This window comes from Pseudomonas sp. URIL14HWK12:I12 (genome assembly GCF_003097135.1).
Taxonomy (GTDB): domain Bacteria; phylum Pseudomonadota; class Gammaproteobacteria; order Pseudomonadales; family Pseudomonadaceae; genus Aquipseudomonas.
In genome coordinates, this window is the sequence record NZ_QEQL01000005.1 from 112,340 (window position 1) to 342,344 (window position 230,005).

Annotated in this window: 211 protein-coding genes and 1 tRNA gene (1 of these 212 only partly in view); 110 read left to right on the forward strand and 102 right to left on the reverse strand. The window is 61.9% G+C overall.

The window, feature by feature from the left end:
- Nucleotides 1-302, forward strand: the end of a protein-coding gene (locus F474_RS15740) for an ABC transporter ATP-binding protein (protein WP_097086037.1). Its footprint begins 667 nt before the window's first position; 302 of the gene's 969 nt are visible here — the last part of the coding sequence; the start codon falls outside the window, past its left edge; the stop codon is at nt 300-302.
- Complete coding sequence (locus tag F474_RS15745) at nt 302-1,270, forward strand: peptide ABC transporter ATP-binding protein (protein ID WP_097086034.1); 969 nt, start codon at nt 302-304, stop codon at nt 1,268-1,270. Before F474_RS15740 ends, F474_RS15745 begins: the two co-directional genes overlap by 1 nt.
- 94 nt (nt 1,271-1,364) lie before the next feature.
- Here the strand turns inward: F474_RS15745 and F474_RS15750 are convergent, their stop codons facing one another.
- Nucleotides 1,365-2,948, reverse strand: coding sequence for a peptide chain release factor 3 (locus F474_RS15750; RefSeq protein ID WP_097086031.1), 1,584 nt, complete (start codon nt 2,946-2,948; stop codon nt 1,365-1,367).
- Nucleotides 2,949-3,382: 434 nt separating this feature from the next.
- On the opposite strand from F474_RS15750, the gene F474_RS15755 reads away from it, so the two are divergent.
- The 5 genes from F474_RS15755 to F474_RS15775 all read left to right on the forward strand — a co-directional run bounded on the left by F474_RS15755 (nt 3,383) and on the right by F474_RS15775 (nt 8,380).
- Entirely contained in the window at nt 3,383-4,102 is a 720-nt protein-coding gene (locus F474_RS15755) for an ABC transporter permease (protein WP_097086028.1), read from the forward strand.
- 25 nt (nt 4,103-4,127) lie between these two features.
- On the forward strand, nt 4,128-5,039 hold the full coding sequence (locus F474_RS15760) for a glycine betaine ABC transporter substrate-binding protein (RefSeq protein WP_097086026.1): 912 nt from the start codon (nt 4,128-4,130) through the stop codon (nt 5,037-5,039).
- A complete protein-coding gene (locus F474_RS15765; protein ID WP_097086024.1) occupies nt 5,036-5,689 on the forward strand; it encodes an ABC transporter permease in 654 nt (217 codons plus the stop codon). The genes F474_RS15760 and F474_RS15765 overlap by 4 nt, the downstream gene beginning before the upstream one ends.
- Nucleotides 5,686-6,843 carry a betaine/proline/choline family ABC transporter ATP-binding protein gene (locus F474_RS15770; protein ID WP_097086022.1) on the forward strand — a complete coding sequence of 386 codons (1,158 nt, stop codon included), beginning with the start codon at nt 5,686-5,688 and terminating at the stop codon, nt 6,841-6,843. The genes F474_RS15765 and F474_RS15770 overlap by 4 nt, the downstream gene beginning before the upstream one ends.
- A gap of 373 nt (nt 6,844-7,216) precedes the next feature.
- The gene (locus F474_RS15775; RefSeq protein ID WP_097086021.1) at nt 7,217-8,380 is read left to right on the forward strand and encodes a type III PLP-dependent enzyme; all 1,164 of its coding nucleotides are present in this window, start codon (nt 7,217-7,219) and stop codon (nt 8,378-8,380) included.
- A 104-nt stretch (nt 8,381-8,484) separates the two neighbouring features.
- Here the strand turns inward: F474_RS15775 and F474_RS15780 are convergent, their stop codons facing one another.
- The 4 genes from F474_RS15780 to F474_RS15795 form a co-directional block, all read right to left on the reverse strand.
- A complete protein-coding gene (locus F474_RS15780) occupies nt 8,485-10,101 on the reverse strand; it encodes a gamma-glutamyltransferase family protein (protein WP_097086188.1) in 1,617 nt (538 codons plus the stop codon).
- 81 nt (nt 10,102-10,182) lie between these two features.
- Nucleotides 10,183-10,962 carry an amino acid ABC transporter ATP-binding protein gene (locus F474_RS15785; RefSeq protein WP_097086019.1) on the reverse strand — a complete coding sequence of 260 codons (780 nt, stop codon included), beginning with the start codon at nt 10,960-10,962 and terminating at the stop codon, nt 10,183-10,185.
- A 2-nt stretch (nt 10,963-10,964) separates the two neighbouring features.
- Nucleotides 10,965-11,747: an amino acid ABC transporter permease gene (locus tag F474_RS15790; RefSeq protein WP_097086017.1), complete on the reverse strand. Its 783-nt coding sequence runs from the start codon at nt 11,745-11,747 to the stop codon at nt 10,965-10,967.
- Complete coding sequence (locus F474_RS15795) at nt 11,744-12,592, reverse strand: ABC transporter substrate-binding protein (RefSeq protein ID WP_097086015.1); 849 nt, start codon at nt 12,590-12,592, stop codon at nt 11,744-11,746. The genes F474_RS15790 and F474_RS15795 overlap by 4 nt, the downstream gene beginning before the upstream one ends.
- A gap of 460 nt (nt 12,593-13,052) precedes the next feature.
- Between F474_RS15795 and F474_RS15800 the strand changes: the two genes are divergently transcribed.
- Together F474_RS15800 and F474_RS15805 are read left to right on the forward strand one after the other, a co-directional pair.
- Nucleotides 13,053-13,724 (forward strand): GntR family transcriptional regulator, encoded by a 672-nt coding sequence (locus tag F474_RS15800; RefSeq protein ID WP_097086013.1) that lies wholly within the window; start codon nt 13,053-13,055, stop codon nt 13,722-13,724.
- Between the two features lie 192 nt (nt 13,725-13,916).
- Nucleotides 13,917-16,274, forward strand: coding sequence for a sulfite reductase flavoprotein subunit alpha (locus F474_RS15805; protein WP_097086186.1), 2,358 nt, complete (start codon nt 13,917-13,919; stop codon nt 16,272-16,274).
- 1 nt (nt 16,275) lies between these two features.
- Here the strand turns inward: F474_RS15805 and F474_RS15810 are convergent, their stop codons facing one another.
- Entirely contained in the window at nt 16,276-17,829 is a 1,554-nt protein-coding gene (locus tag F474_RS15810; RefSeq protein WP_097086011.1) for an alkaline phosphatase, read from the reverse strand.
- A 187-nt stretch (nt 17,830-18,016) separates the two neighbouring features.
- Between F474_RS15810 and F474_RS15815 the strand changes: the two genes are divergently transcribed.
- Nucleotides 18,017-18,322 carry a DUF2845 domain-containing protein gene (locus tag F474_RS15815; protein WP_097086009.1) on the forward strand — a complete coding sequence of 102 codons (306 nt, stop codon included), beginning with the start codon at nt 18,017-18,019 and terminating at the stop codon, nt 18,320-18,322.
- Nucleotides 18,323-18,325: 3 nt separating this feature from the next.
- On the opposite strand, the gene F474_RS15820 is transcribed toward F474_RS15815, so the two are convergent.
- The 3 genes from F474_RS15820 to ptsP are packed head-to-tail and all read right to left on the reverse strand — an operon-like array spanning nt 18,326 to nt 23,883.
- Nucleotides 18,326-20,065: a PTS fructose-like transporter subunit IIB gene (locus F474_RS15820; protein WP_097086007.1), complete on the reverse strand. Its 1,740-nt coding sequence runs from the start codon at nt 20,063-20,065 to the stop codon at nt 18,326-18,328.
- Nucleotides 20,066-20,067: 2 nt separating this feature from the next.
- A complete protein-coding gene (pfkB, locus tag F474_RS15825; RefSeq protein ID WP_097086005.1) occupies nt 20,068-21,018 on the reverse strand; it encodes a 1-phosphofructokinase in 951 nt (316 codons plus the stop codon).
- Nucleotides 21,019-23,883 carry a phosphoenolpyruvate--protein phosphotransferase gene (gene ptsP, locus F474_RS15830; protein ID WP_097086002.1) on the reverse strand — a complete coding sequence of 955 codons (2,865 nt, stop codon included), beginning with the start codon at nt 23,881-23,883 and terminating at the stop codon, nt 21,019-21,021. It lies immediately after the preceding gene.
- A 266-nt stretch (nt 23,884-24,149) separates the two neighbouring features.
- Here ptsP and cra point away from each other — a divergent pair, with 266 nt between their 5' ends.
- Entirely contained in the window at nt 24,150-25,145 is a 996-nt protein-coding gene (cra, locus tag F474_RS15835; protein WP_097086000.1) for a catabolite repressor/activator, read from the forward strand.
- A gap of 4 nt (nt 25,146-25,149) precedes the next feature.
- Nucleotides 25,150-25,926, forward strand: coding sequence for a TatD family hydrolase (locus F474_RS15840; protein ID WP_097085998.1), 777 nt, complete (start codon nt 25,150-25,152; stop codon nt 25,924-25,926).
- 113 nt (nt 25,927-26,039) lie between these two features.
- Here F474_RS15840 and moaE read toward each other — a convergent pair whose 3' ends face one another.
- The 5 genes from moaE to F474_RS15865 form a co-directional block, all read right to left on the reverse strand.
- A complete protein-coding gene (gene moaE, locus F474_RS15845; protein WP_097085996.1) occupies nt 26,040-26,495 on the reverse strand; it encodes a molybdopterin synthase catalytic subunit MoaE in 456 nt (151 codons plus the stop codon).
- A 1-nt stretch (nt 26,496) separates the two neighbouring features.
- Nucleotides 26,497-26,739 (reverse strand): MoaD/ThiS family protein, encoded by a 243-nt coding sequence (locus tag F474_RS15850; RefSeq protein ID WP_097085994.1) that lies wholly within the window; start codon nt 26,737-26,739, stop codon nt 26,497-26,499.
- On the reverse strand, nt 26,736-27,209 hold the full coding sequence (gene moaC, locus F474_RS15855; protein ID WP_097085992.1) for a cyclic pyranopterin monophosphate synthase MoaC: 474 nt from the start codon (nt 27,207-27,209) through the stop codon (nt 26,736-26,738). The genes F474_RS15850 and moaC overlap by 4 nt, the downstream gene beginning before the upstream one ends.
- A gap of 97 nt (nt 27,210-27,306) precedes the next feature.
- Complete coding sequence (locus tag F474_RS15860) at nt 27,307-28,701, reverse strand: PhoH family protein (protein WP_097085990.1); 1,395 nt, start codon at nt 28,699-28,701, stop codon at nt 27,307-27,309.
- A 273-nt stretch (nt 28,702-28,974) separates the two neighbouring features.
- On the reverse strand, nt 28,975-30,096 hold the full coding sequence (locus F474_RS15865; RefSeq protein WP_097085988.1) for a polysaccharide deacetylase family protein: 1,122 nt from the start codon (nt 30,094-30,096) through the stop codon (nt 28,975-28,977).
- A gap of 120 nt (nt 30,097-30,216) precedes the next feature.
- Between F474_RS15865 and yaaA the strand changes: the two genes are divergently transcribed.
- The 13 genes from yaaA (at nt 30,217) to F474_RS15930 (ending at nt 48,267) form a co-directional block, all read left to right on the forward strand.
- A complete protein-coding gene (gene yaaA / locus F474_RS15870; protein WP_097085985.1) occupies nt 30,217-30,993 on the forward strand; it encodes a peroxide stress protein YaaA in 777 nt (258 codons plus the stop codon).
- Between the two features lie 825 nt (nt 30,994-31,818).
- Nucleotides 31,819-33,135, forward strand: coding sequence for a nucleotide sugar dehydrogenase (locus F474_RS15875; RefSeq protein WP_097085984.1), 1,317 nt, complete (start codon nt 31,819-31,821; stop codon nt 33,133-33,135).
- A 109-nt stretch (nt 33,136-33,244) separates the two neighbouring features.
- The gene (locus tag F474_RS15880; protein WP_097085981.1) at nt 33,245-34,726 is read left to right on the forward strand and encodes a glycosyltransferase family 2 protein; all 1,482 of its coding nucleotides are present in this window, start codon (nt 33,245-33,247) and stop codon (nt 34,724-34,726) included.
- 34 nt (nt 34,727-34,760) lie between these two features.
- Complete coding sequence (locus F474_RS15885; protein WP_097085979.1) at nt 34,761-35,924, forward strand: alginate biosynthesis protein Alg44; 1,164 nt, start codon at nt 34,761-34,763, stop codon at nt 35,922-35,924.
- A 22-nt stretch (nt 35,925-35,946) separates the two neighbouring features.
- Nucleotides 35,947-37,383 (forward strand): alginate biosynthesis protein AlgK, encoded by a 1,437-nt coding sequence (locus F474_RS15890; protein WP_256577775.1) that lies wholly within the window; start codon nt 35,947-35,949, stop codon nt 37,381-37,383.
- On the forward strand, nt 37,380-38,858 hold the full coding sequence (locus F474_RS15895; RefSeq protein WP_097085975.1) for an alginate export family protein: 1,479 nt from the start codon (nt 37,380-37,382) through the stop codon (nt 38,856-38,858). Before F474_RS15890 ends, F474_RS15895 begins: the two co-directional genes overlap by 4 nt.
- Nucleotides 38,859-38,885: 27 nt before the next feature.
- Nucleotides 38,886-40,481 (forward strand): mannuronan 5-epimerase AlgG, encoded by a 1,596-nt coding sequence (algG, locus tag F474_RS15900; protein ID WP_097085973.1) that lies wholly within the window; start codon nt 38,886-38,888, stop codon nt 40,479-40,481.
- An 11-nt stretch (nt 40,482-40,492) separates the two neighbouring features.
- Nucleotides 40,493-41,977 (forward strand): alginate O-acetyltransferase, encoded by a 1,485-nt coding sequence (locus F474_RS15905; RefSeq protein ID WP_097085971.1) that lies wholly within the window; start codon nt 40,493-40,495, stop codon nt 41,975-41,977.
- Nucleotides 41,978-41,984: 7 nt separating this feature from the next.
- Nucleotides 41,985-43,148, forward strand: coding sequence for a mannuronate-specific alginate lyase (locus F474_RS15910; protein WP_097085969.1), 1,164 nt, complete (start codon nt 41,985-41,987; stop codon nt 43,146-43,148).
- 124 nt (nt 43,149-43,272) lie between these two features.
- Entirely contained in the window at nt 43,273-44,841 is a 1,569-nt protein-coding gene (locus F474_RS15915) for an MBOAT family protein (protein ID WP_097085967.1), read from the forward strand.
- Nucleotides 44,842-44,851: 10 nt separating this feature from the next.
- A complete protein-coding gene (locus F474_RS15920) occupies nt 44,852-45,997 on the forward strand; it encodes an alginate O-acetyltransferase (protein WP_097085965.1) in 1,146 nt (381 codons plus the stop codon).
- A 29-nt stretch (nt 45,998-46,026) separates the two neighbouring features.
- Nucleotides 46,027-46,689 carry an alginate O-acetyltransferase AlgF gene (locus F474_RS15925; RefSeq protein ID WP_097085963.1) on the forward strand — a complete coding sequence of 221 codons (663 nt, stop codon included), beginning with the start codon at nt 46,027-46,029 and terminating at the stop codon, nt 46,687-46,689.
- Between the two features lie 111 nt (nt 46,690-46,800).
- Complete coding sequence (locus F474_RS15930) at nt 46,801-48,267, forward strand: mannose-1-phosphate guanylyltransferase/mannose-6-phosphate isomerase (protein ID WP_097085961.1); 1,467 nt, start codon at nt 46,801-46,803, stop codon at nt 48,265-48,267.
- A gap of 195 nt (nt 48,268-48,462) precedes the next feature.
- On the opposite strand, the gene F474_RS15935 is transcribed toward F474_RS15930, so the two are convergent.
- Nucleotides 48,463-48,774, reverse strand: a complete 312-nt coding sequence (locus tag F474_RS15935) for a YqfO family protein (RefSeq protein ID WP_097085959.1) — start codon at nt 48,772-48,774, stop codon at nt 48,463-48,465.
- Between the two features lies 1 nt (nt 48,775).
- Nucleotides 48,776-52,675: a phosphoribosylformylglycinamidine synthase gene (gene purL / locus F474_RS15940; protein WP_097085956.1), complete on the reverse strand. Its 3,900-nt coding sequence runs from the start codon at nt 52,673-52,675 to the stop codon at nt 48,776-48,778.
- 179 nt (nt 52,676-52,854) lie between these two features.
- Between purL and mltF the strand changes: the two genes are divergently transcribed.
- Nucleotides 52,855-54,315 (forward strand): membrane-bound lytic murein transglycosylase MltF, encoded by a 1,461-nt coding sequence (gene mltF, locus F474_RS15945; protein ID WP_097086184.1) that lies wholly within the window; start codon nt 52,855-52,857, stop codon nt 54,313-54,315.
- A gap of 75 nt (nt 54,316-54,390) precedes the next feature.
- Entirely contained in the window at nt 54,391-57,312 is a 2,922-nt protein-coding gene (locus F474_RS15950) for a membrane-targeted effector domain-containing toxin (protein WP_097085955.1), read from the forward strand.
- A gap of 19 nt (nt 57,313-57,331) precedes the next feature.
- Here F474_RS15950 and tadA read toward each other — a convergent pair whose 3' ends face one another.
- Together tadA and F474_RS15960 are read right to left on the reverse strand one after the other, a co-directional pair.
- The gene (gene tadA / locus F474_RS15955; protein ID WP_097085953.1) at nt 57,332-57,814 is read right to left on the reverse strand and encodes a tRNA adenosine(34) deaminase TadA; all 483 of its coding nucleotides are present in this window, start codon (nt 57,812-57,814) and stop codon (nt 57,332-57,334) included.
- Between the two features lie 48 nt (nt 57,815-57,862).
- Nucleotides 57,863-58,927 carry an SDR family oxidoreductase gene (locus F474_RS15960; RefSeq protein WP_097085951.1) on the reverse strand — a complete coding sequence of 355 codons (1,065 nt, stop codon included), beginning with the start codon at nt 58,925-58,927 and terminating at the stop codon, nt 57,863-57,865.
- 107 nt (nt 58,928-59,034) lie between these two features.
- On the opposite strand from F474_RS15960, the gene F474_RS15965 reads away from it, so the two are divergent.
- Nucleotides 59,035-59,955, forward strand: a complete 921-nt coding sequence (locus tag F474_RS15965) for a LysR family transcriptional regulator (RefSeq protein WP_097085948.1) — start codon at nt 59,035-59,037, stop codon at nt 59,953-59,955.
- Here the strand turns inward: F474_RS15965 and F474_RS15970 are convergent, their stop codons facing one another.
- The 4 genes from F474_RS15970 to F474_RS15985 form a co-directional block, all read right to left on the reverse strand.
- Complete coding sequence (locus tag F474_RS15970; RefSeq protein ID WP_097085946.1) at nt 59,956-61,326, reverse strand: multicopper oxidase family protein; 1,371 nt, start codon at nt 61,324-61,326, stop codon at nt 59,956-59,958.
- A 238-nt stretch (nt 61,327-61,564) separates the two neighbouring features.
- Nucleotides 61,565-62,329: a DUF6708 domain-containing protein gene (locus tag F474_RS23310; protein WP_371919430.1), complete on the reverse strand. Its 765-nt coding sequence runs from the start codon at nt 62,327-62,329 to the stop codon at nt 61,565-61,567.
- A 10-nt stretch (nt 62,330-62,339) separates the two neighbouring features.
- A complete protein-coding gene (locus tag F474_RS15980; protein ID WP_097085945.1) occupies nt 62,340-65,474 on the reverse strand; it encodes a T6SS effector BTH_I2691 family protein in 3,135 nt (1,044 codons plus the stop codon).
- Between the two features lie 159 nt (nt 65,475-65,633).
- Nucleotides 65,634-66,254 carry an FMN-dependent NADH-azoreductase gene (locus F474_RS15985; protein ID WP_097085943.1) on the reverse strand — a complete coding sequence of 207 codons (621 nt, stop codon included), beginning with the start codon at nt 66,252-66,254 and terminating at the stop codon, nt 65,634-65,636.
- A 109-nt stretch (nt 66,255-66,363) separates the two neighbouring features.
- On the opposite strand from F474_RS15985, the gene F474_RS15990 reads away from it, so the two are divergent.
- From F474_RS15990 to F474_RS16010, 5 genes are all read left to right on the forward strand, one after another.
- Entirely contained in the window at nt 66,364-66,777 is a 414-nt protein-coding gene (locus F474_RS15990) for a helix-turn-helix domain-containing protein (protein WP_097085941.1), read from the forward strand.
- 689 nt (nt 66,778-67,466) lie between these two features.
- Nucleotides 67,467-67,661 (forward strand): type II toxin-antitoxin system RelB/DinJ family antitoxin, encoded by a 195-nt coding sequence (locus F474_RS15995; protein ID WP_097085939.1) that lies wholly within the window; start codon nt 67,467-67,469, stop codon nt 67,659-67,661.
- 47 nt (nt 67,662-67,708) lie between these two features.
- Entirely contained in the window at nt 67,709-68,629 is a 921-nt protein-coding gene (locus F474_RS16000; RefSeq protein WP_097085937.1) for an ABC-three component system protein, read from the forward strand.
- Nucleotides 68,626-68,874, forward strand: coding sequence for an ABC-three component system middle component 6 (locus F474_RS23315; RefSeq protein WP_097085935.1), 249 nt, complete (start codon nt 68,626-68,628; stop codon nt 68,872-68,874). Before F474_RS16000 ends, F474_RS23315 begins: the two co-directional genes overlap by 4 nt.
- Entirely contained in the window at nt 68,871-70,592 is a 1,722-nt protein-coding gene (locus F474_RS16010) for an ABC-three component system protein (RefSeq protein ID WP_097085933.1), read from the forward strand. The genes F474_RS23315 and F474_RS16010 overlap by 4 nt, the downstream gene beginning before the upstream one ends.
- 348 nt (nt 70,593-70,940) lie before the next feature.
- Here the strand turns inward: F474_RS16010 and F474_RS16015 are convergent, their stop codons facing one another.
- Nucleotides 70,941-72,008, reverse strand: coding sequence for an aldo/keto reductase (locus F474_RS16015; protein WP_097085931.1), 1,068 nt, complete (start codon nt 72,006-72,008; stop codon nt 70,941-70,943).
- Nucleotides 72,009-72,104: 96 nt separating this feature from the next.
- Here F474_RS16015 and F474_RS16020 point away from each other — a divergent pair, with 96 nt between their 5' ends.
- Nucleotides 72,105-73,028 carry an AraC family transcriptional regulator gene (locus F474_RS16020; RefSeq protein ID WP_097085928.1) on the forward strand — a complete coding sequence of 308 codons (924 nt, stop codon included), beginning with the start codon at nt 72,105-72,107 and terminating at the stop codon, nt 73,026-73,028.
- A gap of 107 nt (nt 73,029-73,135) precedes the next feature.
- Here the strand turns inward: F474_RS16020 and F474_RS16025 are convergent, their stop codons facing one another.
- The 7 genes from F474_RS16025 to F474_RS16055 form a co-directional block, all read right to left on the reverse strand.
- Nucleotides 73,136-74,662: an IS66 family transposase gene (locus F474_RS16025; RefSeq protein WP_097085926.1), complete on the reverse strand. Its 1,527-nt coding sequence runs from the start codon at nt 74,660-74,662 to the stop codon at nt 73,136-73,138.
- Between the two features lie 50 nt (nt 74,663-74,712).
- Complete coding sequence (tnpB, locus tag F474_RS23000) at nt 74,713-75,048, reverse strand: IS66 family insertion sequence element accessory protein TnpB (RefSeq protein WP_164740670.1); 336 nt, start codon at nt 75,046-75,048, stop codon at nt 74,713-74,715.
- Nucleotides 75,045-75,362: a transposase gene (locus F474_RS16035; protein WP_047579082.1), complete on the reverse strand. Its 318-nt coding sequence runs from the start codon at nt 75,360-75,362 to the stop codon at nt 75,045-75,047. The genes tnpB and F474_RS16035 overlap by 4 nt, the downstream gene beginning before the upstream one ends.
- 183 nt (nt 75,363-75,545) lie before the next feature.
- Nucleotides 75,546-75,737 carry a hypothetical protein gene (locus F474_RS16040; RefSeq protein WP_097085924.1) on the reverse strand — a complete coding sequence of 64 codons (192 nt, stop codon included), beginning with the start codon at nt 75,735-75,737 and terminating at the stop codon, nt 75,546-75,548.
- 64 nt (nt 75,738-75,801) lie between these two features.
- A complete protein-coding gene (locus tag F474_RS22825; RefSeq protein ID WP_218191661.1) occupies nt 75,802-76,626 on the reverse strand; it encodes a hypothetical protein in 825 nt (274 codons plus the stop codon).
- Nucleotides 76,627-76,706: 80 nt separating this feature from the next.
- Nucleotides 76,707-77,714 (reverse strand): PIN domain-containing protein, encoded by a 1,008-nt coding sequence (locus F474_RS16050; protein ID WP_097085920.1) that lies wholly within the window; start codon nt 77,712-77,714, stop codon nt 76,707-76,709.
- A gap of 97 nt (nt 77,715-77,811) precedes the next feature.
- Complete coding sequence (locus F474_RS16055) at nt 77,812-78,168, reverse strand: CopG family transcriptional regulator (RefSeq protein WP_097085918.1); 357 nt, start codon at nt 78,166-78,168, stop codon at nt 77,812-77,814.
- A gap of 366 nt (nt 78,169-78,534) precedes the next feature.
- On the opposite strand from F474_RS16055, the gene F474_RS23320 reads away from it, so the two are divergent.
- The 5 genes from F474_RS23320 to F474_RS16080 all read left to right on the forward strand — a co-directional run bounded on the left by F474_RS23320 (nt 78,535) and on the right by F474_RS16080 (nt 82,284).
- Nucleotides 78,535-78,768 (forward strand): TraK family protein, encoded by a 234-nt coding sequence (locus tag F474_RS23320; RefSeq protein WP_165830325.1) that lies wholly within the window; start codon nt 78,535-78,537, stop codon nt 78,766-78,768.
- On the forward strand, nt 78,765-79,496 hold the full coding sequence (trbJ, locus tag F474_RS16060; RefSeq protein WP_097085916.1) for a P-type conjugative transfer protein TrbJ: 732 nt from the start codon (nt 78,765-78,767) through the stop codon (nt 79,494-79,496). Before F474_RS23320 ends, trbJ begins: the two co-directional genes overlap by 4 nt.
- Nucleotides 79,497-79,686: 190 nt before the next feature.
- Nucleotides 79,687-81,297, forward strand: a complete 1,611-nt coding sequence (trbL, locus tag F474_RS16070) for a P-type conjugative transfer protein TrbL (RefSeq protein ID WP_097085912.1) — start codon at nt 79,687-79,689, stop codon at nt 81,295-81,297.
- 2 nt (nt 81,298-81,299) lie between these two features.
- The gene (locus tag F474_RS16075; RefSeq protein WP_097085910.1) at nt 81,300-81,620 is read left to right on the forward strand and encodes a hypothetical protein; all 321 of its coding nucleotides are present in this window, start codon (nt 81,300-81,302) and stop codon (nt 81,618-81,620) included.
- A 418-nt stretch (nt 81,621-82,038) separates the two neighbouring features.
- Entirely contained in the window at nt 82,039-82,284 is a 246-nt protein-coding gene (locus F474_RS16080; RefSeq protein ID WP_097085908.1) for a hypothetical protein, read from the forward strand.
- A gap of 761 nt (nt 82,285-83,045) precedes the next feature.
- Here F474_RS16080 and F474_RS16085 read toward each other — a convergent pair.
- The 3 genes from F474_RS16085 to F474_RS16095 form a co-directional block, all read right to left on the reverse strand.
- Entirely contained in the window at nt 83,046-83,384 is a 339-nt protein-coding gene (locus F474_RS16085) for a hypothetical protein (RefSeq protein ID WP_097085906.1), read from the reverse strand.
- A gap of 179 nt (nt 83,385-83,563) precedes the next feature.
- Nucleotides 83,564-84,127, reverse strand: coding sequence for a 4-carboxymuconolactone decarboxylase (locus tag F474_RS16090; RefSeq protein WP_097085904.1), 564 nt, complete (start codon nt 84,125-84,127; stop codon nt 83,564-83,566).
- Between the two features lie 12 nt (nt 84,128-84,139).
- Nucleotides 84,140-85,468: an aspartate aminotransferase family protein gene (locus F474_RS16095; RefSeq protein ID WP_097085902.1), complete on the reverse strand. Its 1,329-nt coding sequence runs from the start codon at nt 85,466-85,468 to the stop codon at nt 84,140-84,142.
- Nucleotides 85,469-85,826: 358 nt separating this feature from the next.
- Here F474_RS16095 and glnH point away from each other — a divergent pair, with 358 nt between their 5' ends.
- From glnH to F474_RS16120, 5 genes are all read left to right on the forward strand, one after another.
- Entirely contained in the window at nt 85,827-86,570 is a 744-nt protein-coding gene (glnH, locus tag F474_RS16100) for a glutamine ABC transporter substrate-binding protein GlnH (protein WP_097085901.1), read from the forward strand.
- A 32-nt stretch (nt 86,571-86,602) separates the two neighbouring features.
- Nucleotides 86,603-87,259 (forward strand): glutamine ABC transporter permease GlnP, encoded by a 657-nt coding sequence (glnP, locus tag F474_RS16105; protein WP_097085898.1) that lies wholly within the window; start codon nt 86,603-86,605, stop codon nt 87,257-87,259.
- Nucleotides 87,256-87,978, forward strand: a complete 723-nt coding sequence (glnQ, locus tag F474_RS16110) for a glutamine ABC transporter ATP-binding protein GlnQ (RefSeq protein WP_097085896.1) — start codon at nt 87,256-87,258, stop codon at nt 87,976-87,978. Before glnP ends, glnQ begins: the two co-directional genes overlap by 4 nt.
- Nucleotides 87,979-87,987: 9 nt before the next feature.
- Entirely contained in the window at nt 87,988-89,037 is a 1,050-nt protein-coding gene (locus tag F474_RS16115) for a C45 family peptidase (RefSeq protein WP_097085894.1), read from the forward strand.
- A gap of 239 nt (nt 89,038-89,276) precedes the next feature.
- The gene (locus F474_RS16120; protein WP_256577773.1) at nt 89,277-90,131 is read left to right on the forward strand and encodes a MurR/RpiR family transcriptional regulator; all 855 of its coding nucleotides are present in this window, start codon (nt 89,277-89,279) and stop codon (nt 90,129-90,131) included.
- A gap of 252 nt (nt 90,132-90,383) precedes the next feature.
- On the opposite strand, the gene F474_RS16125 is transcribed toward F474_RS16120, so the two are convergent.
- The 7 genes from F474_RS16125 to F474_RS16155 all read right to left on the reverse strand — a co-directional run bounded on the left by F474_RS16125 (nt 90,384) and on the right by F474_RS16155 (nt 99,466).
- Complete coding sequence (locus tag F474_RS16125; RefSeq protein ID WP_097085890.1) at nt 90,384-92,012, reverse strand: methyl-accepting chemotaxis protein; 1,629 nt, start codon at nt 92,010-92,012, stop codon at nt 90,384-90,386.
- 729 nt (nt 92,013-92,741) lie between these two features.
- Nucleotides 92,742-93,599 (reverse strand): replication protein RepA, encoded by an 858-nt coding sequence (locus F474_RS16130; RefSeq protein WP_097085889.1) that lies wholly within the window; start codon nt 93,597-93,599, stop codon nt 92,742-92,744.
- 3 nt (nt 93,600-93,602) lie between these two features.
- Nucleotides 93,603-93,833, reverse strand: coding sequence for an AlpA family transcriptional regulator (locus tag F474_RS16135; protein ID WP_024777066.1), 231 nt, complete (start codon nt 93,831-93,833; stop codon nt 93,603-93,605).
- A 269-nt stretch (nt 93,834-94,102) separates the two neighbouring features.
- A complete protein-coding gene (locus F474_RS16140) occupies nt 94,103-95,344 on the reverse strand; it encodes a site-specific integrase (RefSeq protein WP_097086178.1) in 1,242 nt (413 codons plus the stop codon).
- A 309-nt stretch (nt 95,345-95,653) separates the two neighbouring features.
- A complete protein-coding gene (gene guaA / locus F474_RS16145; protein WP_097085887.1) occupies nt 95,654-97,231 on the reverse strand; it encodes a glutamine-hydrolyzing GMP synthase in 1,578 nt (525 codons plus the stop codon).
- Between the two features lie 135 nt (nt 97,232-97,366).
- The gene (gene guaB, locus F474_RS16150) at nt 97,367-98,836 is read right to left on the reverse strand and encodes an IMP dehydrogenase (protein ID WP_097085885.1); all 1,470 of its coding nucleotides are present in this window, start codon (nt 98,834-98,836) and stop codon (nt 97,367-97,369) included.
- Nucleotides 98,837-98,917: 81 nt separating this feature from the next.
- Complete coding sequence (locus tag F474_RS16155; RefSeq protein ID WP_097085883.1) at nt 98,918-99,466, reverse strand: sugar ABC transporter ATPase; 549 nt, start codon at nt 99,464-99,466, stop codon at nt 98,918-98,920.
- Between the two features lie 84 nt (nt 99,467-99,550).
- Here F474_RS16155 and xseA point away from each other — a divergent pair, with 84 nt between their 5' ends.
- The 3 genes from xseA to leuA all read left to right on the forward strand — a co-directional run bounded on the left by xseA (nt 99,551) and on the right by leuA (nt 103,745).
- Nucleotides 99,551-100,930: an exodeoxyribonuclease VII large subunit gene (xseA, locus tag F474_RS16160; RefSeq protein WP_097085882.1), complete on the forward strand. Its 1,380-nt coding sequence runs from the start codon at nt 99,551-99,553 to the stop codon at nt 100,928-100,930.
- Nucleotides 100,931-100,936: 6 nt separating this feature from the next.
- Complete coding sequence (locus F474_RS16165; RefSeq protein ID WP_097085880.1) at nt 100,937-101,767, forward strand: peptidoglycan DD-metalloendopeptidase family protein; 831 nt, start codon at nt 100,937-100,939, stop codon at nt 101,765-101,767.
- Between the two features lie 307 nt (nt 101,768-102,074).
- Nucleotides 102,075-103,745 (forward strand): 2-isopropylmalate synthase, encoded by a 1,671-nt coding sequence (gene leuA, locus F474_RS16170; RefSeq protein WP_097085878.1) that lies wholly within the window; start codon nt 102,075-102,077, stop codon nt 103,743-103,745.
- A 50-nt stretch (nt 103,746-103,795) separates the two neighbouring features.
- On the opposite strand, the gene F474_RS16175 is transcribed toward leuA, so the two are convergent.
- From F474_RS16175 to trmJ, 21 genes are all read right to left on the reverse strand, one after another.
- Complete coding sequence (locus tag F474_RS16175; RefSeq protein WP_097085876.1) at nt 103,796-104,596, reverse strand: amidohydrolase; 801 nt, start codon at nt 104,594-104,596, stop codon at nt 103,796-103,798.
- Complete coding sequence (locus F474_RS16180; protein ID WP_097085874.1) at nt 104,584-105,732, reverse strand: pyridoxal phosphate-dependent aminotransferase; 1,149 nt, start codon at nt 105,730-105,732, stop codon at nt 104,584-104,586. The genes F474_RS16175 and F474_RS16180 overlap by 13 nt, the downstream gene beginning before the upstream one ends.
- A 45-nt stretch (nt 105,733-105,777) precedes the next feature.
- Nucleotides 105,778-107,235: a ribosome biogenesis GTPase Der gene (gene der, locus F474_RS16185; protein ID WP_097086176.1), complete on the reverse strand. Its 1,458-nt coding sequence runs from the start codon at nt 107,233-107,235 to the stop codon at nt 105,778-105,780.
- Between the two features lie 103 nt (nt 107,236-107,338).
- Nucleotides 107,339-108,490 carry an outer membrane protein assembly factor BamB gene (bamB, locus tag F474_RS16190; protein WP_097085872.1) on the reverse strand — a complete coding sequence of 384 codons (1,152 nt, stop codon included), beginning with the start codon at nt 108,488-108,490 and terminating at the stop codon, nt 107,339-107,341.
- Nucleotides 108,483-109,124 carry a YfgM family protein gene (locus tag F474_RS16195; protein WP_097085870.1) on the reverse strand — a complete coding sequence of 214 codons (642 nt, stop codon included), beginning with the start codon at nt 109,122-109,124 and terminating at the stop codon, nt 108,483-108,485. Before F474_RS16195 ends, bamB begins: the two co-directional genes overlap by 8 nt.
- A gap of 36 nt (nt 109,125-109,160) precedes the next feature.
- Nucleotides 109,161-110,450: a histidine--tRNA ligase gene (gene hisS, locus F474_RS16200; protein WP_097085868.1), complete on the reverse strand. Its 1,290-nt coding sequence runs from the start codon at nt 110,448-110,450 to the stop codon at nt 109,161-109,163.
- A gap of 21 nt (nt 110,451-110,471) precedes the next feature.
- Nucleotides 110,472-111,581 carry a flavodoxin-dependent (E)-4-hydroxy-3-methylbut-2-enyl-diphosphate synthase gene (gene ispG / locus F474_RS16205; protein ID WP_097085866.1) on the reverse strand — a complete coding sequence of 370 codons (1,110 nt, stop codon included), beginning with the start codon at nt 111,579-111,581 and terminating at the stop codon, nt 110,472-110,474.
- Between the two features lies 1 nt (nt 111,582).
- A complete protein-coding gene (locus tag F474_RS16210) occupies nt 111,583-112,587 on the reverse strand; it encodes a RodZ domain-containing protein (protein WP_097085864.1) in 1,005 nt (334 codons plus the stop codon).
- A complete protein-coding gene (gene pilW, locus F474_RS16215; RefSeq protein ID WP_097085862.1) occupies nt 112,587-113,342 on the reverse strand; it encodes a type IV pilus biogenesis/stability protein PilW in 756 nt (251 codons plus the stop codon). The genes F474_RS16210 and pilW overlap by 1 nt, the downstream gene beginning before the upstream one ends.
- Before the next feature lie 27 nt (nt 113,343-113,369).
- Entirely contained in the window at nt 113,370-114,518 is a 1,149-nt protein-coding gene (gene rlmN / locus F474_RS16220) for a 23S rRNA (adenine(2503)-C(2))-methyltransferase RlmN (RefSeq protein WP_097085860.1), read from the reverse strand.
- 28 nt (nt 114,519-114,546) lie between these two features.
- Nucleotides 114,547-114,978 (reverse strand): nucleoside-diphosphate kinase, encoded by a 432-nt coding sequence (gene ndk / locus F474_RS16225; RefSeq protein WP_097085858.1) that lies wholly within the window; start codon nt 114,976-114,978, stop codon nt 114,547-114,549.
- Nucleotides 114,979-115,067: 89 nt separating this feature from the next.
- A complete protein-coding gene (gene iscX / locus F474_RS16230) occupies nt 115,068-115,268 on the reverse strand; it encodes a Fe-S cluster assembly protein IscX (protein WP_097085856.1) in 201 nt (66 codons plus the stop codon).
- A 12-nt stretch (nt 115,269-115,280) separates the two neighbouring features.
- Nucleotides 115,281-115,619 (reverse strand): ISC system 2Fe-2S type ferredoxin, encoded by a 339-nt coding sequence (gene fdx / locus F474_RS16235; RefSeq protein ID WP_097085855.1) that lies wholly within the window; start codon nt 115,617-115,619, stop codon nt 115,281-115,283.
- Nucleotides 115,620-115,622: 3 nt separating this feature from the next.
- On the reverse strand, nt 115,623-117,485 hold the full coding sequence (gene hscA, locus F474_RS16240) for a Fe-S protein assembly chaperone HscA (RefSeq protein WP_097085853.1): 1,863 nt from the start codon (nt 117,483-117,485) through the stop codon (nt 115,623-115,625).
- 41 nt (nt 117,486-117,526) lie between these two features.
- Nucleotides 117,527-118,048, reverse strand: coding sequence for a co-chaperone HscB (gene hscB, locus F474_RS16245; RefSeq protein WP_097085851.1), 522 nt, complete (start codon nt 118,046-118,048; stop codon nt 117,527-117,529).
- Nucleotides 118,049-118,056: 8 nt separating this feature from the next.
- Entirely contained in the window at nt 118,057-118,380 is a 324-nt protein-coding gene (gene iscA, locus F474_RS16250; RefSeq protein ID WP_097085849.1) for an iron-sulfur cluster assembly protein IscA, read from the reverse strand.
- Nucleotides 118,381-118,397: 17 nt separating this feature from the next.
- On the reverse strand, nt 118,398-118,784 hold the full coding sequence (gene iscU / locus F474_RS16255; RefSeq protein WP_097085847.1) for a Fe-S cluster assembly scaffold IscU: 387 nt from the start codon (nt 118,782-118,784) through the stop codon (nt 118,398-118,400).
- An 87-nt stretch (nt 118,785-118,871) separates the two neighbouring features.
- The gene (locus tag F474_RS16260; protein ID WP_097085845.1) at nt 118,872-120,086 is read right to left on the reverse strand and encodes an IscS subfamily cysteine desulfurase; all 1,215 of its coding nucleotides are present in this window, start codon (nt 120,084-120,086) and stop codon (nt 118,872-118,874) included.
- A gap of 45 nt (nt 120,087-120,131) precedes the next feature.
- On the reverse strand, nt 120,132-120,626 hold the full coding sequence (gene iscR / locus F474_RS16265; protein WP_097085843.1) for a Fe-S cluster assembly transcriptional regulator IscR: 495 nt from the start codon (nt 120,624-120,626) through the stop codon (nt 120,132-120,134).
- Between the two features lie 153 nt (nt 120,627-120,779).
- Nucleotides 120,780-121,571: a serine O-acetyltransferase gene (gene cysE / locus F474_RS16270; RefSeq protein WP_097085840.1), complete on the reverse strand. Its 792-nt coding sequence runs from the start codon at nt 121,569-121,571 to the stop codon at nt 120,780-120,782.
- Nucleotide 121,572: 1 nt separating this feature from the next.
- The gene (trmJ, locus tag F474_RS16275; RefSeq protein WP_097086173.1) at nt 121,573-122,331 is read right to left on the reverse strand and encodes a tRNA (cytosine(32)/uridine(32)-2'-O)-methyltransferase TrmJ; all 759 of its coding nucleotides are present in this window, start codon (nt 122,329-122,331) and stop codon (nt 121,573-121,575) included.
- Between the two features lie 147 nt (nt 122,332-122,478).
- Here trmJ and suhB point away from each other — a divergent pair, with 147 nt between their 5' ends.
- On the forward strand, nt 122,479-123,294 hold the full coding sequence (gene suhB, locus F474_RS16280) for an inositol-phosphate phosphatase (RefSeq protein ID WP_097085838.1): 816 nt from the start codon (nt 122,479-122,481) through the stop codon (nt 123,292-123,294).
- Nucleotides 123,295-123,360: 66 nt separating this feature from the next.
- On the opposite strand, the gene F474_RS16285 is transcribed toward suhB, so the two are convergent.
- The 6 genes from F474_RS16285 to queA all read right to left on the reverse strand — a co-directional run bounded on the left by F474_RS16285 (nt 123,361) and on the right by queA (nt 129,473).
- Complete coding sequence (locus F474_RS16285) at nt 123,361-123,918, reverse strand: glycine zipper 2TM domain-containing protein (protein WP_097085836.1); 558 nt, start codon at nt 123,916-123,918, stop codon at nt 123,361-123,363.
- Between the two features lie 120 nt (nt 123,919-124,038).
- Nucleotides 124,039-124,953 (reverse strand): protein translocase subunit SecF, encoded by a 915-nt coding sequence (secF, locus tag F474_RS16290; RefSeq protein ID WP_097085835.1) that lies wholly within the window; start codon nt 124,951-124,953, stop codon nt 124,039-124,041.
- 10 nt (nt 124,954-124,963) lie between these two features.
- On the reverse strand, nt 124,964-126,832 hold the full coding sequence (gene secD, locus F474_RS16295; RefSeq protein ID WP_097085833.1) for a protein translocase subunit SecD: 1,869 nt from the start codon (nt 126,830-126,832) through the stop codon (nt 124,964-124,966).
- A 65-nt stretch (nt 126,833-126,897) separates the two neighbouring features.
- Nucleotides 126,898-127,233, reverse strand: a complete 336-nt coding sequence (gene yajC / locus F474_RS16300; RefSeq protein ID WP_097086171.1) for a preprotein translocase subunit YajC — start codon at nt 127,231-127,233, stop codon at nt 126,898-126,900.
- 45 nt (nt 127,234-127,278) lie between these two features.
- Complete coding sequence (gene tgt, locus F474_RS16305) at nt 127,279-128,394, reverse strand: tRNA guanosine(34) transglycosylase Tgt (protein WP_176510733.1); 1,116 nt, start codon at nt 128,392-128,394, stop codon at nt 127,279-127,281.
- A 14-nt stretch (nt 128,395-128,408) separates the two neighbouring features.
- Nucleotides 128,409-129,473, reverse strand: a complete 1,065-nt coding sequence (gene queA / locus F474_RS16310; protein ID WP_097085829.1) for a tRNA preQ1(34) S-adenosylmethionine ribosyltransferase-isomerase QueA — start codon at nt 129,471-129,473, stop codon at nt 128,409-128,411.
- Between the two features lie 109 nt (nt 129,474-129,582).
- On the opposite strand from queA, the gene F474_RS16315 reads away from it, so the two are divergent.
- The 6 genes from F474_RS16315 to F474_RS16335 all read left to right on the forward strand — a co-directional run bounded on the left by F474_RS16315 (nt 129,583) and on the right by F474_RS16335 (nt 131,646).
- Nucleotides 129,583-129,667: transfer RNA gene (locus tag F474_RS16315), tRNA-Leu, on the forward strand.
- A gap of 168 nt (nt 129,668-129,835) precedes the next feature.
- Entirely contained in the window at nt 129,836-130,012 is a 177-nt protein-coding gene (locus tag F474_RS22700; protein WP_165830327.1) for a hypothetical protein, read from the forward strand.
- A 66-nt stretch (nt 130,013-130,078) separates the two neighbouring features.
- Nucleotides 130,079-130,354, forward strand: a complete 276-nt coding sequence (locus tag F474_RS16320; RefSeq protein ID WP_097085828.1) for a metal/formaldehyde-sensitive transcriptional repressor — start codon at nt 130,079-130,081, stop codon at nt 130,352-130,354.
- A gap of 29 nt (nt 130,355-130,383) precedes the next feature.
- Nucleotides 130,384-130,710 (forward strand): hypothetical protein, encoded by a 327-nt coding sequence (locus tag F474_RS16325; RefSeq protein WP_256577772.1) that lies wholly within the window; start codon nt 130,384-130,386, stop codon nt 130,708-130,710.
- Complete coding sequence (locus F474_RS16330; protein WP_097085824.1) at nt 130,703-130,900, forward strand: DUF1289 domain-containing protein; 198 nt, start codon at nt 130,703-130,705, stop codon at nt 130,898-130,900. Before F474_RS16325 ends, F474_RS16330 begins: the two co-directional genes overlap by 8 nt.
- Before the next feature lie 35 nt (nt 130,901-130,935).
- Complete coding sequence (locus F474_RS16335) at nt 130,936-131,646, forward strand: rRNA pseudouridine synthase (RefSeq protein WP_097085822.1); 711 nt, start codon at nt 130,936-130,938, stop codon at nt 131,644-131,646.
- A gap of 184 nt (nt 131,647-131,830) precedes the next feature.
- On the opposite strand, the gene F474_RS16340 is transcribed toward F474_RS16335, so the two are convergent.
- The 6 genes from F474_RS16340 to F474_RS16365 form a co-directional block, all read right to left on the reverse strand.
- A complete protein-coding gene (locus F474_RS16340; protein WP_097085820.1) occupies nt 131,831-132,760 on the reverse strand; it encodes a hypothetical protein in 930 nt (309 codons plus the stop codon).
- Nucleotides 132,761-132,926: 166 nt separating this feature from the next.
- A complete protein-coding gene (locus F474_RS16345; RefSeq protein WP_097085818.1) occupies nt 132,927-133,676 on the reverse strand; it encodes a D-glutamate cyclase family protein in 750 nt (249 codons plus the stop codon).
- A complete protein-coding gene (locus tag F474_RS16350; RefSeq protein ID WP_097085816.1) occupies nt 133,673-134,998 on the reverse strand; it encodes an MFS transporter in 1,326 nt (441 codons plus the stop codon). The genes F474_RS16345 and F474_RS16350 overlap by 4 nt, the downstream gene beginning before the upstream one ends.
- 136 nt (nt 134,999-135,134) lie before the next feature.
- Complete coding sequence (locus F474_RS16355) at nt 135,135-136,085, reverse strand: biotin-dependent carboxyltransferase family protein (protein ID WP_097085815.1); 951 nt, start codon at nt 136,083-136,085, stop codon at nt 135,135-135,137.
- Entirely contained in the window at nt 136,082-136,849 is a 768-nt protein-coding gene (gene pxpB / locus F474_RS16360) for a 5-oxoprolinase subunit PxpB (RefSeq protein WP_097085813.1), read from the reverse strand. Before pxpB ends, F474_RS16355 begins: the two co-directional genes overlap by 4 nt.
- A gap of 163 nt (nt 136,850-137,012) precedes the next feature.
- A complete protein-coding gene (locus tag F474_RS16365) occupies nt 137,013-137,438 on the reverse strand; it encodes a VOC family protein (protein WP_097085811.1) in 426 nt (141 codons plus the stop codon).
- A 111-nt stretch (nt 137,439-137,549) separates the two neighbouring features.
- Here F474_RS16365 and F474_RS16370 point away from each other — a divergent pair, with 111 nt between their 5' ends.
- From F474_RS16370 to F474_RS16375, 3 genes are all read left to right on the forward strand, one after another.
- Nucleotides 137,550-138,431 carry a LysR family transcriptional regulator gene (locus F474_RS16370; RefSeq protein WP_097085809.1) on the forward strand — a complete coding sequence of 294 codons (882 nt, stop codon included), beginning with the start codon at nt 137,550-137,552 and terminating at the stop codon, nt 138,429-138,431.
- Nucleotides 138,432-138,565: 134 nt separating this feature from the next.
- Complete coding sequence (locus F474_RS22705) at nt 138,566-138,739, forward strand: hypothetical protein (protein ID WP_165830328.1); 174 nt, start codon at nt 138,566-138,568, stop codon at nt 138,737-138,739.
- A gap of 131 nt (nt 138,740-138,870) precedes the next feature.
- The gene (locus tag F474_RS16375) at nt 138,871-139,329 is read left to right on the forward strand and encodes a metallophosphoesterase family protein (RefSeq protein WP_097085807.1); all 459 of its coding nucleotides are present in this window, start codon (nt 138,871-138,873) and stop codon (nt 139,327-139,329) included.
- A gap of 372 nt (nt 139,330-139,701) precedes the next feature.
- Here the strand turns inward: F474_RS16375 and F474_RS16380 are convergent, their stop codons facing one another.
- The 10 genes from F474_RS16380 to F474_RS16425 all read right to left on the reverse strand — a co-directional run bounded on the left by F474_RS16380 (nt 139,702) and on the right by F474_RS16425 (nt 150,667).
- Entirely contained in the window at nt 139,702-140,769 is a 1,068-nt protein-coding gene (locus tag F474_RS16380; RefSeq protein WP_097085805.1) for a chemotaxis response regulator protein-glutamate methylesterase, read from the reverse strand.
- A gap of 11 nt (nt 140,770-140,780) precedes the next feature.
- Nucleotides 140,781-141,587, reverse strand: a complete 807-nt coding sequence (locus tag F474_RS16385; RefSeq protein WP_097085804.1) for a protein-glutamate O-methyltransferase CheR — start codon at nt 141,585-141,587, stop codon at nt 140,781-140,783.
- Complete coding sequence (locus tag F474_RS16390; RefSeq protein ID WP_097085802.1) at nt 141,584-142,090, reverse strand: chemotaxis protein CheW; 507 nt, start codon at nt 142,088-142,090, stop codon at nt 141,584-141,586. Before F474_RS16390 ends, F474_RS16385 begins: the two co-directional genes overlap by 4 nt.
- Nucleotides 142,091-142,101: 11 nt before the next feature.
- Nucleotides 142,102-143,736 (reverse strand): methyl-accepting chemotaxis protein, encoded by a 1,635-nt coding sequence (locus F474_RS16395; protein ID WP_097085800.1) that lies wholly within the window; start codon nt 143,734-143,736, stop codon nt 142,102-142,104.
- Between the two features lie 26 nt (nt 143,737-143,762).
- A complete protein-coding gene (locus F474_RS16400) occupies nt 143,763-145,910 on the reverse strand; it encodes a chemotaxis protein CheA (protein WP_097085798.1) in 2,148 nt (715 codons plus the stop codon).
- A gap of 21 nt (nt 145,911-145,931) precedes the next feature.
- A complete protein-coding gene (locus F474_RS16405; protein WP_097085797.1) occupies nt 145,932-146,231 on the reverse strand; it encodes a lipid asymmetry maintenance protein MlaB in 300 nt (99 codons plus the stop codon).
- Nucleotides 146,228-146,596 carry a response regulator gene (locus F474_RS16410; protein ID WP_097085796.1) on the reverse strand — a complete coding sequence of 123 codons (369 nt, stop codon included), beginning with the start codon at nt 146,594-146,596 and terminating at the stop codon, nt 146,228-146,230. Before F474_RS16410 ends, F474_RS16405 begins: the two co-directional genes overlap by 4 nt.
- A gap of 8 nt (nt 146,597-146,604) precedes the next feature.
- Entirely contained in the window at nt 146,605-147,780 is a 1,176-nt protein-coding gene (locus F474_RS16415; protein WP_097085795.1) for a methyl-accepting chemotaxis protein, read from the reverse strand.
- A gap of 285 nt (nt 147,781-148,065) precedes the next feature.
- Nucleotides 148,066-148,839, reverse strand: coding sequence for a copper resistance protein B (locus tag F474_RS16420; RefSeq protein WP_371916156.1), 774 nt, complete (start codon nt 148,837-148,839; stop codon nt 148,066-148,068).
- The gene (locus F474_RS16425; protein ID WP_097085793.1) at nt 148,832-150,667 is read right to left on the reverse strand and encodes a copper resistance system multicopper oxidase; all 1,836 of its coding nucleotides are present in this window, start codon (nt 150,665-150,667) and stop codon (nt 148,832-148,834) included. The genes F474_RS16420 and F474_RS16425 overlap by 8 nt, the downstream gene beginning before the upstream one ends.
- A 243-nt stretch (nt 150,668-150,910) precedes the next feature.
- On the opposite strand from F474_RS16425, the gene F474_RS16430 reads away from it, so the two are divergent.
- From F474_RS16430 to F474_RS16460, 7 genes are all read left to right on the forward strand, one after another.
- A complete protein-coding gene (locus F474_RS16430; RefSeq protein WP_097085792.1) occupies nt 150,911-151,822 on the forward strand; it encodes a TauD/TfdA family dioxygenase in 912 nt (303 codons plus the stop codon).
- 27 nt (nt 151,823-151,849) lie between these two features.
- Nucleotides 151,850-152,968 carry an ABC transporter substrate-binding protein gene (locus F474_RS16435; protein WP_097085791.1) on the forward strand — a complete coding sequence of 373 codons (1,119 nt, stop codon included), beginning with the start codon at nt 151,850-151,852 and terminating at the stop codon, nt 152,966-152,968.
- Nucleotides 152,850-153,770 (forward strand): ABC transporter permease, encoded by a 921-nt coding sequence (locus F474_RS16440; protein WP_371916155.1) that lies wholly within the window; start codon nt 152,850-152,852, stop codon nt 153,768-153,770. Before F474_RS16435 ends, F474_RS16440 begins: the two co-directional genes overlap by 119 nt.
- A complete protein-coding gene (locus tag F474_RS16445; protein WP_097085789.1) occupies nt 153,767-154,516 on the forward strand; it encodes an ABC transporter permease in 750 nt (249 codons plus the stop codon). The genes F474_RS16440 and F474_RS16445 overlap by 4 nt, the downstream gene beginning before the upstream one ends.
- A 16-nt stretch (nt 154,517-154,532) precedes the next feature.
- On the forward strand, nt 154,533-155,288 hold the full coding sequence (locus F474_RS16450; RefSeq protein WP_097085788.1) for an ABC transporter ATP-binding protein: 756 nt from the start codon (nt 154,533-154,535) through the stop codon (nt 155,286-155,288).
- 70 nt (nt 155,289-155,358) lie between these two features.
- On the forward strand, nt 155,359-156,477 hold the full coding sequence (locus F474_RS16455; protein WP_097085787.1) for a PotD/PotF family extracellular solute-binding protein: 1,119 nt from the start codon (nt 155,359-155,361) through the stop codon (nt 156,475-156,477).
- An 80-nt stretch (nt 156,478-156,557) separates the two neighbouring features.
- Complete coding sequence (locus F474_RS16460; protein WP_097085786.1) at nt 156,558-157,382, forward strand: HDOD domain-containing protein; 825 nt, start codon at nt 156,558-156,560, stop codon at nt 157,380-157,382.
- Nucleotides 157,383-157,398: 16 nt separating this feature from the next.
- Here F474_RS16460 and F474_RS16465 read toward each other — a convergent pair whose 3' ends face one another.
- Together F474_RS16465 and F474_RS16470 are read right to left on the reverse strand one after the other, a co-directional pair.
- On the reverse strand, nt 157,399-158,325 hold the full coding sequence (locus F474_RS16465) for an iron-sulfur-binding ferredoxin reductase (protein ID WP_097085785.1): 927 nt from the start codon (nt 158,323-158,325) through the stop codon (nt 157,399-157,401).
- Nucleotides 158,318-159,424 carry a diguanylate cyclase gene (locus tag F474_RS16470; protein ID WP_097085784.1) on the reverse strand — a complete coding sequence of 369 codons (1,107 nt, stop codon included), beginning with the start codon at nt 159,422-159,424 and terminating at the stop codon, nt 158,318-158,320. Before F474_RS16470 ends, F474_RS16465 begins: the two co-directional genes overlap by 8 nt.
- A gap of 300 nt (nt 159,425-159,724) precedes the next feature.
- On the opposite strand from F474_RS16470, the gene F474_RS16475 reads away from it, so the two are divergent.
- A complete protein-coding gene (locus F474_RS16475; protein WP_097085782.1) occupies nt 159,725-161,248 on the forward strand; it encodes a fumarate hydratase in 1,524 nt (507 codons plus the stop codon).
- 65 nt (nt 161,249-161,313) lie between these two features.
- On the opposite strand, the gene F474_RS16480 is transcribed toward F474_RS16475, so the two are convergent.
- The 3 genes from F474_RS16480 to F474_RS16490 form a co-directional block, all read right to left on the reverse strand.
- On the reverse strand, nt 161,314-161,895 hold the full coding sequence (locus F474_RS16480; RefSeq protein ID WP_176510732.1) for a DJ-1/PfpI family protein: 582 nt from the start codon (nt 161,893-161,895) through the stop codon (nt 161,314-161,316).
- A gap of 47 nt (nt 161,896-161,942) precedes the next feature.
- Nucleotides 161,943-163,916, reverse strand: a complete 1,974-nt coding sequence (locus F474_RS16485) for a methyl-accepting chemotaxis protein (protein WP_256577780.1) — start codon at nt 163,914-163,916, stop codon at nt 161,943-161,945.
- 97 nt (nt 163,917-164,013) lie between these two features.
- Nucleotides 164,014-165,177, reverse strand: a complete 1,164-nt coding sequence (locus F474_RS16490) for a phosphatidylserine/phosphatidylglycerophosphate/cardiolipin synthase family protein (RefSeq protein ID WP_097085779.1) — start codon at nt 165,175-165,177, stop codon at nt 164,014-164,016.
- Nucleotides 165,178-165,289: 112 nt separating this feature from the next.
- On the opposite strand from F474_RS16490, the gene F474_RS16495 reads away from it, so the two are divergent.
- Nucleotides 165,290-165,907 (forward strand): flavin reductase family protein, encoded by a 618-nt coding sequence (locus F474_RS16495; RefSeq protein WP_097085778.1) that lies wholly within the window; start codon nt 165,290-165,292, stop codon nt 165,905-165,907.
- Here F474_RS16495 and F474_RS16500 read toward each other — a convergent pair whose 3' ends face one another.
- On the reverse strand, nt 165,908-166,240 hold the full coding sequence (locus F474_RS16500; RefSeq protein ID WP_165830329.1) for an antibiotic biosynthesis monooxygenase: 333 nt from the start codon (nt 166,238-166,240) through the stop codon (nt 165,908-165,910).
- 295 nt (nt 166,241-166,535) lie between these two features.
- On the opposite strand from F474_RS16500, the gene F474_RS16505 reads away from it, so the two are divergent.
- Nucleotides 166,536-167,459, forward strand: a complete 924-nt coding sequence (locus F474_RS16505; RefSeq protein WP_097085776.1) for an AraC family transcriptional regulator — start codon at nt 166,536-166,538, stop codon at nt 167,457-167,459.
- Between the two features lie 114 nt (nt 167,460-167,573).
- Here F474_RS16505 and F474_RS16510 read toward each other — a convergent pair whose 3' ends face one another.
- Complete coding sequence (locus F474_RS16510; RefSeq protein WP_097085775.1) at nt 167,574-171,347, reverse strand: hypothetical protein; 3,774 nt, start codon at nt 171,345-171,347, stop codon at nt 167,574-167,576.
- 484 nt (nt 171,348-171,831) lie between these two features.
- On the opposite strand from F474_RS16510, the gene F474_RS22710 reads away from it, so the two are divergent.
- The 7 genes from F474_RS22710 to F474_RS16540 all read left to right on the forward strand — a co-directional run bounded on the left by F474_RS22710 (nt 171,832) and on the right by F474_RS16540 (nt 177,574).
- Nucleotides 171,832-171,993 carry a hypothetical protein gene (locus tag F474_RS22710; protein ID WP_165830330.1) on the forward strand — a complete coding sequence of 54 codons (162 nt, stop codon included), beginning with the start codon at nt 171,832-171,834 and terminating at the stop codon, nt 171,991-171,993.
- A 94-nt stretch (nt 171,994-172,087) separates the two neighbouring features.
- On the forward strand, nt 172,088-173,002 hold the full coding sequence (locus F474_RS16515; protein ID WP_256577770.1) for an FHA domain-containing protein: 915 nt from the start codon (nt 172,088-172,090) through the stop codon (nt 173,000-173,002).
- Nucleotides 172,999-173,367 (forward strand): hypothetical protein, encoded by a 369-nt coding sequence (locus F474_RS16520; RefSeq protein WP_097085774.1) that lies wholly within the window; start codon nt 172,999-173,001, stop codon nt 173,365-173,367. The genes F474_RS16515 and F474_RS16520 overlap by 4 nt, the downstream gene beginning before the upstream one ends.
- Entirely contained in the window at nt 173,364-173,699 is a 336-nt protein-coding gene (locus F474_RS16525) for a tetratricopeptide repeat protein (protein WP_097085773.1), read from the forward strand. The genes F474_RS16520 and F474_RS16525 overlap by 4 nt, the downstream gene beginning before the upstream one ends.
- Nucleotides 173,696-175,843, forward strand: coding sequence for a type III secretion system export apparatus subunit SctV (gene sctV, locus F474_RS16530; RefSeq protein ID WP_097085772.1), 2,148 nt, complete (start codon nt 173,696-173,698; stop codon nt 175,841-175,843). Before F474_RS16525 ends, sctV begins: the two co-directional genes overlap by 4 nt.
- Nucleotides 175,840-177,162, forward strand: coding sequence for a type II and III secretion system protein family protein (locus tag F474_RS16535; RefSeq protein ID WP_097085771.1), 1,323 nt, complete (start codon nt 175,840-175,842; stop codon nt 177,160-177,162). The genes sctV and F474_RS16535 overlap by 4 nt, the downstream gene beginning before the upstream one ends.
- Before the next feature lie 10 nt (nt 177,163-177,172).
- The gene (locus F474_RS16540) at nt 177,173-177,574 is read left to right on the forward strand and encodes a hypothetical protein (RefSeq protein WP_097085770.1); all 402 of its coding nucleotides are present in this window, start codon (nt 177,173-177,175) and stop codon (nt 177,572-177,574) included.
- A 17-nt stretch (nt 177,575-177,591) separates the two neighbouring features.
- Here F474_RS16540 and F474_RS16545 read toward each other — a convergent pair whose 3' ends face one another.
- Complete coding sequence (locus tag F474_RS16545; RefSeq protein WP_097085769.1) at nt 177,592-178,362, reverse strand: tetratricopeptide repeat protein; 771 nt, start codon at nt 178,360-178,362, stop codon at nt 177,592-177,594.
- Nucleotides 178,363-178,458: 96 nt separating this feature from the next.
- Here F474_RS16545 and F474_RS16550 point away from each other — a divergent pair, with 96 nt between their 5' ends.
- Genes F474_RS16550 through F474_RS16610 form a run of 13 tightly spaced genes read left to right on the forward strand, consistent with a single transcriptional unit; the run spans nt 178,459 to nt 187,172 of the window.
- Entirely contained in the window at nt 178,459-179,016 is a 558-nt protein-coding gene (locus F474_RS16550; RefSeq protein WP_097086167.1) for a type III secretion protein, read from the forward strand.
- Nucleotides 179,017-179,053: 37 nt separating this feature from the next.
- Nucleotides 179,054-179,269 carry a hypothetical protein gene (locus F474_RS16555; protein ID WP_097085768.1) on the forward strand — a complete coding sequence of 72 codons (216 nt, stop codon included), beginning with the start codon at nt 179,054-179,056 and terminating at the stop codon, nt 179,267-179,269.
- Nucleotides 179,270-179,280: 11 nt separating this feature from the next.
- Entirely contained in the window at nt 179,281-179,712 is a 432-nt protein-coding gene (locus F474_RS16560; protein WP_097085767.1) for a hypothetical protein, read from the forward strand.
- A 4-nt stretch (nt 179,713-179,716) separates the two neighbouring features.
- Nucleotides 179,717-180,457 (forward strand): type III secretion system inner membrane ring lipoprotein SctJ, encoded by a 741-nt coding sequence (sctJ, locus tag F474_RS16565; RefSeq protein WP_097085766.1) that lies wholly within the window; start codon nt 179,717-179,719, stop codon nt 180,455-180,457.
- Entirely contained in the window at nt 180,454-181,059 is a 606-nt protein-coding gene (locus F474_RS16570; protein WP_097085765.1) for a type III secretion protein, read from the forward strand. The genes sctJ and F474_RS16570 overlap by 4 nt, the downstream gene beginning before the upstream one ends.
- Nucleotides 181,056-181,637: a FliH/SctL family protein gene (locus F474_RS16575; protein ID WP_097085764.1), complete on the forward strand. Its 582-nt coding sequence runs from the start codon at nt 181,056-181,058 to the stop codon at nt 181,635-181,637. The genes F474_RS16570 and F474_RS16575 overlap by 4 nt, the downstream gene beginning before the upstream one ends.
- A complete protein-coding gene (locus tag F474_RS16580) occupies nt 181,634-182,956 on the forward strand; it encodes a FliI/YscN family ATPase (protein ID WP_097085763.1) in 1,323 nt (440 codons plus the stop codon). The genes F474_RS16575 and F474_RS16580 overlap by 4 nt, the downstream gene beginning before the upstream one ends.
- Nucleotides 182,953-183,420 carry a hypothetical protein gene (locus F474_RS16585; RefSeq protein WP_097085762.1) on the forward strand — a complete coding sequence of 156 codons (468 nt, stop codon included), beginning with the start codon at nt 182,953-182,955 and terminating at the stop codon, nt 183,418-183,420. The genes F474_RS16580 and F474_RS16585 overlap by 4 nt, the downstream gene beginning before the upstream one ends.
- On the forward strand, nt 183,417-184,379 hold the full coding sequence (gene sctQ / locus F474_RS16590; RefSeq protein WP_097085761.1) for a type III secretion system cytoplasmic ring protein SctQ: 963 nt from the start codon (nt 183,417-183,419) through the stop codon (nt 184,377-184,379). Before F474_RS16585 ends, sctQ begins: the two co-directional genes overlap by 4 nt.
- The gene (gene sctR / locus F474_RS16595; RefSeq protein WP_097085760.1) at nt 184,376-185,032 is read left to right on the forward strand and encodes a type III secretion system export apparatus subunit SctR; all 657 of its coding nucleotides are present in this window, start codon (nt 184,376-184,378) and stop codon (nt 185,030-185,032) included. The genes sctQ and sctR overlap by 4 nt, the downstream gene beginning before the upstream one ends.
- Nucleotides 185,033-185,036: 4 nt before the next feature.
- A complete protein-coding gene (sctS, locus tag F474_RS16600) occupies nt 185,037-185,306 on the forward strand; it encodes a type III secretion system export apparatus subunit SctS (RefSeq protein ID WP_097085759.1) in 270 nt (89 codons plus the stop codon).
- Between the two features lie 4 nt (nt 185,307-185,310).
- Nucleotides 185,311-186,123 (forward strand): type III secretion system export apparatus subunit SctT, encoded by an 813-nt coding sequence (sctT, locus tag F474_RS16605; RefSeq protein ID WP_097085758.1) that lies wholly within the window; start codon nt 185,311-185,313, stop codon nt 186,121-186,123.
- A 2-nt stretch (nt 186,124-186,125) separates the two neighbouring features.
- Complete coding sequence (locus F474_RS16610) at nt 186,126-187,172, forward strand: EscU/YscU/HrcU family type III secretion system export apparatus switch protein (RefSeq protein ID WP_097085757.1); 1,047 nt, start codon at nt 186,126-186,128, stop codon at nt 187,170-187,172.
- Between the two features lie 2 nt (nt 187,173-187,174).
- Here F474_RS16610 and F474_RS16615 read toward each other — a convergent pair whose 3' ends face one another.
- The gene (locus F474_RS16615; RefSeq protein WP_097085756.1) at nt 187,175-189,955 is read right to left on the reverse strand and encodes a winged helix-turn-helix domain-containing protein; all 2,781 of its coding nucleotides are present in this window, start codon (nt 189,953-189,955) and stop codon (nt 187,175-187,177) included.
- A 753-nt stretch (nt 189,956-190,708) separates the two neighbouring features.
- Here F474_RS16615 and F474_RS16620 point away from each other — a divergent pair.
- Nucleotides 190,709-190,882: a hypothetical protein gene (locus F474_RS16620; RefSeq protein WP_256577768.1), complete on the forward strand. Its 174-nt coding sequence runs from the start codon at nt 190,709-190,711 to the stop codon at nt 190,880-190,882.
- Nucleotides 190,883-191,005: 123 nt separating this feature from the next.
- Nucleotides 191,006-192,436, forward strand: a complete 1,431-nt coding sequence (locus F474_RS16625; RefSeq protein ID WP_097086163.1) for an MDR family MFS transporter — start codon at nt 191,006-191,008, stop codon at nt 192,434-192,436.
- Nucleotides 192,437-192,496: 60 nt separating this feature from the next.
- Here the strand turns inward: F474_RS16625 and F474_RS16630 are convergent, their stop codons facing one another.
- Nucleotides 192,497-193,141: a TetR family transcriptional regulator gene (locus tag F474_RS16630; protein ID WP_097085755.1), complete on the reverse strand. Its 645-nt coding sequence runs from the start codon at nt 193,139-193,141 to the stop codon at nt 192,497-192,499.
- A 254-nt stretch (nt 193,142-193,395) separates the two neighbouring features.
- On the opposite strand from F474_RS16630, the gene F474_RS16635 reads away from it, so the two are divergent.
- Genes F474_RS16635 through adeC form a run of 3 tightly spaced genes read left to right on the forward strand, consistent with a single transcriptional unit; the run spans nt 193,396 to nt 199,130 of the window.
- Nucleotides 193,396-194,523: an efflux RND transporter periplasmic adaptor subunit gene (locus F474_RS16635; protein ID WP_097085754.1), complete on the forward strand. Its 1,128-nt coding sequence runs from the start codon at nt 193,396-193,398 to the stop codon at nt 194,521-194,523.
- 3 nt (nt 194,524-194,526) lie between these two features.
- Nucleotides 194,527-197,682: an efflux RND transporter permease subunit gene (locus F474_RS16640; protein ID WP_097085753.1), complete on the forward strand. Its 3,156-nt coding sequence runs from the start codon at nt 194,527-194,529 to the stop codon at nt 197,680-197,682.
- Nucleotides 197,679-199,130, forward strand: a complete 1,452-nt coding sequence (gene adeC, locus F474_RS16645; RefSeq protein ID WP_097085752.1) for an AdeC/AdeK/OprM family multidrug efflux complex outer membrane factor — start codon at nt 197,679-197,681, stop codon at nt 199,128-199,130. The genes F474_RS16640 and adeC overlap by 4 nt, the downstream gene beginning before the upstream one ends.
- Nucleotides 199,131-199,280: 150 nt before the next feature.
- Here the strand turns inward: adeC and ilvC are convergent, their stop codons facing one another.
- The 3 genes from ilvC to F474_RS16660 are packed head-to-tail and all read right to left on the reverse strand — an operon-like array spanning nt 199,281 to nt 202,571.
- The gene (gene ilvC / locus F474_RS16650; protein ID WP_097085751.1) at nt 199,281-200,297 is read right to left on the reverse strand and encodes a ketol-acid reductoisomerase; all 1,017 of its coding nucleotides are present in this window, start codon (nt 200,295-200,297) and stop codon (nt 199,281-199,283) included.
- 56 nt (nt 200,298-200,353) lie between these two features.
- The gene (gene ilvN, locus F474_RS16655; protein WP_097085750.1) at nt 200,354-200,845 is read right to left on the reverse strand and encodes an acetolactate synthase small subunit; all 492 of its coding nucleotides are present in this window, start codon (nt 200,843-200,845) and stop codon (nt 200,354-200,356) included.
- Between the two features lies 1 nt (nt 200,846).
- Nucleotides 200,847-202,571, reverse strand: coding sequence for an acetolactate synthase 3 large subunit (locus F474_RS16660; RefSeq protein WP_097086161.1), 1,725 nt, complete (start codon nt 202,569-202,571; stop codon nt 200,847-200,849).
- Nucleotides 202,572-202,929: 358 nt separating this feature from the next.
- Between F474_RS16660 and F474_RS16665 the strand changes: the two genes are divergently transcribed.
- Entirely contained in the window at nt 202,930-203,385 is a 456-nt protein-coding gene (locus F474_RS16665; protein WP_097085749.1) for a DUF4124 domain-containing protein, read from the forward strand.
- On the opposite strand, the gene F474_RS16670 is transcribed toward F474_RS16665, so the two are convergent.
- The 3 genes from F474_RS16670 to mrcB are packed head-to-tail and all read right to left on the reverse strand — an operon-like array spanning nt 203,386 to nt 206,802.
- A complete protein-coding gene (locus F474_RS16670) occupies nt 203,386-203,709 on the reverse strand; it encodes a YqcC family protein (protein ID WP_097085748.1) in 324 nt (107 codons plus the stop codon).
- Nucleotides 203,709-204,458, reverse strand: coding sequence for a hypothetical protein (locus tag F474_RS16675; RefSeq protein ID WP_097085747.1), 750 nt, complete (start codon nt 204,456-204,458; stop codon nt 203,709-203,711). Before F474_RS16675 ends, F474_RS16670 begins: the two co-directional genes overlap by 1 nt.
- A 16-nt stretch (nt 204,459-204,474) precedes the next feature.
- Complete coding sequence (mrcB, locus tag F474_RS16680; protein WP_097085746.1) at nt 204,475-206,802, reverse strand: penicillin-binding protein 1B; 2,328 nt, start codon at nt 206,800-206,802, stop codon at nt 204,475-204,477.
- A gap of 107 nt (nt 206,803-206,909) precedes the next feature.
- On the opposite strand from mrcB, the gene F474_RS16685 reads away from it, so the two are divergent.
- From F474_RS16685 to F474_RS16700, 4 genes are all read left to right on the forward strand, one after another.
- Nucleotides 206,910-208,439: a bifunctional aminoglycoside phosphotransferase/ATP-binding protein gene (locus F474_RS16685; RefSeq protein ID WP_097085745.1), complete on the forward strand. Its 1,530-nt coding sequence runs from the start codon at nt 206,910-206,912 to the stop codon at nt 208,437-208,439.
- A 95-nt stretch (nt 208,440-208,534) separates the two neighbouring features.
- Nucleotides 208,535-208,879, forward strand: coding sequence for a pentapeptide repeat-containing protein (locus F474_RS16690; protein WP_097086159.1), 345 nt, complete (start codon nt 208,535-208,537; stop codon nt 208,877-208,879).
- Nucleotides 208,880-208,955: 76 nt separating this feature from the next.
- On the forward strand, nt 208,956-209,228 hold the full coding sequence (locus F474_RS16695; RefSeq protein ID WP_097085744.1) for a TfoX/Sxy family protein: 273 nt from the start codon (nt 208,956-208,958) through the stop codon (nt 209,226-209,228).
- Between the two features lie 41 nt (nt 209,229-209,269).
- Nucleotides 209,270-210,061: a Crp/Fnr family transcriptional regulator gene (locus tag F474_RS16700; RefSeq protein WP_097085743.1), complete on the forward strand. Its 792-nt coding sequence runs from the start codon at nt 209,270-209,272 to the stop codon at nt 210,059-210,061.
- A gap of 168 nt (nt 210,062-210,229) precedes the next feature.
- Here F474_RS16700 and sfsA read toward each other — a convergent pair whose 3' ends face one another.
- On the reverse strand, nt 210,230-210,940 hold the full coding sequence (gene sfsA / locus F474_RS16705) for a DNA/RNA nuclease SfsA (protein WP_097085742.1): 711 nt from the start codon (nt 210,938-210,940) through the stop codon (nt 210,230-210,232).
- On the reverse strand, nt 210,930-212,111 hold the full coding sequence (locus F474_RS16710; protein WP_097086156.1) for a pyridoxal phosphate-dependent aminotransferase: 1,182 nt from the start codon (nt 212,109-212,111) through the stop codon (nt 210,930-210,932). The genes sfsA and F474_RS16710 overlap by 11 nt, the downstream gene beginning before the upstream one ends.
- A gap of 214 nt (nt 212,112-212,325) precedes the next feature.
- On the opposite strand from F474_RS16710, the gene dksA reads away from it, so the two are divergent.
- The 13 genes from dksA (at nt 212,326) to F474_RS16775 (ending at nt 229,342) form a co-directional block, all read left to right on the forward strand.
- Nucleotides 212,326-212,772: an RNA polymerase-binding protein DksA gene (dksA, locus tag F474_RS16715; protein WP_097085741.1), complete on the forward strand. Its 447-nt coding sequence runs from the start codon at nt 212,326-212,328 to the stop codon at nt 212,770-212,772.
- Between the two features lie 41 nt (nt 212,773-212,813).
- Nucleotides 212,814-213,698 (forward strand): tRNA glutamyl-Q(34) synthetase GluQRS, encoded by an 885-nt coding sequence (gene gluQRS, locus F474_RS16720; RefSeq protein WP_097086154.1) that lies wholly within the window; start codon nt 212,814-212,816, stop codon nt 213,696-213,698.
- Between the two features lie 120 nt (nt 213,699-213,818).
- A complete protein-coding gene (locus F474_RS16725; protein ID WP_097085740.1) occupies nt 213,819-213,995 on the forward strand; it encodes a hypothetical protein in 177 nt (58 codons plus the stop codon).
- Nucleotides 213,979-216,954: a sensor histidine kinase gene (locus F474_RS16730; RefSeq protein WP_165830331.1), complete on the forward strand. Its 2,976-nt coding sequence runs from the start codon at nt 213,979-213,981 to the stop codon at nt 216,952-216,954. Before F474_RS16725 ends, F474_RS16730 begins: the two co-directional genes overlap by 17 nt.
- A gap of 4 nt (nt 216,955-216,958) precedes the next feature.
- The gene (locus tag F474_RS16735; protein ID WP_097085738.1) at nt 216,959-218,398 is read left to right on the forward strand and encodes a sigma-54 dependent transcriptional regulator; all 1,440 of its coding nucleotides are present in this window, start codon (nt 216,959-216,961) and stop codon (nt 218,396-218,398) included.
- A gap of 717 nt (nt 218,399-219,115) precedes the next feature.
- A complete protein-coding gene (locus F474_RS16740; protein WP_097085737.1) occupies nt 219,116-220,489 on the forward strand; it encodes a polynucleotide adenylyltransferase PcnB in 1,374 nt (457 codons plus the stop codon).
- A complete protein-coding gene (gene folK, locus F474_RS16745) occupies nt 220,486-220,974 on the forward strand; it encodes a 2-amino-4-hydroxy-6-hydroxymethyldihydropteridine diphosphokinase (RefSeq protein ID WP_097085736.1) in 489 nt (162 codons plus the stop codon). The genes F474_RS16740 and folK overlap by 4 nt, the downstream gene beginning before the upstream one ends.
- A 183-nt stretch (nt 220,975-221,157) precedes the next feature.
- On the forward strand, nt 221,158-221,958 hold the full coding sequence (panB, locus tag F474_RS16750) for a 3-methyl-2-oxobutanoate hydroxymethyltransferase (RefSeq protein WP_097085735.1): 801 nt from the start codon (nt 221,158-221,160) through the stop codon (nt 221,956-221,958).
- Complete coding sequence (panC, locus tag F474_RS16755) at nt 221,955-222,812, forward strand: pantoate--beta-alanine ligase (protein WP_097085734.1); 858 nt, start codon at nt 221,955-221,957, stop codon at nt 222,810-222,812. Before panB ends, panC begins: the two co-directional genes overlap by 4 nt.
- Nucleotides 222,813-223,016: 204 nt before the next feature.
- Nucleotides 223,017-224,681, forward strand: coding sequence for a glucose-6-phosphate isomerase (gene pgi, locus F474_RS16760; protein WP_097085733.1), 1,665 nt, complete (start codon nt 223,017-223,019; stop codon nt 224,679-224,681).
- A gap of 42 nt (nt 224,682-224,723) precedes the next feature.
- A complete protein-coding gene (locus tag F474_RS16765) occupies nt 224,724-225,587 on the forward strand; it encodes an oxygenase MpaB family protein (RefSeq protein WP_097085732.1) in 864 nt (287 codons plus the stop codon).
- 90 nt (nt 225,588-225,677) lie between these two features.
- Complete coding sequence (locus F474_RS16770) at nt 225,678-228,614, forward strand: DUF748 domain-containing protein (RefSeq protein ID WP_097085731.1); 2,937 nt, start codon at nt 225,678-225,680, stop codon at nt 228,612-228,614.
- A 110-nt stretch (nt 228,615-228,724) separates the two neighbouring features.
- Nucleotides 228,725-229,342 (forward strand): hypothetical protein, encoded by a 618-nt coding sequence (locus F474_RS16775; protein WP_097085730.1) that lies wholly within the window; start codon nt 228,725-228,727, stop codon nt 229,340-229,342.
- 102 nt (nt 229,343-229,444) lie between these two features.
- Here the strand turns inward: F474_RS16775 and F474_RS16780 are convergent, their stop codons facing one another.
- Nucleotides 229,445-229,789, reverse strand: coding sequence for a BON domain-containing protein (locus F474_RS16780; RefSeq protein ID WP_097085729.1), 345 nt, complete (start codon nt 229,787-229,789; stop codon nt 229,445-229,447).
- Nucleotides 229,790-230,005 lie beyond the last annotated feature (216 nt).

The following is a 230,005-nucleotide window of genomic DNA, read 5'->3' on the forward strand; positions in this document are numbered from 1 at the left end:
TATGCGTGATGTATGCAGGGCAGGCGGTGGAGCTGGGCCAGGTGCCACAACTGTTCGATGAGCCTGCGCACCCTTACAGCGAAGCATTGCTGGCAGCGATCCCTGAACACAGCAACGATGCCGAGCGCCTGGCGACCCTGCCGGGCATGGTGCCGGGCCGCTACGATCGCCCGCAGGGCTGCCTGCTCTCCCCGCGGTGCCCCTATGCCCAGCCGGACTGCCACACCCAACGGCCGGCGCTGGATGCGAAACGCCAGAGCCTGGCCCGTTGCTTTTATCCGCTTAACCAGGAGGTGGCGTGATGAGCGTCGTTCTCAGCGCGCGTGAACTGACGCGCCACTACGAAGTTTCCACAGGGCTGTTCAAGCCCCATGCCCTGGTACGGGCGCTCAATGGGGTGTCGTTCGAACTGCATGCCGGCAAGACACTGGCCGTGGTGGGCGAATCGGGCTGTGGCAAGTCCACCTTGGCCCGCGCGCTAACCCTGATCGAAGAGCCGACTGCCGGCTCGCTGCAGATCGCCGGCACCGAGGTCACCGGCGCCAGCAAGGCCCAGCGCAAGCAGCTGCGCCGTGAAGTGCAGATGGTGTTCCAAAGCCCTTACGCCTCGCTCAACCCGCGGCAGAAGGTCGGCGACCAGTTGGCCGAGCCGTTGCTGATCAACACCAGCCTGTCGCGCACCGAGCGCCGCGCAAAGGTCCAGGCGATGATGCAGCAGGTGGGCCTGCGGCCGGAGCACTACCACCGCTACCCGCACATGTTCTCCGGCGGCCAGCGCCAACGCATAGCACTCGCCCGGGCGATGATGTTGCAACCTAAGGTGCTGGTGGCCGATGAACCCACCTCCGCGCTGGACGTATCGATCCAGGCGCAGGTGCTGAACCTGTTCATGGACCTGCAGGCGCAGTACCAGACCGGGTACGTGTTCATTTCGCACAACCTGGCCGTGGTGCGGCACGTGGCAGACGACGTGTTGGTGATGTACCTGGGCCGCCCGGCGGAAATGGGGCCCAAGGAAGACATCTATGCCAACCCGTTGCACCCCTACACCCGCGCCCTGCTCTCGGCCACGCCGACGCTCAAGCCCAACCCCGACAAGCCAAAGATCAAAATTGCCGGTGAATTGCCCAACCCACTCAACCCGCCCTCAGGCTGCGCCTTTCACAAGCGCTGCCCCTATGCGACCGAGCGCTGCTCGGCCGAGGAGCCGGCGTTCCGGCAGGTAGGAACGCGGCAAGTGGCTTGCCACTACGCGGAACAGTTCGTCTAGGCATCGCTAACTGCCAGCACAAAGCAAAAGCGGGTCTTCGGCATACCGAAGACCCGCTTTTTATTTGGTGCTTGCCGCTACAGGCCCGCAGCGCTTAATGGTGCTCGCGGGTGGCGCGGAAGGTGACATCCGGCCAACGCTCTTCCATCACGGACAGGTTCACGCGGGTCGGCGCCAGGTAGGTGAGGTGGCCACCCCCATCGACGGCCAGGTTTTCCATGGCCTTGGTTTCGAAATCCTCGAGTTTCTTCTTGTCGGCGCATTCGATCCAGCGGGCAGACCACACGGTGATCGGCTCGTAGACGCACTCGACCTTGTACTCTTCCTTGAGCCGGCTGGCGACCACGTCGAACTGCAGCACACCCACGGCGCCGAGGATGATGTCGTTGCTGCGCTGCGGGAAGAACACCTGGGTGGCGCCCTCTTCGGCCAGTTGTTGCAGGCCCTGGCGCAGCTGCTTGGACTTGAGCGGGTCTTTCAGGCGCACACGGCGGAACAGCTCCGGGGCGAAGTGCGGGATGCCAGTGAAGCCCAATGCTTCACCTTCGCTGAAGGTGTCGCCGATCTGGATGGTGCCGTGGTTGTGCAGGCCGATGATGTCGCCGGCCCACGCCTCTTCGAGCTGTTCGCGCTCGGAAGAGAAGAAGGTCAGTGCGTCGCCGATGCGCAGGTCTTTGCCCAGGCGCACGTGGCGCATCTTCATGCCTTTTTCGTACTTGCCCGAGCAGATGCGCATGAACGCGATGCGGTCACGGTGCTTGGGGTCCATGTTTGCCTGGATCTTGAAGATGAAGCCTGAAAACTTCTCTTCCACCGGCTGCACGGTACGCTCGCGGGCCTCACGGGCAAGCGGGCGCGGCGCCCAGTCGACAACGGCATCGAGTACGTGGTCGACGCCGAAGTTGCCCAGCGCAGTGCCGAAAAACACCGGGGTGATCTCGCCACGCATGAACTCGTCGGCATCGAAAGGATGGCAGGCCACCTGCACCAGCTCCAGCTGATCGACGAAGCTTGCGTAGTCGTCGCCCAGGTATTCACGGGCTTCGGGCGAATCCAGGCCCTGGATGATCTTGGCCTCGGTGCGCTCATGGCCGTGGCCGGGGGTATACACCACGATGTAGTCACCTGCCAGGTGATACACACCCTTGAAATCGCGGTAGCAACCGATCGGCCAGGTGATCGGTGCGGCCTTGATCTTGAGCACCGCCTCGATTTCGTCGAGCAGCTCGACGGGGTCGCGGATGTCGCGGTCGAGCTTGTTGATGAAGCTCACGATGGGCGTGTCGCGCAGGCGGCACACGTCCATCAGCGCAATAGTGCGGGGCTCGACGCCTTTACCGCCGTCGAGCACCATCAGCGCCGAATCCACTGCGGTGAGGGTACGGTAGGTGTCTTCGGAGAAGTCTTCGTGGCCGGGCGTATCGAGCAGGTTGACCATGTGCTCGCGGTAGGGGAACTGCATCACCGAGGTGGTGATGGAAATGCCCCGCTGTTTCTCCATTTCCATCCAGTCGCTGGTGGCATGGCGGTCGGATTTGCGCGACTTCACCGTCCCGGCCACGGCAATGGCCTTACCCATCAGCAACAGCTTTTCGGTGATGGTGGTTTTACCCGCGTCGGGGTGGGAAATGATGGCGAAGGTACGGCGCTTCGCGACTTCAGCGGCCTGTTGGGTCATGAAGGGTGCCCGGGGTGACGGTGAAAAAAGGGCGGCGATTGTAGCGCAGATAGGGGCGCGCCGTCAGCGTTAACGCACCGAATAGGCGGTTCTTGAAAACGCTCCGGATGGTGCCCACGGCCAAGGGAGCCGGGCTGACACGCCTCGTTTTCAGGTACTTGCGCCGGTACAGCACGGCCCGCAAAGGTGGCCAAATGCCGTCGTTTATGGGAACCTTTCCGGCTCTGGAGACGTCCACTCCCCCGATATGACCTTTCGTCGGGGGCCGCTCGATCGGCAATTTTCAACCTGACGGGGTTGTGCTCATGGCCCGCGCCGCGCCCTGTTCGCCAGGCTCCGCAGCACGGGCTGCTTCTCGCGCAGAAGGCAGTGGCGGCTCATCACGGGCAACGCCAGCGACCTCCCTGCGCCGACTGAAATACAGGAGCTCCTCTGTGGCTAAAGGCTATGGAAAAGGGCTGTTGGGCGCCGCGACTCTCGTGGTGGTCCTTGCCCTGCTGATCCAATGGATCGGCCTCGACACACTGCGGCACTATCAAGACGACTTGTGGTTCTATCTGCAAGCTCACCTGGAACTGGTGCTCGCCTCAATGCTCGCCGCCATCGTGGTCGGCGTACCCGCCGGGATCTGGCTCAGCCGCCCGCAACGCGCTCACACTGCAGAGCGCTTCATGCAAGTGTTCAACATCGGTAACACCGTTCCGCCGCTGGCTGTGCTGGCCATCGCCCTGGGCATTCTGGGCATCGGCGCGGGCCCGGCGATCTTTGCCTTGTTCCTGGCCTCACTGCTGCCGATCGTGCGCAACACCTACGAAGGCCTGAAGAACGTCGAAGGCTCGCTCAAAGAGGCCGCTACCGGGATCGGCATGACCCCGCGCCAAGTGCTGTGGCAGGTGGAATTGCCCAACGCCGTCCCGATCATCATCGGGGGCGTGCGCGTGGCGTTGGCGCTGAACGTGGGCACCGCCCCGCTTTCATTCCTGATTGGTGCCAACAGCCTGGGCAGCCTGATCTTCCCCGGCATCGCCCTGAACAACCAGCCACAGCTGATATTGGGTGCCGCCTGCACGGCATTGCTGGCATTGCTGCTGGACGCGCTGGTGACCTTCGCCAGCCGTACCTGGCTCGAACGCGGGCTGGCCCCGGCCCACTGAGCCTGGCCACGACAAAGGACCGAACATGAAAACACGCACATTATTGGCGGGCCTGGCGCTGCTCTGCGCCAGCTTCGCCCAGGCGGCGCCGCAACCGGTGCTGCGCATCGGCGCACGGGTATTCACCGAACAGACCGTGCTCGCCACCCTCACCGCCGAATACCTCAAGACCAAAGGGTACGACGTTCGCATCACCTCCGGGCTGGGCAGCAACATCGCCCGCAGCGCCCAGGAAACCGGGCAACTCGACATGCTCTGGGAATACACCGGGGTGTCGCTGGTGTCCTATAACCATGTGACCGAGAAGCTCGACAGCGACGCAACCTACCAGCGAGTCAAGGAACTCGATGCCAAAAAAGGCCTGGTGTGGCTTGAGCCCTCCAAGTTCAACAACACCTACGCGCTGGCCTTCCCGGAGAAAGTCGCCCAGCAGTACCCGCAGGTGACCACCATCAGCCAGCTCAACCAGGTGCTCAAGGACGAACCGAAAAAGAGCCATGTGCTGGCCCTGGACACCGAGTTCGCCAATCGCCCCGATGGCCTGGTGGGCCTGACCCAGACCTACGACCTCAAATTCACCCGCCGCGACATCCGCCAAATGGACGCGGGCCTTGTGTACACCGCGTTGAAGAACGGCCAGGTGTTCGCCGGGCTGGTCTACACCACCGATGGCCGCCTGGACTCCTTCCACTTGAAAGTGCTGGAAGACGACCTGCATTACTTCCCCGACTACACCGCTGCGCCGGTTGTGCGCAAGGACTACCTGGACGCTCATCCGGAGCTGGCCGCCCTGCTCAAGCCGCTCTCCGCCTTGCTGGACAACGCCACCATGCGCCAGCTCAATGCAAGTGTGGATGTCGACCATGACAGCCCGACCGAAGTGGCCAAGGCCTTCCTCGCCAAGCACCCTGAATTGACCCAGCAGGAGGCCAAATGAGCATCATCGACACCTTCAGCCACATCGACTGGGCTCAAGTGCTGCAACTGACCGGCCAACACGTGATGCTGGTAGGCATTGCGGTGACCCTGGCGATCCTGGTGGGCGTACCGATCGGCATCGTGATGACCCGCTTCCCGGTGCTCGCAGGCCCCCTGCAGGCCAGCGCCACCGTGCTGCTGACCATTCCGTCGATTGCACTGTTCGGCCTGCTGCTGCCGTTCTATTCCAAGTTCGGCCAGGGCCTGGGCCCTCTGCCTGCGATCACGGCGGTGTTTCTCTACTCGTTGCTGCCGATCCTGCGCAACACCTACCTGGCACTGACCAGCGTGGAGCCGGGCATCCGCGAGGCCGCGCGAGGTATCGGCATGACCTTCGGCCAGCGCCTGCGCATGGTCGAGCTGCCCATCGCGGTGCCGGTGATCCTGGCCGGGGTGCGCACCGCCGTGGTCATGAACATTGGCGTGATGACCATCGCCGCCACCATCGGGGCCGGCGGCCTCGGTGTCCTCATCCTGACTTCCATCAGCCGCAGCGACATGTCCATGCTGCTCGTCGGCGCCGTACTGGTGAGCGTGCTCGCCATCATCGCCGACCTGCTTCTGCAATGGCTGCAACGCTCGCTGACCCCGAAAGGACTGCTCAAATGATCGAACTTCAGAACCTCACCAAAACCTTCCACAGCAACGGCAAGGAAGTGCGCGCCGTCGATTCGGTGAACCTCACCGTCAACGAGGGCGAGATCTGCGTGTTCCTGGGCCCTTCGGGCTGCGGCAAGAGCACCACGCTCAAGATGATCAACCGCCTGATCGAGCCCTCATCGGGCAAGGTGCTGATCAACGGTGAAGACACCACCTCGCTCGACGAGGTGACCCTGCGCCGCAAGATCGGCTATGTGATCCAGCAGATCGGCCTGTTCCCGAACATGACCATCGAGGAAAACATCACCGTAGTGCCACGCCTGCTGGGCTGGGACAAAGACAAATGCCGTGAGCGGGCGCGCGAGCTGATGAGCATGATCAAGCTCGAGCCCAAGCAATACTTGCAGCGCTACCCGCGCGAGCTTTCCGGTGGCCAGCAACAGCGTATCGGGGTGATCCGCGCCCTGGCCGCCGATGCGCCGCTGCTGCTGATGGACGAGCCCTTCGGCGCGGTCGACCCGATCAACCGCGAGATGATCCAGAACGAGTTCTTCGAGATGCAGCGGGCCCTGAACAAGACCGTGATCATGGTCAGCCACGACATCGATGAAGCCCTCAAACTGGGTGACAAGATTGCCATCTTCCGTGCCGGCAAGCTGCTGCAGCTCGACCACCCCGACACCTTGCTGGCGCATCCGGTGGACGACTTCGTCAGCAACTTCGTTGGCCAGGACAGCACGCTCAAGCGCCTGCTGCTGGTCAAGGCCGAAGACGCCGCCGATAACGCTCCCTCGGCAAGCCCCGAGACGACAGTGGCCGATGCACTGGAGCTGATGGACGAGCACGACCGCCGCTATGTGGTGGTGACCGATGCGGCCAACAAGGCCATGGGCTACGTGCGCCGGCGCGACCTGCACCGCCAGAGCGGCACCTGCGCCGACTTCCTTCGCGAATTCAACGCCACGGCGGCCTACGACGAAAACCTGCGCATCCTGCTGTCGCGCATGTACGAGTTCAACCGCGCCTGGCTGCCGGTACTGGACGCCGAGCAGGTGTTCCTGGGTGAGGTCACCCAAGAGTCGATCGCCGCTTACTTGAGCTCTGGCCGATCGCGCGGCATGAAAACCAGCATTGTATCGCCCGCCGAACAAGCCTCTGCCTGACCCCTGCCCCTGAATTCCCCGCCTGTAAATGTTACGGGCGGGGAACACCTCTCTGTCATATGTGTCGGTTAAATAAGTTGGTACAACTTCAACTTTGTTGAATTTATTTTTCAATACGTTGAATTTATTTAAACCCGATATTTTTAGTTGATCTTGGCCCCCTCTCGCCCTACAGTGCGCGCCGAGCGTCCATGCTGGAAACGATCCATCCGGCTCAAGTACTGACGACGAGACAGCAAGGTCACCCCTACGCGGCGTGGCCTTTTTGCTTTCGGCGACATGCCTTGGGAAGTAGGCGAACCAAAGTGGGGATACGGAGGGCGCTTGCAGATCAGCCACTTACATTCATCGTTTGCCCCCTGAGGAGTACCCCATGTCGATCAAGGTCGAAGACTACTACGCCCCCGACACCTTCAAGCGCATGAAGGCATTCGCCGACACCCAGGAAACTCCGTTCGTGGTGATCGACACCCAGATGATCGCCCAGGCCTACGACGACCTGCGCGCCGGGTTCGAATTCGCCAAGGTCTACTACGCGGTGAAGGCCAACCCGGCCGTCGAGATCATCGACCTGCTGCGCGACAAAGGCTCTAACTTCGACATCGCCTCGATCTACGAACTGGACAAAGTGATGGGCCAGGGCGTTACCCCGGACCGCATCAGCTATGGCAACACCATCAAGAAGGCGCGCGATGTGCGCTACTTCTACGAAAAAGGCGTGCGCCTCTACGCCACCGACTCCGAAGCCGACCTGCGCAACATCGCCAAGGCTGCCCCGGGCTCGAAGGTCTACGTGCGCATCCTCACCGATGGCTCCACCAGCGCCGACTGGCCGCTGTCGCGCAAGTTCGGCTGCAACCCCGACATGGCCCTGGACCTGCTGATCCTGGCCAAGCAGCTGGGCCTGGTGCCCTATGGTGTTTCGTTCCACGTCGGCAGCCAGCAACGTGACATCGACGTGTGGGATTCGGCCATCGCCAAGGTGAAAGTGATCTTCGATCGCCTCAAGAGCGAAGACGGCATCACCCTGCAGATGATCAACATGGGCGGCGGCTTCCCGGCCAACTACATCCAGCGCACCAACAGCCTGGAAACCTATGCCCAGGAAATCATCCGCTTTCTCAAAGAAGACTTCGGCGACGACCTGCCGGAGATCATCCTGGAGCCTGGCCGTTCGCTGATCGCCAACGCCGGCGTGTTGGTCAGTGAAGTGGTGCTGGTGGCGCGCAAGTCGCGCACCTCGGTGGAGCGCTGGGTCTACACCGACGTGGGCAAGTTCTCCGGCCTGATCGAAACCACCGACGAGTCGATCAAGTTCCCGGTATGGACCGAGAAGAAAGGCGAGGACGAAGAGGTAGTGATCGCCGGCCCGACCTGCGACAGCGCCGATATCATGTACGAAAACTACAAATACGGCCTGCCCTTGAACCTGGCCAGCGGCGACCGCCTGTACTGGTTCTCTACCGGCGCTTACACCACCAGCTACAGTGCAGTGGAGTTCAACGGCTTCCCGCCGCTGAAATCGTTCTACCTCTGACCCGCAGCCGGCCAGGTGGGTGGGTTAACCACCGTTCCCCACGGCCAGCCAGCGCATCCTTGCAGGGCGGTTCGGTAACGAACCGCCCTGTTTCGTAAGCCCCCTCAGAACACGGCGATGTGAGAATCGGCACGCGGCTCGGTGCCTCCACAGAGCACGCCGGTATCGGGGTTTCGCACGATGATCTGGCCGCGGCCATAGCTGGTCAGGTCGTGCGCTAGCGCAACCTGATGCCCTCGGCGTGCCAGCGCCATGGTGAGATCGGCCGGGGCAGTCTGCTCGATACCCACCTTCATTCCCCCCAGCCACTGCCAACGGGGTGCATCCAGCGCCGCCTGCGGGTTGAGGTTGAAGTCGATCAGGTTCATTACCATCTGCACGTGGCCTTGGGGCTGCATGTAGCCCCCCATCACTCCAAAGGGCCCGACCGGTTGGCCGCCTTTGCTGATGAACCCCGGAATGATGGTGTGGAAGGTTTGTTTTCCCGGCAACAGTGCGTTGGAGTGGGATGGGTCCAGGCTGAACTCATACCCCCTGTTCTGAAGGCCGATGCCGGTACCGGGTACCACGACGCCCGAGCCGAAGCCGTGGTAGGCGCTCTGGATGAACGAGACCATGTTGCCCTCGGCGTCGGCTGTGGCCAGGTACACCGTGCCGCTGGCATGCGGGTCGCCATGCGCCGGCGCCAGGGCGTGTTCCTGGATCAACGCCCGGCGCTGGCGGATGTAGCCGTCGCTGAGCAACTGCTCGGCTGTAACGCGCATATGCGCCGGGTCGGTGATGTAATGCTGGCCGTCGGCATAGGCCAATTTCATCGCCTCCAGCTGGCGGTGCCAGGTCTGATGGCTGTCGCGATGATCGAACTGGAACCCTTCCAGCAGCTTGAGGGTGATCAGTGCGATCAGGCCCTGGCCGCTGGGCGGGATTTCCCACACGTCGTAGCCCCGGTAGTTGGCCTTGATCGGGTCGACCCAGCGCGGCGCATAGCCTGCCAGGTCGGCTTCACTGAGCAGGCCACCGGTGGCCTGGGCGAAGCCGGCGATCGTTTTGGCCAGCGGGCCGCGGTAAAAGCTTTCGCACTGGGTCTGGGCGAGTTCGCACAGGGTATCGGCCTGGGCGGGGTTGCAGAAGATCTCGCCAGCCTGAGGGGGGCGGCCAGCAACCTGGAAGGTCTCGAACCAGGTCTGAACTTCCGGCTGCCTGTCGAGCCAGGCTGCATATTTGTGCCTGGCGATCTTCCATTGATGGGCGACGATGGGCGAGACCGGAAAGCCGTTTCGGGCAAGGTCGATGGCCGGCTGCAGCAGTGTGGCGAACGGGAGCTTGCCGAAGCGGCGGGACAGCTCAGCCCAGGCCGATGGGCATCCCGGCACGGTGACAGGCAACCAGCCATAGAGCGGCATTGCATCGTGGCCACGTCGTTTCACCGCCTCGATGCTGAGCGCCGCAGGCGCGTGGCCGCTGGCATCCAGCCCATGGAGCGTGCCCTTGATCCACACCAGCGCAAACGCATCGCCACCGATGGCGCAGCCTGTCGGCTCGACGACGGTAAGGGCGGCCGCCGTGGCGATGGCCGCGTCGACAGCATTACCGCCTTGGCGCAGCATGGCAATGCCGCACTCGGCAGCCAGAGGTTGAGAGGCCGCGACCATGCCGTTTCTTGCAAAGACCGCCTGGCGCCTGGAGGGGTAAGGGTATTCATGGGCAGAAAAATTCAACATGGTGATACCTATGGCAAAGGTAGGGTTCAAAGGGCTTCGGTCAACCGAGGCGGCGCCTGAAGGGCCAGCACCACACGGCCTTCAAAGCACCCGGCTGAGAAACTCACGTGTTCGTGGATGATGCGGGTTGCCGAACACTTGCTCGGGCGGCCCTTGCTCGATGAGCTCGCCTTCATGGAGCACTACCACCCGATCGGCGACCTCCTTGGCAAAGCCCATTTCGTGAGTGACCACCACCATGGTCATGCCGTCTTCGGCGAGCGCCTTCATCACCTGAAGAACCTCCCCCACGGTTTCCGGGTCGAGCGCGCTGGTAGGCTCATCGAAGAGAATGGCCTTCGGCTTCATGGCCAGGGCCCGTGCGATCGCGACCCGTTGCTGCTGGCCACCGGAGAGCTGCGACGGGTAATGATCAGCCTTGTCCGACAGCCGTACCCGCGCCAGCAACTGCCGGGCCAGGTCGATGGAGGCTTGCCGGGTATTGCCCAGCACCTGGATGGGCGCTTCGATGATGTTTTCCAGCACCGTCATGTGCGGGAAGAGATTGAAGCGCTGGAACACCATACCGATCTCGCGGCGCCGGCGAGCGATGTTCTTCTCCGAGTCCTTGACGAGCTTGCCGTCGGCGCGCTCCCGATAGCCCAGCAGCTTGCCGTTGATGCGGATGCTGCCGCCCTGAATGTCCTCCAACAGGTTCATGCAGCGGATGAACGTGGTCTTGCCTGAGCCGGAGGCGCCAATGAGCACCACCACTTCCCCACGATGCACATCCAGTGAAACCCCCTTGAGCACCTGTAACTCACCGAAGGACTTCTCAACCTGCTGCGCGTGGATCACCACTTCGCGATCTGCCTGGCTCATGCTCAGCGCCCCCGCAGCATTTTAAGGGTTTGCTGGCCGAACATCCGGCCCGATGCCGAACCCGACGCCGAACCAGGGCCACCCTCGGAGCGGTTGAAGCGTTTTTCCAGCCAATGTTGGAAAAAGCCCCAAAGGGTGGTCAGCAACAGGAAGTAGAGGGCCACCACCAGATAGAGCTCGAACACCCGGAAGGTCACCGAGGTCACCATCTGGGTGCTGAGCAGCAACTCCTGCACGCCTATGACGCTGACCAACGTGGTGTTCTTGAGCATCACGTTGAACTCATTGCCCAAGGGCGGAACGATGACCCGGAACGCCTGAGGAAGCACGATCCGGCGCATCAGTTTTGGAAACGTCATGCCCAAAGTCCGGGCAGCCTCGTATTGCCCCTTGTCGACCGAGCCGATGCCTGCCCGCATGATTTCGGCCATGTAAGCGCCCTCGTTCAGGCCAAGCGCCAGGATGGCCGCCTGGATATTGCCTGGCAGCACGAACAGGCCCAGGTCAAGGTCGTTGAAGTGAAAAACCCCGCCGGCCGCCAGGGCGGTGTAGAGAAACACGATCTGCACCAGAAGCGGCGTTCCCCGCATCAGCCATACGTAGAACCGCACTGGATATTGCAGCAGAGGGTTGGGCGAGAGCCTGATCATTGCGGCGATCAGGCCAAACACGCAGCCCAGCAGCATCGATGACACAGCGATGATGCAGGTCAGCCACAGCCCATAGAGATAGACGTCGCTGGGCTGCAGCAGGTAATGCCAGAAGAACTCCCAGCTGAAGTTCATGCGCCACCCTCCGTGACCAGAGGGTTGCCCTCACCCGGCTGGAGCATGTCGTCCTGGATCTTCCATTTTTCGAACAGCTTCTGGTAACTGCCATCGCTGCGCATGTTCTTGAGAAGCGTTTCAACCGCCCTGCCCAGCTCCCGGTCATCCTTGCGCACGCCGATCCCGGCCAGGATATGGGCGAACGAAGGCACGGCATCTTCGAACAGGCCTGGGGCGATGCTCTGGTAGTAGGCGGAAAATTCCGACGTAGTGCCGTAGGCGACTACTTGCTTGATCCGCAAGGCCTGGAAGGCATCGCTGTCGGAATTGAAGACCACCAGGTTGATCGGCTGCCGCCCTTGGGCAACCAGCTCGTCGCTCTTGGCGTCCAGAATCGACTTGATGGTCGAGCCGTTGAGCACCGCAACCTTCCTGGCCGACAGGTCGGAAAGGTCATGAATGCCTTCGGCATTACCCTTGTTCACCACAATGGTTTGGCTGGATTTGGTGTAGTCCACCATGTCGATGATCTTGCGCCGCTCGGGCTTGTCGAACAGCTGCGTTACCACCAAGTCGCACTGGCGAGCCAAAAGGGCCGGAATGATCCCGGCGAACGGCATCGCCCGCCATTCGGCCTTTTTGCCCAACTTCTTGGCGATCTCATTGCCAAGGTCCACCGCCAGGCCATCCGGCTGGCTGTTCTGGCTGTTCACGAAACTGATAGGGGGGCTGTCGAGGCTGCTGCAGTAGACCAGCTTGTCAGTGCTCGCGAGCCTGGCGGGCACCGTCAACGCATCGGCCTGAACCACAGTGGCGCCGAAACCGACTAGGCAGCAAAGCAGCTTTAACCTGTTCTTTAACATCGCATGCTCCTGATGATGACGTAGCGGGTGTACCGCCTGGCATTAGAAAGGGTTCGGATCGTCTGGCCTGCACACGCCGCAAGCCCGCCGGGTGAACATGCCCAATCAGCGTAGGCTATTTATGGATTAATGTATCCAATCCTGCAATATCGGTAAGCATAGCGCGTGCCAGCGGCGGCCCAGGCCAGCGGGGCCGCCCTACCTCGCCTTGCAGCACGGGTGCGATGCTGGAACGCTCAAACAGTGAGCGGGCCTGAATGACCTTATAGGGTGCGCCGCGCCCATTGGCGGTGCGGCACGGCTGCGCTTATCCTCAGTCGCCGATATCGTCGGCCGCCTGGAGGGATTCGCGGGAGCGCGTTCCTACAATGAAAAGGACTGCTCTTGCGCAGGCGCGGTATTGGCAGAACAATTGCTTTGCCGAACGGCAGATTGGATACACAAATTCACAGGTAACCCCATGCCTCCTGCAACCCATTACACCCAGGCCCCGCCTGCCACTGCCGAGGGGGAGGCCTATGCCTACCTGCTCGATGCCATCTGCAAAGGTCGATACGCCAAAGGTGATCGGCTGGTCGCAGAGGAGATCGCCAGCGAGGTCGGCATGAGCCGCATGCCGGTTCGCGAGGCGTTCCGCCGGCTGGCAGCAGAAGGTTTGGTGACGCTGAGGCCTAACCGCGGCGCCGTGGTCAGCGGGCTGGACATGGACGATGTGCGGGAAGTCTTCGAGATGCGCAGCGCACTGGAGGGCCTGGCCGTGCGGCTGGCGGTGCCAAACCTCACCGATCGCGATATCGCCAGCCTCGAACGCCTGCTCGAGGAGATGGAGGAGTACCGTGATGACGGTTCCGAGTGGGTCACCCGACATCGCAAATTCCATGAAGCCCTGTGCAGTTATGCCAGGCGCCCCCGCCTGATGCGGCAGATCCACTCGCTTTATTCGACGATCGAACCACCAATGCGCCTGTGGTTGCAGTTCGTAGACACACAGCACAGTGCCCGAGAAACCCACCAGATGATCATCGACGTGCTGCGCGCGCGTGATCCCGAGCAGGCCGAACGGCTCATTCGCAACCACATCGAAGGCACCGTGCCAGCGTTGATCGATTTCCTGGAAAGCACATCGAGCTGACACTGGTGGAGTGAATCGGGTGCACCCGAGTTCGCCCGCCTGGCACGCAAACCGCGGCCGGCAAATTGTAAAAAATCTCAATTGATATATATTCTCACCCCCTTGATGACCCTCCCCTGCCCCAGCCCCTGGTGTGTACAACGCCAGGGCATGCTGCGTGGGCCGTAGCCATTCCTTTTCGTGAGCGACCGCGTGTTCAAGAAGGTTCTTTTCCAACTGCATTGGTTCTTCGGCATCACGGCAGGCCTGGTGCTCGCCTTGATGGGTATCACTGGAGCCCTCTATTCGTTTCAGGATGAAATCCTGCGCACACTGAACCCTGACACGCTGAAGGTGCAGCCACGGCCCGAAGGCCCATTGCCGCTGGGGCGCTTGGTCGACCAGTTGCAACAGGTGGTGGGCAAAGAAGTGGTTGCGCTCAACCTTGAAGTGACTACCGGCGAGGCCTCCCGTGCCTATTTCATGCCCGAGGCCGGGCAACGGCGCGGCGAGCTGCGCTATTTCAACAGTTACACCGGCGCGCTCACGGGTGAAGTTCGCGGTGAGGCGTTCTTTCGCCTGATGCTCGACCTGCACCGTTTTCTGGCCATCGGCGACACCGGCCGGCAGATCACCGGTGCCTGCACCTTGGCGCTGCTGTTCTTCTGCTTCTCCGGCCTCTACCTGCGCTGGCCGCGCCGGCCGTTGAACTGGCGTGCCTGGTTGGCGCTGGACTGGGCGAAAAAAGGCCGCGCCTTCCAGTGGGACCTGCACGCGGTGTTCGGCACCTGGTGCCTGGTGGTCTATCTGCTCAGCGCGACCACCGGCCTGACCTGGTCCTACGCCTGGTTTCGCGACGGCGCCGTCGCGCTCCTGTCCAGCGACCAACCCCAGCAGCGCCCGGCCGAGCGGCGCGACCGCCCAGGCAACCGGCCGGCCGAGGCACTGCAAGTCGACTTCACCGCCATCGACCAGGCGGTCCGCCAGGCCGCCGGCCCTGATCTCGCCAGCTACACCTTGCGCCTGCCGGCGCGGGCGAGCGGCGTGGCCACGGTGTTCTATTTGCTGAGCAGCTCGCCTAATGATCGCGCTTTCAATCAATTGCAACTCACGCCCACCAACGGTGCGTTGCGCAGCCACGCCACCTATGCGCAAAAGGCCCTGGGCGACCAGCTGCTGACCAGCCTCTATGCCCTTCATGTGGGCAGTTACTTCGGCCTGCCCGGCCGGCTGATCATCACCCTCGCTTCGCTGTGCATGCCGCTGTTCTTCGTCACCGGCTGGCTGCTGTACCTGGATCGCCGGCGCAAGCAGCGGCTGATTCGCCACAGCCGCCAAGGGCTCGATGCGGCCAGCGAAGGCTGGCTGATCGGGTTCGCCAGCCAAAGCGGGCAGGCCGAGCAATTGGCCTGGCAAGCGGCGGCGCAACTGCAGGCCGGCGGCATCGGTGCCAAGGTGCGGGCCTTGGGTACCATCAGCGAAAGCGACCTGAAGGCTACCGACCGCGCATTGTTCGTGGTCAGCACCTTTGGCGACGGGGAAGCGCCCGATAGCGCCCGGCTGTTCGAACGGCAGATGGCCGCCCTGCACTGGCCCCTGCCCCATCTGCGCTATGGCTTGTTGGCGCTCGGCGACCGCAACTACACGCAGTTCTGCGGCTTTGCCCGCTCGCTCGACGCCTGGTTGAGTGCGCAAGGTGCTACACCGCTGTTCGAGCGCATCGAAGTGGACAACCACGCGCCAGCTGCGCTGGCCCAGTGGGCCGGGCAGGTGGCCGCGCAGGCCGGAGGCGCAGCAGTGCTGGCGCACCCGGAGCGCTTCAGCCCCTGGACCCTGGCCGAACGCCGCCTGCTCAACCCCGGTAGCGCTGGCGCGCCGGTCTATCACCTGCGCCTGGTGCCTGAAGGCCTGGCGAGCTGGAGCGCCGGCGACATCGCTGAAATTCTCCCAGGGCCAGGCGCCGACGCCGCCCAGGCGCGGGAATACTCCATTGCCTCACTGCCCGCCGACGGCGGCGTCGAACTGCTGGTGCGCCAGCATCGCCACGCCGACGGCAGCCTGGGCCTGGGCAGCGGCTGGCTCACCGAGCACGCTGCACTGGGCGGTACGGTTCAGCTGCACCTGCGCCGCAACAGCGCTTTCCACGCACCTGACGATGACCGCCCCCTGATCCTGATCGGCAATGGCACCGGGCTTGCCGGCCTGCGCAGCCTGCTGCGCCAACGGGAAGTGCAAGGCCACGCCCGCAACTGGCTGTTGTTCGGCGAACGCAACCGCGCCCACGACCTACTGCTGGGCCATGAGCTGGAAGGCTGGCTCGCCCGCGGGCATCTGCAGCGGCTTGATCTGGCCTTCTCGCGCGACCAGGCCGAAAAGGTGTACGTACAAAGCCGCCTGCGTGAGGCTGCAGAACCGCTGCTCAGATGGCTGGCTGAAGGCGCCGCGTTGTATGTATGCGGCAGCCTTCAAGGCATGGCCGATGGCGTCGACCGTACCTTGCGCGAGCTGCTGGGGGAGGCAGCGGTGCAGCACCTGATCGAGCAGGGCCGCTATCGCCGCGACGTCTACTGACTCACGCCGGCTGCAAGGTGTGCTCGAACACCGCCTCGCCTTTCAGGTCACGCAGGGTCACCTTCAATTCACCGCTGTGCGCATCGATGTTCACCTCACCGAAAAACTGGTAGCCGGCCAGGGGCGAGGTATTCTGCTGCGGCGGCGCCTTCTGGAACACCACCTGCGGCCCAAAGGTGCCGTCCAGCGGGTTGGGGCCGAAGCTGCCGGCATTGAGCGGCCCCGCAACGAACTCCCAGAACGGCTCGAAATCCTGAAACGCCGCGCGGTCGGGGTGATAGTGGTGAGCGGCGGCGTAGTGCACATCAGCGGTCAACCAGACGATATTGCGCACCTGCGCTGCACGCAGGTAACTCAACAGTTCGGCGATCTCCAGTTCACGGCCCTTGGCCGGCCCATCATCGCCGTTGGCGATCGCCTCCCAGCGCCTGACCCCCGGGCTTACCTCCCCATCCGGGACGCCGAGGCCGATCGGCATGTCGGCGGCGATCACCTTCCATTGTGCGGTCGACGCCTTGAGCTGAGCCTTCAGCCAGTCGAGCTGGGCACGGCCAAGAAAGGCACTGCTGTCGGTCATGGTGGGGGACAGGTTCGCATCATTAGGGCCGCGGTAGCTGCGCATGTCGAGCACGAACACCTCCAGCATCGGGCCGTAGGCGAGCTTGCGGTACACCCGCCGGCCCTGATCGGCCGCTTGTAGGCGCATGGGCGAGTATTCCAGCCAGGCCTGGCGCGCATTGACTACCAGCTTCTGAATGTCCTTGACCTGATAGCGCTCATCAAGCTGCTTGCTTGGCGACCAGTTGTTGGTCACCTCGTGGTCATCCCACTGCCAGATCTGCGGCACCTCGGCGTTGAAACGCCGTACGTTCTCATCCATGAGGTTGTAGCGGTAGTTGCCCCGGTAGTCATCGAGCGTCTCGGCCACTTTGCTTTTGGCCTCGGTGGTCAGGTTGCGCCACGGGCGGCCGTCCTCGGTGGTAAGCATGGCCGGCACCGGGCTGTCGGCATAGATGGTGTCGCCGCTGTGAATGAAGAAATCCGGCAGGCGCAGGCGCATTGCCTCATAGATGCGCATGCCGCCGATGTCCGGGTTGATGCCGTAACCCTGCCCCACGGTGTCACCACTCCAGACGAAGCGAATATCGCGCTTGTGTACCGGCACGCTACGTAGATGCCCCAGCCACGGCTCGCTGGCCAGGCCACTGCTGGCATCCTCGAACCAGACCCGATAGAAAATCGCCTGCCCGGCCGGCAGCTGCGTCAGTTCGACCCGCGCCGTGAAATCGCTGCGGGCGTCCACCGCCGCTGCCACCACCCGGCGCGGTTGGCTGAAGCGACTGTGGGTGTCCCACTCCACCACCATCTTCGCCGGCCGGTCGCAGCGGCTCCACACCACCGCGCGGTCGCCCAGCGGGTCGCCCGACTGCACCCCGTCCAGCATACGCGGGCGGGCGTCGGGGGCCGCGATGATCGCGGGCGCAGCGCCGGGCAACAGCAAGCCGGCACCGACGGTCTGCAGCAGGCGGCGGCGGGCCAGGGGGAAGTCGTACATGGGGCTCTCCGAAGGTGGAATGGAGAGGATATGTAACGGTGCAGGTGTGACAGGGGTATGGCATTGAGCGGAAAACCCGCAACGGGGATCGCCCTGTCTCGCCCGATAGGAAACCAGACGGCTAGCCTGTGCTTTTGTAACAAGGTTATGCATAGTGCTCGGACAACCCCGTGCCAAGGAGGCCGCCATGCAATCACTTACACTGCCCCTCGCCCTGATCGCCTTGCTGGCTGCCGGCCCGGCACTCGCCGATGACACCTGGCGCTGCAACAGCGCGCTGGTGTCGGTTGGCGACACCACGGCGCGCGTGGTGCGCACCTGCGGCGAACCGCCCAGCAAGTCGACCACGCAGTACGTGAACATTCCCGATAACCGCGGCGGCTACAGCGAAGTGCCGGTGCAGCAGTGGACCTACGGCCCGGACTCAGGCATGTACCACACCCTGCGGTTCGAAGGTGATCGCCTGGTGGGGATCACCTCCGAGCGCGGTTGAGGCTCAGGCTGCCGCGGGCTGCGCGGCGACCGCGTCCTGCCCGCGCTTGATCGTCGCGTACACCACCGCGGTGACCAGGCTGCCTGCCAGTATCGCCACCAGATACAGCAGCGCATGGTTGATCGCGTTGGGGATCAGCAGCACGAACAGCCCACCATGAGGCGCTGCCAGCTTGCAGCCGAACAGCATCGACAGCGCACCGGTGAGCGCGCCACCGGCGATGCTGGCAGGGATCACCCGCAGGGGGTCCTTGGCAGCGAACGGAATAGCGCCTTCGGAAATGAAGCACATGCCCAGCACCAGCGCAGCCTTGCCGGCCTCGCGCTCGCTCTGGGCGAACTTGCGGCGGGCCAGGAAAGTCGCCAGGCCCAGGCCGATGGGGGGCACCATGCCCGCAGCCATGGTCGCGGCCATCGGCCCACCCGCCTGGTTGGCCAGCAGCCCTACCGAAAACGCGTAGGCGGCCTTGTTGATCGGGCCACCGAGGTCCACGCACATCATGCCGCCCAGCAGCAGCCCCAGCAGCACGGCGTTGGCGGTACCCATGCTGTCAAGGAACTGGGTGAGGCTGGCCAGCATGCTGGCAACCGGCGAGCCCACTACGTAGATCATCACCATGCCTGTGAACAGGCTCGCCAGCAGCGGGATGATCAGGATCGGCTTGAGCGCCTCGAGGCTTGCGGGTAACCGCAGTGCGCGATTGATACCCCAGGCCAGGTAGCCCGCGATGAAACCTGCCAGGATGCCGCCGATGAAGCCGGCACCCAAGGTGCTGGCCAGCAGGCCGCCGATCATGCCGGGGGCGATACCGGGGCGGTCGGCGATCGAGTAGGCAATGTAGCCCGCCAGCAGCGGCACCATCAGGGTGAACGCGGCATCACCTACTTTCTTCAGCGCAGCGGCCAGGGTGCCGGGCTCTTCGAAGGCATGAATGCCGAATACGAACGACAGTGCGATCAGCAAGCCGCCCGCTACCACCATCGGCAGCATGAACGACACGCCGGTGAGCAAATGTTTGTACACCCCTTTGCGCTCGGCCTTGGCCGGCGCCTGGCTGGCGCCACCACCGGCCTGCTCCACCGCACCTTCGGCCAGGGCCTTGCGCAACGTGGCCTGCGCCTGTTTGAGCGCAATGCCGGTGCCGCAACGGAAAATACGCTTGCCGGCGAAACGATCGGTGGCCACCTCGATGTCAGCGGCCAGCAGCACCACATCGGCCTCGGCAATCGCTTCAGCGCTGAGCGGTGTACGGGCGCCTACCGAGCCCTGGGTTTCCACCGCAAGGCTATAGCCCAGCTGCTGGGCAGCCTGCTGCAGTGCTTCAGCGGCCATAAAGGTATGGGCAACGCCGGTGGGGCACGCGGTAACCGCGACGATTTTCGGCTGCCCGTTCGGTGCTTGAGCACCCTGCGCGGCAGCGGTAGCCGGCGGCTGGTAAGGCTGCGCCTGGCGCTCGGCTTCGCGCAGGAAGGCATCGGCGTCGGTCAGCGCCTTGGCCGGGGTGCTCTCGAACAGGCGTTTGCCGGCGAAACGGGTGAGGTCGAGCGGGCCGGTGCGCACCACCAGCACCCAGTCGGCACTCTGGATGTCGCTGGGGGCCAGGCCTTGTTCAGGGTGCTGGGGGTCGTGCACCTCCACGCAGGGGGTAAAACCCTGGCGCCTGGCTGCCGCTTCCAGCAGGCGGGCACTGAGCACACTGGAAACGCGGCCGTTGGGGCAAGCCGTGACGATGGCTAATTTCATGTTCATGCCTCTTGTTGTTGTGGCAGTGGGCGTACGCATACGCCGCTCTGCAAGCGCGCCAGCGCCTCGGGGTCAGGAATGCCGAAACCGATCTGCGTCACCGCCATCGCTGCGATGGCCGTGGCGGTACGCAGGGTTACCTCGGGGTCGGCTGCGCTGAGCAGGCCATGAACCATACCCGCGAGCAGCGAATCGCCGGCGCCCACGGTACTGGCCACATCCACGGTCGGGGGCAAGCCTTGCAGGGCAATGCCATCGGCGAACCAGTTGACCCCTTGCGCGCCTTGCGAGATCACCACGTTGGCGATGCCCTGGGCACGCAGACGCGCCGCCACCTGGGCCTGTTGGTCAAGGGTTTCGACTGCACCGCCAGTGACTTCGGCGAGCTCTTCGGTGTTGGGCTTGACCAGCCAGGGCTGTGTCGCCAGGCCTGCGCGCAACGCCGTACCGCTGGTGTCCAACGCAACCTTCAGGCCCAAGGCGTGCAGCCGTTCGAGCAGTTGCTGGAACCAGGTAACGCTCACACCCCGTGGCAGGCTGCCGGCCACGACCACGGCGTCATGCCCGGGCGCAATACGTTCCAGCCGCGCCAGTAGCCGCGCCTGATCCTCCTCGCTGACCAGGGGGCCCTGGCCGTTGATGTCGGTCACCCGGCCGGCGCTTTCGGCCAGCTTGAAATTGCGCCGGGTTTCGCCCGGCACGCGAATAAAAGCATCATCGAACCCCCGTGCGGCGAACAACGCATCGAAGCGGTCGGCGTTGGCTTCACCTAGAAAGCCGCTGACGCTCAGCTGATGGCCGAGGTCAGCCAGCACTTGCGCCACATTCAGGCCTTTGCCGGCGGCGTGCACCTGCAAGCCATCGCTGCGGTTGACCTCGCCCAGGCGCAGGGCCGTGAGCGAAACGGTCAGGTCCAACGCAGGGTTGAGGGTCAGGGTCAGGATACGGGCCATTTACTGGGCCTCCGTCAAAGCGCGAACCTGCGCGGCGGTTGCCGCGCGCAATGCCTGTTGGGCCAGGGCCTGGGCGTCGCTGAAGGCAAGCGCACGAACTTCGGCCTTGACCTCGGCGATGCCGCTGGCTGATACGCTCAGCTCGTCCACACCCAAGCCAACCAATACCGGCACCGCCTGAGGGTCAGCTGCCAGCTCTCCACACACGCCCACCCATTTGCCATGGGCGTGAGCGGCACGCACGGTGATGTCGATCAGTTGCAAGACCGCCGGGTGCAGGCCATCGGCCTGGGCCGAAAGGGTCGGATGGCCACGGTCGATGGCCAGGGTGTATTGGGTCAGGTCATTGGTGCCGATGCTGAAGAAGTCCACCTCTTCGGCCAACACCGGCGCCAGCAACGCCGCCGACGGCACTTCGATCATGATGCCTACTTGCAGGTCGGCTACCGGAATCTCCTCACGCAGCCGGTCGATCATCGCCCGTGCGGCACGCCATTCTTCGGCCTGCCCTACCATCGGGAACATGATCCGCAGCGCGCGGCCGTCGGCCGAGCGCAGCAAGGCGCGCAGTTGGGTTTCCATCAACTCGGGCCGCTGCAGCGTCAGGCGAATGCCGCGCACGCCGAGAAAGGGGTTCTCTTCGGCGGGAATCGGCCAGTACGGCAGTGGCTTGTCACCGCCGACGTCCAGCGTACGCACCACCAGTGGGCGCCCGGCCAGGTCGTCGAGCACGCGGCGGTATTCGGCTACCTGGGTGGCTTCGTCCGGTGCCTGGCTGTGCGCCATGAACAGCAACTCGGTGCGCAGCAAGCCGATGCCTTCGGCGCCTTGGGCAACCGCTTTGGCAACACCAGCGCTTTCGCCGACATTGGCGAACACTTCCACGGCATGCCCGTCACGGGTGACGGCGGGCTCGTGGCGGCGTTCAGCAGCAGCGGCCAGGCGAACACCACGGGCGTCGCGCTCTGCCAAGGCCTTGGCCAGCTCCTGTTCGGCCGGGGCAACGTGCACACGGCCCTTCTGGCCGTCGAGCAGCAATTGAGTGCCAGAGCTGAGCAACAGCACAGCCTCGCCGGCACCGACCACCGCCGGAATGCCCAGTGCACGGGCCACGATCGCACTGTGGGCGGTAGCGCCGCCCCGAGCGGTCAGAATCCCGGCCACTCGCTGGGCATCGAGGCGCGCGACATCGGACGGGCCGACCTCATCCATCACCAGAATGTAAGGCTCTGACGGTTCGTCGAACAGCGTCACACCGCACAGCTGCGCCAGCACCCGGCGGCCAATGTCACGCAGGTCGGCGGCCCGCTCGGCAAGCAATGCATCGTGCAACGCCTCTTGCTGGGAGGCAGCGCTGTCGATCACCGCCACCCAGGCGGCAGCGGCACTTTCGTCCCGTTGCAGGCGTTGCTGTACATCTTCGGTCAACGATGGGTCGTCGAGCATTTCCAAGTGGGTGTTGAAGATTTCCCGCACCGAAGCCTGGGTGCTGCGGGCCACCAGCGCGGTGATGTCTTCGCGCACAGCAGCAAGGGCAGCTTCCAGGGTGGCACGTTCAGCGTCGGCGCCCTGCCCCTGCGCCGGGTAATCGAACTCACGAACCGCATGCACATGCGCCGGGCCGACCGCAATGCCGGGCGCTGCGGCCACAGCCTGCAATCGGGTGCCGGCCGGCGGCGGGCTGAGCGGTGCCACCTGTTCGGCTGCATCACTTGCCACTTGGGCAGCCATCGGTGGCAGCGCTTCGACCTCCTCGCCCAGGCCCGCTTCGATTGCCGCTACCAGGGCGGGCAAGGCATCGGCAGCGATGGCTGGCTCGGCCGCCAATTCCAGCACCTGGCCACGGCGTGCGCCGAGGCTCAACAGTTTGCTCAGGCTCTTGGCAGAAACAGCCGGTTCACTGCTGCCCATCACGCGCAAGCGGATCTCACCTTCGAACGCCTTGGCCACCTGCACCAGCTCCTTGGCGGGGCGGGCGTGCAGGCCATGGGCATTGGCCAGCGGCACCTGGGCACTCGGCCAGTCTGCAGGGACTTCTTCGCCCAATGCCTGCAGCACCGCCCGGGTATTGGGCGCACGGAACAGCTCTTCGCCGCGGCCCTCGATCAACAGCGTGCAGAGGCGCTCAAGCAGCGCCTGGTGCGCTTCGCCCAGGCTTGCCAGGCAAAACAGGCCATTGAGCGGCTGGCCGAGAAATTTGAGGGGCCGGGCCGGGGTCACGAATGCCAGGCCGGGGCGGCGGACGGTCTGTTCGCTGTGCAGCCACCATAAACCATCGCCCAGCGGCAGTGGCGAGACCTGCTGCAGAATCGCAGCGAAGCCAGGCTCGACGCAGTCCGCTTGGCGCAGCAGGCGTGCACCGCGCCAAACAAGCTCTTCGAAATCTTCAGCCGGCACGCTCAGGGCAATCATCTGAGCATCCAGTGCCAGCGCCTGCGGGGCGCCTTGCAGCAGGCGCAGCAGCGCCTCTGGGCTGGAGGCGGTGCGCAGGGCTTGGCCCAAGTCGGTCTCGCCCAAGGCCCGGGTGAGCAGTTGCAACAAGCGCAGGTGCTCGTCCGAACGTGCGGCGATGCCGATGGCAAGGTAGACGATCTGGCCATCGCCCCAGTCAACTCCCTCGGGAAATTGCAGCAGGCGCACGCCGGTGGTGTGCACCAGGTCGCGGGTCTGGGGCGTACCGTGGGGAATGGCGATACCCTGGCCCAGGTAAGTGGAGCCTTGCGCCTCGCGGGCTTGCAAGCCGGCAAGGTAGCCCTCGGCGACCAGGCCATCGGCGGCCAATTGCTCGGCCAGTAATACCAACGCGTCCGCCTTGCTGGCAGCACGTTGGCCCATAGAAATCTGCTCCGCGGTCAACTCGAGCATCGCATGGTTCCTCTTTGGCGCCCCCAATAAGGGCGCGCAGGTATTGTTGTAAGCGTATCCGCTGCCCGCTGGGCCGGCTGCTACTCTTAAGACAGCCCTTCCCAGCAAAATGCTTGAAGCTGAAACGTTTAACCCAAGAAAACGCGCACGTTACCCGATTCTGTGCGGCGGATGAAGCCCGCCCGGCGGCCAGTGGTATTCGCCTAGCGGGGCAGCTTGCCGTTAACATGGTGCGCACGCTTCGTCGCGACCTAAGGAACCAGCGCGTGAAACTCAGCGATATAGCCCGCCTGGCCGGGGTGTCTGTCACTACCGCCAGCTATGTGATCAACGGCAAGGCCCAGCAACAGCGCATCAGCCCCGGCACCGTGGAACGGGTGCAGGCGGTGGTGCAGGAACACGGCTTTACCCCCAACCCCCAGGCAGCGGGGTTGCGCAGCCGGCGTACACGCACCTTGGGCTTCATTCTTCCTGACCTTGAAAACCCCAGCTACGCGCGCATTGCCAAGTTCCTCGAGCAAGGCGCACGCGCTCGCGGCTACCAGCTGTTGATCGCCAGCTCCGACGATGAACCGGAGAGCGAGCACCAATTGCAAAAGCTGTTTCGCGCGCGCCACTGCGATGCGTTGTTCGTCGCCAGTTGCCTGCCCCCCACCGACGGCTGCTACCGCGAGATCCAGAGCCGCGGCACGCCGGTAATCGCCATCGACCGGCAACTGGACCCCGCACTGTTCTGTTCGGTGGTCAGCGACGACCGCCATGCCGCTGCTCAGCTTACTGCGAGCTTGCTTACCCCCGCACCGCGCAATATCGCCCTGATCGGCGCGCGGCCAGAGCTTTCGATCAGCCAGGCCCGTGCAGCAGGGTTCGAAGAGGCACTCAAGGGCTTCGAAGGGCCGGTTCGCCTGTTCCATGCCGAGCATTTCAGCCGTGAGGGCGGCCAGCAACTGACCGAGCAGTTGCTCGAGGAAATGGGCAGCCTGCCGGACGCATTGGTGACCACCTCTTATGTGCTGCTGCAGGGTGTGTTCGACGTGTTGCAAGCCCGCGCTCTGGATTTCAGCCAACTGCGCCTGGCCACCTTCGGCGACACGCAGTTACTGGACTTCCTGCCGCTGCCGATCAATGCCATGGGCCAGCAGCACAAACTGATCGCCGATACCGCTCTGGACCTTGCGCTCGGCGCGTTGGAGCAAAAGCGCTACGAGCCCGGCGTATCGGCCATCGCCCGCTGCTTCAAGCAGCGTATACGCCAGGCGTAACGGCGTGCGCCTGGTCGATACGCACACCCACCTCGACTTCCCCAGCTTCGATAGCGACCGTGCCAGCCTGTTGGCCCACGCTCAGGCGCGCGGTGTGGAGCGGGCGGTGGTGCTGGGGGTGTATCAGGCGAACTGGCAGCGCGTGTGGGGCCTGGCCCTGGAGGATGCACGCCTGTACGCCGCGCTGGGGCTGCATCCGGTGTACTTGGCCGACCATCGGCCCGAGCATCTGCGGGCGCTGCATCACTGGCTTGAGCGCCTGGCCGGGCACCCCAAGCTGTGTGCGCTGGGAGAGTTCGGGCTCGATTATTATGTAAAAGACCTGGACCGCGATGCCCAGCAGGCGCTGTTCGAAGCACAACTGGCGCTGGCCGCCGAGTTCGATCTGCCAGTGTTGCTGCACGTGCGCCATGCGCATGCAGCGACCATCGCCACCCTCAAACGCTACAAGCTAGCCCGCCGGGGCATCATCCATGCCTTTGCCGGCAGTTACGAAGAAGCACGCGAATACATCAAGCTCGGCTTTTACCTGGGCCTGGGTGGCGCGCCCACCTGGCCACAGGCATTGCGCCTGCACAAGGTGTTGCCACGCCTGCCGCTCGAGCATGTAGTGCTCGAAACCGACTCGCCAGACATGGCGCCGGCCATGTACCCAGGCATGCGCAACAGCCCGGTGCACCTGCCGGAAATCTGCCAGGCGCTGGCGGGGTTGATGGCAGTTGACCCGGCAGAACTGGCGCGGGTCAGTACGCAGAATGCAGAGGCGTTGTTCGGGTGGTGAATGGGGTGCACGGCACACCTCGCCCGGCAAGCCGGCCTTTCACCAAGAACCCGGCGACGCACTTGAGCCACTGATAGGGCAGCTCGCCGCTCGGCGAGCGACAACGGCCAGCCTCAGCCAGCGGCCCAGCGGGCTTTGGCTTGGGCATCACTCTCCTTTCCCTCTACCCACTGCTCCCCTTGCGGCGTGCGCTCTTTCTTCCAGAACGGCGCCTGGGTCTTGAGATAGTCCATCACGAACTCGCACGCTTGGAAGGCAGCCTGGCGGTGGGCGCTGCTGGCCCCAACGAACACGATCGGCTCGCCAGGGTCGAGATCACCCACCCGGTGCAGGATCTCCAGCGCCAGCAGCGGCCAGCGCTCCCGGGCCTGGGCTTCGATCTTGCCCAAGGCCTTTTCCGTCATGCCGGGGTAGTGCTCCAGGTGCAGGCCGTGCACCGCGTGGCCGTCGTTGAAGTCGCGCACATAGCCGGTGAAGCACACCACCGCGCCCACGCCCAGGTTGGTGGCGTGCAGCGCTTCGGTTTCGTCCCCTGGGCTGAAGGGCGCCTGTTGTACCCTGACAGCCATGTCAGCCTCCCGTTACGGTCGGGAAAAAAGCGATCTGATCACCCTCACTGACGGGTTCGGCAAGGCTGCACAGGTCTTCGTTGCGCGCACACATCAGGTTTCGCTCAGCCAGCACGTCACGATGGCCCAATTCGAGCAATGCCTTGCGCACGTCGTTTACGGTGGCGAATTCGCCTTGCAGGGCCTCACGATCGAAGCCCATGGCCTCGCGGAACCGAGCGAAGTAAAGAACCGTGATATTCATGGGGCATCCGCCACATAGTCGCCGCTCTTCCCGCCGTGTTTCTCCAGCAGGCGAACCGTTTCAATCACCATGCCGCGGTCTACCGCCTTGCACATGTCATAGATCGTAAGCGCCGCGACACTGGCGGCCGTCAGCGCTTCCATCTCTACGCCCGTCTGGCCGGCCAGTTTGCAGCGTGCCTCGATCAGTACTGCGTCATCGCCGTCGGGGCGCAGCTCGACCTTGACGCTGGTAAGCATCAACGGGTGGCATAAAGGAATCAGGTCAGAGGTTTTCTTCGCTGCTTGAATCCCGGCAATACGTGCCACGGCAAACACATCGCCCTTGGGATGCCCGCCTTCGACAATCATCTGCAAGGTACTGGGCAACATTCGCACCCGCGCCTGCGCCAGCGCTTCGCGTGCCGTCACCGCCTTTTCGGTGACATCGACCATATTCGCCCGGCCGTGGGCATCCAGATGCGTCAACATGAAAAAACCCGCCGTTTGCTAAAGCTGCATCTTAGCAAACGGCGGAACGTTCAAGGTGCAGCGCCTGGTTCGTAGCTAGAGGCTCGCTGCTAGTGGCTCAAAGGTGCGACTCGGCATACTCGGCCAACACCGACCGCGGCACGCCCTGCAGGGTGATGTGCACGCCATTGGGGAAATCCTTGAAGCGCTCGGTCATGTAGGTCAGGCCCGAGCTGGTGGCTGAAAGGTAGGGTGTGTCGATCTGGGCCAGGTTACCCAGGCACACGACCTTGGAACCGCTGCCAGCACGGGTGATGATGGTCTTGATCTGGTGGGGGGTCAGGTTCTGGCACTCGTCGATCAGAATCAGGCTTTGCTGGAAGCTACGGCCGCGGATGTAGTTCAGAGATTTGAACTGCAGCGGCACCTTGCTCAGGATGTAGTCCACGCTGCCGTGGGTGCTTTCATCGTCCATGTGCAGCGCTTCGAGGTTGTCGGTGATCGCGCCCAGCCAAGGCTCCATCTTTTCTGCCTCGGTGCCCGGCAAGAAGCCGATTTCCTGGTCGAGCCCCTGCACGCTGCGGGTGGCGATGATGCGCCGGTAGCGCTTGGTGACCATCGTTTGCTCGATGGCGGCGGCCAGCGCCAGGATCGTCTTGCCGGAGCCTGCCGCGCCGGTGAGGTTCACCAAGTGGATGTCTGGGTCCAGCAGCGCGAACAGCGCCAGCGCCTGATACACGTCCCGGGGTTTGAGGCCCCAGGCTTCCTGGTGCAGCAAAGGCTCCTGGTGCATGTCCAGAATCAGCAGTTCATCGGCGCGCACGCCCTTGATCCAGCCGACGAAGCCTTGCTCATCGACGATGAACTCATTGATGTGGGCATTGGGGAATTGCTCGGTCAGTTGCACACGGTGCCAGGTGCGGCCGTGGTCCTGGCGGGTGTCGACCTTGCACACGCGGTCCCAGAACGAGCCGCTGACGCTGTGGTAACCATTGGAAAGCAGCGACACATCGTCGACCAGCTGGTCAGTGCTGTAGTCCTCGGCCTCCAGCCCACACGCACGCGCCTTCAGGCGCATGTTGATGTCCTTGGTCACCAGGATTACGCTGGTGCCGGGGGTCTTCTCCTTGAGCGCAAGCAGCTGGTTGATGATCACGTTGTCGGCAAGGTGCGACGGCAGCGGGTCTTCTGCGCGGCCGTGCTTGTTCATCAGGATCGACAGTTTGCCCTTTGGGTCTCCCTTGCCCCGCTGGATCGGCACGCCGCGCTCGACCTGAGCGGGGGTGGCATCACCCAGGGTCTTGTCGATCAGGCGAATCGCCTGGCGGCACTCGGCGGCGACGGTGTGCTTGCCATCCTTGAGCTTGTCCAGCTCCTCGAGCACAGTCATCGGGATCGCTACGTGGTGTTCTTCGAAATTGAGCAGGGCGTTGGGGTCGTGAATCAATACATTGGTATCGAGCACATAGAGGATAGGCTGGTCGGAAGAGGGGGTACGTCCTTGGTCATCCATACTCGGTCACCTGTGTCAGAGCCGTTCGACGCAATACCTGGGCGGTGCTGCGCCAGAGTGACCGCCGCGCTCCGCAAGGGCGTGGGCGTTGCCCGACAGGTGACAGGCCAGAGAGAGACGCCACCTGTGTGGGCAGGGTTCGGCGGTCACCTCCTTACTACCGCAAAAATCATGACGTTACCAAGCGTTTTGCGTACCAGCGGAGGTTTATTTTCCAAGTGGTCCAGGGCCCCTTGGCGCGAGGGTGCCGGCAGGTTACAGTCCTGAGTTCCTCTAGCGCAGAAAATCGTGACAGTCTTCCCAGGCGATGCCGCTTTGCGCCGTGCGCTGCAACAAGGCGGGCAGCACCTGCCGGTTCTTCTGCTGGCCGTCGTGCAACGCCACGATGCCCTTGCGCCAGAGCAGCATCAACGTCATCACCCGGTCGCTGACCTGCTCGGCGCTCAACTGTGTGGCGTCCTGCCCGTCGATATTCCACAGCACCACCGCCAACCCCTGCTCCTTGAAGAACGCGCCGCTGTCGGCCCGGCGCTGGCCATAGGGCGGGCGAAACTGCGCGACATAGCTGTCAGGCAGCTGGCCCTGCACCTGGGAGGTACTGCGCAGTACAGAGTCTTGCCAGTCCCGCCACTGCGCGTGGGAGCGATACTGCCACCCTTGAGTACCGACGCATTGGTCGCGGTAGAGTGCGTCGGGCTCATCCTGGGGTTCGTTATCGCGCCTTAGCTGCAGGCTGTTGCCCAGCACGAAGAACGTCGCGCTCATCTTCTGCTTGCGCAGGTAATCGGCGAGCCAGTCGGTGGTACCGCCAGCGAGAGTGGGGCCGCCTTCGAAGCTGAGCAGAAACACGCGGTCGCCCAACTCCGAGCCGGTGTGTTCAAGGTCCGAGAAGGTGGCGACCTCACTGCTGACCTGCGGGAACAACGCCGCCAGGCGCAGCTGCTCGTTCAAATAGGCGCGGTTGAAGGCTTGGCCGGGCTCGCGCCACTTTATATAGAAGGAATCGTCTTCTACCTTGAAGGCCGCTGCCTGCTCCTTGAGGCTTGCCACGTCTTCTACCGCCAGGCAGAAGCTCGCGTCTTGCTCGCAACTCTGCTGGGCAGCGTCGAAGTTTTCCCACAGCCGCTGCCACAGGCGCTGGCGCCAGGCATCGATCGATTCACGGTTTACCTGGCGCAGCCCCAGGCGATCGGCCAGGGCGTCATCGCCCAGCGTGTCGACCTGAGCCAGCTCGTGAGCGAAACCCAGGATTTCGGCGCGAGACGCCACATCGAACAGCGCCGGGGAGTCGAGCTTTTCTGGCCACACGCTACGGTCGAGCACCGCCACAGGCCCCGGTGCGGCGAAGGCCGGCACCGCCAGGCAAGCGCTCAGCAGGATGATGGGGATACGCAAGTGCACACTCCATTGGCATTCGAACCCGCGGACTTTAGCATTTATCCTGATAGCACCCATAGGTGGCCTGAGCCGCCCTGCCCGCCTAGAATCGCAGCACTGTTATCTGGAGTTGCTCCCATGCTGCTGGTGATTTCCCCTGCCAAAACACTGGACTATGAAACACCCCCCGTCATTGCCGAACACACCCTGCCGCAATACCTGGACCACTCACAGGCCTTGATCGACGAGCTGCAGAAACTCACGCCGCCTGCTATCGCCGAGCTGATGAGTCTGTCCGACAAGCTCGCGGGCCTGAATGCCGCACGCTTCGGCAGCTGGCACCGGGGCTTCACGCCCGAGAATGCCAAGCAGGCGATCCTGGCGTTCAAGGGCGATGTGTACACAGGCCTGGACGCCCAGAGCCTGGCACCTACCGACTTCGAATTCGCGCAGCGCCACCTGCGCATGCTCTCTGGCCTGTATGGCCTGCTGCGCCCCTTGGACCTGATGCAGCCTTATCGCCTGGAAATGGGCACCCGCTTGCCCAACCCGCGTGGCAAAGACCTATACGCCTTCTGGGGCGATCGCATTGCCGTTTGGCTGAATGAGGCGCTGGCCGAGCAGGAAGACGATGTGTTGGTGAACCTTGCCTCCAACGAATACTTCTCCGCCGTCAAGCGCAGTGCCCTCAAGGCGCGGGTGATCGACACCGAATTCCGTGACCTCAAAAATGGCCAGTACAAGATCATCAGCTTCTATGCCAAGCGCGCCCGGGGGCTGATGAGCCGGTTCGTCATCCAGAACCGTCTGACCCGCGCCGAGCAGCTGAAAACATTCAACCTGGATAATTACCGGTTCAGTGCTGACCACTCGACCGACAGTAAGCTCGTCTTCCTGCGCGACACCCCCGCCTGACGCCCCATTCTGGTGCGTCAAATATGTACCAAAGTTGCGCATTTCATCGTGCAAATACACGTTTTGACGGCTTTCCGCCGTCAAAACACAGTCGAATTTTCTCAAGCACATCAAAGCCTTGCGTCAACGAGAAAAAAAATCGCTCGGTATTACAAAAAATTTCTTGCTAATGGCAGGGGTATGGCCACCCGCCTCAAAAGCCCGCCCGACAAGGCCTTCACGAGATAAAAAGGCTAAATGCCATCATCCGAATAGTGAAATTTTATTGAGAATTTTCCTATTCCCCTGCTGCGCGGCTGGAACTTCACCCCCCAACCATCGCTCATACGCCCCGTAACGATTCTCTCGTAACGTGTAAGAGATGACGTACAAAGTGCATGAAGGGATGGTCAATCGACGGATTGTCCGACACAACTGGATGGGAACTAACAGCCCCATGACCGACGTTCTCAGGAGAGAGAAATCGCACAGTTACCCTCAATTCAGGGTCAAGTCTGAACTCTCGAACGAGTTCATGCAGCGCGGCTTATATGCTTGATTCGCAATGGAAAATCTCAATAAGCGGATGCAAGTAATGACGTGAAGGTAAGCCGTTTTGCAATAAAGACTGGCTACGTTCCCGGGTACGGCCAAAGTTCATGGGCCGAGCGATACCCGCGTTGAATGCCCGTTCTTGGGCATTCGGAATCAAACAGGCCTGCAGAGGTAATACCACGGTGAAATGGCGCATTTAACGCCAGGTATCCGTGCGGCCGAATGCTGCCGGTTAATCAACCCCAGGCTGGCTCCATGACGTGAGCTGGCATGACACATGAGGTGAATGCGATGCGTATCAGCATCTTTGGTTTGGGCTATGTAGGCGCGGTATGTGCGGGCTGCTTGTCGGCTCGTGGTCACGAGGTGGTTGGCGTGGATGTTTCCAAGGCCAAGATCGACCTGATCAACCAAGGGAAGTCGCCCATCGTTGAGCCGGGCCTCGAAGAGCTGCTGGCACAGGGCATTCAGAATGGTCGCCTGCGTGGCACCAACGACTTTGCCCAAGCGATTCGCGACACCGAAGTTTCGCTGATTGCAGTAGGCACCCCGAGCAAGAAGAACGGCGACCTGGGCCTGGAGTTCATGGAGTCGGTTTGCCGTGAGATCGGCCTGGTGCTGCGCGACAAGCAAGAGCGCCACACTGTGGTAGTGCGCTCCACCGTACTGCCGGGCACCGTGAAAAACGTGGTGATCCCAATTCTGGAACAGCACTCGGGCAAAAAAGCTGGCGTCGACTTCGGCGTGGCGGTCAACCCTGAGTTCCTGCGCGAAAGCACCGCGATCAAAGACTACGATCACCCACCGATGACCGTGATCGGCGAACTGGACAAGGCTTCCGGCGACCTGCTGGAAAAACTGTACAGCGAGCTGGACGCCCCGGTGATCCGCAAGTCGGTCGAAGTGGCCGAAATGATCAAGTACACCTGCAACGTGTGGCACGCCACCAAGGTCACTTTCGCCAACGAAATCGGCAACATCGCCAAAGCGTGCGGCGTCGATGGTCGTGAAGTGATGAACGTGGTCTGCCAGGACACCCACCTGAACCTGTCGGCCTACTACATGCGCCCAGGCTTCGCCTTCGGCGGCTCGTGCCTGCCCAAGGACGTGCGTGCACTGAACTACCGCGCCACCTCCCTGGACGTCGAAGCGCCGCTGATCGGCTCGCTGATGCGCAGTAACGAATCGCAGGTTCAGAACGCCTTCGACATCGTTGCCAGCCACGACAAGCGCAAGGTCGCCCTGCTGGGCCTGAGCTTCAAGGCCGGTACCGACGACCTGCGTGAAAGCCCGCTGGTAGAGCTGGCTGAAAAGCTGATCGGTAAAGGCTTCGAGCTGTCGATCTACGACCGCAACGTGGAATACGCCCGCGTACACGGCGCGAACAAAGAGTACATCGAGTCGAAGATCCCGCACGTTTCTTCGCTGCTCAACTCCGACTTCGACGCAGTGGTCGACAACGCCGAGGTGATCATCCTCGGTAACGGTGACGAGAGCTTCCGCAAGCTGGTGGACAACGTCCCGGCTGGCAAGAAAGTCATCGACCTGGTGGGCTTCATGAAGGAAACCACCGACCTGCAGAAAGGTACCGAAGGTATCTGCTGGTAAGCAGCGAAACCGTGGCGCCCCCAGGGCGCCGCGGATTTTTTTCGATGCCTGCCCATAGACATTTCGGGCCGCTGTTTTGGGGCGCCCCGATCAAGAGACGGATGCAGATATGCTCAGGCTAAAGCACGGCCTGCTACAGGCCGCCGGTTGGCTTTTCTACTTGTGCGCGTTGATGGTGCTGGCACTGATGCTGCCCGAACGCCTTTTCAACCCCGATTCCAAGGACTTCATCTTCCTGGTCGGCGCCGTGGGTATCTGGCGCTATTCCATGGGCGCGATCCACTTCGTGCGCGGGATGATCTTCCTCTACATCGTCTACCCCTGGCTCAAGCGCAAGGCGCAGGCTCTGGGCGACGCCACCGATCCGACCCATGTGTACCTGATGGTCACCAGTTTCCGGATCGATGCAGGCACCACGGCTGCGGTGTATGGCTCGGTGATCCGCGAAGCGATCAACTGCGGCTACCCCACCACGGTGGTGTGCTCGCTGGTGGAGATGAGCGATGAACTGCTGGTCAAGGCCTTGTGGGAACGCCTGAACCCGCCTGAGCGCGTGTCGCTGGACTTCGTTCGCATTCCCGGTACCGGCAAGCGCGACGGCCTGGCCTACGGTTTCCGCGCCATCTCCCGTCACCTGCCCGATGCCAATTCGGTGGTCGCGGTGATCGACGGCGACACGGTGCTGGCCGAAGGCGTAGTGCGCAAGAGCGTACCGTGGTTCGCCATGTACCCCAATGTGGGCGGCCTGACCACCAACGAGTTCTGCGAAGTGCGCGGCGGCTACATCATGAGCGAGTGGCACAAGCTGCGCTTCGCCCAGCGCCACATCAACATGTGCTCGATGGCGCTGTCCAAGCGCGTGCTGACCATGACCGGTCGCATGTCGATGTTCCGCGCCACCGTGGTCACCGACCCCAGCTTCATCGCCGACGTCGAAAGCGACTCGCTGCAGCACTGGCGCCTGGGCCGCTTCAAGTTCCTGACCGGGGACGACAAGTCGAGCTGGTTCAGCCTGATGCGCCTGGGCTATGACACCTTCTACGTGCCGGACGCCAAAATCAACACCGTGGAGCACCCTCCGGAGAAGAGCTTCATCAAGGCCAGCCGCAAGCTGATGTATCGCTGGTACGGTAACAACCTGCGCCAGAACAGCCGGGCCCTGGGCCTGGGCATGCAGCGCCTGGGCGTGTTCACCAGCGTGGTGCTGTTCGACCAGCGCGTGTCGATGTGGACCAGCCTGTTGGGCCTGACCACCGCGATCATTGCCGGGATCAAGTACCACGCCGCCTACCTGATGGCGTACTTCCTGTGGATCGGCATCACCCGCCTGATCCTCACGCTCTTGCTCTCGCTCAGCGGCCACCGCATCGGCCCGGCTTACCCGATCATTCTTTATTACAACCAAATCGTCGGCGCCCTGATGAAGATCTACGTCTTCTTCCGCCTCGATAAGCAGTCCTGGACCCGCCAGCCCACTGCGCTCAAACGCGATCTCGCCAGTTTTCAACAATGGTTCAACACCTGGTCGTCTCGGACCATGACGTTCTCGGCAGGCAGCATCTTCGTTGCTTTCCTGTTCGCGATCATCTGACCGGGCTTCAATGGATTAATCAGGAATTATCACCATGAGTACAGCAATCAACACCAACGTGGTCCATGAGTCCGAAGCCCAGCGCCAGTTCGCCCGGGTTCGCCTGCCAGCGAAGATTCGCTTCATCGGCCCGAACCGTGAAACCCAGGAAGCGCGCGTGGACGATCTGTCTGCAGGCGGCTTCTCTTTCGTCAGCCCCAAGCCGCTGGTCGAAGGGCAGATCTACCGTGGCCGCCTGATGTTCGTGGTCGATAACCTCGGCCTGGGCATGGACGTGCAGTTCCAGGCACGTTCGGCTGACAACGACGGCCGCGTGGGCGCGCAATTCCAGAACCTCAGCCCCGCCGACATCTCCACCCTGCGCCACCTGATCACCTCGCACATGAGCGGTGAGCTGGTGACCATGGGCGACGTGCTGGGCACCCTGCAACGCGAAAACTTCACCAAGGCGCGCAAAGACAAGAAACTGGCCGACGGCCGTGGTTTCCTGGGCCGTGCCAGCGCCGTGGGCTTCAGCCTGGGCGTGTTCATCGTCGGCGTCGCGGCCTTCGGCTACGTGCTCAAGTCCATCTACGGCGCCTACTTCGTGACCCACGCCGAAGCGGCAGTGGTCAGCGTGCCGGGCACCAACATCACCATGCCGCGCGACGGCACCGTATCGAGCCTGATCAGCCCGGACGGCGTTGTTGCCAAGGGCGCCCCGCTGGCCAGCTTCAGCACCAGCATGCTCGACGTGCTCAAGGGCCACCTGGAAGAAGCAGACCTGACCCCGGAGAAAGTCACCGAGCTGTTCGGCAAGCAAATGACCGGCACCCTGACCTCGCCGTGCGATTGCGTGGTCGCTCAGCAGCTGGTTGCCAACGGCCAATACGCCAGCAAAGGCGACGTGATCTTCACCTTGGCCCCGCGTGACGCCACCGCCGGCATCGACGCCCGCTTCGCCTACAGCGACTTCCAGCACGTACGCCCAGGCTCGCGCGTAACGTTCCACGTTGCCGGCGAAGACACCGACCGCGAAGGCACCATCGTTTCCAGCACCCCGCTCAAGCAGGACGAGCTGTCCTCGGACATCCGCGTGAGCATCAAGCCTGACGAAGCACTGCCAAGCTCGCTGGCCGGCCGCCCGGTAGAAGTGGCCAACGACCGTGGCCCAAGCCTGGACTGGCTGATCAATAAAGCCGTAGCACGCGGTTTCTGAGCAGGGCCCTAAGGAGATGACCGTGGCAGATACTTTCAAGAACCTGCACAGGCCCGTGCTCTTGGGCCTGGCCGTGGCCATCGGCCTCGCCGGTTGTGCCGGGCTGCCTGACCAGCGCCTGGCCAACGAGGCGCTGAAAAACGGCGACCTCGCGCTGGCGCAGAAGAACTATCAGCAGCTGGCCGACATGGGTTACGTCGACGCCCAGATCGGCCTGGCCGATACCTGGGTGGACAGCGGTGACCCTGCCCAGCTGGCCAAAGCCGAGGCGACCTATCGCAAGGCTGCGGCCACCTCGCCACGGGCGCAATCGCGCCTGGGCAAGCTGCTGGCGGTCAAACCCAACTCTACCGAAGCCGAACGCCACGAAGCCGAAGGGCTGCTGATCAAGGCGTTCGACAATGGTGAGCAGGGTGTACTGATGCCGCTGGCGCTGCTGTACCTGCAATACCCGCAAAGCTTCCCTAACGTGAACGCGCAGCAGAAAATCAGCCAGTGGCGTGCCCAGGGTTACCCTGAAGCTGGCCTGGCGCAGATCGTGCTGTACCGCATGCAGAACACCTACGATCAGCACCTGGGTGAGATCGAAAGCATCTGCAAGCAGGCGCTGAACACCAACGATATCTGCTATGTGGAACTGGTGACTGTTTACCAGAAGCAGAACCGTACCCAGGACCGCGACAACCTGATCGACGACCTGAAGAACAAGTTCCGCTTCGGCTTCGTCACTGGCCAGCGCGTAGACGGCGTTGCCCGTGTGATGGCCGACCCGAGCATCGGCACCCCAGACCCCAAAGTGGCCAAGGACCTGCTCGAGGCCGCAGCACCGAGCTGGCCGCAAGCCTATATCAGCCTGGCCGACCTGCAATACAACAACCCTGACCTGGGCGACGTGGACGCGATCAAAGCCAATATCGAGAAAGGCCACGACGCTGACCCGACCCGCGCGGAATTGCTGCTCGGGCGCATGAGCTACGAAGGCAAGTTGATCCTGCCCAATGCTCAGGATGCACTGGCGCACTTCGAAAAATCGGTGCCGGAGCAAGTCAGCGGCTACTACTACATCGGCCAGATCTACCGCCGGGGTTACCTGGGCATGGTCGAACCGCAAAAGGCCGTCGACAACCTGCTCATCGCGGCTCGACGCGGCCAGAACAGCGCCGACTTTGCCCTGGCGCAGCTTTACGCCAACGGCCGCGGCACCATCCCCAACATGACCAACGCCTACGTGTTCATCCAACTGGCCAAGGCCCGCGCCCAGGCGATGAACCAGCCGCGGCCAGAGATCGACGAGCTGTTCCAGACCATCGATCAGCAAGTACTTCCAGAACAACGTGCGCAAGCCCAGCAGATCTTGCAACAAGAGATGGCCGCGCGCGGCGCCATGAATCAGGATAGCGCCGCGGTGGCGATGCACGCCCTGCCAGAGAATGAAGTAGGTGAGGACGAATCTCTATGAAATTGAATAAATGGATGCTGGCCGGTATCGGCCTGGGCTTCTCGTCTTTGTGGTCGTGCCCCACCTTGGCGGCGTTGACTACCGAGCAGAACTTCGGCCTTGAGGTCAAGGCCACTGCTCAATCGGAAGGTGACCGCGATCTGGGCACTCGCTCCGGTGGCGATGTCAACGGTATCGGCCTTGACCTGCGCCCATGGGCCTATGGTGAATGGGGCAACTGGAGTGGCTACTTCATGGGCCAGGCGGTGACTGCCACCGACACCATCCAGACCGACCCGCTGGTGCAGCCTGACCAACCCGCTTCGGGCAACAGCCGCTACTACAGCAAAGACCGCGAGGCCAAAGACAGCTACCTGGCGCTGCGTGAACTGTGGGTCGGCTACAGCGGCCTGACGCCCTACCCGGGCGAGCTGTTCAAGTTCGGCCGCCAGCGCCTGCGCCAGAACGACGGCCAGTGGCACGATAACTACATCGAATCGTTGACCTGGAACTTCGACACCACCCTGCTCAAGGCAGACGTGGGCGTAGGCCAGCGCTTCAGCGACTACCGCACCGACTATTCGCGCCTCTCCCCCACCGACAAGGACCGCACCCACTTCTGGGGTGACGCGGCCTATCAGTGGACCCCAGGCCAGTGGATCGGCATCCGCGCCCACCACGTCGACGACGACGGCAAGCTGCCCTCCGCGGGCGAAGAAGTCGACGATCTGGACAAGCGTGAGAACGCCAAACTCACCTGGCTGGGTATCGAAGCCGACAGCGATGCCTATAACCACCGCAACCTGAACACGATCAACTACTGGGGCAGCCTCACCGGCATGACCGGTAACCGCAAGCGGGTGAGCACCAGCTCAACCAGCGATGAGATCGTGACCGCCGGCGAGCGCTCCAGCCAGGACGTCAGCGGCTGGGCGACTGACATGGGCATCCGCTTCCGCCTGGACCCACAGTGGCAAGTCGGTGGTGCCTACTCGCGCGCCAGCAAGAACTATGAGCAGAACGGCCTGCAGAGCAACCGCTCGAACTGGACCGGCACCCGGGCGCGCATCAGCCGCTTCGGCGAAGCCTACCAGGCTGAAATGGCCAACGTGCAGAGCGCTTCGCTGTTCGCTTCCTGGGAAATGCAGGACGAGTACGACGCCAGCCTGATCTATCACAAGTTCTGGCGTGTCGACGGCAGCTCCGGTGTTGGCAGCAACAACATCAATGCCATCGGCGAAGACCCGGTCGGCAGCAGCCAGTTCAGTGTCCTGCCACTTGAAGACGGCAAGAAGGACCTGGGCCAGGAGCTCGACCTGGTAGTGAGCAAATACTTCAAACAAGGCCTGCTGCCGGCGGCCGTTGCCCAGTCCATCGATGAGCCTTCGGCGCTGGTTCGCCTGCGTGCAGGCCTGTTCAAGCCGGGCGATGCGTACGGCAGTGGCGTCGACAGCTACATGCACCGCGCCATCGTCGATGTGATCTGGCGTTTCTGATGAATACCGCCAAGGGAGTGCATTGAGATGAATCATCCTAACCGCAGTGGCCGTACCTGCGCAGTGACTGCCCTGGCCGCCGCGATCATGCTCGCGGGTGCAAGCGCCTGGGCCAACCCGACGCCGGCACCGGCCCCGGGCAAGCCGGGCGCGGTCAAGGAACTGCAGCAAGCCAAGACCTACAACATCGTCGAAGCCGACGCAGGCCCGCTGGCCATGTCGCCACCGAAGCTGCCCGACCTGGCCGGTTATACCGCCGAGGCTGCCAAGGCCAAGGTTGACCGCAGCAAGAAGGGCAAGGTGTCGATCCGCCGCATGATGCAGGAAGATCCGCTCAAGGCATTCATTGGCGGTGACAACAAGCTTGCGGCCTGGGTGGGCAAACAGCGTGGTATTCCGGTGGCGATCTTCGTCGACGGCGGCTACCTGAACTTTGCCGACCTTGCCAAGAGCGTGCCGCAGCAATACCTGCGCGAGACCTCCCCGGGTATCTGGCTAGCACGCGTTCCGATCGTGGTCTCCCACGGTGCGACGCTGGAAATCGATGGCCGGGTCAAGGACCTGCGCCTGTCGCAGGAAGGTGGCTCGTTCGTGGTCAACGACGGCAAGCTGTTTACCTTCGACACCAAGGTCACCGGCTGGAGCGAGCAGGCCAAGGGGCCGAGCAAGTTCAAGACGCCGAACGAGTTCCGCCCGTTCCTGGTGTCGTGGGGTGGGACCGAGACTTACCTGGTCAACACCGTAATGGCCAGCATGGGCTACAACGAGTCGAAGTCCTACGGGATTTCTATCTCGCAGTACACCCCAAGCATGAAGGCCCAGATGAACCGTGAAGAGCCCACCGGCTGGATCATCGGCTCGACCTTCAGCGACATGTGGTACGGCTATTACTGCTACGAGACTCGCGATTTCGTGGTCAAGAGCAACACCTACAAAGACAACATCATCTACGGCATCGACCCGCACGACCGTTCGCACGGATTGATCATCGCCGACAACGACGTCTACGGGACCCACAAGAAGCACGGGATCATCGTGTCGCGCGAAGTCGACAACAGCTACATCATCAACAACCGCAGCTACGACAACCACCTCTCCGGCGTGGTCCTGGACCGTAACAGCGTGGGCAACGTGGTTGCCTACAACCAGATCTACCAGAACCACACCGACGGCATCACCTTGTACGAAAGCGGTGACAACCTGTTGTGGGGCAACAAGGTGCTGGCCAATAAGCGCCACGGCATCCGCGTGCGCAACAGCACCAACATCCGCCTGTACGAAAACATCGCCATGGGCAACGGCCTGACCGGCGTGTATGGCCACATCAAGGACCTGTCCGACACCGACCGCGACATCAAGCTCGACCCGTTCGACGCCGAAGTGTCGCTGATCGTGGTGGGCGGCCAGTTGTCGGCCAATGGCACCGGCCCGATGGCGATCGACTCGCCGCTCTCGGTGGAGCTGTACAAGGTGTCGATGCTGGCACCGTCGAAATCCAGCGGCATCAGCTTCAACGGCGTGCTGGGTGACAACCAGGAAAAAATCATGGACCTGCTGGTGCGCCAGCAGAAAGCGGTGCTGATCGACCCGGTCGAGAAGCAATCGGACATGGCGAAGGACTGAGGAAGACCTAAATGCATTCACCATTGATCAAATGGTTCGGTTTGTCTGGCCTGGCCGCGGCTCTCTACGCCGCCGCGGGCGCGGCGCAGGCGGCGCCGGTGCAAGCGCCGAACTTCACCGCCCAGCCGTGCTGCCAGATCTGCCCGGCAGCGTTGGATGCCAAGAACTACGTGACCCGCTACCAGCGCAACTTCACCACGTTGTTCCAGGGCGAAGGCGACTGGCTGTTCCGTACCGTCGAAGACCTGCGCACCGAATTCAACACCACGCCCGAAGGCTACCGTCGCCTGCAAGAACTGCACGATGCGTTCAAGAGCAAGGGTGTGGAAGTGGTCATCGTTTACCAGCCCACCCGTGGCCTGGTGGACCGCGCCCACATGCTGCCGGCTGACCGCGCCAAGTTCGATTACGACAAGGCGCTGAAGAACTACAAGGACATGCTCGGCCGCTTCGCCGCCATGGGCTACCACGTGCCTGACCTGTCGCCGCTGACCAACGAGCAGCAGGCCCACGACTTCTACTTCCGTGGCGACCAGCACTGGACGCCGTATGGCGCCCAGCGCACCGCCAAGATCGTGGCTGACACCATCAAGCAGATCCCGGCGTACCAAGGCATTCCCAAGCGTGAGTTCGAGACCAAGATCAGCGGGCGCATGGGCAAGACCGGCACCCTGCAGAACATGGCCGGCCAGCTGTGCGGCACCAGCTACGCGATTCAGTACATGGATCAGTTCTCCACCGAGCCCAAGGGCGAAGCCGCCGACGGCGACCTGTTCGGTGACAGCTCCGAGCCGCAGATCACCTTGGTGGGCACCTCGCACAGTGGCAAGAACTACAACTTTGCGGGCTTCATCCAGCAAGACACCAACGCCGACGTGCTGAACGTGGCGTTCCCCGGCGGGGGCTTCGAAGGCTCGATGCTGCAGTACCTGGGCAGCGATGACTTCCAGAAGAACCCACCGAAGATTCTGGTGTGGGAATTCAGCCCGCTGTATCCGCTGGACCAGGAAACCATCTATCGCCAGATGATGGCGATGATGGGTAACGGATGCGAAGGAAAGCCTGCCGAACTCACCGGCAAAGCCACGCTCAAACCGAACCAGGCCAGCGAAGTGCTGGTCAATGGGCGCAACGGTGTGAAGGACTTCGAAAACTACAACCATCAGATCGACATCAAGTTTGCCGACACTTCGGTCAAGACCATGAAGGCCACCCTCTGGTACATGAACGGGCGGCACGAAGACATCAAGATCGAGAAACCCACCACATCCGATACCGACGGGCGTTTTGCCTTCGAGCTGCGTGACGACGCCGACTGGGCACACCAGAACCTGCTGGCTCTGGAGCTACATGGCCCGGAAGACAATCCCGACGAGCAGGCCGCCGACGGCGCGCCAGCGGCCAAGCCGGGTCCGCAACAGGTCGAAGCGACGCTGTGCAAACGCAACGTATTCCCCGGCGTGAGCGAACGCCGCAACGCACAAGCCGGGTTGTGAGGTGATCATGAATCGCGTGAACGCTTGTAAAACCAGGAAGTTGCTGGCCCCTGCCCTGCTCGGGCTGGCGCTGGCCAGCCCACTCGCCGCGCTGGCCGGTGGCCCCCTGGTGCCGCCCCACGGTTACTACGAAGGCATCGAAAAGCAAAAGGTGGGCGACGGCAACTTCAGTTGCCCCGCCGTTCCCAAGCCCTACACAGGCACCTTGCAATTTCGCAGCAAATACGAAGGTTCCGACAAGCATCGCGCGACCTTCAACGCTGCCAGTGACCAAGCCTTCCGCGATTCGACCAAACCAATCACCGATATGGAACGCGGGATCAGCAAGATCGTCATGCAGTACATGCGCGACGGCCGCCCGAATCAGCTCGACTGCGCGCTGAACTGGCTGACCACCTGGGCCAGCGCCGACGCGCTGGAGTCCACCGACTTCAACCATACCGGCAAGTCGATGCGTAAATGGGCACTGGGCAGCATGTCGTCGTCCTACCTGCGCTTGAAGTTCTCCAGCGCTCATCCGCTGCAAGGTCACGAGCAACAGGCGCAGTTGATCGAGGGCTGGTTCAGCAAGCTGGGCGACCAGGTGGTCAGCGACTGGTCGAACCTGCCCATGGAGAAGATCAACAACCACTCCTACTGGGCTGCATGGTCGGTGATGGCCACTGCGGTGGTCACCAACCGTCGGGACCTGTTCGATTGGTCGGTCAAGGAATTCAAGATCGCCACCACCCAGATCGACCCGGACGGCTTCCTTCCCAACGAGCTCAAGCGCCAGCAGCGCGCGTTGGCGTACCACAACTACGCCTTGCCGCCGCTGATGATGATTGCAAGCTTCGCCAACGCCAATGGCGTTGACCTGCGCGGCGAAAACCACGGCGCACTGGAAAAGCTGGCCAAGCGGGTGATGGATGGCATCAAGGATCAAGGCGGCTTCGTGGCCAAGAATGGCAACGAGCAGGACATGACCGACCTGAAGGTCGACAGCAAGTTCGCCTGGCTCGAACCCTACTGCGACCTGTACCAGTGCGCAGCCGATGTCGTCGAGCGCAAGCATGAGATGGAACCCTTCAAGGCCTTCCGCCTGGGCGGCGACTTGACCCGTACCTACGACCCTAGCCACGAGAAAGGCGACAAGGGCGACAAGGATGACGACAAGGACGGCGGCTTCTGATCTACCTCACCCCCGGGGCATCCCCGGGGGTGGCGTTTTACGTTCCCCCAGGCTTTTGGCGTGGGGGGTTTGGGGGGAGCTGTGAGCAGTTCCCTGGAATGCTGAACAACAAGGAGAGATCGGGATGGTTTTCTCATCCAACGTATTCCTGTTCCTGTTCATGCCGATCTTCTTCGGCCTGTACTACCTGTGCTCGAATCGTTACCGCAACCTGCTGTTGCTGATTTCCAGCTACATCTTCTACGCGTGGTGGCGGATCGACTTCCTGGCGCTGTTCGCCGGGGTCACGCTGTGGAACTACTTCATCGGCCTGCGCATCGGCGCCAATGGTGTGCGCACCAAGGCCTCCCAACGCTGGCTGCTGCTGGGCGTGGCGGTCGACCTGGCCGTGCTGGGCTATTTCAAGTACGCCAACTTCGGTGTCGATAGCCTCAACGCCATCATCACCTCGTTCGGCCTGGAGCCGTTCATCCTGACGCACATCCTGTTGCCGATCGGGATCAGCTTCTACACCTTCGAATCGATCAGCTACATCATCGACGTTTATCGTGGCGACACCCCCGCCACCAAGAACCTGATCGACTTCGCCGCCTTCGTGGCCATCTTCCCGCACCTGATCGCCGGCCCCGTGCTGCGCTTCAAGGACCTGGTCGACCAGTTCAACCACCGCACCCATACGCTGGACAAATTCAGCGAAGGCTGCACGCGTTTCATGCAGGGTTTCATCAAGAAGGTGTTCATTGCCGACACCATCGCGGTGATCGCCGACCATGCGTTTGCGCTTGAACACCCCACGACGGGGGATGCCTGGCTGGGGGCGCTGGCGTATACCGCGCAGCTGTATTTCGACTTCTCCGGCTACAGCGACATGGCCATTGGCCTGGGCCTGATGATGGGCTTCCGCTTCATGGAGAACTTCAAGCAGCCCTACATCAGCCAGTCGATCACCGAGTTCTGGCGCCGTTGGCACATCAGCTTGTCGACCTGGCTGCGCGACTACCTGTACATCACCCTGGGCGGCAACCGTGGTGGCGTGGTGGCGACCTACCGCAACCTGTTCCTGACCATGCTGCTCGGTGGCCTGTGGCACGGGGCCAACTTCACCTACATCATCTGGGGTGCCTGGCACGGCCTGTGGCTGGCGATCGAGCGGGCACTGGGCATCAACGCCGGGCCGCGTAGCTTCAACCCGATCAAGTGGTTCTTCACCTTCCTGCTGGTGGTGATGGGCTGGGTGATCTTCCGCGCTGAAAACCTGCACGTGGCAGGGCGCATGTATGGCGCCATGTTCAGCTTCGGCGACTGGCACTTGTCCGAGTTGCTCAGTGCCGACTTGACCGGGCTGCAGGTAGCGACCCTGGTGGTTGCCTATGTGTCGCTGGTGTTCTTCGGCCTGCGCGACTTCTACTACGCCCCGCTCGGCGCCCGTGCCCAGAAAGCCGAGGCCAAGCGTGACGACACCGAAGCCAATGGCCCGGCCACTGCGCAACCCGGCCAGATCAAAGCGGTGCCCGGCGACAGCCCGGCCGCGGTACAAGCCCATGTCGGCGGCAACCACACCGTGCAGCCGGCCTACTGGGTGGCGGACGTTCCGCGCTATGCAATGCGCGCGCTGATCCTGTTGTTGTTCGTCGCCTCGATTCTCAAGCTTTCGGCGCAGAGCTTCTCGCCGTTCCTCTACTTCCAGTTCTGAGACGACGACCATGACACGTACACTTCGCCTTCTCTATGTCCTGACCTTCTTCGGCATCCTGGTAATCCTGGGGCTGTGGTCGCTGGTGAGCTTCGGGTCATTCAGCAAGACCGAACAGATGACCGTGCTCAACGGCAAGTTCACCCATGCCGTCGAAGGCCACTACGACGATGAGTTTCCGATCAAACGCCTGGGCACCAACCTCTGGGCTGCCGTGGATTACAAGGTGTTCAAGGAAGGCCGCCCGGGTGTGGTGCTCGGCCGCGACCAGTGGTTGTACAGCGATGAGGAATTCGACCCTATCGCCCATGCCGACCAGGTCGAAGCCGACAACCTGGCCCTGATCAAAGGCGTGGCCGCACGGCTGAAAGAGCACAATATCAAGCTGGTGATGGCGGTGATCCCTGCCAAGGCGCGGGTGTATCCCGAGCACATTGGCGAGGTGAAACCTGCCGCGCTGCACGCCGACACCTACCAGCGCTTGCACAGCGAACTGGAGCGCGACGGTATCGCCGCACCTGACCTGCTCGGCACGCTGGAGCAAGGCAAGCAACAAGGCCAGGTGTTCTTGCGCACCGACACCCATTGGACCCCCATGGGCGCCGACCTCGTTGCCAAGCAACTGGGCAGCTTCATCGCGAGCAACGCCCCCATCGACGCAACACCGGTGCAGTACACCACCACCGCTGCGCCTGCCCAGCCCTATAAAGGCGACCTGACCAACTTCCTGCCACTGGACCCGCTGTTCAGCAACCTCCTACCCAAGCCGGACGACCTGTCTCAGCACACCACACAGGCGGCTGACACCGGCAGCGAAGGTGGTGGTGACCTGTTTGGCAATAGCGATGTGCCAGTCGCTCTGATCGGCACCAGCTACAGCGCCAATCCACACTGGAACTTTCTAGGCGCATTGCAACAATCGCTGCATAGCGATGTCGTTAACTACGCCGAAGATGGCCATGGCCCGATCCTGCCGATGTTGAAATATCTGCAGAGTGACGGCTTCAAGAACGCGCCGCCGCAGGTCGTGATCTGGGAATTCCCCGAACGTTATTTGCCGGCAAAAAATGACCTCAGCCACTTCGACCCTAACTGGATCGCAGAACTGAAAGACGCGAAGAAGAACCAGAACCTGGCCGTTGGCCAGAACAACTGACCCGATTTTTCAGCAAGAGGAAATATCCTATGTACGCACTCGCAACTGCCCCACGCCGCATCGTGAAAAACCGCGCCGCCAAACTCTGTGCACTGGCAGCCGGCCTGTCGATGCTCTCGCTCAATGCCTTCGCCGGTGGTGATTCGGCCTTGTACCCCACCGCACCAGCAGGCTCGGCGTTCGTGCGCGTCTACAATGCGAGCTCCCAGGAAGTCACTCCGTCCATCGGAACGGCCAAGTTCACGCCCATCGCGCCTCAGAAGAGCAGCGCCTACTCCTTCCTGCCGGGCGGCAGCTACACCGCACAGCTGGGCGGTACCAGCCTGCCGGTGAAACTCGACAGCAATAAATATTATACGGTCGTCAATGAAACTTCTGCCGCCAAACTGGTCGAAGAATCCAAGTTCGACAATAAGCAGAAAGCCCGCGTTGATGTCCAGAATTTGACGGACAAACCTTTGACGCTCAAAACCGCCGACGGTAAGACCGCCGTAGTTGAAGACGTGGCCCCGGGTAAATCCGGCCAGCGCGAAATCAACCCGGTTAAAGTGTCTCTCGCACTGTTCAGTGGCGCCACTAAAGTGGCGGACGTAAAACCGGTTTCACTGGAGCGCGGTCAAATTACTTCGCTCTTTGTTACCGGCTCGGGCAGCAATGTAAAAGCGGAATGGGTAGTTCCGCCAGCCTCTTGATTTAACTGATGAGGGTGGCCGCTTAGTTCAAGCGGCCACTTTAAATGGAACAAGAAGAAACGGCAGCGACAGCAGTCCAACTTCCTTAACGAAATATCTTGGAGATACGTCATGATTCCAGTGATCTTGTCCGGTGGCAGTGGCTCGCGTCTGTGGCCGCTCTCGCGCAAGCAATTCCCGAAACAGTTCCTGGCCTTGACCGGTGAGCACACGCTGTTCCAGCAAACCCTGGAACGCCTGCTGTTCGAAGGCATGGATAAGCCTGTCATCGTTTGCAATAAAGAACACAAATTCATCGTCAACGAGCAACTGGCCGCGCTCAAGCTTGAGACCCAGGGCTTGCTGATGGAACCCTTCGGGCGCAACACCGCCCCTGCCGTGGCCCTGGCGGCCATGAAGTTGGTCAACGAAGGCCGTGACGACCTGATGCTGGTACTGCCAGCGGACCACGTGATCGAAGACCAAAAAGCCCTGCAGCGTGCCCTCGCCCTGGCCACCGTCGCCGCTGAGCGTGGTGAGATGGTGCTGTTCGGCGTGCCGGCCACCCGCCCTGAAACCGGCTATGGCTACATCAAATCCACTGCTGATGCGCTGCTGCCCGAAGGCGTGGCCCGCGTATCGCAATTCGTCGAAAAACCCGACGAAACCCGCGCTCAAGAATACGTACAAGCCGGTGGCTATTTCTGGAACAGCGGCATGTTCCTGTTCCGCGCCAGCCGCTTCCTGGAAGAGCTGAAAAAGCACGATCCGGATATCTACGACAACTGCCTGCTGACGCTGGAGCGCAGCAAGCAGGACGGCGACAGCGTCGACATCGACGAAGCCAGCTTCGCCTGCTGCCCTGACAACTCCATCGACTACGCCGTCATGGAAAAAACCCAACGCGCTTGCGTAGTGCCTCTGTCGGCCGGCTGGAGCGACGTGGGCTGCTGGGCCTCGCTGTGGGAAGTGCACGAGAAGGATGAAAGCGGCAACGTCACCAAAGGCGACGTTGTGGTTCAAGACAGCCGCAACTGCATGATCCATGGCAACGGCAAGCTGGTATCGGTCATCGGCCTGGACAACATCGTTGTTGTCGAGACCAAAGACGCCATGATGATTGCCCACAAGGACAAGGTCCAGGGCGTCAAGCAAATGGTCGCCACCCTGAACGAAGCAGGCCGTAGCGAAACCCAGAACCACTGTGAAGTCTACCGCCCATGGGGCTCGTACGACTCGGTGGACATGGGCGGCCGCTTCCAGGTCAAGCACATCAGCGTCAAGCCGGGCGCCTCGCTCTCGCTGCAGATGCACCACCACCGCGCCGAGCACTGGATCGTCGTATCCGGCACCGCCGAAGTGACCTGTGACGAGAACGTGTTCCTGCTGACCGAAAACCAATCGACCTACATTCCGATTGCCTCGGTGCACCGCCTGCGCAACCCAGGCAAGATTCCGTTGGAAATCATCGAAGTGCAATCTGGCTCCTACCTGGGCGAAGACGACATCGAACGCTTCGAAGACATCTACGGTCGTTCGGGTAGCACCGCGGTCGAAGGCGTATCGGTCAAGGCGATCTCCCAGCAGCAGCATCACTGATAGACCGCGTCGCCGAGCCCAGTTGGCCTTCCATGAAGGCTAGTTGAACCCGGCGGCGGCAACACCCGATCCCCATAGCAAAAGGCCCTCGAGCCAAGCCCTTGAACAAGGCTTGCCCCGGGGGCCTTTTGCTTTATCGCGTTTGATCGAAGCACACGCTGGTGCTGGGCCGGCTAGCCGGGCGACGCAGCCTGTTTAAAGATCCGCCAACCGCCAAGCCTCATAAGCGGGCGTTTCGTAGGGGTGGCTGGCCTTCAAGGCCTGTACCGCCGCGGCCACATGCTCATCGCTGACCACCAACTCCACCCGCCACTCCGTCACCTGCTCTACCGCACCGGTGCTGCCAATGAACGGCTGGCTGCCCGGCAAGGGGCGGAACTGCCCCTCTCCCAGCACCTGCCAGCAGCACCGGTCGTAATGGCCGACCTTGCCGGCGCCTGCGGTAAACACTGCCTCCTTGACCGCTTCCAGATGGCTGGGCGGTACGAAGAAGCACAGTTTGTACACCTCAGCTCACCCAGGCACGGGCATTGCGGAACATGCGTAGCCAGGCGGCATCTTCGTTCCAGTCGTCGGGGCGCCAGGAGTTCTGCACGGCACGGAACACCCGCTCAGGGTGCGGCATCATGATGGTGACACGACCGTCGAGGCTGGTCAGGCCGGTGATACCACGCGGCGAGCCGTTCGGGTTTGCCGGGTAGCTCTCGGTGACCTTGCCGTGGTTATCGACAAAACGCAGTGCCACGCAGCCGGAAACATCCGCCTCGATCAGCGCCTGCTCGTTGGCGAACTCGGCGTGGCCCTCACCATGAGCGATGGCGATCGGCATGCGCGAACCGGCCATGCCCTTGAGGAAGATCGAGTTCGACTCCTGCACCTGAACCATGGCCACGCGCGCTTCGAACTGCTCGGAACGGTTACGCACGAAGTGCGGCCAGAAGTCGCTGCCTGGGATCAATTCGCTGAGGTTGGAGAGCATCTGGCAACCGTTGCACACGCCCAGGGTGAACGAGTCGCTGCGCTCGAAGAAGCCCTGGAAGGCGTCACGGGCACGAGCGTTGAACAACGCCGATTTGGCCCAGCCTTCACCCGCCCCCAGCACGTCCCCGTAAGAGAAGCCGCCACAGGCCACCAGGCCCTTGAATTCGGCGAGGTCGACACGGCCGGCGAGGATATCGCTCATGTGCACGTCGACCGCAGCGAAGCCGGCGCGGTCGAAGGCTGCAGCCATCTCGACCTGACCATTGACACCCTGCTCGCGCAGCACCGCCACTTGCGGGCGCACACCGGTCTTGATGAAGGGCGCGGCAATGTTCTCGTTGACGTCGAAACCCAGCTTGGCGCTCAGGCCCGGGTTGTCTTCCTCGAGCAGTGCGTCGAACTCCTGATCGGCGCAGTGGGCGTTGTCGCGCAGGCGCTGGATCTGGTAGCTGGTCTCGGCCCACTGGCGCTGCAAGAGGCGGCGCTCACCCTGGTAGACGACGTCGCGGTTGTAGCGAATGACGACGTGGCCGTTGTTGACCGGCTGGCCAACGACCATCACGCAATCCTCGCCCAGGCCGGCAGCGCTGAACTGAGACAGCACCAGCGGGGTGGCGTCCTGGCGAACTTGGATGACCGCACCCAGCTCCTCGTTGAACAGCACCTGGGCGATCTCGCCCTCGTGTTGGGCCAGGGTGTCCAGGCGCAGGTCCAGGCCGCAGTGGCCGGCGAAGGCCATTTCCAATGCCGTGACCAGCAGGCCGCCATCGGAGCGGTCATGGTAAGCGAGCAAGTGGCCGTCCCGGGCCAGGCCCTGGATGACGGCGAAGAAGGCCTTGAGGTCTTCAGGGTCGTCAACGTCGGGGGCCTGCTGGCCGATCTGGCCGTGCACCTGGGCGAGAATCGAGGCGCCCATGCGGTCTTTGCCACGGCCCAGGTCGATGAGGATCAGGTCGGTTTCGCCCTTGTCCATTCGCAGCTGAGGGGTGAGCACGTTGCGCACGTCGCTGACCGGCGCGAAACCGCTGACGATCAGAGACATCGGCGAGGTGACGGTTTTCTCCGTGCCTTGGTCGCTCCAGCGGGTTTTCATGGACATCGAGTCCTTGCCCACCGGGATGGTCAGGCCCAGCGCCGGGCATAGCTCCATGCCAACGGCCTTGACGGTGTCGTAGAGGCGCGCATCTTCGCCAGGGTGGCCGGCGGCGGCCATCCAGTTGGCGGAGAGCTTGATGTCGGAGAGTTTCTCGATCGGCGCGGCAGCCAGGTTGGTGAGGGTCTCGCCCACGGCCATGCGCCCGGACGCCGGGGCGTCGAGCAGTGCAAGCGGGGTACGCTCGCCCATGGCCATCGCCTCACCTGTGTAGACGTCGAAGCTGGTAGCGGTAACGGCGCAGTCCCCCACAGGCACCTGCCACGGGCCGACCATCTGGTCGCGGGCGACCAGGCCGGTGATCGTGCGATCGCCGATCGTGATCAGGAAGCTTTTGCTGGCCACCGCCGGGTGGCGGAGCACACGTTGCACGCTGTCGGCCAGGTCAAGGCTGCTGGCGTCGAACGCATCGCCCTGCTCCTGCTCGCGCTGCACACTGCGGTGCATGCGCGGCGGCTTGCCAAGCAGCACTTCCAGCGGCATGTCGACCGGGCTGTTGCCGAAGTGGCTGTCGGTGACGGTCAGGTGCGGCTCTTCGGTCGCCTCGCCCACCACGGCGAACGGGCAACGCTCACGCTCGCAGATGGCCTTGAAACGCTCGAAGTTGGCGGCATCCACCGCCAACACGTAGCGCTCCTGGGATTCGTTGCTCCAGATTTCGTGCGGCGCCATGCCCGGCTCGTCGTTGGGCACGTTGCGCAGCTCGAAACGCCCGCCGCGGCCGCCGTCGTTGACCAACTCGGGGAACGCGTTGGACAGGCCGCCCGCGCCCACGTCGTGGATGAAGGCGATGGGGTTTTGCTCACCGAGCTGCCAGCAGCGGTCGATGACCTCCTGGCAACGGCGCTCCATCTCGGGGTTTTCGCGCTGTACAGAGGCGAAGTCCAGGTCGGCGGAGCTTGCGCCGGTGTCGACCGAGGATGCGGCACCGCCGCCCAGGCCGATCAGCATGGCCGGGCCACCGAGCACGATGAGCTTGGCACCGACGGTGATCTCGCCCTTCTGCACGTGGTCTTCACGGATGTTGCCCAGGCCGCCAGCGAGCATGATCGGCTTGTGGTAGCCGCGCACTTCTTCGCCGCGTGGGCTGCCAACAGCCTGCTCGAAGGTACGGAAGTAACCGGTCAGGGCCGGGCGGCCGAATTCGTTATTGAACGCAGCGCCGCCCAGGGGGCCGTCGATCATGATGTCCAGCGCAGTGACGATGCGCTCGGGCTTGCCGTAGGGCTTTTCCCAAGGCTGCTCGAAACCGGGGATGTTCAGGTTCGACACGGTAAAGCCGGTGAGGCCTGCCTTGGGCTTGGAGCCACGGCCGGTGGCGCCTTCGTCGCGGATCTCGCCGCCGGAGCCGGTAGATGCACCGGAAAAGGGCGAGATGGCGGTCGGATGGTTATGGGTTTCCACCTTCATCAGGATGTGAACCGGCTCCTGCACCGCGCCGTACTGGCGGGTTTCAGGGTTGGGATAGAAACGCCCTGCTGTGTGCCCGACGATCACCGAGGCGTTGTCTTTATACGCCGAGAGCACGCCTTCGCTGTGCATCTGGTAGGTGTTCTTGATCATGCCGAACAGGCTTTTTTCCTGGGCCTGGCCGTCGATGTCCCAACTGGCGTTGAAGATCTTGTGGCGGCAGTGTTCCGAGTTGGCCTGGGCGAACATCATCAGCTCGATGTCGTGCGGGTTGCGCGCCAGGCCCTGGAAAGCATTGACCAGGTAATCGATCTCGTCGTCAGCCAGGGCCAGGCCAAGGCTGGCGTTGGCCGCTTCCAGGGCAGCACGGCCGCCACCGAGCACGTCGACCGAGGACAACGGCCGGGGCTGGGCATGGCTGAACAGGCTGGCGGCGTCTTCGAGCCGGCCGACCACGCGCTGGGTCATGCGATCGTGAAGCGCTTGCGCAACCAGCGCGGCGTCGGCCTCGCTGAGCTCACCCTGCACGTAGTAGGCGATGCCTCGTTCCAGGCGCTGGATCTGGCCCAGGCCGCAGTTGCGGGCGATGTCCGTGGCCTTGCTCGCCCAGGGCGAGATGGTGCCCAAACGCGGCAGCACCAGGAACAGCCGGCCCGAAGGCTCCTGCACCGGTACGCTGGGCCCGTACTTGAGCAGGCGTGCCAGCACGCCCTGCTGCGCTTCGCCCAGCTCGCCACTGACTTCGGCAAAGTGTGCAAATTCGGCGTAAACGCCAGTGACAGCGGGGGCCTTCTGGCTCAGTTGCTCGAGTAATTTACCGTGGCGAAAGGCAGAAAGGGCAGGAGCGCCGCGCAGGATCAGCATCTTCGGAACAGCCTCGGAAGGGGGTGTGCATAGAGGCCGTGCATTCTAGCCTAAACCGTTTGCGCAGGGCACCCGTATACAACAGGCAATGACGGTTGGTTCACGAAGCTTTCACCTATCAGAGTTATCAGGCGCTGTCGATATATGGTGGGGCCATCGCTTTGCGTATACTGCATGCCATGTTCGCCCAGACTGCCTTCCGACTGCGCCACGCATTGTGGCTGCTCGCAACCGGTCTCCTTCTGATGCTCAGCGGCTGCGTGGATAAACCCAGCACCCTTGAGCGCGTCAAGGAGGATGGCGTGCTGCGCGTGATTACACGCAACAGCCCTGCCACCTATTTCCAGGACAAAAACGGCGAGACCGGTTTCGAGTACGAGCTGGTAAAGCGCTTTGCCGACGAGCTTGGCGTGAAGCTCGAGATCAGCACCGCCGACAACCTCGACGACATCTTCTCGCAATTGGGCAAGCCCGGCGGCCCGGTGCTGGCAGCGGCAGGCCTGGTGAGCACGCAAAACCGCACCCACGATGCGCGCTTCTCTCACCCCTACCTCGAAGTGACCCCGCAGATCATCTACCGCAACGGCCAGGCCCGGCCCACGGAGCCAAAAGACCTGATCGGCAAAAAGATCATGGTGCTCAAGGGCAGCAGCCACGCCGAGCAGATGGCCGACCTCAAGCAGCAGTTCCCTGACATCCAGTACGAGGAATCCGACCAGGTCGAGGTGGTCGACTTGCTGCGCATGGTTGACGAGGGCCAGATCGACTACACCCTCGTCGACTCCAACGAGGTAGCCATGAACCAGGTCTACTTCCCCAACGTGCGCGTGGCCTTCGACCTGGGCGATGCCCGCGACCAGCGCTGGGCAGTGGCGCCCGGGGAAGACAACAGCCTGCTGAACGCGATCGACGCTTTCATTGACCAGGCGCGTAAGAACGGCACCCTGCAGCGCCTCAAGGATCGCTACTATGGCCACGTCGACGTGCTCGGCTACGTCGGCGCCTACACCTTCGCCCAGCACCTTCAGGAACGCCTGCCCAAATTCGAGAAGCACTTCCAGAACTACGCGCGCGAACAGAAGCTCGACTGGAAGATCCTCGCTGCCATCGGTTATCAGGAATCGATGTGGCAGGCTACCGTCACCTCCAAGACGGGCGTTCGGGGCTTGATGATGCTTACCCAGAACACGGCGCAGGCCATGGGCGTGGCCAACCGCCTCGACCCCCGCCAGAGCATCATGGGGGGCGCCAAGTATTTCGCTTCGATGATCGATCAGGTCGACGACAGCGTGAAGGAGCCCGACCGGACCTGGTTCGCCCTGGCCGCTTACAACATCGGCACCGCCCACCTTGAAGACGCACGCAAGATGGCCCAGAGCGAGGGCCTGAACCCTGACAAGTGGCTCGACGTGAAGAAGATGCTGCCGCGCCTCTCACAGAAGAAGTGGTACAGCAAGACCCGCTACGGCTATGCCCGCGGCGGTGAAACCGTGCACTTCGTGGCCAACGTGCGACGTTATTATGACATCCTCAACTGGGTGACCCAGCCTCAGCTCGAAGGCAACCAGGTGGCCGATGGCAAGCTGCACGTACCGGGTGTCGACAAGACCAAGCCCGAGCCCGGGGCTTCCCAGCTCTGACTGGCGTTAACCCGCTAACTCAACCGCCTGCCCTGCCCCGTTCATCCTCGTAGCCCCCTTTACGAGGATACCGAAATGATCCTGAATTCCCCCGCACAAACGGCCCTGCACCAACTGGCGGCGGCGGTGGTACCTGCCTGCCCGGACCTTCGCCAGCAGGTGCATGATCTCGCCTGCGCCTTCCTGCAGCAGCACGGCATCACCGGCCTGGCGCCTGAAAGCATCCACTGGCATCGCTTCACCGACCTGGTAAGCGATGCCAGCGCCTTCAGCGGCTGGGCGCACTACCAGCAGCCTGTGCAATCGCTGAGCCTGGTGCAATTGGTGATGCACCGTTTCAACAGCAACGACCAGGACGCCACTGACGACCTCGACACCACCAGCGGCTTCTACACCCAAGGCCCCGGTGCGCAGTGCTATGACAGCAGCAACGAAGTCCAGCTGTTGCCCAGTACCCTGCTGACCTGGTTGTGGAAGATCGACTTCAAGGCCGACTTTCTGCGCAAGGTGACAGCGTTCTGGGAAAACCATCGCGACCACTACCGCATACTGGCCAAGGCACACTTCCTCGGCCAGGTGCTGGAGGAACGCCAGGCTGGCGCGCTCAGCGACGCCGATACACAGTGGCTGCTCAGGGCTGTGGCCAACACCGCCAGCGCCCCCTTGACGCTGCCCATGCTCGAACAATCCCAGGCCGCACCTCACGACGCCCGGTTATACCTGCTGCGCATTGGTGATTGTGTTTCCGCCGATATCCTCTGCGCTGAAACGCCCGCGGGCGAGCATTTCGTCTGGATGCCTGGCGAGGTGAGCCCACTCCAGAAATTCAGCTCGCTCCAGGCGTTGCACTGGTGGCTGCTGATTCAGAACAAAGACGCCGAACCCCGCGCGCGGTTCATGCTGCATTTTCCGCTGAGCACCTACCAGGAAGGTGCCAGTAGCGGCTTGAACACGCTGATCGACTTGTTGTATTCGACCTGGGGCCAAGCAGACAGCTCGCTGATCCACCACCCCGAAGACCGGCTGCATGCCGATGCGTTCAGCACCTTGGCCGACCGCGCGCGGCTGAGGATGCTCGCCGACGCCCAAACCGTGTTGCACAGCAATGCCGAGCAACGCGAGAAGATGTGGCTGAGCTACCTGGGTGCCTTCAATCAAGTGTTCGGCCCCATGGCCGCCTTGGACTGGCCGATAGCCTTGGCGGTCGTCGGCGCAGGCCTTGCCAGTGTGGGCTTGAGCATTGACCAGGCGGTGAACGCCCCCACCCATGCAGAGCGCAAGGCGGCCGTGATCGGCGCGATCATCAACAGCATCGACGTGCTGTTCAATGCCTCCTACCTGTGGGGGGCATGGGCTGGCGCACCGGTAGCCGAAGGCAATGCAGAGCATCAGCTTGCGCAGCCCCCGCTGCTCGTGGCGGCCGAGCCTGCGCTGCAAACACCACGCGACCTGCTGCCCGGCCCAGAACATCTGCCACCGGGCCCACTGTACATCGGCGACGATCAGGCCTTGTCGCGATTGCAGGCCAACGTGCTGCTGGATGCGTACAGCCCTGCAACCGAAGGGGTGAGCAAAGGCATCTATGCCCTTCCAGATGGCCAGACCTACGCGATGGTAAACGGTGAGGCCTATGCGGTGCGCTATGTTCGCGAGTTGCACAGCTGGGTGGTCGTCGACCCGTCCAATCCGGCCTCCTTCCACCACAGCGCGCCGCTACGCCTGGCTGCCGACGGGCAATGGGCACTGGCACCTCGGCCAGGCCTCAAAGGCGGTGGCAGGCTCGACCAACTGCTCCCATGGATTCGCCACCGCAGGCCCGCGCCGGTAGTCCCCCGCGTGACATTGCCCTACGACCTGCCGGCGGCATACGAATCGGAACTGGCCGATATCATGACCATCCCCGGAGATCGAAGGCTGGAAGGCTACGTCAGCGACCTGCGCAACAGCTCGGACATCGCGACCGCTTACACTGACGCGCAAGACCGCCTGGCAGCGGACGCCAAGGCGTATCTGACGCCCTCGGCAGCTCGTGCCCACGTCGAATTACCGATATTCCCAGCGCATACCTCGCCCAAGCAGATCATTCGCGAGATCTTCACCCGCAGCCGCGGCCTGGTGATCGGCGAAGCACACTGGGCGCGGGCACCCAAGCAGTTGTTGGTCGAACAGATGGACCGGTTCGCCAAGGAGGGCGTAGAGACGCTGTATATGGAGCATCTGCTCAGTGATGCCCACCAGGCTGACCTGGACCACTTCACCCAGACCGGAGACATGCCCGCCAAGCTACGGCGTTACCTGGAGGTGCTGGACCAGGGGCAACGCACCGATCCGAAAGGCCAATACACGTTCACCGCAGTCATCAAGGCAGCACAGAAGAGCGGCATACGCGTCAGGGCATTGGACTGCGCCGCCAGCTACCGCGTGCACATCAACCCCTTCGACGACTCACAGACGCTGCGCCAGCAGTTGATGAACTACTACGCGCACCAGGTGATTACCAGCGAACCGGAAGCTGGCAAATGGGTCGCGCTGATGGGTAATTCTCACAGTGACAACTATCTGGGCGTGCCTGGGGTGGCAGACTTGGAGGGCGTGCCGAGCATTCGCGCCGAAGACGTGCCGCCCGGTACTCCTGGAGGGTTCAGCGCCGACCCAGGCAGGTTGGTGCCTCAGGAAAGCGGCCCGGCCATACTGCTCAAGAGCGACCTACGCTTCCGGGCCAGCTACAGCAGCTTGACACCATCGCGCCTGCCCCCGCCGCTACCGGAGCAGGCACTTGCTCAGCCGGGGCAGTTCATGCTGCTGCAGGATGGCCCGCACTTGCAGATCATCCACCGCAGCCGGGCGGGCGAGCTTGTCTACACGCCGGTCGAAAAACAGGGGCGCTTCTATACCTTGCAACGCCCACAATGGCCGCAGATCAGCGGGCGGCAGTACGATGGGCTCGATAATCTGCTGGTGGCGCTGCGGTTGCGCGGGCTGCAACGGGTGCTGTAGCGGCTGAAGGCGGGCAGGCCTACGCGCCCTCGCGCCGGCGCTTGAAAAACTCGCTGAGCACCTGCCCGCACTGTTCAGCGAGGACGCCGCCTTCAAGCGCCGGGCGATGGTTGAGAAACATCTGGTCGAAGAACCGCCCTTGGCTGTGTGCGACGCCAGCCTTGGGCTCACTGGCCCCGAACACCACCCTTGCGATACGCGAATGCACGATCAGCCCTGCACACATGCTGCAGGGCTCAAGCGTCACATACAGCGTAGTGCCGGGCAGGCGGTAGTTGCCCAATGCGCTGGCTGCATCACGGATAGCCACCATCTCGGCGTGCGCGCTGGGGTCGCTACGGCTGATCGGGCAGTTGAAGCCCTTCCCCAACACTTCGCCGTCACGCACCAGCACCGCACCTACCGGCACCTCGCCCAGTGCCGCACCCTCACAGGCAAGCTCCAGAGCAAGGTGCATGAAGTCGGCATCGCGGGAGCGATCGATGATCAAAGGGCGGCGCATGTCACTACCTCAATTGGGGAGGCCGCGATTATCCGCCACCCTGCCGACTCAGGGAATCACTCGCTGCGCCCGCAAGCAAGTGAACAGGTCCAGGAAGCTTGCGCGGGTGTCCCGGTAACCCATGAAGCCCAGGTCGCGGCTCTTGGTCATGTCGTTCAGGCATTCGATCTCACGGCCCAGGTCCGCATCGGAGTGCCACCAGGAAGCGAGCTTGTCTACGTCGGCCTGCACCAGGCCGTGCTGCTCGGCCAAGGCTTTCCACTGTGCAGGTGCCTCGGCTTTGAGGCGCGGCTCCAGTGGCATGGGCTGCTCCGGGTAAGGCGCCGCCTCCAGCTCGAAGAACGCCGCGATCTCACCCCACAGCCAGCGCCAGCGGAACACGTCGCCGTTGACGGTATTGAACGCCTGGTTGCGAGCAGCGGGGGCCAGCGCGGCCCATTCCATCTGCTCGGCAAGCAAGCCGGCATCGGTGACGTCGGTCAAGCCGTCCCACTGGGTGCGCGAGCCGGGAAACACGAACGGCGCGCCTGTAGCCTTGCACAGCGAGGCGTAGACGGCCAGCGTCAAGCCCATGTTCATGGCATTGGTGCCCTTGGCCTGGCCGATCATCGAATGCGAGCGGTGCACGCTCCAGCCAAAGCCGTGCTTCTCGGCTGCAGCGAAGAGGATGTCTTCCAGGGTGTAGTAGAAGTTCGCCGCTGGCAGGCGCGGTTCACTTTCACGGAACGGCGTTTCGGCTCGGCCGGTGCCGTATTCCTCGAACGAACCCAGATAGTGCTTGGTACCGGTCACCAGTGCCATATGCTGCAACGGCGCCTCAGCCAGGCCCTGGCAGAGGTTTTCCATCATCGCACCGTTGGCTTTGACGTTCTCCGCCTCGCTGTCGCGGCGGGTCCAGGTGCAGAAGAACACGTGCGTGATCGGCAAGCCGGTGAGCGCCTGGCGGGTGCCCTGGGCATCGAGCAGATCGGCCTTGACCGGGATCACACCGTCCTGCGGCACCGGATTGCGCGCCAGCCCGTAGACCGCCCAACCCCGTGCGACCAATGTATTGGCCAGGTTGTGGCCGGAAATGCCGGTAACGCCGACGATAAGGGCAGTGCCTTTGCGCATGGGTGCTCTCCAGATATTCAAAGTAGTGCTACAGCCTATTGCAGAAAACCCCGCGTATTTCCGCTATAAAGGCAGCAGACTCATGAACTGATTTCACGAATTTTGCCATGAACCCTTCTGAACGCCTCAAAGGCATCGATGTTTTCGTGCAGGTCATCCAGGGTGGCAGCTTCGCAGCGGCGGCCGAACGGCTGAACCTAAGCCCTTCGGCAGTGAGCAAAGGCGTCACTCGGCTGGAACAACGCCTAGGGGTGCAGTTGCTGCGCCGCACGACTCGGCGCCTGGCGCTGACTGACGAAGGCACCGCTTTCTATCACACCTGCATTGCGGTGCTGGGCGAGTTGGAACAGGCCGAGGTGAACATGCGCCAGCAGGCGCAAGCGCCCGCTGGGCGCGTGCGCATCGACCTCCCCGCCTCGTTCGGCCGCCTTCACGTGGTGCCGTTGATCCTGGAGGTCGCAGCACGCTACCCAGCCATGCAAGTGGACATCTCCTTTTCGGATCGCTTCATCGACCCGGTGCAGGAAGAGGTCGACCTGCTGGTGCGCGTGGGCGGGCCCGACGCCTGGCCGGCAGCAGTCGGCCACCTCTACCTGGGGGCGCAACGCCAGGTGTTCTGCGCCTCGCCGGGCTATTTGGCCGCGCAGGGCTCGCCCCAGAGCGCTGCCGACCTTGCCCAGCACCGCTGCATCTGCTTCCGCCAGGCCGATGGCCAGACCAGCCCCTGGTTGTTCCGGGGCGAGCAGGTTGGCGATGTGGAGCGCAGCGCAATGCGTGCCAGCGTCATTTTAGGGGACGGCGAAGCGCAGGTCGCTGCCGCGCTGGCGGGCCACGGTATCGCGCAACTTCCGCTCTGGCTCGTCAACCCGCACCTTGCGGCGGGCACTTTGTGCCTGGTCTTGCCGGGCATGGCGGTCGACGGCCTGCCGATCAACCTGGCCTGGCTCAAACGCCGCGAACACCTGCCCAAGGTCCAGGTGTTGCTCGAACACCTGGGCAAGCACCTCAAGGTGCACGGCGGCGGCTGATCACGCCACCTCGATGGCGGCCATCAGCCCGGTTTCCATGTGGTCGATCACATGGCAGTGAAACATCCACGTACCCGGGTTATCAGCCACCAACGCCACCTGGGCACGTTCGTTACGGCCCAGTAGAAAGGTGTCGGTGAAATAAGGGGTAATTTTGCGCTTGTTCGAGGCGATCACCTTGAAGCTCATACCGTGCAGGTGAATGGGGTGCTGATACTGAGTGAGGTTACGCAGCTCGAAAATATAGGTTCGGCCCAAGCGCAGCCGCGCGATGGGGCGCTCGGCGCAGGTTTTGTCGTCTATGTCCCATGCCTGGCCGTTGACCTGCCACAGGCTGGGCGCGCTGGCCTGGGCGGCTAAAAGTGACGGTTTGGCGGCCCATTCGAAGTTGAACGGCACGATTTCTGCGTTGGCCAGGTCAGGCTCGGGCAGTGGATTGCGCGGCAACCGAGGCGGCCATAGCTGGCCGCCCCCAGTGGCCGCAATGACCTTGAAGGTACCCAGCCGCATCGGGCCATCGCGCAGGGCGATTTCACCGCCCTCGGCGCCAGGGCGCAGCGCCAGGCAAAGGCGCATGCCCGGGCCGAGCCAGTAGTCTTCCAGCAGCGGCACGGGCTCGACGGGATTGCCGTCGATGGCGTAGATCCGTGCTTCGGCATCCCCCTTGAGATTGATGCGGTAGGTGGCGGTGTTGTCCAGGTTGAGCAAGCGCACCCGGGTGACCTCCCCTGCCGGAACCTCCACCACGCCCAATGGTACCCCGTTGACACTCGACAGCCGCCCCAGCGTGCCATTTCGCGCCGCCTCTCGCGGGATGCTGAACGGCAGGAAAGCACCCTGCTCGTCCACATGCCAGTTCTTCAGGCTCACAGTGCGCTCATGTACAAACCCTGTTGGGTCACGCTCTTCGACAATCAACGGCGCCACCAGGCCACGGCCTAGCTGTTCGGCACTGCTCTGGTGCGGGTGATACCAATAACTGCCGGCATCGGGCACACGGAAGCGATAGTCGAAATACTCACCCGGCAGCACCGGCATCTGCGATACGTAAGGCACCCCGTCCATCTCCAGCGGCAGGCGGATGCCGTGCCAGTGCACGGTGCTGGAAACCGGCAGGCGGTTATGGAAGCGCACCCGCAGCCAATCGCCTTGGCGCACCCGCAGTTCGGTGCCGGGGGCGCTGGCGCCGTAGGCCCAGGCGGGGGTTTGATAGCCGTGGACCAATTCGAGGGGAGTAGGTTGGGCGACGAGGTCGTGGTCAAAGCCAGCGGGCGGGGTTTCGCGCCACCACTGCCGGCCCAACGCCCCTATCGCGCCCGCCCCCGCTAGCCCGGCGCCCACGATCATCAATTGCCGGCGGCTGATAGGCATGCGCTGTTCCATTCACTCAAAGCGGGGAAGGATATCCACTGGGAGCTGAATGATTAACAGCTGTACATATGAGGTAACAACAAAGCCTGGACGAACAGGCACGCCGTTGCCGGAACCAGCACAGCGCTACCGGCAGCGGCTTTTCTCACCAGCAGGGACAAGCGCGCGGGTGGTAGGTGTTTGCGAGCGATTTTAGAAAGTGCGGTGTGTTTCGAATACCTGACCTTTGGCCCGGAGGCTATGGAGCGGTAGTCGATTCTCGATCGATCTCCGGGGGCCATTTCACTTTCTCAGCCAGGCGATGGAAAAGGTTGTAAGGGGCGACTTCGTTGGCGTCGCGGGGGGTAGTAAAGGGCGGTAATGCGCAGGGGCCGTGTTGCATGTAGGTGCAGATGTAATTCCAGAGGCTGGCGTCCTGGACGCCGAATCGGAGGGGGAAGCGGTCGATGACCTCATTGGTTCCGGGTTGAACGATAGAGAGCATGATCCCTTCTCCGGAAAATATTCGTCGGTTAGTAATGAAGTATTCGGCACGCACTTGCGCCCAATTGTATACCGCAACATCAACCAAGCACGTTTTCCATGGCACTAGCCAATTTGGGCTAGTGTTGTAGGCGTATATTTTTTGCCTGCGAAAGTTCAAACGGATTGGATTATCTCGCGGGATTGAAATAGTGAATCGCGCGGCCATGGCCGGGCACCAAATAGATAAAACGAGGCTGAGCGATAGGTAAAATACACTTTCCAGATCAGGAGCCTGCCAGCGTTTTGCTATGTCGTAAAAAATGCAGACACTTGCAGTCGTCAACATTATTGCCATCAACCCTACAACTCCTCGCATCACGACAAAGGGCCGACTTATCTCCATATAAACATCAGACATTACGTTTATTTCTAAAAATCCCGAGCACGTATTTCTGACGATATTCTCTGGCGCCAGATCCAGTTTCCAACCACGACAGGGGGGATTCAATTTTGGGAATCTTGAGTTCGAGACAGCCATATTTATACACTCATAACCAGGATTGAATTCGCATAGGCTTTGGGTCAACCGGCTGATCGACCCAATAATCAATCACTATTTCTACGCTGCCTGTTTCAAAGCGGAAATCGAATTCCAGACAGCCAAATATTTTACGAATTATCCTCCCCTTGCCATCCTGAACATCCTCAACCCTAAGGTTATTCAGCGCGCACTCTCTGTCGACTTGCTTTTTAACCGTATCATCTTGGGCCGAATCGCTACGAAAAATTGAATTCCGGTTCGCGTTGTTTTTGCTCAGCGTGTAGATTTCCCATCGACATCGAGACACTCCAATCTTGAAGTTAGGAAGCGTTATCGAATAAACAAGATAACTCACCGGGAGCGTTGTAGGCCCACCACCGATGAGAGGCACAAATCCATTCTGCCTGTATCGCGCAATATCAGTAGTAACGGACAACTCGGCAGATGCTCCGACTAAGGCCACATGGAGCTCGTTGATCATACTGTCCATGTCTAGCGGGACCTGCCACTGCCTCTCTTGGGCAGGCAGCCCCCAATTACACCTACGGACCCATTGCTCCAGCGATGTAGATTCATTTTTTCTGGCAGTCCAGTAAAGTGCATAGGCCACTAGAATCAAGATCAAACCAGAGGCGAGCGGAAACAGTACAATAGCAAATCCAAGTGCATAGCTAGCGAGTATCGCCGAAGACACTCCCGCAGCTAATCCGGCAGCAAAATAAGCGTGAGACGCTTTAACATCCCCCTTCTTTGAAGTCCTGCTGTACCCAATAAAATACTGAACACTGTCTATCGCTCCAGACAGCGATGCTAGAAACCCGCCACTACTGATGATTTTCTCACTCGCGCGCAAAACCCCATGCGTACTTCCCCCCCATACCGAACCGGCCACCTTCAACGCCCCACCCACTGCCTCAACCCCCATTCCAATCACCCCAAGCGTCGCCGACCCGACCGCGGCCACTGCCTCGGCGTGCTCCGGCCCTGACACCCCCTGCAATGCGCTGTAGTTCCTGAGCAAACTGTCCTGCTGAAACCACACCCCGCCCAAGCTCAACAACAACCCCGACTTCCCGGCCCCCATGCCGGCCAGCGCCCGGCGCGTGTCGTCCATCGTGTCGATCGCCAACCCGCGCGCATGCCCCGACGTCAGTTGCTGCTCCTGAACAGTTTTGGCGAGGTGCCCTTGCAACCCGCCACTGCCCAGCGCGACCGTTCGAAAGGTTTCCCCCGCGACAGGTTTGGCCATGGCGCTGAGCCGCATGATCTTGGCTTTGAGTGATTCGGCGCTTTCCAGCGCCCACAGCGTGACATCGATGAACTTGCCATTGGGGTAGGCAATGGCGGCGGTAAACGCTGTGTTCAGCACCGTGGCGCGCAGTTTGTTTTGCAGCGGGTTGCGCAGTTGCTGGTCTAGGTTGTCGGCGAACCTGCGGGTTTGCGTTTGCACGGTGTCGTCGAGCATCCGCAGGTATTCACTCGGCGTGAGCGACACCACCAGTTGGCTCATGTGCAGCCCGGCGTAACGCAGCAACGCGGCGCTGTGGGTGTGGCCGATCAAGTCACGTGTACGCTGGCGCAGGCGCGGGGCGAGGGTGTGTTGGGCGTTGAGAACTGCCGCGAGCAGTTGACCGATGGCGTCCTGCACCGGGCCTGCCATCAGCTTCTTGCCTTCGTCGCTGGTGATGAGGCTTTTGATCGCGTCATAGGCTTTGCCAAGGTCGTCACCGGCCAGGCCTTGCTGGATCAGCTCGATCAGGGGGCGTTGTTTGGCCAGCAGGGCCTGGTAGATGAGGCTGTCGTGGTCTTCCAGGAGGGTCAGCCATAGCTGCTGCGTGGCGCCCGGGGCCTGCCCCTCTGCAAGTAGCTGTTCAGTGGGGCCGCCGGCCAGTACGGCGGCCTGCATGAGAATGAAGGCTTGCATCGAGAGCGCGCAGGCTGGGTCGTAGTCGTGTTCAGCGATCAGCGCGAAGCTGGGGCTTTCGAATTGGGCTTTGTAGGTGCGCCCCAGTGCATCGACGCTGGCCTGCCAGATGTTCAGCTCATGCGCATAGCCGCTTTCGAATGCGGCGCGGGCGCTTTCGTCGTAGCGTTCTTCCAGCCGTGCGATAGCCGCTTTTTGCTGACGGGTAGTCTCGGTCTTTACATTCAACGGCCTAAGGTGATTCTTGTCGCCAGCGATACCCTGATTCCATTTCTCGCGTTCAGGATTCTGCTCTTTAACCTTCTGCTCTGCCTGCTGCGCCGCCGCCCGCAGATAAGCCCCGCGAATTCCCACCAGCGCCTGCGAGGTGAACAACTCAAACTGCCGCTGCGGCTCGCTGCGCCAGGCCTGCATGGCCTGAAACTGCAACAGGCGTTGGGCATTGACCTCCTGCACCACGCCCACGGGGTCCTCCAAAGCCAGCGCCAGCACCCCATTCGGCAGGTTTTCCCGTGCCATCAAGGTGGCGATGTATTCGCGGAACACTTCTTCCGGCCCGAACCGGCGCGAGTAGTAACCGTGCGCGCTGGTGAACGGCAGGTACTGGTCCGCGGCATGCTCCAGCACCTCGCCCAGCTTCATGTCCTCGCCGGTCATGGCGATCCCATGGGCCTGCGGTTGCTGGCGCACACTGGCCAGGTTCAGCTCATGAAAACGCGCACTCAGCGCCGGATCGCCTGCGGCAATGGCCTGTTTGTAGCGGTCCAGTACCGCGCGCGGCCAGGGGTCGTTGGCGAAGGCGACCCAGGCCCTGCTGTAGCGCTGAGTGTCGAAGGTCACGAAGGCGGCCGGCAGCATGTGGTTGTGGCGTACGCAGGCCTCGGCCAGCGGGGCTGGGCGGTCCAGCGGCATCTCCAGCGGCATGAACTGGCGAAGGGTGCCTTGCTCGCTGACCTCGTAGGCCTGCCAGACGCGGGCGTCGAGCAGCACGTACACATAGCCTTGGCGCAGGGTGCGCAGTTGCTCCAAGTGCAGATCGAAGGCCGTAGCGTGCGTGGCGCCCGGGAGCGGCTGGGGCTGGGGGTTGCTGGGGCGCGGCGCGAAGGCCTTGCGCAGCAGCAGCACCGGCAGGCCGGTGCGGCCACAGGCGGCACACTGGCCCTCGGGCAGCGGGTCGGCTTCGCAGAGCAGGGTGTCGAAGTCGAGGGAGCCTTGCATGCTGGCGGGTCCATGGGCTGAGAGAGGGCCGCATGAGAACACGCTGGGGAGTGGGGCAAAATGGGATGAGTTCTGAGTTATGCGCTACGCCATAGCTACGGGATAGGGGAAAGAGCACCTAGCACCTCTGTTCGCAGGCTGACCACTGTGCGGTCGCTTTCAGAAGTGCACCTCGGCCAACAAGGCCTCGATCCTCTGTTCGGTGTGGGCGGTTGCAGCCTTCATCGCGTCGGGCCCGAACACCGTGCCTTCGACACGCACAACCTCAACGTCCGCCAGGCCGATGAAGCTGAGCAGATGCAGCAGGTAGTTGGTCTGGAAGTCGAACGGCGCCCAGGCCCCTTCCGAGAACACACCGCCCGCGGCAGTGACGAGATAAACCTTCTTGCCCGTTAGCAACCCCTTTGGCCCGGTATCGCCATAGCCAAAAGTAACCCCAGGCCATGTCACGTGATCGAACCAAGCCTTAAGCTGAGATGACGGCCCGAAATTAATCATGCCCGACCCCAGCACGATCACATCAGCGGCCTTCAACTCATCCACAAGCTGTTGGGCCACTTGCACGGCCTCCGCCTGTTCAGGCGAGCGCTCATCCGGTGGAGTGACCCGGCCCTGAATGTAAGCCGGCGTAATGTGTGGCGGCGGGTTCGCGGCCAGGTCTCGCACAGTCAGCGAGCCATGGGCGCGGCCCTTGATACCTTCGGCGAGCTGGGTGGCAAAACGAGTGGAAAGGCTTTCGGCGCCACGAGGGCTTGAAGTGATAAGCAGGGTACGTTTCATAAAGGCCACCTGGTATAGAATGAGAACTAGGTAAATTATTTAGCCTAACTTACCTAACCATACCGAGGATGGTAGGGTCACCGCCGTTCCCCCACAAGAAGGCACATTCATGTTACCTGGGCCCACCGAACCATCTGACGCACTGCCTGCTCCTGATGCAGGCGGTTGCCTGGCGACCCGAAAAATCCTTGATCGCATTGGCGACAAATGGACGCTTTATATCGTCGCGACACTCGCCAGTGGGCCGCATCGCTTTAATGAGCTGAAACGGGGCATCAACGGCATTTCCCAGCGAATGCTGACACTGACGTTACGCGGGTTGGAACGCGACGGGCTGGTTACTCGAACGGTGTATCCGAGCATTCCTCCCCGCGTCGATTACGCACTTACCGATCTGGGTAAAACTCTGTTGAAGCCGGTCATGGCGTTGGTCAACTGGGCGAACGACAACCAGTTCGCCATCGCGCAGGCTCAAACGTGTTTTGACGAACAGCCAGAAGACGCGAGCTACGAACGGCGGTAAGCCAGCCTGAGACGGTTCGGGCTTGCAGGGCCTACATATTTCGGTCGATCTGCAGGGTAGCTACGAGTGATAAGGGTGCTGGTAGCGACTGGTGCTACGTAGCGCTATACAGAGCGCAAAGGAAAGAGTGTGATGGCCGATGCTTGCATCGATACTTGGCGCAGCGCCAGAGAAGCACGTTGGAGTGATAGGTAGACCGCTACCCGAACGTGCCAGACCCAAAAAGCCAAAAGCCCGCAATTACGCGGGCTTCAGGGCATTTTTTGCTAGATCGTGCCGGGCAGTGCCGGACGCGGGATCATTCCCACTCTATCATCTACTAAAAAATAAAATTCTTATTTATCAGCAACTTGCATTATTTCAATAGGATAATACCATGCGAAATACCATATCAGACCAACGTAGCTGTGCCTTACTTTTTTATGTGCACAAACTGGCTCAGCCCGAGCCTTCAAGGGGCCAAAGTAGCCGATCTCATCATGCAACGCCCCTGGTGACGAGGACGCACTGGCATGATTGAGGGCTGCGAGACTGAATAAGTCAGATTTGGAAGCTCGACCGGAGCGACGCAGCATGAGACGAGGGGAGCACGAACCACATGCCGAAATGCTGGAGGGATACTGCAAAAATCAAATGACATCGAAGCCCATTTGGAGCACAATGTAGCTACAAAACGCTTGGGGTATGCTATGGCAAGCAGTAACGATGTTGTTCGCGCGCGAATTGACGGACATGTAAAAGAGGAAGCCACGAACGTGTTGGCAGGAATGGGCTTATCCGTTTCAGATGCGATTCGAATGCTGCTCACACGCATTGCAGCCGACAAGGCGCTTCCCTTCGATATCAATCGTGTGCAGGCTCAGCCCAGTATCAGAAAGCAATGAGCCTCTGCCTGTAAAACTCAAAAAAACCAGGGCTAAGGTATTAAGGCATGGATCGCATACAACAACTCAACTACGAAAAGGACTTCCGCATTGCCTTCTTAGAATCTAAGGGGGACGGATTTCAACGCTTGTTCGAGAAGCTGATGTCAAAAGCACATCCCAATAACTTCTTGGCTTGCCGGCCTTGGGGCAATGTCGGGGATCGCAAGAACGACGGATATCTGCCTTCCGCCCGAATCCTTTTTCAGAGTTACGCCCCTAATGAATTAACCGCTTCCGAGGCCATAAAGAAGATCAACGAAGACTTCGAGGGGGCCAAAGAGCATTGGGAAGATTATTTCGATGAGTGGACGTTCGTACACAACGCCCCGGATGGGCGTCTGGGTCCACACATCATTGAGGCCTTGGCCAAACTTGCGCAAGATAACCCACAGATCAAGATCGGGCACTGTGGCTACGAGGAAATGCTGGCGAAGTTCCGTCAGCTAAGCCTTCAGGATCTCGAGTCTTGGTTCGGCCCTTCGTTAACCATGGAAGCAAATGTCAATCTGGGCTTCAGCGATCTGGCTGCTGTGCTCACTCACATCAGCATCACGCCCGTGCCCACGGCAAGCGAGGTCAAGGACGTTACGCGCGGAAAGATCGAAGCAAACCTTCTGTCTCAAGCTGTGGCAGACTTTTTGAAAATTGGTATGCAGAAGTCACCGCTCGTTGCGCAGTTCTTCAATAGCTGGAAAAACCCTACCTACGGTGAGCAGATCGCGCAGGCGTTCAAGAGCGAATACGTGGGACTGCGGGATGGAATTCCTCAGCTCCATCCCGATGAAATATTCGGCCGCCTAGAATCGTGGGCCGGGGGCACGACGAACACCACGCCCTCGCACAAGGCGGCGGTGTTAGCCGTAATGGCATACCTGTTCGACAAGTGCGAAATTTTTGAAGACGCTCAAGCGGTAGGTACTCCATGATTCTGCCATCCAAACATCTGCCGCAGGATCGTGCGCTTCTCACTGTCGGTGCACGTGTACTGACATTCCTAGCACGCCCTAAGACTGTCTCCGCACTTTGGGAGGAACTGAACAGACACAACACAGGCTTGACCGCAACGCCTCGGCGAATCACATACGATTGGTTTTTGCTCTCCCTTGATCTGTTATACGCACTTGGGACTATCGAACTTGAAAGCGGCCTTGTGGCCCGGAGGACAGCGTGATTCATCACATTTTCTGCACGCTGCCTAGCTTCAAGGATCTTGGCGATCTGAAGCCTGGTCTGAATGTGCTGCTCGCCCAAAAAACAAATGGGGCAACCACCAAGCAAACGCGAAATCGTGCCGGCAAAACCAGTTTCGTTGAGTTGGTGCATTTTCTGCTCGGTGCCGATGCCGGACCCGAGTCGATTTTCCGCACCGCCGAGCTGGCCGAACACACCTTCAACATGGATTTCGATCTGAAGTTGGAACGAACAGTCGTCGAGCGCAGTGGTGGCTCCAAGGCTAAAATCTTTGTAACGGTGCCGCCCTCCCCTAAGGTCAAGTTCTCGGCCACCGAGTGGTGCGCGTTCCTCGGCGAGCAAATGTTTGGCCTCAGCAGCCTTGAAGCTGCGGGCAGCAAGCCACCTTCGTTTCGTTCGCTGTTTGCCTACTTTGTGCGCCGACAGGCGAGCGGTGCCTTCATGACGCCAGAAAAGCAGGCTACGATGCAGGGAACTGGCGACATGCAGATGGCGCTGATGTTCCTACTTGGACTGGATTGGCAGATTGCCCGAGACTGGCAAGCTGTACGCGATCGAGAAAAGACCCTCGAAGAGCTGAAGAAGGCGGCTAGCAACGGTGTTTTTGGTTCTATCATTGGCAAAGCCGCTGACTTGCGCACAGAGCTCACCATCCAAGAGGCTCGCCTCAAGAAGCTTCATGCAGAAGTTGAGACTTTTCATGTTTTGCCGGAATACCGGCAACTGGAAGTCGAGAGCGCAACGCTTACCCGCCAGCTCAACGACTTGGCCAACGCCAACACTATCGACTTCTCGGCTATTCGTGATCTGGAGAGCGCCCTCGCCTCCGAGGTTCCGCCGGACCATGAGGACCTTCAAGCTGTCTATCAAGAGGCAGGTATCGTGCTCCCCGGTTTGGTTAAACGTCGCTATGAAGACGTTAAGAGCTTTCACGAATCGGTGGTGCGCAATCGCAAGGACTATCTGTCCAGCGAGCTTGAAGCTGCCAAGCTACGCATAGAGTTGCGTGACAGTAAGAAAGCGCAGCTCGACCAACGGCGCGGCGAAATCCTTGGCATTCTCAAGAGTCATGGTGCGCTCGAACAGTTCCTTAAGCTTCAGGGAGAATTAGGGCGGCTGGAGTCCGAAGTGGAATCGCTGCGGCAACGCTTTGAGGCTGCCGAGCAACTCGAAGGCACCAAGAACGAGTTAGAGATTGAACGCAATCGCCTCACGATCCGCCTGCGGCGTGATTTCGCCGAGCAGAAGGATCGACTGGCGGAAGCCATCGTTGCCTTCGAGGAAATCTCGCAACGCCTCTATGAGTCGGCCGGTAGCATGACGGTCGATGAAACCTCCAACGGACCTATCTTCAAGTTTCCGATGCAGGGACAGCGCAGCAAGGGCATCAAGAACATGCAGATTTTCTGCTTTGATATGATGCTTATGCGCTTATGCGCCAAGCGGCAAGTTGGACCAGGATTCCTGATTCATGACAGCCATCTATTTGACGGCGTTGACGGGCGCCAAGTTATCAGTGCCTTGCGTCTTGGCTCAGAGATCGCCCAAGAGCTTAACTTCCAATACATCGTGACAATGAACGAAGACGACGCCTTTAAGGAAACAATAGATGGCTTCGATCTCAACGATTATGTACTACCCAAACGCTTGACCGATGCTACAGAAGATGGCGGGCTGTTTGGCCTCAGATTTGGATAAACATCCGATTCATGGCGAATGGCTTCGGAGCAATCGCCTGAATACAAGAATTTTTGAAGTCATCGGCAAGCGCTGATCGGATAATGTCGCAAAAACAGAAGACAACAGCATTTCCGGTGAGTCCATGTTCACCGGAAATGCTCTAGCCCTCTGAAATTGATCCTGTTCCGCTGTGCGTCATTCAAGTGTAAGCGTCCAATAAAGTCACCTGCCGGCTCCAACCACAGGGGCGATGTGTCCAGCTCAAAAGTAGGAAGACGCTATCGCCCTAATCTCAGGATCTCTATGCAGGGTTGACAGTACGCTTCGATAATATTGACAGCCTGCATGGCCTTCTAGTTTCGACAATCAGATAGGAGTTTCACCCAACTGCCACGACTTACCATTAAATGGATGGCCTGCTGGAACACGTCCTTTGGCATTGTAAGTTTGAATCCAGCCAGGATATGACGGCGCGGGACGGCTTACCTCCTCAAGTTTCAACATGTCGTCATTTTCCAGTACCAATTCCATCGCCGCCAGATTGTCAGCAAGTTGGACTGAACTCTTGACGCCGGAGATGACGCTGGTGACCTGTGGCTGTGCTAGAAGCCAAGCGAGGGCGACCTGCGCAGCACTCGTAGTGTGACGGATCGCGATAGCCTTCAACACTTCGATAACATCGAATGCCCTAGATTCGTCCACCGGAGGGAACTGAATCGTGGCGCGCCGCGAATTAGGATCGGACGAGCCGGTGCGATCAAACTTGCCGGAAAGTAAACCTCCTGCTAACGGACTCCAGCACAAAAGGCCGAGCTTCTGATCGTCGATTGCGGGAATTAACTCTCGCTCGATATCACGAGCCGCCAGTGAATAGAAGGATTGGATGGATGCAAAGCGCGCAAAGTTATTGCGCTCGGAAATACCCATGGCCTTCATCAACTGCCAAGCCGCGAAATTAGAGCATCCGATATATCGCACTTTGCCCTGGCGAACGAGATCGTCGAGTGTACGCATGACGTCTTCCAACGGGACGAGTGGATCAAAATTATGAATCTGGTAAAGATCAATATGGTCTGTTTGCAAACGTTTTAGGCTTCCCTCGACGGCTTCCATCAAGTGAAGACGCGATTGTCCGATTTGATTGGGCCCAGATCCCATCCGGCCGCTGGCTTTGGTCGCCAGCACCACGTCGTGCCGGTGCCCTTTTAATGCTGCAGCCAGCCTTTGTTCCGATGCGCCGCCCCCGTAGACGTCGGCCGTATCAATAAAGTTGATCCCGGCCGCAAGCGCATCGCCCACGATTGTGTTGGTTTCGTTCTGTGACAGCCGCCCAATGGCGGTCGTGACGGCGTTTTCACTGCCCCCAAACGTCATCGCACCGAGGCAAAGACGCGATACGAAAACACCTGTATTGCCAAGCTGAACATATTTCATATTTCCTCCGGTTATCTGCTTCGTAGCTTTGCAGGATTCACCCGCCCGATCCATAATCAACACGACGTAATTCCTATTAGATCGTTCGGAGGCGCTGTGGATCCTCTCTCAGATGTGCTCTCGCTGCTCAAGGTAGAAAGCGTCCTTTCGGCGCGTTTTGAAGGGTGCGGCTCTTGGGCAATGCGTTTTCCTGCTTATCGCCATATAAAATTCGGTGCCGTGGTAGAGGGATCGTTTTGGCTATGGTGTGAAGAATCGATGACACCGTCAAAATTTGAACGTGGCGATTTCTATCTGCTAACCAATGGTTCGCCGTACTGCACCGCGAGTGATTTGACAAGAAGGCCGGAAGACGGACGCCAGATTTTTACTGCCAACAAAGGAGCAGATGGCGTGGTTCGCTATGGTCAGGGGATAGACAAAGTGGTCGTCACAGGGGGGCGGTTTACGTTTGACGATGACGTCAGCCATCTCTTACTCAGCCAGCTACCTCCTCTGATTCGTCTCCCCTCAACAGCGCCATACTCCACATCACTTAAAGCAGTTCTTGATCTTCTCGCTGACGAGACCGAGACAATCCGACCGGGTGACGCAATATCGGCAACCAGCATTGCCAACATCGTTTTAGTTCACACTCTGCGAGCTCATATTGCGGCTATGCCATTCACTACCGGCTGGTTTGGTGCTGTTAGAGACAAACAGATAGGAGCCGCCCTTTCGCTCATGCACGGCGATATCGCCAAACGTTGGACGGTGGATGATCTTGCGTCCACGATCGGGATGTCACGAACCATCTTTGCTCAGCGCTTCAAGAAATTTGTTGGCTTCGCACCACTTTATTATCTGCTGCGCTGGAGAATGACCGTTGCCGGGCAGGAGTTAAAGAAAGGAAAAAGCCTTTCGAAGGTAGCAGAAAGCGTTGGTTACAGTTCTGAAACTGCGTTTAACTCCGCGTTCAAACGAATAACAGGTGAAAGCCCTGGAAGATATCGCGCAGGCGCCAAGCCGAACTCCCGCTAAATGCCAGCACTTCGAAGCTGTTCAAAATACTCCGCTTTTAGGTGGATACCATCGTCCGTATGACCGGTATCTGGGGGACTTTGCCGGAGGGAAACAACTTGCGCAGATCAGGCAGGCGTCCACCGATGCGGTAGCAACTGTTCGATCTCGCTAGCCCGCTGCGTCGGCAACCGCGTCAGCACGTCCTTGAGATAAGCATACGGATCATGCCCGTTGATGCGCGCCGACTGGATCAAACTCATGATCGCCGCCGCCCGCTTGCCGCTGCGCAGCGATCCCGCAAACAACCAGTTAGAACGCCCAAGCGCCCACGGCCGGATCAAGTTCTCGATCTGGTTGTTGTCGATGGGCACGGCACCATCTTCCAGGTAGCGCGTCAGCGCTACCCAGCGTTTGAGGCTGTAATCCAGAGCCTTCGCCGTGGCCGAACCCTCGGGCACAAGTTCACGCTGAGCCAGCATCCACTCATGCAGTTTTTCAACGATGGGCACCGCCGTTTCCTGGCGTAATAGCCAACGGTCTTCTTCGCTCATTTCCTTGGCGTGCCGCTCGACTTCGTAGAGCCCGCCAATCGAGTGAAGCGCGTGCTCCGCCAACTGGCTTTTATTGGCTACATGCAGGTCGAAGAACTTGCGGCGCGCATGGGCCATGCAACCGATTTCGGTGATGCCCAGCTCGAAGCTGGCCTTGTAGCCGGCGAAGTCGTCACAGACCAGCTTGCCGTTCCAGGTGCCCAGGAAGTTACGCGCATGTTCGCCGGCACGGCTGGGGCTGAAGTCGTAGACCACAGCTTTGAGTGCCGAAAACGATGTAGAGCTGTAGGCCCAAACGTAAGCGCGGTGGGTTTTCTTCTCGCCGGGCGCCAGCATTTGTACCGGCGTTTCATCGGCGTGAATTACGCGCTGGGCTAGAACCACTTCGCGCAGCGCATCGACCAAGGGCTGAAGCTGCAAGCCGGTTTGACCTACCCATTGCGCCAGCGTCGAGCGCGGGATGGCTAGGCCGGCACGGCCGAAGATCTTTTCCTGTCGATAGAGCGGCAGGTGGTCGGCGAATTTGGCGACCATCACGTGCGCCAGCAGGCCGGCAGTGGGGATGCCCTTGTCGATCACCTGCGGCGGCACCGGGGCCTGAATCAGTGTTTCGCACTTCCGACAGGCCCATTTTCCACGCACATGCTGTTCGACGGTGAACACGCCCGGCGTGTAGTCCAGCTTCTCGCTGACGTCTTCACCGATGCGCTGAAGCTGGCAGCCGCAAGCGCACTGAGTGTTGTCCGGCTCGTGATGGATCACAGTGCGCGGGAACTGCGGCGGCAACGGCGCACGCTTGGGTTGCTGGCGTGGTTCTGCCTGTGCGGGAGTGGGATGAAGTGCTTTTAACTCGGCCTCGATGGCTTCGAGGTCGGTATTGAGCAGGTCATCGAGCAAGCTGCCTTGCGCCGGGCTGATCTGCTCGCTGCGCTTGGCGAACTTGTGGCGTTTAAGGATGGCGATCTCGTGAGTGAGCTGCTCGATGATCGTTTCGTCGCGATGGATCTTTCGGCCCATAGTGTCGACCTTGGACATCAACTGCGCAGCCAGCGTGCGCAGTTGTTCGGGGCTCATTTGGTCGAGATCGGGCAAGGAAGTCATGGTGTGGATTTTACCAAAGCAGCCCGACTGCTTCAGCTAAAAGGCAGCATTTAAAGCAATGTAATTGCGCCGCCCGCACCGACTCGTTGCCAGGGTAATCCAAGTACCAGCGCCTGGAGTTGTTCTGGGTCGAGTTCGACCTCCGTTCCACGATGGAGGCCTGGCCAATGAAACTTACCTTGGTTCAACCTGCGCGCCGCCAACCAGATACCAACGCCGTCGTGCACCAGCACTTTCATGCGGTTGGCCCGGCGGTTGGCAAAGAGGTAAGCGCAGTGCGGCTTTGCCGCACCGAATACCGCGACCACTCTGGCCAATGCGGTCTCAGTGCCGGCACGCATGTCCATGGGCTCGGTGGCGAGCCAGATGGCATCGATGCGAATCACTGGGCTAGGCCACTGATAAATCGTGCGCAGCCGTCCGGATCCGAGGATGGCCATTTTACGGTGATGGATTTATCGCCCAGAGACAGCGAGATGATCGCCATCTCTTCTATTGCGCGTCTTGGGGGCGTTTTTACGGGAACGAAGGCCGGCAGGGTGGCGGGTAATCGATCCCGGTAAGTCGGTAGCCACTTGCGGATCACATTGGCGTTGATGCCGTGATGAATGGCTACGCTGGAAATCGTCGCTCCAGGTTGCAGGCACTCCTGGACGACTTGGGCTTTGAACGATTTGGGATAAGAGCTACGTTGGCGCATGAAAATCCTGGAGATAAGGGCGATGGTGTCCGCTAAAAATACGCGGACACCATCGCCCTTAATACTGGGATTCTGAAGGTGTGTTCGCCGGGCGCTTACATTCAAGTACCGCTAGTCCCCGCTAGGCCTTGGGGATAGAAGCCGCATCCGTCGGCCTGCCGTCGTGCGTCCAAGCTGACTGTGTCACGACTGTTCCACGGACGCGGAGCCGGAAAGCTTGTAGTTGATCACAAAGGCCTCGTCCATTTGCGGCAACAAAATAGCCAGCTCGTCCTGGTCGCCGTCAGAACAGACTTCGGCAAGCAACTCCGCTGCATAAGCTGGATCAGCTCGAAAGTACTCGGCCATCGCCTGTCCATGTGGTCTGTCCTTCATTTTATGCAATTCTCCTAGCCAAAAATCATGGTCTCTGCACCATCCTTACCACGATAATAGACGTCTATTCGTCCGCCATCACCTTTTCATAGGTACAGCCCCGCTTGGTTGAGGCCTGTTGGATTGTGAATCTAGGGCCTAATTCTACCTGCATTGCATTCATACGGAGGCCGAAGAAATCGTAGTGCTGAAGATCCGTCTTTAATTCTTCAATAAACGTAGATTTGTAGGCGTTTGCATCAAAACCCTGGAATGGCACTCCAGCCATATCCAAGGCCGTAAACACTTTCGATACAGCAGAATTAAATATCGGCATCAAATCCAAATACACCTGCTTCATGGGATAGTGATCTTTTAATGCTTTCGCATGAATTTTCTCAAAGGCGAAAGCATCTTCCATAGCAATGAATCTTGCGAGAGAAGTGGCTTTACCCATTTGATTCATATAGATCGATCCATAACGTGGGTCGAGGCGACTGTATATATCCTCTAACTTAATCAAGTGCATCATCGGCGGAGGATTGCCACCCAGCGTTCTATGTCTTGCCATTAGATATTCTGCTCCAAGCAGCCGCTCTGGCTCCTCGTCCAGCCAAAGAGTCTGAAGAAGACTATGAAACAAAGGGTGATTACGATGATGAATGGCATTACGAATAGCAATTAGAAGACTAGTATCAGCATGGACATGGAAATCAAAAACCCCTTGCGAGACATCGTATAAAGTGTGAAAGCCTTCGAGATTCTGCTCAAATGCTCGATCTAGGTTGTGTATGGCCTCTTCACGGTCAACTTCTACGAGCCCCCGATATCTGAGAAAGGCCTCGCCATAGAGCCGCATATTATTGGCAAAACGTCCAAGAGTGTTCGTAATAATTGACATATCGTTCATGTGCGCCCTCGGGATCGCTATATTTATAAAATAATTATTATGGACCCTCGATTGGATTGCGCAATCCAATCGAACTACCATCACGTGTCGAGCATATCCCACTCGTCACCTAGTACCCATCGTAGGGCGGAAAGCTTCCCATTGAGCATCCCCCATTCAAAGTCGCTCCAAGGCCCAGTATCTTCGTACTTCTCCCTGACACGTTGAGCTGCTACTTTTGCTTGGCTCAGGATGTCTTCGTGGATCACATCATTGCCGTAGCGCTCGGTTCCAGAGGGAACAATCTCTATGTCACCATTATCTAGGTGATAAATCATATTCATATGACGGTTGTACCAAACCTTATCGAACAACTCGTCCATCGCGGACATTATTTCCTGAAGCCCACGAGTTTCATCCTCCCAAGCAAAGCTATTCTCATAGTGAAACTCTTCCAGGTCGAGTAGATCCTCAATAGCAGAGCTCGTAGAGTTGAAAAATATTGAGCCCCTTCCATCGAAGATATCTGCGAAGTCGTCGTGTGGTTGCCTATGGTCTTTGCCGGAAAAATCCGTGACATTATGGGTAACGAACCTGAACGTTTCGTAATCGCTCGCGTGTAATATTTTAAACTCTTGGAACGACTCGGCCAATACTGCGTCGGCAACACTGTTTTTCTGCTTATGAAACGGCGCTTTCTTGGCGATTGCCCTCTCTGCCGCCTTGATTTTAGCGCCATCAGAGACTTCAATTTCTTGGGCAGTTTCGAAAAGCTTTAGAACGCGATGTACCGTACCCTGAGTTGCCTCGGAAAGTATAGGAAGCCGGTGATTAACATCATCCAAGGTTTTGAGCGCCGCATCTTTGCCTTGGCCGCCAAAAGACTCAACCACAGATTTAACTACCCGAAACTCATTTGCAAGTCGCTTGCGTGTCGCCTCAATCACCCTATCTTTATTTCGCTCATATTCGACACGTATCAAATCTGGAAGAAGAATTCTGATGCTACCATCCTGTACCAAGTGCTCCAGGGCAACAAGCATGGGCAATTCCGCTTTCTGAGATGAGATATCAAGCCAAACGCATGTATCGAGCATTATGAGGTGCATTAAAATTTCTCCAAATATCCGCCAGCACGCAAAACGACTAGGCCGATTTAATTGAATCGCCTTTGACGACTTTTACCTCAATAGCTATGTCATGACATTACTTGATGACACGCGACATGATAGCTAGCATTTCGCTTTGCAGTTTACGAAAGTCATTCATCATCACCTCCACGTCCATTGGACTTGCGCCTTGTCCGCGCTTCTCCGCGAGCCAAAGTTTCAGCAGTCCGGCGACCCGGCCAAGGTCGCCATTGACCTTAGCCAAGTCGGCAACCGCTAGCAGGTCAACAACGGATCGAATGGGACTGTTACGACCAACAGCTAAAAGGTAAGCGGACAACGACATGTTGGCCTGCCGGGCCTTGTCCACGATCTCTGCGCGCTCGTCTTCTGACACCCACACCTTGATGGGCGGCAGCTTCCGTCGAGGGGTGGGCTTCTGCTCGTTCTCCATGCTGTACCTCTCCAGCTTTAATAGTCGCGGTAGCGACGGTATGCCTCGCAGAGCAAGATCCGTGGAGCCGCAGGCGAGTAAGGGGCGGTGGTGGGGGTCGTAGCTGCGGAGCAGCGTAGGCCCACAACACACATCTTGCCGTCTCGTCGCAAGCAATTAAAGGAAATTTAGAAAGCAAGATCCACCACTTGCTTTAAATTACACTAAATCGTCTACCGTTGCGTTTAATTGCCTTGAGTTGCGTTAATTTTCCTTGAGTTGCATATAGTTGCGTTAAGTTTCTTTAGTTTTCGCTGCCTCGTAATTGAGTGTTTTTTTAGGCTTACATCCGTGCTAAAAACAACAGAATCAAAGGGAGGCAAGCCGATGCAAAGTGATAGCCTAAAGCCTATCAAGAGAAGAGCTGGCCGCGCCGAGTTTTTCTCGGTCAGAAAGGAGTTAGAATCGAAAATCCTGCTTGGCCACACCCTAAAAAAACTTTATACCGAATATGTGGATCGGTTTAGTTTCGGATATGTGCAGTTCACGCGATATGTCTCTCGCTACTGTAAGAAATCGCGATCATTTGTCATAACAGGCTCACACTGGGGACAAAAATGAGGAAATTATTTAAATCATTAACAGCAGTTATCATTTTTCTTTTCACGGGGCAAAATGCTTTCGCTATTTACTGCGCAAACTGCTCTACATTTTACCAGCAAATGTTCGAATATGCCGAGCAGGTCAACACAGCGCTGAACACCGCCGAGACATTACAAACGCAGATTCAGCAGTATCAGAACATGGTTACTCAAGGCACCGGCTTGCCCAGCTCAATGTTCGGCAGCATAGCAGCCGACCTTAAAAACGTGGCCAACATCTACAACCGTTCGCAATCCCTAGGCCGCCAGATCCAGAATATGGACTCGCAGTTCAACACCGCTTTTCCTGGCTTTCAGTCCTACCTAAATCAAGCTGCAAACTCGGCGGAAGTACCGACGCGTGAGCGCTATCAGAAGTGGTCAGAGCAAAACCGCGACAGCGTAAAAGCGGCCCTTGAAGCTGCCAACCTCAATACCAGCACTTTCGAGTCTGAGGATACCCAGCTCGATCACATGGTGGCTCGCTCACAGTCGGCCGTGGGCCGGATGCAAGCCATTCAGGCAGGCAACGAGATAGCCTCCCAGAACGTGCAGCAGTTGCAAAAACTGCGCGATCTACTGGCTACGCAAATAAATATGCAAGGTAACTATATGGCTCAGCAGGGCGACCGAAATGCTGCTAGCGAAGCCGCCGAGCAAAAGTTCGAGGCTCGTAAAAACAACTGGGGGCCCTCCGAGGATTTCTAACTATGTTCATATCTAAAAATCTGATCGCTGGGTTATGCATCGTCTCTGCTCTTAGTGGTGCTGTTCTGTCCGGATTTATTGTCTTTATCCGCACCGATTGCGTGGCTACTGAGCGTTCGATGCAATCAGACACGGATAAGAACTTTGAAGCTCGGAAAAACAACTGGGGCCCGTCTGAGGATTTCTAACTATGCAGCGCTCAACATTTCTAGCACTCGTCAGTGCAACACTCTTGCTTTTGGCCGGTAGCGCGATGGCGGCAGGAGACGTAACACAAAGCAATGAAATGAATGGGCTTTTGCGGATGCTTTATCAAGCCGCAAGTGAATGGTCACCACGGCTACAGGGGTATGCACTCAAATTGCTGGCGTCTCTCGCTCTCATCCAATTGGTTTGGACATTCATGCCTTTAGTGATGAAACAAGCTGACTTAGGCGAAGTTGTCGGTGAGCTGATCCGCTTCTTCATGGTCATTGGCTTTTTCTACGCAGTCATTGAGCATTCCGTTCCATGGGCGACAGCCGTAGTGGACAGCTTCCGAGAAGCAGCGGGCACGGCTAGCGGTCTGGGCCGTGCGCTTCAGCCCGGTGATATGTTCGCGGTGGCTGTCAACTTCTCACGCACCATCGTGGAGGGAATATCACTTTTTTCTCCGGGTAAAGCAGTCCTTATCGCGCTTGTTGGTTGCTTGGTTTTACTGTGCTTCGCCTTTATTGCGGCATTCATGTTTGTGACGCTTGTAGAGTCGTACGTCATCATCAATGCCTCCGTGCTTTTCTTCGGTTTCGGTGGTTCGCAATGGACACGCGAATTTGCAATTGCACCACTCCGCTTCGTTGTTGCCGTAGGGGCCAAGCTGTTCGTCTTAACATTGATCGTAGGAATTATTGTCACATCGGCGAAGTCCTGGTTAGCGGCTTATACCAATGACGAAGCATCTCTGATGACATTGGCAGGTTTAGCTCTGGTATGCGCCTATCTGACCAAGACTATTCCCGAACTGATTGGCGGGATGATAAGCGGCACGTCTATGGGCGGCGGTTCGGCCCTCGGCGGAATGGCTGCGGCCGGTGCGGCCGGTGCTGCTGCCGCAGTCGCCACCATCGCCACGGCCGGTGCCGCTGCGCCCGCCGCCGCTGGTGTGCTTGGCGCTGCCGGTGGTGGTGCAAGTGCCGCAGGGGCGGCTGGTAGCGGAGGATTGGCTGGCTCTATTAACTCCAGCTTTGCCGGTGCGGCAAACTCCGGCATCGGTGCAGCGGCTTCAATGGGCAACGCCGCGTCCTCTGGAGTGGGTGCCAGCACTGGTGGCGGCGCGGCCCTCAAGGGCTCTACATCAGCGGGATCGAGCGTAGGGGGCAGTACGGCTAATGCGAGGCCTAGTCCTGCCCAGCAATCTAACAGCGGCGTACAGCAGGCCGCCAAGCAGGCTGGAAAACCAATGCAAGACAACGACAACAAAGACAAACAGCAAGAGACACCAAAAAGGGGTACTGAAGGCTCTGGAAATGCCCTTTCTCAAGCGGCGAACGGAGGTGCAAAGGTGCTTGGGGTGATGGCTTCAATGGCTGTACCGGGCATGGAGAATGCGCATGGCCTGTCCCTTGGTGCTGGATCAACCCCACCTTCAAATAGCGAGGTCAATTCGGTTCCGATAAACAGCGGTGGAGACTTAGCCGCTGATTCCGAGCAGGGGGATTCCAACGTGATCCGTCCAGCCTCAGACGCAAGCCCTACTAATGGTCGCCTGGCCTCGCTGAGTGTGCCGGGTACAGCCTCCAACAACGAAAAAACGGAGAAATAGTCATGATGGGCTTTCTGATGTTCGCTGGATTCGTAGTATTCGCCTTTACGTTCGCCGTCGGCATGTGGGCACTCGGCCGGTGGCTGCGAAGCAAAGGTTACGGGCCGCAGCTAGATAAGCTGGATCGGCAGTACACGGCGTTGCAGCTTCGCGTTAGCCCGCTCGCAATGTCCGCCTCATATCGCATGTTTGTCGGGGCACAGGCTCTGAATCGTATGCCTTTACTGGGTAGCAAGACTAACGCTAACTTGAACCAGCAGGTTTTGACGGCGATCCAAGCCGCGCGGCAAGCACAGCTGCAGGAAAACCCTGACAATCGTTAATCACTACCCTGCCCTACAGACAACCCCGCCCGAGTGCGGGGTTTTGTTTGCATGTCGCACATCAGGAAGGCCTCTGTGCTGCGCTCAGAGCGCTTTTGACACCTTAGGCCTCTCAAGCATTACACCTTCCCTGAAAAGCGGGTTCGGCGGCTCCCGCGGCGCTTGAAGCAAACTCAAATGAAAAGCCAGCCTGCGGCTATCCCCTTTTGGTGTCCAGCGGCCGCAGGCCAACCTGCAAGGGGAACCCGAAGAATGTGGAAAAGTCGTACGCCAAGGTCGCTAGCTCTAGTGTCGGCCGAGTGAAGTGCGGCTTACCATTTCCATCTGGATGGTCGCGCAGACCGACGGGCTGCGGCTTACACTGAATCGGTCAAGGTATTCGCAACCAACGTGCGGTAATGAAAGGAGCCCACCCGACATGGCCAATATCGAGAACACCTCTGAACAGCTTAAAGTTCGTATAACCGAGTTGAAGGCGCAGTATCAGCAGCTGCAGGACGATTACGATGATGAAGTCCTCTTGTGCACAGGCTTGCTACGCGCTCTTGTCAGGGCAGACTATGACTTATGTGAGACGCTGATCAACCACGCTGACTGCTCGGCTGAGCGCAAAGCCGACGCACTGCAATACATCGCCGATTATCTCGGCATGGCTTCGTCTTAGATCAAAAGCAGGGTATCAAAATCAAGAGGTTCGGCTGAGCCGCTGAGCCGCTGCGCCACTGCTTCCAGGCAGGCTTCGAGATTAGTAATACGCACGGACATGGGACAGCCCTCAGTTACACCATTACTAAACCGGTCAAACCTCCGAATCAATGCGAACGAGACGACGTCAACAGCTTGGGGCTTGGCCATCAGTAATACGCACGGACTTGTCTCACCCTCTTCTATTCGGACACCCTTACAATACGCATGGACCTTGAACATCTATCATACGAAGGTTGGCAACCATCAATACGCATAGATTTTTGCCAGTTCTTTGCCAAAACACTTTTTAAGCGCACTGACCCTGACACTCCCTTTGGTGCCCATCCTCTTACAGGTTATTTATAGGACTTTATCTAGAGGATAATCCTACAGGTTTAGGGGGGGGCCGATTTCACGTTATTTAGGGGTCTGATTTCACGTAAGAAATGGGGTCCGATTTCACGTCGTTAAGGGGTCCGATTTCACGCATGCAACCTACCAAAGGCCAAGGCTTATGAGCTCCCGATACGGATAATTTTCTTCCGTATAGCAGCGTGGGTAATTGCAGCGACTTGACCACCTATTTGCATTCGACTTGACCAACACGCTGCGTGTCTTTGACCGGCAGACGTCGGCCAAAAGCTGCCTGTTGCGACAGTCCGCTTTGGGTTGTGGATTCAACCGGTCGATGCAACCTCCTGCATCGGTTTGCGCCGTACCGGCCCGCGGACGCCGACTTCAACCACTCTGTATCAGCCTCAGCGTAGGCTTGGTGGGTTCTTGGAGCGCTGCTCTCGCCGCGGCCTTCATTGCGTACACCTCGATGCGCTGGCCAGCCGCCGCGAGACACTCTGTTACGGCAGCAACGACATGTCTTTGTAAATCAAGATCCTTGTGGGATGCGCGACCACATTCAAGTGTCGATACTTCGTCGAGAAGAATTTGGGTCACACGTTTCCAGCTGCGGAGGTCATCTGCGCAGCAGCAGGAATAGTAGTCACTGAGTTTATCGTATAGGTTTTTGTAACGCTGGCGAAACTCACTGACCTTTACCGTATTTGGATTAGATTGCGTCATGATCAACTCCTTTTCGGTCAGTCGTTGAGCGATTCATTACGTTGTTTTCGATCTGCCCTTCTGCCCTTCTGCCATCTGCTCAGCAGCATTGGCTGCTTCGATCCGGCTATTGTGGCTTGGTCTGATACACCCGAGGGATAGCCCCCAGCAGCTCCAACCCATTTTTAATTTGAAAACATTTATGGTTCATCAAATGGGAGCGGTGTATTGCTATCTCGGCGAACGGCGAAGACGTTCAGTGTCATCGCCACTAGTGCGTAATAACCGAAGACCCCAATGAGTTCGACGACAGCCGGCTCACCAAACGCTTTAACAGCGTCGGCGTAAAGCAGATCATCTATACGCCGGGTCTCGTAAAGCGACTTGCCCACTCGATACACCAACAGTTCATCTGTTCGGGTGAAAGGTGGGAAAATCTGTTGATGCAGCGCCGAGATGATCTGATCAGCTAGGCCGGCAGAACGGGCGATGGGTTCATGAATCTGCCACTCCGCTTGGGATTGCCACCATGCCGCGGTAAACAGGATTGCCAGCTCGGTCAAACGCAGCTCCAGTCGCGTGCCATAACGGCAAAATGCGCCCAATCGCTGTGCGTGGTTGGCCAGTTCGGGACTATGAATCCAGGCCAGAAAGGGCCCGTCCAGGTTGCCTCGCGGGCCGTTGAGTATTTCGTTGAGAACGGCGCGCTGGGCGTCATCCATCTGTGCTTCGTCCAGGGATGTCAGGCGCGATTGAATAGCCATGGCGATAATTCCTCAGAGATCTTTTAGCGTGATGTCCACAGCGCTCAGGAGCTTGTCGGCGATCTCATCCAAATGATGATCCTCGAGGATAAATGGCGGGGCCAAGAGGATGTGATCACCGTACTGACCGTCGACGGTTCCACCCATTGGGTAACACATCAGTCCTTGCGCCATGGCGGCTTTCTTGAGTCTGGCATGCAGTTTCAGCGCTGGATCGAACGGCGCCTTGCTGTCGCGATCAGCCACCAGTTCAATGCCCTGGAACAAGCCACGTCCCCGAATGTCACCCACATGGGGATGGTTGCCCAACTGGTCGAGCAGCCGTGTGCGCAACCCCTCGCCCAGTTGATTGACGCAAGCCAGCAAGTTGCGCGACTCGATGACCTGCTGCACCGCCAGCGCGGCCGCGCATGCCGTGGCATGGCCGATGTAGGTATGGCCATGTTGAAAGAATCCCGAGCCATGGGCGATGGCGTCGCGGATTTTCTTGCTCACCAGCGTCGCGCCGATCGGCTGGTAGCCCGCGCCCAACCCTTTGGCGATGGTGATCAGGTCCGCGGTAATCCCTTCCTGTTCCGCAGCGAACAAAGTCCCGGTCCGGCCCATGCCGCACATGACTTCATCCAGAATCAACAAAATGCCGTGGCGGTCGCACACCTCGCGGACTCGCTTGAAATAGCCAGGCACTGCAGCGACCGCGCCCAAGGTCGCGCCCACCACGGGCTCGGCCACGAATGCCATGACGTTCTCGGCACCCAGGCGCAGGATCTCATCTTCAAGTTCGGCTGCCAGGCGCATACCCATCGCCTCGGCAGTTTCGCCGGTTTTTTGCTCGCGGTAGGCGTAGCAAGGGCTGACATGACTCACGTTAATCAGCAGCGGCTCGAACTGCTTGCGCCGCCATTCGTTGCCACCCGTGGCGAGCGCACCGAGCGTATTACCGTGGTAACTCTGTCGGCGGGCGATCAGGTGCTTGCGCTGCGGCTGGCCTATCTCGATGAAATACTGGCGAGCCAGTTTCAATGCCGCTTCCACGGCTTCGGAGCCACCGGAGACGAAGTACACCGACTCAATCCCTTCAGGTGCCCGCGCTACCAGGAAATCCGCCAGGTCCTCCATCACTTGAGTGGTGAAGAATGACGTGTGCGCATAGGCCAGTTGACCGACCTGGTTGCGGATGGCTTCGATCACTTCGGGATCGCTATGGCCAAGGCACGACACGGCAGCACCGCCGCTGGCGTCCAGGTAGCGACGACCTGTGCTGTCGATCAAATAGGGTCCATCGCCTTTAACGGCCGTTGGATAACTTTGTGTAAGGCTGCGATGAAAGACGTGACTCATGATCCCCTCCGGGTTATTTCACGCAAATAATATGTGCATAAATTTCAATTGCAATATTTTTTTGCGCTCGCGAATCACGTCCTTCACTGCCGACAAAGCTCATACTCCCTGTAATCATGGGAAAACAACGCCAATCCAGGGCAAAATTTGAATGCAAAATTTATTTGCATTTATATTTTTTGCACGTATATTTTGCATCAAAGCATACGTTTCGTGCGCCTCCTCTCCAGGTGGCTAGCCGGGCTATAACAAAAACAGTGGAGTGAATCGCCTTGGATCACTCGAAAAACAAACTGCCGCTACCCCAACCGCCCCGGGCTCGCCCTGGGGTTTGTACTCACCTGAAGAGAAAACACGCATGAGAAACCTTCTGAAGGCATCACTGGCTGTAATGGCACTGGTCGGAGCATCGGGCTGCTTTGCCGCTGGCAAGGAACTGCTCGTGGCAACAGACACGGCGTTCGTACCTTTCGAGTTCAAACAGGGCAACGAATACGTCGGTTTCGATATCGACCTGTGGGCAGCGATCGCCAAGGAAATGGGCGTCACTTACAAGCTCAAACCGATGGATTTCAACGGTATCATTCCCGCCCTGCAGACCCACAACGTCGACGTGGCGCTGGCCGGCATCACCATCAAGGAAGAGCGCAAACAGGCCATCGATTTCAGCGACGGTTACTACGACAGCGGTTTCCTGCTGATGGTCAAAAGCGACAATGACGCGATCAAGGGGGAAGCGGATATCGCCGGCAAGACCCTGGCGGTGAAAAGCGGTACCTCGGCAGCCGACTATGCCAAGGCCAATTTGAAGGCCAGCGATCTGCGACAGTTCCCCAATATCGACAATGCCTATCTGGAACTGCGCACCGGCCGCGTCGACGCCGCCATGCACGACACGCCAAACGTTTTGTACTACATCAAGACGGCGGGTGAAGGCCAGGTCAAAGCCGTCGGCCAACAGATGATGGCCCAGCAATATGGCATTGCGTTTCCCAAGGGCAGCGAGTTGCGCGAACAGGTCAATGCGGCATTGAAGAAGGTCCGTGACAACGGCACCTATGCGCAGATCTATCGCAAGTGGTTCGGTACCGATCCGCAGTAACTCCTACCCTTCATTAAAAAAGAGAATTCAGCATGCATTTCCAATGGAGCGCCATCTGGGATGCGCTGCCGGTACTGCTCGAGGGCGCCAAGCTGACCTTGTGGATCTCGATCCTGGGTCTGATCGGTGGCGCCATCATCGGCGTAGTCGCGGGTTTCGCCCGCGCCTACGGCGGTTTTCTCAGCAGCCGTGTTGCGCTCGTTTTCATCGAACTGATTCGTGGCACTCCAATCATGGTGCAGGTGATGTTCATCTACTTCGCCTTGCCGATGATGGTGCCAGTGCGCATCGACCCGTTCAGCGCGGCGGTGGTAACCATCATGCTCAACTCCGGCGCCTACATTGCCGAAATCACCCGTGGTGCGGTGCTGTCGATCAACCGCGGATTTCGCGAAGCCGGGCTGGCGCTGGGCTTATCAGGCAGAGACACGTTGCGCTACGTCATTGCACCGCTGGCCTTCCGGCGGATGATCCCGGCGCTGGGCAACCAGTGGATTGTCAGCATCAAGGACACGTCACTGTTCATTGTCATTGGTGTCGCTGAACTGACCCGCCAGGGGCAGGAAATCATTGCCGGTAATTTCCGCGCGATGGAAATCTGGTCGGCTGTGGCCATCATCTATTTGATCATTACCCTGGTATTGAGTTACGTGCTGCGGCGCATGGAATCGAGGTTGAAAATCCTATGATCGAGTTCAAAGGTGTCTCCAAGCACTTTGGCAGTACTCAAGTGCTGCATGACATCAACCTGAAGATCTCCAGCGGTGAAGTGGTCGTGATCATTGGCCCGTCTGGATCAGGCAAGTCGACGCTGTTGCGCTGCATCAACAAGCTCGAAGAGATTACCGCGGGCCAGTTGATCGTCGATGGACTGGAGGTCAATAACCCCAAGGTCGATGAGCGACTGATTCGCCAGGAAGCCGGAATGGTTTTCCAACAGTTTCACCTGTTCCCACAGATGACCGCACTGCAGAACGTGGCCTTCGGCCCGGTGCGGGTGCGTGGCGCCAGCCGTGCGGAAGCCGAGACGATCGCCGCCGGGCTTCTGGCAAAAGTCGGCCTGGCCGAGCGGGCCAATCACTACCCTTCCGAATTGTCCGGTGGTCAGCAACAGCGAGTGGCAATTGCCCGTGCGCTAGCGGTCAAGCCCAAGCTGATGCTGTTCGACGAGCCGACGTCGGCACTGGACCCCGAGTTGCGTCATGAAGTGCTCACCGTCATGAAGTCACTTGCCGAGGAAGGCATGACCATGGTGATCGTCACCCATGAAGTGGACTTTGCCCGCAAGGTGGCCACTCGACTCATCTTTATCGACAAGGGACGTATCGCTGAGGACGGGCCACCCGCCACGTTGATCGCAAACCCTCCCAGCCCGCGCCTGCGGGAATTTCTACAGCACGTATCCTGAGGAGACGTCATGACGTTGTCCCAAATTCATCTTGAAGGCGACGCGCACGCAATAGGTCATGGCCTTGGTGTCTTCGGTCGTGATGCAGTGCATCAGCACCTGCGCCCAATGGCACTCTGGCAACACCTGGTTTCGCTGGCGCAAACGCCAGCAGCCGTGCAGATGCGTCAAGCGGTTCAATCAGCGTTCCCTCGTTATTGGCGGGAAATCGAAGGACTGGCGGCCGGCCTGCAACTGCCGTTTGATGAAGTGTTCATGTGGAATTGCCGGGGTGACTTCGTTCATCAGCAAAGCGTTGATGGCTGCACCACGGTGTTTGGTCCTGCCGATGGCGGCACGCTGATTGCTCACAATGAGGATGGTCTGCCAAAACTCAGGGGAAGCTGCGCATTCGCCTATGTCAAACCCGAGTCAGGCCTGGCGTTCAGCAGTTTTGTCTATCCGGGCTCTTTGCCTGGACACACTCTGGCCGTCAACGAGCGCGGGCTGGTGGCGACCGTCAACAACATTCGCCCATCCAGTATTCCAGCCGGTATCCCTCGACAGATTCTGGGCCGCGCAACGCTTGACGCCCGGACACTGCAAGAAGCGATTGCGACGGTGGCCCGCCCCGACCGCGCCGGTTCGTTTCACCACACGTTCGGCCAGGTCGGGAGCAATCGGGTCGTGAGTGTGGAGGCAAGCGCCGAAGGTTGTGCCATCAGAGAAGTGCGTCGACCGGGCGGGCATTCGAATCACTTGATCGCGCCGTCGCTGATCCGGGTCAATCAACGCATCACCGCCAGTTCGGGTGCCCGGCAACGATGCGTTGACCAGCAACTGCAGCAAGTACCTGGCGATCTGGATGCCGACTTGTCTCTGGGAATTCTGCGCGACACTTCGGGCGGACACCTGCCCGTATACCGCACTGCCGCCGATGATCCGGACGATGAAAACACCTTGGCTACCGGGGTTTTCCTGATCAGCGCCAGCGCTGTAAAGTGGCGGGTTTATACGAAACCAGACACCGGCCGACCCGATATTGAGGGCGTGGTACTCAACCCTCTCGGCCAAAGTTAGGGCAATGAGCAAACAGGGATGCCCCGGAGAAAAGCTGTCCCGGGGCATTCTGATGAAAACCACGCCAAGGGTAGTCTTCCCGATTACCCTTGGCGCAGTAGAATGGCCAGTTTTTACGCGTCGCAGCACCGATTTCCCAAGCACACAAGGTCGAGTGGCGACCGCCCAACAGCTTATGGATGCCCCTGATGACTATTGCCCCGGCAGAATTACCTGACACTTTGCGTGGCCTCAAGCAATTGCTCGAAGCCATCGAACGGCGCGAGGTGGATATCGCCTTGGGCAGCAGTTCAAGACGCGTACTCATGGCGCTTATCGAATCGCCGCAACGCACCGCCGTGTCATCGATCAGTGAGCTGGCAGAGCAACTGGACGTCAATGCCTCGACGCTATCCCGGCTGGCACAACGTCTGGGCTATGGTGGCTTCAGCAAATTGCAGGATGTTTTTCGCCGGGAGATCTCCGAGGGCAAGCATTTCTACAGTGACCAGGCCTCGCGACTGGTGGTCAATGCGGGTGACAAGGACATCCTCAATCAGCTGACTCGCCTGGGTCGCCAGGAAAGCGCAAACATCGCCAGCATGATCGAGCAGGTCGATCCCGACGTGTTCGTCCAGACCGTCGAATTGCTGGCTAGGGCCCACCGGGTACGGATCCACGGTATGCGCCAATTTAATTCGCTGGCGCTCTTCATGTCCTACGGCCTGGGCATGTTGCGCCCGGATGTGACGGCGCTCGATTCCAGTCGCCAAGGCGTGGCGGATGCCTTGGCGCAACTGGATGAAGGCGATGTACTGGTGGTTTCCAGCTGCTTCCCCTATACCCCCAGCGTACTCGCCACCGCCGAAGTGGCGGCGCGCCACGGGATCAGAGTCATTGCGCTGACGGATTCGTCCAGCTCGCCGCTGGCCAAGGTTGCATTGCACAGCTTCTTTGTGCCCAATCACAGTCTGTTTTTCAGCAACAGCATGTGCGCCTTCATGTTGCTGGCGCAGGCGTTGTTGAGTGCCGTTGCCAGCAAACTGGGTGAGGCGTCCGTTTCAGCGTTGAAACATCGTGAAAGCCTAATCGACGAACTTAACGCTTCGCTGTAAGGCCGGGTCTGTGAGCTTTCGAGGGCTGTTCATCTTGGCCGTTGTGCTGATCCTCGTGGATTTTTTGACCAATCTCAATTTTTCATAATTCCTGAGCTATTGACTTGGTCTAGAGGCCCGTTTTGAGCCGAAATCAGCCCTTCGCGACAGGCAGCAATGGGTCGTTTTCAGCCGGTCGCCACAGGCAGAAATCGGCCAAAAGCGGACGTCGAATATCTATAAAAGCGGTTGCTATTCATAGTGACTGTATCTCTACATTTGAAATTGCCTGACCAACTTGTTCAATTCGACCGCTAACTTTGTGAGCTCGGACGTTGCGATAGCTGTCTGACTGGAGCCCTCTGCCGCTTGACTTGAAAGGTCACGGATGCTCACTAGACTGCGATCTACCTCCCTTGCAACCTGAGCCTGCTCTTCCGATGCGGTTGCAATCAGGACGTTGCGCTCCGTTATATTGTCGATAGATTCAGTAATCTCCACCAAAGCCGAACCGGCACCTTGAGCAGTGTCTAATGTTTTCTGGGCTTGGGTGTTCGTCTGGGTCATTGCGGATACGGCAGATCCAGTACCTTTCTGAATTGAGCTGATCATCTGCTCAATTTCACTGGTTGATTGCTGAGTACGATGAGCCAAAGCCCTGACCTCATCTGCGACTACTGCGAAGCCTCGACCAGCCTCACCAGCACGAGCAGCTTCGATAGCAGCGTTTAACGCAAGAAGATTGGTCTGTTCGGCGATAGCACGAATAACATCCAAAACCTTGCTAATGTCAGTGGCCATTACGGCGAGCCCTTGAACCTCTTGGGATGCATCTTCGACATTTGCGACCATCAGGCTGATGGCCTGCACAGTTTCGTCAACGCGTGCGCGGCCAGCCAAAGCGGCAGAGTTGGATCGATTAGCGGCCTCGGAGGCTGAAGACGCATTTCTAGCCACCTCCTCAACAGCTGCACTCATCTCAGTGACTGCAGTTGCCGCCATTTCGACTTCATTATTTTGACGCAACATACCTTTATTGGCATCTTCGGTGACAGCATGCATTTCTTCAGAAGTTGATGCCAACTGGTTGGAAGAATCAGATATCAAAGAAAGGGTATTTCGTAGACTATGTTGCATTGCGCCTAAAGCTTGCATGAGCCTGGCCACCTCATCGTGCCCTTTTGCTTCAATGACTCCGGTGAGATCGTTTTTAGCAATGCGCTCAGCAATAGCTAGTGTTTGACTAATAGGGTTCGTAATACTTCGGGTATACATCAGGGCAAGTACAATAGCAGCCAAGGTGCTGATTAATATAAAACCACCAACGATCAATTTAGCTTGCTCATAGGTTCGGCTCGCCTCTTCGCCAGCCCGTTTCGCTTTATTATTATTAACTTCTATCATTGCTTTGATATCGCTCTCAACGGCGTCAGCAGATTGCTTCATCGACTCGCTGGAAAGCTTGACTGCCTCATCTAAATTCCCTGAAGAAATGAAAGAAAGATATTGATCTTGTAAGACCTGATAGCTGGTAAGGCTTGTTGAAAGCGTATCAATTTTCTGCCTGCCCATCGGGGTTACGATCAGCGGCTGCAAATTCGAAATCAAATTCTGGATATTAATTCTTGCCTTTTTCAACTCCTCTAAAGCCTGCGCTTTTCGGCTTTCTGGCTCTACAGGGTTTCGCAACCGTGCGTTGCTCCCTCTGATGCTTACGAACTCCCTGTCAATGACCCCAAGCATGGATATGCTGGGTACGACATTCGTCTCAACGAAACCTTCAGAATCCTTCAAACTCGACGCCTGTTTGAGAGCGATGAGCCCCAGCGAAATTATCATCAGGCAAAAGAAACCGAAGCATAGAGCTGAGCGTGGAGCAAGGTTGAGTTTGCGCAATATCATAATAAAAGCCTCGTCTGAATTGTAAGCTATGTCGTCAGTTGTCGTGAGCGCTTAAGTACCATTCGTCGAGTAATGCGGCGCAACGAGGAAAGTCTGGCTTTTTATTTGAAACATTATGTTTCTAAACGTCTCTATCACAGATTTAACCTTAGACGCCGAATGAAACAGCGTTCCAGATGCGTTTGTTGTTACTGGGGTGAGCGCCGACCAAGCTTTAAAGCGACAAATCCCCTACAACGCATAGGCATTTAACAATCAGCCCGCGAAATGGCTTTACACTTAGTTGACTACGTTCAGAGCGGTGCGTGTGATTCGATTAATTTAGCCGAGGTAAGCTCCGCACAATCGTCATAGCGGACCGTTCAAAGATCAAGTGAGGAACACTTCGGCTTTTCATCATTACGACTTTCCCGTCATCCTCAAAAATACGTAGGTGCTCAGGTAACGGAGAGCTGAATAGCACCCGCTTTTGTAGATACTCGACGTCCGCTTTTGGCCGACTTCTGCCGGTCAAGAGCACGCAGTGTGCCTGTAAATTCCTATGCAAGAGTTTGGACAAGTCGAATGCAAATGACTGGTAAGCAGCACTCGAACAGGTGGTGAAGTGGGATGCAGTTACGCTAGCAGCGTGGGTACGTAGAAAAAAAGGGACTCAGCTGTGAGCGTGAGTTGGCGGGGATCAAAGGGGTCCGATTTCGCGAGACGATTGAGGGAAACATAGAGGCAGCATCATTTGAGCGGGCCACCCTTATAGGGGATCGGCGGCGGCGATCCGACGAGAAGAAAACCTCCCCTAATTTGACTAACCTTGGCTTGCGGGTATACCGCAAGCACCTTGCGTAACGCCGGAACGAATTTCTTCTTAAAATCCTTATCAGGGTCCTTTCCAGTGTATTCCTGCGCAAACTGCTCGCGGAGGGGCTTCCAGTATAGCTTTGTCCCCCTGCCCTCGATCCGATGCAACCGGTGAGCTAGCCAAGAATATATGTCCAAGGCCAGCGCTGAGCCCTTGAGGGCAATTAGAGCTCGGTTATCTAGAGGTACGGCGCTATCAATAAGGGAATTGAAATACCCCTCGGAAAGCACCATCTTGCCGGGCCATAGTAGCCGCTGTTTACTATTGCGGTTCGCTATCCAGGCGTCAAATTGCTCGATGGGCTGGCCATTGTAGGTACGCCCCTTGAATCCGAGTTGCAAGCGGCACGCTGCTAGTGCGTGCATCTGTTTACGGAGAGTGGAGTAACGGCGCCCGTCATCGCCCATCCCCATCAGACGCAGGAACTCGGCCGCACTATCGCCTATCCTGATTTCACGCTCTTTGTTGCGCACGGCGATGGTAGACACCCAAGCTAGCGCAAGGCGGGGCATAGCGCCATAAGGGATAGGCTGCAATATCGGACCGTTACCTTCGTCTAGGTAGCCAGACTGTATGTTGACCCATGCCGCGCCGCTCTGGCGCATGAAAACCTGTCCTTCCACCTTGGAGCGGGGCAAGCCAACTTGGCAGAGTACTGCATGGGTAAAGGCTATGTCTTCAGGCGGGAAAGCCGCAATGTTGGCTGCAATGTTCAATAAATCAGTCGCCACAACTCAAGCTCCCATTCCGGGACGCGTGGCCGGGCCGGATTGCCTGCACGTATCAATCCATGTCTCGACCTCTTCCAAATCCCAAACGACCTTCCGGCTGCTAACGGCAATACGACGAGGGAATTTCCCCTGCTTTTCGAAGTTATAAATCGTCCGCTCACACAAGGGGATCATTGCCAGCAATTGCTTTTTGCTAATGAGTACTTTGCTCGACTTCCTCGATTCTTTTTCCACACCGAACTCCTCGGTTTGTCGCATTTGAGGTTCGATTATTGCCCCATATTTCCAGAGCATTCCACTCATATTTATGGATTTATTCTTTTCAAAATCAGTATCTTACTGTCCGACAAACGTATAGTTCCGGACAAAAGAGACAACGCGATGTCATTGTTCTTTCAGGAGTTTTTTCCGCCAGAAACCTCAAAAAAAATGTGTCCCACAAACGGGTAGTTTCCGGACAGAAAAAAAACCACGAATGTGGTTTTTTGATAGAGAAAAATAGATCAGCTTCCGCTTATCCCCTCACGAAAAACGGAATCAACTCTCTGAACGCGTTTTTTTAGCGTCCACTCGTCAATCATATCCGCCCAATCCTGCAACATCGCCCGACGCTGATCGCGGTATTCAGCCTTGTTGTAAACGGCGCGTACGCCCTTCTGCTCGTGTGCAAGGCACTTCTCAATCCAGTCTGAGTTGTAACCCGCCTCATGCAGCAGCGTGCTTGCTGTGCGCCTCAAATCATGCGGTCCGAACTTACTCAGTGGCTGCCCTTCTTTTTGCGCAAGCCGATAGGTCAGCGTCAGCACCTGATTGATCGTCGCGGTGCTCATTGGCAAATCAGAATCGTACCGGGAGGGAAAGACGTAATCTGAACCACCGGCAAACGTCTTCAACGCAATGAAGAAATCCAAAGCCTGCTGAGATAAGAACACCAAATGGGGGTTGCGGCGTTTCATCCGCTCTTTCGGAATAGTCCACAAGGCTTCGCTGAAATTGATCTCGTTCCAGGTGGCATTAGTCAGCTCACTTTTGCGCACCATGGTGAGCAACAGCAGCTTAGCGGCCGCCCTTACCGAGGACGCGGTGCCGATGCGGTCCAGGTACTGATACATCAACGCGATTTCGTCAGGCCCTAAAGCGCGGTCACGTGGCTCGAATTTAGCGATGCTTGCAGGACGTACCCAATCAGCCGGGTTATCGACCTTCTGGCCGCGCTCAATCGCCCATCGGAACACCTGCATCACGATCTCGCGGGAGTGCACTGCCGTAGCTGGAGCTCCTCGCCCCACGATTGCATCAGTCAGCGTTCGCAAATCCTCATGATTGATTTCCACCAGTTTCTGATTACCGAAGTGCGGCTTTAGCTCGCGCTCGTAAACCGATCGGCGCATGTCACGGGTCGAGTCAGCCATCTGATACCCACGCAGCCATTTCTCAGCCCACGCATCAAACGTCTCTGCCCCTTTGGTGCGCGCCTTGGCACGGGCTTTCTCTTTGGCAGGTGACTTACCCGCCGAAACCATCTTTTTAGCTTCTCCCAGGCGCTCTCTGGCTTCAGCAAGTGTGATGCCACCCACACCATAGCGACCGAACGTGATGGTCTCCTGACGGCCGTTGATGGAGTAGTTGTAGCGAAATGAGATGGAACCGGCAGCAGTGACGGCCACGTACAGCCCGTCGCGGTCGTTCACTTTGTAGAGTTTTTCTTTCGATTTGAGGTTACGCAGCTTGGTATCGGTCAACATGGCAGTTATGGATTCCATGAAAAAAAATACCATGCTCAGAAAAGCACTCATGCACCACGGTAAAACCCAATGAAACCGGGCTGATGATGAGATTTGATACCATGCCCTACCTTACTAGGGCGACATGGTATCGAGCACCGAACATGGCATTTGGATCAGTCAATGCCCCGTACCATGCCATACAAACACGGTGCTTGGCGATGCACAAAGCTGCCAGAATTTGCCAGACCCAAAAAGCCAAAAGCCCACAATTACGCGGGCTTCAGGGCATTTCTTGCTAGATCGTGCCGGACAATGCCGGCCATCCAATCATTCCCACTCAATCGTCGCCGGCGGTTTGCTCGACACGTCGTACGTCACCCGCGAGATGCCGTCGATCTCGTTGATGATGCGCCCGCTCACTGTCTCAAGCAGCTCATAAGGCAGGTGCGCCCAACGGGCGGTCATGAAGTCGATGGTTTCCACTGCGCGCAGGGCCACGACCCAGGCGTAACGGCGGCCATCGCCCACCACGCCGACCGACTTGACCGGCTGGAACACCACGAACGCCTGGCTGACCTTGTGGTACCAGTCGGCTTTGCGCAGTTCTTCGATGAAGATGTGGTCGGCCTTGCGTAGCAGGTCGGCGTATTCCTTCTTCACTTCACCCAGGATACGCACGCCCAGGCCTGGGCCCGGGAAGGGGTGGCGGTAGACCATGTCGTAGGGCAGGCCGAGTTCCAGGCCGATCTTGCGCACTTCGTCCTTGAACAACTCGCGCAGCGGCTCGACCAGCTTGAGGTTCATTTCCTCGGGGAGGCCACCGACGTTGTGGTGCGACTTGATCACATGGGCCTTGCCGCTCTTGGCACCGGCCGACTCGATCACGTCGGGGTAGATGGTGCCTTGTGCCAGGAACTTGATGTTGGAGAGCTTGCTGGCTTCTGCATCGAACACATCGATGAAGGTGCGGCCGATGATCTTGCGCTTTTTCTCCGGGTCTGGCTCGCCGGCGAGGTTGTCGAGGAACTGCGCCTCGGCGTTGGCGCGGATGACCTTCACACCCATGTTTTCAGCGAACATGGCCATGACCTGCTCACCTTCGTGCAGGCGCAGCAGGCCGTTGTCGACGAATACGCAGGTGAGGCGATCGCCAATGGCGCGGTGCAGCAGTGCGGCAACCACCGACGAATCCACGCCACCGGAGAGACCCAGCAACACGTTGGCGTCACCGACCTGGGCACGCACCTGGGCGATGGCGTCGTCGACGATCTTGGACGGGGTCCACAGGGCGTCGCACTGGCAGATGTCGAGCACGAAGCGCGACAGGATGCGGCCACCCTGCTTGGTGTGGGTAACTTCGGGGTGGAACTGCACGCCGTAGTAGCCGCGGGCATCGTCGGCCATGCCAGCGATCGGGCAGCTTGGGGTGCTGGCCAGCACGTGGAAGCCGGAAGGGATCGCGGTGACCTTGTCGCCGTGGCTCATCCAAACGTCCAGGCCAAACACGCCGTCGTCGTCCAGGTGGTCTTCGATGCCGTCGAGCAGGCGGCTTTTGCCCACTACGTCGACACGGGCGTAACCGAACTCACGCAGCTCGGAGCCCTCTACCTTGCCGCCCAGTTGCTCGGCCATGGTCTGCATGCCGTAGCAGATGCCCAGCACCGGGACGTTGAGGTCCCAGACGGCCTTCGGCGCGCGCGGGCTGTCGGCCATGTGCACCGACTCCGGGCCGCCGGCCAGGATGATGCCGCGTGGCGCGAACTCGCGGATCGCCTCATCGCTCATGTCGAAGGGGTGCAGTTCGCAGTACACACCGATCTCGCGCACGCGGCGTGCGATCAGCTGGGTGTACTGGGAGCCGAAGTCGAGGATCAGGATCCGGTGGGCGTGAATATCAACGGCCATGGTAGCTCTCGGAATGGGCTGGAAGTTGCGAGCTGCAAGCTTCGAGCTGCAAGTGATGGTGAGGCCGCAGTGAGCGGCGAACCCCAAGCTGCCGTTAAAGGCCTGCAGCTTGAGGCTTGTAGCTTGACGCTGGGATCAGCCGACGCGGTAGTTCGGCGCTTCCTTGGTGATCTGCACGTCGTGAACGTGAGATTCGGCCATGCCGGCACCGGTGATGCGGACGAACTCAGGCTTGGTGCGCATCTGTTCGATGTTGGCGCTGCCGGTGTAGCCCATCGACGAACGCAGGCCGCCCATCAACTGGTGAATGATCGCCGACAAGCCGCCCTTGTAGGCCACACGACCTTCGATACCCTCTGGCACCAGCTTCTCGGCGCCGGCCGAGGAGTCCTGGAAGTAACGGTCTGACGAGCCCTGGGCCTGGGACATGGCGCCCAGCGAACCCATGCCGCGATAGGACTTGTACGAGCGGCCCTGGAACAGTTCGATTTCACCCGGGGCCTCTTCGGTACCGGCGAACATCGAACCCATCATCACCGCATAAGCGCCCGCCACGATGGCCTTGGACAGGTCACCAGAGAAACGGATGCCACCGTCGGCAATCAGCGGAACGCCGGTGCCTTCGAGTGCAGCGGCCACGTTGGCAACGGCGCTGATCTGTGGCACGCCGACGCCAGCGACGATGCGAGTGGTGCAGATCGAGCCTGGGCCGATACCGACCTTGACGGCGTCAGCGCCCGCTTCGACCAGGGCCTTGGCCGCTTCGCCGGTAGCGATGTTGCCGCCGATCACCTGCACTTGCGGGTAATGCTCCTTGACCCAACGCACGCGGTCGATCACGCCCTTGGAGTGGCCGTGGGCGGTGTCGACCACCACCACGTCGACGCCAGCAGCGACCAATGCGGCTACGCGCTCGCCGGTGTCTTTGCCGGTGCCGACGGCCGCGCCAACGCGCAGGCGGCCCTGGTCATCCTTGCTGGCCAATGGGTAGGCCTTGGCCTTTTCGATGTCCTTGACGGTCATCATGCCTTTGAGCTGGAACGCCTCGTCGACGATCAGCACTTTTTCCAGGCGATGCTTGTGCAGCAACTCACGGACTTCGTCCTTGCCTGCGCCTTCCCGTACTGTGACCAGCCGCTCGCGCGGGGTCATCACTTCACGAACAGGGATGTCGAGGCGAGTTTCGAAGCGCACGTCACGGGAGGTGACGATGCCGACCAGGTCGCCGTTATGCAGCACCGGAACCCCGGAGATGTTGTGCTGGCGGGTCAGGTCGAACAGGTCGCGCACGGTGGCGTCGGCCTCGATGGTGATCGGGTCTTTGACAACACCGGCTTCGAATTTCTTGACCTTGCGGACCTCGGCGGCCTGCTGGTCGATGGTCATGTTCTTGTGGATGATGCCGATGCCGCCTTCCTGAGCCATCGCAATGGCCAGGCGGGATTCGGTCACGGTGTCCATCGCAGCGGAAACGAGCGGGATGTTCAGTTCGATGCCGCGGGTCAAACGGGTCTTGAGGCTGACCTCGTTAGGCAGGACGTCGGAATAACCGGGCACTAACAGAATGTCGTCGAAGGTCAGGGCTTCTTGGCTGATACGCAGCATCGCGGGGGCTCCCGTGCGGGAAAAAAGGAAGCGCGGCATTATACCGATGAACGCGCCGCCACTCAACGCGGGAATGGCCCTTTAACGCTTGGCGTTCACCTGCCGCACGGCAAAGCCTAGCTGATCTGAAAAGGCAGCGATGAAGGCATCGGTGAAGCCGGCTGCCTGCCAGCCATTGAAGATGAACCCCAAGTTGGAAAAACCGCAAGGCTCAAGGAAGAGGAAGCCGTTGATGTCGTCCTCGAAACCACACAGCGGGCAGGTAAAGTTGTCTGTGTGGCCGGGGTACCACTCGTCCAGGCTCTCGAACAGCGGCTCACCCACCTCGCGCCGGCAATGGGGGCAGCCGGCCTCTTCGTTGAAGCCGTCCCCCGGCGTATAAATGCAGCGCTTGGTGATGATCTGCAGGCCATTGATCGGCTCGTCGAATGGCAGCCGCTCAGGTGCCCGCGCGATGCGCCGGGCACCGGCAGCCGTGGCGTAGCCCATGCGGTTGCCGATGGCCCCACAGGTGGTCAGCTGGCTGTCGACCACATTCTTGTGCAGCAGCCAGCGCAGCATGCGCGAAGCCTGCGCCTCGTGGCCGGGGACGGTGGAGATGTTGGGAACGAGAATGCACTGGTTGGCCATGACTGCGCCGTGTCGAGCTCAAAGGCCACGATTCTACCATTTCGCCGGGCGCAGGCCGGGCGATTTTCTTTTATAGTGCCGGGCATGATGAACGATCCCTTTGCCAGGCTGGGCCTGGACCGCGAAGTCCTAACCGTCAGCCAGCTGAACAACCGCGCTCGGCTGTTGCTGGAGGATGTATTCGGCAGTATCTGGGTGGAAGGTGAAATATCCAACCTGGCCCGGCCGGCATCCGGCCATGTGTATTTCACCCTCAAGGATGGCAACGCCCAGGTTCGTTGCGCCCTGTTCCGGCAAAACGCCGCGCGGGTGCGCCAGGCACTGCGCGAGGGGCTGGCGGTGCGTGTACGCGGCAAGGTGTCGTTGTTCGAAGGCCGTGGCGACTACCAGCTGATTCTCGAGACCGTCGAGCCTGCCGGCGATGGCGCCCTGCGCCTGGCGTTCGAAGCCTTGAAAGACAAGCTCGCCAGCGAAGGGTTGTTCGCCACTGAAGCCAAGCGTGCTCTGCCGCGCCATCCCAAGCGCATCGGCATCGTAAGTTCGCCCAGCGGGGCGGTGATCCGCGACATCATCAGTGTGTTCCGCCGCCGCGCCCCGCAGGTCGCCCTGACACTGATCCCCACCGCCGTGCAGGGCCGCGAAGCCACTGCGCAGATCGTGCGAGCACTGAACCTTGCCGACCGCGCAGGTTTCGATGCAATCATCCTGGCCCGCGGCGGCGGCTCACTGGAAGACCTCTGGTGTTTCAACGAAGAGCCCGTCGCCCGGGCCGTGGCTGCCTGCCAAACGCCCATCGTCAGCGCGGTAGGGCATGAAACCGATGTTTCGATCAGCGATTTCGTGGCGGATGTGCGCGCGCCTACGCCATCGGCCGCTGCCGAACTGCTGGCGCCCGACAACAGTGACCTGCGCGTGCGCCTGGAGACCTTACAACGGCGCCTGCTGCTGCGCATGCGTGGCCGGTTGGCTCACGAGCGGTTGCGCACCGACGGCCTGGCCCGCCGCCTGCGCCACCCGGGCGAGCGCCTGCGCCAGCAGGCCCAGCGCCTCGATGACCTGGACATGCGCCTGCGCCGTGCCCACCAACGCACGCTACAGGCTCGCTCACAGCGCCTCGAGCAGCTTCAAGCTCGCCTGGCGGCCCAACATCCCGGGCGCGCCGTGGCGCAATTACGCCAGCGCCTCACTGCACTGGCGGCGCGCCTGCCAGGCGCCATGAAGGCGCAGCTCAAGGCCCGCCGGCTACTGTTGCAGGGCCAGGTGCAAACGCTGCATGTGGTGAGCCCTTTGGCGACGCTGGGCCGTGGCTACAGCATCTTGCTGGACGACCGCGGTCGAGCAATCCGCACGGCTGCGCAGGCTCAGCCAGGCCAGCGCCTGAGTGCGCGCCTGGGCGACGGTGAACTGAGCGTACGCGTAGAGGACAATCACCTGGCCCCGATCACCCTGCCCCTGCTGGATTGACTTCACATGCGCTCGCTCTTCATCGCCTTGTTATGCCTTGCCGCCTGGCCTGCCCTGGCTGACAGTTACCTGGCCCGCAAACTCGACCACCCGGTTCCGGGCGGGGTGGCCGTGCTCGACCTGGGCCAGGCCGCCAACCCGCCACAAGCGTTCTACGACGGCAAGCCGGTGCTTGTGGTGCGCGAACAGGCCAACTGGCGCGCCATCGTCGGCTTGCCCTTGTCGGTCAAACCGGGCGCGCAGTCTATACAGGTACGCGAAGGCGCAGCGCAACGTACCCAGCGTTTCGAGGTAGGCAGCAAGCGCTACCCCGAACAGCGCATCACCTTGAAGAACCAACGGCAGGTGAACCCTAACCCCGCGGACCTTGCACGTATCGATAAAGAGTTGGCCGAGCAGACTCGCGCCTACCGCAGCTTCAGCGCCAACACCCCAAGCAACCTGCTGCTCGACAAACCCGTCGATGGTCGGCTTTCCAGCCGTTTCGGCGTGCGGCGGTTTTTCAACGGGGAAGAACGCAACCCGCATGCAGGCCTGGACTTCGCCGTGCCGGCAGGCACTCCAATCAAGACGCCAGCGGCAGGCAAGGTGATCCTGATCGGCGACTATTTTTTCAACGGCAACACCGTGTTCGTCGACCATGGGCAGGGTTTCATCAGCATGTTCTGCCACATGTCCAAGATCGATGTGAAGAATGGCCAGGTGCTGGCGCGGGGAGCAGTGGTGGGCCGGGTTGGCTCCACGGGCAGGGCCACCGGGCCGCACATGCACTGGAACGTTAGCCTCAATGATGCCCGCGTCGACCCTGCTATCTTCATTGGAGCGTTCGAGCCCTAGCCTTGCGCACGGGGTGCGGGCTGGGCAATTGTCAGGAAGCCTGGGCCTGCGCCGCAGCATAATTCGCTACGGGTGCTGAATAATTAGCTTTTGTTACCAATTTTTCCAAGCTGCTTGCGATCTTCCCGCGCAGTGGTTAGGGTTTGAGCCATGAAAAACGCTAACAATCACATTCTGCTCCGCCAGCACCTCAGCCTGTGCCTGGTCAGCTATCGACTATCGGCCTGAGCCCTGCCCCAGCGTTCACCTAACTCGATTCAAGGGCGCGCCGCATGATCAAGCGGCTGCCCGTATAAGGAACAGCCTCATGACCATGCTCAAAGACCCTTCCCGCAAGTATCGCGCGTTCCCCACCATTGACCTGCCCGATCGCACCTGGCCGTCCAAGGCCATCACCGAGGCGCCGATCTGGTGCAGCTCCGACCTGCGTGATGGCAACCAGTCGCTGATCGAGCCGATGGATTCTGAGAAGAAGCTGCGCTTCTGGAAGACCTTGGTCGGGGTTGGTGTCAAGGAGATCGAAGCAGCTTTCCCTAGCGCTTCGCAGACCGATTTCGACTTCGTGCGCACGCTGATCGAAGAGGGCCACATCCCGAGCGACACCACCATTCAGGTGCTCACCCAGGCCCGCGAAGACCTGATCGCACGCACCTTCGAATCGCTCAAGGGTGCGAAAAAAGCCATCGTGCACCTGTACAACGCGACCTGCCCGTCGTTCCGCCGGATCGTATTCAATCAGGACAAGGAAGGCGTCAAGGCCATTGCCGTCAACGCCGCCAAGCTGTTCGTCAAATATGCTGCGCAGCAGCCCGACACCGAGTGGACCTTCCAGTACTCGCCCGAGACCTTCAGCGCGACGGAGCTGGAGTTCGCCAAGGAAGTCTGCGATGCGGTCATCGAAGTGTGGAACCCAACGCCTGCCCACAAGATCATCCTCAACCTGCCGGCCACCGTGGAAGTCGCCACGCCCAACGTCTATGCCGACCAGATCGAATGGTTCTGCCGCCACATCAACCGCCGCGACAGCGTGATCATTAGCCTGCACACCCACAATGACCGTGGCACCGGGGTAGCGGCCACCGAGCTGGGGCTGATGGCTGGCGCCGATCGCGTCGAAGGCTGCTTGTTCGGCAACGGTGAGCGCACGGGCAATGTCGACCTGGTCACCTGCGCCCTGAACCTCTACACCCAGGGCATTGACCCGCAGTTGGACTTCTCCGACATCGATGGCGTGCGCAAGGTGGTCGAAGAGTGCAACCAATTGCCGGTGCATCCACGCCACCCCTACGTGGGCGACCTGGTGCACACTGCCTTCTCCGGCTCGCACCAGGATGCGATCCGCAAGGGTTTCACCCAGCAGAAGGACGACGCACTGTGGGAGGTGCCTTACCTGCCCATCGACCCAGCCGACATTGGCCGCAGCTACGAGGCGGTGATCCGCGTCAACAGCCAGTCGGGCAAAGGGGGGATCACCTACCTGCTCGAACAGGAATACGGCATCAGCCTGCCGCGCCGCATGCAGATCGAATTCAGCCAGGTAGTGCAACGTGAGACCGACCGCCTGGGCCTGGAGATGAGCGGCAAGCAGATCTACGCCCTGCTCAACAAGGAATACCTGCAGGCCAACCTTCCTTATGCGCTGGTCAGCCACCGCCTTACCGAAGAGAACAGCAACAGCACGGTGAATGTCGAGGTCAGCAGCGAAGGCGAAACCCTGCACTGGAAAGGCAAAGGCAATGGTGCGCTGGAGGCGCTGGTGGCCAGCCTGCCGATCAATGTCGAGATCATGGACTACAGCGAGCACGCCATCGGTGCAGGTACCCATGCCAAGGCCGCAGCCTACATCGAACTGCGTGTAGCCGGCGAGCGGCCCCTGCACGGGGTGGGGATCGACGAAAACATCACCACGGCCAGCTTCAAGGCGCTGTTCAGTGCCCTGAACCGTGCATTGAGCGGCAAGGAAGCAAAAGCAGCTTGATGAACCCGCAGCAAGCACAGCCGCCGAATGGCACCGGTGCTTGCTGCGACTCACCTGATGCCAGCCATTTCGAAAGCGTCGGCGTCAAGGTAGGCAGGAAATTTCTCTCGATACGCCGCCAGCGCCTGCGCACTGAGCGTAACGTTGAATACCCCATCGGCATCCCCTGCGCACACCAGCGTCTCACCCTGAAAATCCAGCACCTGGCTGTCGCCGGTATACGCATAGCCTTTGCCGTCGGTGCCCACGCGGTTCACCGCTGCGACATAACACAGGTTTTCGATCGCCCGTGCTGGAAGCAAGCGATTCCAGTGATGGCGCCGCGCGCCCGGCCAGTTGGCGGTATAGAGCAGTAGGTCGGTGCATTGGCTGTCGCGGCTCCATACCGGGAACCGCAGGTCGTAACAGATTAGCGGGCGAACCCGCCAGCCCTTGAGCTCGAACTGCGCCCGCGTGTCACCGGCGGTGTAATGCTTGTGCTCGCCGGCCATGCGGAACAGGTGGCGTTTATCGTAGTGAAGCACCTGGCCATCGGGCTGGGCCCAGAGCAAACGGTTGCGGTGGCTGCCGTCTGCCGCCTGAATGATCAGGCTACCGGTGACGACCGCCTCGAGGCTGGCAGCCTTGCGACGCAGCCAGTCCGTAGTCGGCCCCTCCTCCGCTTCACAGAGGCTTGCGGAGTCCATGGAAAAGCCGGTGGTGAACATCTCTGGCAACACAATTAGGTCGGCACCCCGTGCCTCTTCGAGCAGTGAGTCGAACTGCACCAAATTAGCGGCTCGGTCATGCCAAGCCAGGGTCGTTTGCACCAGCGCCAGCTTGAGGTCGGGCTGCTCCGTCAGATTGCGCATAGTCGTGCCGCTGCGTCGCGCAGCGTCTCCTCACGTTTGGCGAAACACAGGCGCACCATCCGCCAGTTGGGGTCCGGTTGCTGGCAGAACACCGATACCGGGATGCAGGCCACGCCGTGTTCGCGGGTAAGCCACAATGACATCTCCACATCGCTCAGGTCCGGGCGAATATCGGCATAGTCAACCAGCTGAAAATACGTCCCCGGTGCTGGGGTAAAGCCGAACTGAGACTCGCCCAATAAACGGCAGAACAGGTCGCGCTTGGCCTGATAGAACGCCGGCAGCTCATCCAGGTGCTCGGGGTGTGCAGCCATAAAGCCGGCCAACGCCCATTGCAGCGGGGTCACAGCGCAGAAGCTGACGAACTGGTGCACTTTGCGCAGCTCGCGGGTGAGCACCGCAGGCGCGATCACATAACCGGTCTTCCAGCCTGTAACGTGGTAGGTCTTGCCGAACGAGCTGACCACGAAGGCCCGCGCGTAGAGTGCCGGGCAGGCCAGCACACTGGCATGCGCCACCCCGTCGTAAACCAGATGCTCATACACCTCATCGCTGATCACATAGATGTCGCGGTGGGCAATCAACTCGGCCAGGCGGTTCAGGTCCGCCATGCTCAGCAGCGCCCCGCTGGGGTTGTGCGGGCTGTTGAGCATGATCACCCGTGTACGTGGGCCAATGGCATCGTGTAGCCGTTGCCAGTCGATACCGAAGGCAGGCGCCTGGAGCGGTACGTGAACACAGCAGCCGCCAGCGAGCTGCACCGAAGGCTCGTAACTGTCATAGGTGGGGTTGAAGACGATCACCTCGTCGCCCGGGCGCACCAATGCCTGGATCGCACAGAAGATGGCCTGGGTCGCCCCCGGGGTGATGGTCACTTCATGCTCGGCGCTTACCTGCGCGCCGTAGAAGCGTTGCACCTTCAGGGCAACCTGCTCGCGCAAGGCAGGCAGGCCTGCCATCGGTGGGTACTGATTGTGGCCGGTGGCAACGTGATGGGCGACGGCGTCACGCAGGGCCTGCGGCCCATCGAAATCAGGGAAGCCCTGTGAAAGGTTGATCGCCCCCGTTTCGGCGGCGAGCTGCGACATCGTGGTGAAAATGGTAGTGCCCAGGTTCGGCAACTTGCTGTCGATCATGGTCTGGCGCCCGGAAACCAAAGGCTTCCGAGCTTACCGTGGCCTTCAGCGTTTGTCCCTGCGCTTTTTCTCGGCCTTCTTGTGGTGCGACATCAGGCGGCGCTTCTTGTTGACCTGCCGGTCGGTCAGGGTGTTCTTCTTGCCCTCGAACGGGTTGTCACCGCCCTTGAACTCGATGCGGATCGGCGTACCGACCAGCTTGAGCACGCGCCGATAGGTGTTCTCCAGGTAACGCACGTAGGAGTTGGGCACTTTTTCGGTCTGGTTGCCGTGGATCACGATCAGTGGCGGGTTGGCCCCGCCCAGGTGGGCGTAGCGGAGCTTGATGCGCCGGCCATTGACCAGGGGCGGCGCATGGTCGCTGATGGCATCCTCGAGGATCTGCGTCAGGCGGCTCGTGGGCCAGCGGGTAACCGCCGACTTGAAGGAGGCCTGCACCGAACCGTACAGGTGACCCACACCGGTGCCATGCAGCGCTGAAATGAAGTGGATATCGGCGAAATCAACGAAGAATAACCGGCGTTCCAGCTCGGTCTTAACGTAATCACGCTCACCGGGGGCCATGCCGTCCCATTTGTTGAGCGCAATCACGATCGCCCGGCCGGCTTCCAGCGCGAAGCCCAGCAGGTTCAGGTCATGGTCGACGACCCCTTCACGGGCATCCATCACGAAGATCACCACGTTGGCGTCTTTGATGGCCTGCAGCGTCTTGACCACCGAGAACTTCTCGACCTCTTCGTGGATCTTGCCGCGCTTGCGCACCCCGGCGGTGTCGATGAAGGTGTATTTCTCGCCATCGCGCTCGAACGGAATGTAGATACTGTCGCGAGTGGTGCCTGGCTCGTCATAGGCGATCACCCGCTCTTCGCCGAGCATCCGGTTGACCAAGGTGGATTTACCCACGTTGGGCCGCCCGATGATCGCGATCTTGATGCCGTCCTTTTCGCTAGGGCCTGGAATGCGCGCCGCTTCTTCGCCTTCCGCCACTTCGATGACCGGCTCTTCGGGGTCGCGCGGGAATTCGCCCAACGCGGCCTCGAGCAGGTTGTTGATGCCGCGACCATGCGCAGCGGCCACCGGGATCGCATCGCCCATCCCCATTGGGGAGAATTCGGCGCGTGCGGCGTCGGGGTCGAAGTTGTCGATCTTGTTGGCGACCAGCAACGAACGCTTGTTTCGTTTGCGCAGGTGCTCGGCGATCATCTGGTCGGCAGCGGTGAAGCCTGCGCGAGCATCGACCAGGAACAGCACCACATCGGCTTCTTCAATGGCGAGCAGCGATTGCTCGGCCATTTTCTCGTCCATGCCTTCTTCGTCACCGGAAATCCCGCCGGTGTCGATGACGATATAGGAACGCCCCTGCCAGTGCGCCTCGCCGTACTGGCGGTCGCGGGTCAGGCCCGAGAGGTCGCCGACGATAGCGTCGCGGCTCTTGGTCAGGCGGTTGAACATCGTGGACTTGCCCACGTTGGGGCGGCCCACCAGGGCGATTACGGGAACCATGCGGCTCTCCACTTCGAATTTCTGAAAATGCAAAGGCCGCTGCAAGGCAGCGGCCGTGTTACAGCAGCCGGGGCAACGAATTGCCCCAAGCATAGTCAAGCGGTCACTTGGCGGTGAGCGCCTCGAGTTTGCCGCTGTTGCCGTAGACGTAGATCATGTCGCCATCTACCAACGGGCGAGCCCGCAGGCCGTCGCTGTCAACGCGGATACGGCCCACGAAACGACCATCGACCTGGCTGAGCAGGTGCAGGTAGCCCTCGAAGTCACCCACGGCGATATAGCTGGAGTACACCTCTGGCGCGCTCAACTGGCGGCGAGCCAGCTGGTCGTTGCTCCACAACCCGGTGGTCGAGCGCTCATCGACGCCTTCGACGGTGCCACTGGCCTCGGCGACGTAGACACTGCCGAAACCCTGGGCAACGCCTGCATAGCTGGAGGCATCTCGCTCCCAAAGGGTGCGGCCGCTGTCTACGTCCAGGCCGGCCATCTTGCCTTGGTAGCTGGCCACATACACCACACCGCCAGACAGCAGCAAGCCGCCATCGATGTCAACGACGCGGTCCAGCTCAGAGCGGCCCTGCGGGATTGCCACGCGGGTCTCCCAGATTGGCGTGCCGGTGCTGATATCCAGCGCCACGACCTTGCCCGAGGACAAGCCCGCGATAGCCAGGCGGTTGGTTACCAGCGGTGCGCCGGTGCCGCGTAGGGTCAGCACGGCCGGGGTGCTGTCGTAGACCCAGCGTTGCTCGCCAGTGCTGGCATCCAGGCCGACGACGCGGTCGTCCTGGGTTTGAACCACCACCACGTCACCGTTGTTGGCCGGCGGTGCCAGCACTTCAGCCTTGACGTTGGCGACCCATTTTTGCTCACCGGTGGCCGAATCCAACGCGACCACGTCACCGCGCAAGGTGCCGAAGGTCAGCAGGCCGTAGCCTACACCGATGGCACCCGAGATGGGGCGATCAAAATCTTTCTTCCACTGAACATCGCCGTTCATGCGGTCGAGAGCCATCACTACGCCTGTCACGTCGGCGGCGTAGATGGTGTTGTTCTCGATCGCAGGGACCAGCATGTTGTAGGTCTTGCCCTGGCCGTCACCGACGTTGCGGCTCCAAACCTTTTTGAGGCTGACCTCTTCCTTGAAATCGTGCAGTTCGGCCGGGGGCAGTTCTTTCTTGCTGTTGCTGCTGCAACCCACTACAGCCAGGGCCAGTGCCAACAGCGCTACATGTTTCCATCCGATCACGTCAGGCATCCCCTTTGGCCAAATCGTCAAGCTTGGTCTGCAGGCCACCAACGGCTGCGTCTTCGGGCAACGCCGCTTTGGCTTTCTGGTAAGCGGCATAGGCATCGGCCGGGCGGCCCAGGCGTACCAGTACATCGCCCTTGAGCTCTTCACGGCTGGCGGCGAACGCCTTGTCGGCCTGCCCATCGAGCAGTTTGAGTGCTTCTTCGGCCTTGTTTTGAGCGGCCAGCACCTGCGCCAGGCGCTGGCGAGCGACTTCGCCCAACGTCGCGTCGGCCGGTTTGTCCATCACAGCCCTGAGCTGCACAGCCGCGTCGTCGAGCTTGCCGGCGTCGACCGACACCTTGGCCAGGAACAGCTTGCCGTACTGGTCATACGCGGTGCCAGCGAAGTTCTTGTCGAGCTCACCTGCCAAGTAGTTCACCTTGGGCAGGTCGGGCTTGCCACCCGGTGCCAGTGAAGCCTCGACCAGTTGCTGGTACAGGACAGATGCGCCCTGCGCCTGATTGGCCTGATGCTTCTGCCACCATTGCCAGCCGAACACGGCGATCAACGCCAGCAGGCCGCCCGTGACCAACGGCTTGCCGTTGCGCTGCCACCAGTCCTTGAACTGGGCCAGCTCTTCATCTTCGGTACCAGACACCCCAATACTCCTATCTTCGAATTTGGCGCCAGCGGCTCAACCCTTGAGGTCGACGCTGCCCAGGAAACGTGCCAGGTCATCCCAGGCGATATTCTGTTGTTCGCCCTGCCCGCGCAGGGGTTTGAACCCTACCACTTCGCGTGCCAGCTCGTCGTCCCCCAGAATCAGCGCATAAAGTGCGCCGCTTTTGTCGGCCTTCTTGAACTGGCTCTTGAAACTGCCGCCGCCAGCGTTCACCTGAAGGCGCAGGGCTGGCAGTTGATCGCGCACCTGCTCGGTGAGCTTCAAGGCGGCCACTTCTGCCGGCTCGCCGAACGCGCACAGGTAGAGGTCGACGGTACGCGCGATGGACTCGGGCACCTTGCCCAGGGTTTCGAGCAACAGGATCAGCCGCTCGATGCCCATGGCAAAACCTACGCCGGCGGTGGGCTTGCCGCCCATCTGCTCGACCAGGCCGTCGTAGCGCCCCCCGGCGCAAACGGTGCCTTGCGCGCCGAGCTGGTCGGTCACCCACTCGAACACGGTCTTGCTGTAGTAATCCAGGCCACGCACCAGCTTGGTATTGATGACGTAGGGAATACCCGCGGCATCAAGGCGAGCTTTCAACCCCTCGAAGTGCACACGCGACTCGTCGTCGAGGTAATCGGCCAGCTTCGGCGCATCCACCAGTAGCGCCTGGGTATCGGCGTTCTTGCTGTCGAGAATGCGCAGCGGGTTGCTCTTCAAGCGCCGCTGGCTGTCTTCATCGAGCTGGTCGTGACGCTCGCCCAGATAGGCGACCAATGCATCGCGATAGCGCGCGCGCGCCTCGGCGGTACCCAGGCTGTTGAGCTCGAGCTTGACCGCATCGCGGATGCCCAGCGCTCCCCAGAGCCGCCAGGTCAGTGCAATCAGCTCGGCATCGATGTCCGGACCTGCCAGGTTGAACACCTCCACCCCGATCTGGTGGAACTGCCGATACCGGCCCTTTTGTGGGCGCTCATGGCGGAACATCGGGCCGATGTACCACAGTTTCTGCGGTTGCCCACCGCCGGTGATGCCATGCTCGAGCACAGCGCGTACGCAGGCTGCAGTACCTTCGGGGCGCAGTGTCAGCGAATCGCCGTTACGGTCGGCGAAGGTGTACATCTCTTTCTCGACGATATCGGTGACTTCACCGATCGAGCGCTTGAACAGCTCGGTGAACTCGACGATCGGCATGCGGATCTGGGCATAACCGTAGCCGTCCAGAAGGCTGGCCACAGTGCCTTCGAAGTAGCGCCACAGCGGCGTGTGCTCCGGCAGGATGTCGTTCATGCCACGAATGGCTTGCAGGGGCTTGCTCACAATTGGTCCTTAAACGGGTATTCAGCCGCGCGCGATCAGCGCCGCGTCGGCCTCGGCCTTCTCGGCGGCCTTGCGGCGGATCAGCTGCTCCAGCTCATCCACCAGGTTCTCGTTGTTCAGCTTCTGCGACGGCTTGCCATCGATGTACACCAGGTTCGGCGTACCGCCTGTGAGCCCCACGTGGGCCTCTTTGGCTTCGCCCGGGCCGTTGACCACGCAGCCGATCACCGCCACGTCGAGCGGCACCAGCAGATCCTCCAGGCGCCCTTCGAGCTCGTTCATGGTCTTGACCACGTCGAAGTTCTGCCGCGAGCAGCTGGGGCAGGCAATGAAGTTGATGCCCCGAGAGCGCAGGTGCAGCGACTTCAGGATGTCGTAGCCGACCTTCACTTCCTCGACCGGGTCGGCCGCCAGCGAAATACGGATGGTATCGCCGATGCCCTCGGCGAGGAGCATGCCCAGCCCCACGGCAGACTTGACCGTACCGGAGCGCAGCCCACCGGCCTCGGTAATGCCCAGGTGCAGCGGCTGGGTGATCTGTTTGGCGAGCAGGCGATAAGCCTCCACGGCCATGAACACATCGGAGGCCTTGACGCTGACCTTGTAGTCCTGGAAGTCGAGGCGGTCGAGGTGCTCGACATGGCGCATGGCCGATTCGAGCAACGCCGCCGGGGTCGGCTCGCCGTATTTTTTCTGCAGGTCCTTCTCGAGCGAGCCGGCGTTCACGCCGATGCGAATTGGGATGCCCCGATCACGCGCAGCCGAAACGACCGCCTGAACGCGATCCTCGCGGCCGATGTTGCCCGGGTTGATGCGCAGGCAGTCAACGCCCAACTCGGCCACGCGCAATGCGATTCGGTAGTCGAAATGGATATCGGCTACCAGTGGCACCTTCACCTGCTGCTTGATCTTGCCGAAGGCCTCGGCGGCGTCCATGTCGGGAACCGACACCCGAACGATGTCGACGCCTGCATCTTCCAGGCGGGCAATTTGTGCCACCGTCGCGGCCACATCGAGGGTGTTGGTGTTGGTCATGCTCTGCACCGCGATGGGTGCATCGCCGCCAACCGGCACCGAGCCCACCCAGATTTTGCGGGATGGCCGGCGTTTGATCGGATTCTCACCGTGCATGTTATTGCCCCAGTTTGACGCGTGCGGTTTCGCCGCTGGTGAAAGGCTTCACATCGACAGGCTGGCCGTTATAACTGACCTCAGCGCCCCGGGCGAAGCCCAGGCGCACCTGAAAGGGTGGCTTGCCGTTGTAGTCGACACTGTCGCCTTTGTGCTTGAGCCCGCTGAGCACGACCTTGCCGTTACCGTCAGTAATCTGGTACCAGCAGTCGGCAATGAAGGCGATCCGAACCTGCCCTTCGCCTGCTGCGGGCGGGGCGGCCTGAGTCACAGGGGCCGGGACCTGGGCGGCTGCATTGGGCGCAGCCGAAGCGGCAGGTGCCGGGTTGCTGGCGACCGCCGCCGGAGGCTGGGTGTGGTTCTGAACCGGGGCGGATGGCTGTGCAGCGGCCGGTGCTTCAGGCGCGGGTTGCGCAGGGGCCGAGGGCGCGGGCTGTTCGACCTGGCCGGGAACCGGAGGCTGGATCACACCGCTCTGTGCCGTGCTACCAACTGGCGGCTCGGGCTCGTCGATCGGGTGTATCTGGGTAGTGCCATCGGCGCTCTCGACCTCGACGTGCTCCATAGGCACGCTGGAAGTGTCACGGTGATTGCCGTACTGGTCCTGCCACCAGACGAAACCGCCACCGACCAATGCCACCAGCAATACCAGGCTGACAATGCGCAACAGGTTATGGGAAAGCCTTACAGGCTCCTCGATCCGGCCCAACCCATGGACCTCACTGCCTTTGGCATTGGTGCCTGTGGCCTGGTCGAACGCCTCGACCAGTGGCCCCTGGTCCATGCCCAGCAGCTTGGCGTAGGCACGAATATAGCCACGGGCGAAGGTGTGCCCAGGCAGCCGATCAAAAGCGCCTGCTTCCAGATTGGCCAGGGACAACTGGGTAAGGTTCAGCCGCGTAGCGACCTCCGGGAGGGTCCAGCCCCTGCTTTCGCGAGCCAGACGCAGTGTTTCCCCGGGGTTCGTGCGAGCCGCTGCGACAACTTCTGGGTCAGCCACTTTCATCAATGCTCCGACAGGTATTGCTGGTATTCCGGCGTGCCCGGATACAGTCTTTTCAGTTGCAGGCCATAACTGGCGGCCGTGTTCTTGTCTTCGAATACCTTCGCCAGGCGAATGCCCAGCAACAGGCTGCGTGCGTTCTGCTCGCTCAACTGGCTGAAGCGCTGAAAGTAGTCTCGCGAGGGCACGAACTGCTTGCGATCATACGCGATTTCAGCCAACTCCAGCAGTGCGCGTGGCTGCTGCCCATTCATGGCAATGGCCTTCTCCAGCCACCCTTGGGCTTCGTCTGGGCGATTGAGTTGCTGCGCAGCCATGCCCAGGTTCTCGAACACCCGCGAGCGCTCAGGATACAACGGGTCGCCCGCCGCTTTCTGAAACATTTCATAAGCTTCGGGGTAGCGCTTCTGCTCGTACAGGAAACTGCCGTAGTTATTGCGAATCCGCGCGTTCTCACCGCTGGCCAAAGCCTTGCGGAAATACTCCTCGGCAAGCTTGGGCTCGCGCTCGGCCTGGAACACCAGCGCCAGCGCCGCGTTGGCGTCCTGGCTGGACGGGTCAAGGTCCAGGGCGTTCTTCAGCGGCACCTTGGCGCGCTCGGTATCGCCCTGCATAAGGTAACCCAGGCCCAGCTGCACAAAGGCATCACGCGCTTCGTTGCGGCCCTTCTGGGTGTCCATCGGGTTGACCTTCCCGCTGGTCACACAACCGGGCAAAAGGCAAACCAGCAGCAGCAAGAGCGCGGCGCGCAACGTCATGGAGATCCTCTCTTCAGGGTGCTGGCATCATTGCCTGGAAGTGGCCACCTGCGCCGTTTCGCCGTCGGCCGCCAGCTGGCGCACCGCGATATAGCGTTCGCTGCGGCGGGTTTTGTCCATCACCTGGCCTACCAGCTGCCCGCAGGCCGCATCGATGTCTTCGCCACGGGTGGTGCGCACGGTCACGTTGAAACCGGCATGGTGCAATGCATCCTGAAACCGGCGGATAGCGTTGTTGCTCGGCCGCTTATAACCCGAATGCGGGAAGGGGTTGAACGGGATCAGGTTGACCTTGCAAGGTACCTCGCGCAAAAGCTCGATCATCTCGGCCGCATGTTCGGGGCGGTCGTTGACGTCCTTGAGCAGGGTGTACTCAATGGTCAAGACGCGCTTTTCGCCCAGTGCGCTCATGTAGCGCATGCAGGAGTCGAGCACCACCTTGAGCGGATACTTGCGGTTGATTGGTACCAACTGGTCGCGAAGAGCGTCGTTTGGTGCGTGCAGCGACAGCGCCAGCGAGACGTCGATGTGCTTGGCAAGCTCATCGATCATCGGCACGACGCCAGAGGTGGACAGGGTGACCCGGCGTTTGGAGATGCCATAGCCCAGGTCGTCCATCATCAGGTGCATGGCACTGATGACGTTGTCGAAGTTCAGCAGCGGCTCGCCCATCCCCATCATCACCACATTGGTGATGGCGCGGTCGATGGTAGCCGGGACACTGCCGAAGGATTTGTTGGCAATCCAGACCTGGCCGATCACTTCGGCGGCGGTGAGGTTGCTGTTGAAGCCTTGCTTGCCGGTGGAGCAGAAGCTGCAATCGAGCGCGCAGCCCGCTTGGGAAGACACGCACAAGGTGCCGCGCTTGCCCTGCGGAATGTAGACGGTTTCGACGCAACTGCCCGAGGCGACACGCACTACCCATTTGCGAGTACCGTCGGCGGAGATGTCTTCGCTGACCACCTCCGGCCCACGAATTTCGGCCGTGGCCTTGAGCTTTTCACGCAGGGCCTTGCCGAAATTGGTCATCGCGTCGAAATCGTCGACGCCGAAGTGGTGAATCCATTTCATCGCCTGACCGGCGCGGAAGCGCTTTTCCCCGAGCGAATCGAAGAATTTTTCCATTTCCGGCTGGGTCAGCCCCAGCAGGTTCGTTTTACCGGTCGTAGCGGTCATGGTCACAACACCTTGGCTGCAGCCGCAATCAGCGGATGCGAGCGCACACTTCGGTTTCGGAGAAGAAGTAAGCGATTTCACGAGCGGCCGACGCTTCGGAATCCGAACCGTGAACGGCGTTTTCGTCGATGGACTCGGCGAAGTCCTTGCGGATGGTACCTGCCTCGGCATTGGCCGGGTTGGTGGCGCCCATCAGCTCGCGGTTTTTCAGGATGGCGTTCTCACCTTCCAGAACCTGAACGATGACCGGGCCGGAAGTCATGAACTTGACCAGGTCGCCGAAGAAGCCGCGCTCTTTGTGCTCAGCGTAGAAGCCGCCAGCTTCGCGCTCGGACAGCTGAACCATGCGCGAGGCAACGACGCGCAGGCCGGCTTCTTCGAAGCGGGAAACGATCTTGCCAACGACGTTCTTGGCGACGGCGTCAGGTTTGATGATGGAGAAAGTGCGTTGAACAGCCATTTGAAACTCCGAAAAAGAGTGAGTGAAGCCAAAAATTAAACCCGCGAATTATACGCGGGTTCTCGGGTAATTCCTAACCGCGGTGCGTTTCAATCCGCTTCTTCGATCCACAAGGTCTGGATAGCCTCCAGAACCTTCTCGCCGCAGCGGTCCGGATCATCATCGAAACCGTCCAGTCGCATCGCCAGATCGCGCAGAGCGACGAAGTTTACGGTGCGCGGATCCACCTCAGGATGGGCCTCGGCCAGTTGAATGGCGATTTCCTGCACATCCACCCATTTAAGACTCATGGTCGCTTCCTGTCAGTGCCCTTCGGACACTTGGTTGATCGTGTATTTGGGGATTTCCACGGTCAGGTCCTTGTCACCGACCACCGCCTGGCACGACAGCCGCGAATTCGGCTCCAGGCCCCAGGCCTTGTCGAGCATGTCGTCTTCGAGCTCATCGGAAGCTTCCAGCGACTGGAAACCTTCACGCACGATCACATGGCAGGTGGTGCAGGCACAGGACATCTCGCAGGCGTGTTCGATGTCGATGTCGTTGCGCTTGGCGGCAGCAATGATGGTCTCGCCTGGCTGGGCATCGACCACTGCGCCTTCTGGGCAGTGCTCGGCGTGGGGCAGAAAGATGATCTGCGGCATGGGTCAGTCCTCGATATCGTCCAGGGTGCGCCCGGCCAGGGCGGCCTGGACAGTGGAATTCATACGCCGTGCAGCGAAGGCGTCGGTAAGTTGCGAGAGGCGCTTGGTCTGTGCCTCGATCGCATCGCCGTCGCTGCCCTTGGCAAGCTGCGCAAGCTCGCTGGCCTGCAGCTCGATCAGCTCGCGCTCATCGGCATCGAGCAGGCGCTCACCGTCTACTGCCAAGGCCGCAAGAACCGCCTCGACCAGGCGCTCGGCGTCTACCTGGTATTCACGCAGCTGGCGGGCGTCCTTGTCGGTGGCGGCGTGAGCGAAGGAGTCCTTGAGCATGCGAGCGATCTCGCCATCGGTCAGCCCATAGGAAGGCTTGACCTGAATGCTCGACTCCACGCCCGACGCCAGCTCCCGGGCCGACACGTTGAGCAAGCCATCGGCATCGACCTGGAAGGTCACGCGGATCTTCGCGGCACCGGCCACCATTGGCGGAATGCCGCGCAGCTCGAAACGCGCCAACGAACGGCAATCGGCGATCAATTCGCGCTCACCCTGCAGCACATGGATCATCATGGCCGTCTGGCCATCTTTGTAGGTGGTGAAGTCTTGGGCACGCGCAACCGGAATGGTGGTATTGCGCGGAATGACTCGCTCCATCAGCCCGCCCATGGTCTCCAGGCCCAGCGACAGAGGAATCACATCCAGCAGCAACAGCTCACCGCCGTCACGGCGGTTACCGGCGAGTTGGTCGGCCTGAACCGCAGCACCCACCGCGACGACCTGGTCGGGATCTATGTCGATCAGTGGCTCACGGCCGAACAGCCCACCCACGGCCTGGCGCACGCGCGGCACCCGTGTCGAACCCCCGACCATCACCACGGCGCCTACCTGCTCCACCTCGATGCCGGCGTCGCGCACTGCGCGGCGGCAGGCCTTGAGGCTGCGTGCAATCATCGGCTCGATCAGCGCATCGAAGGTCGCGCGGCTCAGCTCACCGGCCCAGCCGGCGTAGGCCACGGGAACACACTCTGCGGTGCTGAGGCCTTCTTTTGCGGTGCAGGCGATTTCCAGCAACTGGCGCTGGGCAGCCGGCGCGAGGTCTTGGGACAGGCCTGCCTGTTCGATTACCCAGGCAGCGATGGCGTGGTCGAAGTCGTCGCCTCCCAATGCTGTATCACCGCCTGTGGCCAGCACTTCGAACACCCCAGCAGTCAGGCGCAGGATGGAAATATCGAAGGTGCCACCCCCCAGGTCGTAGATCGCCACAACGCCTTCGGCGCTCTGATCCAGGCCATAGGCGACTGCCGCAGCCGTAGGCTCGTTGAGCAGGCGCAGCACGTTCAGGCCTGCAAGGCGGGCGGCGTCCTTGGTGGCCTGGCGCTGGGCATCGTCGAAATAGGCGGGCACGGTGATGACTGCGCCCACCAGCTCGCCGCCCAGGGAAGCCTCGGCACGCAGGCGAAGAACCTTGAGGATATCAGCCGATACCTGCACCGGGCTCTTCGGCCCTTGCACCGTATCGATGAAGGGCATGTGCGACTCGCCTTCGAGGAAGCGGTACGGCAACTGCCCGCCCAGCTGCTGAACGTCGGCAACGCCGCGCCCCATCAGGCGCTTGACCGACAGCACAGTGTTGAACGGGTCGGCCGACGCGGCAGCCTTGGCGGCAGCGCCCACCTCGACGCGGTCGGCATGGTAGCGCACCGCTGAAGGCAGGATAATGGCGCCCTGATCATCGGCCAGGGGTTCGGAAAGGCCGCTGCGCACAGCAGCGACCAGCGAATTGGTAGTGCCCAGGTCGATCCCCACGGCCAGCTTGCGCTGATGCGGTTGGGGGCTCAGGCCGGGTTCGGCGATCTGCAGTAAAGCCATGCTTGTCTGTTTACCAGGCGTGCGGCCGGGGCGGCACGGGGTTAATCGTCGAGGCGCTCTTCGAGTCGGCGCACTTCCTGCGCCAGCTTGTCGAGAAACTGCAAGCGGCGCATCAGGCGTTCGGCCTGCTCGCGCTCGGCTGGGACGTCCCAGCAGCCGGCGAAATCGTCTTCCAGGGCGCCCTGGGCGGCCTTCAGACGTTGCTTGAAGGGTGCGATACCCTCCACGTCGGCGTTGTCCTGCAGGTCCTCGAGCTCTTCACGCCACTGCATCTGCTGCATCAGGAACTCCGGATCGTGCACGGTGATTTCCTGAGGCACCTCCTGGCCACTGATGGCCAGCAGGTAACGCGCGCGGCGGGGCGCGCTCTTGAGGGTCTGATAGGCTTCGTTGAGCTCGGCCGAGCGCTCAAGCGCCTGGCGCTGCTCGGCCTCGGAGGCATCAGCGAACCGGTCGGGATGCACAGTGCGCGCAAGCTCCCGGTAGCGCGTAGCCAGGTGGTCAAGGTCCAGACGAAAGGCTGGCTTGAGCTCGAACAAAGCGTAATGGCAAGGAGTACCCACGGCTAACCTCAAACGTTGAAGCTTTCGCCGCAGCCGCACTCACCGCGCACATTGGGGTTGTTGAACTTGAAGCCCTCGTTCAAGCCCTCGCGTACGAAGTCCAGCTCGGTGCCATCCAGGTAAACCAGGCTCTTGGGATCGATAACGACCTTCAAGCCATGGGTTTCGAACACCTGGTCTTCACCGCCCGCTTCGTCCACGAACTCCAGCACGTACGCAAGGCCAGAGCAGCCAGTGGTGCGAACGCCCAAACGAATGCCGTCACCCTTGCCGCGCCCTTGCAGGGAACGGCGCACATGGTTGGCGGCAGCTTCGGTCATGGTGATAGCCATTGGAACTCCTCAGCCGCTCAGAGCAGGCCTTTCTTCTGCTTGTAATCGCGCACAGCCGCCTTGATGGCGTCTTCGGCGAGCACGGAGCAGTGAATCTTCACAGGCGGCAAAGCCAGTTCCTCGGCCAGCTGCGTATTCTTGATGGTCGCAGCTTCGTCGAGCGTCTTGCCTTTCATCCACTCAGTCGCAAGCGAGCTGGAGGCGATGGCCGAGCCGCAGCCGTAGGTTTTGAATTTGGCGTCTTCGATCACGCCTTGGCCGTTGACCTTGATCTGCAGCTGCATGACGTCGCCGCACGCCGGGGCGCCGACCATGCCGGTACCGACATCAGGGTCTGCTTTGTCGAACTTGCCGACATTGCGCGGGTTTTCGTAGTGGTCGATGACCTTTTCGCTGTAAGCCATGGTGTGTCTATCCTCTCAACTCATCAGTTGTCGCTCTGGGGCCCGCAGGGGGCGGCCCTTGCCAGGCCCGCGACGGCGACTTGAATGTCAGTGCGCAGCCCACTCGATCTTGGACAGGTCAACCCCGTCCTTGTACATGTCCCACAGTGGAGACAGCTCGCGCAGCTTGGTCACGGCGGTGCGCACCTGCGCAGCGGCGTAGTCGATCTCTTCTTCGGTGGTGAAGCGGCCGAAGGCAAAACGGATGGAACTGTGTGCCAGCTCGTCGTTGCGACCCAGCGCGCGCAGCACATACGAAGGCTCAAGGGAGGCCGACGTGCACGCCGAGCCGGAAGACACGGCCAGGTCCTTCAGGGACATGATCAGCGACTCGCCTTCGACATAGTTGAAGCTCAGGTTCAGGTTGTGCGGCACACGCTGGGTGAGGCTGCCGTTGACGTACAGCTCTTCAAGGTCCTCGACCTGCTTGTAGAAACGCTCGGACAGCGCTTTTACGTGCGCGGTGTCCTTGGCCATGTCTTCTTTGGCGATACGGAACGCTTCACCCATGCCTACGATCTGGTGAGTCGGCAGGGTGCCCGAACGCATGCCACGCTCGTGGCCACCGCCATGCATGGTCGCCTCAAGGCGTACACGCGGCTTGCGGCTGACATACAGCGCGCCGATCCCTTTGGGCCCGTAGGCCTTGTGGGCCGAGAAAGACATCAGGTCGACCTTGAGCTTGCCCATGTCGATCTCGACCTTGCCAGCCGATTGCGCACCGTCAACGTGGAACAGCACACCGCGGCTGCGGGTCAGCTCGCCGATGGCGGCGATGTCATTCACAGTGCCGATTTCGTTGTTCACATGCATGATCGACACGAGGATGGTGTCTTCACGCAGCGCCGCTTCGACCATCGATGCGGTGATCAGGCCGTCTTCACCCGGTTCGAGGTAAGTGACCTCGAAGCCTTCACGCTCGAGCTGGCGAGCGGTGTCGAGCACGGCCTTGTGTTCGATCTTGCTGGTGATCAGGTGCTTGCCCTTGCCCGAATAAAAGTGCGCCACGCCTTTGATGGCGAGGTTGTCGGATTCGGTGGCACCGCTGGTCCAGACAATTTCGCGCGGGTCGGCGTTGATCAGGTCGGCCACTTGGCGGCGTGCATTCTCTACGGCCTCTTCAGCTTTCCAGCCAAAGACGTGCGAGCGCGATGCCGGGTTACCGAAGTTGCCGTCGAGGGTCAGGCACTCGACCATCTTCTGGGCAACGCGGGGGTCGACCGGCGTGGTGGCGGAATAATCGAGGTAAATCGGCAACTTCATTTGTATCTCTCTCCTATCAGGCTCGCGCGCCGCTTCTAAAGGCGGTCAGTCGACGAAGGACGTTTCTATTTTGTCCAGAATCGGCGCACGCGCGGTGTTACAGCGGCGCAGGTCCTGACGCTGGGCCACTTCCTGCACCTCACGACGGGTGACAAGGTCGGCCAAACTGATACCACTCAGGAACTCGTGAATCTGCTGGCTCAGGTCGAGCCAGAGGTGATGGGTGAGGCAGGTGTCGCCAGAATGGCAATCGCCCATGCCCTGGCAACGAGTGGCATCTACCGACTCGTTGACCGCATCGATCACCTGAGCGACCTGAATGCCTTGCATGTCTCGTGACAATTGATAGCCGCCGCCCGGGCCTCGCACACTGGACACCAGGTTGGAGCGCCGAAGGCGGGCGAACAATTGCTCGAGGTAGGAAAGTGAAATGCCCTGACGCTCGGAAATGTCGGCCAGCGAGACGGGGCCGCGCTGCGCGTGCAGGGCCAGGTCGAGCATGGCGGTCACGGCGTATCGGCCTTTGGTGGTCAGTCGCATGGAATCGTTACCACGGGTTGCGAGAAAAGGTTCACGATGTGGCGAGTATGCGATTCCCGAGTAAAAGAGTCAACTATAAGACCTAGTGAATTACTCGGGAATGCCAGCGAAGCGGCGACGGATGATATCACAGCTTCGTGGCAATACAGCCGCTTACGGCTGGGTAGCGTGCTCAGCCTGGGGCTCGCCTTTGACGCAGTCAAAATCCTCGTCACGCAGTGCCGGCAGCTCTTTGGCGCAATAGTCGCTGCCCAGGCGGGTCAGCGCGCCACACATGCCCTCAAGGCGGCTATCCACTGCATGCAGGTGGTCAAGCAACTGGCCCACGGCGCGCGCTACCGGGTCGGGCATTTCGCCGGCAACGCCGTAGGCGTCAAAACCGATCTTCTCGGCCATGGCCTTGCGTTGGGCATCGAGCGCATCATCGGGCCCACCCTTGACGATGATCTTGGCAGGAATCCCGACAGCCGTAGCGCCTGCCGGCACGGCCTTGGTGACCACGGCGTTGGAGCCGATCTTGGCACCGGCACCCACCGTGAAGGGCCCAAGCACCTTGGCGCCCGCGCCCACCACTACGCCATCCTCCAGGGTGGGGTGGCGCTTGCCGGCATTCCAGCTGGTGCCGCCCAGGGTCACGCCCTGGTAAAGCGTGACGTCATCCCCCAGCTCCGCAGTTTCGCCGATCACGATCCCCATTCCGTGATCGATGAAAAACCGCCGCCCGATTCGCGCACCCGGGTGAATTTCGATACCGGTGAGCCAGCGGCTGAAGTTGGAGACCGAGCGCGCCAGCCACTTCCAGCGGCGCACCCACAACGCGTGCGCCGCTCGGTGCAGCCAGATCGCATGCAGCCCGGGGTAGCAGGTCAGCACCTCGATGGCATTACGTGCAGCCGGGTCACGGTGGAAAACACTTCGGATGTCTTCTCGCATGCGCTCGAACATTTCAAGGCTCCTTACGCTTGTGAGGTTCGCCCCGCACCGCTTTCTGCGTCTCGGTCAGGATGCCTCGCAGGATGTTCATTTCGGTTTGGTCCACAGTGCTGCGACCAAAGAGGCGGCGCAGCCTGGCCATCAGGTGGCGAGGGTTCGCAGGGTCGAGGAAACCTACCTGCACAAGCGTGGCCTCCAGATGCCGATAGAAACCTTCCATTTCATCCATGGTGGCAAGTGCCGGGCCAGCGCTACCCTGCTCTGCCGCAGGCTTGCCCTGCCCGGCCAGCCAGGCGCAACGCACTTCATAGGCCAGCACCTGCACCGCAGCGGCGAGGTTCAGCGAGCTGAAGGCTGGGTCGGATGGAATATGCACATGAAAATGACAGCGCTGCAGCTCATCGTTGGTGAGCCCCGCGTGCTCGCGGCCGAATACCAGCGCAACGTGCTGGTCGCCAGCGGCCGCCTGCACGGTTTTTTCCCCGCATTCACGCGGCTCCAGCATCGGCCAGGGCAGGCTGCGGTCCCGCGCACTGGTGCCCAGCACCAGCGAGCACCCTGCCAGAGCCTCTTCAAGGGTGGCTACCACGCGGGCACTGGCGAGCACGTCGTCGGCGCCGGAGGCGCGGGCGCTGGCCTCAGGTGAAGGGAACGCCACCGGATCGACCAGCACCAGCTGCGCCAGCCCCATGTTCTTCATGGCACGGGCCGCCCCGCCGATATTGCCAGGGTGGCTGGTGTTGACCAGCACGACACGGATGTTCTGCAGCACGTCAAGGCGCTCTTGGTTCGCAAAGAGGGCCACAGATACTACAGAAGCGACGAAAACAACGCCACGCACTGCGTGACGCTCTTTTTACCGGCGTAGTTTCTGGTAGAATGCCCGGCTCTTTTTTAACGTCCCCAGGTGAACACATCCATGCAGCCCATGCTGAATATCGCGCTGCGCGCCGCCCGCAGCGCCAGTGAACTGATCTTCCGCTCCATCGAGCGCCTGGATACCCTCAAGGTGGATGAAAAGGGCGCCAAGGATTACGTCAGCGAAGTCGATCGCGCCGCCGAGCGCCTGATCGTCGAAGCCCTGCGCAAGGCCTACCCCACCCACGGCATCCTGGGCGAAGAAAGCGGCCTGCATGCCGGCTCCGGCGAAGGCGCCGAATACCTCTGGGTGATCGACCCGCTCGATGGCACCACCAACTTCGTGCGCGGCGTACCCCACTTCGCTGTCAGCATCGCCTGCAAATACCGCGGCCGCCTCGAGCACGCCGTGGTGCTCGACCCGGTTCGCCAAGAAGAATTCACCGCCAGCCGCGGCCATGGCGCGCAGGTCAACGGGCGCCGCATGCGCGTCAGCAGCCGCACCAGCCTCGAAGGCGCACTGCTGGGTACTGGCTTTCCGTTCCGCGACAACCAGATGGATCACCTCGACAACTACCTGGGCATGTTCCGCAGCCTGGTCGGCCAGACCGCCGGCATCCGTCGCGCCGGTGCCGCCAGCCTCGATCTGGCCTATGTCGCCGCTGGCCGCTTCGATGCCTTCTGGGAGTCGGGCCTGTCGGAATGGGACATGGCAGCCGGTGCGCTGCTGATTCAGGAAGCAGGCGGCCTGGTAAGTGATTTCACCGGCGGCCACGACTTCCTCGAAAAAGGCCATGTCGTAGCAGGCAACATCAAGTGCTTCAAGGCGGTGCTGACTGCCATCCAGCCGCACCTGCCGGCCTCGATCAAGCGCTGATCACTGCACACGCCTCACAAAAAAAGCACCTCGAAGGTGCTTTTTTTGTGGATGGCAAAATCAGAGTTACTGGGCTTGCTGCCCCGGCTGGCCTTGAGTCAGAACCAGCTGGCCCTGCTGGTTAACCGGAATGCTCGAGCCTGGGTCGTGGTCCATGCGAACCTGGCCTACCTGGCCTTTGAGCTGATACTTCACGTTGTAGCCAACCACCTTGTCGCTGATGTCGTTGACCGTGTTGCAGCGGGTCTCGGTGGTGGTGTAGGTGTCGTTGTTCTGCATGTGCTCTTGCACTTTGTTGCCTGCATAGCCACCGCCTACGGCACCTGCCACGGTGGCAATCTTCTTGCCATTACCGCCGCCTACCTGGTTACCCAGCAGACCGCCCGCAACCGCACCCACCACGCTACCAATGATCTGGTGCTGGTCCTGGACGGGGCGCCGGCGCGTCACATTGACTTGCTCGCATTCTTTACGAGGCGTTTTGATCTGTTCCTTGATCGGTTCGGACGCCAACACGACGGCGTTTTCAGGTCCTTTGTTCACGAGGCTGTAGGTCGCCACTGCACCCCCGGCGGTCACACCGACAGTACCCAGCACTGCACCAATCAGCAACGATTTGTTCACGTTAGTCTCTCCTGAAGTATGGCGCCGCACAGTGGCGGCTAACCCCAAGCCTTGGAGCAACAAAAAAGGCGCAAGTTCAATACTTGCGCCTTTTCATGGGCTTAGTGGCTTACCAGAGGGTCAGGGCCGGTCGTCCACTACATCCTTGGTTGCTGGCGGAATGAGGTCATCGCTCGAAAGCTTCAGCCAGATCAGCACCACGTTGGCAATGTAGATGGAGGAGTAAGTGCCAGCCATCACACCAATGAACAGCGCCAGGGAGAAGCCGAACAGGTTGTCACCCCCGAAGATCAACAGGGCACTGATCGCCAGCAAGGTCGAAACCGAGGTAGCGATGGTGCGCAGCAGCGTCTGGGTAGTGGAAACGTTGATGTTTTCGATCAACGACGCCTTGCGCAGCACGCGGAAGTTCTCACGCACCCGGTCGAACACGACGATGGTGTCGTTGAGCGAGTAGCCGATGATTGCCAGTACCGCAGCCAGCACCGTCAGGTCGAACTGAATCTGGAAGAACGACAGAATACCCATGGTCACGACCACGTCGTGGATCAGCGATACGATCGCGCCCACGGCGAACTTCCACTGAAAGCGGAAGGCCAGGTACACCAACACGCCGCCCAGCGCCAACAGCATGCCCAGGCCGCCCTGGTCGCGCAGCTCTTCGCCCACCTGCGGGCCGACGAACTCCACACGTTTCACGGTGGCTGGGTTGTCGCCGCCGAACTTCTGCAGCGCAGCGGCCACTTCGTTGCCCAGCTTGGCGTCGTCGCCTGGCATGCGCACCAGCAGCTCGTTGGCCGAACCGAAGGTCTGCACCACAGCTTCGTGGTAGCCGGCCTTGGCCAGCTCCTCACGCACCGCGCCCAGGTCAGCGGCCTTCGGGTAGGTCAGCTCGATCTGGGTACCGCCAGTGAAGTCCAGGCCGAGGTTGATGCCTTTGTGAAACCAGCTGAACAACGCCAGGATGGTCAGGAACACGGTCAGGGCGAACGCGACATTGCGCACGCCCATGAAGTTGATGGTATTGAGTTTCATCGCGAGCCCCTTAGATCCACAGCTTCTTGACGTCACGGCCGCCGTAGATCAGGTTGACGAACGCGCGGGTCACCATGATGGCCGTAAACATCGAGGTGAAAATACCGAGCGACATGGTGACCGCGAAGCCCTTCACAGGGCCTGTGCCCATGGCAAAGAGGATGCCGCCCACCAGCAGGCTGGTGAGGTTGGCATCGATGATCGCGGTGTAGGCGCGGTTGAAGCCTTCATGGATGGCGCGCTGCACGGCCATACCTGCAGCAATCTCCTCGCGGATCCGCGAGAAGATCAGCACGTTGGCGTCTACCGCCATGCCCATGGTCAATACGATACCGGCGATGCCTGGCAGGGTCAGCGTAGCGCCCAGGATCGACATCAGCGCCAGCAGCACTACCATGTTGAAGGCCAGCGCCACGGTCGCGATCACACCGAAGAAGCGGTAGATCGCGATGATGAACAGCGACACGAAGAGCATGCCCCACAGCGAGGCATCGATACCCTTGGTGATGTTGTCGGCACCCAGGCTAGGGCCAATGGTGCGCTCTTCAGCGAAGTACATCGGCGCAGCCAGGCCGCCGGCACGCAGCAGCAGGGCGAGCTCCGAAGATTCGCCCTGGCCGTTCAGGCCGGTGATGCGGAACTGGTTGCCCAGCGGCGACTGAATGGTCGCCAAGCTGATGATCTTCTTGTCTTCGGTGAAGGTCGGGACGCTCACGTCCTTTTCGACGCCATCGACGGTCTGGCGAACGGTCTTGGTGCTCGGCTTCTGCTCGATGAAGATCACCGCCATGCTGCGGCCCACATTGCTGCGGGTGGCGCGGTTCATCAGGTCGCCGCCATGGCCGTCGAGCTTGATGTTCACCTGCGGGCGGCCGTGCTCGTCGTAGCTGGCCTGGGCATCGGTGACCTGATCACCGGTGATGATCAGGTTGCGCTCAACCGCTGCCGGGGGGCGGCTGCCATCACGAAACTCGAACGTCTCGGTGCTGGCACGGGTGTCTTCCGGGCCTGCGCCCAGGCGGAACTCAAGGTTGGCCGTTTTACCGAGGATACGCTTGGCTTCTGCGGTGTCCTGCACCCCTGGCAGCTCGACCACGATGCGATTGGCGCCCTGGCGCTGCACCAGAGGCTCGGCCACGCCCAGCTCGTTGACACGATTGCGAACGGTGGTGAGGTTCTGCTTGATCGAGTACTCGCGGATTTCCGCCAGCTTGGCCTGGGTCAGGCCCATGCGCAGCACCGACAGCTCGCCGCGGCTGCTGGGGGTGATCTCGAAATCGGTGAAATTCTTGCGGATCAGGCTCTGGGCCTTGTCACGCGAGGCGTCGTCGGCGAAGCCCAGCTGGATCGCATTGCCGTCCTGCGGCAGGCTGCGATAGCGCACTTGTTCCTTGCGCAGAAGTGTCTTGACCTCGCCCTCGTAGACCTTCAGGCGAGCGTCGACCGCTTTGTCCATGTCCACTTCCAGCAGAAAGTGCACGCCACCGGACAAGTCCAGGCCCAGCTTCATCGGGTGAGCGCCGAGCGAGCGCAACCACTGCGGGGTGGTCGGTGCCAGGTTCAGGGCCACGACGTAGTCGTCACCCAAGGCGTTGCGCACCACGTCCTTGGCTGGAAGTTGGTCTTCCTTGTTGCTCAGGCGCAGCAGGCCGCCCTTGCCACCTTGGGCGAGCGAAGAGGCCTTGACCGCAATGCCGGCGTCGGCAAGCGCCTTGCTGGCCTTGTCCAGGTCTGCCTGGCCCACTTGCAGCGCGCTGCTGGCGCCGGTGAGCTGGATGGCTGGATCGTCAGGGTAGAGGTTGGGTGCGGAATAGATAAAACCGACCGCGAGCACTGCCACGATCAGAATGTACTTCCACAGAGGGTATTTGTTCAGCATCACGCCGCCCGTTCAAGACGCAGGGCGCGTTGCGCGCCCTGACGTATAAAGAAGAAAACCGCCGTTCAGATCGCTTTGAGCGTGCCCTTCGGCAGGGTCGCCGCCACGGCGCCCTTCTGGAACTTGAGCTCAACGTTGTCGGAAACCTCGACCACGATGAAATCGTCGGTGACCTTGGTGATCTTGCCGGCGATCCCGCCGGTGGTGACCACTTCATCACCCTTGGCCAGGCCACCGAGCAGGTTCTTCTGCTCTTTGGCACGCTTGGCCTGGGGGCGCCAGATCATGAAGTAGAAGATGACCAGAAAGCCAACCAGGAAAACCCACTCGAAACCGCCGCCCATCGGGCTAGCGGGGGCAGCGGCATCGGCCGCTTGCGCGGTGGGAATCAGAAAGCTCAGCAAGCTCATTTAGCGCTCCAGTTGCTCATTATTAATAGGAAAGGATCAGTCAAGCGGCGGCACGGGCAGCCCGCGCCGGGCATAGAAGGCATCGACGAAGGCGGCCAATTTACCCTGTTGGATAGCCTCGCGCAAACCGGCCATCAGGCGCTGGTAATGGCGCAAGTTATGGATAGTATTGAGCATGCTGCCGAGCATTTCGCCGCACTTGTCCAGGTGGTGCAGATAGCCGCGGGAGAAGTTCTGGCAGGTGTAGCAATCGCACGAGGCATCCAGTGGCGAGTCATCATGGCGATGGATCGCATTGCGGATCTTCAGCACGCCGGTGTCGATGAACAAGTGCCCATTGCGCGCGTTGCGGGTCGGCATCACGCAGTCGAACATGTCCACGCCGCGGCGCACACCTTCCACAAGGTCTTCGGGTTTGCCAACGCCCATAAGGTAACGAGGTTTGTCTGCGGGCATCTGGCCAGGCAGGTAATCCAGCACGCGGATCATCTCTTCCTTGGGCTCACCCACCGACAGCCCGCCGATGGCCAGGCCGTCGAAACCGATCTGCTGCAGGCCTTCCAGCGAGCGCATGCGCAGGTCTTGGTGCATACCACCTTGGACGATGCCGAACAGCGCAGCGGTGTTGTCGGCGTGGGCATTCTTCGAACGCTGCGCCCAGCGCAGCGACAGCTCCATGGACTTGCGCGCCACGTCGTGCTCGGCCGGGTACGGTGTGCATTCGTCGAAGATCATCACGATGTCCGAACCCAGGTCACGCTGCACCTGCATGGACTCTTCGGGGCCCATGAACACCTTGGCGCCGTCTACCGGCGAGGCGAAGGTCACGCCTTCTTCCTTGATCTTGCGCATCGCGCCCAGGCTGAACACCTGGAACCCGCCCGAATCGGTGAGAATCGGCCCTTTCCATTGCATGAAGTCATGCAGGTCGCCGTGGGCCTTTATCACCTCGGTGCCCGGGCGCAGCCACAGGTGGAAGGTGTTACCCAGGATAATCTGGGCGCCGATCGCCTCCACGTCACGCGGCAGCATGCCCTTGACCGTACCGTAGGTGCCAACCGGCATGAAGGCCGGGGTTTCGACCACCCCGCGCGGAAAGGTCAGGCGGCCTCGACGGGCCTTGCCGTCGGTGGCCAGCAGTTCGAACGACATCCGGCAGGTGCGGGTCATGGGTGTTCCTCGGCGGCGCCGGCCGTTGGGCCTTGGGGCGCGGGGTTGCGGGTAATGAACATGGCATCACCGTAACTGAAGAAGCGGTAACCGCCCTGCACGGCCGCCGCATAGGCCGCCATGGTCTCGGGGTAACCGGCGAACGCCGAGACCAGCATCAGCAGCGTGGACTCGGGCAAATGGAAATTGGTGACCAGCGCATCGACCACATGAAATGGCCGGCCCGGATACAGAAAAATGTCGGTATCGCCGCTGAAGGGCTTGAGCTCACCGTCACGGGCTGCGCTTTCGAGCGAGCGCACGCTGGTGGTACCGACGGCTATCACCCGGCCACCCCGCGCGCGGCAGGCGTGAACGGCCTCGACCACCTCGGCGCTGACTTCCAGCCACTCTTTGTGCATGTGGTGATCTTCGATGCGCTCAACACGCACCGGCTGAAAAGTGCCGGCACCGACGTGCAGGGTCACAAAGGCAGTGCTCACGCCCTTGTCGCGGATTGCCTCGAGCAGCGCCTGGTCGAAATGCAGCCCCGCCGTAGGTGCTGCGACCGCACCGGCACGCTCTGCGTAGACGGTCTGGTAGCGCTCGCGGTCGGCGCTCTCGTCGGGCCGGTCGATGTAGGGCGGCAGCGGCATGTGCCCTACCCGCTCCAGAAGCGGCAACACCGGCTCAGCGAAGCGCAGCTCGAACAGCGCATCGTGGCGCGCTACCATTTCGGCCTCGCCGCCACCATCGATCAACAGCTGGGTGCCAGGCTTGGGCGCCTTGCTGGCGCGCACATGGGCCAACACCTCGTGGCTGCCCGTCACCCGCTCGACCAGCACCTCGACGCGCCCGCCGGAGGCCTTTTGCCCAAACAGCCGCGCCGGAATCACCCGAGTGTTGTTGAACACCATCAGGTCGCCAGGGCGCAGGTACTCCAGCACATCGGCGAACTGCCGGTGCGCCAGCGCCCCGCTCGGGCCATCGAGCACCAACAGGCGGCTGCCGCGGCGTTCGGCCAAGGGGTGGCGGGCAATTTGGGCATCGGGAAGGTCGAAGGAAAAATCGGCAACGCGCATGGTGAGCTTCAGGGGGCGACAGGGCGAAAAATTCTAGCGGAAAATCAGCGCATTGACCATGAAAGCTGATTGACCGACCAGCGGCACCTCTTTATACTTCGCCGCCATTGCCCCGGTGGCGGAATCGGTAGACGCGGCGGATTCAAAATCCGTTTTCGAAAGGAGTGGGAGTTCGAGTCTCCCCCGGGGCACCACCTACACAGATCCAGTGTTTCCCAAAACATCTGGATAGCCAAAGAAACCGGCCACTGCGCCGGTTTTTTTGTGGCCGCTCGGTATCTGTCCCCTTGCGCCCCCTTCAACAGACCCTTTCTTCCCCGCTGCGGTCCACTGCCTGTACCCATACCGCGGAGCGAACGACCATGGCCACCCGAGTCAAGAAGCTGGAAGGCAACGATCGACCCTCCGAGTATCAGCATGTGGAGCATGTGTTCCGCGTTCAGGCCGATGATGGCTCGCTGCGCTACTTCGAGGATGAGGAAGAGGCCGCGCGAGCAGCGGCTGCTTTGTTCGTTCAGGACCGCGAAGAGAATGGCTGAGCGGCCCTTGCAGTCATGCCCGGCCCACCGGCACCATACCCGCCTATAACCCAGGGGGGTATGTCTATGTCTCACACTCATGCGGGCAAGGCCGACCTGCTCAAACGCGTCAAGCGCATCGCCGGGCAGGTCCAGGCCATCGAGCGGGCGCTGGAGAGCGAAGCGGCGTGCGGCACCACGCTGCACTTGGTAGCGGCTACCCGTGGCGCGATCAACGGTTTGCTCGACGAAATCGTCGAAGCCCACGCGCGCGAGCATGTTGCCAAGCCGGGCCTCACCGATCAGGCACGGGCCGAGGGCGTTGAAGAGCTCCTTCAAGCCATCCGCCGCTACAACAAATGAAGGGTTCGCTCAAACGCCAACAGGCGTCGATGGACAGGGCACTGGCCCGCGCACTCACCGTGGCCTGCGATCAAGCTCTGGCGCAAATCATCGGCTTCGAATGGCTCACCCACCGCGCCAACTATGAGCGCTTCCCAGACAGCCTGGTCGTCACTTGGGTGTTCGCGACCGATCAGCACTGCCAGGGCGCCGACCTGGCCCGCCTGAACGCGCTCACCCAGGCGGCATTCGACGACGCCGGCATCCGTGTATCCGATGTCGCCGCCCACGTGGCATTGGACTCTGAAGAGCGCTGCATCGCCCAGCATGGGGGCGACTGGCGAGCGCGGCTTCGCAATGGAGGCACTCATGGGTAAGGAAGTCGAAAACCCTTGCATCTCCGAATGCAAGTTGAACAGCGAGATGTGTACCAGCTGCGGCCGTTCCCGGGAGGAGATCCGCAAATGGCGCAGCATGAAACGCCCCGAAAAGCTCGAAACGGTGGAAAAAGCCGCTGCACGGCTCAAGAGCCTGAAGAAAAAGAACAAGAAGAAGAAAAAAGCCTAGGCCGTTACACTGCACGCTTTTCAGAGCCCACCGTGATGTCCGAACCTCAACGCCTTTCCCGCCGCCTCATCGAGCTGCTCGGCTGCTCGCGCCGCGAAGCCGAGCTGTATATCGAAGGGGGCTGGGTCACCGTCGATGGCGAAGTGGTCGACACGCCCCAGTTTCAGGTGGCGGGGCAGCAAGTGCAGTTGCTGCCTGATGCCAAGGCCGAAGCGCCGGAGCCGGTCACCTTCATCCTGCATCAGGCACCTGGGATGGACGAGGCCAGTGCGCTCGCGTCGATAACACCTCAGGCGCAGGCCGAAGCGTTCGACACCGGCAAGCGGGTGCTCAAGAGCCACTTCCGCCGCCTGCAGTGCCTGGCACCCTTGCAGGCCGGTGCCAGCGGGCTGCAGGTGTTCAGCCAGGATTGGCGCACGGCACGCAAATTGACGGTCGAATTCGCCAAGCTCGAGCAAGAATACGTGGTGCAGGTAAGCGGTACGCTACGCGAGGGCGGCCTGGACCGCCTCAAACGGGGTGCCCTTTACAAGGGCCAGGCGCTGCCCAAGGCCAAGGCCAGCTGGCAGAACGAAAACCATCTGCGCATTGCGGTGAAGGCGCCGGAGCCCGGCGTGATCGCGCAGCTGTGCAACGCCGTGGGCCTTGAGGTCATATCGATGCGCCGCCTGCGGCTGGGGGGCGTAGCGATGGGTAAACTTGCGGTGGGCCAGTGGCGCTACGTCACGGCACAGGAACGCTTCTAAGCCCGGGCCATAGCGCACGCCACTAATGAGCAGTGAGCCTTTCGGCCCACTGCGGATGCTGCATCAGTGCATGAAGATCGCGATCAGGATAATCACCGGGATTGGCACCCCGAGGAACCACAACAGAAGCGAACGCATAACTTTCTCCTTTCCGGCGATGCCGGATCAATGAAACCCAATCGGATCAACGAACACTGACGGCTTCGCGGTCAGTGCCTGCGTAAGGTTCGTCCAGCCATACCGCGCGGTCGCGCTGGCGGCCGCCGAACAGGGCAGCGAGGCTGGCGAAGAAGGCGCCGCACAGCAGAGCGACGAAGGTCCAGAGCGCCGTGTAGGCAGCGACTTTCGCCGCTTTGTCAGCCGCCTGTTGCGCGGCCACCTTGGCATCCTCTGCTGCCTTGCGGGCTTCGGCATACACCTGGTCCACCTTCTGCTCGGCTTCCTGCTGGCTGAGGCTGGTGCGCTGTGCAACGAATTGCGCCAGATACGCCCGGTCATCGGCATTCATTTGCCCGTCGCCGGCCAGCGCCTTGTTCAGGATGCGGCTGGTAGCGCCTTGTGCATCGGTTTGGTTCGCCTGCGCCGGGTCGGCGCTGCGCAGCAGCTTGTCGACGAAATAGCCATTTTCACCCTGCCCACTGGTAGCTGCCCCCGCAACTGATGCGCCGCCGGCCGCAACGGCCGCCCCCGCAGCCTGGCCACCGGCCTGGGCCACGCTGCTGGCGGCACCGCCAACGCTACTGGCGATCAGTGCCGCGGTCACCAGCGTGGCCACCGCCCAGGCGAGGAAACCATGGCTGGTGTCGCGAAAGTACACCTCATCTGCGTGCAGGCTGGCCCATTTGACCCGCAGCCGCCCCGCCAGATAACCACCCAGGCCAGAGGCCAGGATCTGCGTAACGAGCAACCAGACGATGGTCGAGATCGCCAGCGTCTTGGCTGAGGCGCCCTGGTCAGGCCACGGCGAACTGGCGGCAAAGCCGAGCCCGGTGCCCAACAGCAGCAGGATCATCGAAAGGGCGGCAGCGCCGGCAGCACCGGCAAATATGGCGGCCCACGAAACACCGGATTGGTTGGCCCGGTCAGGGCCGAGGGATTGCACGGGAGTTATCATTATTGAAGGCCTTTGGCAGTGAAGGGGAAATCCATTCACTGGTTACGACCTGCGGCCCGATCCCGTTGTTACAAAATTATTCCGCGTTTCCCAGCGCCAGGGATTAATGGTCGAGTTCACCGTACAGACGGTCTGCCCCTTCCCCCTTGAGTGATGCCAGAGGCAGTTACATCTCGTCCACCCGCTCATCCATTACCAACATGTGCCCGGCATAGTGGGTAAACACGTAAGGCGCCTTCAACTTCGGCAGCACCAACTGCGGCGTCACCCCGCAGGCCCAGAATACCGGCACCGCGCCAGGCGCCATGGGCGGCAACACCCCGAAATCCGGTTTGGCGAGGTCCGCTATCCCCAGTTGTGCAGGGTCACCGATGTGCACGGGCGCGCCGTGCCCCGTGGGGTAGCGCGCGGTCACTTCCACCGCCCGGGCAACCTTGGCCGCCGCCACAGGCCGCATGCTCACCACCAGCGGCCCGCTCAGACGCCCGGCCGGCTCGCAGAGCCTGTCGGTGACATACACCGCTGGCGCCGTGGCCGCCACCGGGATGCCTGCACGGCGCAAGGGTGCATCGAAGGTGTGGCTGCAGCCGAGCAGAAAGGCCACCGCATCGCCCGGCCAGCGCTGGAGCAGGTCGCAAGGCTCCTCCACCAGCTCGCCATACTCCCAGACACGGTAGCGCGCAAGCATGCAGCGCAGGTCGATGCCGCCCACGAACGGGTTGCCCGGCTCGGTCACGGCGATCACCGGGCAGCTCTTGGGGTTGCGTGTGCAGAACAGCAGAAAGTCATAGGCATAGTCGGCCGGCACCACTGCCAGGTTTGCCTGCTGGTAATCGTCGAGCACGCCCGACGTCGGCCCTGGCCATTGCCCCTGGGCGATCCACTGGCGCAGTTGCGCTGGGCTGGTCGGGTTCATTGGGCCAATTCCCCATGGGCGGTTTCACGCAAAGCCAGCAACGACAGCAGTGCACACAGCGCAGCGCCTGCCATGAAATAGCCGGGCGTGAGCAGGTTCTGGGTCTTGCCGATGATCGAGGTGACGATGTAGGGCGTGATACCGCCGCCGAGGATCGCCCCCAGGTTGATGCTGATGGCCATGGCGGTGTAGCGCACCCGGGTAGGAAACTGCTCGGCGTAGGTCGGGTAGCCCACCGATTGAATCACTGGCATCGGCAAGGTGGCCACGAACATTGCCAGCGCCGCCAGCCATAGGCCGCCGCTGCCCATTACCAGCATCATTGGGATCACCAGCAGCACGTAGCCGGTGAAGCCCACCGCCAGCACCTTGCGCCGGCCCAAGCGGTCCGACAACGCGCCCCAGAACGGCATCATCGCTGCCATGCACAGGCTGATGATGGCGATCACCCAAAACACGTGGGTCTTGTCGAAGCCAAGGTACGTGGTGAGGTAGATGTTCATGAACACCAGGCCGATCCAGTAGCCGGCGTTCTGCCCGAACGTCAGCAGAATCACTTTGACCAAGGCGCGACGGTGGGAGGCCAGCACTTCACGGATCGGAGCCTTGGGCGGCTGCTCTTTCTCCAGGAAAGCTTTGAACGCCGGGGTTTCTTCGACGTTGTGGCGCATCCGGCAAGACAGCACCGCCAGGGGAATCGACAACAGAAACGGCAGGCGCCAGCCCCACTCGTGCAACTGCGCATCGCTAAGCGAGGCGGTGGTCAGCCCGCAGGTAACCGCTGCACAGGCGCCGCCCAGCGCCACCCCCACCGGAGTGAAAGCGCCGAAGAAGCCGCGCCGGCCGGTAGGCGAGGATTCAGCCACGAAGGCCGCCGCGCCGATCACCTCGGCGCCGGCGAAAAAGCCCTGCACTAGCCGGATGAGCACCAATAGCACCGGTGCCAGGGTGCCCACGTGCGCGGTGGTGGGCAGCAGGCCGATGGCGGCGGTGGCCAGGCCCATACCGATGACGGTGGTCAGCAGCACGGCTCGGCGGCCGATGCGGTCACCGAGCCGGCCCAGCACTACGCCGCCCAGCGGGCGCACCAGGAAGGCACTGCCAAATACGGCCAGCACGGCCAGCAGTGACGCGGTGGGGTTGTCCCCGGGGAAGAACAGCGGGCCGATGATGGCAGCCATGTAGCCATAGACCCCGAATTCGTAATACTCCACCGCCGTGCCGGTGGCCGACGCTGTGGCGGCGCGCCGAGCGACCGAGGCGTTTTTCATGGGGCGCGCAGCGGCGCCAGGGGCGTGAGAAGACGTCAGCACACGAGACATGTTTCACCTTTATCCGTCGATGTATGGAGGCAGTTCTGGCCGGTATCACCGGCCGTGCTTGTCGTCCGCGCCGGTGTAGCGAGCGCGGCCCTCTTTTGTTATGTCGGGTGGATCTCGGCAGTAGGGAAAGCAGTGCTCAGGGCCTGTGTGAGCCTAAAAGTGAATGAGAGGCCAGCCGCGCGAAGCGAGCTTCGCGGGCTTGGCTCAGGTGTTGGGCCTGATCGATGTCGACCAGCGAAAAATGCAGGGTGTCGCCTGGGAGTTTCTGCGCCAGCCGCGGCAGGTCGACACTGATGACCTGAGCGATCCGCGGGTACCCGCCGGTGGTTTGCCGATCGGCCATCAATACGATCGGCTGGCCATTGGGTGGCACTTGTACCGTGCCGAAGCTGACCGCCTCGGACAGCAGATCCACAGGGTTGTGCAAGGCCAGCGCCTGGCCGCAGAGGCGATAGCCCATGCGCTCGGAGTCGTTACCGATGCGGTAGGCACTGCCCTGCAACTGCTGGCGGGCCGAGGTACTGAACAGATGCCATTCGCGGCCCGGCATGACCCGAATCGGAGCGTTGCCCCCCTGCCCTTCCCAGCCTGAGGCGTCTACCCGCGGAGGGTTGGCGAAGCTGGAGCAGATCGAGATGACATCGCCCGCTTGCAGCGCCCGGCCGGCGTACCCGCCATAGCCGGCGCGGCTATTGGTGCTGAGGCTGCCCAACGTGGGCGTTAGCAGATAGCCGCCGCGCACCGCTAGGTAGGCTCGCGCCCCCCAGCGGCGCCTGCCGAAGGCAAGCACCGCACCGGGCCGCACGCGCACGGCACGCAACGGCGGTAAAGGGTGGCCGTCAAGCTGCGCGCCCAGGTCCGCACCGGCCAGCGCGATGACCGTGCCGACCTGGAAACGCAGGGTCGGGCCCTGCAGCAACACCTCCAGGGTCGCTTCGGCAGCTGTATTGCCCACCAGCACGTTGGCCAAGGTGTGGGCGTCGCTGTCCATGGCACCATTGGCAGGCACGCCCAGGTGCTGGAAGCCGCTGCGGCCCAGATCCTGGAAGGTGCTCGAAAGGCCTGGCCGGATCACGTGCAGCGTCATGGCTGCCCCTGCGCCAGGGCCTGGAACTGGCGCGGCTCGATCGGCACGAATTGCACGCGGTCCCCCGCGCGCAACAGGCACGGCTCGGGCCTGGCCAGGTCGAACACGCTCACCGGTGTTCTGCCGATCAGGTGCCACCCTCCCGGCAGCTCACTGGGGTAGATCACACTTTGCCGGTTGGCCAGGCCGATACTGCCCCGCGCGACCTGGGTGCGCGGCACTTCGCGGCGCGGCAGGCTCAAGCGCGCGTCAAGCTGGCCAAGGTACGCATGCCCCGGTGCAAAGCCCAACATCACCACCGTGACCGGTTCGGCGCTGTGGCACGCGATGAGTTCAGCCGGCGTCAGCCCGCAACGGGCGGCGACCGCTTCGAGGTCTGGCCCGTGCTCACCGCCGTAGCACACAGGGAGCTCCCGTACGTTTGACGCCGGTCGCTGTTGAAGCTCAGGGATGTTCAGCATCATTTCCCGCAGCTGCCGTGCAAGGCTGCGCCACGGTAGCTCGCCGGGCAGGCACTTCACCGTTGTCGGGTGGTAATGCACACCGACGGTCACCATGGCCGGCACCACGTCCAGCACGCCGCGAAGTTCGCCGGCCTGACGCTGCGCTTGCAGGTGATCGGCCAGCGCCGCCGCCTGCCGATTAGCGCTCGCACTGAAGCACTGTGCCAGCTCGATGATCAGGCAGGTATCGCCGCAGGGGCTGATGGGCCATTGCGACGCCTGGGTGGGTGCGCTGAGTGCGTGAGTGGGGAATGTGCCCATGTGCGTCTTCATCATCCGTGGCAGCGAGCATGAAGCGCTTTGCACGAACGCACGGGCGCACAACCCAGCGTGATCACGGGCGATCACACCGGCATGCACAGGTCACGGTCAGCGCAAGGCAATGGGCGCCGCCTCTCTTCAGGAGGCGGTCGCCTGGAAGGTGTCACTTGGCGAACAGCAGGCTCATGTCCTTGAACGCCTTGAACTCCAGCGCGTTACCGCAGGGGTCGAAGAGGAACATCGTGGCCTGCTCACCGACCTGCCCCTTGAAACGCACATAGGGTTCGATCACGAAACGGGTATTGCGGGCCTGCAAGCGGTCAGCCAGGGCCTCCCACTCCTCCCAGCCAAGAATCACGCCGAAATGCGGTACGGGTACATCGTGGCCGTCGACCGCGTTGGTGTGCGCCGACTCCTGCGACGCGGTCTTGGGGTGCTCATGGATCACCAGCTGATGGCCAAAGAAGTCGAAATCTACCCAATGGTCCGAAGAGCGCCCCTCGGCAAGGCCGAAGGTTTCACCGTAGAAAGCCCGCGCAGCGGGCAGGTCATAGACCGGAATGGCAAGGTGGAAAGGCGATAGGCTCACGGTGCAATCCTGTGGGTGGTTGTGCTTGGCTCGATTATTCACCCTTGTATTCGTTGTGGGATAACGAATATGTTTTGATCCGAGCACAAATTATTTCGATCAATCACCGCCATGATTCGTGAACTGAAAACCTTTCTTACCGTGGCCCGCTGCGGCACCTTCTCTGCCGCTGGCAAGCAGGTCGGGTTGACGCAATCGGCTGTAAGCGCGCAGATCAAGAACCTCGAAGACACACTGGGGCTGACGTTGTTCGACCGCACCGGTCGCACCGCAACGCTCAATACCATGGGCAGCCGGGCCGTTCCTATGGCCGAGCAGATTCTCGAACTGTTCCACGCCATGGGCACCCCGGCCGAGGCCGCGCAGTTCAGGGGCGAGCTGCGCATCGGTGCGATCGGTACGGTGCAGTCGTGCCTGTTGCCCGGCATTTTGCTGAGCCTTCGCCAGCGGGCGGTAGGCATCGAGCCCAAGCTCATACCGGGCGTGTCACTGAACCTGCTCAATCAAGTGGACAGCGGCGAAATCGATCTGGCGATCATCATCCGCCCACCCTTCTCGCTGCCCAAGGAGCTGGTGATGGAGGGGGTGCGCAGCGAGCCTTTCGTATTGATCGCTCCCCCGGGCATGCCGTTGAAGCCCCCGCTTCAGATGCTCGCTGAGCATCCGTTCGTGCGCTACGACCGCAGCTCGTTCGGCGGCCGCCTGGTCACGCAATTTCTGCGCCGCCATCACCTGCAGCCGGCTCAGGTGCTCGAGCTCGACGAGCTCGATGCCATCGCCAAAATGGTCGAACGGGGGCTGGGCTTGTCTCTGGTACCGCTGGCAGGGCTATGGCTCGAAAGCCCGCATAACGTGCAGGTGCTGCCACTGGGCGCATTGACCTTTTACCGTGAGCTGGTGCTGGTGTCTCGCTACGGCGCACGGCGGTCGGCGCCCTTGCAGCTGTTCAAAGAATGCTTGGCCGAACATGTTGCACACGAAACCCCAACCTGAACTTCAATGGCCTCTGTGGGCGTGTGCCGTTCGTCGTATATCTTGGGCAACTTACAAGTTCGGTGAAAGTTTATGGAATTCCACCTCACCCGTACTCGTCAAGAATAAGGTAACGACGAAACTGGAGGTGCAACATGGTCATTGAAGCGACTACCCTTGCCGAACTTACCCAGGTACTGGCCGCCAGCTGCGGTGAAACCCGGGTCGCACGCCTTAAATTCATCCGCGCGCCCTACAGGGACCACCACCGCTGGATCTGCGTGGTCGAGGACAAGACAGCTGCCCCGTCCCTGCGCAAGGCCGTGTAGCAAGTGGCAACTTTCGTGCAACTTGCAAGGCCTGCAATGCAACTTGCAATGTACCTGTAAATTTGCGTAATGGGTACAGTAACCGGGGGCTAAATGCCTTTAAATCTTCTTCAGGAGGCGTGCCCTTTATTATGAAGATTGGCGTTATCTCAGATACCCACGGCCTGTTGCGCCCCGAGGCCATCAGCGCACTTCAGGGCAGTGACTGGATCCTTCACGCTGGCGACATCGGTTCGGCGCAGATACTGGAACAGCTCGCGGCTATCGCACCCGTCTTGGCCGTGAAAGGCAACAACGATGAGCGCGCAGAATGGGCCCAAGGGCTGAACGCGATGATAGACCGTGAATTCAATGGCTTGCGGCTTCTGATGGTGCATGACATTGCGGATGCCGAACGGGCACTGCAGCCCGATACGCGGGTGGTAATCACCGGGCATTCACACAAACCCGTGATCCGGTGGCAGGGCGAGCGGCTTTACCTGAACCCCGGCAGCGCGGGGCCGCGCCGCTTCAAATTGCCGGTAACGGTGGCTCATCTGTGGCTGGATCAGCCTGCACCTCGGGCAAGCTTGTCAGCTCTGCTTGACTGACCTGGTTGAGGCTATCAGGCACCGGGGCCAAAACAGGCAGAGGTTGAAGCCGAACAGTGCTGAAGATGCTGATCGCCTGCAGCTCCGTTCGCTCAATCAGCTGATCCAAGGCAGTGCCTACGGCCGCAAGCGCCTGCAGTTTCAACTCGCCGTCGCCGGGCGCACTTGCAGCCTGCTCGGCCAGCAGGGTCGCACGTTTGATAGGATCGGACAGGGGCATGACAGTGGCTTCCAGCCAAATCGACCCTGCAATAGTGCGCCGATAGGGGCCTTAGGGCAAATGCCCGTGTCGAACCGGCAGGGGTTCTGGCGGGGGGGGCACCGTTACAGAGGCCTCTCGGTAAGAATGCGCCAAGCGGCAGCCCGCCTTTCTCAACCGGCGCGGGTGATCACCTCGGCGATGCCGTCCAGCCCGACGATATGCCGCGCCGCACCCAGCTTGATTGCCTCGCGGGGCATCCCGAACACCACGCAAGACGCCTCGTCCTGGGCAAAAGTATCCGCGCCAGCGTCGAGCATTTCCTTCAAACCACGGGCGCCGTCGTCGCCCATGCCGGTCATCAGCACGCCGGTGGCATTAGCCCCTGCATAGCGGGCCATGGAGCGAAACAGCACGTCTACCGAAGGCTTGTGGCGGTTCACCGCCGGGCCATCGACGACGCGCACGTGATACTGGGCGCCGCTGCGGGCCAGCATCATGTGCCGGCCGCCCGGCGCGATCAGCACCTGGCCGGGCAGCACCCGATCATTATCCTGCGCTTCGCGCACTTGAACCGCACAGAGGCTGTCCAGGCGCTGGGCGAAGGCAGCAGTGAATTTCTCAGGCATGTGTTGCACCACCAGAATCGCCGGGCACACCCGCGGCAACGCGGTCAGCACCCGTTCCAGGGCTTGAGTGCCTCCCGTGGAGGTGCCCAGTGCCACCAGGCGCTCGGTGGTCCGGGCCATGGCCATCGCCTGCCCGGCCGGCAAGATGGCGTCGGCGTTGTGCTTGGGTACCGTGGCTGCCGGCACGGTAGGGCGGGGCTTGAGTGCGCGCAGGTTGGCGCGGGCGGCCGTACGGATGGCCGTGATCAGGTCTGCGGCCGAACTTTGCAGGAAGTCGCGTAGGCCCACCTTGGGCTTGGCGATGATGTCGGCAGCGCCTGCCGCCAATGCTTGCACGGCGGTTTCACTGCCACGCTCGGCCAAGGTCGAACAGATCACCACCGGTGTTGGCCGCTCGGCCATCAGCTTTCGCAGGAAGGTCACCCCGTCCATGCGCGGCATCTCGACATCAAGCACGATTACATCTGGCCATTGCTTGGCCATTTTCTCCATGGCGAACAGGGGGTCGCTGGCGACCCCGATCACCTTCATGTCGCTGGTGCTTTCAAGAATCGCCTGCAGCACTTGGCGCACCACAGCCGAGTCATCGATGATCAGGACCGAAATAGGCATGGGAACGGGGCTCACGGTTTGCGGTAGATGGAAGGCGATACCAGCGTCAGCGCGTCGGTAACGCCATTAAGGCTTTCCGAGTGGCTGACCAGAAACACCCCGCCGCTGCGCAAGAACGGCACCAGCCGCTCGACCACCCGTTGCTTGGTCGGCGGGTCGAAATAGATCAGCACGTTGCGCAGCAGAATCACGTCGAATTCGGCCATCCTGGGCAGGCGCTCGTTAAGGTTGACCTGCATGAACTGCACGCGCTCGCGCAGGTGCTTGTCTACCAGCAGCGTACCGGCCTGCTTGCCCGTGCCCTTGAGGCAATAGCGGCTCAGGTGTTCGTGGCTGAGGTTGCGCGCCCGCTCCATCGGGTAATGGCCGCGGGCGGCCTTCTCCAGCACTCGGGTGCTGATGTCGGTGCCGAGAATTTCCCACGGCTTGTCGCCCAGGCAGTCGGCCAGCAGCATCGCCAGGCTGTAAGGCTCCTCGCCCGACGAACAGGCCGCGCTCCACACCCGCAAGGTTCGCCCCGGCCGTTGCAGATTTGGCAATTGCTGGCGCAGCCAGTCGAAATGCTTGGGCTCGCGGAAAAAATAGGTTTCGTTGGTGGTCAACAGGTCCAGTGCCACCTGGGCTTCGAGCTGGCCGTTGCCAGCGCTGACCATGGCAAAGTACTGGGCGTAGTCACCCAGCCCATGATGGCGCAGCCGCCCGGCAAGCCGGCCAGCCACCAGGGCGCGCTTGCTCGGCGCCATATGGATGCCGGCGCGCTGGTAGATCCACTGCTGGAACTGCGCGAACACCGCATCGGTCAGGCCGTTGCTGTTCACGCCGCCGCCTCGCTGCCCACTTGCCCAAGCTGCGCAAGCTCATGGGCGGCCAGCACGTTGTGGGCATTGAGTACCACCACGAAACGCTCCGCCAGCCGCGCCATGCCGGCAATGAAATCCGTGCGGATCGGCGCACCGAAGGCCGGCGCTGGCTCCATCTGCTCACCAGCGATGTCGAGCACTGCGCAAACTGCATCGACCAACAGGCCGAATACCTGTCGCTCACCCTGCTCGCTGGTCAGTTCCAGGATCACCACGCAGCTGCGCCGGCCCACTTGCGACGGCGGCTGGCCGAAGCGTGCGGCAAGGTCGATGACCGGCACCACCGCCCCACGCAGGTTGATGACCCCGCGCAGGTAGGCGGGCATCATCGGCACTACCGTCAACGGGCTGAGCTCGATGATCTCCTTGATGCCTTCGATCGCCAGGGCATAGGTTTCCCCCGCTACGGCGAAGGTCAGGTGCTGGGCGTCCGAGGCGCCGTTCACGTTGTGCTCAGTCATGCGGGCAGGCCTCAAAAGTGGGTGAATTCAGCTTCGCTGAGTTCAGCTGCAGGCGCCGAGCGCCACGCCGGGCGAGCAGTGGCCGGGGTCGCTGCACGTGGCGTGCGGCTCACCGGGCGCGCTGCGCTGGCAAGCTGCTCGCCATCGACTTTGAAGAAGCTCATGGCCCGTTGCAGTTGCTCGGCCTGGCTGCTCATTTCTTCAGCGGTGGCCGCAAGCTCTTCGCTGCTGGAGGCGTTCTGCTGGGTCACCTGATTGAGCTGCACCATGGCCATGTTGATCTGCCCGACGCCAGCGGACTGCTCCTCGGATGCAGCGCTGATTTCTTGTACCAGGTCGCTGGTCTTGCTGATCGAAGGCACGATCTCGGTCAGCAACGCGCCGGCACGCTCGGCCAGTTGCACGCTGCCGGTGGAGAGCTCACCGATTTCCTGAGCGGCCACCTGGCTGCGCTCGGCCAGCTTGCGTACTTCGGCCGCTACCACGGCGAAGCCTTTGCCGTGCTCGCCGGCACGGGCGGCTTCGATGGCAGCGTTGAGCGCCAGCAGGTTGGTCTGGTAGGCGATGTCGTCGATGATGCCGATGCGCTGGGCGATCTTCTTCATCGCCTCGACGGTTGCCTGCACCGACTGCCCACCTTCCACCGCTTCACGGGCGGCCTTGCTGGCCATGCCATCGGTGACCTTGGCGTTGTCGGTGTTCTGGTTGATGCTGGCGGTCATCTCTTCGATCGACGCGCTGGTCTGCTCGACGCTGGCGGCCTGTTCGCTGGTGGCCTGGCTCATCGACTGCGCCGTAGCGCTGACTTCTTCCGAAGCACTGGCCAGGTTGTCGGCGGCATGGCGCACTTCACCGATGATGCGGCCCAACTGGCCGACCATGTTCTGCATGGCCGTCAGCAGGCGGCCGGTTTCATCCTGGCCGGTGACTTGCACGCTCACGCTCAGGTCGCCCTCGGCCAGGCGGGTGGCAACGTCCATCGCATGGCGCAGCGGCCGGGAAATGATCCGCGACACGAACCAGGTCAGGAACAGGCCCAGGGCCAGGGCGCCGGCCAGCACCGCCGAAATCGAAAGGCGGGCACGGCCATAAGTGGTCGCAGCCTCGTCGCTGGCGGCTTGGGCGTTACGGTCGTTCAGGGCAACCAGCTTGCCGAGGGTCGCCGAAGCGCGCTCGAACACTGGCTTGGACTCTACTGCCAACACCGTCTTGGCGGCGGTCTTGTCGTTCTGGCGAGAAAGGCTCAGCACCTTCTCGCTGACCTTCAGGTAGGTGCGGTAGTCGGCCACGAACGTGTCGTACAGCTGGCGTTCTTCGTCGCTGGAGATCAGCGGCTTGTAGTTGTCGATGTTCGCATCCACATTGGCGCGCGACTCGTTGAGGTTCAGGTTCAGCTCGTCCATTTCCGCATCGCTGTCGGCAAGGATGTGCCGGGCTTCACGGGTACGGTACTGGGTCAGGTTGTAGCGCATGCTGGCAGCGGCGCGGATCGACGGCACGGAATCACCGGTGATCTTTTCGGAAACGCTATTGAGTGCACTGAGCTGGAAGATCGCGAACACGCCCAGAACCACGGACAGGGCCAGGATCAACAGAAAGGCTATCAGCAGCTTGGCGGAAATTTTCAGGTTGTAGAACCATTGCATGATGCACCTCGGGACGAACGCGCTCGTCAGGCGGAGAGAGAATAGAGAGAAGGTGAATGCGCCAGCGTGCTGCCGCGTTCGATCAGGTCCTTGAGCAGCGCTGGCGCATCGAGGATCAGCGCGACAACACCGCTGCCCAGCACGCTGGAGCCACTGATGCCCTTGACGCCACTGAACATCTGGCCAAGGGGTTTGATTACGGTTTGGTACTCACCCAGCAAGTTGTCGACCACCAGCCCGGCCTTGATGCCCTGAGCCTGGATGACCACGATGTTCTCGCGCTTGGGCGTGGCGCCTTGCAGGCCGAAGTGATCACGCAGGAACACCACCGGCAGCACCTCGCCCCGAAGGTCGACATGGCCCTTGGCGCGCACCTGTTGGCGCTGCTCGGGGCGGATCTCCATGCATTCGCGGACCATCCCCAACGGCAGTACGTAGCTGCTGCCGGCGGCCTCGACCAACAGCCCGTCGATCATGGCCAGCGTCAGCGGCAGGCGAATGCGTACGGTGGTGCCCTGGCCGGGCGGGCTGAGCAATTCGATGTGCCCGCGCAGGCCGGTGATGTTGCGCTTGACCACATCCATGCCCACGCCACGGCCGGAAAGATTGGTCACCGCAGCGGCGGTGGAAAAGCCCGGCTCGAAGATCAACGCCAGCAGCTCGCGGTCAGCAGGCTCCACAGCGCCAACCAGGCCCCTTTCACGGGCCTTGGCCAGAATCCTTTCGCGGTTGAGCCCGGCGCCATCGTCGCTGAGCTCGACCACGATATTGCCCGCATCGTGGAAGGCGTTGAGCTGCAAGCGGCCGCGGGAGGGCTTGCCGGCAGCCAGGCGCTGCTCCGGCGGCTCGATGCCATGGTCCATGGCATTGCGCAGCAGGTGCATCAGCGGGTCGCTCAACTGCTCGACCAACGCCTTGTCCAGCTCGGTATCGCCGCCGCTGACCACCAGCTCGATGTCCTTGCCCAGGGCCTGGCTCACATCGCGCACGGTGCGGTGGAAACGGTTGAAGGTTTCGCCAATCGGCACCATGCGCATGGCCAAGGTGCTTTCGAGCACCGCCTCGACCAGGTTGGTGATCGCGGTGCTGGCTTCGATCAACGACTCGTCAGCGCTTTGCTCGGCCAGCAGGCGGGCACCGGCACCGGCGGTTACCAGCTCCCCTGCAAGGTTGATCAGGGTTTCGAGTTTGTCGGCGCGCACGCGCACCCAGGCTTGCCGCCCATCGCTGATAGCGGCGGCAGGCGCAGCGGCGGGCGCGGGTGTGGCCGCCGCTACTCCGGGGGCAGGTTCCTGCAGCTGAGCTGCTGGGGCCTCGGGCGCGGGCGGTGTGTGTTGCGCAGCCACCTCACCCAGGCCATCGTTCAACCACTGCGCACGCTCGGCCGGCCACTGCGCCAGCCACTGGGAGAAGGTGTTGGCCGGGTCGGTCAGGTCGAAGATCGCGATGTCCGACTCTTCCTCGACGAAAGCGAACGCATCACGCAGCACCGACGCCTCGCAGTCGGCGCGCAGGCGCAAGTGGAAGCCCAGCAGGCAGGTCTCGGGGTCGAAGTCCGGCGCATGGGCGATGGCATGGTCGTCGATCAATACCGCTTGGCGTTCGCCGAGCGAATCGAGATAGCGCAGGAATGACAGCGGGTCCATGCCATGGCGGAATGTGTCCTGCCCAAAGCGTGCAGACACATGCCAGAGGCGCTGGGCGGGTGAGCCGCTAGGCCCTGCTTCAACGGTTGAGGCGGTACCAGCCGTGCCCGCGCCCGTGCCCGCGCCCGTGCCGGCGCCCGCTGCCAACAGCCGCTGGCGCAGTTCGGCTTCGATCGCTTGCATGGCTTCGGTAGGCGCTGCACGGCGCACGGCAACCTGCTCCAGCAGCGTGCCGAGGTGGTCGTTACAGGCCAGCATCAGCGCGATGCGCTCACGGTTCACCGCCAGGCTCCCGCCCCGCAGGCGATCGAGCAGGTCTTCGACCACATGGGCGAAACCCACCAGTGCATCCAGGCCGAACAGCCCTGCCGAGCCCTTGATGGTATGGGCGGCGCGAAACACCGCGTCCATGGCCTGGCCGTCACCCGGCTCGCCTTCCAGGTGCAGCAGCGCTTGTTCCATTTCCTGCAGCAGTTCACGCGCTTCAGCGATGAACGTCTGCAGGGCTGCGTCGAGATTCAGGGGCATGCTGGCCGCTCCGTGAATGGGTTAAGGGCAAGCCGGGCTCGCCAGCGCCGTTGGGCACAGGCGCATGGCTTCGGCCACACAGGCGCTTGCCTGGGTCACACTGAGTGCGTGGCCGCTGGCGCGCAGTTGGTGATACAGGTGCAGCAGCCATTGCAGGCCGGCGCCGTCAATCTCAGGCACCTCGTCCAGGTCCAACGCCCAATCACACGGCTGGGCCAGCCACGGGCTGGCGGCACTGTGAAGCTCGGCCACCTGATAGATGGTCAGCTCGGTATGCACCGCTGCCTGCAGCCGCTCACCCACCCGTTCGAAGGCAATCATGGTGCGATCAGCTTGGCGACCGCCGCCATCATCTGGGCTGGCTGGAATGGCTTGACCACCCAGGCCCGTGCACCGGCGGCCTGGCCTTCCTGCTTGCGGCTTTCCTGGGATTCGGTGGTGAGCATGATCACCGGCGTGAATTTGTAGGCCGGCAGCTTTTTCAGCTCCTTGACGAAGGTGATGCCGTCCATGTTCGGCATGTTCACGTCGCTGATCACCAGATGGATCTTCTGCCCGTTCAATTTGCCGAGTGCGTCTTTGCCATCACAAGCTTCGAGCACGTCATAGCCTTGGCTTTTCAGGGCAATGCCGACAACCTGGCGGATGCTTGCGGAGTCATCCACCACCAATATGGACTTGGCCATTTTTACTCCTAGAAAAAAGTGATCGAACTGTCGGCGGGCGCGCGGGTGGCCTGGCCGTGATGGTTGTTGCGCTGCTCTTGCATCGCATAGGTACGTTCGGTTTCGGCAAGCCAGCCGGCAACGTCCAGCTGTAACGGCTCACCGTTGGCCTGGCTGTGCTCCAGCCGCTGATGCAGGTCGGCCATGCGCAGGTTGACCTGGCTGAGGATCTGGCTCACCCGATCCTGGAATTGCAGCGCTACCAGCACGTCCGAGATCTCATGGCCGATGCCGGCGCTTTCGTCCTGCAGCAGCTGCGAGGCCCCCTGCAGTTGCCCGGTGATCTGGGAGAAATTGCCCAGCACATCGGCAATGGCTGTTTCGGCCTGCATCACGCTGTCGTTGCTCTTGTCATTGCTGTCGCCGGCCACTTCCACCAGGCGCTGGATGGCGCTGTTGATCACATCGACCTTGGCCGACATCTTCTGGCCGGTCTCGCTGGATTCGCTCGACAGGGAGCGCACCGCATCGGCTACCACCGCGAAGCCGCGCCCGGCCTCGCCGGCGCGCGCCGCCTCGATGGCGGCGTTGAGCGCCAGCAGGTTGGTCTGTGCCGCAATGGCCGCCACTTCCGCCGCCATGTGCCGCAGCTCACCGGTGTAGTCGGTCAGGTTGCGTACGGCGGCAAGCATCTGGTCGCGGCTCTGCTGGCTGACGCGCAGGCTGTCGACCACTTGGTTGAGCGAACGCTGGCTGTCGGCCAGGCCATCAGCCGCGCCGCCCTGGCCCATCTGGCCCGCGGCCTGGCGCGAGGCGTCTACGGTGTGGTCAAGGCGCGCGGCAATGTCGACGAAACGCTGGGTCAGCGACCCAACAGCGGTTTCGGTCTGTTCCCGGGAGGTATCGAGCTGGCGTTGCCAGACCGGCAGCGTCTGCACGAGCAAACGGTCAGCATCTGGGGTCACCACGGTAGGCTCGGCCGCCGCTTGGGCAGTGTGGGTTTGCGGTTCAGCGCCGCGCGAGGTGTGGCGCCAGATCAGGGCCAGCAACCCGGCGTAGGGCACGGCCACCAGCGCCGCTTGATACAACGGCAAGAGGGGTTGAAAAGTCAGGGGCAACGCCACCGAGGCCAGCCCCACAAGGCCGGCAGCGGCACACCATGCCGCCCTTTTCCTAGGTGAAAACCCAAAGCCCGCATGTTCCATGACAACCTCGGTGACATCGCCCGCAAGCCGGGCAGGTACCTTGGTTATCCCCCATGAGGGCTATTACATTAATCAATTGAAGTACCGTTCGTCGGCCAAGTGGATCCCATTATGCAAGCCCTGTACAAGCCAAGCGACAGGTAAAGGCCGGGCAAAAATCGGGCTTGGCGCCACAACCGTTATGCGCCGCAGGGTTGCCCGGCAAACGAAACGGTGAGAGCGAAACGGCGCTTTGTACAAGTTTGACCAATAGCCATTTAGGGGCTACCGCTGCTTAGCGCCGCCTTACCACCACATCTTCACACCCACCACCAGCCGCGCTTCTTCGACGTCATCACCCTCTTGGCGAACATAATCAGCAGTGCGCCCAAATTGCTTGTTCCAGTTCACACCCACGTAGGGCGCAAACTCCGGGATGAACTCGTAGCGCAGGCGCAACCCAGTCTCGACGTTCGACAGCCCCGCCCCTACTTGGCGCAGTGGGTCGTTACGGCTGTATAGATTTGCCTCAACGCGCGGCTGCAGGATGAGCTTCTGGGTGATGGGCAGGTCGTACTCGCCCTCTAGGCGCAGTGCGCTCTGGCTGTTTTCACCCAGATAAAACGTGGCCTGGGTGTCCAGGTCGCTCAATGGCTCGCCCTGGACCCCGAACGCTGCCCAGGTTTGCGGGCTGGCAGGCTTGAAGTCCTGGCGCACACCGGCCACCACGTCCCACCAGGGGTTGATGGCACGGCCATAGAGGGCTTGCAGCTCTGCCTCTTCCGTGCGGCCGTTGGTGCGCTCGCCTTCGGAACGCAGCCACAGGCGGTTCACATCACCGCCCACCCAACCTTCGAAATCCCAGGCCAGGGCCGTACCGGCATCGGCCTTCTGGTACTCAAGGCGGTCGAAGGAGAAATAGCTGTGCAGGTCACGATCGTGCATGCCCATGGTGTCCATGCTTGCGGCGTCCGTGCTTACGGCGTCCGTGCTTACAGCGCCCTTGTTCATGCTGGCCATGTCGTCGGCAAGTGCCATAGGGCTGGCAGCCAACAGCGGGAGTAGCAACAGATTACGCATCGACGCGCACCTCGCGGAACATGCCCGCTTCCATGTGATAGAGCATGTGGCAGTGATAGGCCCAGCGGCCCAGGGCATCGGCGGTCACGCGGTAACTGCGGCGTGTACCGGGCGGGATGTCCAGGGTGTGCTTGCGCACCATGAAGCGCCCTTGTTCATCTTCCAGGTCGCTCCACATGCCGTGCAGGTGGATGGGGTGGGCCATCATGGTGTCGTTTACCAGCACGATTCTGACCCGCTCCCCGTGCTTGAGCACGATGGGTGCAGCGTCGGCGAACTTCACCCCGTCGAAAGACCAGGCAAAGCGGCCCATGTGGCCGGTCAGGTGCAGCTCCAGCGTTCGGCTCGGCTCGCGGCCGTCGGGGTCGGGGAACGCGCTGCGCAGGTCGGCGTAGGTGAGCACGCTGCGGCCATTGCCGCGCAGGCCGATGCCCGGGTCGTCAAGCTTGGGCATGGGGTTCTGAGCCTGCATATCCACCAGCGGGTTGTCGGTTTCGCTCGCCGGGTGCCTGACCGGCTGGGCGAGCGGGTTTGCCGCGGGCATCTGGCTGTGATCCATGCTCTGCATCTGGCCTTGGTCCATGCCCTGCATCTGGCCGTGATCCATGCCCTGCATCCGGCCGTGATCCATGCCCTGCATCTGGCCGTGGTCCATGCCCTGCATTTGGCTGTGATCCATGCCCTGCATTTGGCTGTGATCCATGCCCTGCATTTGGCTGTGATTCATGCCCATGTCCGCCATGGTCAGCAGCGGCTGCGGGTCCAGTGCCGGAATCTGCGCCTGCGCGCCTGCACGTTGCGCCAATGTGGCGCGGGCATAACCGCTGCGGTCCATGGCCTGGGCGAAAACGGTGTAGGCGGCGGCATCGCCAGGCTCTACCAGCACATCGAGCGTTTCGGCTACCGCAAGGCGAACTTCATCGACGTCCACAGGCTGAACGTACTGCCCGTCGGCGGCCACCACCCTGAGCTTGAGCCCCGGAATGCGCAGGTCGAAATAGCTCATCGCCGAGCCGTTGATCAGCCGCAGCAGCACCGTCTCGCCGGGCTTGAACAGGCCGGTCCAGTTGGCCTGCGGGCCGTGCCCGTTGACCAGGTAGGTATAGGCCTGGCCGCTGACGTCGGCGATATCGGTGGGCGACATACGCATGCGCGCCCACATGGCGCGGTCTTTCACCGCTGCAGTGAAACCCTGCTCGGCCACATCGTGAATGAAGTCCACCAACGTGCGTTGCTGCTGGTAGTACTCCGGCTGCTCTTTGAGGCGGGCGAAGACACGTTCGGGGTTCTGGTCGGTCCAGTCGCTGAGCATCAGCACATGCTCGCGATCGAAGTGATAAGGCGCAGGGGTTGCCGGGTCGATGATCAGCGGCCCATAGACACCACGCTGCTCCTGAAACCCGGAGTGGCTGTGATACCAGTAGGTGCCATTCTGGCGCAGAGTAAAGCGATAGTCGTAATACTCGCCTGGGGCGATGCCCTTGAAGCGGCTCAGGCCCGGCACGCCGTCCATGTCGGCGGGCAGCACAATGCCGTGCCAGTGAACCGAGGTGGTTTCCTTCAAGCGATTGCGCACGCGCAGGCTGACGGTATCGCCCTCCCGCCAGCGCAGCAGCGGGCCAGGCAGGCTGCCGTTGATGGTTTGCGCAGTGCGCGGCGTACCGGTGATGTTCACCGTTTGTTCGCCGATGTAGAGGTCGAAATCCGCACCGGCAAGGGCTTGCCCGGTGCTCACCGGCGCGGCCCACACCGGTTGCTGCCAGAGCCCGGTGCCGGCCAGTGCCGTGCCGGCGGCCAGCGTCTGAATGAAGGTTCTTCGCGTGTGCATGAGGCGGTGCCCGAGAGACTGGAGAATGCCTGCCAGCGTGCCGGAGCGGAACTGTCAGTTACCTGATGTGAACATTACGAAACCGTAAGGTTGCGCCGAACGGCATAAGCATATGGCCACCCTCGGTTCTAAAAATAGAACCGTGGAGGTCAATAACTTATAAGAAATAGGCATTTCATATCTTCCAGCTATTAGCCGTAGGCTCGGCCTTGTCTTCCCACGCCCAGATAAGGAGTTCGACCCATGGCCTTGAGCATCCACCCCGTCGCCGGCCGCATCGGCGCGCAAATCGACAACGTTCAACTCTCCGGCGACTTGCCAAAGCACACCTTCGAGCAGATTCACCAGGCATTGCTGCAGCACAAGGTGCTCTTTTTTCGCGGCCAGCACCTGACCGATGAACAGCAGGAGCGCTTCTCACGCCTGTTCGGCGAGCAGGTGCCCCACCCCACCGTGCGTTCGGCCCACAACAGCACTGCGCTGCTCAACCTCGATGCCAAGGAAAGCCGCGCCAACTCGTGGCACACCGATGTGACCTTCGTGGCGAACCCGCCGAAGATTTCCATCCTGCGCGGCGTGGTCATTCCGCCCTACGGCGGCGACACCGTCTGGGCCAACACCGTCACTGCCTACGAAGACTTGCCCGCCGCCTTGCGGCAACTGGCCGACAGCCTGCGCGCCGTGCACAGCAACCTCTACGACTACGCAGCGCCCCGCCATGCGGCCGAGGCTGCCCTCAAACGCTACCGGGAAGAATTCACCGCGCTGGAATATGAAACCGAGCACCCGCTGGTACATGTGCACCCGGAAACCGGCGAGCGCGCGCTGGTGCTGGGCCACTTCGTCAAGCACTTCGTGGGCGTTTCGCCGAACGACTCCAAGCAGTTGTTCCGGCTGTTCCACGACCGCATCACCGACGTGAACAACACCGTGCGCTGGCGCTGGCAGGAGGGCGATGTGGCGATCTGGGACAACCGCGCCACCCAGCACATTGCCGTGAACGATTACGGCACCGCCGAGCGCATCGTGCGCCGCACCACGATCGATGGCGAGATCCTGCGCGGGATCGACGGCCAGCCCAGCCAGGCGATCAAGCCCACCACCCAGACCCTCTCGCCGCGCAGCGAAGCCGACAAGGCGCACCTGGCCGCCTGAGCCCAGGGCGCTATAAAGGAAACACCCATGACCAAGGACAAAGTGAAACGAATCGCGCACCTGGCGGGGGCCAGCGCTGTCGCAGGCTGGCTGGCCTTGGGCGCAGCCCAGGCTGACGTGCTGCGCATTGGCGTGGCCAGTGCCGGCGGCGGTGAGCCGGTCACCTTCGGTGGCTCCAGTGCCAGCGTTCTACGCAATCAGCAATTGCTGGAAAAAGCCTTCGCCGGCAGCGGTACCGAAGTGCAGTGGTTTTTCTTCAAGGGTGCAGGCCCTGCGGTGAACGAGGCGCTGTCGAACCAACAGATCGACTTCGCCTATGAAGGCGACCTGCCGCAGGTCGTGGCCCGCGCCAATGGCCTGGACACTCGCCTGCTTGCCGCCCTGGGCACCCGAGCGCCGATCTACCTGGCCGTGCCGAAAGGTTCAGGCATCCACAGCCTGTCGGACCTCAAAGGCAAGCAGGTGGCGATCTTTCGGGGCACCAACTTGCACCTGCTGGCCATCCGGGTGCTAGGCACCGCCAACCTGACCGAGCGCGACCTCAAGGTGGTCAACCTCGATACCGGCAGCTCACAAGCCGCGCTGGCCTCCAAAGGCGTGGATGCAGCGTTCGGCGGCTACGAGCTATTCAAGCTGCGCGATCAGGGCATTGTCGACCTGATCGACATCGACCCGGCGCAAGACCCGCTGCTCACCCGCCAGACGACACTGCTCGTGCGCTCCGACTACGCCAAGGCGCACCCGGTGCAGACCCAGAAGGTGGTCGACACGCTCGTCGACGCCGCGCGGTGGGCCACCGACCCGGCCAACCGCCAAGCGTTGTTCGATGAGTTCGCCAAGAGCGGTACGCCGGTGGCGTCGTGGGAGGCGGAATTCCCGGGGGATACGGCAAGCCTTCGGCTCTCGCCGTTGATAGATGAGTTTGTCAAAAAACGCTACCAGGCCGTTGCCGACCAAGCCTACCAACAGAAGCTGATCCGCCGCCCGGTCAGCGTAGACGGCTGGTTCGATACCCAGTACCTGGACAATGCACTCAAGGCCAAGGGTTTGCAGAACCAATGGAGCGCCTACGGCGCCGACGGCAAGACGCCTGCCGCCAGTACGGCGCAAGCCCATGCGCAGGAGGTGCAGCATGAACCGGGCTGACAGCGCCCACTGGGCCGCCAGGGGCACGGCCGACTGGCCGTCCGCTGCCTGGCGGCTGGCAGATCCGCTGCTGCCGTGGTTGCTGCCTCTGGTGCTGTTCGTCGTCTGGGGAGTGGGTGCGCAACAGGGTTGGGTTTCACAGCAAGTGCTGCCCCCGCCCGCCTATGTGTGGGACACCCTCAAGGATCTGGCCAGCAGTGGCGACCTTTGGCTCAACACCCGCGCCAGCCTGCTGCGGGTGTTCGCAGGCTTTGCCGTGGGTGCCGGGTTGGGGCTGGGGCTGGGCGGGCTGATGGGGCTGTTGCCCAGCGCACGCGCCTACCTGCTGCCCACCTTCAATGCCCTCGTGCAGATCCCGGTGTTGGGCTGGCTGCCTTTTGCCTTGTTGCTATTCGGCATCGGCGAGCCGCTCAAGTACGCGTTGATCGCCCTGGCCGCACTGGTACCGATCACCCTGGGCACCTTGCAGGCCTTCGAGCAGGCCCCACGCCAATTGCTGGAAGTGGGCCGGGTGTACGGCTTCGGCCGCTGGCAAGCGATCAGCCAGATCATCGCGCCGGCTGCGGTGCCCACCCTGTTCACGGCCCTACGCCTGGGCTTTACCAAGGCTTGGCTGTCGCTGGTGGTGGTGGAGCTGGTGGCCTCCAGCGAAGGGTTGGGCTACCTGATCGTCTATGGCCGCCAACTGTTTCAGCTCGACCTGGTGATGGCGGCGGTCGTGGTGGTGGGGGCATTGGGCTATGCCATCGACCGCCTGTTCGAGGTCGCCGAAAGGCGCCTTAGCCTCTGGAGGCCGACATGAGGGATTACCGTGGTGCAGTGCTGCCACTGGTGGCGGTGGCAGCCTGGTGGGGCACGGCCAGCATGGGCATGAGCGATTCGAAGATGCTGGTGGCCCCCGACCAGGTGTGGAACACCGCCGAAACCTATGTGACCAGCGGGCACCTGTGGACGGCCCTGGGGGCCAGCCTGGCCCGGGACCTGGCGGGGTTTGCCATCGGTGCCAGCCTTGGGCTGCTACTGGGTGCGCTGCTGGGGCTGTCGCATTTGGGCGAGCGGCTGTTAGGCGGTAGCTTCAATGCCTTCAAGCAGGTGTCGCTGTTCGCCTGGATCCCGCTGATCTCGGTGTGGTTCGGGCTGGGCGACGTGGCCAAGGTGGTGTTCTTGTCGCTGGCCGCGCTGGTGCCGGTGGCGGTCAACACCCGCGACGGCCTGCGCAAGGTGCCCGCGACGCTGCTGGAGGTGGCCAAGGTATACGGCTACAGCCGCTGGCAAACACTCTGGCTGGTACGCCTGCCCGCCGCGCTGCCCTCGCTGTTCACCGGCCTGTACCTCGCGTTGATCTACGCGTGGCTGGCAACCATCGGTGCGGAATACCTGCTCGTTTCAGGCGAAGGCATCGGCAACACATTGATCGACGGCAGCGAGCACTTTCGCATGGACCAGGTGCTGTTCGGCATGCTGGTGATCGGCCTGGTGGGCTGGGCCCTGAACGGCTTGGCGCGGCTCGCCGAGCAGCGGCTGCGCAGGCTTTACGGCAATCTTTGAACAAGGGGCAATCTGGATGGGCGCGCACAACAGCCTGGTGCTTGAGCACCTGAGCAAACGTTTTCTGAACAACCAAGGCGCCGAGCTGCAGGTGCTCGACGACATCGCCCTGGCCATTGCGCCGGGGGAGTTCATCAGCATCGTCGGTGCCAGCGGCTGCGGTAAATCCACCCTGCTGCGCATGATCCTGGGGCTGGAGACCGCCTACGAAGGGCGCATCCTGCTGGGAGGCGAGCCGGTCAGCGGTACCGGCCTGGAGCGTGGCATCGTGTTCCAGGACCACCGGCTGTTCCCCTGGTTGAACGTGCGGGAGAACATCGCCGTCGGCCTGAAGAACAGCCCCCTGCCCACCGCGGCCAAGCGAGAGGCGGTCAGTGAGCACCTGGCGCTGGTGGGGTTGGAGCGCTTCGCCCAAGCCTACCCGCACCAGATTTCCGGGGGCATGGCCCAGCGTGTCGCGATCGCACGGGGGTTGGTCAATCGCCCCGGGGTGTTGCTCCTCGATGAGCCATTCGGCGCGCTGGACGCCTTGACCCGTGCCCGCCTGCAGGACGAGCTGCAGCGTATCTGGGCGCAGGAGAAAATCACCATGGTGCTGGTGACCCACGATGTCGAAGAAGCGGTGTACCTGGGCGACCGGGTGGTGGTGATGCAGCCTGGGCCGGGGCGGATCAAGCGGGTGGTCGAGGTGGGCCTGCCGCGCCCCCGCCAGCGCAGCGACCAGCGCTTGGTGCGGCTTCGTGAGAACGTGCTCGCAGACTTCACACACTAAGCCGTGCGCGCTGCTGACAACCGCAAGCGGCTGTGCTTCCATTACGCCATATCATCGCTGCGGCGGCACCATGGACGCTCATTTCTTCCTCAAATTGCTCCGCAGCTTCCAACGCGGCTCGATCAGCCGCCGTACCTTTCTCGGGCGCACCGGCCTGGGCCTGGCGATGGCGACCCTGGCGGCGCAGGCGCGCCCCGTGATGGCCCGGCCTGACCTGGGCGATCGGGTGGTGCTGGCAACTTGGCCGCATTACCACAGCCAGGAAAACCTTGACCACTTCCAGCAGGCCACGGGTGTCCGGGTGACGGTGGACGTTTCCGGCTCCAACGAAGAAATGCTCGGCAAGCTGCGCGACAACAGCCTTGGCATCGATGTACTGGTGAGTACCAACTACGTCATCCCCAGTTACGCCGGCCAGCGCCTGATCGAGCCCCTGGACCTGTCGCGCGTGCAAGCCTTCGACCCCGATGCCTACGACGGGCGAATGATTACTCAAGGCAAAGTCGCCAAGGTGCCTTACGGGCTGCCGAAGAACTGGGGCACCACCGGCATGCTCTACAACGCTGACAAATTGCGCCAAGGGCCGGCCAGTTGGCGCGAGTTCTGGCACATGGCGCGCACCCGCGCCGACCGCCGAACCCTGGTGCACGACTACCAGCTCACCGCCATCGGCAATGCCCTCAAGGCCTGTGGCTTCAGTTTCAACTCGCTGGTGCCACAGGAGCTGGAAAAGGCCGAAGCCTTGATGATGCAGGCCCGCCCGCACGTGTTGGCGGTGACCTCCGATATCCAGCCGATGATGCAAAGCGGCGATGCCTGGCTATCCATGGCCTGGACAGGCGACGCCCGCCTGCTGCGCGCAGACAACTCCGCTTTCACCTATGTTCTGGGTGAGGAAGGCGGTGAAGTATGGACAGATTTCTTTGCCATCAACCGCGCCAGCACCCGCAAGGACGCCGCTTACGCACTGATCGACTATCTGCTGACGCCCGCGCAAAACGTGCGTGAGGTCATGGCCCATGGTTTTCCCAGCGGTGACAAGCGGGTAGACGCGCTGCTGCCTGCGGACATGCTGCAAGACCCGGTGCTCTACCCCGCCGCCCAGGTGCTGTCGCGGCTGGAGTACGGTGCTGCGGCCACCCTCACCAGCCCGCTGCGCGCTGAGATCATGGCGCGCTTTCGGGCCTGAAGCGCGCCTGGGCGTTTTTGCCGTTGCATCAGGTGAAAATCGCCTATGGTTGTGGGAACCGTCGACATAAGGTGCCGCCCATGGAAATCGAAACCCTGTTTGCGCAAATCCACACCCTGCCCAGCATCCCCAAGGTCGCCCAGGATCTGATCCTGCAGTTCGACAACCCAACCTCCAGCCTTGATGCCGTAGCGCGCAACATCGAAAAAGACCCGGTGATTTCCGCCAAGATCCTGCGTTTGGCCAACTCGGCGCGCTTTCGCGGCGCCCGTGAATCGACCAGCATCGAAGACGCCGCTTCGCGCCTGGGTTTCAACACCCTGCGCACCTTGGTCTTGGCCAGCGCGGTCACCGGTGCCTTCAAGGCCGGCCCCAGCTTCGACATCAAGGGTTTCTGGCTCAAAAGCTTCGAGGTGGCGAGCGTGGCGCGGATTCTTGCGAAAAAGAGCGGTGCCGACGCCGAGATCGCCTTTACCAGCGGGGTGATGCACAACATCGGCGAGCTGCTGATCCAGATCGGCGCCCCCGAGGTCGCCGAGCGCGTCAATGCCGCGCACCGCGGCAACACGGCAGGCCATGTGGCCAGCGAAAGCCTGCAACTGGGTTTTGGTTACCCCGAAGTGGGCGCAGAGCTGACGCGCCGCTGGAACCTGCCCAAGGTCATTCAGAACGCAATCGCCTACCAGGCCAAGCCGCTGCAGGCACCGAACAACGAAGTACAGCCGCGCATCCTGGCGCAGGCGATCCTGGTATCGGACGCGCTGGAAACTTACGGTGGCTTGAGCGAGGAGGCCAAGGAGTCACTGCGCACGCCGCTGTTCGATGGTGTCGACCTCGATGCGCTGTTCCAGGCACTGCCCCCGGTACTTGAAGCCGACAAGCAGTTCGCCGAACTGCTCAGCTGAAACGCGGGCTAGGCCCTCATTCTGCCGCCGAGCCGGTTTCTCGCGTCAGAAACCGCTCAACCAGAATTTGGCTGCGCGGCACGCCGGCCATGAACAAGGCCCGGCTGAAGGCTTCGACCCGTTGTGGCGAGCCACAGGCCAGGGCCATCGTGCGCCGATCGGCGCGCAGCCCCGTGGGCAAGGCTTCCAGGCACTCGACGCTGAGCGCAGGCCACTGCGCCTGCAACGTTTGCCACTCTGGCTGCCAGTAGGGCTCGCGTGCCACATGCATCACATGGATCGGCCCTTGATGCCCGGCAGCCACGGCTTCACGCAGCACCGCCCATAACGGGGCCAGGCCGGTGCCAGCGGCCAGGAGCCACAGGGGCCTTCCAGACCAGGACGGGTCGTAATGCAACGCCCCGCCGCTGACCTGGCCAAGGCCTATCGCATCGCCCAGGCGCAACGCTCGCGCAGCCCTGGCGAAAGCGCCGCCGTGGCGGCAGGCTATGTGGAATTCCAGCCAAGGGTCGGTGTGTGCCACGCTTGCGAAGGAGTAAGGCCGTGCGACGCCGGCCAGCCACAGTTGCACGTGCTGCCCGGCCCTGTAGCGAATGGGCCGCTCCGGTGCCAGGCGCAGCACCAGCACCTCACCTGCCAGCCATCGCAAGGCTATTACGCGCGCAGGGGTTGCGTCATGCGCGGGGTCGAAAGGCCTGACCTGCAAGTCGTCGACAACGCGGCATTGGCAAGCCAGCCGCCACCCCTGTTCTCGCAGGGAGGCCGGCAACGCGTCTGGCTGCTCATCGGCAGGTTCCCCGGCTTCGCAGCACACCAGGCACGCCTGGCAATTGCCGGCACGGCAGCTCCAGGGCACCGCTACCTCCATTGCCAGCAGGGCGTCGAGCAAGTTGCTGCCGGAGGCTGGCCGTGCCGTGCGGCCCAACGCACGCAGCTCAGGCATCGGCCACTTCCCAGGCCGCGCAACAGCGGTTGCGCCCTTCGCGCTTGGCTTGGTAAAGCGCCTTGTCGGCACGTTGCAAGGCATCGTCCAGGTCATCGCCTGGCTCCAGCAATGTCATGCCCGCCGACAGGCTCAAAGGTGTGATACGCCCACCGACAGGCGCAGCATTCTGGAAGGCCTGTCGCAAGCGCTCGCAACACAGCCTCAGGCGCTCGCTGTCGGAGTCCGGCAACATCAGCACGAATTCCTCGCCCCCGTAGCGCGCAAGCACATCGCCCTCACGCAGGCAGGTCAGCGCCACTTCAGCGAACACCTGCAAAACCTGATCGCCCGCCGCATGCCCGTGCACGTCGTTGATACGTTTGAAGTGGTCCAGGTCTATCAGCGCCAGGCCATGGCACATGCCCGGGCGCAGGATCGCCAGCTCGCTGGAGGCCATGCGCAGGAAATGCCGGCGGTTGAACAGCCCGGTCAACTCATCGGTGGCTACCAGGTCTTCGAGCTGGCGCATCATGCCGCGCAGGGTGTCTTGGTGGGCCTGCAATGCAAAGCGCCGCTGGCGCATGCGCTGGCGAGAGGCCTGTACATAGCTGGCGTAAAGGCAAATCCATACCAGGGCCAGCGACAGCACAAGCGTCTGGATCAACGCCTCGCCGGGGCGGTCCAGCCGTTCATGCCAGGCAAGGGCCAGGTTCATGGCGCTGAAACCTGCAAACTCGAGCACTGCACAGCGCACGAACACTCGCCTGGGTAAATGGAATAACCCAAACAGCAGCAGTACCACGTAGAGCATCATGAACAGCCCACGGGTCTGGCCTAAAAAAGCCAGCAACCCGGTGAGCGACACGATGGCAGCAACGACCTGGGCCTGCGTCAGGCTGGGGTCGGAAAAGCGCCAGTTCAGCTGGCTGGAGAACACCGCAAGCAGTGCCAGCTGGCAGCCGACGACCAGAGCAGTGCCGCAAAGCGCCGCCGGCAACGAAAGCGCCAGGTCGCCAGCAAACCAGGCGCACCAGGCAGCTGCCAGAAACAGCACATAAGTGCCTGCTGCCAGGCCGAAGCGCTTGAGCAAGAGGGCTTGCAGGGTCTTATCGGTCACTCGTTGACTCACCGTGCTCAAGGTTGATCCATCCCTTGCCGGCACCGCAGGATATGGCAAGTTGCCACTTTAGAGTGCTTACCCAAAAATAACCATCCCTACTTCAGTTACTTGCGTGAACCTCAGGCCGCACCGCCTGGCCAATGCTCCATTGCTGCGGGTGCCAGGCGTGCACCGGCGCGCTATACTGCCGCGCCCTCGCATGCGGCCCCCCGCCCTGCCGGGGCGCCGTCCAAGGCCTCGCGCTGGCCCGCTGGCGGCAACCGAACCTGTTCCCGCCAAAAAAGAGGAGCGCGCCTGATGACCGTGATCAAGCAAGACGACCTGATTCAAAGCGTCGCCGATGCCCTGCAGTTCATTTCCTATTACCACCCCGTCGACTTCATCCAGGCCATGCATGAGGCCTACCAACGTGAAGAGTCGCCGGCTGCCCGTGATTCGATCGCTCAGATCCTGATCAACTCGCGCATGTGCGCCACCGGCCATCGGCCCATCTGCCAGGACACCGGCATCGTCACCGTGTTCGTGCGCGTTGGCATGGACGTGCGCTGGGACGGCGCCACCCTGAGCGTCGACGACATGATCAACGAAGGCGTGCGCCGCGCCTACAACTTGCCTGAGAACGTGCTGCGCGCCTCGATCCTGGCCGACCCTGCCGGCAGCCGCAAGAACACCAAGGACAACACTCCGGCGGTGATCCACTACTCCATCGTGCCCGGCAACACCGTTGAGGTGGACGTCGCAGCCAAGGGTGGCGGTTCGGAGAACAAGTCCAAGATGGCCATGCTCAACCCCTCCGACTCGATCGTCGACTGGGTGCTCAAGACCGTGCCTACCATGGGTGCCGGCTGGTGCCCGCCGGGCATGCTCGGCATCGGTATCGGCGGCACCGCAGAGAAAGCGGCGGTGATGGCCAAGGAAGTGTTGATGGACCCGATCGACATCCACGAGCTCAAGGCTCGCGGTGCGCAGAACCGCATCGAGGAGCTGCGCCTTGAGCTGTTCGACAAGGTCAACCAGCTGGGCATCGGTGCCCAGGGCCTCGGCGGCCTGACCACCGTGCTGGACGTCAAGATCATGGACTACCCGACCCACGCCGCCTCGCTGCCGGTGTGCATGATCCCCAACTGTGCGGCCACCCGCCACGCACACTTCGTGCTCGACGGCTCGGGCCCGGCCAGCCTGCAAGCCCCGCCCCTGGATGCCTATCCGGAAATCGTCTGGGAAGCGGGCCCTTCGGCGCGGCGCGTCAACCTCGACACCGTTACACCCGAAGAGGTGCAGAGCTGGAAGCCAGGTGAAACCCTGCTGCTCAACGGCAAGATGCTGACCGGCCGCGACGCTGCGCACAAGCGCATCGTCGACATGCTCAACAAGGGCGAGCCGCTGCCGGTGGACCTCAAGGGCCGCTTCATCTATTACGTCGGCCCGGTCGACCCGGTGCGTGACGAAGTGGTCGGCCCGGCCGGCCCCACCACGGCCACCCGGATGGACAAGTTCACCCGCCAGATCCTCGAGCAAACCGGCCTGCTGGGCATGATCGGCAAGTCCGAGCGCGGCCCTACTGCCATCGACGCGATCAGAGACAGCAAGGCCAGCTACCTGATGGCCGTGGGCGGCGCCGCCTATCTGGTAGCGCAGGCGATCAAGAAATCCGAAGTGCTGGCCTTCCCTGAACTGGGCATGGAAGCGATCTACGAGTTCGAGGTCAAGGACATGCCCGTCACCGTGGCGGTCGACAGCAACGGCGAGTCGGTGCACATCACGGGCCCGGCGATCTGGCAGAACAAGATCGCCCAAAGCCTGGCGGTCGAAGTGAAGTAAGCCCCGCCGGCGTAGAACGAGCCGCTCCCTGTGAGCGGCTTTTTCATGCAGGTAGTCCACCCGCGTCAGCCGATTCGTGTGCCGAGGACGGTCAAAAAAGCCGCCAGCCATGCCGGGTGCGCAGGCCACGCCGGGGCCGTGACCAAGTTGCCGTCCACGTGCGCTTCACTGACCGCGATGTCCATGAACTTTCCGCCCGCCAGCTTCACCTCCGGCGCGCAGGCGGGGTACGCACTGCATTCACGCCCGTCGAGCGCGCCGGCGGCCGCCAGCAATTGAGCCCCATGACAGATCGCCGCAATGGGTTTGCGGGCCTCGGCGAAATGGCTGACCATCGCCAGCACCTCTTCATTCAAGCGCAGGTATTCCGGCGCGCGCCCACCGGGGATCACCAGCGCGTCATAGTCCGAGACGTGCACGCGGGCGAAATCCTGGTTGAGAACGAACAGGTGGCCGGGTTTTTCGCTGTAGGTCTGGTCGCCTTCGAAGTCATGGATCGCCGTACGCACCCCCTGGCCCGCGCTTTTCCCAGGGCACACCGCATGCACGCTGTGCCCGACCATCTGCAACGCCTGGAAGGGCACCATTGCTTCATAGTCTTCGACGTAATCGCCCACCAGCATCAGGATTTTCTTGGCGCTCATCAGACAGGCTCCTTGATCGTGTTCGATCAAGGGTAGCCTGTTCCAACCACTCAGCTACCCCGGCTCAGGCTCGCCAACCGGCGTGAGAGGTCCTGCATGCCACGGCTGAGGCCCGAAAGCGAACCGGCATCACGCGCGCCTTCCTCACTGGCCTGGTGGATACGCACCGCCAGCTCGTTGATCTCTTGAGTGACGTGGCTCTGCTCCTGGGCTGCCACCGCAATCTGCTGAGCGCGCTGGACGATGTCATCGAAGGCGCTGACCGTGCTCCCCAACGAATCGACCAGCAAACCGGCCTGGTCGACAACAGTGCGCGTGCGGTCCTCTCCGGCAACCATGGTATTGACGGCGCGGGTAGAGGCGCTGCGCAGTTCGGTGATCATGTCTTGAATCTGTGCAGCCGAGGTCTGTGTGCGCGCAGCCAGGGTACGCACCTCGTCGGCCACCACGGCAAAGCCCCGGCCCTGCTCACCGGCACGGGCTGCCTCGATGGCGGCGTTGAGCGCCAGCAGGTTGGTCTGTGCGGAAATCGCCTTGATCACCTCCAGCACGCCGCTGACGCTCTCGATGTCCTGCCCCAGGCCTGTGATGGCCTGGGCGACCTGGGTCAGGTCGCCAGCCAGCGAACCGATCGTCTGGCTGTTCTCACCCACGTGGCGTTGGCTGCCGCGAGCAGTTTCCAGCGAGGAGCGGGCAGTATCGGAGCAGTCGACCGTGGTACGCGCCACTTCCTGGGCACTGGACGACATTTCGGTAATCGCCGTGGCCAACAGATCGTTGTCTTCGCGCTGCTTTTCGGCTCGCTCGGCCATCAGGGTAGCCAGGCGCGCTACATCGTCGGACTGGCTCTGCAACTGCGCCGCCTCGCTGGCGATGGCTTTGAGCATGTCGCGCAGGGTACCGGCGTAGCGGTTCACCGATTGGCGCAGCGCGCCGATCTCATCGTCGCGCAGCACTTCGAGTTTTTCGCCGCTGCTGCCGCCCTGGCTGAGGCGGTCGATCTGCTCGGTGGTTTCGCCGATCTGGCGCAGGATGGCGCGGCCTGCCAGCCAGGCCAGGCTGAACACTACCAGCAACAGCGGCAGCAGAATCGAGAGGATGTCCAGCGTCAGGCGCTTGGCCACGGCTGTCATCTGCGCCTGCGGCGTGACCAGGCCGATCACCCAGCCGGTCGAGGGAATACGGGTGAGGCTTACATAGGCCGCCTCGCCCAGCTGCCCCTCGCGGGCCACCGGGAAGGTGGTGGTCCCGGCCTGCGGCTTGCCGCGCCAGTCACTCACTGCAGAGAACCACGGCAGGCGCTCGGCCAGGGCCTTGTCGTCGGCCGCCGCCTGGCCGGGGAAGTAAAGAACCTTGCCCGAACGGTCCAGGGCGAAGGCGTAGCCCCCAGTAACCTTGCCGTTGGCCTTGAGAAAATCGGCCAACCCCGAAAGCGTCATGTCGATGGTGGCCACCCCCGCAAAGCGGCCGTCGCGCTGGTAGGGCACGGTGCAGGTGGTCATCAGGATCTTGCTCACCGGGTCCAGATAGGCGTCTGACCATCCGCAATGGCTGGCATCGGAGGCCTTGCCCTTCAGGTACCAGTCTGCCGCCTGGTACGCCTCGGTGCCCGGCGCGTTGTACTCTTCCGAATACCCCAGCGCCTGGCCGCTGCGCGCCCAGTAGAAACTGCGCAGGTCCACCCCAGGGGTGAAGGCCCCAGGCTCGGGCCACAAGCCGCCGCCGGCGATTGCCGTGGCGCTCAATGAGTCGATGATCGGCGCCAGGCTGGCCTTGACCAGTTCCGGGTCTTTGGGCAGTGAACCACCCAGCCGGGCCATGGCCACGACCCTCCCCTCAACCTCACCCAGCTCGATGGACAACTGCCCAGCGATCGCCGCCGCCGACTGCTCGGCCCGTTCGGTGTTGGTCTGGATGAGTTTAGGCTCGCCGGAAAACACCATCACCGCATAGATCGCCAAGGCGGTGATCAGTACGATAAACAGCATCCCCAGCGACAGGCGGGTAATGATCTTGCGAGGCATGACGTTCACAGGGAGTTCCTTGGCTGGCCGGTGATAGGCAGTTGAAAGCAGGTCTTGTGCCACTCAGCCATCACTATCGGCCTCTGGATCGCGAGGTTTAATTCCTCCGATCAAGCGCATTGGCCACCACGCGGTCCACCCAGCCCCACACCCGTTGCTGTACCCGCCGCCACAGCGGCCTGCGTTTCCAGTCGGCCAGTGTCACCTGCCGGCTTTCGGCAAAATCAGCCTGAAAGCTGGCCTGCACGGCGGCCGTGAACGCCGGGTCGATGGCTTCTAGGTTCGCCTCCAGGTTGAAGCGCAGGTTCCAGTGGTCGAAGTTGCAGGAGCCGACGCTCACCCAATCGTCCACCAGCACCATCTTCAGGTGCAGGAAACACGGTTGGTATTCGAAGATCTTGACCCCCGCCCGCAACAAGCGCGGGTAATAGCGGTGGCCGGCGTACCGCACCGAAGGGTGATCCGTTCGCGGGCCAGTGAGCAGCAACCGTACGTCCACGCCCTGGCCGGCGGCACGGCGCAGGGCACGGCGCACTGACCAGGTCGGCAGAAAGTAAGGCGTAGCGAACCAGATGCGGCGCTGCCCAGTGCGCAAGGCGCGCTTGAGCGATTGCAGAATGTCGCGATGCTGGCGGGCATCGGCATAAGCGACCCGGCCCTCACCCTGATGGTCATCCCCGTCAGGCAGGCGGGGTAAGCGCGGCAACCCAAACGGCATGGGCGGGCGCCATTCGGTACGGCGGGTGTTGGCCCGCCACTGGCGGTCGAACAGTGTCTGCCAATCGGCAACCAAGGGCCCTTCGATAGCGACCATCACCTCGTGCCACTCGCTGCTGGGCTGGCCAGGTTGCCAGAACTCATCGGTGACACCTGTGCCGCCGACCACGGCCAGGCGCTGGTCGACCACCAGCAGTTTGCGGTGATCCCGGTACAGGTTGCGCAGCCCGCGCCGCCAATGAACCGGGTTGTAATGCCGCAGTTGCACCCCGGCCGCTTCCAGGCGTTCAAGCAGCGCGCGGCCAAGTTTGAGGCTGCCATAGCCGTCAAACAGGCAGCGCACACAAACGCCTCGCTCGGCCGCATCGCACAACGCCTGCACCACGGCCTCGGCGCAACTGCCGGCCTCGACCAGGTACAACTCAAGGTCGATCTGGTCCGTCGCGGCCTGGACAGCATCAAGCATGCGCGGGAAGAACTGCGGGCCGTCGATCAGCAGCTCGAAGCGGTTGTCATTACGCCAAGGGAACACCAAGCCGCCCATGGGTTCTCCAGGCTGAACGGGACGCGGGCCACGATAGCCGGGCCTTGGGGTTTTACGCAACATGCAGTTACGCCTATGGCACACTGCCCTTACCCCATCAAAGGAAAGCGCCATGAGCGATGCAATGCACTTCTATGAAACCGCCAAGGGCCATGGCCTGGCGCATGACCCGTTCAAAGCGATCATTGCGCCCAGGCCCATCGGTTGGGTGTCGTCGTGCAGCCCCGAAGGAATACTGAACCTGGCGCCCTACAGTTTTTTCAATGCGTTCGCCGACAAACCGCCGGTCATTGGTTTCAGCAGCCTGGGCCGCAAGGACAGCCTGGCCAATATAGAAAGCAGCGGCGAGTTCGTGTGGAACCTCTCGACCTGGCCGCTGGCTCAGCAGATGAACCAGAGCAGTGCACCGGTAGGGCCGCAGGTCAGCGAATTCGAGCTGGCCGGGGTGACCCCCGCCGAGTCTCGGCTGGTCAAGCCACCGCGGGTGATGGAAAGCCCCGTGGCCTTCGAATGCAAGGTGAGCCAAATCATCCAACTGACGACGGCAGCAGGTGAAGCGCTGCCCAACTGGCTGGTGTTAGGTGAGGTAGTAGCGGTGCACATCGCCAAGGCGATGATCAAGGACGGCGTCTATGACACCGTGGCGGCTGACCCCATCATGCGCGGCGGCGGCCCGGCCGATTACTTCCGCCTCGGCGAGCGTTTCGCGATGACTCGTCCGCAGGGCTGATCAACTGGCCCGGCGCATCGCAGGCTCGGCGTGCACGGCCTGGCCGAAGGTCTGCACGTCGATGTGAATGACCAGGCCGTCGCGGGCCAGCAGGCTGAACCAGTCGCCCCCCGGCGTGCCGGCCCAGGCGGCGGAGGCCTCTTCGCTGGCCCACTGGGCGCTGAGCAGCCAAGTGGCCTCATCATGCAACGCCGGTTGCGCCACGCAGTGCAGGCACCCCGGGGCCTCAAGGGTGCGGCGGGCCAAGTGCCCGAGGCACGCGCCCAGCGCTTCGCTGCGGCCGTGAGGGGCACGCAGGAACACACAGTGGCTAACGGCGGGAAGTGAAGTCATGGCGTTTCTCCCTGGTAACAATTGGAAAACTCTGACAGCCATAGAGAATACTGGCCGGGTTAACGGCGCGTTATCCCGATCCTGCCACTGGCTTGCCCGATTCTGCACAACGTGTTTTCCCACCCAGGGTTCAACCACGTGCAGGCTAAACCTGAGCGACTGAAACAACCCCGCAAACTTAGGGATAGAGCAGGATCAGGCAAGCATTTCGCAGGATTGGCCTACCCCGGCCGATTTGCCTATAGCTATCTTTTCGCATCGTCGGCCCGGCCATCGGCCTCTTCTGGAGCCTGCCATGTCTTCCTCCGCCTCCCCCCTCGAAGCCCAGCGCCAGGAACTGGCCGGGCTGATCCGTCGCCATACCCACAGCACGCCCGAGGGCCATGTGTGCTGCCCGTGCGCGGTGCCCGACCTGCATCTGACCCGCTACGAGCACTGCCAGCCCTCGGCAGCCACCATCGCCCAGCCGGCGCTGTGCGTTTTCGCTCACGGCAGCAAAGAGGTGTACTTGGGCGATGAGCGCTATGTGTACGACCCGTTGCATTACCTGGTGGTGTCGGTGGCGATGCCGGTCAGCGGCCGGTTGCTCAACGCAACCCCCGACGACCCAAGCCTGCTGGTGCGGCTTGACATTGACCCCGCCGAGATCACCCAGCTGATCGCCGACGTGGGCCCGCAAGGTGTGGCTACCCGCCCTGCCGAACGCGGGCTGTATGTGGAACCGATGGAGGCGCCGCTGCTAGACGCATTGCTGCGCCTGGTAAGGCTTGTGGATACGCCGCGCGACATTCCCATGCTTGCGCCACTGATCAGGCGAGAAATCCTCTACCGTTTGCTGCGCGGCAAGCAGGGCCATCGGTTGTATGAGATCGCGCTGTGCAACAGCCAGACTCACCGGGTGAGCCAGGCCGTGGATTGGCTCAATGGGCATTTCCACCAGCCCTTGCGTATCGATGACCTGGCGCGCAAGGTCAACCTGAGTGTGTCGACCCTGCACCACCGCTTCAAGGCAGTGACCAACTTAAGCCCGCTTCAGTACCAGAAGCAGCTTCGCCTGCAGGAAGCGCGGCGGCTGATGCTCAATGAAGGGCTTGAAGCTGCTGCAGCTTGCTACCGGGTGGGCTATGAAAGCCCGTCCCAGTTCAGCCGTGAATACAGCCGCCAGTACGGCGCGCCGCCCTCCAGGGACCTGGCTCGGCTGCGCGCCGGCGGGGAGTGAGTGGCCTTGGCGGGTATAGCGCCCCGCGTGGCAAGCCGCCCTCCCACTGCCTTGCACTTAGGACGTGGGAGGGCGGCTTGTCGCGCGACGAGCAGTCAACAGCGCAATGCAGCGCTACTCCCCAAACTTCTTCCCATCGGTGTATTCCGGGTCATAGAACACCTCGTCGCCTTCTTTCAACTCCATGCCGCCGACCAGCTTCAGGTAAGCCTCCAGGTCGTCGGTGCTCAACTTGCCGTCGGCACCATCGCGCTTCCAGAACGTGTCGAGCATGTCGAAGAACCCTTTGTTGTCGAGCAGGAACTGGGCGGCGTTCTTGTCCTTTTCATCACCGCCAGCGGCGATCTTGCGCAGGTCCTTGTCGCTGACGATCTTGTCCGAGCCGTTCCAGTCATCCCAGCGTGAGTGGATGTAATCGAGGGTTTCCTTGTTTTTCTCGTAAAACGCCTTGCCGTACTCGTTCATCGCCGTGCCATTGGTGTTGTAGCCAACGATGCCGTTTTCGTCTTTGTGCAGCGACTCATCCAGCCGGTTGGATGAAGAACCGCCCTTTTGAGGCGTCTCGTCGAAATGTTGCCACTCGCTTTGCTGGAAGCGGAACAGGCTGTCGTCCTCGGGCGCCTCGCGGCCGCCGTAGTGGTAGATGGAATAATGCGCGTATTCGACCTTGTCGCCCCAGTTGTCCTGCAACAGCCCGTCGGCGGCCAAGTCTCGGTACCAGTCGTTTTCCTTCTCGGTGGCCTTCTGCTTTTTATTGTGGTCGACGAAATAGCCGATGATCCCGCCCACCACGGCCAACACCACACCCACCAGAAAGAATGGGCCAGTAAGCGCTGCGGCGGAGCCTGCGCCAATCAGCGCTGCTGCGCCTACGACACCGGCCGAGGCACCGAAGGCGCCGGCCGCGATCTGCAGGCCACCCTGGGCCTTGACCAGCGGGTCATTGCTTTTCACGCCGCTCTTGATGGTGAACGCACCGAGTACGATATCGGCGAAGCCGCCGACGATGTCGGTTGCCGGGCCCAGCACCTTGATAACAGACCCTGCGATCTTGGCCGCCTTGCCTGCCGATACCCCGGCGCCTTCGATGCGCTGGCTGATGCTCTGGCCTATCTTGGCGGCTTCATCGGCCGAGCCTGCACCATCACCGAGCAAGGTGTTGAAGTCCTTGGTGTAGCTGGGTACGTTTTCGAGCGCTGCTTCAATCCGGGTTCTGAGTTCGGCGGGGACCTCGCCGGTCTTGAAGTCGATCTGCTTGCCCTGCACGCCCTCTTTGCCCCAGATCTCCGGCAGGCTTTTGTCCAGGCCGAGCAGGTCAACCACCCCACCTTTGCCCATCAGCCCGGCCACCGCGTCTCCGGCCCTGACGAACTGCCCGGAGGCACCGGCGAAGAACAGGAAATCCTTGGCGATCGCCAACCGCTGCTCAGGGGTTTCACCCAGCTTGCCGCCATCGCCTACCAGCTGATAGATGCCGGAGAACAACGACACCCCAGCGCCCAGCGAGCCCAAAATCCCTTTGGTATTGAGGCCGCTGAATATGGCGCCCAAAGTGCCGCGATCGGCAATCGGGACGTAGGACTTGCTCAGCGCGGTGTCGATATCGGCTTGTGAAATGCTGCCCTTGTTTTTGTATGCATCACCCAGCTCTTCCAGCGCCTTGGTCACCGCCTCGGCCTTTTTCTTATCCTTGAAACCCTCCTGCAGGAATTTATCGATCGATTCCTGCACTCGCCGAGGGAGGTCGATCGCATCCCCCTTGAGCACACTCTTGAGCAGGCCGAACAGGTCTTTGGTGGCCAGCTCCTTGTTGTCTTCGCTGATCTTGCTGGGGTTGCCGACCAGCTCGTTCAGGTCGGTGGTCAGGCCATCGGCCTGGATGTCCTGCGCCGCCTTGGTGGCAGCGTCCGGGTCGAACATCGCCAGCGATGTGAGCGTGTTGGAGAGGTCTTCCTGCGCCTCGGTGACCTTGCCCTGCTTCTTCAGGTCGTTGAGGTAGGCCACGTACTCGTAGCGGTGCTCGCCGACCATATCCAGTAGCTTCTGCTTGATCTCATCCTTGTTCGGCAGCTTGTCGATCGCCGCACTCATCTGGTCCTTGTAGTCTTTGGCGATCGTGGGGTCGGAGAACAACTCACTGATCGCTTCCTTGAGCTTGGGCCCATCGATGATGTCGTGCATGTCGGCGCTGGTCAGCTCGGTTTGCCCGTCGCTGAACTCACGCCAGGTGCCGCCGAAGGCGCCCGGTGTTTCTTCGTAGCCGGTAATGCCGTGGCCGTTGGAATAGGCCGCCTGAGCCTCGAGCGCACGCACCAGCTTGGCACGCGGGTCGTCTTTGGCAATGGAGCCATCCTCCACGCCTTTGCGGTAACCCTCGATCAACTTCTGCGTGGCCAGTTCGCTGACGTTGAGCTCGGCCGACTTTGGATCATCCGGGTCGGCATGCTCACCGGTGCCCAGGTTGAGCACATCCAGGTCGTCGCGCGGCGGCAGGTTGTGCGAGCTGCGGGTACTGTCGACGTCCCCCTCGGTCGCGCCGGTCCAGCGGGCCAGCACATCTTCGTAAAGTTGCGGGCTGATGTCCTTGGAAACGATGAACTTGCCGTCTGCGTTCTCGTAGCGGATCAGGCCATCACCCAGCTCGTCGGGCGAGCCGATCTGGCTGTCTTGATTCTTGATGAAGTCATTAGGGCCGGCGAGCTTGTAGCCTTGGGCTTCGCTGTCGTGAATCTTGGCCCAGGTTTCACTGACCTGCTGCACCTGCTTGAACTGCTCCGGCGCGATGTCCTTGCTGACCACATGCCACTGACCATCCTGGGTCTTGTAGCTGAGCACGCTGTCCTGCTCACCCTCTTGCCAGGACAAGTCGCTGATATCGTTCAGGCCGGGCAGCGGCGCGTTCGCGTCGTCGAGCACCGCACCGCCGTTGAGTGCGCCTTCCAGTGCGCTCTTCTTGCCCGGGTCGGTCATCACCTTATACATACCGACCAGGTGGTCGTAGAGCTTGGGGTTGTCTTCGCGGGCGACCACCACCTTCTCGCCATTGTGCTCGTAGCGGATCAGGTTCGGCCCCATCTCGTCAGGCGGGCCGATGGTGGTGCCCCCAAACGGCGGCCAGGTTTCGTTATCGCCCGCCACGCGATAGCCATCGTCGCTGCTCTTTTCCTTGCCCTGGATCTGCTCACGGGCGTTCTTGGCGAATTCGAACAGTGCCGGGTTGTCCCGTTTGGAGACCACGACTTTCTTGCCGTCCTGCGTTTCGAAACGGATCAGGCCTGGGCCGACCTCGTCTTCGGGGCCCACGGCACGAATGTCGGTAAGTTTGTCCGGTGTCTTTTCATCGCCGCCGGCACGCACATAGCCGTCTTTCTCGCTGGCATTGATCCCGGACAGCGCTTTGAAATCTTCACTGAGCTGCTTGAACAGCGCCGGGTTGTCCTGCTCCGAAACGATCACCTTCTTGCCATCGGCATCGACATAGCGAATCAGCCCTTCGCCGACTTCACCCGGGGGGCCGATAAGTTTCTCGTTGAGGGTTTCAGGCACCTTGGCATCACCCGCCGCCAAGGCATAGCCCTCGGCCAGGCTCTGGTTCACGCCCTCGACCTGGCCTTGGATCGCTTCCAGGCGCTTGAACAGGTCGGGGCTGGTCGATTTGGAGACGATGACGTGGTCGCCGTCTTTGGTGACGTAACGAATGGTGTCGGCACCGGCCTGGCCCGGTTTTTCGATCTCGGCGAACTCGCCCAGGCCCGGCGCCTTTTCATCAACCTTGGCTGGCCGGTAGGTAGCTGTGTTGCGCTGGCGGCTCTCGAGCACCTTGGCAAACAGCAACGGGCTTTTAAGGGGGTTGGAATCGGTACCTGGGTTGACCGGGCTGGTGGACATAGTGCTCGTTCTCCTGAATGACGATGCGCAAACCCTCCCTGCCGGCCTCATCGCCTACCGGTGAATACAATGGGAAAGTTGGCTTTTATGACAAAATGCCTGCCAGGCAACATATCAGGGGAAGTTTGAAATAGAAGTCTCGGTTATCTCTTTTCACAAGGTTTCACAGCCCAAGAAGCCCGCCTGATAATGTTTTGATAATTTTGTGACGTTGAATCGGCGCCTATAATTTGGCTAAAGCATAACACCCATTAAAAACATGGGGTTAGCCTCATAAGAACTTATCGCTTAACATGATTTCGCAGCCCCGGCCAAGTTTTCACAACATTTCACAGCCCAATTCAAACCCCCTGAGTAGTATTTGAATCGTGCAGCGCAGGCCTCTGGCTCCATAGGCACTGACTGCGGTGTGCAACAAGTTTCAGCTCGCATGTGGCGGCTGAGGCGAACGATCCGAACCCTCTACCTTGCTAGGAGAAACATCATGGCCGATACCCCACCAGTAAGCTCGGGCAACGCTGACTCCGCCATCGCCAAGATGGAAGCTACCTTCAACATGGCAATCGAGAAGTCCGCGAAGATCACCGAGATCTCGACCGCCAAGAAGGCCGAGCTCGACGCGACCAAACAGCGTCCGCAGAACTGATGCACCGTGCGGGCGGCCTGCGCCGCCCGCGCACCCCAGGCGTTTCGCGCCACCAGCTGTAACCCTCTGCGGATAGAACGGTGGTATGGCGACTATGACAGCCCTGACTTCTTCCGCTCGGCTGCCCCGTTTCATGGCAGCGAGCCCGGGCACTATGGTGCTCGACATCACAGCCGGCCTGCACCAGGGCGTTTCCCTGGCGTTGGACCGCGACCTGTACCAACTCGGCAGTGGCGAAGCGGCCGACCTGGTGTTGCACGACCCGGCCATCGCCCCCCTGCACCTGCGCATTCGCCCCGAAGGCGGCCAGCTCACGCTGGAGGCGGTAGGCGGCAGCGTGGGTATCCATACCCCAGGGCAAAAGCCCTGGACACTCGCGCAAGGCCACGGGCATCGCGCGCGGTTGCCCGTGCGCCTGCGCCTGGGCGAGGCCGAGCTGAAGCTGCACGCCCCTCAAGCGGGGGCGCCGCGCCCGGCGCAGGGTTGGCGGCCGCATTGGTTGCTGGCGCTGGCCCTGCTGCTGATCTGCGTATCGGCCTTCGCCCTGCGCCAACCGGCGCAACCCTCGGTGCCCGCCCAGGCCGTGGCCACCCCCCAGCCGGGGGCGACGCCTGCCACCCCTGCCCAAGCCAAGGCCTGGCTCGACGAGCAGTTGCACCAAGCGGGGCTGGCGAGCATCAGCAGCGAAACGGGCGATCACCAGGTCATTGCCCATGGCAGCTTCATGCCGTCGCAGAAAGCGCGCTGGACGAGCGTGCAGCAAGGCTTCGACCGGCAGTTCGGCCCGCAGTTGGGCCTGCGCGGTGACGTCGCCCAGCACGCTGCCAGCGAAACGCCACGGGTGCGCTTTCAGGCGGTATGGGCAGGCCCCAATCCGTACGTGATCGACGGCAGCGGAAAGCGCTTGTACCCCGGTGCCGCCCTGGAGGATCGCTGGGTGCTCGAACGTATCGAAGCCAACCAGATCGTGCTGGTGCGCGGTGATGAACGTTTCACTTTCACCCTATGAGAATCGACCCGCGGCCACCGCTGCCGCCCACCAGCGAAGGCCCGGAAAAGCCGCAGGGCGTGGAGGGTGTGCAACCGGTCAACCCACGCCAGGGCGCACGTTTCGACGCGTTGCTGGGCGGGCGCCGCGCAGCGGCACGCAAGGCGCTTCGCCAGGACGTTGACCAGGCCGGTGAGCTGGAAGCCCTGGACCCGGCGCTGTTTGCCGACCCACGCTCGCTGGAGTTGCTCGATCACATCTTGGGCGAGGTGCTGCCGCGCCTGGAACTGGACCCAGACGTGCGCACGTTGGCAGAAGACATGATTCGCGAGGAAATCCACATGCGCGAACACCTGCAACAGCAACGCAGCGAGGCCAAGGCATGAGCCGGCTGGACCGCGACAGCCGCGACCTGCTGCGCGGTATGGGCGAGTTGTACCGGCGCGCCGGGCAGCCGCAACGGGCCTTGGTGATGCTGCTGATCGCCGCCCACATGATGCCCACCGACCGCGCCTTGCTGCGCAACCTGGCGCTGGCGTTCACCGACAATGGTGACGCGGCCCGTGCCCTCAATGCGCTCGACCGCCTGCAGGCCCAAGGCGCCACCGCCCCCGAAGATCACCTGCTGCGCGCCCGCGCCCTGTGGCGCGGGGGTGACAGCGAGCAGGCCCGGGCCTGTTTCAAAGCCTACCTTGCCAACCGGAAGCACCGCCCATGACCGCCCTGAACCGCCTCAACGCTGTGGCCCGCATGGCGGCCCAGCGCACCGATGTAATCATCGTCGCGTTCATGCTGATGGCGATCGTGATGATGATCATCCCGCTGCCCACGACCCTGGTGGACGTGCTCATCGGCCTGAACATCGGGCTGAGCATTCTGGTGTTGGTGGTCGCGTTCTATATCGTCCACTCCGTGGAGTTTTCGGCCCTGCCGCCGTTGATCCTGCTGAGCACCTTGTTCCGCCTGGCGCTGTCGATCACCACAACACGGTTGATCCTGCTGCACGGCGACGCCGGGCATATCGTCAAGGCCTTCGGCGACTTCGTGATCGCCGGGCAAGTGGTGGTTGGGTTGGTGGTGTTCCTGATCATCACCGTGGCGCAGTTCGTGGTGATCACCAAAGGTGCCGAGCGGGTTGCCGAGGTGGCCGCGCGCTTCACCCTCGACGCGATGCCCGGCAAGCAGATGAGCATCGACAACGACCTGCGCAACGGTGATATCGACCAGGCCGAAGCGCGCCGTCGCCGCTCGCGCCTGGAGCGCGAAAGCCAGATGTTCGGTGCTATGGACGGCGCCATGAAGTTCGTCAAGGGCGACGCCATCGCCAGCCTGGTGATCCTGGCGGTGAACCTGCTCGGCGGCATGATGATTGGCATGGTCGAGCGCGGCATGAGCTTCTCCGATGCGGTGCATACCTATTCGCTGCTGACCGTGGGCGACGGCTTGATCGCGCAGATCCCGGCGCTGCTGATCTCGGTCGCTGCCGGCACCGTGGTCACGCGAGTCAACAGTGCCGGCTCGCCGCGCGACCTGGGCAGCGAGATCGTCAGCCAACTGGGCAATAGCCATCGGGCGCTGGGCCTGACCGCCGCGATTCTGCTGGGCGTCAGCCTGCTGCCGGGTTTCCCGGCCCTGGTGTTCATCGGCCTGGGCGGCGCCTTGGGCACCTGCGCCTTCCTGATGTGGCGCAAGCAGCACCGCGCGATGCAAGCCCAGGCACAGGCCGAAGCCGCGCCGGTCGAAGAACCGATGCCGCTCAATGCCGAGCTGGTCAACGAACCCCAGCCCAAACCACTGGATGCCCGTGTGTTGCTGTGCCTGGGCAGCGGCATCGCCGAGCAGGCACCGGAGCAATTGCTGCGCCAGCGCATCGAAACGCTGTGCCACGACCTGCGCGCTGAGCTCGGGTTGGAGATGCCCGTGCCTGAGCTTTACCTGGACCCCACCGCGCCGCCCGACCGCTATGTGGTGGAGCTCGAAGGCGTGCCGGTAAAAGAAGGGGTGCTGCCGCTGGGGCAGTTGTTGCTGCGTGACGACCCGGTGCATGCGCAGTTACTGGAGCTGGAACCGACCCCAGCGCCCTCCCCGCTCAGCCAGCGTGACGGCCAATGGTTGCCGCGCCACCATGAACAGGCGTTGCAACAGGCCGGCGTCGCCTACTTTCACACCGACGAGGTGCTGCGTGGCTTGCTGGAGCACACCCTGCGCCGCTACGCCGCAGACTTTCTCGGTATCCAGGAAACCCGGCAGATGCTGGAGCGGCTGGAAGGCAGCTACGGCGAGCTGATCAAGGAAGTGCTGCGCCATGTGCCGCTGCAACGCCTGGCCGAAACCTTGCGCTCGCTGGTGGCCGAAGGCGTATCGGTGCGTAATCTGCGCGCGCTGCTGGAGGCGATGGTGGAATGGGGCGCCCGCGAACAGGACGCCGGGCGCCTGGCCGAACACCTGCGCGCAGCACTGTCGCGGCAGATCAGCCATCAGTACGCCAATAGCCAACGGGTAATCAGCGCCTTCGTGCTCGCCCAGGGCCTGGAAGGGCAGCTGCGCTCGGCCTTGCGCCGCCAGGAAAAAACCGGCGAGAGCCTGCCCGACGAACTGGCCCGCGGCCTGCTGACCCAACTGCGCCATGCCTGGCAGCGCCTGCCCGAAGACGACCGCACCGTGCTGCTGGTGCATCCGGAACTGCGCCGCAGCGTGCGCCGGCTGTGCATGCGCGGTGAGGTGCCGCTGCCGGTGCTGTCGTTCCGAGACCTGGCAGGCGAATACAACCTGCAGGCGGTGGCCAACATCAGCCTCAGCGAAATCACCCCCCGCGCCGTGCCTGCCGGCACCGCGCCCAACACATTGGCGAACGCTTCATGATCCGACCTGCGACCCTTGCTGTCTCACGCTGGCTGTTCGGCGCAACCTCATTGCTGCTGGCGCTGGTCGCCCAGGCCGAAACCCTCGCGCCCGGCGCGCGTGGCACCCTGGAGCTGGCCTCCGGGCAGGGGCGGATCCTGCATTTCAGCCGGCCGGTGGAGTCGGTGCTGGTGGCCGACCCAACCGTGGCCGACCTGCAAGTGGTGTCACCGGGTGTCATCTACCTGTTCGGCAAGGCCCCCGGCAGCACCAGCCTGATCGCGCTCGGCGACGACGGCAATGAGATGGCCAACATGGCCCTCTCGGTGGGCACCAGCACCGCGGCGGTCAGTGCGCCGTTGTCCCGCCTGCACCCCGGCAGCAATGCTCAGGTGACAGCCGCCGGCAACCGCCTGGTGGCCCGCGGGCAGGTGGGTGACGTGGCCGAAGCGACCGACCTCAACGCCTTGCTCAGCATCGAAGGGCAGAACCTGCAGCCGGCGCTGAACACCACCACGCTGCCCGGCTCGGCGCAGGTGAACATCCGCGTGCGCTTTGCCGAAGTGTCGCGCTCTCAACTGCTCAGCTATGGGGTGAACTGGAACGCGCTATTCAACAACGGTACGTTTTCCTTCGGCTTGCTCACCGGCGGCCCACTCGCCTCTGCGGCGCAGGTAGCCGGCGCCACCAACACCATCGGCGCGGGCATCGCCAGCGGCAACGTCAATATCGACGCAGTGCTCGATGCGCTGCAAAGCAACGGCGTGCTGGAGGTGCTGGCCGAGCCGAACATCACCGCGATGACCGGCCAGACCGCCAGCTTTCTGGCCGGGGGCGAGGTGCCGGTACCGATCCCGGTGAACCGCGACACGGTGGGCATTGAATACAAACCCTACGGTGTGTCGCTGTTGTTCAACCCCACCCTGTTGCCCAACGGCCGCATCGCCCTGCAGGTGCGCCCGGAGGTCAGCAGCATCAGCTCGCAGAACTCAACCGTGGCCAACGGGGTGATCGTGCCCGCGTTTCGCGTGCGCCGCGCCGACACTCGCGTGGAAGTCGGCAGCGGCCAGACCTTCGCCATCGCCGGGCTGTTTCAGCGTGAGAACACCACCGATGTGGACAAGGTGCCCGCGCTTGGCGACATGGCCATATTGGGCAACCTGTTTCGCTCCAAGCGCTTTCAGCGCAATGAAACCGAACTGGTGATCCTGATCACCCCTTATCTGGTGGAGCCGGTGCGCGAACGCGTGGCGGCCACGCCGCTGGACGCACAGCCCGGCAGCACCACCGCCCAGGCCGGGCCGCGCAGCGGCGGCGCCTTCGGCTTTTACCTGAACTGAGGGCTACGCCATGCGCTTGCGATTCGCCCTGCCGTTTTTCACGCTGGCCCTGACCGGTTGCCAGACCCACCTGGAGCCGGCGCACTGGTCGCCGGACTACCAGCGTTTTACCGACGCCAGCGGGCGCACTGGCCTGGTGCCGGTGCAATGCCTGGCGCCGGCCACGCCCGATGAGTTCGACCTGGGGGAGGACTATCAGGCCAAGCTCGCGCCAGGCTGCGCCAACAGCCTGGTGCTACTGCAGATGGTCGAGCAGCGCCAGGACCTGGAACGCGGCCGCGCCACCGGCCAGACCATGGCCGCCCCGGTCGGCCGTGCCGCGCAGGTGTACATCGATGGCTATGACCGCGAAGAGCTGCGCCGGCGGCTCAAGGAACAGCAGGCCGCAGCGCAGAACGGGGGGGCTCAGTAATGGTTGCCCCGCACGTATCAATCCACCAGGCCCATGGCCCGCGCCTGGGCGGCGGGGTCGGCCAGTGCCTTGATCTGCCGTGCCTGTTCGAGCAGCCCCTGGCGCTGGGCGGCGGTCAGCTGGTCCAGGCTCAGCTCACCCAGCGCGCTTTCGCGGCCTGCCAGCACGGCCACCAGCAAGGCATTGCGCTGGTGGCGGGGCAACACCCGCGGCGACTGGGTGACCGCCCGAATGCCCTGCATCGCCGCGTCGGGCTGGCCACCCAAGGCCTGGGCCAGGGCCAGGTTGCATTGGGTGTCGAGGTTCTGCGGTTGCAGCGTGCGGGCTTTCTCGAAGGCCGCCTGTGCCGGGCTGGTCTGGCCGCGCAGCACTTGGGCAACGCCCAGGCGGCTCCAGGCTTGCGGCTGATTGCCCCGGTCAGCGGCCTGGGTGAGGCTGATCACGGCGCGCTCGTAGCGGCCCAGCCGCAATTGCGCGGTACCCAGCCCCAACAGCGCATCGGCGTTGTCTGGCGCGTCATTCAAGGCCTGCTGGTAAGCGCGCTCGGCGCCGCTGGGGTCCTGCGCGGCCAGGCGCGCCTGGCCCAGTTTCAACCAAGCCTCAAGGCCCGCGCCGGGCAACTGGGTGGCCTTGTCGTAGAGCGACGCGGCACTGACCGGGTCGCCACGGCTGGCGAGGTCGTCGCCCAGGCGCAGGTAGCGAGCGTAGGCAGGGTCCGAGGGGGTTTGCGATGCGCAGGCGCCAAGCAGCAGGCTGGCCAACAGAAGGGGAACGACGCGATGAGGCATGTGCAGGTCTCTTCAGGCATGTGCGGCGAGTCTACCCGGTTACGCCGCCTGCCACAGGCCTTGTTGCAACCTGTTGCCGGGTGGTTGTTCGGTGCCCTGGCGCTGCTGCTGGCCGGCACCTGCCAGGCAGCTGAAAGCGACGACCCGCAGTGGTTCAGCGCGCCCTACCCCTATGTGCTGGTGGAGCAGGATTTGCGCAGCGCAATGGACGCCTTCGCCCAGCAACTGAAGCTGACCGTGGTGTTTTCCGACAAGGTGCGTGGCAAGTCCCGCGGCGTGGTGCGCGGCACCCAGGCCGGGGAGTTTCTGCAGAACCTGTGCGCCGTCAACGGCCTGACCTGGTACTTCGACGGCAACGTGCTTTACCTCAATAGTGCCGACGAGGTGGCCAGCCGGCTGCTGCGCCCCGGCCAGGCCAGCCTCGAAGAATTGCGCAGCTACCTGGGCGGGCTGGACGTATACGGCGAGCGCCTGGCCATGCGCCTGAACGAAACCGGTGACGAACTGCTGGTGTCAGGCCCACCCCCATACCTGGCGCTGGTGCAGCAGCACATTGATCAGCAGCGGCGCCCCGCGCAAATCGCCAGCACCCCACGCAGCCACGGCGTGCGCGTGTTTCGCGGCAACAGCGTGACTGAAGTGAACCCCAACTAACCCCTGTTCATTCCACTGGCAACAAGGAGCAGCAACCATGGCCGTAACCCCGACCGACGCCACCGGCGCCAGCACCGAAAGCAACCCGCAAGCGAAGTTCGACGCCGCCGTCGACAGCTCCAGCGAGATGACCGACGAGGAGTTGACCAACGAGCTGATCAACCAGGGAATCATGATCGGTGGGCAGTTCATCATCATGCCCAAGGCGCAGGAAATCCTTAACGAAGCGATGTCTGACGACGACGAAGAATAAGAGGTTGCCCGATGAGCGTAGACCTTGCACCGACCACGGCGGCACTGCCGCCGGGAGGGACCCAGGCTCAGCAGAGCCTGTTCGAACACATGGCCAGCACCGCCAAAGGCATGCCCGAGGGCGCCAGCCCCCATCAGATCGGCGAAAGCCTGATGAACCGGCTGGACAGCTTCATGGACCGCTCGCACCTGTTCAATGCGCGCGCTGATGCGCTGGTTGCCGGCACACCTGCCGCAGGCAAGGCAGACGCCAGCCCGCCCGTTCAACTGGCCAGCAACGCCGATGCCGGCCAGAACGCCGCACACACCGCCGGCACCGCCCAAGTCGACCAGCTCGTGCACTCGCTGGGCAAGATGTTCGACTACTCCATCGAAACCCAGATGGTGGTGCGTGGCGCCACGCAGATTTCCGGCTCCGCCAACACCTTGCTTAAAGGCCAATGACACGATGAAACTCACCCGCCTGATGCTCATTCTGTTGTTCGCAAGCCTGCTCGCCGCCTGCGATACCACGCTGTACAGCAACCTGAGCGAGCGTGAGGCCAACAGCATGGTCGCCGCCTTGCTGCGCGAAGGCATCCAGGCCTCGCGCAAGGTGCAGGACAACGGCCAGATGAGCGTGCTGGTGGATGAAAGCCGCTTCGCCGAAGCCATGGCGGTGCTCGACAATGCAGGCCTGCCGGGCGAGAAATTCGCCAACATGGGCGAGGTATTCAAGAGCAATGGCCTGGTCAGCTCGCCGGTGCAGGAGCGGGCGCAGATGGTCTACGCCTTGAGCGAGGAACTGTCGCACAGCGTGTCGCAAATCGATGGCATCGTTTCGGCGCGCGTGCACGTGGTGCTGCCCGACAACGACCTGCTCAAGCGAGTGATTTCTCCGTCTTCGGCCTCGGTGCTGGTGCGTTACGAGCCAGGCACCGACATCGGGGCGCTGCTGCCCAAGATCAAGACACTGGTAGCCAATGGTATTTCCGGGCTTTCGTACGACGGGGTGTCGATCACGGCGGTACAGGCCCGGGTCAACGCGCCGTTGGCGCCGCAGGCCACACCCGCCAGCAGCGCCGGGCTGTCGCGCTGGCTGCTGGGCGCGCTGGTGGCGATTGCACTGGCGGCGCTGGCCGGCATCGGCTGGCAACGCTACAAACGCCACCAGGCCACGCGCACCTGGGCGCTGAAGGAGGCTGAATGAACCGCTGGGAGCATTTTGTCGACGCCCCCTTGAGCTTCGTCGCCCCGCGCCACCTGGCCGCTTGCCTGGGCGACGCCCCAGCCCAGTTGCGCGAGCAGGTGCTGGCCGAGCCGCGCTTTCACGCACGCTTGCTGGCCTTGCTGTTGGCGCGCCACCAGTTGCAGCCGCTGAGTGAAATCACTGCACCCGATGCCACCGCCATGAACGTGCTGGCGCTCAGCCCGCTGGCCTTCAATCGCCTGCCCAGGCTGTGCGGGGCTATCTGGCACGCCGCAACGCTCGCCCGGGAAGTGCGCGCACCGGTGCAGCACGCCCTGCGCCAGGCGCTGGGGAGTGAGCTGTACAGCCAGGCCCTGGCCCACCGTGAATTGGCCGGCGCGGCCGACCTGCTGCGCGAACCGGCAGCGCTGCTGCAAGCGATCGATCAGGACGGGGCCGCCTGCGTCGCCGCCTGGGCCCAGGCGCAGCCGGCCCCTTTGCAGCGCTGGCTGGCGCTGCGGCTGAACTTGCCTGCAGCGCAGCCAGTGCGCCCACCGGTGAACCTTGCCATCATTGCGGCGGCCGCCACCGCCTTGCACCGCCTCGAGGAGCACGCGGCATGAGCGAGCTGCCCACCCGCCCCGCCGCGCGCATTCTGCGCGCCGAGCAGGCCGACCAATGGATCGATGGCTTTGCCTTTCTGGAGGCTGCCCGCCAGGAAGCCGACCAGATGCGCCAAAGCGCAGAGCTGTGGCGCCAACAGGCGCGGCGCGAGGGCCTGGAACAGGGGTTGGCACAAGGCCGCGCGCAGATGGCACAGGCCCTGCTCGAACAACGCCAGGCCCATGATCAGTGGCTGGCCAGCCAAGAGAGCGCACTGGCGGACCTTGCCCTGGCCATTGCCGGCCAGCTGATAGGCGAGCTGCCCGATACGCAGCGGCTCCAGGCGCTGGTGCGCACCGCGCTGGCCAGTTTTCGCCAGGACCAGGCCTTGACCCTGTACGTACCGCGCGATGCTGTCGACAGCAGCCGCCAGGCATTGATGGGCTTGGCCGTAACGGTGGAAGCCGACGAACAACTCGCACCTGGCCAGGCACGCCTGGCTAGCGCGCAGGGCGCTGTGGAGCTGGGCGTGCAAGAGCAATTGGCGCAACTGCGCCGCGCCTTGCTGCCCTTCGCCAACGACGAGGCAACGCCATGAACGCCGCACTGGACGCTACCTTCAGCCGCCTTCAGGCCCGCCTGGCCAGCGCCCGCCCGCGGCCGATGCGCGGCACCTTGCGCAGCCTGCGTGGGGTGTTGCTGCGCGCCAGCGTCGCTGGCGTAAGCATCGGTGAGCTGTGCCATCTGTCAGACCCGGTCAGCGGCCGCACGCTGGCGGCAGAGGTCATTGGCTTTGAAGATGACGAAGCGATCCTATCGCCGATCGGCGACATGCAGGGCCTGTCCAGCCGCACGTTGATCACGGCCACAGGCCACGCCCTTGGCGTGCCGGTCGGCCCGGCGCAGCTGGGGCGGGTGATCAGCCCCATGGGCGAATGGCTGGACGGCGATGCCCCTGCGGCCCCCCTGGAGCGTTACCCGCTGCACGCCGAACCCCCGGCCCCGTTCAGCCGCCAGTTGATCGAACAGCCCATGGTGCTGGGCGTGCGTGCCATCGACGGCCTGCTGACCCTGGCACGCGGCCAGCGCATGGGTATTTTCGGCGAGCCGGGTGTAGGCAAATCATCTCTGCTGGCCAGTATCGTGCGGCACACCGATGCCGAAGTGATCGTGATCGGCCTGATCGGCGAGCGCGGCCGGGAGGTGCGCGAACTGCTGGATGTGCAATTGGGCCGTGAAGCCCGCGCACGCAGCGTGGCCGTGGTGGCCACCTCCGACCGCCCGGCGGCCGAACGGGTGCGCGCGGCCTTCGTGGCGACCGCCGTAGCCGAATACCACCGCGATCAGGGCAAGCATGTGCTGCTGCTGATGGACAGCCTTACCCGTTTCGCCCGCGCCCAGCGTGAGCTGGGGCTGGCGGTGGGCGAGCCGCCGACGCGGCGCGGTTACCCGCCCTCGTTCTTCTCGGCCCTGCCGCGCCTGCTCGAACGTGCCGGCCCTGCGGCCACCGGCAGCATCACCGCGCTGTACACCGTGCTCACCGAAGGGGATGTGGCCAGCGACCCAGTGGCCGAGGAAACCCGCTCGATCCTCGACGGGCACATTGTGCTCAGCCCGGAGCTGGCCCAGCGCAACCATTTCCCCGCCATCGACGTGCTGCGCAGCCGTAGCCGCCTGATGGACCATGTGGTACCCAAGGATCACCTGGACATGGCGCGCCGTGTGCGCGAGCTGATGGCCCGCCATGAAGCCATTGAAATGCTGGTGCGGGTAGGCGAATACGCCGCCGGCAGCGACCCGCTGGCTGACCAGGCCCTGGCCTGCGCTGACGCGATCGACGCTTTCCTGCGCCAAGGCGCCCACGAACCCTCCAACGCTGCGCAAACCCAGCAGCATCTGCGCAAGGTATTGGCATGAACGCACGGCAACTGAACCAACTGCAGCAATTACGCGCCCTGCGCGAAGAGCGCGCCACCCGCGAACTGGCCAGCCAGCGCCACCAGCGCGAGCAGGCCGACGCCCAACTGAGCCAGGCCCAGCAACGCCTGCATGACCACCGCGCGGCACTGGCGGCGCGCGCCGAGCAGGTGTTCGGGCGCTTCAGCGAGGGCCTTTCGGTGGGTGCCTGGCAGGCGGCTCAGGAGCAGCTCGAAGCACTGGCTGAAAGCGACGAAGCACTGACCGGCGAGGTAGACGCTGCGCATCAGCACCTGGATTTCCACCAGCGCGAGGAGCAGGCCCTGCGCGAGCAGCGCCTGGCCCGCCAGCGCCAGCTAGACGCCTGTGACGTGCTGGTGCAAGCCCGCCAGCGCCGCGACCTGCTTGAACAGGAGCGGCGCGAAGAGAGCGATGAACTGCCCAGCCCGCAGGTGCGCCCATGACCTGCAGCCCCCCTGCCCTGCCCTTGCCGTTGCATGGCCTGGACCAGGTGGCGCCGGCCCACCTGCCAGTGCTGGCCACCCTGCACCGGCGCCGGATGCCCTGGCAGGGGCAGTGGCGCGGCCAGCCACTGTGGCTGCGAGCCGAGCCGGGAGAACCGGTGCCTCTGGCCCCCCTCCACCTGACCGTGGGCGAACACCCGCTGATCGCCGAGCTGCCCAGCGCGTGGCTCGGCGAATTGCCACAGGCCCGAGACGCCGCTGGCGAGCTGCTGTTGGAGGCGGCGCTGCTGCCCTTGATCGAGCCGTTGGAAGCCACCCTTGGGCAGCCGTGCTACGTCACCGCAGCACGCCCGTTCGATACCTGGCTATGCCTGCGCTGGCAGCTGGCGCTGGGCGACGGCCCTGGCGTTACCTTCATGTTGTACCTGAGCGAGGGCGCTGCCCGGCTGCTGGCGGCGGGCATCGAGGCTCACTGGCCGGCGCAGCGCAGGCCGCTGCCGGGCCTGGCGCTGCCTGCGCAGGTGAGCGCTGCCCACGTGCCCCTGACCCTCGCCGAGCTGCGCAGCCTGCGCGCCGGCGATGTGGTGATGCTTGACCACACTCAGCCGGCGCTGCACTGCGCTGGCCGCACTGCCCGTCTGAAACGCGTCGACACGCGCTGGCTGCTGGCCGGCGCCCTGACTTCTGGTATGGAGACACCCATGAGCGATACCCCTGCATTGGCCGGCCCGGACGCCGCGCTCGACGAGCTGGACCTGACCCTGACCTGCCAGGTCGGCCGCCTGGACCTGACCCTGGGGCAACTGCGCGAGCTGGGCGAAGGTAGCGTGCTGGCCCTGGACAGCCGCGCCGATGACGGTGTGGAGCTGGTGGTCAACGGCCGGCGAATTGGCCACGGCCAGCTGGTTCGCATCGGTGAAGGCCTGGGCGTTCGCGTGCTGAGCTTTGCCAGCCTATGAGTGGCTATCAGCCCAACCTGATCGAGATCATTCTGGTCGTTGCCACCATTGGCCTGATTCCCCTGGCGGTGGTGACCCTTACCGGGTTTCTGAAAATCTCGGTGGTGCTTTTTCTGATCCGCAACGCACTGGGCGTGCAGCAGACACCGCCGAACCTGGTGCTCTACGGCATCGCGCTGATTCTTTCGGTGTACGTGACCACGCCGCTGATCGGCGATATGTACCGCCAGGTGCAGGGGCGTGAATTGACCTTCGAGAACGCTCAGCAACTGGAGGAGCTGGGCAACGCGCTACGGCCGCCGCTACAGGCCCACTTGTCGCGGTTCGCCAACGAAAGCGAGCGCGGTTTCTTCATGCAGGCCACCGAAACGGTGTGGTCACCCGAGGCCCGGGCCGAGCTGCGCGATGATGACCTGGTGGTGCTGATCCCGGCGTTCGTCAGCTCCGAGCTGACCCGCGCCTTCGAGATCGGCTTTCTTCTGTACATCCCGTTTCTGGTGGTAGACCTGCTGGTGTCCAACGTGTTGATGGCCATGGGCATGTCGATGGTGTCGCCGACACTGATCTCGATACCTTTGAAAATCTTTTTGTTCGTGTCGCTCAGTGGCTGGTCACGGCTGATGCACGGGCTGATCCTGAGCTACGGAGGCTGACGCCATGGGCCAGGACGTATTCCTGTCATTGATGAAACAGGCACTGATGACCGTGCTGCTGCTCTCGGCGCCGGCGCTGGGCGTGGCGATCATCGTCGGCCTGAGCGTGGGCCTGCTGCAAGCGCTCACGCAGATCCAGGACCAGACACTGCCGCAGGTGGTGAAACTGGTTGCGGTGCTGCTGGTGGTCGTATTCGTGGGGCCGTTGCTGGCCGGGCAGATCATGGAGCTGGGCGGCCAAGTGCTGGACAACTTCCCGATGTGGACGCGCTGAGCCGATGGACAACGCGTTCGCCACCGCTTTCGTCGAGGTCGCCTACCCGGTGATCAGCTCCGCGGCCCTGGCCTGCGCCCGTGCCACGGGCCTGGTGCTGGTAACGCCGGCCTTCAACCGCCTGGGCCTGACCGGGATGATCCGCGCGTGCGTGGCGGTAGCGATCTCGGTGCCGATGTTCTTTCCGATCTACGAGGGCTTCACCACGTTGAGCCAACATGGCGGCATTTTCATCGCCGGCCTGTTGATCAAGGAAATGCTCATCGGTGTGTTGGTAGGGTTGCTCTTTGGCATCCCCTTCTGGGCCGCCGAGGTGGCTGGCGAATTGGTCGACCTGCAACGCGGCTCGACCATGGCGCAATTGGTGGACCCGCTGGGCGCGAACGAGTCGGGGGTGATGGCCACGCTGCTGGTGGTGACCATCGTCGCGCTGTTCTTCATGTCGGGCGGCTTCATTCTGATGGTCGATGGCTACTACCACAGCTACCAGCTGTGGCCAGCCATGGCCTTCACGCCGATTTTCGCCGAGCACGCCTTGACCGCAGTGCTGTCGATTCTCGATCAGGTGATGCACGTGGGGGTGCTGATGGTCGCCCCTCTGGTGATCGCGCTGCTGGCCACGGACCTGATGCTGGCCTACCTCTCGCGCATGGCCTCCAATTTCCATATCTTCGACCTGTCGCTGCCGGTGAAGAATCTGTTTTTCACTTTGCTGATGGTGGTCTACATCGCCTTCCTGATCCCGGTGATGCTCGACCAACTCGGTGAATTCCGTGCCACCGTGGAGTTCCTCAAGACCTTGGCCGGCGGAGGCTGAGCATGGCAGACACCAGCGAAGAGAAATCCCAGCCCGCCACCAAGAAAAAGCTCAAGGAGGCGCGCGACAAAGGCCAGGTCGCCAAGAGCCAGGACATGGTTTCGGGCATGGTCATCCTGTTCTGCACGCTGTGCATTTCGGTGGTCGAGCCCCGTGCTCGCGCGCAAATAACCGCGCTGCTGGACCTGACGGCGCAGATCTACGTGCAACCTTTCGCGCAGGTATGGCCGCAAGTACTTGCCACCGCCGAGAGCCTGCTGCTGAGCCTCACGCTGCCCGTGGTGGCTGTAACGGTGGGCACGGTGGTGCTGACCAACCTCACCACCATGCAGGGCTTTGTGTTCTCCGGGGAGCCCATCAAGCCTGAATTCAAGCGCATCAACCCTGCCGAGGGCTTCAAGCGGATCTTCGCCATGCGCAACCTGGTGGAGTTTCTCAAGGGGCTGGTGAAAGTCGGCGGGTTAGCGGTGGCCTTTTATGTGGTGGGCCGCAGTGCGCTGCAGGCGTTGATGGAGTCTTCACGCTGCGGGCCAGGGTGCATCGAGTCGACTTTCTATGTAGTGCTCAAGCCGCTGGTGTTCACGGTGATCGCCGCTTTCCTGCTGCTGGGCGGTGTGGATGTTCTGATGCAGCGCTGGCTGTTCGGGCGGGAGATGAAGATGACTCACTCCGAACAGAAGCGCGAGCGCAAGGACCAGGACGGCGACCCGCTGATCAAGCGCGCGCGCCAGCGCCAACGCCAGGAAATGGGTGCCACCAGCGGGCGCACCGGCATCGGCCAGGCGTCGATTCTGCTAGGCAGCGAAGGTGGCTGGCTGATCGGCATTCGCTACGTGCGTGGCGAAACGCCGGTGCCGGTGGTGGTCTGCCGGGCGGCGCCGGAAGACGGCGCCGCCATGCTCGAACAGGCGGGCGCTCTGGGCTTGCCGCAGGTTCACGCGCCAACGCTGGCCGCCGACATCGCCCGGCGCACGGTGGCGGGCGAACCGGTGCCGGAACACACCTTCCAGGCCGTGGCCGACATTCTGGTGGCCGCGCGGCTGATCTGACCTCAATGAGCTGCGATGGCCAATACCGGCAACACATCACTGCGCGTGGCCAACGACCAGACCCGTTGCTCCCAGAAGCGCGCGCCTTGGCGTTGCGCCACCGCCTTGGCCTGCGCGAGCAAGGCATGGGCATGCACGGCAGCGACATTGCCTTCTGCTTGCAACACCAGCGCCGCCTTGGCCCTGAGCAACTCGGCCAGGTACCAGTTTTCGTCTCGTGCCTGCACCTGATCCAATGTTTGCTCCAGTGCATCCAGGCCCCACTGCGGTAGGCCTTGTGCACCCAAGGCCTGCGCATATTCGCAAGCGAACAGGCTGTACAGCGGCGTGCTGTGCTGTTCGCGCAATGCTGCCAGCAGCTCGCCCAGGCGGGTCAGCGTGGCTTCGCTGTGCTGTTCGCGCAGGCTCACCACGCACTCGAAGCATTGGGTGTGGCGCCACCACAGTGGCAGCTCCTGGCTGGCGATGCTGCTTTGCAGCTGTCGCAGGTAGTAGCGCGCTGCACCGATATCGCCGCGCATCAGGCTCACTGGCAAGGCGCTGTAGCACAGGCAGTACCACAACGTGGCCGGATGATTGAGGCTGACCGCATCGCCCACCAGCTGCTCGACACTGGCCTGAGCCTGCTCGCCGTTGCCCTCGATCAACTGGATCAGCGCCTTCAAGGCACGTGCCGCCAGGCGCTGGTCGAAGTGCAGATCAATGATGTGCGAGCGCGGCGCAAAGGGTGAGCTGAGGGCTTCACCGATGGCTTGCCGGGCCCCAGCCACGTCGCCCAGGTAAAAGCGCGGTACCGCCTGCATGCGCCGGGCCAGCAGCTGGCGATCAAGCACTTGTTCGCGCTGGCTCAGCGCGCTGTACTGATCGGCCAGCGCCAGGGCAGCGGCCGGGTCATTGCAGCACACCCGGTCGTTCCACAGCCCCCACAGTGCGCGCAGCTGGTGCTGGCTGTCGCCCAGGGCCGTGGCATCGTCCAGGACCGCTTGCCAGGCCTCGCGCACGGCCGTGCCGCCGCCGTGGGTCAAGGTCAGGATGCTGGCGCGGAAGGTTTGCAGCACCATGGCCTGCGGCCGGGCGTTTGCCTGCTTGCTAGCGGCCAACAGGCCGCGCTCGATCCAGGCCTCGCATTCACCCAGCAGCGACAGGCGCAGCCATAGCGGCGCACTGTGCAGGGTCAATTCGATGCCCAGCAGGCCGTCGCCGTGTTCGGCGAAAGCCCACTGCAAAGCGTTGCGCACGTTATCGATCTCAGGGCCGTACTGGGCCAGCCATTTGGCAGGGCTCAGGCGATCGAGGCACGCAACCGCTTCACGCAGGCGACCAAGCCTGTACTGGGCATGGCGCAGGCCGATGCGTTGGGTTTCGCCTGCCTCCTCGAGCTTGTAATGGGCATACAGGCGCGTCGTTTCGAGCAGGCTATAGCGCTTACCATGGCTGTGCTCGAACGCGCCCAACAACGACTTGCCCACCAGGCTCTCGAGCAACGGCGCCAGGTCGTGGCCGACGCTATCGGCGACCGCGCCGGCCGCTTCCAGCGTGAAGCCGGGGCAGAGCACCGAGAGCTGGCGAAGCAGTGCCTGCTCGGGGGCACTGAGCATGCCGTAGGTCCAATCCAGCGTGGCGCTCAGGGTGCGGTGGCGCGCAAGGCCGGTGCGCCGGCCGGTCATTTGCAGGCGGAAGCTGCTGTCCAGCAGGCCTACCAGCTCCCGCACGCCAAAGGTACGCACCCTCGCGGCGGCGATTTCCAGGGCCAGCGCATTGCCGTCGAGCTTGCGGCAGATAGAACAAACCGCCTCGGTGTCCGCCGCCTGGAGGACGAAATCGGGGTCGTGAGTAGCGACCCGCTTGATGAACAACTCCACCGCTGGCCAGGCCAATGCCTGGCTTGGGGTCAACCGTTCACCGGCTGGCGGAACCGCGAGCGGGCCCAAGGCGTGGAGATACTCGCCCTGGGCATGCAACGGCTCGCGGCTGGCCACCAGCACACGGTATTGGGGGCCTTGCTGGAGCAGGGTTTCGATGGCTTCGGCCAAGTCGTCCAACACATGCTCGCAGTTGTCCAGCACCAGCAGAAAGCGACCTTCGGCCGGGCCAAGCAGGCGCAGCGGGTCGTCGCCCAAGGCGCTGACGCCCAGCGCATTGGCGAGCATGCCCTGCACTTGCTGGCGGCTGACGGCAACTGCCAGGTCCACGAAGGCTACCCCGCCTTCGAAGGCCGGCGCCAGCTGGTTAGCGACAGCCAGGGCGGCAGTGGTCTTGCCGCCGCCGCCCGGCCCGATCAGGGTGACGAAGCGGCGACGCTGAAGTTGATCGCGCAGCGCCTGCAAGGTGGCCTCCCGGCCAATCACGCGGGTGGCTACGTTCGGCAGGGCCGCGCCGCCAGCAGGTAGCGTGGCCATTGCCGCCGCCGGCGACGCACTGTGCACCGGTGCGACGAATCGGTAGCCACGCCCAGGTACGGTAACGATGTAACTGAACTCATCACTCTCGCCCAGCGCCCTGCGCAAAGCGACAACCTGCGCACGCAGGTTGCACTCCTCGACAACGGCGCGCGGCCATACCAACGCCAGCAGCTCGTTTTTCTCGACCAACTCGCCAGGGCGCGCGGCCAGTGCTGCCAGCAGGCTCAGCGCACGGCTTCCCAGAGCAACCGGCTGGTTATCGCGCAGTAGCACCTGCTGCCGCGGGTAAAGCAGAAAGGGGCCAAACCGCAGGGCCGCCTCGCCATCCATCGGGCCGTGTGCGGCCACCTCGTTTTGCAAACCAACGCTGGTAGGTGTCATGAACGAACCTTTGTACTGGAGGTTTTCTCAGCAGCGACTGCTGCGTCACAGGCCATCTGCCTGGGCGAGTCGCCTCTTCATGTGCGTGGAGCGATCGGGCGCGTCGAGCGCGCCCGCGGGTTGCGTTATACAGGCGGGCCACCGTTCGGGTACGGGCTTGCCCCGGATGACAGAAATTGACGAACCTTGTTCAACCACGCTTGATCTTTTTTTATTTTTTTGCGCATTACGTCGCATTCCTTCCAGGCCGTGCACTACGGTTGGGCAACTTCAGCGGTGCGAACCCGAGAATGGGTAAGGCTACCGGAAAGTTGTTACTGAAAGTTTGCAAGGCGTGTGCCATAGACGCCCGTATTGGAAATTTATCAACAATGTGAAACATCTAGATACAGGGGAGGCACTGATTCTAGGGGAAATTTTGGTCGAAAACCCGAATAAAATTCAACTCCGCGTTCGGAAAGCCGAATTTTGTAGAACAACTTTTTGAGCTGTAAGTGGGGAACTCCGACACAGCAAACACATGTTTGAAAGTTCTGGGATGCCATTTCGCCACCGTGTTCGCGAAATACTTTTCTTGCACTCAGACCAATATTTTTCTGCAGTATAGAGTCTGCGCTTATGCTGCCCGCCTTTAATCGCAAAGGCCGTTCGGCGATAACGTTCTATAGCAACACCCCCCTCCCGGCTAGGCTTGAAAATGACGACGCAAGTGTTTCCGGCCACCTGTGGGCCATGGCTTGGGAGGTACGTCAGATGGGCATCATTACAAGAAGATCTCTGGCAGTGATTTCGGTCGCTGCCTTGGCCGCACTCTACGCCGGGGCGGCCTGGCGAGCGGAGCAGATGCGCATGCTCAGCCCCGGCAGCGCCAGCTGCGCCTACGCTCAGTGTGTGCCGCAATCGGCCTCTTTCAGCGCCATGCGATGAGGCATGCACAGCGGGTATATAGAACGTTAGGAGGCTATCGGATAGACTGGCGGCCCGCCCGCTGAGCCCCCGTCGCCCGTGACTGACAGCCCCACTGCCCTGCGCCCGATTCTCACCGCGCTGATGCTTGCCATCTTTCTCGGCGCGCTCGATCAGACCATCGTCGCGGTATCGATGCCGGCGATCTCAGCTCAGTTCAAGAACCTGGGCCTGCTCGCCTGGGTGATTGCCGGGTATATGGTGGCGATGACGGTTGCAACGCCGCTCTACGGAAAGCTGGGCGACCTGTATGGGCGCCGGCGCATGATACTTTTTGGCACTGGGCTGTTCACCCTGGCGTCGCTGTTCTGCGGCTTGGCGCAGAGCATGGAGCAACTGGTGCTGGCGCGGGTGATTCAAGGGATTGGCGCTGGTGGCATGGTGTCGGTAAGCCAGGCGATCATCGGCGACGTGGTGCCGCCCCGCGAGCGCGGGCGTTACCAAGGCTACTTCAGCAGCATGTATGCCGCTGCCAGCGTCATAGGCCCGGTTGCCGGTGGCTACCTGACCCAGTACTGGTCATGGCGTGCGGTGTTCTGGATCAACCTGCCACTGGGCGTTTTCGGCTGGCTGTACATGCGACACACGTTGGCCGGGTTAAGCACGCCCAGGCACAAGGCTCGGGTCGACTATGGCGGCGCAGCGCTAATGATCGTCGGCCTCACCGCTTTGCTGATGGCCATCACCTCGATTGGCCAAGGCTCGCACCTCACCGACCCTGCAACCGTCACGCTGCTGGGGCTGGCCGGGCTGGCTCTGGCGCTGTTCATCGGCTATGAACGGCGATTTCACGAGCCGCTGTTGCCGCTTCATCTGTTCGCAGAGCGTTCGGCGGTGCTGTGCTGGTGCACGGTGTTCTTCACTGCTTTTCAAGCGATTTCCCTGACCGTACTGATGCCCCTGCGCTACCAGGTAGTGGCCGGCGCTGGCGCGGACATTGCCGCGCTGCACATGCTGCCCCTGGCCATGGGGCTGCCCCTGGGTGCGTTCTTCGGTGGCCGCCATACCGCGCGCAGCGGGCGCTACAAACCGGTCATCCTCGTGGGCGCTGCGCTGATGCCCATAGCGATTCTGGGCCTGGCATTCACCTCGCCACAGGCCGGGTTACTCAGCGCGTTGTTGATGGTATGCACTGGCGTGGCATGTGGTTTGCAGTTTCCTACGTCGCTGGTGGGCGCGCAGAATGCGGCTCAGCCCCGAGACATCGGCGTATCCACCAGCACCACCAACCTGTTTCGCTCACTAGGCGGGGCGGTAGGGGTTGCCTGTATGTCGGCCTTGCTGCTGGCGCTGGTACACGCCGCGCATCTGGGCGGTGGCCCAGTGGCGTTGGGCGAAGGCAGCGGCAATGCGCTGCTCGATGCACTCAATGCCGTGGACGGCGCGGCGCGGGAGGCGCTGCGCGCGCAACTGCAGGCGGTGTTTCAGACGCTGCTGCTGGCCAGTGCCACCGTGGCGCTGTTGGGCCTGGCAGCGGCACTGGCCATGCCGGATCGGCAGCTGCGTGGCCGCTGAGTGCGCGGTTAACTTTTATTTAGGCGCCCAGATGCATAATGGCGGGATAATATTGGCCTGTTAAACGTATTGCCCATTGCGCATGGCTGGGCTGAGCCTGAGCATGTCCATAAGCCCATCGACGACTCGTACGGCGTTCTCCGCCAGCGGCTGGCTGTCCGGGAGCAGTAGCCACTGCCCTATCTGGCCATCGATGTAGGCATGGGTGGCCAGTGATGCGTGGCGGGTGTCGAGATCGGCCGGCAGTTGGCCGCGCTTTACGGCATTACGCAGTGAACGTTCGATGCGCACCTTGCACTCGGCGCTTATCTGGACACGCTGCTGGCGCAAGTCACACATCTCGTCGGTGAATTCGCACTTATGGAAGAGGATTTCGTTGATGCGTCGAGTTTTGGGATCGGTAGCAATCTGCCGAAACAATTTGACCAGCAACTGGTGCATACAGCCCAGCGGGTCAGGTTCGTCCTCGTTTTCGGCAGCGCTGGCCAGTTCATCGAGCGGCTCGCTCAGGGTGTCGAACATCGCCTGCACCAGATCGGCCTTGTTGCTGAAATGCCAGTAGATCGCGCCCCGCGTTACCCCCGCCAGCACGGCGATGTCGTTCAACGTCGTGCGCGCCATGCCCCTTTCATAAAAGGCTTTTTCGGCAGCCTGGAGTATCTGCTTGCGGGTTTCCAGGGCTTCTTCTTTGGTACGGCGAACCATGGCAGGGCGACCTCGACGGTACATCGCACGGCCAACCCTGACAGGCGCCGCGCGCAAAAGCCGGGCGGGTTATCGATGGCAGTGCCCGGCGTGGCTATGGCCCGTTGCAGAGGGCCGGATTCATTAGGCGAAGGCTGTTTACAAACAGTCGCGAATGTAAGTATATTCGATAGCAAGCTACATATCTAGCAACAGAGTTTCTGCCGCCTTTCCACTCTTGAGCGTCTTGCGCGTACACGCCCCCGAGGATTTCCATGCAATTCAAGCCAGCCGTTCCCGCTCTGGTATCTGCCATAGCCCTGGCCACGCTGCTCAGTGGCTGCAACAAGGAACAAGCCGCCGCTCCGGCCGCCCAGGTTCCCCAGGTGGGTGTCGTAACCCTGCAACCCAAGACCGTGAGCCTCTCCAGCGAGTTGCCCGGCCGAACCAGCGCCTACAGGGCCGCCGAGGTGCGCCCGCAGGTCGATGGCATCATTCTCAAGCGCCTGTTTACCGAAGGGTCGGACATCAAGGCTGGCCAGCAGCTCTATCAGATCGACCCGTCCACCTACGAGGCGACCTTGGCCAGCGCCCAGGCCAACCTCGAGCAGTACCGCTCGCTGACCGGGCGCTATCGCCAGTTGATCGACGAGCAGGCCGTCAGCCGGCAGGAGTACGATAACGCCCGTGCGCAGCAGATGCAGGCCGAGGCGTCGGTGAAAACGGCGCAGATCAACCTGCGCTACACCAAGGTGCTGGCACCGATCAGCGGCCGTATTGGCCGCTCCGCCGTCACCGAGGGCGCTCTGGTTGCAAACGGCCAGAGCACCGCGCTGGCGACCATCCAGCAGCTCGACCCGATCTATGTCGACGTAACCCAGTCATACACCGACATGCTCAAGCTGCGCCGGGCGCTGGAGAACGGCCAGTTGCAAAAGGCCGGTGCCAATGCGGCGAAAGTGAACCTCAAGCTCGAAGACGGCAGCAAGTACCCACTCGAAGGCACCCTTGAGTTCTCCGAAGTGTCGGTAGACGAGACCACCGGCTCGGTGACGTTGCGCGCCAAGTTCCCCAACCCTGATCACCTGCTGCTGCCGGGCATGTTCGTGCACGCCTCGTTGCCCGCCGGCATCGCACAGGAAGCCATCCTGGCGCCGCAGATCGGTGTGACCCGCGACCTTAAAGGCAACCCCACCGCGATGGTGGTGACTGCCGACAACAAGGTCGAGCAACGCTCACTCAAAGCCAGCCGCACCGTCGGCAACGACGTGCTGGTCGAAAGCGGCCTGAAGGCGGGCGACAAGGTCATCGTCGAGGGCTTGCAATACGTCAAGCCGGGCGCTCAGGTGAACCCGCACGAAGCCAAAGCCAACCCGACCGACGCCAGCGGTAAATCGGAGTAAACCATGTCGAAGTTTTTCATCGATAGGCCCATCTTCGCGTGGGTGCTGGCGCTGGTGATCATGCTGGTGGGGACGCTGTCGATCCTCAACCTGCCGATCAACCAGTATCCGGCCATCGCGCCACCGGCCATCGCCATTCAGGTCAGCTACCCGGGTGCTTCGGCGCAGACCGTGCAAGACACCGTGGTGCAGGTCATCGAGCAGCAGATGAACGGCATCGACAACCTGCGCTACATCTCCTCGGAGAGTAACGCCGACGGCAGCATGACCATCACCGTCACCTTCAACCAGGGCACCAACCCCGACATCGCCCAGGTGCAGGTGCAGAACAAGCTCAACCTGGCCACCCCGCTGCTGCCGCAGGAAGTGCAGCAACAGGGCCTGCGCGTGACCAAGGCAGTGAAGAACTTCCTGATGGTCATCGGCCTGGTGTCTACCGACGGCAAGCTGGGCAAGGAAGACTTGTCCAACTACATCGTGTCGAACATTCAGGACCAGATCTCGCGCACGCCTGGCGTGGGTGACTTCCAGGTGTTTGGCGCCCAGTATGCGATGCGCATCTGGCTCGACCCGGCCAAGCTAAACCAGTTCCAGCTCACCCCCGTGGACGTGACCACTGCCGTCAGCGCCCAGAACGTGCAGATTTCCTCCGGCTCGCTGGGCGGCCTGCCCGCAGTCAAGGGCACCGTGTTCAATGCCACCGTGATCGGCAAGACGCGCCTGCAGACGGCCGAGCAATTCGGCAACATCCTGCTGAAGGTCAACACCGACGGCTCGCAAGTGCGCCTGCGTGATGTGGCCGACATCGGCCTGGGGGGCGAGAACTACAGCATCGATGCGCAGTTCAACGGTAAACCGGCTTCTGGTTTGGCGATCAAACTGGCCACTGGCGCCAACGCGCTGGACACCGCCAAGGCCATCCGCGCGACCATCGAACGCCTCAAGCCGTTCTTCCCCGAAGGCGTAGAAGCGGTCTACCCGTACGACACCACCCCGGTGGTCACCGAGTCGATCAGCGGCGTGGTGCACACCCTGGGCGAGGCAATCGTGCTGGTGTTCCTGGTGATGCTGCTGTTCCTGCAGAACCTGCGCGCCACCATCATCACCACCATGACGGTGCCGGTGGTACTGCTGGGTACCTTCGGCATCCTGGCTGCGGCAGGCTTCACCATCAACACCCTGACCATGTTCGGCATGATCCTGGCGATCGGCCTGCTGGTGGATGACGCCATCGTCGTGGTGGAGAACGTCGAGCGGGTGATGGCCGAGGAGCATCTGTCGCCCAAGGAAGCGACGCGCAAGTCGATGGAGCAGATCCAGGGCGCGCTGGTGGGCATCGCCTTGGTGCTGTCGGCGGTACTGCTGCCGATGGCCTTTTTCGGCGGTTCCACCGGTGTGATCTATCGCCAGTTCTCGATCACCATCGTTTCGGCCATGGCGCTGTCGGTGTTCGTGGCTCTGGTATTTACCCCGGCCCTCTGCGCCACTCTGCTCAAACCGATCGATCAGCAGAAGCACGGCCAACCCAAGCGCGGCTTCTTCGGCTGGTTCAACCGCAGCTTCGACGCCACGGTACGCGGCTACGAGCGTGGCGTGGGGCGGATCATCAAGCACAAGGTTCCGGCGTTCGTGGTCTACCTGATCATCATCGCCGGCATGATGTGGCTGTTCACCCGCATCCCCACTTCCTTCCTGCCCGATGAAGACCAGGGTGTGATCTTCACCCAGGTACAGACCCCGCCCAACAGCTCGGCTGAAACCACCCAGGCGGTGCTCGACCGGATGCGCACCTTCCTGCTCGACGGCGACAAGGGCGAAGGCAAGGCAGTCAATTCGGTATTCACGGTCAACGGCTTCAACTTTGCCGGCCGTGGCCAAAGCTCGGGCCTGGCGTTCGTGATGCTCAAGCCCTGGGACGAGCGCGACAGCGACAACACCGTATTCCGTGTGGCGCAGCGTGCACAGGCACACTTCTTCGGCTATCGGGATGCGATGGTGTTCGCTGTGGTGCCGCCTTCGGTGCTGGAGCTGGGTAACGCCACCGGTTTTGACTTCTACCTGCAGGATCAGGCCGGCGTAGGCCATGAGAAGCTCATGGAAGCGCGCAACCAGTTCCTGGGCATGGCGGCGCAAAGCAAGATCCTCGCCGGCGTGCGGCCCAATGGCCTGGCCGACGAGCCGCAGTATCACCTGACCATCGACGACGAGCGTGCCAGCGCCCTTGGCCTGTCGCTTTCGGACATCAACACCACCCTCTCGGTGGCGTTCGGTTCCCGTTACGTCAACGACTTCATCGACCGTGGCCGGGTCAAGAAGGTCTACGTGCAGGGCCGCGCCGAAGCGCGCATGAAGCCTGAAGACCTCGACAAGTGGTACGTGCGCAACAGCACCGGCAAGATGGTCCCGTTCTCGGCCTTCTCCAGCGGCGAGTGGGTGTACGGCTCGCCCAAGCTCTCGCGCTACAACGGTGTAGCAGCCGAAGAAGTGCTGGGCACGCCGGCGCCGGGGTACAGCTCGGGCCAGGCCATGGCCGAGGTCGAGCGCCTGGCCAAGCAGTTGCCGCAAGGGGTGGGCCTGTCCTGGACGGGGTTGTCCTACGAAGAGCGGCTGTCTGGCTCGCAAGCGCCGGTGCTCTATGCGCTGTCGATCCTGGTGGTGTTCCTCTGCCTGGCGGCGCTCTACGAGAGCTGGTCGATTCCGATCGCGGTCATTCTCGTGGTGCCGCTGGGTGTGATCGGCGCGTTGATGGCCACCAGCTTGCGTGGGCTGTCCAACGACGTGTTCTTCCAGGTGGGCTTGTTGGTTACCGTGGGCTTGGCAGCGAAGAACGCGATTCTGATCGTGGAGTTCGCCAAGGAGCTGCATGAACAGGGCCGGACCCTGTTCGAAGCGGCCGTCGAAGCCTGCCGCATGCGCTTGCGGCCAATCGTGATGACGTCCATGGCCTTCGTGCTCGGCGTGGTACCGCTGGCCATCTCCAGCGGTGCAGGCTCAGGTAGCCAGCACGCCATCGGCACCGGTGTGATTGGCGGTATGATCACCGCAACGATTCTGGCGATCTTCTGGGTCCCGATGTTCTTCGTTACCGTTTCTTCTCTGTTCAAAGGCAACCGCCTGAAGCAGGACGAAGCGCCTTCTCGCGACGAGGCTGGTCAATGAGCAAGTCCCTGATATCCCTGGCGGTCGCCGCAGCCGTGCTCAGCGGCTGCTCGCTGATCCCCGACTACGAGCGCCCGCAAGCGCCGGTCGCCGCGCAATACCCACAAGGGCCGGCCTATTCGGCCGCCAACGCACCGGCCCAGGCGGCAGCAGAGCAAGGCTGGCGGGAGTTTTTCCGCGACCCGGCCTTGCGACAGCTGATCGATACCGCGCTGCGCAACAATCGCGACCTGCGGGTCGCGGCGCTGAACGTCGATGCCTACAGGGCGCAGTACCGCATCCAGCGGGCCGACCTGTTCCCGGCCATCAACGCCAATGCCACCGGCACCCGGCAGCGCACCCCTGCGGACCTGTCGCGCACCGGCCAGGCGGGCATCTCCAGCCAGTACGATGTGAACCTGGGCGTCAGCTCCTATGAGCTGGACCTGTTCGGCCGGGTTCGCAGCCTGAACCAGCAGGCCCTGCAGACCTACTTCGCCAGCGAAGAGGGCCGTCGCAGCACGCAGATCAGCCTGGTCGCGAGTGTGGCCAATGCCTACCTGACGTGGCAGGCAGACCGTGAGCTGCTCAAGCTCACCCAAGACACCCTGGCCGCCTATGAAGAAAGCCTGCGCCTGACTACTCGCAGCAACGAAGTGGGCGTGTCGTCGGCACTGGACCTGTCGCAGGCGCGCACATCGGTGGAGAGCGCCAAAGCGAGCTTATCGGCCTATCAGCGCCAAGTGGCCCAGGACGAAAACGCATTGGTAATGCTGCTGGGCACCAGCTTGCCCGCCGACCTGCCGGCTCCGCAACCGCTGGCCAGCGACATGCTTGCCGAGGTGCCGGCAGGGCTTCCGTCCGACCTGCTGACCCGCCGGCCTGACATTCTTCAGGCCGAGTACACGCTCAAGGCGTCCAACGCCAACATCGGTGCCGCCCGTGCAGCGTTCTTCCCGCGTATCAGCCTGACCGCCAGCGCCGGCACCTCGAGTGCTGCGCTGGACGGGCTGTTCAAAGGCGGCTCGGGCAGCTGGGCGTTCAGCCCGTCGATCAGCCTGCCGATCTTCACCGCAGGTGAGCTTCGCGCGAGCCTGGACTACGCCAAGATCCAGAAAGACATCAACGTTGCCAACTACGAGAAAGCCATTCAAACAGCGTTCCAGGAAGTGTCCGATGGCCTGACTGCACGCAAGACCTGGACCGACCAGATGCAGGCGCAGAGTGACCTGGTCAAAGCCAGCGAGGACTATCAGCGCCTGGCAGAGCGCCGCTACCGGATCGGCGTGGACAGCAACCTGACGTTCCTCGATGCCCAGCGTTCTCTGTTCAGCGCACAGCAAACGCTGATCAGCGACCGCCTGGCGCAGTTGAGTGCAGAAGTGAACCTGTATCGGGCACTGGGTGGTGGTTGGTATGAGACTGCCGCGCAGGCCAAGGGGCAGCCTGGGGAAGCCGACAAGGGTTAACAGTTGTTCGTCGCGCGGCAAGCCGCCCTCCCACCTTGTGCAAACCGTGGGAGGCCGGCTCGCCGGGCGATGTGCAATGGCCGATGTGGCTATTTTCCCCATAAAAAAACGCGGCCTGGGCCGCGTTTTTTTATGGGAGCTGAACCGGTATCAGTTCTTGCTCTTGTCGACGATCTTGTTCTTGGCGATCCAAGGCATCATCGAACGCAGTTGCTCACCGATCACTTCGATGCCGTGGGCAGCGTTGTTGCGGCGGCGGGCGGTCATCGACGGGTAGTTGGAAGCACCTTCGGCGATGAACATCTTGGCGTACTCGCCGTCCTGGATGCGCTTGAGTGCGTTGCGCATGGCCTGGCGGGATTCGGCATTGATGACTTCAGGGCCGGTGACGTACTCACCGTACTCGGCGTTGTTGGAGATCGAGTAGTTCATGTTGGCGATGCCGCCTTCGTACATGAGGTCGACGATCAGCTTCAGCTCGTGCAGGCATTCGAAGTAGGCCATTTCAGGCGCGTAGCCTGCTTCGACCAGTGTTTCGAAACCGGCCTTGACCAGCTCGACCGCACCACCGCACAGAACGGCCTGCTCGCCGAACAGGTCGGTTTCGGTCTCGTCCTTGAAGGTGGTTTCGATGATGCCGGTGCGGCCACCGCCGACGCCTGCGGCGTACGACAGCGCAACGTTCTTGGCGTTGCCGGAAGCGTCTTGATACACAGCGATCAGGTCAGGGATGCCGCCGCCTTTGACGAATTCGGAGCGCACGGTATGGCCTGGGGCCTTCGGCGCGATCATGATCACGTCGAGGTCAGCACGTGGCACGACCTGGTTGTAATGGATCGAGAAGCCGTGGGAGAAGGCCAGGGTGGCGCCCTTCTTCAGGTTCGGCTCGACTTCTTCCTTGTACAGGCGGCCCTGGAACTCGTCGGGGGTCAGGATCATGACGAAGTCGGCGGCAGCGACAGCGCTTGCCACGTCGGTGACTTTCAGGCCATGAGCTTCAGCCTTGGCAACGGTCGGGGAGCCCTTGCGCAGGCCGACAGTGACGTCCACGCCCGAATCTTTCAGGTTGCATGCCTGGGCGTGGCCTTGCGAGCCGTAGCCGATGATGGCGACTTTCTTGCCCTGGATGATCGACAGGTCACAGTCTTTGTCGTAGAAAACTTTCATGAAATACCCCTGGTTTTATCTGGGCCGCTGAAGGCCATCTGCAAAGTGGAAAGAGCTTAGATGCTGAGTACCTTGTCGCCGCGCGCGATGCCAGTCACGCCACTGCGCACGGTTTCCAGGATCGACGCAGTGCCGATGGCCTGGATGAAGCTGTCGAGCTTGTCGGTGGTGCCAGTGAGCTGCACGGTGTACACGCTGCTGGTAACGTCGACGATCTGCCCACGGAAGATGTCCGTGGTGCGCTTGACCTCGGCGCGCTGAGCGCCGGTGGCCTTGATCTTGACCAGCATCAGTTCACGCTCGATGTGCGCGCTTTCCGACAGGTCCACCAGCTTGACCACCTCTACCAGCTTGTTGAGGTTCTTGGTGATCTGCTCGATGGTTTCGTCATGGCCGATGGTGGTCAGCGTCAGGCGCGACAGGGTCGGGTCTTCGGTTGGCGCCACGGTCAGGCTTTCGATGTTGTAATTGCGCTGGGAGAACAGGCCGACCACGCGAGACAGCGCACCGGGTTCGTTTTCCAGCAGCAGGGAAATGATATGCCGCATATCAGGTACGCTCCGTCTTGCTCAGCCACATGTCACGCATCGCGCCATCCTTGATCTGCATTGGATAGACGTGCTCGCTGATATCCACCGCGATGTCGAGGAACACCAGGCGGTCTTTCATGGCGAAGGCTTCGGCCATCATCGGCTTGAGGTCTTCAAGCCGGGTGATGCGCATGCCCACGTGGCCATAGGCCTCGGCGAGCTTGACGAAGTCGGGCAACGATTCCATGTACGAATGCGAGTGGCGGCTGCTGTAGTTCATGTCCTGCCATTGGCGGACCATGCCCAGGGCGCCGTTGTTCAGGTTGACGATCTTGACCGGCAGCCCATATTGCATGCAGGTCGACAGCTCCTGGATGTTCATCTGGATGCTGCCTTCGCCGGTCACGCAGGCGACGTCGTCATCGGGGAAGTTCAGCTTCACGCCCATGGCCGCCGGGAAGCCGAAGCCCATGGTGCCCAGCCCACCGGAGTTGATCCAGCGGTTAGGCTTGTTGAAGCGGTAGTACTGCGAGGCGAACATCTGGTGCTGGCCGACGTCGGAGCTGACGAACGCATCGCCGCCGGTGACTTCCCAGAGGGTTTCGATCACGGTCTGAGGCTTGATGACGCTGCCGTCGCCCTTGTCGTAAGGGAAAAGCCCGCGGTCGCCGCGCCACTCCTCGATCTGCTTCCACCAAGCCGCGACGGTTTCCTTGTTCGGCGACTGGCCGATTTCCTTCAGGGTGGCGACCATCTCGGCCAGCACGCTGTCGACCGGGCCAACGATCGGAACGTCGGCCTTGATGGTCTTGGAGATCGAGGCCGGGTCGATGTCGATATGGATGATCTTGGCGTTGGGGCAGAACTTGGAGGCGCCGTTGATCACCCGGTCATCGAAGCGTGCGCCCACGGCGAGAATCACGTCAGCGTGGTGCATGCTCAGGTTGGCGGTGTAGCTGCCGTGCATGCCGAGCATGCCGACGAACTGTCGGTCGCTGCCTGGGTAGCAACCCAGGCCCATCAGGGTATTGGTGACCGGGGCGTCAAGCAGCTGGGCCAGCTCTGTCAGGGCAGCCGAACCGCCGCCCAGCACCACGCCGCCACCGGCATAGATGATCGGGCGCTTGGCGCCGAGCAGCATCTCGCTTGCCTTGCGGATCTGGCCGGAATGGCCACGCACGGCAGGCGAATAAGAACGCAGCTTGACCTTTTTCGGGTAGACGTATTCGTACTTCTCGCCGGGGGTGGTCATGTCTTTGGGGATGTCGACCACCACCGGGCCAGGGCGGCCCGACTCAGCGAGATAGAAGGCCTTTTTCAGCACCTCGGGGATTTCCGAAGGGTGCTTGATCATGAAGCTGTGCTTCACGATCGGGCGCGAGATACCGATCATGTCGGTTTCCTGGAAGGCATCGGTGCCCACCACGGTGCTCGGCACCTGCCCGGACAGCACCACCATCGGGATCGAATCCATGTAGGCGGTGGCAATACCGGTAATGGCGTTGGTCGCGCCGGGGCCGGAGGTCACCAGCACCACGCCGGCCTTGCCGGTGGCACGGGCATAGCCGTCGGCCATATGAGTTGCGGCCTGTTCGTGGCGCACCAGGATGTGCGACACCTCGGGTTCCTTGAACAGCGCGTCGTATACATGAAGAAGAGCACCGCCCGGGTACCCATAGATATGCTTGACGCCCTCGTCACGCAAGAAGCGGACGATCATCTCACCGCCGGATAACAGCTCCACGTTGTTCACCTCTGAAACGCCAGAATACCGCTCGTCGCGAGCGGGTCTTGATAGGTTTACTGCCAAGCAGAGCATGAGCGACCGTGGTCGCCGACTACGTCAGCTACTGACTGAGCAAGTATCGGGAGCGCTCCATGGTGTTGCGGAGCTATCCCACCCAGCGCGAGGTAACGCGTTAAGGGATGAAGCAGGTCGGCGCGGGTGTGCGCCTCATGATCTGCTGAGTGGGCCTGCTTCTGGCAGCCCCTGCACAGCGGACTTGGGATTGTTGTGAATCGCCACTGGCAAGTCAAGCCGTACGTGGCTTTTCTTCAGGTGTGATAGCATTTTTGGCAGGTAAATTCATTTTGGAGCCCTTATGCGCATCAATTCACTCATCGCTTTCGCGCTTTTAGTGGCAAGCGCATCGGCTGGGGCAGCCCAGATTTACAAGTGGACCGATGCCCAAGGCGTGCAGCATTTCGACACCCAGCCCCCGCCAGGCCAAAAGGCGCAACCGGTTCAGATCAACGTGCCCGCGCCGGCTACGCCTGCAGGCGAGGAAGAAGACTCAGCACCGGGGCGGCCGAGCGCCAGAAGCAACGACGCAGCGCAACGCCAGGCCGATGCCGCTGCCAAGGCAGAGGCGAATCAACAGCAGCAACAGATCGACGACTACTGCCAACAGGCGCGCGAGAACCTGGCGCGCCTGCGCAACAATCCGCGCCTGAGCATGACCACCGAAGAAGGTGAAGTGCGGCGCCTCACCCAGCAGGAGCGCGAGGCGCAGATCAGTACCACGCAGAAGGGTATTCAGGACAACTGCCAGGACTGATCAACCCTGGCCGATAAGCGCATCGAACGCTTCCAGCTGCTGGCGCAGGGCAGCGGTTTCGGGCCGTGCCTGCCACGTCATCTCGGCCATCGCCAGGATGCCCGAGGCGCTGGGCAGGGCCAGGCCCTGCTCCAGGATGAGCTTCATTCGCGCCAGGAAGACCCATTGCAGCCACTGGTGGAAATCCAGGGTGTCGACGCAGAACGGCTCTTGGCTGGCGAGTTTCTCCAGTGACGGCGATGAAGCCTCCCACCAGCCCAGCAGCCGCAGCTCCCGCTCGATGAGCAACAGTTGGTCAGCCAGCTGCGGCAAGCGGGCATCCATCAACGGGCGGCCTGGGCTTGCTGGCGAGCCTGAGCTGCACCTGCCGCATCACCTTGCTTCTCACGAGCCTGGGCGATGGTCTCGTAGAGGCTGGCCTGCAGGTCAGGGCGCCCGCCGGCGTAGGTCAATGCACGGCGCGAGAGTTGCTCGGCCTGGGCTGCATCGCCTTGGGCCAGGCGCACCTGGGCAAGGCGGAACAGCACCTGAGGTTCACGGGGCGCGATGCGCTGAGCACGCTCCAGGCTGGACGAGGCACCGTTGAGATCACCACCGCCTTGCTGCTGCTGGGCGGTAGTCAGCAGCGCCAGCACCGGGCCGTCCAATTGCTCGTCAGCCGACAACCCGCCCGCATTGCCGCTGCTGCTGGGAATGCCCGACGGTGCGCTCGGAGCACTGTAGCTACCGGTATTGGCGGTGGCTGAAACCGGGGCCTGGGCCGGCGTGCTGCTGCTGCCGAAACCAGGCCCCGTGCTAAAACCCGGGCCAGTACTCAACGGCGCGCTGGGTGTGATCGGCTGTGAGCTGCCGGCCTGCGGCACCATGACCTGAGCCCCGGACTCCTCCGGGGCCATCTGCGGCTGGGCCACCGGCGCCTGGCGGTAAGTGGCATTGCCACGGTTGGCCGCCACACGCTCACCATTGGACACGGCCTGGCTCTGGTCCACTACCGGGATCGAGCCGCGTTGCACACTGGCGCAGCCATGCAGCAGCGCCACGGAAGTCAATGCGGGTAACCACCACTTTTTCACGACAATTCCTCGAGGTTCAGTTCAGCCAACCCTTGATCCAATCCATCACCGGCGCCGCCGGGGTGGCGTCGGGGCCGGCTCCACAGGCAGCGCCCTGGGCCGGCTCGCTGCCGCGAATATAAGGCATCTGCACCGCATCCGGGCAGCCTTCGGCCGAGCCCTCACCGGTGCGGGCGTTGATCCAGGCGTTGACCACATTACCCGGCATGGGCGTATCCAGGGGCAACGGGTCGACTTTTTTCATGAAGCTGGTCCAGATCTGCAGCGAGCCGGTGGCGCCGGTGAACGGCGTCTTGCCGTTGTCGTCGCGGCCCATCCACACCACCGCAAGGGTGTCCTGGCCAAAGCCTGCGAACCAACTGTCGCGCGAGTCGTTGGTGGTGCCGGTCTTGCCCGCCAGGTTCAACGACGGCGGCAGCACGTTGTACACCGAGCGCCCGGTGCCCTCGCGCATCACGCGCTGCATGGCGCTTTGCAGAAGGTAGATGGCACCGCTGTCGAAGCGCTGCTGCACCTGGAACGGATAGCGCTTGAGCGGCTGGCCGTCGGCGGTGAGCACGCTGCGGATGGCCCGCATGGGCGTGTTGAAGCCGCCGTTGGCGATGGTCTGGTACATGGTCGCCACCTGCAACGGCGACATGCCACCCGCCCCCAGCAGCATCGAAGGATAAGCCGGCCAGTCGATGTCCACGCCCAGCTTGTGGATGGTGTCGAACACCTTGGGCACACCCAGGTCCAGGCCCAGCCGGGCGGTGGACAGGTTCAGCGAGTGCGCCAGGCCTTGGTAAAGGAAGATGGTGCCATTGGCGTTACGCTCGTAGTTCTGCGGTGTCCACACCTGGCCATCGGCGCCCTTGACCGAAAACGGCTCGTCCTTGATCCAGGTGGTGAGGGTGTATTTGCTCGGCTGCTCGAGCGCGGTGAGGTACACCGACGGCTTGACCAGCGAGCCGATCGGCCGCACCGCATCCAGTGCACGGTTGAAACCCGCAAACCCCGGCACCCGGCTGCCGACGATGGCCTGAACCTCGCCGCTTTCAGGGTTGGTGACCACCATCGACGATTCGATCTGGTCCACGCCCTTGCGCCCTTTGAAACGCTGGAAGGTGTCGAGAATCGCGCCCTCGGCCTTCATCTGCAGAATAGGGTCGAAACTGGTGAAAATACGCAGGCCTTCCTCGGTGAGGTCTTCGTCTCGGTAGTCATCGCGCAGCTGGCGCTTGACCAGATCGACGAATGCCGGGAAGGAGCTGTCGCCCAGGCTACCCTGCTGGGTCACGCCCAGCGGCATCTTCTTGGCGGCCGCTACGGCTTCAGGCGTGGCGACACCCTGCTCCTGAAGCAGGTCGAGCACCAGGTTGCGCCGTTCAAGCGCGCGCTCGGGGTAGCGTCGCGGGTTGTAGTAGGAAGGCCCCTTGACCATGCCCACCAGCAACGCCACCTGATGCAGCTTGAGCTCGGACAACGGCTGGCCGAAGAAGAACTGGCTGGCAAGGCCAAAGCCGTGCACGGCGCGTTGGCCATCCTGGCCGACGAACACCTCGTTCAGGTATGCCTCGAGGATCTCGCGCTTGGAATAATGCATCTCCAGCAGCACGGCCATCATCGCTTCGGTGACCTTGCGGGTGATGCTGCGCTCGTTGGTGAGGTAGAAGTTCTTCACCAGCTGCTGGGTCAGGGTGCTGCCTCCCTGGCGCATGCGGCCGGAGCTGGCGTTGACCCACATCGCCCGCACGATCCCCTTGGGCGAGACGCCGAAGTGGTGATAGAAATCGCGGTCTTCTACCGCCACCAGCGTGTCGAGCAGATACGGCGGTACCTGGTCGATCTTGATCAGGATGCGGTCTTCGAGGTTCTTGGGGTAGATGCCGCCGATCATCAGTGGCTCGAGGCGCGCGACTGGAAGTTTGTCACCGCCAGCGCCGTCGACCTGGGCCACGAAGTCGCCGGAGAAACGCACCCTCACCTGGCGCGCAGGCTCCAGGCCCTCGTAGAACTGGAAACCCCGCGTGTTCAGCACAACGGTGCTGCCGTTGACCGAGGCATCGCCCGGCCCGGCAACGCTGCTGACACGGCGATAGCCCAGGGCATCGAGCTCGGTGAGAAAGTCTTTCTGCGCAAGCTTCTGGCCTGCGAACAGCTCCAGGGGCCTGGCATAGACCTTGGCCGGAATACTCCAGCGCTTGCCGGCGAATTTTTCCTGGACGATAGCGTCGAGGTAGACGGCAAAGCCGGCGAGCACTACCAGGCCCACCAGGCTGAGCTTGAGGGCCCAGCCCAGCCAGGTGCGCAGGCGGCTGGGGGCGTTTTTCTTGGACTTGCGAGAAGATCGAGTACGGGTCATGGCGGCGGATTATACGCACATTGCCAAGGCGCCGGACAGACGCTTGCAGGGCTCGGCACAGCGGCCATAATGACGCCCAACGCACTCGCATAGCCAAAGGAATTCTCGTGAGCCAGCCACTGATCACCGCGCTTCAGAACCCGGCGCTCTATCCGCACCCGGTGGAAGCCTTCCAAGTCATCGAAACCCATATCTCCTGGGTCGTCCTGACCGGCGAATACGCCTATAAAATCAAGAAACCTGTGAATTTCGGCTTCCTGGACTTCACCAGCCTGCCCCAGCGCAAACACTTCTGCGAACAGGAGCTGCACCTGAACGGCCGCCTGACCGACGACCTCTATCTGGAGGTCGTGCCGATCACCGGCAGCGCCGAAGCGCCGGTAGTGGGCGGCACGGGCGAGCCGATCGAATACGCGCTTAAAATGCGCCAGTTCCCTCAAAGCCAGCTGCTCAGCAACCTGCAGGCCAATGGTGAGCTGAGCGCTACCCATATAGATGCCATGGCCGAGCAGATCGCCAGCTTTCACCAAACCACCCCGCAGGTGCCAGCCGAGCGGGCCGAAGGTTCGCCAGACTTCGTGATGGCGCCGGTGCTGCAGAACTTCGAGCAAATCCTGCCGTTTTTGAGTGAAAAAGCCGACCTTGACCAGCTCGCCGCCCTGGAGGCATGGGCACGCGCCGAGTTCGATCGCCTGCGCCCGCTGCTGGAGCAGCGCAAGGCTGGCGGTTTCATCCGTGAATGCCATGGCGACATTCACCTGGGCAATGGAACACTCATCGACGGCAAGGTGGTGATTTTCGATTGCATCGAATTCAATGAGCCTTTCCGTTTCACCGACGTATGGGCCGACACCGGTTTTTTGGCGATGGACCTCGAAGACCGCGGCCTCAAATGCCTGGCCCGGCGCTTCATCAGCCTGTACCTGGAGCACACCGGCGACTATGCCGGCCTGCCGCTGCTGAATTTCTACAAAGCCTACCGCGCCATGGTGCGGGCCAAGATCGCGCTGTTCAGCATGCCTGCCGACGCACAGGGCCTGCAGAAGGCCACGGCACTGCGCCAGTACCGCAACTACGCGAACCTTGCAGAAAGCTACAGCGCCATTCCCTCTCGCTTCCTGGCCATCACCAGCGGTGTTTCGGCCGTGGGCAAGAGCCATGTGGCGATGCGCCTGGTCGAAGCGCTCGGCGCGATTCGCCTGCGTTCGGACGTCGAGCGCCAGCGCCTGTTCAACGAAGGCCGCTACGAAGCCCAAGCGACCGAGACGACCTACAGCCACCTCCATCATCTGGCCTCCGAAGTGCTGGCGGCAGGCTTTCCGGTGGTTATCGACGCCACCTACCTCAAGGCCGCCCAGCGCGAGGCCGCCGAGGCGGTGGCACACAGCCGGGGCGTACCCTTCCTGGTGCTCGACTGCCGCGCCCCGGATGCGGTCATCCATAGCTGGCTTGCCCAGCGCCAGGCACAAGCCAATGACCCGTCGGAAGCTACGCTTGAGGTGATCGCTGCGCAGCAGGCCGGCCGTGACGAGCCCAGCGCGCGTGAAGCCCTGCACACACAGGTCGTGAATACGCACGAAAGCGCCAGCCTTGACCGCTTGGTAGACGAGCTCCGCAAGCGCCTGCCTGGGCTGTGACCCTGGCCTGAAGTGTGACGGAGTAGACAATGTTCAATCTGGCGCAGTGTCACTATGATGGCGCCAGAAAAAAACAACGAGGCGTCATCATGAACATGAATCAGCCCAAGCAACTGGACTCGCCCCTGTTTACGCTCCTGCGCCGCGAGGACGTGACCGGTTTCAACCGCGACAAGCAACAGCATGGCCCAGTCGATTTTCGCGGAGGTGACTTCCGCGGCCTGGACCTTCGCCAGCTCGATGCAACGCAGGTGGACTTCTCCGATGCCTATTTCCGCTCTGCCGACCTGCGCGGGGTAGACTTCCGCCAATCCCAGCTGGAAGGCGCATCACTGGCCCACGCGCAGATCTCCGGCGCTTATTTTCCGGTAGAGCTCAGCGCTGATGAAATCCTGATGTCGGTCAATTTCGGCACACGCTTGCGCTACCGCACACGCTGAGCCATCAGAGTACTGGCGAACCTCTGGCCCAACGCTATAGTCAGATGGAAGTTCACACGACACCGCCGGAGGCCGGATGAACGATGAACTTCTTCACCTGAAAAACCTGGGCAAGACGTCAGCGCGCTGGCTGCACGCCGTAGGTATTCACAGTATCGCCGACTTGCGCAGAGTCGGCGCTGCCACGGCCTACGGGGCGGTAAAGCGGCGTGGCTTTCGCGCCTCCAAGGTGTTGCTCTACGCTATCGAAGGCGCGCTGCTGGACGTGCATTGGAACGATGTGCCCAGTGAGCGCAAGCTAGCCCTGAACCAACAAGTCGACGCCCTGGCGGGCCCGGGGCTCCAGTAAGCACCGCACAGCTCCCGGCGTGCGGGGCAGTGAAGGTGAACATGTATCTGATTGGCGAGCAACCGCCCTATGCGCACACGTGGGTGAACCATCTCCAGGCTCTCCCTGCCCGGCTGCTTGCGGGGCTTGAGCCCAGCGGCCCCGCCCTGGCGCTGGAGGCCGGGGCAGACCTTGCCAGCGCCCTGGCACCCACCTGCATCTACTTGGTCGAATGCGGCATGCTGCAATTGCGGCTGAACGATCGTGCCCTGTTCCATGCCCAGGAAGGCGACCTGGTGCAGTTGGATGCAGCCGACGGCGCAGTGAAACTGCACCTGCACTGTGACGCGCCGGTGCACCTGCGCCCCTACAATCGCCAAGCCTCGTTCGAGTATGTCGCCAGCAGTGGGCAGTTGAACCTGTTGGTGGAATACCTCACTGGCCAGGCGCTGCTGCTGGCCGATGCCATCACTCGCCTCAAGCAGCCTGAGTACCGTAGCAGCAATGGCTTCAAACGGGTGGCCCCGGGCGAGATGCTGATTCGCCAGGGCGACGATGCCGACCATGTGTTCATCATTACCGAAGGCCACGCCGAAGCATTCGTGGATGGGCAGAAGGTTGGCGATGTGCCCAAGGACGAAATCTTCGGTGCCATGGCGGTGTTTACCGACGAGAAACGCAGCGCCACGGTGGTCGCGAGCTCCCCGTGCACGGTCATGGTCATTCCCAAAGAGCAGTTTCTCGGCCTGACCCAGACCAACCCACGCATTGCCCACAGCCTGATTGAAAGCATGGCCAAGAAGATCGACTCGCTGAACAGGCAGCTGACTCGCCAGGAAGAGAGTGGCCGCTGATTTTTTTTAGTCGAAGGGGTTGACCTACAAATGAGAATCGTTATGATTATCACAACTGGTCGCGAGGCCAGCCGATAATCTGGCGCCGAAGGGTCTCAGCTTATCTCCTCATCAGGCTAATCACGGTTATTGACCCGGCTTTTTGCCGGGTCTTTTTTTGCCCGACAGTCAGCCCAGGTGTACCGGCAAACGCCGGTCGACACGCACATGATGCTCATCCAGATGCACGCCGTAGGCCAGCACCTCCACACCCGCCGCTGCCGCCTCGCCAAGCGCCGCGGCATAGGCGGCATCGATCTCCTGCGCCGGGCGTACCGCGTCCACGCCCGTCAAGTTCACACAATACAACTGCACCGCCCGAACACCTTGCCGGGCCAGGGCTGCCAGCTCACGCAGGTGCTTGGCGCCGCGCTGTGTGACAGCGTCGGGGAAGGCCGCCACGCGGCTGTCGGTAAAGCCCAGGGTCACGCTCTTGACTTCGACCCAGGCAGGTCCCTGCGGGAATTCTAGATAGAAGTCGATTCGGCTGCGCTCCTGCCCGTAGGCGACTTCGCGCCGGAGCAGGCTGAAGCCGGCCAGCTCCTCGATGATGCCTGCACGCAATGCTTCCTCCACCGAGGCATTGGCGCGCCCGGTATTTACGCAGGCAAGCCTGCCCTGAGGGGTTTCGCTGAGCTCCCAGGTGCCGGGCAACTTGCGCTTGGGGTCGCTGGAGCGGCTGAACCACACCGCCCCGCCCTCCTTCATGCAATTGAGCATCGAACCGGTGTTGGGGCAATGCAGCGTCAGCAGCTCGCCGCTGGGCAGTTGCACGTCTGCCAGAAAGCGCTTGTAGCGGCGCAACAGCGTGGCGCGTTCCAGGGGTGGGTCAAACTGCATCGGGCCTCCAGCTCGCCAAGCCCCGGCGAAGCCGCGCTACCGCTTCTTCCAGGCGCGGCAGGCTCTGGGTGTAGGCGAAGCGCACGTGGGTGCTGGCCCGGTAGCGTCCGAAATCCAGGCCCGGCGTGAAGGCGATGTGCTCGGTTTCGAGAAAGTGCTGGCAAAAAGCGAAGGCATCGCCGCCGAATGCGCTGATATCGGCATACAGGTAGAAGGCACCCTCCGGCTCCAGCGCAATGCCAAAGCCCAGCTCTCGTAACGCAGGCAGCAGGAAGTCCCGGCGATCGGCGAAGGCCTGCCGGCGCTGCTCGAAGATCTCGATGGCGGGCGCCGTGAAACAGGCCAGTGCTGCGTATTGGGCGATTGAGGATGCGCTGATGTAAAGGTTCTGGGCCAGCTTTTCAAGCTCTGGCACGGCTGCTTCAGGCGCGACCAACCAGCCCAGCCGCCAGCCGGTCATCCCAAAATATTTTGAAAAACTGTTGAGTACGAAAGCATCGTCGTCAACTTTCAGCACGGTGTCAGCATCTACGCCATAGGTCAGCCCATGGTAAATCTCATCCACCACCAGGTGGCCACCGTGGCGCTTGCTGGTTTCGGCCAGCCCGGCCAGCTCGCTCAGGTTAAGCAAGGTGCCGGTGGGGTTCGCCGGTGAGGCCACCAGGGTTCCGGCCGTGCGTTGGTCCCAGTGCTCGTCGAGCAGGGCCGGTGTGAGCTGATAGCGCTGCTCTGGGCCGACCGGCACCAGCTTGGCCCCCCCCTCGACCAGCCGAAGGAAATGGCGGTTGCACGGGTAACCGGGGTCGGCCAGCAACCAGTGGTGCCCTGCCTCCACTAGCAGGCTGCTGGCCAGCAGCAGCGCGCCGGACCCTCCCGGGGTTACCAGAATGCGCTGCGGGTCGACGCTGACGCCGTAGCGGCTCTGGTAGAACCCGGCGATTGCCTCGCGCAGCGCCGGCAACCCACGTGCGGCGGTGTAGCGGGTAAGGCCTGCGGCCAAGGCAGCCTGCCCGGCTTCAACCACAGGTGCAGCGGTGGTGAAGTCCGGCTCACCGATCTCCAGGTGGATCACGTCGTGGCCAGCGGCCTGCAGTTCGTTGGCGCGCCCTAGCAGCGCCATGACATGAAACGGTTCGATGGCGCGGCTTCGCGCGCTATAGACAGGTGGCATGAACAAGCCCTTGAAATGGCAAAGCGCAGATTCTAACCCCGCCACGGCATTTTCCGCGCACGCGGTGGTCCTAACAGCGCCTCGAGCAGGCTCGATAACCGGGAGTAGCGCACCGGTAATCGATCTGGTAATTTCGCCGGCTTGCAGTCGCAGGCCCGGCGGGTGCCGGAGATGGATCATTCTGCGCAACGGATCAGAAGAGCGAGAGGCGGTCATGCCCACCAACGAGAACCAGCAAAAGAGCAGTGAGCTTGTGCGCGGCTTCGAGCCCTACACCCCTAAGGCGGGTGAGGAGTACATGAGCGAGCCGATGCGCGCCCATTTCACCTTCATCCTCAATAAGTGGAAGCAGGAGCTGATGCAGGAAGTCGACCGTACCGTCGACCACATGAAGGATGAGGCTGCCAACTTCCCCGACCCGGCCGACCGCGCCACGCAGGAAGAAGAGTTCAGCCTTGAGCTGCGCGCCCGCGACCGAGAGCGCAAGCTGATCAAGAAAATCGACAAAACCCTTCAGCTGATCCTCGACGAGGAATACGGCTGGTGCGAATCCTGCGGCGTTGAAATCGGCATCCGCCGTCTTGAAGCCCGCCCTACCGCCGACCTGTGCATCGACTGCAAGACGCTGGCGGAAATCAGAGAAAAACAAGTCGGCAAATGACCGATACCGCGCCAGCTCAGCCTGGCGCGCCTGCCTTGCCCATGAATACGCCTGCCTATATTGGTCGCTTCGCCCCCACCCCTAGCGGTTACCTGCACTTCGGCTCGCTGATCGCCGCCCTGGCGTCCTACCTCGACGCACGCGCCGCCAATGGCCAGTGGCTGGTGCGCATGGAAGACCTCGACCCGCCCCGCGAGCAACCCGGCGCAGCCGACGCCATACTGCGCACGCTCGAAAGCTATGGCCTGGAATGGGACGGCCCGGTGTTGTACCAAAGCCAGCGGCATGAGGCTTACCAGGCCATCATCGACCAATGGCTGCGCCATGGCCTGGCCTATGCCTGCACCTGCTCGCGAAAAGCGCTCGAGCCCTATCAGGGTGTGTACCCAGGCCTGTGCCGCAACGCGGGCCACCCGTGGCACGACGCGGCCATCCGCATACGCGTACCGGAGCTTCGCTATGGTTTCGACGACCGGGTGCAGGGGCACTTTGAGCAGCACCTGGGCGAGCAGGCCGGCGATTTCGTGATTCTGCGCCGCGACGGCCTTTATGCCTACCAGTTGGCGGTAGTGCTCGATGATGGCCTGCAGGGGGTCACCGACATCGTGCGCGGTGCTGACCTGCTCGACTCCACCCCGCGCCAGCTCTACCTGCAGGAACTGCTGGGGCTACCGGCCCCACGCTATCTGCATCTGCCGCTGATCACCCAACCTGATGGTCACAAGCTGGGTAAACGCTATCGCTCGCCACCGCTCGAAGCGGATCAGGCGCCCGCATTGCTTACCCGAGCCCTGCGCGCCTTGGGCCAGCCCCTACCCGATGCCACCGGTCGCCTGGCGGTGAGCGAGATTCTCCCGTGGGCCATCGAGCACTGGACCCCTACCGCCATTCCAGGCCTGGCCACCCTGCCTGAGGCCAGCCTGTAAGCCCACCCAGCTTTTTCTTGAAGCTTGCCACTCGCAGCTTGTAGCTTCGAACGCCTGGCTTAGCTACCATCGCCGGCTACGATCCGCGCGGGTGTGGCGAGCCAAGAGTGAGAGGTAATCATGTACATCTACCGCTTGGTGCTACTGCTGGTGGTCGGCATCTATCTGTTTTCCCCGGCCATCATGGACTGGTGGATCGAGCCCACCGGCGCCTGGTACCGGCCGTATCTGCTGTGGCTGATCCTCATCGTGGTGGCGTTCATCCTGCAGAGCCAGCGAGATGCCGATGAGCTTTAGCCTCACCCAGATGGTCCTGGTGACCGCTGCCTACCTGCTGGTGCTGTTCGGCGTGGCCTGGGTGAGCGAGCGCGGCCTGCTGCCGCGCGCACTCACCCGCCACCCGCTCACCTACACCCTTTCACTGGGCGTCTACGCCAGTGCGTGGGCGTTCTACGGCACCGTAGGCCTGGCCTATGAATACGGCTACGGTTTCCTGGCCTGCTATCTGGGCGTTTCAGGCGCCTTCCTGCTGGCGCCGGTGCTGCTGTACCCGATCCTGCGTATCACCCGCACCTACCAGCTCTCCTCGCTGGCCGACCTCTTCGCCTTCCGCTTTCGCAGCACCTGGGCAGGCGCGCTGACCACCCTCTTCATGCTCATAGGCGTGCTGCCCTTGCTGGCCCTGCAGATCCAGGCGGTGGCTGATTCGATCGGCATCCTCAGCCGGCAATTGGTGCAGAACAAGGTAGCGATCGGCTACTGCGTGATGGTGGCACTGATCACGCTGTTCTTCGGCTCGCGCCACATCGCCTCACGTGAAAAGCACGAAGGCCTGGTATTCGCCATCGCCTTCGAGTCCCTGATCAAGCTGGTGGCCATGGCCGGTATCGGGCTTTACGCACTGTATGGGGTGTTTGGCGGCCCGCATGCGCTGGAGCAATGGCTGCTGCAGAACCAGATGGCCCTCACCGCCCTGCACACCCCTTTGCAGGAAGGCCCCTGGCGCACGCTGCTGCTGGTGTTCTTCGCCTCGGCCATCGTAATGCCGCACATGTATCACATGGCCTTCACCGAGAACCTCAACCCCCGCGCTCTGGTGAGTGCAAGCTGGGGTTTGCCGTTGTTCCTGTTGCTGATGAGCCTGGCGGTGCCGTTGGTGCTGTGGGCAGGCCTGCAACTGGGCGTGAGCACCACACCTGAATACTTCACCCTGGGCGTGGGCATCGCCTCGCAGCACCCGATGCTCGCCCTGCTGGCTTACGTGGGCGGGCTATCGGCGTCCAGTGGCCTGATCATCGTGACCACCCTGGCGCTCTCGGGCATGGCCCTGAACCACCTGGTACTTCCCCTCTACCAGCCCCCTGCCGAAGGCAGCATCTATCGCTGGCTGAAGTGGACCCGCCGTGGGCTGATCGTTGCGATCCTGGCAGCAGGCTATGGCTTCTACCTGGTCCTGGGGACCCGCCAGGACCTGGCGCACCTGGGTATCGTCGCTTTCGTCGCGACATTGCAGTTCCTGCCTGGGGTGTTGTCGGTGCTCTACTGGCCCACGGCGAATCGGCGCGGCTTCATCGCCGGCCTGCTCGGCGGCATGCTGGTGTGGATGATCACCATGCTGATGCCGCTGCTGAGCGACGTTCAGGGCTTCTATGTGCCGCTGCTGAACCTGGTCTACGTAATGGACGACACCAGTTGGCATATGGCAGCGATCGCTTCGCTGGCGGTGAACGTGCTGCTGTTCACCCTGATCTCGCTGTTCAGCAGCGCCAGCGCCGAGGAAGTCAGCGCAGCAGAGGCCTGCACCGTCGACAACGTGCGCCGCCCGCAACGCCGCGAGCTCTACGCGGCCTCCCCCCAGGAATTTGCCACCCAATTGGCCAAGCCACTGGGCGCGCGCACGGCTCAGCGGGAAGTGGAGCAGGCACTGCGCGACCTCTACCTGCCCTTCGACGAGCGGCGCCCTTATGCACTGCGCCGCTTGCGCGACCGCATCGAGGCCAACCTTTCCGGCCTGATGGGCCCAAGCGTTGCCCAGGACATCGTCGAAACCTTCCTCCCCTACAAGGCAGCCGGGGGCGAAAGTTACGTCACCGAAGACATCCACTTCATCGAAAGCCGCCTGGAAGACTACCACTCCCGCCTGACCGGCCTTGCCGCCGAGCTCGATGCCCTGCGCCGCTACCATCGCCAGACCCTTCAGGAACTGCCCATGGGGGTGTGCTCGCTGGCCACCGACCACGAGATCCTGATGTGGAACAAAGCCATGGAAGAGCTGACCGGCATCAGCTCGCTGCGCGTGGTCGGCTCGCGCCTGGCCACGCTGGACGAGCCTTGGCGCGGCCTGCTGCTTGGCTTCATCAACCTGCCCGACCAGCATCTGCACAAACAGAACCTCGCGATCGACGGCCATACCCGGTGGCTCAACCTGCACAAGGCTGCCATCGCCGAACCCTTGGCAACAGGCAGCAGTGGCCTGGTGCTGCTGGTCGAAGACCACACCGATACGCAATTGCTCGAAGACAAACTGGTGCATTCCGAACGCCTTGCCAGCATCGGCCGGCTGGCGGCCGGGGTGGCCCACGAAATCGGCAACCCGATCACCGGCATCGCCTGCCTTGCACAGAACCTTCGCGAAGAGCGCGAGGAAGACGGCGAAATCAGCGAGCTGAGCAGCCAGATCCTCGAGCAGACCAAGCGCGTATCGCGCATCGTGCAGTCATTGATGAGCTTTGCGCATGCCGGCAGCCACCAGGCCAGCGAGGAGCCGGTGAACCTTGCGCAGGTGGCTCAGGACGCGATCGGGCTGTTGGCACTGAACCGTCGAAACTTCGAGATACATTTTTTCAACCTGTGCGAGCCCGGCCATTGGGCCGAAGGCGATCCGCAGCGCCTGGCCCAGGTATTGATCAATTTGCTCTCCAATGCCCGCGACGCCTCCCCACCCGGCAGCGCAGTACGGGTGCGCAGCGAAGCGACCGAACACACCGTTGACCTGATCGTGGAGGACGAAGGCAGCGGCATTCCGAAAAACATCATGGACCGGCTTTTCGAACCCTTCTTCACGACCAAAGACCCCGGCGAAGGCACTGGCCTGGGGCTGGCTCTGGTCTATTCGATCGTGGAGGAGCATTATGGACAAATCACCATCGACAGCCCGGCTGACGTAGAACGGCAGCTCGGCACCCGCATCCGGGTGACCCTGCCACGGCACAACGAAGCCACGTCTACTGGCAAACGAGACCGTCGAGAGAATTGACTCAATGCCTCACATTCTTATCGTCGAAGACGAAACCATCATTCGCTCTGCCTTGCGCCGCCTGCTCGAGCGCAATCAGTACCAGGTCAGTGAAGCCGGCTCGGTGCAGGAAGCCCAGGAACGTTTCGCCTTAAGCGGTTTCGACCTGATCATCAGTGACCTGCGCCTGCCCGGCGCGCCGGGCACCGAACTGATTCGCCTGGGCGAAGGCCGCCCGGTGCTGATCATGACCAGCTACGCCAGCCTGCGCTCGGCGGTCGACTCAATGAAGATGGGTGCGGTGGACTATATCGCCAAGCCCTTCGACCACGACGAAATGCTTCAGGCAGTGGCGCGTATCCTGCGTGACCGGGCCGCTGTGCCCGCCCCCGCCGCCAGCAGCGATGCACGCCCCGCTGCCCGTGGAGACAAGCCGGCAGCCGAACCTGCCAATGGCGAGATCGGCATCATCGGCTCTTGCCCACCGATGCAAGACCTCTACGGCAAGATCCGCAAGGTCGCGCCTACCGACTCGAATGTGCTGGTGCAAGGTGAGTCTGGCACGGGCAAGGAGCTGGTCGCCCGGGCACTGCACAATCTTTCACGGCGCGCCAAGGCCACGATGATTTCGGTCAACTGTGCGGCGATCCCCGAAAGCTTGATCGAGTCCGAGCTGTTCGGCCATGAAAAAGGCGCCTTCACAGGTGCCAGTGCTGGCCGTGCGGGGCTGGTGGAGGCTGCCGACGGTGGCACGCTCTTTCTGGACGAGATCGGCGAGCTGCCGCTTGAAGCCCAGGCACGCCTGCTACGCGTGTTGCAGGAAGGTGAAATTCGGCGGGTCGGCTCGGTGCAATCGCAGAAGGTCGACGTGCGCCTGGTAGCCGCCACGCACCGTGACCTGAAAACCCTGGCCAAAACCGGCCAGTTCCGCGAAGACCTCTATTACCGTCTCAACGTTATCGCGCTGAAGCTCCCCGCCCTGCGCGAGCGCGGCAGCGATGTGATCGAGATCGCCAACGTGTTCCTGGCCCGGCAAAGCGCGCGGCTCAGGCGCACAGGCCTGCGCTTCAGCGCCAACGCCGAGCGCGCGATCCGCCACTACAGCTGGCCGGGTAACGTACGCGAGCTGGAGAACGCCGTGGAGCGTTCGGTGATCCTCAGTGAAGGCGATGAAATCTCCTCGGACCTGCTTGGGATCGATCTGGAGCCCGGAGACCTGCCAGAGATCGACGCGTTCGTCGGCATGCCCGCCCAGACCACAGTGGCTAACACTGCCAACGCCCATGACCCAAGCGAGGACTTGTCGCTGGAAGACTACTTCCAGCATTTCGTGCTTGAGCACCAAGACCACATGACCGAAACCGAACTGGCCCGCAAATTGGGCGTGAGCCGCAAGTGCCTGTGGGAGCGTCGGCAACGCTTGGGCATTCCTCGCCGCAAATCCAGCCTGGCTAACGAAGGCTGAACCGCTTCAGCTAGCAAGCCGCTCTAGCATGGGCCTTTGGTAGCACCGACCAAGGTGTTACCAGCGGCTCGAAAGCCGTAACACTTGGCGAGGCAATCAGTAACAAAAAAGCCGTGTAGCCTTTGTTCAAAAAAGCTACAGATTCCATCAAGCCATTGTTTTTAAAGGGTTTTGAAAAGTTGGCACGGCGCCTGCTTTATCTACGTTACAAGAACAATAACAAGCGAAACACCCATAACAAGAACAACACGAATCGGCTCACGCATAACAAGAACAAGACGGCATGAGGCGCAGCTAACTGATTCTTTTGAAGAGGTATTGTTTTCGGGCTTTGCCCTCGCAACCGGCGAAAAGAACAACACTGCGATCAAGCAGCTCGGCACTGGTTGGACCTTCGGTCATCTCAATACGGCGTTCAAAGCAATCCGTTTGCTCTTGGCCCCCTTCTGGGGGGCGATCCCACGAAGCCATTGGCATCACGGGTAGGGCGTTCAACAAAAACAAGAAGCCCGCTAGAAAAACAACAACGAGCAGATCAGACTTCCGGGGGAGCTTAGGCTCCCCTAGTGGTTTCCGGGGTTCCGAAACCGCTCCATTCCCTTCCGGGCCATCTTCGACGGCGCCTTACACCATCCTGTTACTAAATGCTAGAATCCCCGCCCATCATGCGGTCGTCGCTCTGCGCGTGGCCGGCCATTCCCTGACACAGTGCATCCCATGCTGAAAAAGCTGTTCCAGTCGATTCGCCCTTCCGGGCGCCCCTCGCACGCGCTTCGCACTACGCCGCAAGTGCTTGGCAGCCAGCAGCACTCGCTGCAGCGCCAACAATTCAGCCGCCATGCGGTCGGCATCGTCGAGCGCCTGCAACAGGCCGGCTACCAGGCCTACCTGGTAGGCGGCTGCGTGCGCGACCTGCTGCTCGGCATCACTCCCAAGGATTTCGACGTCGCCACCAGCGCGACGCCAGAACAGGTCCGAGCTGAATTTCGCAATGCGCGTATCATTGGCCGGCGCTTCAAGCTGGTTCACGTGCACTTCGGCCGCGAAATCATCGAGGTGGCGACCTTCCGCGCCAACCACCCTGAAGATGAAGCCGAAGACAGCCGCCACTCTTCGCGCAACGAAAGCGGGCGAATCCTGCGTGACAACGTCTACGGCACTCTTGAAGAAGACGCCCAACGTCGCGACTTCACCATCAATGCCCTGTATTACGACCCTGTAGCCGAGCGCATTCTCGACTACGCAGGCGGCGTGCACGATGTGCGCAACAAGTTGATTCGCCTGATCGGCGACCCGACCCAGCGCTACCAGGAAGACGCTGTGCGCATGCTGCGTGCCGTGCGCTTCGCAGCAAAGCTCGACTTCGGTATCGAGCGGCGCACGGTCGAGCCGATTCGCGGCCTGGCCGCCAGCCTGCGGGATATCCCCGCGGCGCGCCTGTTCGAAGAAACGCTGAAGCTGTTCCTTTCAGGCCACGGCGCGACGGTCTATGAAATGCTGGTCGACCTGCACCTGTTCGACGCCCTGTTCCCCGCCAGTGCCTATGCGCTGGAGCATGAGCCTGAATACACCCATACACTGATCCGCAACGCTTTGGTCAACACTGACCTGCGCGTAGCCCAAGGCAAGCCGGTTACCCCGGCCTTCCTGTTCGCGGCGCTGCTGTGGCCAGCCCTGCCAATGCGCGCGGCCTACCTGCAGGGCCAGGGCTTGCCGCCCATTCCGGCGATGCAGGAAGCGGCACACGGGTTGATCAGCGAACAATGCCAGCGCATTGCTATCCCCAAGCGCTTCACCTTGCCGATCAAGGAAATCTGGGACATGCAGGAGCGCCTTCCGCGGCGCACCGGCAAGCGCGCCGATGTGCTGCTCGAAAACCCGCGTTTCCGGGCGGGCTACGACTTCCTGTTGCTGCGCGAATCTGCCGGCGAGCAGACCAACGGCCTGGGCCAATGGTGGACCGAGTATCAGGAACTGCCCGACCGTGACCGCCGCGCGATGATCAGCGAACTGGCGGGTGGCGATGAAGACAGCGGCGCCGCCCCGCGCAAGCGCCGGCGCAACAGCAAGCGCAAGAGCGACGCGGAGTGATCCGCACTTATATCGGCCTGGGCAGTAACCTGGCCGATCCAGCGGCGCAGCTCGCCAATGCGGTGAAGGCACTGCAGCAACTGCCCAGCAGCCAGTGGGTTGGGCTTTCCTCGCTGTATACCAGCGACTCCATCCTGCCAGGCCAGCCTCGCTATACCAATGCGGTCGCCGCACTCGATACCCATCTGGCGCCGCTGGCCCTGCTCGATGCCTTGCAGGCGATCGAAAACGCCCAGGGCCGCCTGCGCGCCGAGCGCTGGGGCCCGCGCACGCTCGACCTGGATGTTCTCCTGTACGGCGACAAGGTGATCGATGAGCCACGCCTGCGCGTGCCGCACCCCGAGATGCAGGCCCGCGCCTTCGTTCTCTATCCACTTGCGGAACTGGTACCTGAAGCCTACGCGCTCAGCGATGGCCGAACGTTGCGCGAGCTTCTTCAGGCCTGCCCGTTCATCGGCCTTGAGCGCCTAGGCCCGCCGCAGTAACACCTCGGTAACATACCGGTAACAGCGTGATTGACTTCCTGCCATGGCGTCGGGACTATAGGCCGCCCTGCCCGGACGGCCGGGTGGACGGGTTGAACCAGCGGTGGCGCAAAACCTTGCGGAAGATGAGGTCAGCCCTGCCAGTGCCGCAACGACGCCTGCGGCCGACCGAGGAAACTTTTCATGCCAGCAATCACACTCACCACCCTGCACAAGCTCAAGGCGCAGGGTGAAAAAATAACAATGCTGACCTGCTATGACGCCACCTTCGCCCATGCTGCGAGCCAGGCGGGCGTCGAGATACTGCTGGTGGGCGACTCCCTCGGCATGGTCCTGCAGGGTCACGACAGCACCCTGCCGGTGACCACCGCCGAAATGGCCTACCACACTGCCTGCGTCAAACGCGGTAACCAAGGGGCGCTGATTCTGGCGGATCTACCGTTCATGGCGTGCGCCACAGCCGAACAGGCCTTTACCCACTGCACAACGCTGATGCAGGCCGGCGCGCATATGGTCAAGCTCGAAGGCGCCAGCTGGCTGGCCAGCACCGTCACGCAGTTGGCTGACCGCGGCATTCCCAGTTGCGTGCACCTGGGGCTCACGCCGCAGTCGGTGAACGTGTTCGGCGGCTATAAGGTACAGGGCCGCGAACAGGCCCAGGCTGAGAAGCTACTCGCCGACGCGCTGGCCCTCGAACAGGCCGGCGCCGCCATGCTGCTGCTTGAATGCGTGCCAACCACGCTGGCGGCCGAGGTCACTCGCGCAGCCAAGGTGCCGGTGATCGGCATCGGGGCAGGCGTAGAGACCGACGGCCAGGTGCTGGTGCTGCACGACATGCTCGGGCTGTCGCTGAGCGGGCGTACCGCTCGTTTCGTGCGTAACTTCATGCACGGCCAGCCCGACATCGCCAGCGCACTGCGCGCCTACGTCAGTGCCGTCAAGGACCAGTCCTTCCCTGCCAGCGAACACGGATTCAACGCATGATCACCCTCGACAACGTTCAGGCGCTGCGTGCAGCAGTCGCACAGGCCCGCGCGCGCGGGCAGCGCATCGCCTTCGTCCCGACCATGGGCAACCTGCACGACGGCCATATCGCACTGGTTACCCGGGCGCAGGAAGATGCGGCCTTCGTGGTGGCGAGCATTTTCGTCAACCCCATGCAGTTCGGTGCCAACGAAGACCTCGACAAATACCCGCGCACCCTCGCTGCCGACCAGCAGCGCCTGGAGGCTGCCGGTTGTGACCTGCTGTTCGCCCCGACAGTGGCTGAAATGTACCCCGGTGGCATGGCCGTGCAGACCCGCGTCAGCGTGCCGGAGCTTGGCCAAGAGCTGTGCGGGGCCAGCCGGCCCGGGCACTTCGATGGGGTTACTACAGTTGTCAGCAAGCTGTTCAACATGGTGCAGCCTGACGTCGCCGTGTTTGGCCAGAAGGATTACCAGCAGCTGGCGGTCATTCGCGCGATGGTGCGCGACTTGAACATGCCCGTTCGAATCGTTGGCGCCCCGACCGTGCGTGCCGAGGACGGCCTGGCGCTGTCTTCGCGCAACGGCTTTCTCGATGCCGCCCAACGGGCGGTGGCGCCAGTGCTCTACCGGGTAATCAGCGAAATGGCTCAGGCCCTGCGCGCGGGCGACAAGGGTTTCCAGGCCCTGATGACACGCTACAGGCAACAGATCGTGGCCAGCGGGCTGCGCCTGGATTACCTGGAAATCCGCCATGGCCAGAGCCTGCGCCCCGCCCGCGCCGAAGACCGTGACCTGGTCATCCTGGTGGCCGCTTGGAACGGCACCACGCGGCTGATCGACAATCTGCACCTGGAGCTGGCGGCCGATTGATCGTGCGCCCGGATGACCGGCGGGTCATCTGGGCGTATGCTCTAGGGCATGTGGCCAAGGGCCGCGTTGGGAAATCGTACCGGCCATGCGGTCAGATCCGTGCAGACAACTGCCGGCTGTCGCCGTAGGGTGCACATTCCACGCAACCGGCCTGCCGCCCGAATGTCCATAGAGGCAGCACACGCAATAAGGAATCCCGCCGCGATGCCGTACTACCGTACCCCCCACGACGTGACCACCCTGCCCGCCTGGCAGGCGCTGAGCGATCACCGCGCTGCCATGAAAGGCTTCAGCATGCGCGAAGCCTTCGCCGCCGAGCCCGATCGCTTCAAGCGCTTCTCACTCAGCGCTTGCGGGCTGTTCCTCGACTACTCGAAAAACCTGATCACCCAGCAGACCCTCGACCAACTGGTGCAACTGGCCAATGAGGTGAATCTGCAAGAGGCGATCACCGCCATGTTCAGCGGCGAGATCCTCAACGCTTCGGAGAACCGCCCTGCCCTGCATACCGCCCTGCGCCGGCCGGTAGGCGACAAGCTCAAGGTCAACGGCACTAACGTCATGCCGGAAGTCCACAAGGTGCTGAACCAGATGACCGAGCTGGTCACGCGGGTTCACGACGGCCTGTGGCGCGGCTACACCGAAAAGCCCATCACCGATGTCGTGAACATCGGTATCGGCGGCTCGTTCCTGGGCCCCGAGCTGGTGTCCGAGGCGCTGCTGCCCTACGCGCAGAAAGGCGTGCGCTGCCATTACCTGGCCAATATCGACGGCAGTGAGTTCCACGAACTCGCTGCGCGCCTGCATGCCGAGACTACGCTGTTCATCGTTTCGTCGAAGTCTTTCGGCACCCTCGAAACCCTGAAGAATGCCCAGGCAGCCCGCGCCTGGTACTTGGCCCAAGGCGGCTCGGAGGCTGAGCTGCATCGGCACTTCATCGCTGTGTCGAGCAACAACGCGGCCGCGGTGGCCTTCGGGATCCGCGAAGAGAATATCTTCCCGATGTGGGACTGGGTAGGCGGCCGCTACTCGCTGTGGTCGGCCATCGGCTTGCCGATCGCCATGAGCATCGGCACCGCCAACTTCAAGGAGCTGCTCTCTGGTGCCTATACCATGGACCAGCACTTCCAGACGGCGCCCTTCGAAAGCAACATGCCGGTGTTGTTGGCTCTGCTGGGGGTCTGGTACGGCAACTTCTGGGATGCGCAGAGCCACGCGATCCTGCCGTACGACCATTACCTGCGCAACATCACCAAGCACCTGCAGCAGTTGGACATGGAGTCCAATGGCAAGAGCGTGCGCCAGGATGGCAGCCCGGTTACCACCGATACTGGCCCGGTGATCTGGGGTGGCGTGGGCTGTAACGGCCAGCATGCCTACCACCAACTGCTGCACCAAGGCACCCAACTGATCCCGGCCGACTTCATCGTACCGGTGGTGAGCTTCAACCCCGTATCGGACCACCATCAGTGGCTGTTCGCCAACTGCCTGTCGCAGAGCCAGGCTCTGATGCTGGGCAAAACGCGTGAAGAGGCCGAGGCCGAGCTGCGTGAAAAGGGCATGACGGACGAGGCCATCCAGGCGCTGGCCCCGCACAAGGTGATCCCTGGCAATCGCCCGAGCAATACCCTTGTGGTAGAGCGCATCAGCCCCCGCCGCCTGGGCGCTTTGGTGGCGATGTACGAACACAAAGTGTTTGTGCAGAGCGTGATCTGGGGCATCAATGCTTTCGACCAATGGGGTGTCGAGCTGGGCAAGGAATTGGGCAAAGGGGTGTATCAGCGCCTGATCGGCGGCATCGAAGAGCCGGCTGAAGATGCATCCACACAAGGCCTGATCGACTTCTTCCGCAGCCGCCACCGCGGCTGATCTGGCAGGGCCTTGCGGGCGATCGCAGGGCCACCTCTGACGATGGAAGCACTGCGCCGGCGCCTAGAAAGCCAGGTCATGGCCCTGACGGGGCTCTCGCTTGGCCAACTGGATCTGGACAACCCACCGGGTGACCCTGGCTTGTTCGGGCCAGGGGCCGCGCCTTGGCAAGTCCATCGCGACTTTCCCAGCATGATGATCGGCGGTATCTCAGCCCTGATGCTGCAGATGCTTCACCCCTTGGCGCTCGCCGGGGTGTGGGACCACTCCAACTTTCGCCAGGACATGCTGGGTAGGCTGCGCCGCACCAGCCAGTTCATCGCCGGCACTACGTTCGGCTCTACCCACGACGCCAACTGGCTGATCGACAAAGTGGTTGGCATTCATCGCGGCGTTACCGGTACCGCACCGGATGGGCGCCCCTATGCAGCCAGCGACCCGGCGCTGCTGACCTGGGTTCATGTAGCGGAGGTGAGCCAGTTTCTCGCGGCGCACCTGCGCTACGTCAACCCCGAGATGCCCGCCACCGAACAGGACCGCTACTATGACGAGATTGCCCTGATCGCCACCCGGCTGGGGGCCACGCAGGTTCCACGGTCGCGAGCGCAGGTTACCGAGTACCTAGAGCAACAGCGTGCAGAACTGGTGTGCGACAGCCGCTGTCGCGAGGTGGTGCGCTTGCTGTTGAACGCCCCATCACCCAGCCACCTGGTCAAGCCGGCTGGCCAAGTGATGATAAGGGCTGGGGTCGACTTGCTACCCAGCTGGGCGCGAGCCCAACTGGGGCTCAGCCCACAACCCGCCGCGCACTATGCGGCCCGGGCGCTGGCGCCTGTCCTGCGCTGGGCGGTGCGCAATGGTTCCTACACGCGAGCCTGTCGACGGCTGGGCTTGGGCGACGCCTGACCGGCTGAGGCAATGCCGCGCTTCCCGCGCATTGAACCGCCACCTCGTGCGATACTCCAAGGCACTTTTGATCGACGAAGCGGAACGTTCATGCCCAAGGGATTGAAACGCGCAGGCCTAGTGGCGCTGATCGCCGTGGCCCTCTATAGCCTGGTAGGTTTTTTGGTGCTTCCGGGTATTGCACTGCGCATCGCCAATCAGCAATTGGCCCAATATGCCCGCGAGCCGGCGCGGCTGGAGCGCCTGGAGTTCAACCCCTTCAGCCTGGAGCTGACGCTTTGGGGCCTGCGCATCGGCGCGCCCGGCAAAGAGCAGGTCGCCTTCGAGCGCCTGTACGCGAACCTGCAGCTCGATAGCCTCTGGACCGGCGCGCTGCACCTTGCCGATGTCGCCCTGGACCAGCCACGCACCGAACTGCGCTTCAAAAAAGACGGCTCGCTGAACCTGGCCAACCTCTTCGACCTGCCGCCAAGCCCCAGCAAGGCCGAAACGCCGCCGGGCAAGCCATTTCCGCTGCGTATCGATCGGATCGCCCTCGACAAGGGCTATCTGCATTTCAAGGATGAGCGGCCCAGCGAGCCGATCGAGTTCCTCTACGATGCGATGACGCTCGAGCTCAAGAACCTCAGCACGTTACCTGAGGACAACACCGACATGACCCTGGTCGCCAGCGGCCCCACAGGCGGGCGCATCGATTGGAAGGGCCAGTTCAGTTTGGCACCCATTACATCCAAGGGTACCTTCAAGGTCAGCGACGGCCGATTGAAAGTATGGTGGCCCTATGTGCGCGACGCGGTGCCGCTGGTGCTCAAGGACGGCCGTTTCGACTTCAGCGCCAACTACACCCTCGACCTTTCCCATACGACCGATTTCACGCTGGAAGGCGCGGCATTGAGCCTTGCCCCCCTGAACCTGGACAGCGTCGATGGGCGCCCCCTGGTGCGCCTGGCCAAGTTGAGCGTTTCCCAAGCCTCCCTGAACCTCGCCAAGCAGCAGGTCATCCTCGGCAACCTGCGCAGCGAAGGGTTCGAAACCTGGGCAGCCCGGGAGAAAGATGGCGAGCTCGATTGGCAGAAACTGTTAGCACCCAAGGCCAAGGCGCCCACCGCTGCCGAGAAACAGGCACCGGCCAGCGCTACCCCAGCGCCAGCACAGGCTAAACGCAGCGAAACCGCGCCTGCCAAACCGTGGCAGGTCGTGCTTCAGCATGCGCAACTTGCCAGCAACACGTTGCACCTGGCTGATCGAGTGCCGGAGAACCCCGTTGCCCTCGACCTTACCCCGCTCAACCTTGAGCTGAACAACTTCGACACCCTCGGCGGCAAACCTTTCGAGCTGAAACTCGACACAGGCGTAGGCCGCCAGGGCAAGCTGCGCGCCAGCGGGCAGGTCAACCTCAAGCCGGTCAGCGCCAACCTGAAAGTCGCTACCCAAGACATCGACCTGCGGCTGGCACAAGCCTACATCAGCCCCTTTGTGCGCCTGGAGCTGCGCAGTGGCCTGCTCGACAGCGACCTGGCAGTGAACCTCAAAAGCACCGAGCCACTGGCCTTTGGCGTGACCGGTAATGCGCAGGTCAACCAGTTGCACACCCTCGATACGATCAAGTCGCGCGACCTGGTGCGGTGGCAGAAACTGGATGTGCAAGGGCTGGATTATCAGCAGGGGGGCGGCCTGGCCATTGCCCAGCTCAAGGTAGACAAGCCCTACGCACGCTTCATGATCAACGAAGATCAAAGCACCAACATCGATGACCTGATCATCGCGCAGCCCCATGAGAAGAACGCAGCCCAGGCGAAGGCCAAAGCTGCCAAGGAGCCGCCGATGCCGATCCGCATCGGCGGCATTACGCTTCATGATGGCTCGGCCAACTTTGCCGATTTCAGCCTCACCCCCAACTTCGCTACAGCCATTCAGCAGTTGGAGGGCCAGATCGGGGCGCTGGACAACACCCAGCCCAAGGCCGCGAAGGTGGACATCAAGGGCCGGGTGGACCGCTATGCACCGGTGACCATCGCCGGCAGCCTCATTCCCTTCGACCCGCTCAATAGCCTCGACATCGCCACCAGCTTCAAACGTGTCGAGCTGACCACCCTCACGCCCTACTCCGGCAAGTTCGCTGGGTATCGCATCCGCAAGGGCCGCCTTACCCTGGACCTGCACTACAAGATCCGCCAGGGGCAGCTGGAGGCGGAGAACAACGTGTTGGTCGAGCAATTGCAACTGGGTGACAAAGTCGACAGCCCCGATGCCACCAACCTCCCGATCAAACTCGCTGTCGCCCTGCTCAAAGATAACCAAGGCAGAATCTCCATTGCCTTGCCGATCAAGGGCGACCTCAACAACCCCCAGTTCTCGGTGATGCCAATCGTGTGGCAGACCCTGCGTAACCTAGTGGTGCGCGCTGCCGCGGCGCCCTTCAAGCTGCTCGGCGGGCTGGTGCATGGTGCAGGCCAGGAAGACCTGAGCAATGTCGATTTCGCCCCGGGCAGCGCAGAGCTCGATAGCACGGCCCAAGCCGGCTTGCTCAAGCTGGCCGACGCGCTCCGGCAGCGCCCGGAGCTGCGCCTGGAAGTCGAAGGCACCAGCGCAAAGAGCAGCGACGGCAGCCTGCTGGCGCGGCAACGGCTTGAGCGGGAGTACCAGAGCACCTGGTACAAGATTCTTCAGCGCCGGGGTGACAAGGTGCCTGCGCAGGCCTCAATGCTCGAAGTACCGGCAAGTGAAAAAGCGGCCTTGCTCGAAGGCATCTATCGCGCCCGGCTCAAGCAGCAACCCCCCGCAGAATGGGCCCAGCTCAGCGACGAGGGCAGAGAGCAGAAACTGCGCGATGCCGTGATCGCTTCATGGAGTGACAGCACAGCGCTGCTGCGCCAGCTGGGGCAGCAGCGCGCCAGCGCCGTCAAAGGCTTCCTGGTGGAACAGGGCAAGTTGCCAGACGAGCGCGTATTCCTCATCGACGCCAGCTTGGTCGAGGCCGGCCAGGGCGGGAAAGTGGCCACCAATCTGCACTTGGATGCCGACTAAGGCGTTCTACGGGCACAGCCGAGTCAGCGCCCTCTTGATACCCTGCCGCGGCGCCTCGTTCATCGAGGGGCGCCGCAGCGGGAATTATGGTTTTAAACAAGGAGTCACTCATGAAATGGATGTATTTGCTGGTTCCCCTTACCGTTCTGGGGCCGTCGGCGGGCTTCGCCGCTACCTCTCCACTCCAGGCATTTCTCACCTGTGATGCTGACTCGCTAGCTATCGTGAACCAGCCAGGCCTCAAAGAGCGCATTCCCAGCACTGAGGTAAATGGCAAGGTCCGCTTCAGTGGAGGTAGCAAAACCAGCCTAGGTGAGCGCTGGATGTTCGACACGCCCATTACCCTCGAAGGGGTGACGCTGACCGGCTTTTTTATCGAGGATCAAGACTTGATGGGCTCTCGCATCATCGGGTCAGGCTTCTATACGCAGCAGGCTCCCGATGCACTTTACGAACAACTGAAGAAGATGCCCTCCAGCCAGCTGGAATCAGCCCATGGCATCTATGCACGTGCACAGATCTGGTCACATAAACAATCGGGGTGGGTCGCCGAAAACGGCGATGAGCTCGCAGGTAAGCTGGTCACCGATACGGCGGAACGGGTGCTGATGGTTGAGCCCGCCGCAGCAGAGGTCGGCCACGGCAGCAAAGGCATGATCACCTGCTCCATTCAGGGCAATGTGACCCCCGCCATGCTCAAGACGACACGGCCAGATTTGATCGAATGACACCCACAAAAAAGCCCTGGCAACTGGCCAGGGCTCGAGGGGTGATCAGGTCCTTCTGATCTTCGCATGAAACCGGTGTTCGGGTTTCATAAAGGCGATGCCTTACTCCGATTTCAGGCCATCGGCCGATACAGATTTAACGCCTTTGATCTTCTTGGTGATAGCGACTGCTTGCTTCTTCTGGGTGTCGGTCACTTTCACTTGCGAGGACAGGGAAACCACGCCGTGGTTGGTTTCAACGGTGATGTCGCTGCCTGGAATGCCTTTTTCGGTCAGCAGGTCGGCTTTGACTTTGGTGGTGATCCAGGTGTCAGAGCCTTCTTGTTTCGCGTCGTCTACAGTGTTGGCTGCCAGGACCATCGGGGCTTGGGTCGTCTGAGCGAAGGCAGGTACGCCCAGGCCAAGGGTCAGAGCGGTAGCGGCGGCAGCGATAGCAAACTTCTTCATACGAGTAACTCCTGTTTTCTGGAAGCTCCCCCCGATGTTTTTGCAGTGGGGGCAGTTACAGCTTGGAGTTGCAGATCGCATGCCAGGTTCAAGATAAAAATAAATCTCTTTATTTTCAGCAGCTTATATCAGCCAACGCTTTTACCGCCTCGTGCAACTTGCAAGACACCCTTAACTGTTTGCGTGCAAGTTGCAGGCTGGGCAATACCTCACGCG

Coding starts and splice junctions, on each gene's coding strand:
- ptsP (WP_097086002.1), bottom strand. CDS start 23,883: ATGCTCGAGTTGACCGCGGAGCAGATTTCTATGGGCCAACGTGCTGCC.
- F474_RS16340 (WP_097085820.1), bottom strand. CDS start 132,760: ATGATAACTCCCGTGCAATCCCTCGGCCCTGACCGGGCCAACCAATCC.
- F474_RS16395 (WP_097085800.1), bottom strand. CDS start 143,736: ATGCAATGGTTCTACAACCTGAAAATTTCCGCCAAGCTGCTGATAGCC.
- F474_RS16575 (WP_097085764.1), top strand. CDS start 181,056: ATGAGCGAGCTGCCCACCCGCCCCGCCGCGCGCATTCTGCGCGCCGAG.
- F474_RS16165 (WP_097085880.1), top strand. CDS start 100,937: ATGCGCTCGCTCTTCATCGCCTTGTTATGCCTTGCCGCCTGGCCTGCC.
- F474_RS15765 (WP_097086024.1), top strand. CDS start 5,036: ATGAGCATCATCGACACCTTCAGCCACATCGACTGGGCTCAAGTGCTG.
- F474_RS16380 (WP_097085805.1), bottom strand. CDS start 140,769: ATGCCTATTTCGGTCCTGATCATCGATGACTCGGCTGTGGTGCGCCAA.
- F474_RS15760 (WP_097086026.1), top strand. CDS start 4,128: ATGAAAACACGCACATTATTGGCGGGCCTGGCGCTGCTCTGCGCCAGC.
- F474_RS16695 (WP_097085744.1), top strand. CDS start 208,956: ATGAACGATGAACTTCTTCACCTGAAAAACCTGGGCAAGACGTCAGCG.
- F474_RS16475 (WP_097085782.1), top strand. CDS start 159,725: ATGACCGTGATCAAGCAAGACGACCTGATTCAAAGCGTCGCCGATGCC.
- F474_RS16445 (WP_097085789.1), top strand. CDS start 153,767: ATGAGGGATTACCGTGGTGCAGTGCTGCCACTGGTGGCGGTGGCAGCC.
- F474_RS15745 (WP_097086034.1), top strand. CDS start 302: ATGAGCGTCGTTCTCAGCGCGCGTGAACTGACGCGCCACTACGAAGTT.
- F474_RS15960 (WP_097085951.1), bottom strand. CDS start 58,927: ATGCGCAAAGGCACTGCCCTTATCGTCGGCGTTACCGGCATTTCCGGC.
- F474_RS16515 (WP_256577770.1), top strand. CDS start 172,088: ATGACAGCCCTGACTTCTTCCGCTCGGCTGCCCCGTTTCATGGCAGCG.
- F474_RS15785 (WP_097086019.1), bottom strand. CDS start 10,962: ATGAGCCAGGCAGATCGCGAAGTGGTGATCCACGCGCAGCAGGTTGAG.
- F474_RS16330 (WP_097085824.1), top strand. CDS start 130,703: ATGGGTAAGGAAGTCGAAAACCCTTGCATCTCCGAATGCAAGTTGAAC.
- iscA (WP_097085849.1), bottom strand. CDS start 118,380: ATGGCTATCACCATGACCGAAGCTGCCGCCAACCATGTGCGCCGTTCC.
- F474_RS16465 (WP_097085785.1), bottom strand. CDS start 158,325: ATGCCTGAGCTGCGTGCGTTGGGCCGCACGGCACGGCCAGCCTCCGGC.
- F474_RS16430 (WP_097085792.1), top strand. CDS start 150,911: ATGGCCTTGAGCATCCACCCCGTCGCCGGCCGCATCGGCGCGCAAATC.
- F474_RS16775 (WP_097085730.1), top strand. CDS start 228,725: ATGAAATGGATGTATTTGCTGGTTCCCCTTACCGTTCTGGGGCCGTCG.
- F474_RS16520 (WP_097085774.1), top strand. CDS start 172,999: ATGAGAATCGACCCGCGGCCACCGCTGCCGCCCACCAGCGAAGGCCCG.
- iscU (WP_097085847.1), bottom strand. CDS start 118,784: ATGGCTTACAGCGAAAAGGTCATCGACCACTACGAAAACCCGCGCAAT.
- F474_RS23320 (WP_165830325.1), top strand. CDS start 78,535: ATGCAAAGTGATAGCCTAAAGCCTATCAAGAGAAGAGCTGGCCGCGCC.
- F474_RS16620 (WP_256577768.1), top strand. CDS start 190,709: ATGGGCATCATTACAAGAAGATCTCTGGCAGTGATTTCGGTCGCTGCC.
- F474_RS16125 (WP_097085890.1), bottom strand. CDS start 92,012: ATGATATTGCGCAAACTCAACCTTGCTCCACGCTCAGCTCTATGCTTC.
- rlmN (WP_097085860.1), bottom strand. CDS start 114,518: ATGACCGCTACGACCGGTAAAACGAACCTGCTGGGGCTGACCCAGCCG.
- F474_RS15990 (WP_097085941.1), top strand. CDS start 66,364: ATGTTACCTGGGCCCACCGAACCATCTGACGCACTGCCTGCTCCTGAT.
- hscA (WP_097085853.1), bottom strand. CDS start 117,485: ATGGCTTTACTGCAGATCGCCGAACCCGGCCTGAGCCCCCAACCGCAT.
- F474_RS16455 (WP_097085787.1), top strand. CDS start 155,359: ATGGACGCTCATTTCTTCCTCAAATTGCTCCGCAGCTTCCAACGCGGC.
- F474_RS15980 (WP_097085945.1), bottom strand. CDS start 65,474: ATGCAAGGCTCCCTCGACTTCGACACCCTGCTCTGCGAAGCCGACCCG.
- bamB (WP_097085872.1), bottom strand. CDS start 108,490: ATGCCTGACGTGATCGGATGGAAACATGTAGCGCTGTTGGCACTGGCC.
- F474_RS16495 (WP_097085778.1), top strand. CDS start 165,290: ATGAGCGATGCAATGCACTTCTATGAAACCGCCAAGGGCCATGGCCTG.
- F474_RS16345 (WP_097085818.1), bottom strand. CDS start 133,676: ATGAACCCGACCAGCCCAGCGCAACTGCGCCAGTGGATCGCCCAGGGG.
- F474_RS22700 (WP_165830327.1), top strand. CDS start 129,836: ATGGCCACCCGAGTCAAGAAGCTGGAAGGCAACGATCGACCCTCCGAG.
- F474_RS15820 (WP_097086007.1), bottom strand. CDS start 20,065: ATGAAATTAGCCATCGTCACGGCTTGCCCCAACGGCCGCGTTTCCAGT.
- F474_RS16690 (WP_097086159.1), top strand. CDS start 208,535: ATGAATCAGCCCAAGCAACTGGACTCGCCCCTGTTTACGCTCCTGCGC.
- F474_RS16050 (WP_097085920.1), bottom strand. CDS start 77,714: ATGCACCTCATAATGCTCGATACATGCGTTTGGCTTGATATCTCATCT.
- F474_RS16765 (WP_097085732.1), top strand. CDS start 224,724: ATGGAAGCACTGCGCCGGCGCCTAGAAAGCCAGGTCATGGCCCTGACG.
- F474_RS16025 (WP_097085926.1), bottom strand. CDS start 74,662: ATGACTTCCTTGCCCGATCTCGACCAAATGAGCCCCGAACAACTGCGC.
- F474_RS16730 (WP_165830331.1), top strand. CDS start 213,979: ATGCCGATGAGCTTTAGCCTCACCCAGATGGTCCTGGTGACCGCTGCC.
- glnH (WP_097085901.1), top strand. CDS start 85,827: ATGAGAAACCTTCTGAAGGCATCACTGGCTGTAATGGCACTGGTCGGA.
- F474_RS15770 (WP_097086022.1), top strand. CDS start 5,686: ATGATCGAACTTCAGAACCTCACCAAAACCTTCCACAGCAACGGCAAG.
- F474_RS16700 (WP_097085743.1), top strand. CDS start 209,270: ATGTATCTGATTGGCGAGCAACCGCCCTATGCGCACACGTGGGTGAAC.
- F474_RS16115 (WP_097085894.1), top strand. CDS start 87,988: ATGACGTTGTCCCAAATTCATCTTGAAGGCGACGCGCACGCAATAGGT.
- mrcB (WP_097085746.1), bottom strand. CDS start 206,802: ATGACCCGTACTCGATCTTCTCGCAAGTCCAAGAAAAACGCCCCCAGC.
- panC (WP_097085734.1), top strand. CDS start 221,955: ATGATCACCCTCGACAACGTTCAGGCGCTGCGTGCAGCAGTCGCACAG.
- F474_RS16665 (WP_097085749.1), top strand. CDS start 202,930: ATGCGCATCAATTCACTCATCGCTTTCGCGCTTTTAGTGGCAAGCGCA.
- purL (WP_097085956.1), bottom strand. CDS start 52,675: ATGCTGATCCTGCGCGGCGCTCCTGCCCTTTCTGCCTTTCGCCACGGT.
- F474_RS16085 (WP_097085906.1), bottom strand. CDS start 83,384: ATGACGCAATCTAATCCAAATACGGTAAAGGTCAGTGAGTTTCGCCAG.
- F474_RS16260 (WP_097085845.1), bottom strand. CDS start 120,086: ATGAAGTTGCCGATTTACCTCGATTATTCCGCCACCACGCCGGTCGAC.
- fdx (WP_097085855.1), bottom strand. CDS start 115,619: ATGCCGCAGATCATCTTTCTGCCCCACGCCGAGCACTGCCCAGAAGGC.
- moaE (WP_097085996.1), bottom strand. CDS start 26,495: ATGGCTGTCAGGGTACAACAGGCGCCCTTCAGCCCAGGGGACGAAACC.
- F474_RS15850 (WP_097085994.1), bottom strand. CDS start 26,739: ATGAATATCACGGTTCTTTACTTCGCTCGGTTCCGCGAGGCCATGGGC.
- sctT (WP_097085758.1), top strand. CDS start 185,311: ATGGACAACGCGTTCGCCACCGCTTTCGTCGAGGTCGCCTACCCGGTG.
- sfsA (WP_097085742.1), bottom strand. CDS start 210,940: ATGCAGTTTGACCCACCCCTGGAACGCGCCACGCTGTTGCGCCGCTAC.
- F474_RS16525 (WP_097085773.1), top strand. CDS start 173,364: ATGAGCCGGCTGGACCGCGACAGCCGCGACCTGCTGCGCGGTATGGGC.
- trbL (WP_097085912.1), top strand. CDS start 79,687: ATGCAGCGCTCAACATTTCTAGCACTCGTCAGTGCAACACTCTTGCTT.
- algG (WP_097085973.1), top strand. CDS start 38,886: ATGAATCATCCTAACCGCAGTGGCCGTACCTGCGCAGTGACTGCCCTG.
- F474_RS16055 (WP_097085918.1), bottom strand. CDS start 78,168: ATGGAGAACGAGCAGAAGCCCACCCCTCGACGGAAGCTGCCGCCCATC.
- sctV (WP_097085772.1), top strand. CDS start 173,696: ATGACCGCCCTGAACCGCCTCAACGCTGTGGCCCGCATGGCGGCCCAG.
- F474_RS16485 (WP_256577780.1), bottom strand. CDS start 163,916: ATGCCTCGCAAGATCATTACCCGCCTGTCGCTGGGGATGCTGTTTATC.
- F474_RS16735 (WP_097085738.1), top strand. CDS start 216,959: ATGCCTCACATTCTTATCGTCGAAGACGAAACCATCATTCGCTCTGCC.
- moaC (WP_097085992.1), bottom strand. CDS start 27,209: ATGTTGACGCATCTGGATGCCCACGGCCGGGCGAATATGGTCGATGTC.
- F474_RS16355 (WP_097085815.1), bottom strand. CDS start 136,085: ATGACGCTGCACGTGATCCGGCCAGGCCTTTCGAGCACCTTCCAGGAT.
- F474_RS16555 (WP_097085768.1), top strand. CDS start 179,054: ATGGCCGTAACCCCGACCGACGCCACCGGCGCCAGCACCGAAAGCAAC.
- F474_RS15895 (WP_097085975.1), top strand. CDS start 37,380: ATGAAATTGAATAAATGGATGCTGGCCGGTATCGGCCTGGGCTTCTCG.
- F474_RS16390 (WP_097085802.1), bottom strand. CDS start 142,090: ATGACTGAGCACAACGTGAACGGCGCCTCGGACGCCCAGCACCTGACC.
- F474_RS16095 (WP_097085902.1), bottom strand. CDS start 85,468: ATGAGTCACGTCTTTCATCGCAGCCTTACACAAAGTTATCCAACGGCC.
- F474_RS16725 (WP_097085740.1), top strand. CDS start 213,819: ATGTACATCTACCGCTTGGTGCTACTGCTGGTGGTCGGCATCTATCTG.
- F474_RS16000 (WP_097085937.1), top strand. CDS start 67,709: ATGGATCGCATACAACAACTCAACTACGAAAAGGACTTCCGCATTGCC.
- glnQ (WP_097085896.1), top strand. CDS start 87,256: ATGATCGAGTTCAAAGGTGTCTCCAAGCACTTTGGCAGTACTCAAGTG.
- F474_RS16415 (WP_097085795.1), bottom strand. CDS start 147,780: ATGGAACATGCGGGCTTTGGGTTTTCACCTAGGAAAAGGGCGGCATGG.
- F474_RS16540 (WP_097085770.1), top strand. CDS start 177,173: ATGCGCTTGCGATTCGCCCTGCCGTTTTTCACGCTGGCCCTGACCGGT.
- F474_RS16400 (WP_097085798.1), bottom strand. CDS start 145,910: ATGCCCCTGAATCTCGACGCAGCCCTGCAGACGTTCATCGCTGAAGCG.
- F474_RS16535 (WP_097085771.1), top strand. CDS start 175,840: ATGATCCGACCTGCGACCCTTGCTGTCTCACGCTGGCTGTTCGGCGCA.
- pgi (WP_097085733.1), top strand. CDS start 223,017: ATGCCGTACTACCGTACCCCCCACGACGTGACCACCCTGCCCGCCTGG.
- F474_RS15995 (WP_097085939.1), top strand. CDS start 67,467: ATGGCAAGCAGTAACGATGTTGTTCGCGCGCGAATTGACGGACATGTA.
- F474_RS16630 (WP_097085755.1), bottom strand. CDS start 193,141: ATGGTTCGCCGTACCAAAGAAGAAGCCCTGGAAACCCGCAAGCAGATA.
- F474_RS15965 (WP_097085948.1), top strand. CDS start 59,035: ATGAACCCTTCTGAACGCCTCAAAGGCATCGATGTTTTCGTGCAGGTC.
- F474_RS22710 (WP_165830330.1), top strand. CDS start 171,832: ATGGCCGATACCCCACCAGTAAGCTCGGGCAACGCTGACTCCGCCATC.
- F474_RS16450 (WP_097085788.1), top strand. CDS start 154,533: ATGGGCGCGCACAACAGCCTGGTGCTTGAGCACCTGAGCAAACGTTTT.
- F474_RS16640 (WP_097085753.1), top strand. CDS start 194,527: ATGTCGAAGTTTTTCATCGATAGGCCCATCTTCGCGTGGGTGCTGGCG.
- F474_RS16770 (WP_097085731.1), top strand. CDS start 225,678: ATGCCCAAGGGATTGAAACGCGCAGGCCTAGTGGCGCTGATCGCCGTG.
- F474_RS16425 (WP_097085793.1), bottom strand. CDS start 150,667: ATGCACACGCGAAGAACCTTCATTCAGACGCTGGCCGCCGGCACGGCA.
- F474_RS15950 (WP_097085955.1), top strand. CDS start 54,391: ATGATCCTGAATTCCCCCGCACAAACGGCCCTGCACCAACTGGCGGCG.
- xseA (WP_097085882.1), top strand. CDS start 99,551: ATGATGAACGATCCCTTTGCCAGGCTGGGCCTGGACCGCGAAGTCCTA.
- dksA (WP_097085741.1), top strand. CDS start 212,326: ATGCCCACCAACGAGAACCAGCAAAAGAGCAGTGAGCTTGTGCGCGGC.
- F474_RS16780 (WP_097085729.1), bottom strand. CDS start 229,789: ATGAAGAAGTTTGCTATCGCTGCCGCCGCTACCGCTCTGACCCTTGGC.
- F474_RS15800 (WP_097086013.1), top strand. CDS start 13,053: ATGCCTCCTGCAACCCATTACACCCAGGCCCCGCCTGCCACTGCCGAG.
- leuA (WP_097085878.1), top strand. CDS start 102,075: ATGACCATGCTCAAAGACCCTTCCCGCAAGTATCGCGCGTTCCCCACC.
- pxpB (WP_097085813.1), bottom strand. CDS start 136,849: ATGGGCACATTCCCCACTCACGCACTCAGCGCACCCACCCAGGCGTCG.
- F474_RS16410 (WP_097085796.1), bottom strand. CDS start 146,596: ATGGCCAAGTCCATATTGGTGGTGGATGACTCCGCAAGCATCCGCCAG.
- F474_RS16580 (WP_097085763.1), top strand. CDS start 181,634: ATGAACGCCGCACTGGACGCTACCTTCAGCCGCCTTCAGGCCCGCCTG.
- queA (WP_097085829.1), bottom strand. CDS start 129,473: ATGCGCGTTGCCGATTTTTCCTTCGACCTTCCCGATGCCCAAATTGCC.
- F474_RS15930 (WP_097085961.1), top strand. CDS start 46,801: ATGATTCCAGTGATCTTGTCCGGTGGCAGTGGCTCGCGTCTGTGGCCG.
- pfkB (WP_097086005.1), bottom strand. CDS start 21,018: ATGGCCCGTATCCTGACCCTGACCCTCAACCCTGCGTTGGACCTGACC.
- F474_RS16375 (WP_097085807.1), top strand. CDS start 138,871: ATGAAGATTGGCGTTATCTCAGATACCCACGGCCTGTTGCGCCCCGAG.
- F474_RS15815 (WP_097086009.1), top strand. CDS start 18,017: ATGCAATCACTTACACTGCCCCTCGCCCTGATCGCCTTGCTGGCTGCC.
- F474_RS16140 (WP_097086178.1), bottom strand. CDS start 95,344: ATGTTGACCGATACCAAGCTGCGTAACCTCAAATCGAAAGAAAAACTC.
- F474_RS16505 (WP_097085776.1), top strand. CDS start 166,536: ATGTCTTCCTCCGCCTCCCCCCTCGAAGCCCAGCGCCAGGAACTGGCC.
- F474_RS22825 (WP_218191661.1), bottom strand. CDS start 76,626: ATGAACGATATGTCAATTATTACGAACACTCTTGGACGTTTTGCCAAT.
- suhB (WP_097085838.1), top strand. CDS start 122,479: ATGCAGCCCATGCTGAATATCGCGCTGCGCGCCGCCCGCAGCGCCAGT.
- secD (WP_097085833.1), bottom strand. CDS start 126,832: ATGCTGAACAAATACCCTCTGTGGAAGTACATTCTGATCGTGGCAGTG.
- gluQRS (WP_097086154.1), top strand. CDS start 212,814: ATGAATACGCCTGCCTATATTGGTCGCTTCGCCCCCACCCCTAGCGGT.
- tgt (WP_176510733.1), bottom strand. CDS start 128,394: ATGTCGTTCGAACTGCTGGCCACCGACGGCAAGGCCCGTCGAGGCCGC.
- F474_RS16325 (WP_256577772.1), top strand. CDS start 130,384: ATGGACAGGGCACTGGCCCGCGCACTCACCGTGGCCTGCGATCAAGCT.
- F474_RS16175 (WP_097085876.1), bottom strand. CDS start 104,596: ATGCGCAATCTGACGGAGCAGCCCGACCTCAAGCTGGCGCTGGTGCAA.
- cysE (WP_097085840.1), bottom strand. CDS start 121,571: ATGTTCGAGCGCATGCGAGAAGACATCCGAAGTGTTTTCCACCGTGAC.
- secF (WP_097085835.1), bottom strand. CDS start 124,953: ATGAAACTCAATACCATCAACTTCATGGGCGTGCGCAATGTCGCGTTC.
- F474_RS15875 (WP_097085984.1), top strand. CDS start 31,819: ATGCGTATCAGCATCTTTGGTTTGGGCTATGTAGGCGCGGTATGTGCG.
- F474_RS16545 (WP_097085769.1), bottom strand. CDS start 178,362: ATGCCTCATCGCGTCGTTCCCCTTCTGTTGGCCAGCCTGCTGCTTGGC.
- F474_RS16090 (WP_097085904.1), bottom strand. CDS start 84,127: ATGGCTATTCAATCGCGCCTGACATCCCTGGACGAAGCACAGATGGAT.
- F474_RS16435 (WP_097085791.1), top strand. CDS start 151,850: ATGACCAAGGACAAAGTGAAACGAATCGCGCACCTGGCGGGGGCCAGC.
- F474_RS16625 (WP_097086163.1), top strand. CDS start 191,006: ATGCTTGCCATCTTTCTCGGCGCGCTCGATCAGACCATCGTCGCGGTA.
- F474_RS16080 (WP_097085908.1), top strand. CDS start 82,039: ATGGCCAATATCGAGAACACCTCTGAACAGCTTAAAGTTCGTATAACC.
- F474_RS16510 (WP_097085775.1), bottom strand. CDS start 171,347: ATGTCCACCAGCCCGGTCAACCCAGGTACCGATTCCAACCCCCTTAAA.
- F474_RS15905 (WP_097085971.1), top strand. CDS start 40,493: ATGCATTCACCATTGATCAAATGGTTCGGTTTGTCTGGCCTGGCCGCG.
- sctJ (WP_097085766.1), top strand. CDS start 179,717: ATGAAACTCACCCGCCTGATGCTCATTCTGTTGTTCGCAAGCCTGCTC.
- mltF (WP_097086184.1), top strand. CDS start 52,855: ATGTTCGCCCAGACTGCCTTCCGACTGCGCCACGCATTGTGGCTGCTC.
- sctR (WP_097085760.1), top strand. CDS start 184,376: ATGAGTGGCTATCAGCCCAACCTGATCGAGATCATTCTGGTCGTTGCC.
- F474_RS16635 (WP_097085754.1), top strand. CDS start 193,396: ATGCAATTCAAGCCAGCCGTTCCCGCTCTGGTATCTGCCATAGCCCTG.
- F474_RS16035 (WP_047579082.1), bottom strand. CDS start 75,362: ATGCGCCAACGTAGCTCTTATCCCAAATCGTTCAAAGCCCAAGTCGTC.
- F474_RS15790 (WP_097086017.1), bottom strand. CDS start 11,747: ATGAACTTCAGCTGGGAGTTCTTCTGGCATTACCTGCTGCAGCCCAGC.
- F474_RS15910 (WP_097085969.1), top strand. CDS start 41,985: ATGAATCGCGTGAACGCTTGTAAAACCAGGAAGTTGCTGGCCCCTGCC.
- F474_RS15750 (WP_097086031.1), bottom strand. CDS start 2,948: ATGACCCAACAGGCCGCTGAAGTCGCGAAGCGCCGTACCTTCGCCATC.
- F474_RS16710 (WP_097086156.1), bottom strand. CDS start 212,111: ATGCCACCTGTCTATAGCGCGCGAAGCCGCGCCATCGAACCGTTTCAT.
- adeC (WP_097085752.1), top strand. CDS start 197,679: ATGAGCAAGTCCCTGATATCCCTGGCGGTCGCCGCAGCCGTGCTCAGC.
- guaA (WP_097085887.1), bottom strand. CDS start 97,231: ATGGCCGTTGATATTCACGCCCACCGGATCCTGATCCTCGACTTCGGC.
- F474_RS16420 (WP_371916156.1), bottom strand. CDS start 148,839: ATGCGTAATCTGTTGCTACTCCCGCTGTTGGCTGCCAGCCCTATGGCA.
- F474_RS16570 (WP_097085765.1), top strand. CDS start 180,454: ATGAACCGCTGGGAGCATTTTGTCGACGCCCCCTTGAGCTTCGTCGCC.
- sctS (WP_097085759.1), top strand. CDS start 185,037: ATGGGCCAGGACGTATTCCTGTCATTGATGAAACAGGCACTGATGACC.
- F474_RS16180 (WP_097085874.1), bottom strand. CDS start 105,732: ATGATCGACAGCAAGTTGCCGAACCTGGGCACTACCATTTTCACCACG.
- F474_RS16370 (WP_097085809.1), top strand. CDS start 137,550: ATGATTCGTGAACTGAAAACCTTTCTTACCGTGGCCCGCTGCGGCACC.
- ispG (WP_097085866.1), bottom strand. CDS start 111,581: ATGCACGGTGAGAATCCGATCAAACGCCGGCCATCCCGCAAAATCTGG.
- F474_RS15885 (WP_097085979.1), top strand. CDS start 34,761: ATGAGTACAGCAATCAACACCAACGTGGTCCATGAGTCCGAAGCCCAG.
- F474_RS15880 (WP_097085981.1), top strand. CDS start 33,245: ATGCTCAGGCTAAAGCACGGCCTGCTACAGGCCGCCGGTTGGCTTTTC.
- F474_RS16500 (WP_165830329.1), bottom strand. CDS start 166,240: ATGACTTCACTTCCCGCCGTTAGCCACTGTGTGTTCCTGCGTGCCCCT.
- F474_RS15985 (WP_097085943.1), bottom strand. CDS start 66,254: ATGAAACGTACCCTGCTTATCACTTCAAGCCCTCGTGGCGCCGAAAGC.
- tadA (WP_097085953.1), bottom strand. CDS start 57,814: ATGCGCCGCCCTTTGATCATCGATCGCTCCCGCGATGCCGACTTCATG.
- F474_RS16610 (WP_097085757.1), top strand. CDS start 186,126: ATGGCAGACACCAGCGAAGAGAAATCCCAGCCCGCCACCAAGAAAAAG.
- F474_RS15860 (WP_097085990.1), bottom strand. CDS start 28,701: ATGGATGACCAAGGACGTACCCCCTCTTCCGACCAGCCTATCCTCTAT.
- F474_RS15970 (WP_097085946.1), bottom strand. CDS start 61,326: ATGCCTATCAGCCGCCGGCAATTGATGATCGTGGGCGCCGGGCTAGCG.
- sctQ (WP_097085761.1), top strand. CDS start 183,417: ATGACCTGCAGCCCCCCTGCCCTGCCCTTGCCGTTGCATGGCCTGGAC.
- ndk (WP_097085858.1), bottom strand. CDS start 114,978: ATGGCTGTTCAACGCACTTTCTCCATCATCAAACCTGACGCCGTCGCC.
- F474_RS16335 (WP_097085822.1), top strand. CDS start 130,936: ATGTCCGAACCTCAACGCCTTTCCCGCCGCCTCATCGAGCTGCTCGGC.
- F474_RS15925 (WP_097085963.1), top strand. CDS start 46,027: ATGTACGCACTCGCAACTGCCCCACGCCGCATCGTGAAAAACCGCGCC.
- F474_RS16320 (WP_097085828.1), top strand. CDS start 130,079: ATGTCTCACACTCATGCGGGCAAGGCCGACCTGCTCAAACGCGTCAAG.
- F474_RS16585 (WP_097085762.1), top strand. CDS start 182,953: ATGAACGCACGGCAACTGAACCAACTGCAGCAATTACGCGCCCTGCGC.
- F474_RS16440 (WP_371916155.1), top strand. CDS start 152,850: ATGCACTCAAGGCCAAGGGTTTGCAGAACCAATGGAGCGCCTACGGCG.
- F474_RS15795 (WP_097086015.1), bottom strand. CDS start 12,592: ATGTTAAAGAACAGGTTAAAGCTGCTTTGCTGCCTAGTCGGTTTCGGC.
- F474_RS15915 (WP_097085967.1), top strand. CDS start 43,273: ATGGTTTTCTCATCCAACGTATTCCTGTTCCTGTTCATGCCGATCTTC.
- F474_RS16015 (WP_097085931.1), bottom strand. CDS start 72,008: ATGAAATATGTTCAGCTTGGCAATACAGGTGTTTTCGTATCGCGTCTT.
- F474_RS16155 (WP_097085883.1), bottom strand. CDS start 99,466: ATGGCCAACCAGTGCATTCTCGTTCCCAACATCTCCACCGTCCCCGGC.
- pilW (WP_097085862.1), bottom strand. CDS start 113,342: ATGACGTTGCGCGCCGCGCTCTTGCTGCTGCTGGTTTGCCTTTTGCCC.
- ilvN (WP_097085750.1), bottom strand. CDS start 200,845: ATGCGGCATATCATTTCCCTGCTGCTGGAAAACGAACCCGGTGCGCTG.
- F474_RS15810 (WP_097086011.1), bottom strand. CDS start 17,829: ATGTACGACTTCCCCCTGGCCCGCCGCCGCCTGCTGCAGACCGTCGGT.
- F474_RS16350 (WP_097085816.1), bottom strand. CDS start 134,998: ATGTCTCGTGTGCTGACGTCTTCTCACGCCCCTGGCGCCGCTGCGCGC.
- ilvC (WP_097085751.1), bottom strand. CDS start 200,297: ATGAAAGTTTTCTACGACAAAGACTGTGACCTGTCGATCATCCAGGGC.
- F474_RS16460 (WP_097085786.1), top strand. CDS start 156,558: ATGGAAATCGAAACCCTGTTTGCGCAAATCCACACCCTGCCCAGCATC.
- iscX (WP_097085856.1), bottom strand. CDS start 115,268: ATGAGTCTTAAATGGGTGGATGTGCAGGAAATCGCCATTCAACTGGCC.
- guaB (WP_097085885.1), bottom strand. CDS start 98,836: ATGCTGCGTATCAGCCAAGAAGCCCTGACCTTCGACGACATTCTGTTA.
- F474_RS15780 (WP_097086188.1), bottom strand. CDS start 10,101: ATGTTGAATTTTTCTGCCCATGAATACCCTTACCCCTCCAGGCGCCAG.
- trbJ (WP_097085916.1), top strand. CDS start 78,765: ATGAGGAAATTATTTAAATCATTAACAGCAGTTATCATTTTTCTTTTC.
- F474_RS16040 (WP_097085924.1), bottom strand. CDS start 75,737: ATGAAGGACAGACCACATGGACAGGCGATGGCCGAGTACTTTCGAGCT.
- F474_RS16490 (WP_097085779.1), bottom strand. CDS start 165,177: ATGGGCGGCTTGGTGTTCCCTTGGCGTAATGACAACCGCTTCGAGCTG.
- F474_RS16560 (WP_097085767.1), top strand. CDS start 179,281: ATGAGCGTAGACCTTGCACCGACCACGGCGGCACTGCCGCCGGGAGGG.
- F474_RS22705 (WP_165830328.1), top strand. CDS start 138,566: ATGGTCATTGAAGCGACTACCCTTGCCGAACTTACCCAGGTACTGGCC.
- der (WP_097086176.1), bottom strand. CDS start 107,235: ATGGTTCCCGTAATCGCCCTGGTGGGCCGCCCCAACGTGGGCAAGTCC.
- glnP (WP_097085898.1), top strand. CDS start 86,603: ATGCATTTCCAATGGAGCGCCATCTGGGATGCGCTGCCGGTACTGCTC.
- F474_RS23315 (WP_097085935.1), top strand. CDS start 68,626: ATGATTCTGCCATCCAAACATCTGCCGCAGGATCGTGCGCTTCTCACT.
- iscR (WP_097085843.1), bottom strand. CDS start 120,626: ATGCGACTGACCACCAAAGGCCGATACGCCGTGACCGCCATGCTCGAC.
- F474_RS23310 (WP_371919430.1), bottom strand. CDS start 62,329: ATGGCTGTCTCGAACTCAAGATTCCCAAAATTGAATCCCCCCTGTCGT.
- F474_RS16740 (WP_097085737.1), top strand. CDS start 219,116: ATGCTGAAAAAGCTGTTCCAGTCGATTCGCCCTTCCGGGCGCCCCTCG.
- F474_RS16615 (WP_097085756.1), bottom strand. CDS start 189,955: ATGACACCTACCAGCGTTGGTTTGCAAAACGAGGTGGCCGCACACGGC.
- F474_RS16405 (WP_097085797.1), bottom strand. CDS start 146,231: ATGATTGCCTTCGAACGGGTGGGTGAGCGGCTGCAGGCAGCGGTGCAT.
- panB (WP_097085735.1), top strand. CDS start 221,158: ATGCCAGCAATCACACTCACCACCCTGCACAAGCTCAAGGCGCAGGGT.
- F474_RS16075 (WP_097085910.1), top strand. CDS start 81,300: ATGATGGGCTTTCTGATGTTCGCTGGATTCGTAGTATTCGCCTTTACG.
- F474_RS16670 (WP_097085748.1), bottom strand. CDS start 203,709: ATGGATGCCCGCTTGCCGCAGCTGGCTGACCAACTGTTGCTCATCGAG.
- yaaA (WP_097085985.1), top strand. CDS start 30,217: ATGCTGCTGGTGATTTCCCCTGCCAAAACACTGGACTATGAAACACCC.
- F474_RS15920 (WP_097085965.1), top strand. CDS start 44,852: ATGACACGTACACTTCGCCTTCTCTATGTCCTGACCTTCTTCGGCATC.
- F474_RS16210 (WP_097085864.1), bottom strand. CDS start 112,587: ATGAAAGTGGCTGACCCAGAAGTTGTCGCAGCGGCTCGCACGAACCCC.
- F474_RS15775 (WP_097086021.1), top strand. CDS start 7,217: ATGTCGATCAAGGTCGAAGACTACTACGCCCCCGACACCTTCAAGCGC.